This is a genomic window from Plantactinospora endophytica (assembly GCF_016862915.1).
Classification (GTDB): Bacteria; Actinomycetota; Actinomycetes; order Mycobacteriales; family Micromonosporaceae; genus Plantactinospora; species Plantactinospora endophytica.
This window is the reverse complement of sequence record NZ_BONW01000001.1, coordinates 401,245-628,659: the sequence shown is the minus strand read 5'-3', so window position 1 is coordinate 628,659 and position 227,415 is coordinate 401,245. Positions and strand designations below refer to the sequence as shown.

218 protein-coding genes, 2 tRNA genes and 5 pseudogenes (2 of these 225 cut by a window edge) are annotated in these 227,415 nt (G+C 72.0%); 98 read left to right on the top strand and 127 right to left on the bottom strand.

Annotated elements, in window-relative coordinates:
* From Pen02_RS02855 to Pen02_RS02840, 4 genes are all read right to left on the bottom strand, one after another.
* Positions 1–843 carry the 5' portion of a ribose-phosphate diphosphokinase gene (locus tag Pen02_RS02855; protein ID WP_203864262.1) on the bottom strand. Its footprint begins 138 nt before the window's first position, so only the first 843 of its 981 coding nucleotides appear in the window; it begins with the start codon at positions 841–843; the stop codon falls past the left edge of the window.
* 51 nt (positions 844–894) lie between these two features.
* On the bottom strand, positions 895–2,451 hold the full coding sequence (gene glmU / locus Pen02_RS02850) for a bifunctional UDP-N-acetylglucosamine diphosphorylase/glucosamine-1-phosphate N-acetyltransferase GlmU (protein WP_203864261.1): 1,557 nt from the start codon (positions 2,449–2,451) through the stop codon (positions 895–897).
* 72 nt (positions 2,452–2,523) lie between these two features.
* Positions 2,524–2,595: transfer RNA gene (locus tag Pen02_RS02845), tRNA-Gln, on the bottom strand.
* A 12-nt stretch (positions 2,596–2,607) separates the two neighbouring features.
* Positions 2,608–3,477, bottom strand: a complete 870-nt coding sequence (locus Pen02_RS02840; RefSeq protein ID WP_203864260.1) for a helix-turn-helix domain-containing protein — start codon at positions 3,475–3,477, stop codon at positions 2,608–2,610.
* A gap of 148 nt (positions 3,478–3,625) precedes the next feature.
* On the opposite strand from Pen02_RS02840, the gene Pen02_RS02835 reads away from it, so the two are divergent.
* Together Pen02_RS02835 and Pen02_RS02830 are read left to right on the top strand one after the other, a co-directional pair.
* Entirely contained in the window at positions 3,626–4,600 is a 975-nt protein-coding gene (locus Pen02_RS02835; protein ID WP_203864259.1) for an acyl-CoA desaturase, read from the top strand.
* Positions 4,601–4,831: 231 nt separating this feature from the next.
* Positions 4,832–5,434 carry a TetR/AcrR family transcriptional regulator gene (locus Pen02_RS02830; protein ID WP_239139959.1) on the top strand — a complete coding sequence of 201 codons (603 nt, stop codon included), beginning with the start codon at positions 4,832–4,834 and terminating at the stop codon, positions 5,432–5,434.
* Between the two features lie 34 nt (positions 5,435–5,468).
* On the opposite strand, the gene Pen02_RS02825 is transcribed toward Pen02_RS02830, so the two are convergent.
* The 5 genes from Pen02_RS02825 to rsmA form a co-directional block, all read right to left on the bottom strand.
* Positions 5,469–5,942 (bottom strand): DUF4383 domain-containing protein, encoded by a 474-nt coding sequence (locus Pen02_RS02825; protein ID WP_203864258.1) that lies wholly within the window; start codon positions 5,940–5,942, stop codon positions 5,469–5,471.
* Positions 5,943–6,069: 127 nt separating this feature from the next.
* Complete coding sequence (locus Pen02_RS02820) at positions 6,070–6,525, bottom strand: DUF4383 domain-containing protein (RefSeq protein WP_203864257.1); 456 nt, start codon at positions 6,523–6,525, stop codon at positions 6,070–6,072.
* 231 nt (positions 6,526–6,756) lie between these two features.
* Complete coding sequence (locus tag Pen02_RS02815) at positions 6,757–8,571, bottom strand: ABC-F family ATP-binding cassette domain-containing protein (protein ID WP_203864256.1); 1,815 nt, start codon at positions 8,569–8,571, stop codon at positions 6,757–6,759.
* A 23-nt stretch (positions 8,572–8,594) separates the two neighbouring features.
* Positions 8,595–9,551 (bottom strand): 4-(cytidine 5'-diphospho)-2-C-methyl-D-erythritol kinase, encoded by a 957-nt coding sequence (locus tag Pen02_RS02810; protein ID WP_203864255.1) that lies wholly within the window; start codon positions 9,549–9,551, stop codon positions 8,595–8,597.
* A gap of 139 nt (positions 9,552–9,690) precedes the next feature.
* Positions 9,691–10,566 carry a 16S rRNA (adenine(1518)-N(6)/adenine(1519)-N(6))-dimethyltransferase RsmA gene (rsmA, locus tag Pen02_RS02805; RefSeq protein ID WP_203864254.1) on the bottom strand — a complete coding sequence of 292 codons (876 nt, stop codon included), beginning with the start codon at positions 10,564–10,566 and terminating at the stop codon, positions 9,691–9,693.
* 111 nt (positions 10,567–10,677) lie between these two features.
* Here rsmA and Pen02_RS02800 point away from each other — a divergent pair, with 111 nt between their 5' ends.
* Positions 10,678–11,130 carry a hypothetical protein gene (locus tag Pen02_RS02800; protein ID WP_239139929.1) on the top strand — a complete coding sequence of 151 codons (453 nt, stop codon included), beginning with the start codon at positions 10,678–10,680 and terminating at the stop codon, positions 11,128–11,130.
* 46 nt (positions 11,131–11,176) lie between these two features.
* Here Pen02_RS02800 and Pen02_RS02795 read toward each other — a convergent pair whose 3' ends face one another.
* On the bottom strand, positions 11,177–12,337 hold the full coding sequence (locus tag Pen02_RS02795) for an ABC transporter ATP-binding protein (RefSeq protein ID WP_239139921.1): 1,161 nt from the start codon (positions 12,335–12,337) through the stop codon (positions 11,177–11,179).
* On the bottom strand, positions 12,324–13,442 hold the full coding sequence (locus Pen02_RS02790) for an ABC transporter ATP-binding protein (protein WP_203864253.1): 1,119 nt from the start codon (positions 13,440–13,442) through the stop codon (positions 12,324–12,326). The genes Pen02_RS02795 and Pen02_RS02790 overlap by 14 nt, the downstream gene beginning before the upstream one ends.
* A gap of 130 nt (positions 13,443–13,572) precedes the next feature.
* On the opposite strand from Pen02_RS02790, the gene Pen02_RS02785 reads away from it, so the two are divergent.
* From Pen02_RS02785 to Pen02_RS02755, 7 genes are all read left to right on the top strand, one after another.
* Positions 13,573–14,781: a dipeptidase gene (locus tag Pen02_RS02785; RefSeq protein ID WP_203864252.1), complete on the top strand. Its 1,209-nt coding sequence runs from the start codon at positions 13,573–13,575 to the stop codon at positions 14,779–14,781.
* Positions 14,781–16,394, top strand: coding sequence for an ABC transporter substrate-binding protein (locus Pen02_RS02780; RefSeq protein WP_203864251.1), 1,614 nt, complete (start codon positions 14,781–14,783; stop codon positions 16,392–16,394). Before Pen02_RS02785 ends, Pen02_RS02780 begins: the two co-directional genes overlap by 1 nt.
* Positions 16,395–16,477: 83 nt before the next feature.
* A complete protein-coding gene (locus tag Pen02_RS02775; protein WP_203864250.1) occupies positions 16,478–17,443 on the top strand; it encodes an ABC transporter permease in 966 nt (321 codons plus the stop codon).
* Positions 17,440–18,363: an ABC transporter permease gene (locus Pen02_RS02770; RefSeq protein WP_239139918.1), complete on the top strand. Its 924-nt coding sequence runs from the start codon at positions 17,440–17,442 to the stop codon at positions 18,361–18,363. Before Pen02_RS02775 ends, Pen02_RS02770 begins: the two co-directional genes overlap by 4 nt.
* 7 nt (positions 18,364–18,370) lie before the next feature.
* Positions 18,371–19,537 carry a M24 family metallopeptidase gene (locus tag Pen02_RS02765; RefSeq protein ID WP_203864249.1) on the top strand — a complete coding sequence of 389 codons (1,167 nt, stop codon included), beginning with the start codon at positions 18,371–18,373 and terminating at the stop codon, positions 19,535–19,537.
* Positions 19,534–20,430 carry an alpha/beta fold hydrolase gene (locus tag Pen02_RS02760; protein ID WP_239139916.1) on the top strand — a complete coding sequence of 299 codons (897 nt, stop codon included), beginning with the start codon at positions 19,534–19,536 and terminating at the stop codon, positions 20,428–20,430. The genes Pen02_RS02765 and Pen02_RS02760 overlap by 4 nt, the downstream gene beginning before the upstream one ends.
* Positions 20,427–21,527 carry an Lrp/AsnC family transcriptional regulator gene (locus tag Pen02_RS02755; protein ID WP_203864248.1) on the top strand — a complete coding sequence of 367 codons (1,101 nt, stop codon included), beginning with the start codon at positions 20,427–20,429 and terminating at the stop codon, positions 21,525–21,527. Before Pen02_RS02760 ends, Pen02_RS02755 begins: the two co-directional genes overlap by 4 nt.
* 194 nt (positions 21,528–21,721) lie before the next feature.
* Here Pen02_RS02755 and Pen02_RS02750 read toward each other — a convergent pair whose 3' ends face one another.
* The gene (locus tag Pen02_RS02750; protein WP_203864247.1) at positions 21,722–22,660 is read right to left on the bottom strand and encodes a TatD family hydrolase; all 939 of its coding nucleotides are present in this window, start codon (positions 22,658–22,660) and stop codon (positions 21,722–21,724) included.
* Between the two features lie 363 nt (positions 22,661–23,023).
* Between Pen02_RS02750 and Pen02_RS02745 the strand changes: the two genes are divergently transcribed.
* The 4 genes from Pen02_RS02745 to Pen02_RS02730 all read left to right on the top strand — a co-directional run bounded on the left by Pen02_RS02745 (position 23,024) and on the right by Pen02_RS02730 (position 26,968).
* Positions 23,024–24,310: a hypothetical protein gene (locus Pen02_RS02745; protein ID WP_203864246.1), complete on the top strand. Its 1,287-nt coding sequence runs from the start codon at positions 23,024–23,026 to the stop codon at positions 24,308–24,310.
* A 62-nt stretch (positions 24,311–24,372) separates the two neighbouring features.
* Positions 24,373–25,683, top strand: coding sequence for a DUF6236 family protein (locus Pen02_RS02740; protein ID WP_203864245.1), 1,311 nt, complete (start codon positions 24,373–24,375; stop codon positions 25,681–25,683).
* 218 nt (positions 25,684–25,901) lie between these two features.
* On the top strand, positions 25,902–26,774 hold the full coding sequence (locus Pen02_RS02735) for a helix-turn-helix domain-containing protein (RefSeq protein ID WP_203864244.1): 873 nt from the start codon (positions 25,902–25,904) through the stop codon (positions 26,772–26,774).
* Positions 26,771–26,968: a DUF397 domain-containing protein gene (locus Pen02_RS02730; protein ID WP_203864243.1), complete on the top strand. Its 198-nt coding sequence runs from the start codon at positions 26,771–26,773 to the stop codon at positions 26,966–26,968. The genes Pen02_RS02735 and Pen02_RS02730 overlap by 4 nt, the downstream gene beginning before the upstream one ends.
* A 68-nt stretch (positions 26,969–27,036) precedes the next feature.
* Here Pen02_RS02730 and Pen02_RS02725 read toward each other — a convergent pair whose 3' ends face one another.
* Together Pen02_RS02725 and Pen02_RS02720 are read right to left on the bottom strand one after the other, a co-directional pair.
* Positions 27,037–27,594, bottom strand: coding sequence for a hypothetical protein (locus Pen02_RS02725; protein WP_203864242.1), 558 nt, complete (start codon positions 27,592–27,594; stop codon positions 27,037–27,039).
* Positions 27,594–28,166: an RNA polymerase sigma factor gene (locus Pen02_RS02720; RefSeq protein WP_203864241.1), complete on the bottom strand. Its 573-nt coding sequence runs from the start codon at positions 28,164–28,166 to the stop codon at positions 27,594–27,596. The genes Pen02_RS02725 and Pen02_RS02720 overlap by 1 nt, the downstream gene beginning before the upstream one ends.
* A 311-nt stretch (positions 28,167–28,477) precedes the next feature.
* Here Pen02_RS02720 and Pen02_RS02715 point away from each other — a divergent pair, with 311 nt between their 5' ends.
* The gene (locus tag Pen02_RS02715) at positions 28,478–28,807 is read left to right on the top strand and encodes a hypothetical protein (protein WP_203864240.1); all 330 of its coding nucleotides are present in this window, start codon (positions 28,478–28,480) and stop codon (positions 28,805–28,807) included.
* A 30-nt stretch (positions 28,808–28,837) separates the two neighbouring features.
* Here Pen02_RS02715 and Pen02_RS02710 read toward each other — a convergent pair whose 3' ends face one another.
* Together Pen02_RS02710 and metG are read right to left on the bottom strand one after the other, a co-directional pair.
* Positions 28,838–29,698, bottom strand: a complete 861-nt coding sequence (locus Pen02_RS02710) for an SAM-dependent methyltransferase (protein ID WP_239139914.1) — start codon at positions 29,696–29,698, stop codon at positions 28,838–28,840.
* 75 nt (positions 29,699–29,773) lie between these two features.
* A complete protein-coding gene (gene metG / locus Pen02_RS02705; protein ID WP_203864239.1) occupies positions 29,774–31,576 on the bottom strand; it encodes a methionine--tRNA ligase in 1,803 nt (600 codons plus the stop codon).
* 223 nt (positions 31,577–31,799) lie between these two features.
* Between metG and Pen02_RS02700 the strand changes: the two genes are divergently transcribed.
* Positions 31,800–32,894 carry a hypothetical protein gene (locus Pen02_RS02700; RefSeq protein WP_239139912.1) on the top strand — a complete coding sequence of 365 codons (1,095 nt, stop codon included), beginning with the start codon at positions 31,800–31,802 and terminating at the stop codon, positions 32,892–32,894.
* A 23-nt stretch (positions 32,895–32,917) separates the two neighbouring features.
* On the opposite strand, the gene rsmI is transcribed toward Pen02_RS02700, so the two are convergent.
* Positions 32,918–33,778: a 16S rRNA (cytidine(1402)-2'-O)-methyltransferase gene (gene rsmI, locus Pen02_RS02695; RefSeq protein ID WP_203864347.1), complete on the bottom strand. Its 861-nt coding sequence runs from the start codon at positions 33,776–33,778 to the stop codon at positions 32,918–32,920.
* A 147-nt stretch (positions 33,779–33,925) separates the two neighbouring features.
* Between rsmI and Pen02_RS02690 the strand changes: the two genes are divergently transcribed.
* The 7 genes from Pen02_RS02690 to Pen02_RS02660 all read left to right on the top strand — a co-directional run bounded on the left by Pen02_RS02690 (position 33,926) and on the right by Pen02_RS02660 (position 45,172).
* Positions 33,926–35,572 (top strand): dolichyl-phosphate-mannose--protein mannosyltransferase, encoded by a 1,647-nt coding sequence (locus Pen02_RS02690; RefSeq protein WP_372445554.1) that lies wholly within the window; start codon positions 33,926–33,928, stop codon positions 35,570–35,572.
* A 908-nt stretch (positions 35,573–36,480) separates the two neighbouring features.
* Positions 36,481–37,296, top strand: a complete 816-nt coding sequence (locus tag Pen02_RS02685; RefSeq protein ID WP_203864238.1) for a hypothetical protein — start codon at positions 36,481–36,483, stop codon at positions 37,294–37,296.
* A gap of 8 nt (positions 37,297–37,304) precedes the next feature.
* Positions 37,305–39,521: a bifunctional polysaccharide deacetylase/glycosyltransferase family 2 protein gene (locus tag Pen02_RS02680; RefSeq protein WP_239139910.1), complete on the top strand. Its 2,217-nt coding sequence runs from the start codon at positions 37,305–37,307 to the stop codon at positions 39,519–39,521.
* A 134-nt stretch (positions 39,522–39,655) separates the two neighbouring features.
* Complete coding sequence (locus Pen02_RS02675; protein WP_203864236.1) at positions 39,656–41,188, top strand: outer membrane protein assembly factor BamB family protein; 1,533 nt, start codon at positions 39,656–39,658, stop codon at positions 41,186–41,188.
* A 186-nt stretch (positions 41,189–41,374) separates the two neighbouring features.
* Positions 41,375–42,199, top strand: coding sequence for an SGNH/GDSL hydrolase family protein (locus Pen02_RS02670; RefSeq protein ID WP_239139908.1), 825 nt, complete (start codon positions 41,375–41,377; stop codon positions 42,197–42,199).
* A 421-nt stretch (positions 42,200–42,620) separates the two neighbouring features.
* The gene (locus Pen02_RS02665; RefSeq protein WP_203864235.1) at positions 42,621–43,664 is read left to right on the top strand and encodes a hypothetical protein; all 1,044 of its coding nucleotides are present in this window, start codon (positions 42,621–42,623) and stop codon (positions 43,662–43,664) included.
* Entirely contained in the window at positions 43,661–45,172 is a 1,512-nt protein-coding gene (locus Pen02_RS02660) for a hypothetical protein (RefSeq protein WP_203864234.1), read from the top strand. Before Pen02_RS02665 ends, Pen02_RS02660 begins: the two co-directional genes overlap by 4 nt.
* Positions 45,173–45,233: 61 nt before the next feature.
* Here Pen02_RS02660 and Pen02_RS02655 read toward each other — a convergent pair whose 3' ends face one another.
* The 3 genes from Pen02_RS02655 to Pen02_RS02645 all read right to left on the bottom strand — a co-directional run bounded on the left by Pen02_RS02655 (position 45,234) and on the right by Pen02_RS02645 (position 47,560).
* A complete protein-coding gene (locus Pen02_RS02655) occupies positions 45,234–46,643 on the bottom strand; it encodes a hypothetical protein (protein ID WP_203864233.1) in 1,410 nt (469 codons plus the stop codon).
* A gap of 1 nt (position 46,644) precedes the next feature.
* Positions 46,645–47,214 (bottom strand): SigE family RNA polymerase sigma factor, encoded by a 570-nt coding sequence (locus Pen02_RS02650; RefSeq protein ID WP_203864232.1) that lies wholly within the window; start codon positions 47,212–47,214, stop codon positions 46,645–46,647.
* Positions 47,215–47,329: 115 nt separating this feature from the next.
* Positions 47,330–47,560 (bottom strand): DUF8847 domain-containing protein, encoded by a 231-nt coding sequence (locus Pen02_RS02645; RefSeq protein ID WP_203864231.1) that lies wholly within the window; start codon positions 47,558–47,560, stop codon positions 47,330–47,332.
* 150 nt (positions 47,561–47,710) lie between these two features.
* Between Pen02_RS02645 and Pen02_RS02640 the strand changes: the two genes are divergently transcribed.
* Positions 47,711–48,175, top strand: a complete 465-nt coding sequence (locus Pen02_RS02640) for a hypothetical protein (RefSeq protein WP_203864230.1) — start codon at positions 47,711–47,713, stop codon at positions 48,173–48,175.
* 215 nt (positions 48,176–48,390) lie between these two features.
* Here the strand turns inward: Pen02_RS02640 and Pen02_RS02635 are convergent, their stop codons facing one another.
* Both Pen02_RS02635 and Pen02_RS41515 read right to left on the bottom strand, forming a co-directional pair.
* Positions 48,391–49,566, bottom strand: coding sequence for a zinc-dependent alcohol dehydrogenase (locus Pen02_RS02635; protein WP_203864229.1), 1,176 nt, complete (start codon positions 49,564–49,566; stop codon positions 48,391–48,393).
* Complete coding sequence (locus Pen02_RS41515) at positions 49,563–50,552, bottom strand: SRPBCC family protein (RefSeq protein ID WP_239139906.1); 990 nt, start codon at positions 50,550–50,552, stop codon at positions 49,563–49,565. Before Pen02_RS41515 ends, Pen02_RS02635 begins: the two co-directional genes overlap by 4 nt.
* A gap of 325 nt (positions 50,553–50,877) precedes the next feature.
* Here Pen02_RS41515 and Pen02_RS02625 point away from each other — a divergent pair, with 325 nt between their 5' ends.
* Positions 50,878–51,720 carry an aldo/keto reductase gene (locus tag Pen02_RS02625; RefSeq protein WP_203864228.1) on the top strand — a complete coding sequence of 281 codons (843 nt, stop codon included), beginning with the start codon at positions 50,878–50,880 and terminating at the stop codon, positions 51,718–51,720.
* A gap of 247 nt (positions 51,721–51,967) precedes the next feature.
* Here the strand turns inward: Pen02_RS02625 and Pen02_RS02620 are convergent, their stop codons facing one another.
* The 7 genes from Pen02_RS02620 to Pen02_RS41510 all read right to left on the bottom strand — a co-directional run bounded on the left by Pen02_RS02620 (position 51,968) and on the right by Pen02_RS41510 (position 60,999).
* Complete coding sequence (locus Pen02_RS02620; protein ID WP_203864227.1) at positions 51,968–53,095, bottom strand: hypothetical protein; 1,128 nt, start codon at positions 53,093–53,095, stop codon at positions 51,968–51,970.
* 489 nt (positions 53,096–53,584) lie between these two features.
* A tRNA-Ala gene (locus tag Pen02_RS02615) sits at positions 53,585–53,658 on the bottom strand.
* Between the two features lie 113 nt (positions 53,659–53,771).
* Complete coding sequence (gene sepX, locus Pen02_RS02610) at positions 53,772–54,602, bottom strand: divisome protein SepX/GlpR (RefSeq protein WP_203864226.1); 831 nt, start codon at positions 54,600–54,602, stop codon at positions 53,772–53,774.
* Between the two features lie 230 nt (positions 54,603–54,832).
* A complete protein-coding gene (locus Pen02_RS02605; RefSeq protein WP_203864225.1) occupies positions 54,833–55,474 on the bottom strand; it encodes a GNAT family N-acetyltransferase in 642 nt (213 codons plus the stop codon).
* A gap of 88 nt (positions 55,475–55,562) precedes the next feature.
* The gene (locus Pen02_RS02600; protein ID WP_203864224.1) at positions 55,563–56,882 is read right to left on the bottom strand and encodes a molybdopterin molybdotransferase MoeA; all 1,320 of its coding nucleotides are present in this window, start codon (positions 56,880–56,882) and stop codon (positions 55,563–55,565) included.
* A gap of 22 nt (positions 56,883–56,904) precedes the next feature.
* The gene (locus tag Pen02_RS02595) at positions 56,905–57,861 is read right to left on the bottom strand and encodes a UTP--glucose-1-phosphate uridylyltransferase (protein ID WP_203864223.1); all 957 of its coding nucleotides are present in this window, start codon (positions 57,859–57,861) and stop codon (positions 56,905–56,907) included.
* A 9-nt stretch (positions 57,862–57,870) separates the two neighbouring features.
* Positions 57,871–60,999, bottom strand: coding sequence for a diguanylate cyclase (locus tag Pen02_RS41510; RefSeq protein WP_239139904.1), 3,129 nt, complete (start codon positions 60,997–60,999; stop codon positions 57,871–57,873).
* Between the two features lie 83 nt (positions 61,000–61,082).
* Here Pen02_RS41510 and Pen02_RS02580 point away from each other — a divergent pair, with 83 nt between their 5' ends.
* Together Pen02_RS02580 and Pen02_RS42755 are read left to right on the top strand one after the other, a co-directional pair.
* Positions 61,083–61,697 (top strand): 5-formyltetrahydrofolate cyclo-ligase, encoded by a 615-nt coding sequence (locus tag Pen02_RS02580; RefSeq protein WP_203864222.1) that lies wholly within the window; start codon positions 61,083–61,085, stop codon positions 61,695–61,697.
* Positions 61,698–61,792: 95 nt separating this feature from the next.
* Positions 61,793–61,918: pseudogene (locus tag Pen02_RS42755) on the top strand (FmdB family zinc ribbon protein); the annotation flags it as partial.
* A gap of 62 nt (positions 61,919–61,980) precedes the next feature.
* Here Pen02_RS42755 and Pen02_RS41500 read toward each other — a convergent pair.
* Positions 61,981–62,238 (bottom strand): hypothetical protein, encoded by a 258-nt coding sequence (locus tag Pen02_RS41500; protein ID WP_239139972.1) that lies wholly within the window; start codon positions 62,236–62,238, stop codon positions 61,981–61,983.
* Positions 62,239–62,387: 149 nt separating this feature from the next.
* Here Pen02_RS41500 and Pen02_RS02570 point away from each other — a divergent pair, with 149 nt between their 5' ends.
* Positions 62,388–63,011 (top strand): flagellar biosynthesis protein FlgA, encoded by a 624-nt coding sequence (locus tag Pen02_RS02570; protein ID WP_239139903.1) that lies wholly within the window; start codon positions 62,388–62,390, stop codon positions 63,009–63,011.
* 212 nt (positions 63,012–63,223) lie between these two features.
* Here Pen02_RS02570 and Pen02_RS02565 read toward each other — a convergent pair whose 3' ends face one another.
* Positions 63,224–63,409 (bottom strand): hypothetical protein, encoded by a 186-nt coding sequence (locus tag Pen02_RS02565; protein ID WP_203864220.1) that lies wholly within the window; start codon positions 63,407–63,409, stop codon positions 63,224–63,226.
* 129 nt (positions 63,410–63,538) lie between these two features.
* On the opposite strand from Pen02_RS02565, the gene Pen02_RS02560 reads away from it, so the two are divergent.
* Positions 63,539–63,877, top strand: coding sequence for a hypothetical protein (locus Pen02_RS02560; protein WP_203864219.1), 339 nt, complete (start codon positions 63,539–63,541; stop codon positions 63,875–63,877).
* Between the two features lie 59 nt (positions 63,878–63,936).
* Here the strand turns inward: Pen02_RS02560 and Pen02_RS02555 are convergent, their stop codons facing one another.
* Entirely contained in the window at positions 63,937–64,413 is a 477-nt protein-coding gene (locus Pen02_RS02555) for a DUF2231 domain-containing protein (protein ID WP_203864218.1), read from the bottom strand.
* 211 nt (positions 64,414–64,624) lie between these two features.
* Here Pen02_RS02555 and Pen02_RS02550 point away from each other — a divergent pair, with 211 nt between their 5' ends.
* Positions 64,625–65,050, top strand: coding sequence for a Fur family transcriptional regulator (locus tag Pen02_RS02550; RefSeq protein ID WP_203864217.1), 426 nt, complete (start codon positions 64,625–64,627; stop codon positions 65,048–65,050).
* Between the two features lie 145 nt (positions 65,051–65,195).
* On the opposite strand, the gene Pen02_RS02545 is transcribed toward Pen02_RS02550, so the two are convergent.
* The 9 genes from Pen02_RS02545 to Pen02_RS02505 form a co-directional block, all read right to left on the bottom strand.
* A complete protein-coding gene (locus Pen02_RS02545) occupies positions 65,196–66,050 on the bottom strand; it encodes a RecB family exonuclease (RefSeq protein WP_203864342.1) in 855 nt (284 codons plus the stop codon).
* Positions 66,051–66,263: 213 nt separating this feature from the next.
* On the bottom strand, positions 66,264–67,163 hold the full coding sequence (locus Pen02_RS02540) for a PHP domain-containing protein (RefSeq protein WP_203864216.1): 900 nt from the start codon (positions 67,161–67,163) through the stop codon (positions 66,264–66,266).
* Positions 67,164–67,189: 26 nt separating this feature from the next.
* Positions 67,190–68,353 carry a hypothetical protein gene (locus Pen02_RS02535; RefSeq protein WP_203864215.1) on the bottom strand — a complete coding sequence of 388 codons (1,164 nt, stop codon included), beginning with the start codon at positions 68,351–68,353 and terminating at the stop codon, positions 67,190–67,192.
* Positions 68,354–68,358: 5 nt separating this feature from the next.
* Positions 68,359–69,072, bottom strand: coding sequence for a SigE family RNA polymerase sigma factor (locus Pen02_RS02530; protein ID WP_239139902.1), 714 nt, complete (start codon positions 69,070–69,072; stop codon positions 68,359–68,361).
* A gap of 302 nt (positions 69,073–69,374) precedes the next feature.
* Positions 69,375–70,256 (bottom strand): PH domain-containing protein, encoded by an 882-nt coding sequence (locus Pen02_RS02525; protein ID WP_203864214.1) that lies wholly within the window; start codon positions 70,254–70,256, stop codon positions 69,375–69,377.
* A gap of 6 nt (positions 70,257–70,262) precedes the next feature.
* Positions 70,263–70,421 (bottom strand): hypothetical protein, encoded by a 159-nt coding sequence (locus Pen02_RS02520; RefSeq protein ID WP_203864213.1) that lies wholly within the window; start codon positions 70,419–70,421, stop codon positions 70,263–70,265.
* A gap of 119 nt (positions 70,422–70,540) precedes the next feature.
* Positions 70,541–71,257, bottom strand: coding sequence for a DUF6758 family protein (locus Pen02_RS02515; RefSeq protein ID WP_307837692.1), 717 nt, complete (start codon positions 71,255–71,257; stop codon positions 70,541–70,543).
* A 160-nt stretch (positions 71,258–71,417) separates the two neighbouring features.
* A complete protein-coding gene (locus Pen02_RS02510; RefSeq protein ID WP_203864212.1) occupies positions 71,418–72,056 on the bottom strand; it encodes a TrmH family RNA methyltransferase in 639 nt (212 codons plus the stop codon).
* A 24-nt stretch (positions 72,057–72,080) separates the two neighbouring features.
* Complete coding sequence (locus Pen02_RS02505; RefSeq protein WP_203864211.1) at positions 72,081–72,620, bottom strand: hypothetical protein; 540 nt, start codon at positions 72,618–72,620, stop codon at positions 72,081–72,083.
* A 672-nt stretch (positions 72,621–73,292) separates the two neighbouring features.
* Between Pen02_RS02505 and trxA the strand changes: the two genes are divergently transcribed.
* The 3 genes from trxA to Pen02_RS02490 all read left to right on the top strand — a co-directional run bounded on the left by trxA (position 73,293) and on the right by Pen02_RS02490 (position 75,309).
* On the top strand, positions 73,293–73,655 hold the full coding sequence (gene trxA / locus Pen02_RS02500; RefSeq protein ID WP_203864210.1) for a thioredoxin: 363 nt from the start codon (positions 73,293–73,295) through the stop codon (positions 73,653–73,655).
* A 218-nt stretch (positions 73,656–73,873) separates the two neighbouring features.
* Positions 73,874–74,275, top strand: coding sequence for a hypothetical protein (locus Pen02_RS02495; RefSeq protein WP_307837691.1), 402 nt, complete (start codon positions 73,874–73,876; stop codon positions 74,273–74,275).
* Positions 74,260–75,309: an MFS transporter permease gene (locus Pen02_RS02490; RefSeq protein ID WP_239139901.1), complete on the top strand. Its 1,050-nt coding sequence runs from the start codon at positions 74,260–74,262 to the stop codon at positions 75,307–75,309. The genes Pen02_RS02495 and Pen02_RS02490 overlap by 16 nt, the downstream gene beginning before the upstream one ends.
* On the opposite strand, the gene Pen02_RS02485 is transcribed toward Pen02_RS02490, so the two are convergent.
* The 3 genes from Pen02_RS02485 to Pen02_RS02475 are packed head-to-tail and all read right to left on the bottom strand — an operon-like array spanning position 75,285 to position 77,717.
* Complete coding sequence (locus Pen02_RS02485) at positions 75,285–75,692, bottom strand: thiol-disulfide oxidoreductase DCC family protein (protein WP_203864208.1); 408 nt, start codon at positions 75,690–75,692, stop codon at positions 75,285–75,287. The genes Pen02_RS02490 and Pen02_RS02485 overlap by 25 nt on opposite strands.
* A gap of 34 nt (positions 75,693–75,726) precedes the next feature.
* Positions 75,727–76,542: a sugar phosphate isomerase/epimerase family protein gene (locus tag Pen02_RS02480; RefSeq protein ID WP_203864207.1), complete on the bottom strand. Its 816-nt coding sequence runs from the start codon at positions 76,540–76,542 to the stop codon at positions 75,727–75,729.
* A complete protein-coding gene (locus Pen02_RS02475; RefSeq protein WP_203864206.1) occupies positions 76,539–77,717 on the bottom strand; it encodes a Gfo/Idh/MocA family protein in 1,179 nt (392 codons plus the stop codon). Before Pen02_RS02475 ends, Pen02_RS02480 begins: the two co-directional genes overlap by 4 nt.
* A gap of 299 nt (positions 77,718–78,016) precedes the next feature.
* Between Pen02_RS02475 and Pen02_RS02470 the strand changes: the two genes are divergently transcribed.
* The 4 genes from Pen02_RS02470 to Pen02_RS02455 all read left to right on the top strand — a co-directional run bounded on the left by Pen02_RS02470 (position 78,017) and on the right by Pen02_RS02455 (position 81,852).
* Positions 78,017–79,045, top strand: a complete 1,029-nt coding sequence (locus Pen02_RS02470) for a LacI family DNA-binding transcriptional regulator (protein WP_203864205.1) — start codon at positions 78,017–78,019, stop codon at positions 79,043–79,045.
* A gap of 101 nt (positions 79,046–79,146) precedes the next feature.
* Positions 79,147–80,691 (top strand): Rv2578c family radical SAM protein, encoded by a 1,545-nt coding sequence (locus Pen02_RS02465; RefSeq protein ID WP_307837690.1) that lies wholly within the window; start codon positions 79,147–79,149, stop codon positions 80,689–80,691.
* Positions 80,692–80,777: 86 nt separating this feature from the next.
* Positions 80,778–81,185 carry a CoA-binding protein gene (locus Pen02_RS02460; protein WP_203864203.1) on the top strand — a complete coding sequence of 136 codons (408 nt, stop codon included), beginning with the start codon at positions 80,778–80,780 and terminating at the stop codon, positions 81,183–81,185.
* 94 nt (positions 81,186–81,279) lie between these two features.
* Positions 81,280–81,852, top strand: a complete 573-nt coding sequence (locus tag Pen02_RS02455; RefSeq protein WP_203864202.1) for a DUF4190 domain-containing protein — start codon at positions 81,280–81,282, stop codon at positions 81,850–81,852.
* Positions 81,853–81,957: 105 nt separating this feature from the next.
* Here the strand turns inward: Pen02_RS02455 and Pen02_RS02450 are convergent, their stop codons facing one another.
* A complete protein-coding gene (locus Pen02_RS02450; protein WP_372445553.1) occupies positions 81,958–82,812 on the bottom strand; it encodes an SDR family NAD(P)-dependent oxidoreductase in 855 nt (284 codons plus the stop codon).
* Positions 82,813–83,080: 268 nt separating this feature from the next.
* Here Pen02_RS02450 and Pen02_RS02445 point away from each other — a divergent pair, with 268 nt between their 5' ends.
* Positions 83,081–83,662 carry a DUF4190 domain-containing protein gene (locus Pen02_RS02445; protein ID WP_203864200.1) on the top strand — a complete coding sequence of 194 codons (582 nt, stop codon included), beginning with the start codon at positions 83,081–83,083 and terminating at the stop codon, positions 83,660–83,662.
* Positions 83,663–83,685: 23 nt separating this feature from the next.
* A complete protein-coding gene (locus Pen02_RS02440) occupies positions 83,686–84,141 on the top strand; it encodes a DUF4190 domain-containing protein (protein WP_203864199.1) in 456 nt (151 codons plus the stop codon).
* A gap of 62 nt (positions 84,142–84,203) precedes the next feature.
* Here the strand turns inward: Pen02_RS02440 and Pen02_RS02435 are convergent, their stop codons facing one another.
* From Pen02_RS02435 to Pen02_RS02425, 3 genes are read right to left on the bottom strand one after another with little or no spacing between them, the layout of a single operon-like run.
* A complete protein-coding gene (locus Pen02_RS02435; protein ID WP_203864198.1) occupies positions 84,204–85,625 on the bottom strand; it encodes a TolB family protein in 1,422 nt (473 codons plus the stop codon).
* Positions 85,615–86,118: an RNA polymerase sigma factor gene (locus Pen02_RS02430; protein ID WP_239139900.1), complete on the bottom strand. Its 504-nt coding sequence runs from the start codon at positions 86,116–86,118 to the stop codon at positions 85,615–85,617. Before Pen02_RS02430 ends, Pen02_RS02435 begins: the two co-directional genes overlap by 11 nt.
* A gap of 3 nt (positions 86,119–86,121) precedes the next feature.
* Entirely contained in the window at positions 86,122–87,201 is a 1,080-nt protein-coding gene (locus Pen02_RS02425) for a DMT family transporter (RefSeq protein ID WP_203864197.1), read from the bottom strand.
* A gap of 114 nt (positions 87,202–87,315) precedes the next feature.
* On the opposite strand from Pen02_RS02425, the gene Pen02_RS02420 reads away from it, so the two are divergent.
* The 3 genes from Pen02_RS02420 to Pen02_RS02410 all read left to right on the top strand — a co-directional run bounded on the left by Pen02_RS02420 (position 87,316) and on the right by Pen02_RS02410 (position 90,322).
* Positions 87,316–88,224, top strand: a complete 909-nt coding sequence (locus Pen02_RS02420) for an HAD family hydrolase (protein WP_203864196.1) — start codon at positions 87,316–87,318, stop codon at positions 88,222–88,224.
* Positions 88,221–88,733 carry a hypothetical protein gene (locus tag Pen02_RS02415; protein WP_239139899.1) on the top strand — a complete coding sequence of 171 codons (513 nt, stop codon included), beginning with the start codon at positions 88,221–88,223 and terminating at the stop codon, positions 88,731–88,733. Before Pen02_RS02420 ends, Pen02_RS02415 begins: the two co-directional genes overlap by 4 nt.
* Positions 88,734–89,119: 386 nt before the next feature.
* Complete coding sequence (locus Pen02_RS02410; RefSeq protein WP_203864194.1) at positions 89,120–90,322, top strand: Mrp/NBP35 family ATP-binding protein; 1,203 nt, start codon at positions 89,120–89,122, stop codon at positions 90,320–90,322.
* A gap of 62 nt (positions 90,323–90,384) precedes the next feature.
* Here Pen02_RS02410 and Pen02_RS02405 read toward each other — a convergent pair whose 3' ends face one another.
* Positions 90,385–90,828 carry a twin-arginine translocase TatA/TatE family subunit gene (locus Pen02_RS02405; protein ID WP_203864193.1) on the bottom strand — a complete coding sequence of 148 codons (444 nt, stop codon included), beginning with the start codon at positions 90,826–90,828 and terminating at the stop codon, positions 90,385–90,387.
* A gap of 95 nt (positions 90,829–90,923) precedes the next feature.
* Positions 90,924–92,252 carry a S1C family serine protease gene (locus Pen02_RS02400; RefSeq protein WP_203864192.1) on the bottom strand — a complete coding sequence of 443 codons (1,329 nt, stop codon included), beginning with the start codon at positions 92,250–92,252 and terminating at the stop codon, positions 90,924–90,926.
* A 490-nt stretch (positions 92,253–92,742) separates the two neighbouring features.
* On the opposite strand from Pen02_RS02400, the gene Pen02_RS02395 reads away from it, so the two are divergent.
* Positions 92,743–93,318, top strand: coding sequence for an O-methyltransferase (locus Pen02_RS02395; RefSeq protein WP_239139952.1), 576 nt, complete (start codon positions 92,743–92,745; stop codon positions 93,316–93,318).
* Between the two features lie 171 nt (positions 93,319–93,489).
* Here Pen02_RS02395 and Pen02_RS02390 read toward each other — a convergent pair whose 3' ends face one another.
* Positions 93,490–95,034 (bottom strand): leucyl aminopeptidase family protein, encoded by a 1,545-nt coding sequence (locus Pen02_RS02390; RefSeq protein ID WP_203864191.1) that lies wholly within the window; start codon positions 95,032–95,034, stop codon positions 93,490–93,492.
* A 150-nt stretch (positions 95,035–95,184) separates the two neighbouring features.
* The gene (locus Pen02_RS02385) at positions 95,185–95,352 is read right to left on the bottom strand and encodes a DUF3117 domain-containing protein (RefSeq protein WP_007455245.1); all 168 of its coding nucleotides are present in this window, start codon (positions 95,350–95,352) and stop codon (positions 95,185–95,187) included.
* 187 nt (positions 95,353–95,539) lie between these two features.
* On the opposite strand from Pen02_RS02385, the gene Pen02_RS02380 reads away from it, so the two are divergent.
* From Pen02_RS02380 to Pen02_RS02365, 4 genes are all read left to right on the top strand, one after another.
* Positions 95,540–96,364, top strand: a complete 825-nt coding sequence (locus Pen02_RS02380; RefSeq protein WP_203864190.1) for a PaaX family transcriptional regulator — start codon at positions 95,540–95,542, stop codon at positions 96,362–96,364.
* The gene (locus Pen02_RS02375; RefSeq protein WP_203864189.1) at positions 96,361–97,149 is read left to right on the top strand and encodes an enoyl-CoA hydratase-related protein; all 789 of its coding nucleotides are present in this window, start codon (positions 96,361–96,363) and stop codon (positions 97,147–97,149) included. The genes Pen02_RS02380 and Pen02_RS02375 overlap by 4 nt, the downstream gene beginning before the upstream one ends.
* A 200-nt stretch (positions 97,150–97,349) precedes the next feature.
* Positions 97,350–98,654: a DUF1800 domain-containing protein gene (locus Pen02_RS02370; RefSeq protein WP_203864188.1), complete on the top strand. Its 1,305-nt coding sequence runs from the start codon at positions 97,350–97,352 to the stop codon at positions 98,652–98,654.
* A gap of 172 nt (positions 98,655–98,826) precedes the next feature.
* Positions 98,827–100,077, top strand: a complete 1,251-nt coding sequence (locus Pen02_RS02365) for a DUF1501 domain-containing protein (protein WP_203864187.1) — start codon at positions 98,827–98,829, stop codon at positions 100,075–100,077.
* A 117-nt stretch (positions 100,078–100,194) separates the two neighbouring features.
* On the opposite strand, the gene Pen02_RS02360 is transcribed toward Pen02_RS02365, so the two are convergent.
* From Pen02_RS02360 to Pen02_RS42925, 4 genes and pseudogenes are all read right to left on the bottom strand, one after another.
* A complete protein-coding gene (locus Pen02_RS02360; protein ID WP_203864186.1) occupies positions 100,195–100,803 on the bottom strand; it encodes a hypothetical protein in 609 nt (202 codons plus the stop codon).
* A 4-nt stretch (positions 100,804–100,807) separates the two neighbouring features.
* The gene (locus Pen02_RS02355; RefSeq protein WP_239139898.1) at positions 100,808–101,398 is read right to left on the bottom strand and encodes a DNA-3-methyladenine glycosylase I; all 591 of its coding nucleotides are present in this window, start codon (positions 101,396–101,398) and stop codon (positions 100,808–100,810) included.
* Positions 101,399–101,460: 62 nt separating this feature from the next.
* Entirely contained in the window at positions 101,461–102,054 is a 594-nt protein-coding gene (locus Pen02_RS02350; RefSeq protein WP_203864185.1) for an SRPBCC family protein, read from the bottom strand.
* A gap of 554 nt (positions 102,055–102,608) precedes the next feature.
* Positions 102,609–103,199 (bottom strand): annotated as a pseudogene (locus tag Pen02_RS42925) (DivIVA domain-containing protein); the annotation flags it as partial.
* A 349-nt stretch (positions 103,200–103,548) separates the two neighbouring features.
* Here Pen02_RS42925 and folP point away from each other — a divergent pair.
* The gene (gene folP, locus Pen02_RS02340; RefSeq protein ID WP_203864184.1) at positions 103,549–104,418 is read left to right on the top strand and encodes a dihydropteroate synthase; all 870 of its coding nucleotides are present in this window, start codon (positions 103,549–103,551) and stop codon (positions 104,416–104,418) included.
* A gap of 104 nt (positions 104,419–104,522) precedes the next feature.
* On the opposite strand, the gene ndhC is transcribed toward folP, so the two are convergent.
* Positions 104,523–104,903, bottom strand: coding sequence for an NADH-quinone oxidoreductase subunit A (gene ndhC, locus Pen02_RS02335; protein ID WP_203864183.1), 381 nt, complete (start codon positions 104,901–104,903; stop codon positions 104,523–104,525).
* Positions 104,904–105,221: 318 nt separating this feature from the next.
* Here ndhC and Pen02_RS02330 point away from each other — a divergent pair, with 318 nt between their 5' ends.
* Together Pen02_RS02330 and Pen02_RS02325 are read left to right on the top strand one after the other, a co-directional pair.
* On the top strand, positions 105,222–107,069 hold the full coding sequence (locus tag Pen02_RS02330) for a 2-oxoacid:acceptor oxidoreductase subunit alpha (RefSeq protein ID WP_203864182.1): 1,848 nt from the start codon (positions 105,222–105,224) through the stop codon (positions 107,067–107,069).
* Complete coding sequence (locus tag Pen02_RS02325) at positions 107,062–108,096, top strand: 2-oxoacid:ferredoxin oxidoreductase subunit beta (RefSeq protein WP_203864181.1); 1,035 nt, start codon at positions 107,062–107,064, stop codon at positions 108,094–108,096. The genes Pen02_RS02330 and Pen02_RS02325 overlap by 8 nt, the downstream gene beginning before the upstream one ends.
* Positions 108,097–108,245: 149 nt before the next feature.
* On the opposite strand, the gene Pen02_RS02320 is transcribed toward Pen02_RS02325, so the two are convergent.
* The gene (locus Pen02_RS02320) at positions 108,246–109,274 is read right to left on the bottom strand and encodes a potassium channel family protein (RefSeq protein WP_203864180.1); all 1,029 of its coding nucleotides are present in this window, start codon (positions 109,272–109,274) and stop codon (positions 108,246–108,248) included.
* Between the two features lie 257 nt (positions 109,275–109,531).
* Here Pen02_RS02320 and Pen02_RS02315 point away from each other — a divergent pair, with 257 nt between their 5' ends.
* The 5 genes from Pen02_RS02315 (at position 109,532) to Pen02_RS02295 (ending at position 114,202) form a co-directional block, all read left to right on the top strand.
* A complete protein-coding gene (locus Pen02_RS02315) occupies positions 109,532–109,774 on the top strand; it encodes a hypothetical protein (protein WP_203864179.1) in 243 nt (80 codons plus the stop codon).
* Positions 109,775–109,959: 185 nt separating this feature from the next.
* On the top strand, positions 109,960–111,642 hold the full coding sequence (locus Pen02_RS02310; protein WP_203864178.1) for a glycoside hydrolase family 10-like protein: 1,683 nt from the start codon (positions 109,960–109,962) through the stop codon (positions 111,640–111,642).
* A gap of 215 nt (positions 111,643–111,857) precedes the next feature.
* A complete protein-coding gene (locus Pen02_RS02305) occupies positions 111,858–112,409 on the top strand; it encodes a phospholipase (RefSeq protein ID WP_203864177.1) in 552 nt (183 codons plus the stop codon).
* Positions 112,410–113,225: 816 nt separating this feature from the next.
* A complete protein-coding gene (locus Pen02_RS02300; protein WP_203864176.1) occupies positions 113,226–114,023 on the top strand; it encodes a helix-turn-helix domain-containing protein in 798 nt (265 codons plus the stop codon).
* Positions 114,014–114,202 carry a DUF397 domain-containing protein gene (locus Pen02_RS02295; protein WP_203864175.1) on the top strand — a complete coding sequence of 63 codons (189 nt, stop codon included), beginning with the start codon at positions 114,014–114,016 and terminating at the stop codon, positions 114,200–114,202. The genes Pen02_RS02300 and Pen02_RS02295 overlap by 10 nt, the downstream gene beginning before the upstream one ends.
* A gap of 94 nt (positions 114,203–114,296) precedes the next feature.
* On the opposite strand, the gene Pen02_RS02290 is transcribed toward Pen02_RS02295, so the two are convergent.
* Together Pen02_RS02290 and Pen02_RS02285 are read right to left on the bottom strand one after the other, a co-directional pair.
* On the bottom strand, positions 114,297–117,131 hold the full coding sequence (locus tag Pen02_RS02290; protein ID WP_203864174.1) for a winged helix-turn-helix domain-containing protein: 2,835 nt from the start codon (positions 117,129–117,131) through the stop codon (positions 114,297–114,299).
* A gap of 198 nt (positions 117,132–117,329) precedes the next feature.
* On the bottom strand, positions 117,330–117,551 hold the full coding sequence (locus Pen02_RS02285) for an FmdB family zinc ribbon protein (protein WP_203864173.1): 222 nt from the start codon (positions 117,549–117,551) through the stop codon (positions 117,330–117,332).
* A gap of 56 nt (positions 117,552–117,607) precedes the next feature.
* Here Pen02_RS02285 and Pen02_RS02280 point away from each other — a divergent pair, with 56 nt between their 5' ends.
* Together Pen02_RS02280 and Pen02_RS02275 are read left to right on the top strand one after the other, a co-directional pair.
* Positions 117,608–119,185 (top strand): lytic transglycosylase domain-containing protein, encoded by a 1,578-nt coding sequence (locus Pen02_RS02280; RefSeq protein ID WP_239139897.1) that lies wholly within the window; start codon positions 117,608–117,610, stop codon positions 119,183–119,185.
* A 72-nt stretch (positions 119,186–119,257) separates the two neighbouring features.
* A complete protein-coding gene (locus Pen02_RS02275; protein WP_203864336.1) occupies positions 119,258–120,280 on the top strand; it encodes a GNAT family N-acetyltransferase in 1,023 nt (340 codons plus the stop codon).
* A gap of 33 nt (positions 120,281–120,313) precedes the next feature.
* Here Pen02_RS02275 and hemB read toward each other — a convergent pair whose 3' ends face one another.
* From hemB to Pen02_RS02250, 5 genes and pseudogenes are all read right to left on the bottom strand, one after another.
* On the bottom strand, positions 120,314–121,297 hold the full coding sequence (hemB, locus tag Pen02_RS02270; protein WP_203864171.1) for a porphobilinogen synthase: 984 nt from the start codon (positions 121,295–121,297) through the stop codon (positions 120,314–120,316).
* A 170-nt stretch (positions 121,298–121,467) separates the two neighbouring features.
* Positions 121,468–123,048 carry a bifunctional uroporphyrinogen-III C-methyltransferase/uroporphyrinogen-III synthase gene (locus Pen02_RS02265; protein WP_203864170.1) on the bottom strand — a complete coding sequence of 527 codons (1,581 nt, stop codon included), beginning with the start codon at positions 123,046–123,048 and terminating at the stop codon, positions 121,468–121,470.
* Positions 123,045–124,010 (bottom strand): hydroxymethylbilane synthase, encoded by a 966-nt coding sequence (hemC, locus tag Pen02_RS02260; RefSeq protein ID WP_203864335.1) that lies wholly within the window; start codon positions 124,008–124,010, stop codon positions 123,045–123,047. Before hemC ends, Pen02_RS02265 begins: the two co-directional genes overlap by 4 nt.
* Before the next feature lie 298 nt (positions 124,011–124,308).
* Positions 124,309–125,628 (bottom strand): annotated as a pseudogene (locus Pen02_RS02255) (glutamyl-tRNA reductase); the annotation flags it as partial.
* A complete protein-coding gene (locus tag Pen02_RS02250; RefSeq protein WP_203864168.1) occupies positions 125,625–126,488 on the bottom strand; it encodes a redox-sensing transcriptional repressor Rex in 864 nt (287 codons plus the stop codon). The gene Pen02_RS02250 and the pseudogene Pen02_RS02255, both read right to left, overlap by 4 nt.
* Positions 126,489–127,044: 556 nt before the next feature.
* Between Pen02_RS02250 and Pen02_RS02245 the strand changes: the two genes are divergently transcribed.
* Both Pen02_RS02245 and Pen02_RS02240 read left to right on the top strand, forming a co-directional pair.
* Entirely contained in the window at positions 127,045–128,355 is a 1,311-nt protein-coding gene (locus tag Pen02_RS02245; RefSeq protein ID WP_239139896.1) for a sensor histidine kinase, read from the top strand.
* A gap of 164 nt (positions 128,356–128,519) precedes the next feature.
* Positions 128,520–129,185 (top strand): response regulator transcription factor, encoded by a 666-nt coding sequence (locus tag Pen02_RS02240; RefSeq protein ID WP_203864334.1) that lies wholly within the window; start codon positions 128,520–128,522, stop codon positions 129,183–129,185.
* 76 nt (positions 129,186–129,261) lie between these two features.
* On the opposite strand, the gene Pen02_RS02235 is transcribed toward Pen02_RS02240, so the two are convergent.
* The 3 genes from Pen02_RS02235 to Pen02_RS02225 form a co-directional block, all read right to left on the bottom strand.
* The gene (locus Pen02_RS02235) at positions 129,262–129,903 is read right to left on the bottom strand and encodes an HAD family hydrolase (RefSeq protein WP_203864166.1); all 642 of its coding nucleotides are present in this window, start codon (positions 129,901–129,903) and stop codon (positions 129,262–129,264) included.
* A 161-nt stretch (positions 129,904–130,064) separates the two neighbouring features.
* A complete protein-coding gene (locus Pen02_RS02230; protein ID WP_203864165.1) occupies positions 130,065–130,322 on the bottom strand; it encodes a glutaredoxin family protein in 258 nt (85 codons plus the stop codon).
* Entirely contained in the window at positions 130,309–132,015 is a 1,707-nt protein-coding gene (locus Pen02_RS02225) for an AMP-binding protein (protein ID WP_239139895.1), read from the bottom strand. The genes Pen02_RS02230 and Pen02_RS02225 overlap by 14 nt, the downstream gene beginning before the upstream one ends.
* Before the next feature lie 759 nt (positions 132,016–132,774).
* On the opposite strand from Pen02_RS02225, the gene Pen02_RS02220 reads away from it, so the two are divergent.
* The 3 genes and pseudogenes from Pen02_RS02220 to Pen02_RS02210 all read left to right on the top strand — a co-directional run bounded on the left by Pen02_RS02220 (position 132,775) and on the right by Pen02_RS02210 (position 136,077).
* Complete coding sequence (locus Pen02_RS02220) at positions 132,775–133,653, top strand: ECF subfamily RNA polymerase sigma factor, BldN family (RefSeq protein ID WP_203864333.1); 879 nt, start codon at positions 132,775–132,777, stop codon at positions 133,651–133,653.
* A gap of 257 nt (positions 133,654–133,910) precedes the next feature.
* Positions 133,911–134,801 (top strand): annotated as a pseudogene (locus Pen02_RS02215) (DUF5667 domain-containing protein); the annotation flags it as partial.
* 394 nt (positions 134,802–135,195) lie between these two features.
* Complete coding sequence (locus Pen02_RS02210; RefSeq protein ID WP_203864162.1) at positions 135,196–136,077, top strand: HAD family hydrolase; 882 nt, start codon at positions 135,196–135,198, stop codon at positions 136,075–136,077.
* Between the two features lie 109 nt (positions 136,078–136,186).
* Here Pen02_RS02210 and Pen02_RS02205 read toward each other — a convergent pair whose 3' ends face one another.
* From Pen02_RS02205 to Pen02_RS41490, 9 genes and pseudogenes are all read right to left on the bottom strand, one after another.
* Positions 136,187–137,056, bottom strand: a complete 870-nt coding sequence (locus tag Pen02_RS02205) for a lysophospholipid acyltransferase family protein (protein ID WP_203864332.1) — start codon at positions 137,054–137,056, stop codon at positions 136,187–136,189.
* Between the two features lie 299 nt (positions 137,057–137,355).
* Positions 137,356–138,480, bottom strand: a complete 1,125-nt coding sequence (locus tag Pen02_RS02200) for an NAD-dependent epimerase/dehydratase family protein (protein ID WP_203864161.1) — start codon at positions 138,478–138,480, stop codon at positions 137,356–137,358.
* 119 nt (positions 138,481–138,599) lie between these two features.
* Positions 138,600–138,701: a 30S ribosomal protein bS22 gene (locus Pen02_RS02195; protein WP_007465623.1), complete on the bottom strand. Its 102-nt coding sequence runs from the start codon at positions 138,699–138,701 to the stop codon at positions 138,600–138,602.
* Between the two features lie 265 nt (positions 138,702–138,966).
* Positions 138,967–139,179, bottom strand: coding sequence for a helix-turn-helix domain-containing protein (locus Pen02_RS02190; RefSeq protein WP_203864160.1), 213 nt, complete (start codon positions 139,177–139,179; stop codon positions 138,967–138,969).
* Positions 139,180–139,439: 260 nt separating this feature from the next.
* A complete protein-coding gene (locus Pen02_RS02185) occupies positions 139,440–140,624 on the bottom strand; it encodes an ABC transporter permease (RefSeq protein ID WP_203864159.1) in 1,185 nt (394 codons plus the stop codon).
* A 230-nt stretch (positions 140,625–140,854) separates the two neighbouring features.
* Positions 140,855–141,622: pseudogene (locus tag Pen02_RS02180) on the bottom strand (ABC transporter ATP-binding protein); the annotation flags it as partial.
* A gap of 107 nt (positions 141,623–141,729) precedes the next feature.
* Complete coding sequence (locus Pen02_RS02175) at positions 141,730–143,145, bottom strand: efflux RND transporter periplasmic adaptor subunit (protein WP_203864158.1); 1,416 nt, start codon at positions 143,143–143,145, stop codon at positions 141,730–141,732.
* Positions 143,146–143,320: 175 nt separating this feature from the next.
* A complete protein-coding gene (locus Pen02_RS41495; protein ID WP_239139894.1) occupies positions 143,321–145,027 on the bottom strand; it encodes a hypothetical protein in 1,707 nt (568 codons plus the stop codon).
* A 43-nt stretch (positions 145,028–145,070) separates the two neighbouring features.
* Positions 145,071–145,811 (bottom strand): permease prefix domain 1-containing protein, encoded by a 741-nt coding sequence (locus Pen02_RS41490; protein WP_275413546.1) that lies wholly within the window; start codon positions 145,809–145,811, stop codon positions 145,071–145,073.
* A 400-nt stretch (positions 145,812–146,211) separates the two neighbouring features.
* Between Pen02_RS41490 and Pen02_RS02165 the strand changes: the two genes are divergently transcribed.
* A complete protein-coding gene (locus tag Pen02_RS02165; protein ID WP_203864157.1) occupies positions 146,212–148,485 on the top strand; it encodes a right-handed parallel beta-helix repeat-containing protein in 2,274 nt (757 codons plus the stop codon).
* Positions 148,486–148,742: 257 nt separating this feature from the next.
* Here Pen02_RS02165 and Pen02_RS02160 read toward each other — a convergent pair whose 3' ends face one another.
* Positions 148,743–149,513: a DUF1963 domain-containing protein gene (locus Pen02_RS02160; protein WP_203864156.1), complete on the bottom strand. Its 771-nt coding sequence runs from the start codon at positions 149,511–149,513 to the stop codon at positions 148,743–148,745.
* 160 nt (positions 149,514–149,673) lie between these two features.
* The gene (locus Pen02_RS02155; RefSeq protein WP_203864155.1) at positions 149,674–150,594 is read right to left on the bottom strand and encodes a proline dehydrogenase family protein; all 921 of its coding nucleotides are present in this window, start codon (positions 150,592–150,594) and stop codon (positions 149,674–149,676) included.
* Positions 150,595–150,725: 131 nt separating this feature from the next.
* Between Pen02_RS02155 and Pen02_RS02150 the strand changes: the two genes are divergently transcribed.
* From Pen02_RS02150 to Pen02_RS02140, 3 genes are read left to right on the top strand one after another with little or no spacing between them, the layout of a single operon-like run.
* The gene (locus tag Pen02_RS02150) at positions 150,726–151,061 is read left to right on the top strand and encodes a hypothetical protein (protein ID WP_239139892.1); all 336 of its coding nucleotides are present in this window, start codon (positions 150,726–150,728) and stop codon (positions 151,059–151,061) included.
* Positions 151,062–151,063: 2 nt separating this feature from the next.
* Positions 151,064–152,245, top strand: coding sequence for a glutathionylspermidine synthase family protein (locus Pen02_RS02145; protein WP_203864328.1), 1,182 nt, complete (start codon positions 151,064–151,066; stop codon positions 152,243–152,245).
* An 18-nt stretch (positions 152,246–152,263) separates the two neighbouring features.
* On the top strand, positions 152,264–152,845 hold the full coding sequence (locus Pen02_RS02140) for a CGNR zinc finger domain-containing protein (protein WP_203864154.1): 582 nt from the start codon (positions 152,264–152,266) through the stop codon (positions 152,843–152,845).
* A 99-nt stretch (positions 152,846–152,944) separates the two neighbouring features.
* Here the strand turns inward: Pen02_RS02140 and Pen02_RS02135 are convergent, their stop codons facing one another.
* The 4 genes from Pen02_RS02135 to Pen02_RS02120 all read right to left on the bottom strand — a co-directional run bounded on the left by Pen02_RS02135 (position 152,945) and on the right by Pen02_RS02120 (position 154,842).
* Positions 152,945–153,415: an Rv0361 family membrane protein gene (locus Pen02_RS02135; protein ID WP_203864153.1), complete on the bottom strand. Its 471-nt coding sequence runs from the start codon at positions 153,413–153,415 to the stop codon at positions 152,945–152,947.
* Between the two features lie 226 nt (positions 153,416–153,641).
* Entirely contained in the window at positions 153,642–153,809 is a 168-nt protein-coding gene (rpmG, locus tag Pen02_RS02130; RefSeq protein ID WP_203864152.1) for a 50S ribosomal protein L33, read from the bottom strand.
* Positions 153,809–154,045, bottom strand: coding sequence for a 50S ribosomal protein L28 (gene rpmB / locus Pen02_RS02125; protein ID WP_203864151.1), 237 nt, complete (start codon positions 154,043–154,045; stop codon positions 153,809–153,811). The genes rpmG and rpmB overlap by 1 nt, the downstream gene beginning before the upstream one ends.
* Before the next feature lie 269 nt (positions 154,046–154,314).
* Positions 154,315–154,842 carry a GNAT family N-acetyltransferase gene (locus Pen02_RS02120; protein WP_203864150.1) on the bottom strand — a complete coding sequence of 176 codons (528 nt, stop codon included), beginning with the start codon at positions 154,840–154,842 and terminating at the stop codon, positions 154,315–154,317.
* A 123-nt stretch (positions 154,843–154,965) separates the two neighbouring features.
* Here Pen02_RS02120 and Pen02_RS02115 point away from each other — a divergent pair, with 123 nt between their 5' ends.
* Positions 154,966–155,628, top strand: a complete 663-nt coding sequence (locus Pen02_RS02115; RefSeq protein WP_203864149.1) for an ankyrin repeat domain-containing protein — start codon at positions 154,966–154,968, stop codon at positions 155,626–155,628.
* A gap of 55 nt (positions 155,629–155,683) precedes the next feature.
* Here the strand turns inward: Pen02_RS02115 and Pen02_RS02110 are convergent, their stop codons facing one another.
* Complete coding sequence (locus Pen02_RS02110; protein ID WP_203864148.1) at positions 155,684–156,736, bottom strand: LysR family transcriptional regulator; 1,053 nt, start codon at positions 156,734–156,736, stop codon at positions 155,684–155,686.
* 87 nt (positions 156,737–156,823) lie between these two features.
* Between Pen02_RS02110 and Pen02_RS02105 the strand changes: the two genes are divergently transcribed.
* Positions 156,824–157,723, top strand: a complete 900-nt coding sequence (locus tag Pen02_RS02105; protein ID WP_203864147.1) for a serine hydrolase — start codon at positions 156,824–156,826, stop codon at positions 157,721–157,723.
* A gap of 186 nt (positions 157,724–157,909) precedes the next feature.
* On the opposite strand, the gene Pen02_RS02100 is transcribed toward Pen02_RS02105, so the two are convergent.
* Entirely contained in the window at positions 157,910–159,775 is a 1,866-nt protein-coding gene (locus tag Pen02_RS02100; RefSeq protein ID WP_203864146.1) for a LamG-like jellyroll fold domain-containing protein, read from the bottom strand.
* A 239-nt stretch (positions 159,776–160,014) separates the two neighbouring features.
* Here Pen02_RS02100 and Pen02_RS02095 point away from each other — a divergent pair, with 239 nt between their 5' ends.
* The 3 genes from Pen02_RS02095 (at position 160,015) to Pen02_RS02085 (ending at position 161,309) form a co-directional block, all read left to right on the top strand.
* Complete coding sequence (locus tag Pen02_RS02095; protein WP_239139891.1) at positions 160,015–160,233, top strand: hypothetical protein; 219 nt, start codon at positions 160,015–160,017, stop codon at positions 160,231–160,233.
* A gap of 61 nt (positions 160,234–160,294) precedes the next feature.
* Positions 160,295–160,912: a GyrI-like domain-containing protein gene (locus tag Pen02_RS02090; RefSeq protein WP_203864144.1), complete on the top strand. Its 618-nt coding sequence runs from the start codon at positions 160,295–160,297 to the stop codon at positions 160,910–160,912.
* A 112-nt stretch (positions 160,913–161,024) separates the two neighbouring features.
* The gene (locus tag Pen02_RS02085; protein ID WP_203864143.1) at positions 161,025–161,309 is read left to right on the top strand and encodes a hypothetical protein; all 285 of its coding nucleotides are present in this window, start codon (positions 161,025–161,027) and stop codon (positions 161,307–161,309) included.
* 25 nt (positions 161,310–161,334) lie between these two features.
* Here Pen02_RS02085 and Pen02_RS02080 read toward each other — a convergent pair whose 3' ends face one another.
* From Pen02_RS02080 to Pen02_RS02055, 6 genes are all read right to left on the bottom strand, one after another.
* A complete protein-coding gene (locus Pen02_RS02080) occupies positions 161,335–161,901 on the bottom strand; it encodes a hypothetical protein (RefSeq protein ID WP_203864142.1) in 567 nt (188 codons plus the stop codon).
* A 237-nt stretch (positions 161,902–162,138) separates the two neighbouring features.
* The gene (locus tag Pen02_RS02075) at positions 162,139–162,870 is read right to left on the bottom strand and encodes a hypothetical protein (protein ID WP_203864141.1); all 732 of its coding nucleotides are present in this window, start codon (positions 162,868–162,870) and stop codon (positions 162,139–162,141) included.
* A 159-nt stretch (positions 162,871–163,029) separates the two neighbouring features.
* Positions 163,030–163,914, bottom strand: a complete 885-nt coding sequence (locus tag Pen02_RS02070) for an HNH endonuclease (RefSeq protein WP_203864140.1) — start codon at positions 163,912–163,914, stop codon at positions 163,030–163,032.
* A 156-nt stretch (positions 163,915–164,070) separates the two neighbouring features.
* Complete coding sequence (locus tag Pen02_RS02065; protein ID WP_203864139.1) at positions 164,071–164,331, bottom strand: hypothetical protein; 261 nt, start codon at positions 164,329–164,331, stop codon at positions 164,071–164,073.
* On the bottom strand, positions 164,328–164,681 hold the full coding sequence (locus tag Pen02_RS02060) for a DivIVA domain-containing protein (RefSeq protein ID WP_203864138.1): 354 nt from the start codon (positions 164,679–164,681) through the stop codon (positions 164,328–164,330). Before Pen02_RS02060 ends, Pen02_RS02065 begins: the two co-directional genes overlap by 4 nt.
* Positions 164,678–164,938 carry a hypothetical protein gene (locus Pen02_RS02055; protein ID WP_203864137.1) on the bottom strand — a complete coding sequence of 87 codons (261 nt, stop codon included), beginning with the start codon at positions 164,936–164,938 and terminating at the stop codon, positions 164,678–164,680. The genes Pen02_RS02060 and Pen02_RS02055 overlap by 4 nt, the downstream gene beginning before the upstream one ends.
* Before the next feature lie 236 nt (positions 164,939–165,174).
* Here Pen02_RS02055 and Pen02_RS02050 point away from each other — a divergent pair, with 236 nt between their 5' ends.
* The 4 genes from Pen02_RS02050 to Pen02_RS02035 all read left to right on the top strand — a co-directional run bounded on the left by Pen02_RS02050 (position 165,175) and on the right by Pen02_RS02035 (position 170,615).
* On the top strand, positions 165,175–165,984 hold the full coding sequence (locus Pen02_RS02050) for a DUF5919 domain-containing protein (protein ID WP_203864136.1): 810 nt from the start codon (positions 165,175–165,177) through the stop codon (positions 165,982–165,984).
* Positions 165,981–166,796, top strand: coding sequence for an inositol monophosphatase family protein (locus tag Pen02_RS02045; RefSeq protein ID WP_203864135.1), 816 nt, complete (start codon positions 165,981–165,983; stop codon positions 166,794–166,796). The genes Pen02_RS02050 and Pen02_RS02045 overlap by 4 nt, the downstream gene beginning before the upstream one ends.
* 52 nt (positions 166,797–166,848) lie before the next feature.
* Positions 166,849–167,424 (top strand): flavoprotein, encoded by a 576-nt coding sequence (locus Pen02_RS02040; protein ID WP_203864134.1) that lies wholly within the window; start codon positions 166,849–166,851, stop codon positions 167,422–167,424.
* A gap of 65 nt (positions 167,425–167,489) precedes the next feature.
* Positions 167,490–170,615, top strand: coding sequence for a DEAD/DEAH box helicase (locus Pen02_RS02035; RefSeq protein ID WP_203864133.1), 3,126 nt, complete (start codon positions 167,490–167,492; stop codon positions 170,613–170,615).
* A 6-nt stretch (positions 170,616–170,621) separates the two neighbouring features.
* Here Pen02_RS02035 and Pen02_RS02030 read toward each other — a convergent pair whose 3' ends face one another.
* The 5 genes from Pen02_RS02030 to Pen02_RS02010 form a co-directional block, all read right to left on the bottom strand.
* Positions 170,622–171,947, bottom strand: a complete 1,326-nt coding sequence (locus tag Pen02_RS02030; protein ID WP_239139949.1) for an AAA domain-containing protein — start codon at positions 171,945–171,947, stop codon at positions 170,622–170,624.
* A gap of 50 nt (positions 171,948–171,997) precedes the next feature.
* Positions 171,998–173,521, bottom strand: coding sequence for a hypothetical protein (locus Pen02_RS02025; RefSeq protein WP_203864132.1), 1,524 nt, complete (start codon positions 173,519–173,521; stop codon positions 171,998–172,000).
* Positions 173,522–173,621: 100 nt separating this feature from the next.
* The gene (locus tag Pen02_RS02020; RefSeq protein ID WP_239139889.1) at positions 173,622–174,836 is read right to left on the bottom strand and encodes a hypothetical protein; all 1,215 of its coding nucleotides are present in this window, start codon (positions 174,834–174,836) and stop codon (positions 173,622–173,624) included.
* Complete coding sequence (locus tag Pen02_RS02015; RefSeq protein WP_203864131.1) at positions 174,833–175,738, bottom strand: hypothetical protein; 906 nt, start codon at positions 175,736–175,738, stop codon at positions 174,833–174,835. The genes Pen02_RS02020 and Pen02_RS02015 overlap by 4 nt, the downstream gene beginning before the upstream one ends.
* 70 nt (positions 175,739–175,808) lie before the next feature.
* Positions 175,809–176,150, bottom strand: a complete 342-nt coding sequence (locus Pen02_RS02010) for an MmcQ/YjbR family DNA-binding protein (protein WP_203864130.1) — start codon at positions 176,148–176,150, stop codon at positions 175,809–175,811.
* Positions 176,151–176,237: 87 nt separating this feature from the next.
* Here Pen02_RS02010 and Pen02_RS02005 point away from each other — a divergent pair, with 87 nt between their 5' ends.
* Positions 176,238–177,047 carry a permease-like cell division protein FtsX gene (locus tag Pen02_RS02005; protein WP_203864129.1) on the top strand — a complete coding sequence of 270 codons (810 nt, stop codon included), beginning with the start codon at positions 176,238–176,240 and terminating at the stop codon, positions 177,045–177,047.
* A gap of 71 nt (positions 177,048–177,118) precedes the next feature.
* Here the strand turns inward: Pen02_RS02005 and Pen02_RS02000 are convergent, their stop codons facing one another.
* Together Pen02_RS02000 and Pen02_RS01995 are read right to left on the bottom strand one after the other, a co-directional pair.
* Positions 177,119–177,364: a hypothetical protein gene (locus Pen02_RS02000; protein ID WP_203864128.1), complete on the bottom strand. Its 246-nt coding sequence runs from the start codon at positions 177,362–177,364 to the stop codon at positions 177,119–177,121.
* Positions 177,361–178,359, bottom strand: coding sequence for a helix-turn-helix domain-containing protein (locus Pen02_RS01995; protein ID WP_203864127.1), 999 nt, complete (start codon positions 178,357–178,359; stop codon positions 177,361–177,363). Before Pen02_RS01995 ends, Pen02_RS02000 begins: the two co-directional genes overlap by 4 nt.
* Before the next feature lie 210 nt (positions 178,360–178,569).
* On the opposite strand from Pen02_RS01995, the gene Pen02_RS01990 reads away from it, so the two are divergent.
* The 4 genes from Pen02_RS01990 (at position 178,570) to Pen02_RS01975 (ending at position 182,227) form a co-directional block, all read left to right on the top strand.
* Entirely contained in the window at positions 178,570–179,100 is a 531-nt protein-coding gene (locus Pen02_RS01990) for a SigE family RNA polymerase sigma factor (protein ID WP_203864126.1), read from the top strand.
* Between the two features lie 5 nt (positions 179,101–179,105).
* The gene (locus Pen02_RS01985) at positions 179,106–180,323 is read left to right on the top strand and encodes a hypothetical protein (RefSeq protein WP_203864125.1); all 1,218 of its coding nucleotides are present in this window, start codon (positions 179,106–179,108) and stop codon (positions 180,321–180,323) included.
* A gap of 132 nt (positions 180,324–180,455) precedes the next feature.
* Positions 180,456–181,019, top strand: coding sequence for a SigE family RNA polymerase sigma factor (locus Pen02_RS01980; protein WP_203864124.1), 564 nt, complete (start codon positions 180,456–180,458; stop codon positions 181,017–181,019).
* Positions 181,016–182,227 (top strand): hypothetical protein, encoded by a 1,212-nt coding sequence (locus Pen02_RS01975; RefSeq protein ID WP_203864123.1) that lies wholly within the window; start codon positions 181,016–181,018, stop codon positions 182,225–182,227. Before Pen02_RS01980 ends, Pen02_RS01975 begins: the two co-directional genes overlap by 4 nt.
* Before the next feature lie 6 nt (positions 182,228–182,233).
* On the opposite strand, the gene Pen02_RS01970 is transcribed toward Pen02_RS01975, so the two are convergent.
* Both Pen02_RS01970 and Pen02_RS01965 read right to left on the bottom strand, forming a co-directional pair.
* Positions 182,234–182,971, bottom strand: a complete 738-nt coding sequence (locus Pen02_RS01970; protein ID WP_203864325.1) for a sugar phosphate isomerase/epimerase family protein — start codon at positions 182,969–182,971, stop codon at positions 182,234–182,236.
* Between the two features lie 147 nt (positions 182,972–183,118).
* Positions 183,119–184,084, bottom strand: a complete 966-nt coding sequence (locus Pen02_RS01965) for a Ppx/GppA phosphatase family protein (protein WP_203864122.1) — start codon at positions 184,082–184,084, stop codon at positions 183,119–183,121.
* 80 nt (positions 184,085–184,164) lie between these two features.
* Between Pen02_RS01965 and Pen02_RS01960 the strand changes: the two genes are divergently transcribed.
* The gene (locus tag Pen02_RS01960; protein ID WP_203864324.1) at positions 184,165–185,064 is read left to right on the top strand and encodes a DUF3109 family protein; all 900 of its coding nucleotides are present in this window, start codon (positions 184,165–184,167) and stop codon (positions 185,062–185,064) included.
* A gap of 31 nt (positions 185,065–185,095) precedes the next feature.
* On the opposite strand, the gene Pen02_RS01955 is transcribed toward Pen02_RS01960, so the two are convergent.
* Both Pen02_RS01955 and Pen02_RS01950 read right to left on the bottom strand, forming a co-directional pair.
* Positions 185,096–185,779: a response regulator gene (locus tag Pen02_RS01955; RefSeq protein ID WP_203864121.1), complete on the bottom strand. Its 684-nt coding sequence runs from the start codon at positions 185,777–185,779 to the stop codon at positions 185,096–185,098.
* 33 nt (positions 185,780–185,812) lie between these two features.
* Positions 185,813–187,096, bottom strand: coding sequence for a sensor histidine kinase (locus Pen02_RS01950; RefSeq protein WP_203864120.1), 1,284 nt, complete (start codon positions 187,094–187,096; stop codon positions 185,813–185,815).
* 219 nt (positions 187,097–187,315) lie between these two features.
* Here Pen02_RS01950 and phoU point away from each other — a divergent pair, with 219 nt between their 5' ends.
* Complete coding sequence (gene phoU, locus Pen02_RS01945) at positions 187,316–187,963, top strand: phosphate signaling complex protein PhoU (protein ID WP_203864119.1); 648 nt, start codon at positions 187,316–187,318, stop codon at positions 187,961–187,963.
* 61 nt (positions 187,964–188,024) lie between these two features.
* Here the strand turns inward: phoU and Pen02_RS01940 are convergent, their stop codons facing one another.
* Positions 188,025–188,792, bottom strand: a complete 768-nt coding sequence (locus tag Pen02_RS01940; RefSeq protein WP_203864323.1) for a phosphoglyceromutase — start codon at positions 188,790–188,792, stop codon at positions 188,025–188,027.
* Positions 188,793–188,980: 188 nt separating this feature from the next.
* Here Pen02_RS01940 and Pen02_RS01935 point away from each other — a divergent pair, with 188 nt between their 5' ends.
* From Pen02_RS01935 to Pen02_RS01925, 3 genes are all read left to right on the top strand, one after another.
* Positions 188,981–190,297, top strand: a complete 1,317-nt coding sequence (locus tag Pen02_RS01935) for an MDR family MFS transporter (RefSeq protein WP_203864118.1) — start codon at positions 188,981–188,983, stop codon at positions 190,295–190,297.
* A 78-nt stretch (positions 190,298–190,375) separates the two neighbouring features.
* A complete protein-coding gene (locus Pen02_RS01930) occupies positions 190,376–190,900 on the top strand; it encodes an ArsR/SmtB family transcription factor (protein ID WP_203864117.1) in 525 nt (174 codons plus the stop codon).
* A gap of 51 nt (positions 190,901–190,951) precedes the next feature.
* Positions 190,952–191,764, top strand: coding sequence for a M23 family metallopeptidase (locus tag Pen02_RS01925; RefSeq protein ID WP_239139887.1), 813 nt, complete (start codon positions 190,952–190,954; stop codon positions 191,762–191,764).
* Between the two features lie 366 nt (positions 191,765–192,130).
* On the opposite strand, the gene Pen02_RS01920 is transcribed toward Pen02_RS01925, so the two are convergent.
* From Pen02_RS01920 to mshA, 3 genes are all read right to left on the bottom strand, one after another.
* On the bottom strand, positions 192,131–193,375 hold the full coding sequence (locus tag Pen02_RS01920) for a hypothetical protein (protein ID WP_203864116.1): 1,245 nt from the start codon (positions 193,373–193,375) through the stop codon (positions 192,131–192,133).
* A gap of 87 nt (positions 193,376–193,462) precedes the next feature.
* On the bottom strand, positions 193,463–193,987 hold the full coding sequence (locus tag Pen02_RS01915) for a type III secretion system chaperone family protein (protein WP_203864115.1): 525 nt from the start codon (positions 193,985–193,987) through the stop codon (positions 193,463–193,465).
* 91 nt (positions 193,988–194,078) lie between these two features.
* Complete coding sequence (gene mshA, locus Pen02_RS01910; protein WP_203864114.1) at positions 194,079–195,452, bottom strand: D-inositol-3-phosphate glycosyltransferase; 1,374 nt, start codon at positions 195,450–195,452, stop codon at positions 194,079–194,081.
* A 184-nt stretch (positions 195,453–195,636) separates the two neighbouring features.
* Between mshA and Pen02_RS01905 the strand changes: the two genes are divergently transcribed.
* The 3 genes from Pen02_RS01905 to Pen02_RS01895 all read left to right on the top strand — a co-directional run bounded on the left by Pen02_RS01905 (position 195,637) and on the right by Pen02_RS01895 (position 198,541).
* Positions 195,637–196,416: an SDR family oxidoreductase gene (locus tag Pen02_RS01905; protein WP_203864113.1), complete on the top strand. Its 780-nt coding sequence runs from the start codon at positions 195,637–195,639 to the stop codon at positions 196,414–196,416.
* A gap of 71 nt (positions 196,417–196,487) precedes the next feature.
* Positions 196,488–197,273, top strand: a complete 786-nt coding sequence (locus tag Pen02_RS01900; RefSeq protein ID WP_239139885.1) for a class I SAM-dependent methyltransferase — start codon at positions 196,488–196,490, stop codon at positions 197,271–197,273.
* Positions 197,274–197,305: 32 nt separating this feature from the next.
* Positions 197,306–198,541, top strand: coding sequence for an acyltransferase family protein (locus Pen02_RS01895; protein WP_203864111.1), 1,236 nt, complete (start codon positions 197,306–197,308; stop codon positions 198,539–198,541).
* Here Pen02_RS01895 and Pen02_RS01890 read toward each other — a convergent pair.
* From Pen02_RS01890 to Pen02_RS01880, 3 genes are all read right to left on the bottom strand, one after another.
* Complete coding sequence (locus Pen02_RS01890) at positions 198,425–199,036, bottom strand: HAAS signaling domain-containing protein (RefSeq protein WP_203864110.1); 612 nt, start codon at positions 199,034–199,036, stop codon at positions 198,425–198,427. The genes Pen02_RS01895 and Pen02_RS01890 overlap by 117 nt on opposite strands.
* Positions 199,036–199,386: a PadR family transcriptional regulator gene (locus tag Pen02_RS01885; RefSeq protein ID WP_203864109.1), complete on the bottom strand. Its 351-nt coding sequence runs from the start codon at positions 199,384–199,386 to the stop codon at positions 199,036–199,038. The genes Pen02_RS01890 and Pen02_RS01885 overlap by 1 nt, the downstream gene beginning before the upstream one ends.
* 137 nt (positions 199,387–199,523) lie before the next feature.
* A complete protein-coding gene (locus tag Pen02_RS01880; RefSeq protein ID WP_275413545.1) occupies positions 199,524–200,612 on the bottom strand; it encodes a UDP-N-acetylmuramate dehydrogenase in 1,089 nt (362 codons plus the stop codon).
* 64 nt (positions 200,613–200,676) lie between these two features.
* Between Pen02_RS01880 and Pen02_RS01875 the strand changes: the two genes are divergently transcribed.
* Together Pen02_RS01875 and Pen02_RS01870 are read left to right on the top strand one after the other, a co-directional pair.
* On the top strand, positions 200,677–201,438 hold the full coding sequence (locus Pen02_RS01875; protein WP_203864107.1) for a maleylpyruvate isomerase family mycothiol-dependent enzyme: 762 nt from the start codon (positions 200,677–200,679) through the stop codon (positions 201,436–201,438).
* A gap of 94 nt (positions 201,439–201,532) precedes the next feature.
* Positions 201,533–202,549, top strand: a complete 1,017-nt coding sequence (locus Pen02_RS01870) for a LacI family DNA-binding transcriptional regulator (RefSeq protein WP_203864106.1) — start codon at positions 201,533–201,535, stop codon at positions 202,547–202,549.
* 9 nt (positions 202,550–202,558) lie between these two features.
* Here the strand turns inward: Pen02_RS01870 and Pen02_RS01865 are convergent, their stop codons facing one another.
* Together Pen02_RS01865 and Pen02_RS01860 are read right to left on the bottom strand one after the other, a co-directional pair.
* The gene (locus Pen02_RS01865) at positions 202,559–203,077 is read right to left on the bottom strand and encodes an O-acetyl-ADP-ribose deacetylase (protein ID WP_203864321.1); all 519 of its coding nucleotides are present in this window, start codon (positions 203,075–203,077) and stop codon (positions 202,559–202,561) included.
* Positions 203,078–203,094: 17 nt separating this feature from the next.
* On the bottom strand, positions 203,095–203,910 hold the full coding sequence (locus Pen02_RS01860; protein WP_372445541.1) for an EI24 domain-containing protein: 816 nt from the start codon (positions 203,908–203,910) through the stop codon (positions 203,095–203,097).
* Positions 203,911–204,008: 98 nt separating this feature from the next.
* On the opposite strand from Pen02_RS01860, the gene Pen02_RS01855 reads away from it, so the two are divergent.
* Positions 204,009–204,983 carry a helix-turn-helix transcriptional regulator gene (locus Pen02_RS01855; RefSeq protein ID WP_203864105.1) on the top strand — a complete coding sequence of 325 codons (975 nt, stop codon included), beginning with the start codon at positions 204,009–204,011 and terminating at the stop codon, positions 204,981–204,983.
* Positions 204,984–205,045: 62 nt separating this feature from the next.
* On the opposite strand, the gene Pen02_RS01850 is transcribed toward Pen02_RS01855, so the two are convergent.
* The 10 genes from Pen02_RS01850 to Pen02_RS01805 form a co-directional block, all read right to left on the bottom strand.
* On the bottom strand, positions 205,046–205,960 hold the full coding sequence (locus tag Pen02_RS01850) for an SDR family oxidoreductase (RefSeq protein ID WP_203864104.1): 915 nt from the start codon (positions 205,958–205,960) through the stop codon (positions 205,046–205,048).
* A gap of 84 nt (positions 205,961–206,044) precedes the next feature.
* Positions 206,045–206,782, bottom strand: coding sequence for an alanyl-tRNA editing protein (locus tag Pen02_RS01845; RefSeq protein ID WP_203864103.1), 738 nt, complete (start codon positions 206,780–206,782; stop codon positions 206,045–206,047).
* A gap of 145 nt (positions 206,783–206,927) precedes the next feature.
* Entirely contained in the window at positions 206,928–207,812 is an 885-nt protein-coding gene (locus Pen02_RS01840) for an alpha/beta fold hydrolase (protein ID WP_203864102.1), read from the bottom strand.
* On the bottom strand, positions 207,809–208,123 hold the full coding sequence (locus Pen02_RS01835) for a DUF2516 family protein (protein WP_203864101.1): 315 nt from the start codon (positions 208,121–208,123) through the stop codon (positions 207,809–207,811). Before Pen02_RS01835 ends, Pen02_RS01840 begins: the two co-directional genes overlap by 4 nt.
* Before the next feature lie 208 nt (positions 208,124–208,331).
* On the bottom strand, positions 208,332–208,973 hold the full coding sequence (locus Pen02_RS01830) for a hypothetical protein (RefSeq protein ID WP_203864100.1): 642 nt from the start codon (positions 208,971–208,973) through the stop codon (positions 208,332–208,334).
* A complete protein-coding gene (locus Pen02_RS01825) occupies positions 208,970–209,629 on the bottom strand; it encodes a helix-turn-helix domain-containing protein (protein WP_203864099.1) in 660 nt (219 codons plus the stop codon). The genes Pen02_RS01830 and Pen02_RS01825 overlap by 4 nt, the downstream gene beginning before the upstream one ends.
* 220 nt (positions 209,630–209,849) lie before the next feature.
* Entirely contained in the window at positions 209,850–210,812 is a 963-nt protein-coding gene (locus tag Pen02_RS01820; RefSeq protein ID WP_203864098.1) for an asparaginase, read from the bottom strand.
* 46 nt (positions 210,813–210,858) lie between these two features.
* A complete protein-coding gene (locus Pen02_RS01815; protein ID WP_203864097.1) occupies positions 210,859–211,695 on the bottom strand; it encodes a beta-keto acid cleavage family enzyme in 837 nt (278 codons plus the stop codon).
* A gap of 145 nt (positions 211,696–211,840) precedes the next feature.
* Positions 211,841–212,953, bottom strand: a complete 1,113-nt coding sequence (ygfZ, locus tag Pen02_RS01810; protein WP_203864096.1) for a CAF17-like 4Fe-4S cluster assembly/insertion protein YgfZ — start codon at positions 212,951–212,953, stop codon at positions 211,841–211,843.
* On the bottom strand, positions 212,950–213,381 hold the full coding sequence (locus Pen02_RS01805; protein ID WP_203864095.1) for a Fur family transcriptional regulator: 432 nt from the start codon (positions 213,379–213,381) through the stop codon (positions 212,950–212,952). Before Pen02_RS01805 ends, ygfZ begins: the two co-directional genes overlap by 4 nt.
* Before the next feature lie 58 nt (positions 213,382–213,439).
* Here Pen02_RS01805 and Pen02_RS01800 point away from each other — a divergent pair, with 58 nt between their 5' ends.
* Complete coding sequence (locus tag Pen02_RS01800; RefSeq protein ID WP_239139883.1) at positions 213,440–214,384, top strand: aminotransferase class IV; 945 nt, start codon at positions 213,440–213,442, stop codon at positions 214,382–214,384.
* 130 nt (positions 214,385–214,514) lie between these two features.
* On the opposite strand, the gene Pen02_RS01795 is transcribed toward Pen02_RS01800, so the two are convergent.
* A complete protein-coding gene (locus Pen02_RS01795) occupies positions 214,515–215,108 on the bottom strand; it encodes a heme-binding beta-barrel domain-containing protein (protein WP_203864094.1) in 594 nt (197 codons plus the stop codon).
* 55 nt (positions 215,109–215,163) lie between these two features.
* Positions 215,164–215,268 (bottom strand): small membrane protein MtfM, encoded by a 105-nt coding sequence (gene mtfM / locus Pen02_RS42430; protein WP_275413544.1) that lies wholly within the window; start codon positions 215,266–215,268, stop codon positions 215,164–215,166.
* Positions 215,269–215,293: 25 nt separating this feature from the next.
* Between mtfM and Pen02_RS01790 the strand changes: the two genes are divergently transcribed.
* Positions 215,294–215,656 (top strand): DsrE family protein, encoded by a 363-nt coding sequence (locus tag Pen02_RS01790; protein ID WP_203864093.1) that lies wholly within the window; start codon positions 215,294–215,296, stop codon positions 215,654–215,656.
* A 99-nt stretch (positions 215,657–215,755) separates the two neighbouring features.
* On the opposite strand, the gene Pen02_RS01785 is transcribed toward Pen02_RS01790, so the two are convergent.
* Positions 215,756–216,622, bottom strand: a complete 867-nt coding sequence (locus Pen02_RS01785) for a hypothetical protein (RefSeq protein ID WP_203864092.1) — start codon at positions 216,620–216,622, stop codon at positions 215,756–215,758.
* A 91-nt stretch (positions 216,623–216,713) separates the two neighbouring features.
* On the bottom strand, positions 216,714–217,187 hold the full coding sequence (locus Pen02_RS01780; protein ID WP_239139881.1) for a winged helix-turn-helix domain-containing protein: 474 nt from the start codon (positions 217,185–217,187) through the stop codon (positions 216,714–216,716).
* 311 nt (positions 217,188–217,498) lie between these two features.
* On the opposite strand from Pen02_RS01780, the gene Pen02_RS01775 reads away from it, so the two are divergent.
* Positions 217,499–221,896, top strand: coding sequence for a S8 family serine peptidase (locus Pen02_RS01775; RefSeq protein ID WP_203864090.1), 4,398 nt, complete (start codon positions 217,499–217,501; stop codon positions 221,894–221,896).
* 219 nt (positions 221,897–222,115) lie between these two features.
* Positions 222,116–222,898, top strand: a complete 783-nt coding sequence (locus Pen02_RS01770) for a hypothetical protein (RefSeq protein WP_203864089.1) — start codon at positions 222,116–222,118, stop codon at positions 222,896–222,898.
* Between the two features lie 17 nt (positions 222,899–222,915).
* On the opposite strand, the gene Pen02_RS01765 is transcribed toward Pen02_RS01770, so the two are convergent.
* Both Pen02_RS01765 and Pen02_RS01760 read right to left on the bottom strand, forming a co-directional pair.
* Positions 222,916–223,392, bottom strand: a complete 477-nt coding sequence (locus tag Pen02_RS01765; protein WP_203864088.1) for a hypothetical protein — start codon at positions 223,390–223,392, stop codon at positions 222,916–222,918.
* Between the two features lie 298 nt (positions 223,393–223,690).
* On the bottom strand, positions 223,691–224,548 hold the full coding sequence (locus Pen02_RS01760) for a hypothetical protein (protein WP_203864087.1): 858 nt from the start codon (positions 224,546–224,548) through the stop codon (positions 223,691–223,693).
* Between the two features lie 254 nt (positions 224,549–224,802).
* On the opposite strand from Pen02_RS01760, the gene Pen02_RS01755 reads away from it, so the two are divergent.
* From Pen02_RS01755 to Pen02_RS01745, 3 genes are all read left to right on the top strand, one after another.
* Complete coding sequence (locus tag Pen02_RS01755) at positions 224,803–225,564, top strand: hypothetical protein (RefSeq protein ID WP_203864086.1); 762 nt, start codon at positions 224,803–224,805, stop codon at positions 225,562–225,564.
* 28 nt (positions 225,565–225,592) lie between these two features.
* Complete coding sequence (locus Pen02_RS01750; protein ID WP_203864085.1) at positions 225,593–226,378, top strand: hypothetical protein; 786 nt, start codon at positions 225,593–225,595, stop codon at positions 226,376–226,378.
* Between the two features lie 180 nt (positions 226,379–226,558).
* Positions 226,559–227,415: the 5' portion of a hypothetical protein gene (locus tag Pen02_RS01745; RefSeq protein ID WP_203864084.1), read on the top strand. It continues 64 nt past the right edge of the window; 857 of the gene's 921 nt are visible here — the first part of the coding sequence; the start codon lies at positions 226,559–226,561; its stop codon lies beyond the right edge, outside the window.

The window sequence follows — 227,415 nt, the reverse complement described above, 5'->3', positions numbered from 1 at the left end:
CACCACCACCTCGCTGATCCGGCTGTTCTTGAGCCGTTCGGTCGCCGGGTCGGAGAGCAGCGCGTGGGTCGACGCCACGACCACGTCGGCGGCCTTGGACTCGTGCAGGATCTCGGCCGCCTTGCAGATGGTGCCACCGGTGTCGATCATGTCGTCGACGATCAGGCAGACCCGACCCTCGACGTCCCCGACCACCCGGTTCGCCACCACCTGGTTGGGCTTGAGCGGATCGCGAGTCTTGTGGATGAAGGCCAGTGGGCAGCCGCCGAGCCGGTCGGTCCAGCGCTCGGCGACGCGTACCCGGCCCGAGTCGGGGGCGACCACGGTCATCGGGCGGCCGGCGTACTTGCGCTGGACGTACTCGGCCAGGATGTCCATCGCGAACAGGTGGTCGACCGGCCCGTCGAAGAAGCCCTGGATCTGTGCGGTGTGCAGGTCGACGGTGAGGATCCGGTTGGCGCCGGCCGTCTTGAGCAGGTCCGCCACCAGCCGGGCCGAGATCGGCTCCCGGCCACGGTGCTTCTTGTCCTGCCGCGAGTACGGATAGAACGGCAGGACGACGGTGATCCGCTTGGCCGATCCGCGCTTCAGCGCGTCGACCATGATCAGGGTCTCCATGACCCACTTGTTCACGCCGTGCGTGACGGACTGCACCACGAAGGCGTCCGAACCACGCACCGACTCCTTGAACCGTACGAAGATCTCACCGTTGGCGAACTCGTAGGCGTCGGACGGTGTCGGCGCCACCCCGAGCACCTCACCGATCTCCGTTGCCAGCTCCGGAAATCCCCTTCCGGAGAAGAGCATCAGACTCTTGCGATTTTCGGCGACGATGCTGCCCATCGGCTCGTCTGCTCCCGTTTGTCGGTGGGTCACCCGGCGTTGGGCCAGAGACTATTCGGTTGCAGTATCTCCCGAGGCCGGACGACCTTCACCCGCTACGGGAGCCCCGTGGATTGGCTCACCTTCGCTTGCGCCGGGCGCCTCCTGTCCGGCACGCTCCGCCGCCGCCGCCGACTTGGTGCCGGGCCGGCGGCGTAGTACCCAGCCGTCGATGTTGCGTTGCTGGGCGCGGGTCACCGCGAGCGCCCCGGGTGGTACGTCCTTGGTGACCGCGCTGCCCGCCGCCACGTACGCCCCGGCGCCCACCTCGACCGGCGCCACCAGACTGGTGTCACAGCCGACGAAGGCCGCCTCACCGACCACGGTGTGGTTCTTGTTCACCCCGTCGTAGTTCACGAAGAGCGTTCCGGCACCGATGTTGGCCCGGGCCCCGATCGTGGCGTCGCCGACGTAGCTGAGGTGGGGCACCTTGGCCCCCTCGCCGATCTCCGACTTCTTCACCTCGACAAAGGTGCCCACCTTCGCCTTCTCCCGCAGCGTCGCCTCCGGCCGCAGGTACGCGTACGGCCCGACGCTCGCACCCGGGCCGACCGCCGCACCCATGGCGTGCGCGCGGATGACGGTGGCCCCGGCGCCGACGGTGGTGTCGATCAGGGTGGTGTCCGGGCCGACGGCGGCCGCCGGGCCGACCGTGGTGGCCCCGCAGAGCTGGGTGTTCTGGTCGACCACCGCGTCCCGGCCGAGGGTGACCGTCACGTCGATCCAGGTGGTCGCCGGGTCGAGCAGGGTCACCCCGGTACGCATCCAGCCCTCGTTGACCCGGTCCCGCAGCAGCCGGCGCAGCGCCGCCAGCTCGACCCGGTCGTTGCAGCCCAGCGTCTCGGTGGCGTCCGCCGCCACGTGTACGGCCACCGTCTCGCCGGTCGCGGCGAACTGGCCGAAGACGTCGGTGAGGTACTCCTCGCCCTGGTCGTTGTCGGTGGAGAGCTTGCCCAGCGCGTCGCGCAGCAGTGCCGCGTCGAAGGCGTAGATGCCAGCGTTGATCTCCCGGATCGCCCGCTGCGCCGGGGTGGCGTCGCGCTCCTCGACGATCTGCTCCAGCCCGCCGTCGCCGCCCCGGACGATCCGGCCCAGGCCGGTCGGATCGGCGACCTCGGCCGCCAGCACCGTCGCCGCCGCTCCGGCCGCCTCGTGCGCGGCGACCAGTTCGGTGACGGTCTCCGGGCGTAGCAGCGGCACGTCGCCGTTGAGCACCACCACCGTGCCACCGGCGTCCGGCGCGCTCTCCAGGGCGATCCGGACGGCGTGCCCGGTGCCGTGCTGCTCGGCCTGGAGCACCGGCTCGGCGTACGGGGCCACCTCGCGCAGGTGCGCGCTGACCTGGTCTGCGCCGTGCCCGACCACCACCAGCGTGCGGTCCGCCGACACCGGGGCCGCTGCGGTCAGCACGTGGCCCAGCAGGGTACGGCCGAGGATCGGATGGAGCACCTTGGGTAGCGCCGACTTCATCCGCTTGCCCTCACCGGCGGCGAGGACGACGACGGTGCGGAGGCGGGGCTGGGACACGAGAATGCTCCCGTCGGTACGACTGGCAGTTTGCGGCCTCATGCTAGCCGTACTCCGGAGGAGGGTTCGCGGGTTCTCGGCCGGACAAACGGCCCAGGAGGGCTGAAGTGGGAGCTCGGCCGCCAGGACTCGAACCTGAAACACAAGAACCAAAATCTTGGGTGTTGCCAATTACACCACGGCCGAAGGTGTGCGGCCTTAGCCTAGCGCCTCGCCCTCGGCCGACCCCACCCCCTCGGTGCCGGCAGTGTCCAGGGCGGCGATCACGCCCTCGATCCGCCAGTAGAGCTGCCGGCTGCGCGGGACGTCGACGATCAGGCACCCGTGGTAGTCGTCGCCGGTGTTGTAGCGGACCGTCTTCGGTTGGTGGCGCTTGAGCGTGGGACGCCGGAACCGGTCGGCCGGCAGCCCCAGCGTCGCCTGCCACCACCGGGTCGCCGCGTCGACGTCCGCCGACTCGTGGATGCTCAGTCGATAGCTCGGAACGCTGCGGTCGATCCCGCAGCTCTCCAGGAAACGCAGGAAGATTCCGAGCAGCCGTACGTCGCTGTTGATGACGACGACCCGGTCGTCGCGGCGCCACGGTTTCGACTTCGTCCCCTCGCACCAGTAGATCGCGGCACCGGCGATCAGCAGGTCCCGGGCGCTCGGTGGGCCGACCTCCCGCGCCGCACGACCGTGCTCGTGCGCCTCGGCGGTTTCCCGGGCCGCCCGGTGCCGCGCCCAGCGCTGCTCCGACATCCGGTGCGCGTGCGCCCGCCGCCGCGCCTCGGCTTCCGGGTCGGGGTCGAGGGGCAGGTGCCGGACCCACCGGTACGCGGTCGACTTCGCCACCCCCAGCTCGGCGGCGATGCGCGGCACCGACCAGCCCGCCCCGCGCAACTCGACGGCCCGGACCCGCAACTCGTCCTTGGCGTTCGGCCGTTTCGTCCACTCGGGCGCGGGAACATCCCGCAACAACGCCGACAACCGCTCCTTGCCGATGCCGAGCCGGCGCCCGATCTCGCGCCCGGAGAGCAGTTCGACGGTACGCAGGCGGCGCGCCTCGGCGGCGAGTGGATCGACCACGACCAGGAGATTAGGACCTGTGTACGACAAAATCCGTCGATGGCTGCCAGCGGATTCCCAGTTCCCGTCCATGGCAGACTACGACAGCGTAGGTTACGGTGACGTAGGCGTAAGTTACCGATCTTCCCCCTACGCTCAGCGAGGTGCCATGTCCTCCGTCCTGCTCGAACCCCCGGCCTCCGGCGCCACCAAGAAGGGTCCAAAGCCGCTCACCGACGGCGTCCAGTCGAAGGGCATTCTCTTCGCTCTCTGGTCCTTCGTCACCATCCCCTTCCTCGCCCTGGTCGCGGCCGTGCCGGTTGCCTGGGGCGGCTGGCTGAGCTGGACCGACATCGCGATCGCCGGGGTGTGGTACGTGGTGGCCGGGCTCGGCATCACGGTCGGCTACCACCGGTACTTCACGCACGGGTCGTTCAAGGCGAAGCGCTGGTTGCGGGTCAGCCTGGCGGTCGCGGGCTCGTTCGCCGTGCAGGGCAACATCACGCAGTGGGTGGCGGACCACCGCCGGCACCACGCCTTCTCCGACCTGGAGGGCGACCCGCACTCGCCGTGGCGGTTCGGCAGCAGCGTGTGGGGCCTGACCAAGGGTCTGTTCCACGCGCACGTCGGCTGGCTGTTCAAGCGGGAGCTTTCCAACCGCGAGCGGTTCGCCCCCGACCTGATCGCCGACAAGGACATCAGCCGGGTCGACCGGCTCTTCCCGCTGCTGGTGGCCCTCTCGCTGCTCACCCCGGCGCTGCTCGGCGGTCTGGTCACCTGGTCCTGGCAGGGCGCGCTGACCGCGTTCTTCTGGGCCGGCCTGGTCCGGGTCTCCCTGCTGCACCACATCACCTGGTCGATCAACTCCGTCTGCCACGTCTACGGCGAGCGCCCGTTCGAGGTGCGTCAGGGCGACAAGGCGACGAACTTCTGGCCGCTGGCCATCCTGTCCTTCGGGGAGAGCTGGCACAACCTGCACCACGCCGACCCGACCTGCGCCCGGCACGGCGTACTGCGCGGGCAGGTCGACATCACGGCCCGGACGATCTGGCTCTTCGAGAAGGTCGGCGCGGCGTACGACGTGCGGTGGCCGAAGCCGGAGCGGGTTGCCGCGAAACTACTCAAATCAGCACCTTCGCGGTGACCTGCGGTGCGCCCGGGCACCCGGCCACGAGCGTCTGCCTGGCAGGATGGCCAGGTGACCGAGCGCAGCGAGGGCGCCACCAGGGACGATACGAGTCGGCGCGGCATCGCGGGACGGCAGCGGGATAACGAGGTGACCGACGGCCCACGCACCACCCGCGGCGTCGGGCGCAGGCAGAGTCCGGCCCCGACGCCACCACCGCCGCCCGCCAAACCCGGATCCCGGGTACGGATGTCAGCGGCGCAGCGCCGGGAGCAGCTCATCGCCATCGGCCGGCAGGCGTTCGCCGAGCGCGGGTTCGACGCCACCTCGATCGAGGAGGTCGCCGCCCGCGCCAAGGTCTCCAAGCCGGTGGTCTACGAGCACTTCGGCGGCAAGGAGGGCCTCTACGCGGTCGTCGTCGACCGGGAGGTACGCGCGCTGCTCGACCGGGTCACCACGGCGCTGACCGCCGGGCATCCCCGGGAGTTGCTGGAGCAGGCGGCGCTGGCCCTGCTCGACTACATCGAGGAGGAGACCGACGGCTTCCGGGTGCTGGTCCGGGAGTCGCCGCTGCTCTCCGCGACCGGCAACTTCAGCAGCGTGATGAACGACGTGGCGCACCAGGTGGAGCACATCCTGGGCGCCGAGTTCAAGAGCCGGGGGTACGACCCGAAGCTGGCCGAGCTTTACTCGCAGTCCCTGGTCGGGATGGTGGCTTTGAGCGGTCGCTGGTGGCTGGAGGTACGCAAGCCGCGCAAGGAGACGGTGGCGGCGCACCTGGTGAACCTGGCCTGGAACGGGCTGTCCCACCTGGAGGCCAAGCCGACCCTGCTCACCCGCCGTACCCGCTGAGCCGCCCTCGCCGGGGCGGCCGGGGACGGTGCGCTCAGCGGCCGGGGCGGGCGCTGGAACTGCTGCGCATCTCGCGTTCCGTCTCGGCGTGCTCCGGCGGGCCGACCTTGTCGTACAGGCCGGTGGCCAGCAGGACCAGGCCGAACAGCATCGAGACGATGACGGTGGAGACCGAGAAGTTGAGGATGTTGGCCTCGGTCTGCAACACGGTCAGCATCGCCAGTCCGACGACCAGGAAGACCACTCCGGCGGTCAGGTTCATCAGGTGCCCGAGGTTGCCCCGGTGCACCGCGCCGAAGAGCACCACCAGGCCGAAGATCACCGAGACCAGCGCGAACGCCATGTTGGTACGCAGCCCGAGCACCCAGTGGCTGCCCCGACTGAAGAAGTCGTCGCCGGCGGTCTCCACCAGCCCGAAGACGCCGAAGACCACGATGTAGAGGCCGATCAGCCCGGCGAGTACCCGGTACACCGGTCGGGCCGGATGGTTGATCGGAATGTGCGCCATGACCCCCTCCTCCGCCACCGGTGAGCGACTTTCCTACCGGATTGTCGCCCGGGACGGAGGAGGTTGCCCGGCGAACGCCGCAGATCAGCGCCGCCGGGATCGGCTCGGAGCAGCCGCCGGGATCGGCTCAGAGCACCAGGCGGGCGTCCTGGAAGGCCTTGGCCTCTTCCTCGCTGCCGACCTTGCCGTACATGCCGCAGAGCAGCAGGACCTGGCCGAGCACCATGGTCACGATGGCGGTGGCGAGGGTGAAGTTGAGGTAGTTGGCGTCGGTACGCAGCACCGCCAGGCCGGCGAGGCCGAGCGCCATCAGGCCGTAGCCGAGCCACGTGTCGACCAGTACGTCGACATTCCGGCCGGCCAGGGTGGCGAGCAGGATGACGATGCCCAGCCCGGCGGAGATCACCGAGTAGCCGAGGTTCGTCCCCTGGCCGAGCACCGAGCTGTCGTCCTGGGCGAAGAACTCGCCGCCGCCGGCCTGGACGAAGCCGAGCACGCCGAAGGCCACCAGGTAGAGGCCGATCAGCCCGCCGATCGCCCGGTAGATCGGCCGCGCGGGATGGTTGACGGGGTTGTGGGCCATGATCAGCAGTCTCCAACGCCGTAGCCGGTGGGGGTCGAGGCCAATTCTTCCGCATGGCGTCCGGGTGACGCCGCACACCCCCGCCGGGCACCCCGGACGGTCCTGGTACGCCGCCCGCCGAACACGTCAGCCGGCCTGCACACCACCACCGCCGAACACCCGGCACGCAGCCGCCGAACACCCGCCGCGCAGCCGCCAAAGACCTGCCATGCAGCCGCCGGACCAGCCAGCTCAGCCTTCGGGTACCTGCTCGGCGAGGGCGAGCCAGGCTTCCTCGGTCTGCTCCCGCTCGGCCCGTACCGCCCGGAGTTGGTCGTCCAGTTCGCTGATCCGGGAGTAGTCGGTGGCGTGCTCGGCCATCTGGTCGTGCAGGGCCGACTCGCGCTGTTCGAGCTTGCCGATCTGCCGCTCCAGCCGGCTCAGCTCCTTACGGGCCGCCCGCAGCTCCCCGCCGGAGAGCCTGCCCTCGACCCGTTCGGCCGGCACAACCGGCGCCGTCTGGCCGGCCCGCCCGTTCGACACGGGCGCGCCGGGCGTGCCGGCTCGGGCCAGGTACTCGTCGATGCCGCCGGGCAGGTGCACCAGCCGGCCGTCGCCGAACATCCCGTACACCACGTCGGTGACCCGTTCGACCAGGTAGCGGTCGTGACTGGCCACGATCAGCGTGCCGGGCCAGGAGTCGAGCAGGTCCTCCAGCGCGGCCAGGGTGTCGGTGTCCAGGTCGTTGGTCGGCTCGTCGAAGAGCAGCACGTTCGGTTCGGCGGCGAGCAGCCGCAGCAGTTGCAGCCGGCGCCGCTCGCCACCGGAGAGGTCGGAGACCGGAGTCCAGAGCCGCCTGTCGTCGAAGCCGAAGATCTCGGCGAGTTGGGACGCGTTGACCTCCCGGTCGCCGAGTACGACCCGTCGGGCCACCTCCTCGACCGCCTCCAGTACCCGCAGGTTGCCCGGCAGCTCGGCCAGCTCCTGCGACAGGAATGCCGGCTTGACGGTGGAGCCGGTGCGAAGCTGCCCGGCGTCCGGGCCGCGTACCCCGGCGAGCAGCCGGAGCAGGGTGGTCTTGCCGGCACCGTTGGCGCCGACGATGGCGATCCGGTCGCCGGGGCCGACCTGCCAGGTCAGGTTGTCGAGGATCAGCTTCGGGCCGGCGTTCAGGGTGACGTCGGTGAGGTCGTACACCTGCTTGCCGAGCCGGGCGGTGGCCATGCGTTGCAGCGACACGCTGTCCCGGGGTGGTGGCACGTCGGCGATCAGCGCGTTCGCCGCGTCGATCCGGAAGCGCGGCTTGGAGGTCCGGGCCGGCGGGCCGCGCCGCAGCCAGGCGATCTCCTTGCGCAGCAGGTTCTGCCGGCGGGCCTCGGTGGCGGCGGCCACCCGTTCGCGTTCGGCGCGGGCCAGCGTCCAGGCGGCGTAGCCGCCCTCGTAGGCGCGTACCGTCCGGTCGGCGACCTCCCAGGTGTCGGTGCAGACCGCGTCCAGGAACCACCGGTCGTGGGTGACCACCACCAGTGCCCCGCGCTTGCCGACCAGGTGCCGGGCCAGCCAGTCGACCCCGGCCACGTCCAGGTGGTTGGTCGGCTCGTCGAGGATCAGCAGGTCGGCGGTGCGGACCAGCAGGGCGGCCAGGGCGACCCGACGCCGCTCGCCGCCGGACATCGGCCCGACCGGCTGGTCGAGCCCCAGGTACGGCATGCCGAGCCCGTCCAGGATGGCCCGTACGCCCGCGTCGCCGGCCCACTCGTGCTCGGCGCCGAACCCCTCGTCGAGCCAGGCGGTGCCGAGCACCACGTCGCGGACCCGGGCCTCGGGGTCGAGTACCAGATTCTGCGGCAGCCAGGCGACCCGCAGGTCGCGGCGGTGCGTCACCCGACCGCTGTCCGGCTCCTCGGTCTTGGTGAGCAGGCGCAGCAGGGTGGACTTGCCGGCACCGTTCAGCCCGACGACGCCGATCCGGTCCGAGTCGTCCAGGCCGAGCGAGACGTCGGTGAGGAGTTGCCCCGCCGCGCCGTAGCCCTTGGAGACCCGGTCCAGATTGACGATGTTGGCCATGTGCTCAGACGGTAGTCAGGTGGTCAGCCGACCCGGGCGCCGGGGACCGGGCCGTACGCCGTCCGGACGGTCCGGCACAGCCCGGAGGCGGTCAGCTCGGCGGCGACCCGCTCGGCGTGCCCGGCGTCGCTGGCCAGGAAGACGCAGGTCGGCCCGGAGCCGGAGACGATGCCGGCGAGCGCACCGGCCGCCTCGCCGGCCTTCAGCGTCTCGGCCAGCGCCGGCCGCAGCGAGAGGGCGGCGGCTTGGAGGTCGTTGCCGAGCGCCCGGCCGAGCCGGGCGGCGTCCCGGCCGCGCAGCGCGGCGAGCAGCGCGTCCGCGTTGCGCAGTGGCGGCGGGGCGGCGTACTCGGCGCGCAGCCGGTCGAGTTCGCGGTAGGCGGCCGGGGTGGAGAGGCCGCCGTCGGCGATCGCCACCACCCAGTGCCAGGTGACCGGGCGGGCCAGGATCGGGCTGATCGTCTCGCCGTGGCCGGTGCCGAGCGCGGTGCCGCCGTACACCAGGAACGGGACGTCGGAGCCGAGCCCGGCGGCGATCCCGGCGAGGTCGTCGCGGCTCAGGTCGGTGCCCCAGAGCGCGTCGCAGGCGACCAGGGTGGCGGCGGCGTCGGCGCTGCCACCGGCCAGGCCGCCGGCCAGCGGGATCTGCTTGCGCAGGTGCAGCCGGGCGTGCGCGGGCACCCCGGCGTGCGCGGCCAGCGCCCGGGCCGCTTTGATCACCAGGTTGGTCTCGTCCAGGGCCAGCTCACCGGCGCCCTCGCCCTCCATGGTCAGGGTGAGGGTGTCGCCGCGCCGGGCGGTCAGCTCGTCGTGGATCGAGATCGCCTGGTAGACGGTGTTCAGCTCGTGGTAGCCGTCCGGACGCAGCGGGCCGACCCCGAGGTGCAGGTTGACCTTTGCCGGCACCCGGACCCGGACCGGGCCGACCATCCCCCGGCGCGGACGCTCGTCCTCGTCGTCCGGCCGCCATGCCTCGGTCATGCAGCGGTGTCCTGGCGCAGCGGTCGGGCCTCGGACGGCGCGAACCCACCCGGTTCACCCGGCCTCGGCTGCCGGGACGCGGGATCGACGGGCCGGGTCGTCACGACCATCTCCTGCTCCTGCCACACACCGCGTCAGCCTACTCGGCGGCCCGCGCGGCCACGGGGGCCGACGCGGCGATCGCGGCGAACTGCCCGACGGTCAGCGACTCGCCCCGGGCGCCGGGGTCGACCCCGGCGGCGACCAGCGCCGTCGCCGCCCGGTCCGGGCCGCCGGCCCAGCCGGCCAGCGCCGCCCGCAGCGTCTTGCGGCGCTGCGCGAACGCCGCGTCGACCACCGCGAAGACCTGTTTCCGGGGTACGTCGGCCCGGGGCGGTTCGCGTCGGGTGAAGGCGACCAGCCCGGAGTCGACGTTCGGCACCGGCCAGAACACGTTCGGTGGCACCCGTCCGGCGTTGCGGGCGTCGGCGTACCAGGCGAGTTTGACCGACGGAACGCCGTACGTCCGGGAGCCGGGGCCGGCGACCAGCCGGTCGGCCACCTCCTTCTGCACCATCACCAGCCCGTGCCGCAGGCCGGGCAGTTCGGCGAGCAGGTGCAGCACCACCGGCACGGCGACGTTGTACGGCAGGTTCGCCACCAGCGCGGTCGGCGCCGGGTCACCGAGCTCGGCGGCGGTGATCCGCAGCGCGTCGCCGGGGTGCACGGTCAGCCGGGCCGCACCGGCCGGGCCGGCGTGCCGGTGCACCGTTTCCGGCAGCGCCCCGGCCAGCACCGGGTCGAGTTCGACCGCGTGCACGTGCCCGGCAACCGGCAGCAGGCCCAGGGTGAGCGAGCCGAGCCCCGGCCCGACCTCCAGCGCCGCGTCCTCGGCGGTCAGCCCGGCGGCGGCGACGATCCGGCGTACGGTGTTCGGGTCGTGCACGAAGTTCTGGCCGAGTTTCTTGGTCGGGTGCACGCCGAGCCGGGCGGCGAGTTCCCGGATCTCCGCCGGTCCGAGCAGGTCTGCGGCCATGCTGCAACAGGGTACGGCCCGTCGGGGCGGCCGGTGCCGCACACCCGGCCGGGGTCGGGTTCTCCTACCTCTGACAGCAGATGTCAGGGGTACCCCCGCAGGATCGTCGGTGTGCAGAACGACTTCGACTTCCTTCTCGGTTCCTGGAACGTGTCCAACCGGCGGCTCCGGACGCTCTTCGCCGGCAGCGACGACTGGGACGTCTTCCCCGGTACCAGCGTCAGCCAGAGCATCTTCGACGGCCGCGGCAACACCGACGAGATCATCTTCCCGACCAAGGGCACCCGGGGGTTCACCCTGCGGCTCTTCGACACCGCGCGCGAGGAGTGGTCGCTCTACTGGGCGGACAGCCGTACCGGCCTGCTCTATCCGCCGGTGGTCGGCACGTTCCGGAACGGCCGGGGCGACTTCTACGGCGACGACACCCACGAGGGCAAACCGATCCGGGCACACTTCGTCTGGTCCGAGATCACCGCCGACTCGGCCCGCTGGGAGCAGGAGTTCTCCGCCGACGGCGGCCGGACCTGGGAACGCAACTGGATCATGGAGTTCACCCGGGCGTAGCCCGGCCGACGGCCCGGCCGCGCTACCCGTCGGCCGGGCCGGCTAGCTACTCCCGGCCGGGGGTGACCGGGGTACCGGCGAAGTGGCAGGCGGCGACGCGTTCCCCGGCGACGGAGGGTGCGTCGCCCTCGGGGACGAGCAGTGCCGGGGTCTCCCGCGCGCAGATGTCCTGGGCGATCGGGCAGCGGGTGTGGAACCGGCAGCCGGACGGCGGGTCGACCGGGCTCGGCGGGTCGCCGGCCAGCACGATCCGCTCCCGGCCCCGCTCGCGCGGATGGCGTACCGGCACGGAGCCGAGCAGCGCCCGGGTGTACGGGTGGGCCGGGTCCTGGTAGACGGTGCCGGCCGGGCCGAGTTCGGCGAGCCGGCCGAGGTACATCACCGCGACCCGGTGCGAGACGTGCCGGACCACCCCGAGGTCGTGCGCGATGAAGACCAGGGCGATGCCGAGCCGCTGCTGCAACTCCGCGAGCAGGTTGACCACCTGGGCCTGTACCGAGACGTCGAGCGCGGAGACCGGCTCGTCGCAGACCACCACCCGGGGTTCGGTGGCGAGTGCCCGGGCGATGCCGATCCGCTGCCGCTGCCCGCCGGAGAACTCGTGCGGGAACCGACGCATCATGTCCGGGGCCAGCCCGACCATCTCCAGCAACTCGGCGACCCGGTCCCGGCGGGCGACCGCGCCCCGGGCGAGTTTGTGCACGTCGAGCGGCTCGGCGACGACGTCCAGGATCGGCATCCGGGGGTTGAGCGAGGTGACCGGGTCCTGGAAGACCATCTGCACCGCGCGGCGCAGTTCGCGGCGGCGGGTGCCCCGGGCGGTACCGACGTCGAGCCCGGCGAAGCGGACCTGGCCGGAGTCCGGGCGTTCCAGCCCGACCAGCAGCCGGGCCAGGGTGGACTTGCCGCAGCCGGATTCGCCGACCACGCCGAGGGTCTCGCCGGCCGCCACGGTCAGGTCGACCCCGTCCACCGCGTGTACCCGCGAGCTGCTGCCGAGGCCGCGCCCGGCCCGGTAGGTCTTGCGGAGCCCGGTGGCGACCAGCAGCGGCTCGCCGGTGGTCGGGGCGTCGGCGGTCAGCGGGCCGGAGGTGTTCGGGCCGGCGGAGGCGGAGAGCACGGTCGGGGTACCGACGGTGGTGGGGGTGGACCCGGCCGGGCCGGCGGAGGCTGGGCCGGGCCCGGCCGGGTGGTCAGACGGGGGCATCGACGGCCTCCTCGGCGTGGTGGCAGGCGGCGCTCCGACCGGGTACGGCGAGCGCCCGCCGCTGCGGGCGGGTCACCGTGCACTCCTCGGTGGCCCGGTCGCAGCGCGGATGGAAGGCGCAGCCGCTGGGCAGTGCCAGCAGGTTCGGCGGGCTGCCCGGGATCGGCCGCAACCGGTCGCCCGGCTGGGCCAGGTCGGGTACGGAGCGCAGCAGCGCCGCCGTGTACGGATGGGCCGGCCCGTCGAGTACCTCGGCGACGGTGCCGGTCTCGACGATCCGGCCGGCGTACATCACGGCGACCCGGTCGGCGATCTCGGCGGCCACCCCGAGGTCGTGGGTGATCAGCAGGACGCCCATCCCGAGTTCGGTGCGGAGCCGGTCGACGAGTTGCAGGATCTGCGCCTGCACGGTCACGTCGAGCGCGGTGGTGGGCTCGTCGGCGATCAGCAGCCGGGGGCCGAGCGCGACCGCCATGGCGATCAGGATCCGTTGCCGCATGCCGCCGGAGAACTGGTGCGGGTAGTCGCGTACCCGTCGGTCCGGGGCCGGGATGCCGACCAGCCGGAGCAGTTCGGCGGCCTCGGCGCGGGCGGCCCGGCGGGAGAGCCCACGGTGGATCCGGAACACCTCGCCGAGCTGGTCGCCGATCGAGAGCACCGGGTTGAGTGCGGAGAGCGCGTCCTGGAAGACCAGCGCCATGGTCTTGCCGCGCAGCTTGCGGACCTGTTCCGGGTCGGCGGCGGTCAGGTCGTGCCCGGCGACCACGGTCTGCGCGGACCGGACCTGCACGCCGCCGGGATCGAGCAGGCCCATCACGGCGCGGGCGGTGACGGACTTGCCTGAGCCGGACTCGCCGAGCAGCACGAGTACCTCGCCGGCCGCGATGTCGAGGTCGACTCCGCGTACCGCCGGGACGGTGCCGCGCCGGCCGGTGAACGTGACGTCGAGATCCCGGACCCGCAGTGCGGCCGGCAGGTCGGCATCGGGTGACCGCCGTGAGCTTGTTACCCCGCTAGTCACTACACCTCCCGAATTTCCGTGTTGTTTCCCGCCGTAACGATTTCTGTCGCCCAGCCTCTGATCTGCGCCGGAGTTGGCCAACATGTTGACACGCTGCGCCTGATCCTGGCAATCTCTGCTCCCACATCGCCGACAATCCACACCCAGATCAGGTCGCGGCGCCGAAATCAACCGCGCGCCCGGCACCTGGCACCGACCCGAAGGAGGGAGCGGCGTGCTCGACCCGGCCACGCGTTACGACGGATACACGTCCTACAGCTACCTGGAGGCAGGAACCGACTACCGGGAGTTCAAGCTGGCTCCGGAACTCGGCCGGGTGCCGGCGTACCAGGGCATCTCGCTGACGGACGGGCAGCGGGACCGGGTCCGCCGGCTGCTCACCGACAACGTCGTCATCTCCCTGCACGACCATCCGTCGGTCTTCCCGGAGGAGATCGACCAGACCGTCGACTACAACCGGACCGCCCGGCACCACACCGGGTACGCCGGCCTGGCCCGCTCCGGCATGACCGCCGTCTTCGACAACATGATGGACGGCACCTGCTGCGTGACCAGCCAGATGGGCTGGAAGTGGACCGACGTCATCGCCGACCTCGGGATGCGGCTGTCCGACCTGGCCCACCAGGACTACCTGATCCGGGTCGAGAAGCTCGCCGACATCCGGTACGCCCACGAGACCGGCCGGATGGGCCTGGTGCTCGCCACCGAGGCGGCCACGATGATCGAGAACGAGCTGGACCGGATCGACATGCTCTACGGCTTCGGCGTCCGGCAGATGGGTATCGCCTACAGCGAGGCGAACACCCTGGGCAGCGGGCTCAAGGAGCGGGGCGACGGCGGCCTCACCTACTTCGGCGAGAAGGCCGTACGCCGGATGAACAAGCTGGGCATCGCGATCGACGTGTCGCACTCCGGGGACCGTACCTCGGCCGACGTCATCGCCGCCTCCACCAAGCCGATCTTCATCACGCACGCCGGATCGCGTACCGTCTGGCCGACCAACCGGATGAAGCCGGACGAGGTGATCCGGGCCTGCGCCGAGCGCGGCGGGGTGCTCGGCCTGGAGGCCGCACCACACACCACGCTCTCGCCGGCCCACCCCGAGCACAGCATCGAGTCGGTGATGGACCACTTTGTGCACTGCGTCGAACTGGTCGGCATCGACCACGTGGCGTTCGGCCCGGACACCCTCTTCGGCGACCATGTCGGCCTGCACGACACCTTCGCCGCACACCTGTCCATCGCCGAGGCGCACGGACACGTCGAGCACCCCCGGGTGTCCTACGTGGACGGGCTGGAGAACCCGGCCGAGTGCTACTGGAACATCGTCTCCTGGCTGGTCAGCCACGACTACTCGGACGACGAGATCGGCAAGGTCCTGGGGGGCAACATCATGCGCGTCCTTGAGGAGGTCTGGCACTGATGCGTACATTCCGGCGCGCTATCGCCGTGGCGGCGGGCGCGCTCTCGATAGGGCTGGCGGCAACCGCCTGCTCACCCAGTAACCCGGACAGCCAGGCGGGCGGCGGAAGCGGCGGCGCGGCGGACCGGATCACGATCGGCACCACCGCCGACGTGCTCAACTACAACCCGCTGGTCGGCAACAGCCGTACCGACACCTGGGTCACCAACCTGATGTATCCCCGGATGATGAGCATGGGGATGGACGGGGTGCGGTCGCCGTACCTGGCCAGCAAGTGGGAGTACCTCGACGGCGGGCGGAAGGCGAAGTTCACGCTGCGGGACGACTTCACCTGGAGCGACGGGGAGAAGGTGACCGCCGACGACGTGGCGTTCACCATCGACGCCGTCGCCAAGGAGAAGATCGGCGTCGTGGCGGGGCTGATCTCGTCGTACCAAAAGTCCACGGTCATCTCCCCCACGGAGATCGAGTTCCAGCTCTCCCAGCCGGACGGGACGTTCCTGGAGAACGTCGGCTTCTGGATGCCGGTCGTCCCGGAGCACGTGTTCAGCAAGGTCGGCAGCGTGCAGAAGTTCGCCAACGACAAGGACTGGGTCTCGGCCGGGCCGTACAAGCTGACCACCGTGGAGCGGGGCCAGCGGTACGTGCTGGAGCGGATGGAGAACTTCCCGCTGGTCGAGGGCGGTCCGAAGACCAAGGAGGTGGTCTTCCGGGTCTTCCCGGACGTCAACACCGAGGCGCTGGCGCTGCGCAACGGCGACGTCGACCTGATCGCCAACGCGCTGCCGCCGCCGCTGGCCAAGACCCTCGAAGGCGACAGCAAGCTGAAGCTGGTCAAGGTGCCGTCGCTGGGCTGGGCGCACATGCAGTACAACACCGCGCGGAAGCCGCTGGACAAGCTGGAGGTACGCCAGGCGCTGGCCGCCGCCGTCGACTACGAGGCGATCCGCCGGGTGGCGTTGCAGGGCAAGGCGGTGTCGTCGAACTCCTCGGTGCTGACCCCGACCCTGAAGCAGTGGCAGGACCCGTCCGCCAAGGAGTACGCGCACGACCCGGCGAAGGCGAAGTCGCTGCTCACCGGGGCGGGCTTCAAGGACGGCAACGGTGACGGGCTGTTCGACGGGCTCAGCCTGCGGATGATCTACGACCAGGCGGACCCGAACATCTCCAAGTGGGCGCAGCTCGTCCGGGACTCCGGCAAGGAGGCCGGGATCGAGATCAAGCTGGAGGGTCTGGAGCGGAACACGTACGTGGAGAAGTACACCGCTCGGGACTACGACATCTACGCCGGCTCGTGGGCGATCATGGAGAACCCGCCGGCCAACCTGGCACTGGCGTTCAAGTGCAAGGGCTTCATCAACTACGCCAACGCCTGCGACCCGGAGCTGGACGCCCTGATCGACCAGGCCCGGGGGCAGTTGGACCAGGCCGGTCAGAAGGGCCCGATCCAGCAGGCCGCGAAGATCATCACCGACAAGGTGTACGACAACGTGCTCTACGTCGAGGAGTTCACGATCGCGCACTCGGCGGAGTGGTCCAACTTCCTGGTCCAGCCGAGTGAGCTGCTCTCCATCGTCAACCCCGTCTCGGTGGCCCAGGCCACCAAGGGCTGAGCAGTCCGCCGAGGCGGTCGGGGCGGCCCCGGTCACCGACCAGGGTCCGCCCCGACCGCCGAGCCAAGGGAGGAGAAGAGGCCATGCCCGCTGGCGCCCGGTTCGTCACCCGCCGCCTGCTGCGCGGCGTACTGACCATGTGGTTCGCGGTGACCGTGACGTTCTTCCTGCTCCGCCTGCTGCCCGGTGACCCGGCGCTGGCGGTGGCGGACCCCGGGATGACCGAGGAACTGCGGGCCGACCTGCTCCGCGACTACGGCCTGGACCGGCCGCTGGCGGTGCAGTACTGGGAGTACCTGACCCAGTTGCTGCACGGCAACCTCGGGGTGTCGTTCCGGCAGAACCAGCCGGTGCTGGACATCCTGCTGGAACGGCTGCCCTGGACCCTGCTGCTGGCCGGCTCCGCGCTGGTGGTGACGGTGGCGCTGGGCATCCCGCTCGGTGTGGTCGCGGCGACCCGGGCCAAGGGCACCCTGGACCGGCTGATCCAGGTCGGCGGCATCACCGGCCAGTCGCTCTTCATCCCGAGCATCGGCGTGTTCCTGCTCTACGTCTTCGGGGTGGTGTTCGGCATCCTGCCGATCGGCGGCGCGATGGACGACGACGTCTACGGGCTGGCCGCGTACGGCAGCATCGCGCTGCACCTGATCCTGCCCTGCCTGTCGCTGGTACTGGTGCAGCTCGGCTCGTACGTGCTGACGCTGCGCAGCACGCTGATCGACGCGCTCGGCGAGGACTACTGCACGCTGGCCCGCGCCAAGGGGCTGCCGAACCGGAAGGTGGTGTGGCGGCACGCGCTGCGCAACGCGCTGCTGCCGACGACCACGCTGGTCGGGCTGCAACTGGGCTTCCTGGTCGGCGGGGCGGTGCTGACCGAGTCGATCTACGCGTACCCGGGGGTCGGCCGGGCCATCTTCGAGGCGGTGAGCCAGCTCGACTTCCCGGTGTTGCAGGGCGCGTTCCTGATGCTCGCCTTCGCGGTGATCGCCGCCAACCTGCTCACCGACCTCGCCTACGGCCTGCTCGACCCGAGGGTGAGGACGGCATGACCACTACTGATGCGCTGATGCCGCCGCCCGGCGACGCGCCGCCGCCGGCCGCCGCCGCGACACCGACGGCCGGTGGGCTGCCGCCGTCGGAGTCGGTGGCCCGGCAGACCTGGCAGGCGTTCCGGCGCAACCCGCTCGGCCTGGTCAGCGCCGGGGTGCTGATCCTGCTCGGCCTGGTCGCGCTGGCCGCGCCGCTGATCGCCGACTACCCCAGCGGGTACGGCGAGGACGTGCTCGCCGGCCCCGGTGCCGGGCACTGGTTCGGCACCGACGACCTGGGGCGGGACGTCTTCGCCCAGGTGGTCTGGGGGACCCGGGTCAGCATCGTGGTCGGCCTGGCGGCCAGCCTGCTGGCGATCGTGATCGGTGTGCTGGTCGGCGTCGCGGCGGCGTACTTCCGCCCGGCCGACCTGGTACTCGGGGTGATCGTCGACGTGTCGCTGTCGCTGCCGGTACTGCCGCTGATGATCCTGGTCGCCGCGCTGGCCGGGCCGAGCGTACCGACCCTGGTGGTGGTGATCGCGGTCTTCAGTTGGCCCGAGGTGGCCCGGGTCGTCCGCTCCCAGGGACTGGCCGTGGTGCCGATGCCGTACGTCTCGGCGGCGCACGTGATCGGCGGTTCGCACCTGTGGATCATCCGTAAGCACGTACTGCCCGGCGTCGCGCCGGTCGTCGCGGTCTCGGTGGTACTCACCACCTCCCGGGCGGTGCTCTCCGAGGCGGGACTGTCGTTCCTCGGGCTCGGCGACCCCAACAGTTGGTCCTGGGGGACGATCCTGCACCAGGCGCAGCGCTCCGGCTCGCTGGCCACCGCCTGGTGGACCACCCTCTTCCCGTCGCTGGCCATCCTGCTGCTGGTGGTGGCCACCACCCTGCTCGCCGTGGCGTACAACGACGCCCGCAATCCGAGGACGAGGTGACGAGCCGGTGCGACTGGCCGCTTCCTTCTACGCCACCCTGCACGAGACCGTCCGGGCCGAACTGGACCGGGCCGGGCTGGACGCGCTGCTGCTGGACGATCCGCTCGACGTGGCGTACCTGACGGGTTTCTCGCACTTTCCCAACGAGCGCCCGGTCGCCGCCTACCTGGCCCGGGACGGCGCCGTGTTGTTGCTGGTCCCGGACCTGGAGCGGGAGTACGCCGCCGACCAGCGGGCCGCCGCCGAACTGGTGGTCTATCCGGAGTTCCCGGGCGAGCGGAGCCCGTTCGCCGTGCTCCGGGACGCGGTGCCGGTGCCGCCGGTCCGGGCCGGGTACGCGCCGTCCACCTCGGTCGCCCGGGTCGCCGGGCTCGGCCGGGCCTTCCCCAACACCGCCTGGGAGCCGACCGACCTGGTCGGGGCGCTGCGGCTGCGCAAGACTCCGGAGGAGATCGCGCTGCACGCCGAGGCGGCCCGGATCGCGGACGCGATGCTGGCCGAGGGCGTCCGGCTGGTCGCCGACGCGGTGGCCGGCGGCGGTGAACTGCCGACCGAGACGGAGCTGGCCGGCCACGTCACCCGGTACGGCGCCGCCAAGATGTACGCCGAACACGACGACGTCGTGGTGGTGCCGATGCTGACCGGCGGCCTGGTCTACGGCGGCCCGAACTCGGCCCAGCCGCACCGGCTGCCCGGCGGGGACCGGCTGCGGCCCGGCGAGCCGTTCATGCTCTCCCTCGGCTGCGCGGTCGGCGGCCGGTTCGTGGAGAGCGAGCGGACCTTCCTGCTCGGCGAGCCGACCGCCGAGCAGCGCCGCTACTACCAGGTGGTCCGGGAGGCGCAGCAGGTCGGCACCGAGGCGCTGCGCCCGGGGACCAGGTGTGTGGACGCCAACCGGGCCTGCCTGGACGTGATCCGCCGGGCCGGGCTGGGTGAATACCTTCGGCACCGGCAGGGCCACGGGATCGGGCTCGGCTTCCACGAGCCGCCCTGGGTGGCCGACGGCGACGACACGGAGCTGGCGCCCGGCATGGTGCTCTCCAGCGAACCCGGGGTGTACGTCCCCGGACACGCCGGCTACCGGATCTCGGACACCGTACTGGTGACCGACGACGGGCCGCGCCGGCTCACCGGTTATCCCCGGGACCTCGACGAGATCGTGATCGGAGCATGAGCATGACCGTGAGCAGCGAACCGACGATGGTGGAGATCAACGGCAACCGGCTGAACGTGCTGGTACTCGGCAACGACGCGCCCGGGCAGGGCGACGCGCCGGAGAAGCCGGTGATGATCGTGCACCACGGCGCGCCGGGGCTGGGCTCGATGGCCGAGCCGAGGGCGTCCTTCGCGGCCTTCGCCGACGAGTACCGGGTGGTGGTCTTCGACGCCCGGGGCTCGGGGGCGAGCGAGGGGAACGGGCCGTTCACCCACGAGCAGTGGGCCGCCGACGTGGACGGGCTGCGGGAGTGGATCGGTGCCGAGCGGATCGTGATGGCCGGCGGCTCGTACGGCGGCTTCGTCTCGATGGAGTACGCGATCCGCTACCCGGAGCGGGTGACCGCGCTGGTGCTCCGGGACACCGCCGCCGACAACGCCAACCAGGAGCTGGCGCTGCGCAACGCGCTCGACTCGGCCCGGGTGGAGATCGACCGGGTGAAGTTGGACCGGATCATGTCCGGCACGGTGAAGGACGACGACGACCTGCGGGACTGCTGGGCGGAGATCCTGCCGCTCTACGACCACGACCTGGATTGGGACAAGGTACGGCAACGGGTAGAAAGCACCCCGTACCGGTACGCCACGCACAACTTCGCATTCGCCGTAAACCAGCCCAACTACGACATCAAGTCGTTGCTCCCGGCGATCTCCTGCCCGACCCTGGTCACCGTGGGTCGACACGACTGGATCACGCCGGTGGAGTGCAGCGAAACCATCGCCGGGCTGATCCCGGACGCGAAACTGGTGATCTTCGAGCACTCCGGGCACTCCCCGCAGTTGGAGGAGGCGGAGCGGTTCCAGCAGGTCGTCCGGGAGTTCCTGGCCGGCGTACCGGCGCTCCGGGCATGATCCTGGGCGAGACCTACGACCTCGATCCGACCGACCGACGGATCGTCGCCGCGCTCCAGGTCAACGGCCGGGCGAGCTGGACGGAGATCGCCCAGCTCACCGGTACCTCGGTCACCACCGTGGCCCGCCGGGCACAGCAACTCTTCGCCGACGGGCTGGTCAAGGTCGCCGCCGCGCCGCAGCCCGGCGGCGGCCCGGCCGACCTGCTGATCGTCCGGATCCGCTGCGCGGCGGGCAGCCAGCTCGCCGCCGCACAGGCGCTGGCCGCGATGCCGGAGATTCGGTTCGTCGCCCTGGTCACCGGGGTCTACGACCTGGTCGCCGAGGTACTGGTGCCGAAGGGGACCAGCCTGCACAGCGTGCTGCTGAACGGGTTGCAGAAGATCCCCGGGGTGCAGGGCAGCGTCGCCGACCTGGAACTGCACACCTACAAGTCGACCCACGAGTGGTCCCGGCACCTGCTCGGCACCGAGAGCCAACTCGTCGCCCCGCCGCCGGTGCACGACTGTCCCCCCGCACACCTCGACGAGTTGGACGAGCGGATCATCTCGGCGCTGCGCGAGGACGGCCGGAACAGCTTCCAGGCGGTGGCCGGCGGGCTCGGGGTCAGCGAGAGCACGGTACGGCGACGGTTCGAGTCGCTGTACAACGCGGGCTGCGTACAGGTGATCACGCTGGTACCGGCGGCGGCGCTCGGCTTCGAGGCGGAGATCCTGTTCTGGCTCTCGGTGGCACCGTCCCGGCTCGACGGGGTGGCCCGGGAGCTTGCCGCGCTGCGCGGCGTCCGCTACGTCGCCGCCACGCTCGGCCAGGAGTCGCTGATGTGCGAGGTGATCCTGCCGACCCACGCCGACGTCTTCGAGTTCACCACCAAGACACTCGGCGGGATCGAGGGCATCCAGGCGTGGACGGCCGGGGTGCAACTGCTCACCGTCAAACGCGGCTTCGTGATCACGCCCTGGGCGGCCCGACGACTCGCCGCCGAGGGCATGGCCGCCGAGGGCCTGACCGGCGACCTGGTCCCGACCCAGCCAAGTGGCGGCACCCCGGCCACCCCCAACCCCCGCACCACCCGCAACCGCCGCGCCGCGACCTGACCGGCGCGGTTGCCCGGGGCGCTACTTCCCGGGAACGGGGCGCTACCTCCCGGAACCGTGCGCTACCTCCCGGAACCGCAGGCGCTACTTCCAGGAAATAGGGGCCTCGGGCGCTGACGGAGGCGACTCTTTCCCGGAACCAGCGCGATCTTGTGCCCGTCACGAGCGGCACGGGCGGCACGGGCGGCCGGCGGTCACCAGGGGCCGAAGACCCGGTTGCCGGTGGCGGAGATGGCGGCGCAGAGTTCGCCGAGGTCGGCGCCGGTCGTCTCGGCCAGCGACCGGACGGTCAGCGGAATCAGGTACGACGCGTTCGGCCGTCCCCGGTGCGGCATCGGGGTCAGGTAGGGCGCGTCGGTCTCCACCAGGATCTGGTCCAGCGGGGTGATCCGGGCCGCCTCGCGCAGCCCGGCGGCGTTGCCGAAGGTGACCGTCCCGGCGAAACTCAGCACGTACCCGCGCCGGACGCACTCGGCGGCGAACTCGGCGTCGCCGGAGAAGCAGTGCAGCACCACCGTCTCCGGGGCGCCCTCGGAGTCGAGGATCCGCAGCACGTCGGCGTGTGCGTCCCGGTCGTGGATCACCAGCGGTTTGGCGTACCGCTTGGCGATGGCGATGTGTGCCCGGAAACTCGCCTCCTGGGCCGCCCGACCCTCGTCCCCGGTACGGAAGAAGTCCATCCCGGTCTCGCCGATCCCGCGTACCCGGTCCTCGGCGGCCAGGGACTCGATCTCCCGCAGCGCCTCGTCGAGGTCGGCGAGCCGGGGCGCCTCGTTCGGGTGCAGCGCCACAGTGGCGAGTACCGCCGGCTGCCGCGCGGCCAGCTCGGCGCCCCACCGGGACGAGGCCACGTCGACGCCGACCTGCACCAGCCGGTCCACTCCGACCCCGGCGGCCACCTCGACCGCCGCCGCGACCGGATCGGCCGGCCGGCCGTTGGACGGCGCGCCGGACCCGCCGGACCCGCCGTTCCCGGGCGGGGGGCCGGCCTCCGCCAGGGTGATGTCCAGGTGGGTGTGACTGTCGATCACCGGTAGCGGCAGTGGCTCCGGTACCGGTGGAAACTCTCCGGCCCGGCGGGCGGCCCGCGCCCGGCGGCTCTCGGTCGGCTGCTGACTCATCGCCGCCAGCATCACATACCGACCCGGTGCTCCGGGCTCGGGCTCACGACGTCGGGCCCATCGCCGCCGGCAGCACACCGGCCCGGGGCGCCGGGCTCGGGCTCACCAGGCCGGGCTCATCGCCGTCAGCAGCACACCGGCCTGGTGCGCCCGGCTCGGGCTCACCAGGTCGGGTGGTTGCTGGCGGGTGTCCGCCGGATCAGCGGGTGCTGGCACCGAATTGGCGGGCGTCCGCCGAACCGGCGGGGGCGGGCGGCCGAACCGGCGGCGGGCGGCCAGCCGAACCGTCAGTTCGCGCTCGGAGCGGCTCCGACGACCCCGGTCTGTAACCCCGTGTTCACCGGGTCGGTGCCGACCGGTCTTAGCGTCGGCGCGGTGAGCGTGTCCCCGCCGGCCAGTGCGGTGCCCGAGACGCCGGCCGGACTACGCGTCCGCTACGGCGGCGCCGTGCACCCGGCCGAGGAACTCGCCCGGGGTGCCGCGTACGAGCTGTTCAGCACCGAGTCGACGGGCGGGTTCGAGCGGGACCGCCGCCCCGACGCCCGCTACCCGTTCCACCGGTACGCCCACGCCAGCGAGGTCGGGGTCCTGCCCGGTGCCCGGTCGGGCGGCGGCGGTACCGGTGGCGGTGAGCGGGCCAACGGGCTCGGCGTGGCGGACACCCCGCTGACGGCACCACTGCACCGGATCTGGGGCTGGTCGGACATCCACGGCCTCAGCCAGAGCCCGGCTGCCGCCGAGGACCCGGTACTGGTCTCGGTACGCGAATCCGCCACCGTGCGGCGGGGCAGCCAGATGGTCAAGGCGCTCTCCGCCCAGCAGTTCGCCGGTTTCCTGCTGCGCGGCTGGCTGCCGTACGGCTTCTGCTACCGCGAGTACGACGTGGCACACCTGCGGACGCCGGCCGACCAGATGCTGCTGCGTACCGACTCCGAGGCGGGTCGGGCGGTGCCCGAGGTGGCGTACCTGCTGCGCTGGCGGGCCACCGACCCGCTCGACTTCGTCGCGCCGCTGGCTGCCGGGCACCGGGGACTGATGACGATGTCGCCGCACGACCGGGTCGGGCCGCCGGTGCTCGGCACCGGGTTCACCCCGAGCGGTCGGCACCTGATCCCGGAGTTCGTCACCCGGGATTTCGCCGACCTGCCGCTGCCGGCGAACGCGGCCCTGCTGGCGCACACCTCGGACGGGGACGAGGTGGTGCTCTACACGTACCAGCCGGAACAGCGCGGCTGGCTGCGGATGGCCGGGCCGCGCTGGCGGCACCTGCTGGCCGCGGTGCCCGGCGTCTCCCCCGACCAGGAGTACGTCTCGACCAGCGACGCGATCCGGTCCACCCTGCTGATCGGCGGCTACCGGGGGCAGGAGCACGAGGCGGTCGCCGACCCGCCCGGCGAGTTCCGGGTACTCGCGATGACCCGGGCGGCCCGCTATCCGGTGGAGACCCTCGTCCGCCGGGCCCGGTACGTCCACTGGCGCGACACCCGCTGCCTGGTGCTCCGCGAGGAGGGCGGCTGGCTGCGGGTACGGCTCTGCCAGCCGGACCCGGACAACGTGGCGGCGCTCGGTGCGCAGTGCTACGAACGCGGGGTCTACGAGTCCTGGGCACCCGGGGTCGAGGTGACCGACGACCAGCTCCTCGACGTGCCGTACGAGATCTGAGGGCTGGGCGGGGTCGCGCCGGCCCCTTCCGGGCGCGGCGCCGACCGGGCATTGTGGTCCCGGTGAGCGACGTCGCCCTCTACTTCCCGTACGTCAACCTGCCCGGGGACGCATGGGTCAAGGCCGCCGCCCTGCACTGGCCCCAACTCGGCCGGATCCGCCCGCGCGGTTACTACAACCTGCGCGACTCCGACACCGTCAAGCGGCTCAGGGACGAACTCGACTTCATCATCGACGTGCGCCCCGGCTGGGGGCGGCTGCCCCGGAGACGGCAGTCCTGGGTGGACGACGAGGTCCTCACGAGGGTGGACCGGTTCTTCGGCGACCGACGCCGGTCGGTGGACACCGGGGACCAGGTCGACGCGTTGTTCTACGACTTCCTCGACCGGTACAAGGACGAGATGATCCCCCGGTACGGCACCGAGGCGCTCGGGGTCGAGTCCCTGCGCACCTGGGACGTGTACGACGAACTCCTGCCGCTCGACCCCCGCCTACAGGAGGTCCATCCGGGCAAGATGTCGTACGGACTGGCGCAGCAACTGGCCGCGGACGGCCTGCTGGTGTCCCGGCGATACCAGTGGCGCCGCGCGTCCGACGGGAAGGTGCTCGTCGTCGGCGACCTGGCGATGCACCAGCGGCTGGCCAGGCTCTACCTGACGATCCTCGCGGACGTCGTCGCCCAGGAGAACGCGATGACGCCGATCACGGACCAGCCGTTGTTCTCCTCCGCCACCTCCGGCTGGACGATCGAGGCGATGGCGCGCATCCTGCTCTCCGACGACGCCGATCCCGAGCCGGAGGCCGGGACGGACTACGGCCAGGTGTTCGCGGTACTGGCCCTGCAAACGGTGCTGCCCCGCGACCTGGCCGACGTACCGGTCGAGCGGATCATCGAGGCGAGACGACGGCTGTTGCCGCAACTCCTGAGTTATCGCGAGTTCCTCGACTCGCTCACGCCCGACTTCGTGGCGATCAGCGAGGTGCGGGATCCGGACGTACGGGCGGCGAAACTGCGCAACCACGTGCAGAGCAGGATCGCCCATCCGCTGGAGGAGATGGAGCGGACCCTCGGCACGCTCGGCCTGCAACCGGTCCGGGCCGTACTGACGCTCCAGACCCTCGCACCACCGGCCGCGCTCGGGGTACTGGCCAACGCCCTGCACCTGCCGCCGGTCGTCACCAGCACGGGTGTCGTCGCGGGCTGCCTGGTCGGGGCGGTGAGCAGTGCGCTCGACCAGCGGCGGCAGGTCGTCGCCGGCCACCCGGCCGGTTACCTGTTGGACCTTCGGCACGAGCTGGCCCCCTCCGACGCCGTGGCGCAGATCCGGTCCGCCATCCGACGCGCGGTTCCCGAGCGACGAAGCCGTCGATAACCACGGAAGTCGGTGATTCGCGGCTGTCTGTCGCGAATGGTCGCCGCTAATATCTCTGTCGATGACCGGAGCCGAATCACACCTCGGCTGTCGGCGCTGGCGGCATGCCGATGCCATTGATCTTCCGCACCCGGCCGCCAAGTCTCTCCACCGCCACTACGGCGGCATTCCATTCTGCAATCCCACTGCATTTCACGAGAAGAGAAAGGTACGTCGCCATGGACCAGGACCGGACGACCGTGCCTCGCCGGCAACTCGGCCGATATCTGCGTCGGCTGCGGGACGAGGGCGGCATGACGATCAGGACGGCCGGCGAGGCGATCGAGTGCTCGACCGTGAAGATCTGGCGGATCGAGAGCGGACTCCAGCAGGTCCGCACTCCGGACGTGCAGGCGCTCTGCGACGTCTACCAGGCGCCACCCGAGGTGACGGAGACGTTGGTCAAACTCGCCCGACAGACCGCCGACGGCTGGTGGCAGGCGTACGGCGACGCCGTACCCGACTGGTTCGAGCTGTACGTCAGCATGGAGGAGGCCACCGACCGGATTCGGCACTACAACGGCGAACTGGTGCCGGGGCTGTTGCAGACGCGACGGTACATGGAAGAGATGATGCGAATCGGTCGGCCGGACTGGACCGACGACGATCGTGAACGCCGGGTCGAGTTGCGGCTGAAGCGGCAGCGATTACTCGGTCGGAAGCGGCCTGCCGCGCCGCAGCTCGATGTCGTGCTCAGCGAAGCGGTGCTGCGGCGGCCACTGGCCGATCATGCCGCGATGGTCGAGCAACTCCGTCATCTGACCACGCTGAACGAGCGGGCCAACGTCCGGATCCGGATACTGCCACTGGCCGTGGGGCCGCATCGCGCGTCGATCGGGGGCGCCTTCACTCTGCTCACCTTTCCGCAGCCGAAGCGGGATCGAGGTGACCCACCGATGATCTACCAGGAGGGACCAACCGGAGCGCTCTATCTCGATCGACCGGAGGACATCGGCGTATACGACGCCATCTGGAGGGACCTCGCGCGGCTCGCCCTGTCCGAGGCAGAATCGATCGACGTGATCGACTCGTTTGCAGGGGAGAGGCGATGACCGATCTGACCGGTGCGGTTTGGCACAAGAGCAGCTACAGCGGAGCGGAAGGCGATTGCGTCGAGGTCGCGGACAACCTGCCCGACCTGGTGGCCGTACGGGACAGCAAGGACCCGTACGGGCCGGTCCTGGCCTTTGCTCCTGGCCCCTGGCGGCAGTTCGTCCGAGGTGTCCGGCGAGGCTCTGAACTGTAGGAGACGCTTACGCGTGGCGGGCGGTGCGAGAGTTGCCGCACCGCCCGCCACGTGCCTACGACCGGGGATCAGCCTCGGGCCGGCGTGGGTAGGTGTTCGCCGAGCAGGCCCTCGCCGAGGATTCCCTCGTCTACCGCACGCTGACCGGCGTAGCAGGTCCAGCGCAGGCCGGCCGCGTCCTCGCCGACACAGCCACCGGCGACGTTGCCCCGCTCGTCGGTGAACGCCTCCTTCCGGTCCGTGAAGTCGCGGACGATCGGCACACGCGGGCGCTTCGCCTCCGGAATCTTGGAGAGGTCGGGTAGCGGATCGTGCGGGGCGCGGTCGAGGGTGCAGGTGAAGACGACGTTGTCCTCGGTCGTACACGTCGGATCGGTGCCCTGGAAGATCGCCGCCGCGCCGGGCATGCCTCGGCTTACGGTGTCGGGGCTGAGCAGCGCCACCGCCGCGAAGGCCGCGCCACCGCCGACCGCCAGCACCCCGGCGGTGATCGTGCCGAGGAACGCGGCCCGGGAGCCGAACAGTCGGCGGCTTCCGGACCGGCGGCCGGCGGCGATCTCCCGGCCGACCGCGTGTTCGAGTTCGTTGCCGAGCCGGACCAGGTCCGGGTGCAGGTCGTTCGTCATCAGGATGCCCTCCTGGTCCGGGTCGCCCGGGTCGGTCTGGTCGGTCGGAGCCTGCTGCGCAGGGCGGTGAGGCCACGGGAGACCCGGATCCGGGCCGCGCCGGGTGAGCAGTCGAGTGCGTCACCGATCTGCTGGTAGCTCTGGTCGTGCAGCACGCGCAGCTCGACCGCGCTGCGTTGGGCCGCCGGCAGCGCGGCGAGCGCCGCCTCCAGGTCCGCGTCCAGGCCGTCGAGCCACTCCTCGTCCGGGGTCACGACGGCCCGATCCTGGCGTACGTGCAGCCGAGCGCTCGCCTCGGCGAGGATCCGCCGATCCCGTACCGCCCGGAGCAGCAGGTTGCGGGCGATGCCGAACAGCCACGGTCCGACCGATCCGGCGCGCTGGTCGACGAACCGGTGCCGCGACTGCCACGCCTGGGCGAAGGTTTCCGCCGTCAGGTCCAGTGCCGCCTCGTGGTCGCCGGTACGCCTCCGGCAGAAACCGTGGATCGCCTGCGCGTAACGGTCGTACAGCTCTCTGAAGGCGTGTGCGTCGTGGTCCGAGGCCACGAGCAGTTCGATGTCGGTCCTCACCCGTGCCCCGTTCCGGCCGGCCCTCGGACGTGTTCGTCCAGCAATGTGTCCCTCCCAGGTCGTGGTGCCCTGCCACCCTTGCTATGCCGCAGACCTGGTCGGTTGTTTCAGTTCCGCCGACCGCGATTGACGAGTGGATTCAAGGTTCACGTCCAGACGCCTACAAGGGACGGACCGCACGATTGACGGTGTTCGGGTGACGGCCGCAGGCATCGCGATCGTCGCCGGCTGACCGCCGGGTCGACCCTGTGCCGCTGTCCCCCAGTTCCCGGGTCGGCCCGGCTCCTGCCGCTCGGTGCGACCATGGGGGCATGGCAGAGCGGGAGGCGTTCTTCGTCGGGCGGCCCGACCCCCTGGTGGAGCGGGCCCAGCGCTTCGTGAGCACGTTCTGGTCCGACGGGGGCGACGACGACGAGGTACGCGCGGATCTGGCGAGTTCCGCCGCACACGTGGTGACGGCGGGCCTGGCCGCGTTGCGAGCCGTGCTGGACGATCCGTCGAAGGGCTGGACCCTGACCTATCTGGTCGAGATCGACGCGAACCACAGTCTGGACGAGTGCACCGAGGCCGCCGCCCGGACCTTCCTCGAAGGATGCGTCGCACTGGCCGAAGGCGTACTCGAATCGGCCCGGCGGCCGTAGTCGGACCGGCGGTAGTCGGACCGGGCGGGCTCAGGGCTTGCGGAACACCACGCCGCACTCCATGGAGCGCTGGTTCTCCGGCACCGACTCAAGGTACGGCCGCAGCGGCTCGTCGACGTGTGCCAGCAGCGGCTGGTCGGGGTCGGGACGCCAGTCGACGACCTTCACCAGCCCCGGCTCCAGCAGCTCCGCCCCGGTCAGCGCGCCCAGCAGCTCGGCGACCTGCTCCGTCGTACGGTTGCGCCAGGCCAGGCCAAGTCGCCTGGTCATCTCGTTGCCCTCGTCCACCGTCGCCTGGTCCACCCCGACCACCTGGGAGAACGCGAGGTAGCTGCCGGAGGCGAGGCTCTCCCAGACGGTGACGAGCATGTCGCGCAGCAACGTGTCGTCGACGATGGAGTGCCCGATCGACAGGAACAGCGCCGCCGCCGGCTGGGCGAAGTCGATCAGCTTCCGCGTCTCCGGGTCGCCGAGGATCCGCTTCGGCTCGGTCATGTCCGCCGCGATCACGGTGGTGGTGCGGTCGTCGGCGAGCAGTGCCCGGCCGTGCGCCAGCACGATCGGGTCGTTGTCGACGTAGACGACGTGCGCGTCCGGCTGGAAGCGCTGGGCCACCTGGTGCACGTTGGCCTGGGTCGGCAGTCCGCTGCCCATGTCGAGGAACTGCCGGATCCCGGCGTCGCGGGCCAGGAACCGCACCAGTCGGTAGAGGAACAGGCGATTGTTCCGGGCCTCGTGCACACCCTCCGGGAACTGCTTGTGTACCGCCAGCACCGCCGCCCGGTCGACCGGGAAGTTGTCCTTGCCACCGAGGCAGTAGTCGTACATCCGGGCCGGGGTGGGAACGTCCTGGCGGATCTGGGGCTTGCTTCCGTCGTTGGGCGCGGTCACGACACCGACTCCACAGTTGACACCGTCTCCGACTCGGGGGAAGTGGGAAACACGAATCCTACCGAGTGAAGTGGATCAATCGCCGAGTCGGGCGAGTTCCTCGTCGACGATCGACGGGTCGAGCTTGCGGAACACCGGCTTCGGCGCGGCCAGCGCCCGCCCCGCCTCGACCGGTACCGACTCCCACTTCGCCCCGACCGTGTAGTCCCCGGTCAGCACCGGGTACGACGGCCCGCCGTCGAGGTCTTCGACCTCCACGATCGACGGCATCGGCGCGTGTACGCCGGTACCGCCGAGCAGCTCGTGCACCCGCTGCGCCGAGTGCGGCAGGAACGGCGTGAGCAGCGTGTTGGCGTCGCTGACGACCTGGAGCGCGACGTGCAGGATGGTGCCCATCCGGGGCTTGTCGGCCTCGCCCTTCAGCTTCCACGGGGCCTGCTCGGAAAGGTATTTGTTGGCCTCGGCGACCACCCGCATCGCCTCGCCGATCGCCTGCTTTTGCCGGTGCTTGGAGATCAGCTCCCCGACCGTGGCGAAGCCGGCCCGCGCGGTGGCCAGCAGCGCCTCGTCGGCCTCGGTCAGCCCGGCGGGATCGATCGGCGGGATCGCGCCGAAGTTCTTCGCCGCCATCGAGATCGACCGGTTGACCAGGTTGCCCCAGCCGGCCACCAGTTCGTCGTTGTTGCGGCGCAGGAACTCCGCCCAGGTGAAGTCGGTGTCCTGGCTCTCCGGCCCGGCGACCGCGATGAAGTAGCGCAACGCGTCGGCGTCGTACCGGGCCAGGAAGTCCCGTACGTAGATCACGACCTGCCGGGACGAGGAGAACTTCTTCCCCTCCATGGTCAGGAACTCGCTGGAGACCACCTCGGTCGGCAGGTTGAGCCGGCCCAGGTCGCCGGGCTCGCCGCCCCGGTCGCCCTCGCCGTCGTAGCCGAGCAGCAGCGCCGGCCAGATCACCGAGTGGAAGACGATGTTGTCCTTGCCCATGAAGTAGTAGCCCCGGGCGTCCTTCCCCTGGGCGTCCGCCGCCCACCAGCGCCGCCACGCCTCCGGGTCGCCGGAGCGCCGCGCCCACTCGATCGACGCCGACAGGTAGCCGATCACCGCGTCGAACCAGACGTAGATCCGCTTGTCGGTGCGGTCGCGCCAGCCCTCCAGCGGGATGGGTACGCCCCATTCCAGGTCCCGGGTGATCGCCCGGGGCTGGAGGTCGTCCAGCAGGTTCTTGGAGAACCGCAGCACGTTGGGCCGCCAGCCCTCCCGGCCGTCCAGCCACTTGCCGAGCGCCTGGGCGAAGGCCGGCAGGTCGAGGAAGAAGTGCTCGGTCTCGACGAACTGCGGCGTCTCACCGTTGATCTTCGAGCGCGGGTTGACCAGGTCGATCGGATCGAGCTGGTTGCCGCAGTTGTCGCACTGGTCGCCCCGGGCGTGCTGGTAGCCGCAGATCGGGCAGGTGCCCTCGATGTAGCGGTCCGGCAGGGTACGGCCGGTGGACGGCGAGATCGCCCCCATGGTGACCTTGGGCACGATGTAGCCGTTGCGGTGCAGCACCTCGAACAACTCCTGCACCACCGCGTAGTGGTTGCGGGTGGTGGTGCGGGTGAACAGGTCGTAGGAGAGGCCGAGCCCGTGCAGGTCCTCGACGATCACCCGGTTGTAGCGGTCGGCCAGCTCGCGGGGGGTGACCCCCTCCTTGTCCGCCTGCACCTGGATCGGCGTGCCGTGCTCGTCGGTGCCGCTGACCATGAGTACGTCGTGGCCGGCCATCCGCATGTACCGGCTGAACACGTCGGAGGGGACCCCGAAGCCGGAGACGTGGCCGATGTGGCGCGGGCCGTTGGCGTACGGCCAGGCAACCGCCGCGAGAACGTGACTCATGGGAAGCAAGCCTAGTGACCGCGCTCGGCGTACCGCGAACCAACGCCTGACCCGGGCTCCGAGGTGCGGCGCGGGGCCGGCCGGGGGCTCGGGGCATCGACGGGTACTTGAGGGGAAAGATCGCCCAACCTGCCAATATTCAGACTGATATCCGACTTTTTTCTCCTTCGACACGCGCCCCGGGCTGTCCGGCCGGGCCCGGCCAGCGTTGTCCAATGGACGGGTGACGGGCCAGGAGGGTGGGCAGCAAGCAGCGGAAACGTGCCCTTCCGAGGCCGATCCCGACCCGCCGGCCCCCGCCGCCACGCAGCCCGTACCGCCCGACGAGCAGCCCTCGGCGGGCGAGCAGCCTGCGGCGGGCGAGCGACTTCCGGCCGAGGCCCCGCCCGCGCCGGGGCAGCCCGTGCAGAGCCCCGAGGTCGCACCGGCGCCGCAGCAGCGGCCGGCCCCGGCCTACGAACCCGCGCCGGCCGGACCGTTCCGGGGCGCCACCCCGGCACTCGGCTCCGCCTGGCTCGGCGCCCCCGGCACGGTGCCCGGGCCGGCCGGCATCGAGGCGACCACCGGCGCCCCGATCACGATGCTGCCCCAGCGGGCGCCCCGGGCGTTACCGACCTGGCACGGGCCGACCGGATCGCTGCCGACCATCCATCCGGGCGCGGACCCGGAGACGGTCGAGGAGGAGGAGGAGTTCTGGCTGCCGATCGAGGAGGTCCACTGGGACGGCACACCCGTGCAGCCCACCCCCCGGACCTGGTACGGCCGCCCGAAGGACCCGGCCGCGACGGCAGCCCGGCAACGGGCGCCCCGACCACCGAAGCCGCAGCGGAATCCCGCGCTCGGGCTCGCGGGCGTGATCCTCTGCTCCCTCGTCGCCAGCTTCTTCGCCTGGGTCAGCGCCGAGCCGTTCTGGCTCGCCGTCGGACACGGCGAGCGGGGTACGGCGACGGTGGAAACCTGTACCGGCCGAGGACTGGCACAGCACTGCCGGGGTGACTTCCGCACCGACAGCGGCCTGTTCCGGGTGCACGACGTCCGGCTGGTCGGGGTCGACGGGCAGTACCGGGACTTCGGCAACCGCCTGGCGGCCCGGATGACCGGGGCGGAGAGCGGGAAGGCGTACGTCGGGGTGGGCACCGGCCTGCTGCACCTGCGCTGGGTACTCGGCTTCGCGATGCTGCTGCTGTGCTGCCTCGGAGCCGGTTGGGCCACCGGGGCGCTCCGGCTGCCCGACCGCCGAAACAGGCACGCCGCAGCCCTGGTCAGCGTGGCCGGCCCGGTACTGCTCACCGCCGGTTTCCTGGCCGCCGCCTACTGATCCCGCTCGGGCGGAGAGAGCCGTCAGCCGGCCGTCGGCGGGTGCACGGCGGCGTAGACGTCCCGGCGGCGCAGGCCGTACTCGACGGCGACGGCGGCGATGGCGTCGCGTCGGGACGTACCCCCGGCTTCCAGGTCGGCCACCGCGGCCCGCAGGTCGGCAACGGCCGGTGCCGGCGCGGCGACCGCCGGGGCGCCCGCCACCACCAGGGTGATCTCGCCGCGCGGCTCGCCCTCGGCGGCCCAGGTCGCCAGCTCGCCGAGCGGGCGGCGCAGCACCTCCTCGTAGGTCTTGGTCAGTTCGCGGCAGAGTGCCGCCGGGCGCTCGGCGCCGAACGCGGCGGCCAGGTCGGTGAGCGCGGCGGCGACCCGGTGCGGCGCCTCGAAGAAGACCAGGGTGCGCTCCTCGGCGGCGAGCGCCCGCAGCCGGGCCCGGCGCGGGCCGCCGGTGCGCGGCAGGAAGCCCTCGAAGCAGAACCGGTCGGTCGGCAGGCCGGAGAGGGCCAGCGCGGTGGTGACCGCGCTCGGGCCGGGGGCCACGGTGACCGGCGCTCCGGCCTCCAGCGCGGCCCGGACCAGCCGGTAGCCGGGATCGGAGACGCTCGGCATCCCGGCGTCGGTGACGAGTGCGACCAGCGCGCCGTCGAGGACGGCGTCGACGAGGTCGGGGGTACGGCGGTCCTCGTTGCCCTCGAAGTACGAGACGATCTTGCCGGTGATGGTGACGTCCAGGTCCCGGGCCAGCCGGGTGAGCCGGCGGGTGTCCTCGGCGGCCACCACGTCGGCCCGGCCGAGGGCGTCCCGCAGCCGCGCCGAGGCATCACCGGGGTTTCCGAGCGGCGCCCCGAGCAGGATCAGCCGGCCGTTACCGGGCGAATTTTCCACCAACTGACTCCTTCATCGATACCCGTCATCGCACATAGCGAGCGTCGTGCCCCGTTTCGCCCACTGGCAGCCTACGATCACGAGGTGACTCTGGCGTCGACAGCGCAGACCGAGAGCCCGGGCACCGCCGGGCCGCCGGCAGGCCCGGTGGTCGAGGTGGTTTCGGCCACCCCGGGCGGGACAGCCACCACCGAGCGCCGCGAGCGCCCCGGCGGGGGCGTACCGGCGATCATCAGACGTCGGCTGGCGCCGTTCGACGCCCGGCTCGAACCGTGGTCGTGGCTGGCCACCGCCGTCGTGGTGCTGATCGCCGGCATCCTCCGGCTGGTCGGGCTGAGCAGTCCCAAGGGCAAGATCTTCGACGAGATCTACTACGCCACCGATGCGCACAACCTGCTGCTGCGCGGCATCGAGTGGGACGACAAGAACAACAGCGCCGCGTACGTGGTGCATCCGCCGCTCGGCAAATGGATGATCGCGATCGGCGAGCAGATCTGGGGCTACAACGAACTGGGCTGGCGGTTCTCCGCCGCGATCATCGGCACGCTCTCCGTACTGCTGCTGATCCGGATCGCCCGCCGGCTGTTCGAGTCGACCGTGCTCGGCTGCACCGCCGGGCTGCTGATGGCGCTGGACGGTTTCCACCTGGTGCTGTCCCGCACCGCACTGCTCGACATCTTCCTGATGTTCTTCGTGCTGGCCGCGTTCGGCGCCCTGGTGATCGACCGGGACGTCCGGCGGAAGCGCTGGCTGCGGGCGGTCGAGTCCGGCCTCGACCCGAGTCAGCCGGGCCGGCGGAACCGGCCGCCGTTCCGGTGGTCCGACGGGGTGCCGTGGTGGCGACTGCTCGCCGCCGTACTGCTCGGCTGCGCGTTCGGGGTGAAGTGGAGCGCGCTGTACTTCGTACCGGTTTTCGCCCTGCTGGTGGTGCTCTGGGAGGTCGGCACCCGCCGCTCCGTCGGGGTACGCCGGCCGTGGCGGGACACCTTCCTCGACGAGGGGCTCTGGCTGCTCGGCGCCGGGTTGCTGATCGCGGTCGTCTACCTCGCCACCTGGTCGGGCTGGTTCGCCAGCGACAACGGCTACTTCCGGAACTGGCGGGCCGACACCGGCCAGTCCAGCCCGCCGGTCATCGGCAGCCTGCTCAACCTCTGGCACTACCACGAAGAGGCGCTCAAGTTCCATTCCGGCCTCGACGACAAGCACGTGTACCAGTCCTGGCCGTGGCAGTGGCTGCTGCTCGGCCGGCCGGTCGCGTTCCACTGGTCCGACCAGGGCGCCTGCGGAGCGGCGAGCTGCGCCTCGGAGATCCTGCTGCTCGGCACCCCGCTGCTGTGGTGGTCGTTCCTGCCGGCGCTGGCCGCGCTCGCCTGGCTCGGCGTGGCCCGGCGGGACTGGCGGGCCCTGGCGATCCTGCTGCCGGTGGGCGCCGGCCTGCTGCCGTGGTTCTACTTCGCGCTGGACGGCCGGACGATGTTCTTCTTCTACGTCGCGCCGGTGGTGCCGTTCCTGATCCTGGCCGTGACGTACGTGCTCGGCGTGATCATCGGTCCGGCGCGGGCACCGGCCCCGGTCGGCGCCTCGGCCGGGACGGATCCACTGGACGGATCGACCATCGACGGTGACCGGGCCGGGCGGAACAGCGACCGCCGCCTGATCGGCGCCGTCATCGCCGGCACGTACGTGCTGCTGGTCGCGATCTGTTTCGCGTACTTCTATCCGATCTTCGTCGGGCAGGTCCTGCCGTACGCGGAGTGGTCGACCCGGATGTGGCTCGGCAACCGCTGGATCTGACCCCTTCGTGCTCCTCCGTGACAGCCGGCCGAGCACGACGGTCCGGCGGACGTACCGGCCGGGGCGGACGCACGGGTCCGTAGCCGCTCGGTCCGGTGGGGCTCCGTACCTTCACAGCTCGGCAAATTTCCGGTGGGCCGCCGGTGACCAGGTAGCCCGGCTGCCGGGGTCGGGTGGGTTGCCCGCGCCCGAACTCGCCGAACTGGTCACCGGATTCCGCTCCCGATACGGATCAGCTCCATCGTGGACGGTCGGCGCCGGCGTTGGCCGAGGCATGGCTCGGCCGCGACGTGGCTCGGCTATGTGTGACTCGGCCGCAATGTGACTCGGCCAGGCGTGGCTCGGCCGCGACGTGGGTTGGCCGCGACGTAGGTTGGCCGCAACGGCCGATGCGAGGCGGAACGGGGCGATGCGGAACCGGGGCGGCAGCGGCGGGGCGCGCTGGTGAGAGGCGACGGCCCCGGGCAGGGTGCCGGACGAAGACGCCGCACAAAAGGTGCGCGCCCCGATCGCCTGCCACGGGGGAAGCGGGCGATTGGGGCGCGCACCAAGGAGCTTAACCACCCGGGATCAGCGGCACAACGGGTGGTGTTAAGTCAGATTTCCGACCGACGCACCGCCGAGCACAACGGGCGTATGGGGCGGAGTACTCGGACGGGCATCAGCCGGCCGGTCAGACAGGTTCGACCCCGCCGACGACAGGTGCCTTGCACCGTCCCCGCTCGGTGCCCGTTCGCCGTCGTCCGCCCCGGAAACGTCGGCATGGTAGGCGTCACCGCTACCGCCGGCTCGGCCGGGCGAGCGTCCGACCGGCCGTGGCCAACCGGCCACCGGTCCGAGCCGATCGCCCGGTCACGGCCGGGCGATCACCCGTACGCAGGGCATTCTTTGATCAATACGATCATCCGGTGATCATCGAGCACGACCCGCCCAGCCACCCGCCTCGCCGCCCCGGCTCCGACACCTCCCCGCCCGAGCCGACCACCAGCCCAGTGGGGCACGACGAGCCGACTCCGACCGGCGACGTGGCAGACGAGCCCACTCGGACCGGCAACGTGGCAGACGAGCCGACTCCGACCGGGGGCGTGGCAGCCGAGCCAGCTCCGACCCGGGACGTGGCAAACGACGACGGGGCGTCCGACGACACGCCATTCAGGTATCGCGACAACGGCGGCAACGACGACACCGTCCTGCTCCGACCGGTCGAGGCCGACGCCGGACTTGCTCCGGTGTTCGTGGACGCCACCGGCCGCCGCCGGCGACGGTTGCGCAACCTGACGTACGCGATCGGCGCGCTCGGGTTCGGGTATGCGCTGCTGGTCGGCGTGAGTGTTGCCGGCGGGTCGACGTTTCCGCAGGTCCTGATCCCCCTGCCGGAACAGGCGGACGGCCGGCCCCCGGCCCCGGCCAGCACGCCGACGCCACCGACCGCGACCGGCACCCCGACGGCCGGTACCATCTCGCCGTCCAGCACCGGCCGGCCGGTTTCCCCGGACCGGAACAGCGGCCCAAGCCCGGACGACAGGCCGACCGCGACGGCCAAACCTTCCGCCACCCGACCCGGAAAACCGGTCGGGCCGCCGCCGACCACCACGGCTCCGCCGGTCCTGGTCACCCCGCCCCCGGTCGAGCCCAGCACCGAACCGACCGTCGATCCCACCCCGCCGGCACCGGACCCGCCGGACGGGGATTCGGCCGTCGCCGGCCTCGCCGACCTCCGATGACCCCTGCGGTGACCGGCGGGACAGGGCCCGAGTCGAACCGGCCGCGCAACCACCGCCCCGCCCGCAACCGGCGGGTCGTCCCCCGACCGCGCTGGACGGCGGGCCTGCTGCTGGCCGCCGCCTTTGCCGGCATCCTGCTCTTCGAGGCGTTCGTGAACGCCGAGTTCGTGCCGGACCACGAGGCGACGGACGCGCCGCAGGCGATCGTGCCGGCGGAGATCGTCAGCGGCGGGCCGATCATCTACGCCAGCCCGGAACGCACCGGGTCGTACCGGCTTCCGCCGAAGACGATCGCGTTGACCTTCGACGACGGACCGGATCCACGCTGGACTCCCGAGGTCGTCGCCGCGTTGCGCGAGTACGACGTACCGGCGACGTTCTTCGTGGTCGGTTCGGCGGTCGCCCGCCACCAGTCGCTCACCCGGCAGCTCGTCGCCGAGGGGCACGAGTTGGGCGTGCACACCTTCACCCATCCCGACCTGGGAACCATCTCGGGGCAGAGCCGGCGCCTCCAGTACGCGCAGACCCAACTGGCGATCGCCTACGCGACCGGGGTGCACACGTCGCTGCTCCGGTTCCCGTACTCGTCGAAGCCGGAGGCGATCGACGACCACGACTGGCCGCTGATCCAGGAGGCCGGTCGGCTGGGCTACCTGACCGTGGTCAACGACACCGACAGCCAGGACTGGGCCCGGCCGGGGGTCGACAAGATCGTGGCGAACATGACACCGACCGGGGACGACGGGGCGGTCGTACTACTGCACGACGCGGGCGGTGAGCGCTCGCAGACCGTCGCCGCACTCCGCCGGTTCATCCCCGCGATGCAGGCCCGGGGCTACCGGTTCACCACCGTCAGCGAGGGCTTGGCGCTCACCCTGGGCGGCGCCGGCACCCCGGGCGGGGCGGATCCCCGGGCGGGCGCGGGTACGGCGTTGACGACGAGTCAGCCGCTCTCCGCCGGTGACCGCTGGCGGGGTGGTTTCCTGGTCTGGACGGTACGGATCGCGGACGGAACCCTGAGCCTGCTCTGGGTGGCCTTCGTCGTGGTCGGAGTGCTGGCGGTGGTGCGTACCGTGCTGCTGTTCGTCCTCGCCGGCCGGCACGCCCGGCGGCGGCGCTCGCCCGACTGGGCGTGGGGGCCACCGGTGACCGAGCCGGTGTCGGTGATCGTGCCGGCGTACAACGAGCGGGCCGGCATCGTCCCGGCGGTCCGTTCACTGGCCACCGGAGACCATCCGACGATCGAGGTGATCGTGGTCGACGACGGCTCCACCGACGGCACGGCGGACCTGGTCGAAGAACTCCGGCTGCCCAACGTACGGGTGGTCCGGAAGCCGAACGGCGGCAAGTCGAGCGCCCTGAACGCCGGGATCGCGTTCGCCAGTCACCAACTGATCGTGATGGTGGACGGGGACACCGTCTTCGAACCGGACTCGATCCGGCTGCTGGTGCAACCGTTCGGCGACCCCGGGGTCGGCGCGGTGGCCGGCAACGTCAAGGTGGGCAACCGGGGCAGCCTGGTCGCGCGGTGGCAGCACATCGAGTACGTCATCGGCTTCAACCTGGACCGCCGGCTCTACGAAACGCTGCGGTGCATGCCGACCGTGCCGGGGGCGATCGGCGCGTTCCGCCGGCAGGCGGTGGTCGGCGCGGGCGGGATGACCGACGACACGCTCGCCGAGGACACCGACATCACCATGGCGATCGTCCGGGCCGGCTGGAAGGTGGTCTACGAGGAGCGGGCGCGGGCCTGGACCGAGGCGCCCGCGACGCTGGGACAGTTGTGGAAACAGCGCTACCGGTGGAGCTACGGCACCATGCAGGCGATGTGGAAGCACCGGCGGGCGCTGGCCGACCACGGGGCGTCCGGCCGGTTCGGTCGACGCGGACTGCCGTTCCTGGCCCTGTTCGGGATCGCCCTGCCGCTGCTCGCCCCGGTCATCGACATCATGGCGGTGTACGGCCTGCTCTTCGCCGACCAGGCGGGTACGGTGCTGGCCTGGCTGGGCATGCTCGGGTTGCAGGCGGTGACCGGTGTCGTCGCGTTCCGGCTGGACCGGGAGCGGTTACGGCCGCTCTGGGCGTTGCCGCTGCAACAGTTCGGCTATCGACAGTTGATGTACCTGGTGCTGATCCAGTCCGTGGTGACCGCGTTGAGCGGCGGGCGGCTGCGCTGGCAGAAGTTGCACCGTACCGGGCAGGACCTGGTGCCCGGGCAGCGGTGAGGGGTCGGCCGGGCTCCGCCGTTCACGGGATGCCGGCTCCACCGATCATCAGACTGGGATGCCGGAACGATCCGACATTGAAATGACCGAATGGCGGTGCTGACGGGGTTGCCCGTGGTGGGCACACTGTTGCGGTGACCGGACGACTGCGTTCAGGAAGTGCCTCGGCACCGACCCGGCTTGCCGTGGTCGGCCTGGTGGCCGTGCTCGGCCTCACCGCCTGCGAGTCCGGTGGCGGCGACCCGCCCGGCGAGGTCACGCCGAGCTGGTCGGGCAGCGCCAGCCCGACCCCGGCCGCCTCGGGTGACGCCAAGCCCGCCGCGTTCACCGGCTGGTCCGATCCGGCCCTGGTCGGCAAGCCGTACGGGAGCAAGGTCCAGGGGCTGCTGACCTTCCGGGGCAATCCGACCCGGACGTACTACGGCACCGGGCCGATGCCCCGGAAGACTCCGGCCCGGAAGTGGCAGTTTCCGCGCAGCGGTGGCCTGTGCGGCAAGTCGACCGACGAGAAGGGCACCCGGGTCTGGTGCGGTACCGGTTGGACCGGCCAGCCGGCCGTGTTCGAGCGGGACGGGCGGACCTGGGTGGTCTTCGGGGCGTACGACCACAAGATCCACTTCCTGGACGCGGAGAGCGGCGAGCGGATCCTGCCGGACTTCCCGACCGGCGACATCATCAAGGGCTCGGTGACCATCGACCCGGACGGGTTCCCGCTGGTCTACTCCGGATCGCGGGACAACTTCTACCGGGTGATCGCGATCGACCGGGGCAGGCCGACCGAGCTGTGGAAGCTGTCCGCCCGGGCGGTGTCGCCGACGCTGTGGAACGACGACTTCGACGGCGCCGGCCTGATCCTCGACGACTACCTTTTCCTCGGCGGCGAGAACAGCCAGTTCCACATCGTCAAGCTCAACCGGAAGTACGCCGCCGACGGCAAGGTGACGGTCAAGCCGAAACTGGTGTTCAACGCCCCCGGCTGGGACGCGCAACTGCTCCGCGACGTCGACGACCGGATGGTCTCCATCGAGAACTCGGTGGCGGTCGTCGGCAACGTCGTCTACTTCGCCAACTCCGGCGGGCTGGTGCAGGGCTGGGACATCAGCGGCCTGAAGCAGGGACGCAAGCCCAAGCGGGTGTTCCGGTTCTGGACCGGTGACGACACCGACGCCTCGATCGCGGTCGACGAGACCGGCGCACTCTACGTCGGGTCGGAGTACGAGCGCGGGACGGCCCGATCGAAGCAGGTCGGGCAGATGATGAAGCTCGACCCGAAGCGCAGGGACAACCCGAGCGTGTGGCACGTGGACGACCACGCCCGCAAGCCGGCCGGCATCTGGGGCAGCCCGGCGTTGCACAAGGACATCGCCATCTTCGACACCCAGGGCGGCGAGGTGCTCGGGGTCGACCGGGCGGACGGGACCGTACGGTGGCGGTTCGAGCTGCCCGGCCCGACCTGGCAGTCGCCGGTGGTGGTCGACGACGTACTGGTGATCGGGGACTGCAACGGCGTGCTGCACGCGTACGACGTCGCCGACACCACCGCCGCGCCGAAGCCACTGTGGAAGATCAAGCTCGGCGGCTGCATCGAGTCGACTCCGGCGGTCTGGAAGGGCCGGATCTACGTCGGTACCAGGGCGGGCGGCTTCCACGCCGTCGCCGCCCGCTGACCCGGCCGACACCGCACAGCGGTCCGGCACCGTCGCACCGGTCGGGCCGGACGGGCCGACCGAGCGAAACCCGGCGGTACGCGAACCAGGGGTGAACGCAGAGAAAGAAACCTACACAGCTACTTCCGCGCGACGCAGGAATCTGCCAACCTGGCATCTACCTTTGCCTATGTCAGGAGGCCAACCTTGTCGCTGACCCGCCGCTTGGTTCCTGTGCTCGCCGCCCTCACCGTCCCGCTCGTCACCGCCCTCACCGTCGGGCTGGCCGCCGCGCCCGCACACGCCGACGCGGGCACCTACACCGCGCTCGGCGACTCGTACGCCTCCGGCACCGGCACCCGCGAGTACTACTCGGACAGCGGCTCCTGCCAGCGCTCCCGGCACTCGTACCCGGTGCTCGACGCGGCCCGGCTCGGTGCCACGCTCAACTTCCCGGCCTGCGCCGGAGCCACCATCTCGAACGTGCTGAGCAACCAACTCGGCAGCCTCAACTCCGCCACCACCTACGTCACGGTCCAGGCCGGCGGCAACGACATCGGCTGGTCGTCGGTGATCGTGCAGTGCGCGCTGCCCTGGCCCACCACCTGCTGGTCCCAGATCGACACCGCCGAGAACACCATCCGGAACACCCTGCCGGGTCGGCTGGACCAGCTCTACTCCCGGATCCGCAGCCTCGCCCCGAACGCCCGGGTCGCGGTGGTCGGCTATCCGCGCCTGTTCAACGGCGAGGAGTGCAACATCATCGCCCGGATCTCCCCCGGTGAGCAGGCCGAACTCAACGCCGCGGCGGACCTGCTGGCCACCACCATCGCGGCCCGGGCCGCCGCGCACGGGTTCGCCTTCGTCGACGCGCGCGGGCCGTTCACCGGGCACGCCGTCTGCGACGACGTCGAGTGGCTCAACGGCACGTCGAACCCGATCGGCGAGTCGTACCACCCGAACCGGGCCGGACACGTCGGGTACGCCGGCATCGTCGAAACCGCACTGCGCGCCGCCGCCCGCAAGTCCTGACCGGTACCCGCATTCCTGACCGTACCCGCATTCCTGACCAATCCCCGCAGAACCCGAGCGGTACCCGCACGGCCCCGCCCGATACCCGCCGGGCGGGGCCGGCGCCTAATCCCGTACCGGTGGCGGAAAATGCGACCGGCGACGTTTTCCACTCTTCCCGACCTGATCGACGGAATTGGGTCGGACAATTCGTCCGGCGCCCCGGCCGACCGGAGTCACTAGGCCGACAGATCGGCATCCATCCCCTGGCCACATGGGACGATGACACCGGCTGACCCCCGGCCGGGCGCCCGAGACGTGCAATCTCCGGACCACTCTTGTCATGGCCGCCGCCCTGTTCGCAGCAGGGCGGCGGGACCAATTGGCGCAACCGGTCAACCACTCGCCACGCGTACTGGTCTATCAGGGGGGAAATGACCACATGACCGACCATCTGAAGAACCTGCCGGTTTCCCGGCGGGACATCATCCGCATTTCCGGCGGTACCACCGCCGCAGTGGCGCTCGGCTCGCTCGGCGTACCCGGGCAGGCCGGCGCGGCTCCGGCCCAGGCCGCACCGGCGTCCGACGTCGGCCAGGTCAGCGGCGGAGTCGGCTCGGCGTCGGCCAGCTCCGGCGCCGGAACCCGGCTCCGCTCCACCGGGGCGGACCTGCTGATCCGGGACGGCTCACCGCACTGGTGGCTGAGCCCCGACATCTGGGCGGTGCCCGGCACCGACCCGAACGGCGCACCCGGTACCCCGGCCGCCGGTGACGTCGCCTACGTCTGGGCCCGGGTGCAGAACACCGGCCGGGAGGACGCGGTAGGCGTCCAGGTGAAGTTCTACTGGGGCAACCCGTCGGTGCAGATGCTCTACAGCACCCTCAACCTCATCGGCACGGCGTTCGCGGACGTCGACGCGGGCGACACCCAGGACGTGCTCTGCCTGGTGCCGTGGAACGTGGTCACGGTGAACGACGGGCACGAGTGCCTCGTCGCCGTCGCCAGCCTGCCCGGCGACCCCGCCCTGCCCGACGCCGTCGACCCGGTCGGCTACCCGAACGTGGCCCAGCGCAACCTGACGCTGGCCAGCGCCCGGAAGTCCGACTTCAAGCTGACGCTGACGGTCAACGCGGCGAAGCGGGCGCCGAAGCAGATCCGGATCAGCGCCGAGATCGGCGGCGAGCTGTCCAAGGAGGCCCTGCACACGCTCGGCCTCGCCGAGCGGCGACCGGTCGGCAAGCCGGTGGTCGAGGTCGGCTTCTCACTCAAGCCGATCACCGACCCGGGCGACGGGATCGGCGACCCCGAGCTGGTCGTCGAGGTACCGGCCGGGCGCAGCGTGCCGGTGCACCTGACGGTACGCGGCGGCGCCGGGCTGGGCACCGGGGAGTACCAGCTCGTGGAGGTACTGGAACGCGACGGCGATCGGCTGCTCGGCGGCATCTCCCTCGCCGTGGTCGCCGGGAAGGAGGAGGAGAAGTGAGCGCGACGCCGATGCTGGTGCAGACCCGACCGTTCGCCATCGAGCCGCTGACCAGCACCATGCTGCCGGACGGCATCTTCGACAACGCGCTCTACAAGCTCCGGATCGCCTGCCACTACACCAACACCTCCGGCGGCGACCTGACCAACGTCACCCTCTATCTGGAGAGCGTCGGCGACCCGGGGATCGTGGTGACCGGGCAGACGTACACCTTCGGCAGGATTCCGGCCGGGGCGTCGGTACTGGTCTCCTGGGCGGCCGACTTCCAGCTCGCCTCGCCCGGCAAGCCGCTGGTCAGCTTCGTGGCCCGAGCCGACGGGTACAGCTCGGCCCGGTCGATCCGGCAGATCTTCGTCTCGCAGACCCGCTACGACCAGAACACCGACACCTACTCGGTGACCATCCCGGAGGGCCGGCTCGAACTCTCCAAGCCGACCGTGATCCCGCCGGCGAAGGGCGGCTGGTGGCCGGGTGACAAGCCCGGCGACGACAAGGAACGGCCACCGTGGACCGGGCCGTACGTGCCGACCGGCGCCACGATGGTCTGGGTGCCGAACCCGGCGTACCCGGGTACGCACGGCGAGCTGCCGTTCGACGACCCCTGGTGGAAGATCCTCGGTTGGATCGTCTTCGCCATCGCCAGCCTGGTCGGGATCATCGCGGCGGCGATCGGCGGCGGCACCTTCAACGTCGGCGTCAAGGGCAAGTTCGAGGAGACCGATCCGGGGCTCGGCGTCGAGTGCTGCAAGCCGGCCCCGGGCGACGGGCTCAAGGGCGGAGTCACGGTCGCCGGGGTGGCCGGAGTGATCGCCTCCGGTGCCCTGGTGGTCGGGCTCGCCGACGACGCCGACCCGCACTGGCGCGGGCAGGAGGCGACCCCGCCGGCACCCGGCGAGCTGACCACCGCCGAGCGGGTCGACGCGCGGTGGAAGCTGCTCGACGAGCCGCACGCGGGGCGGGCGTACCGGACCGACGTGGAATGGTCGTACCAGCGGATCACCACCGGGGCGACGTACCAGCACGGGGTGTCGGAGCGGCAGACCAACGTGCACGTCACCGAAGAGGTCAAGGTCGTCACCCCGGACACCGTCACCTCGCCGGATCTGCTCTGGGTCCGGTCCACCTTCACCCGGCCCGGCGGCATCCTCTACAAGGGACCGGAGCTGTACGCGTTCGCCCTGTTCCGGGCGCCGCAGGGGCTCTACTTCCTGGTGCCGCTGACCGACGACGGGGTCGGCTTCGACGCGCGCCCGGGCGACGGCGAGTACACCGCCGGGCTGCCGCTGCGGAACGCGCTGCCGGAGCTGGAGAAGGCCAAGCAGACGCCGTACGGGATCTGGCGGGTCTTCGTCTTCGCCCAGGACGTCAACCTGGTACCGCCGGGCACCCCGGCCGAGATCGCCGCGCAGACCGTCGGCGGGTTCATGGTGGCCAGCGCCATCCAGATCACCTTCGACCCGAACCAGCCCTGCCCGCTGGAGGCGCAGAGCAGCATCAAGGTCGTCTGACCTGGTCCGATCGGTGGTACGGCGGGGGCCCGGAGCGGGGCTCCCGCCGTACCCGTCGGGTCTATTCGCAGGTCCAGCGGACGGCGGCGGTGGCGGCGTCGTCCGGGGCGACCGAGACGACGCCGCCGACCACCCGGCCGTCGTCGCTGACGCTCACCGCCGCCGGTCCCTCCTTTCCGGGTACCGCCCCGGCCGGCATCGGGAGCACGATCGTCCGCTCCCCGGCCAGCACCGCCGGAGTCTCGACCCCGGACGCGTCCCGGACGAACCCGGCCACCCAGCCGTACCGGTTGATCGCCGACACCCAGGCCAGCCCGGTCAGCGGCGCCACCTCGCCGGTACGCAGGTTCCACCGCGTCGGTACGACCTTCTCCTCGCCGCCGGCCGGCGGATACGACCAGCCGAGCACCCAGCCATGCCGGATCGACAGGTGGCCGGGGTTGACACCGTGCCCACGCGGAGGTGCGAGGGTCCGCCGCTTCCCGTCCGGCGGCCACACCGTCATCCGGGCCGCCCGGTCGGCCCCGAACTGCACGGTGCCCCCGACCATCGTCCCGTCGTCGTCGAGCCCGGTGACGTACGGCTCTCCGCTGCCGTCCCCGGCCAGCCTGGTCGGGCTCCGCTCCGCGTCCGCCGCCCAGACCACCGGCTGGCGCCCCGGGACGAGGGTGTGGTCGTCGGAGCGTCCACCGCCCGGCGCCGGGGTCGACGCTCCGGCCCCGTCCCCCGGCGTTCCGCCCTGGCCACCCGGCGGCTCCGGAGGGCCGCCCTTCGTACCGGCCGGCTTTCCCTGTAGGGCGAGGGTGCGGACACCGCCGAGTACGTCACCGTGTTCGTTGAGGTCCAGCACGTCGCCGAGATAGCTCCCGGCCGAGTCGGTCAGGTCGACGTAGCGGCCGTACCGGTAGACCCAGGAGACGCGTACCGCCGTGCCGTCGCGCACCGCGATGCCGTCGCCGGCGACGACTCCCTGCGAGTTGACCAGCAGTTGCGCCGGGTCGGTGGTCGGCGGTTCGAGCACCGACAGAACGCCACGGTCCCAGCGCAGCGTCCAGGTACGCGCCGTCCGACCGTCGCGGGCGATGCCTACCAGGTAGCGGCCGGACGGGTCGCCGTCGAGCACCTGGCTCTCGGTGGCGCCGGGCGGCAGCGGCAGGCGGTACGGCGTGCACCGGGTCGGGACCGGCGGCGGGGTCAGGCCGGTGGCGTACCGGTCGTCCGGTGTCGGGTAGCCAGGCTGGGCGACCTGGCCGGGGCCGGCGTCGCGTACCGCCGCGAGCGCGACCGGGACCGCCACCAGGACGACGGCGGTGGCTGCGGTCAGACCGCCCCCGGCGAGCATCCGGCGACGGCGGACCCGACGGCGGCCGGCCCGGAGCAGGGTCTCGACCCGCACCGCCGACGGCTGGTCCGGATCGCCGTCGAGCGGGCGCAGCAGCTTCCGGGCGCCGTCCTCGTCGATCTCCTGCATCTCAGCTCCTACCTTTCGCATCCGGAAGGCCAGCCGCGATGGACGGGGCGGCAGCGGTGGACGGGGTGGCGAGCGCGGCCACCGACGGCTCGTCGAGCAGCCGGCGGAGCGTGGCCAACCCGTGGAAACTCTGGCTCTTCACCGTCCCGGGAGCGCAGGACAGCGCCTCGGCCACCTCGGTGACGGACATGTCGCAGAGGAAACGCAGCACCAGCACGGCGCGCTGCCGGCGGGGCAGCCGGTCGAGCGCGGCCCGCAGCACCGTCCGCTCCTCGACGTCCGGCCCACCGCGTGGCAGCGGCTCGGGCGGCGAGTCGGTGAGCCGTACCCGCCTCGACCAGAGCCGCCGCTTCTCGCCCTGGAAGAACCGGATCAGGACGGTCCGCACGTACCCGTCGAGGTGGTGGACCGTACGCACCCGGGGCCAGCGTACGTAGAGCGTGGTGAAGGTCTGCTGGACGAGATCGTCGCCCCGGTGCGCGTCGCCACAGAGCAGGTACGCCAGCCGCCGCATCTTCGGCATCGCGGCGGTGACGAACTCGACGTACTCCTGCTCCCAGTCCGGCTGCATCCGGTCGACCCTCCCGAAGACGATTCCGGCACTGGGATGCTCGCGGACCCGTCGACGGTTGTATCCGCCGGCCGGGAAGTTTCGGGGCTGGAGACTATTCGGTCGTGCCGACGGACTATTCGGTCATGCCGACCGGGTCGGAGCGGACGAAGGCCATCGTCCAGCAGCCGTCGGCGCCCTGTTCCGGCCGCAGTTCGTAGAGGTGGTCCGCGCCGGGCAGGTCGGGCGGCTCGTGCTGGCTGCTCAGCACCCACCGCTGCGGTGGACGGCCACCAGGTGCGGCCGGCAGTTCGCGGGCGGTGCCGTCGGCGGGGCCGCCCGCGAAGCGTACGGTGACCCACTCCACGGCATCATGTTATGGCCGGTCGGACCCGAGATGCCCCTGGAACGGGCAGCCGGGCGTGCTCCGATCTTGCGGCTCCCACCTACCCTGTCCGCATGTCCCGGACCGGCAGCGTGCGCCATCAATAACACCCTGCCGTCGTTCCGGAGCGGTGTGATCGCGTTCTGTCTCAGCGCGGCGCCGCTGCTGCTGATCGCCGGCCTGACGATCGGTCCGCCGCCGACCCCGGTCGGGGTGCCGCTGGACGGCACGGTGGTCAGTCACACGCCGACCCGGACCGGGAACGGCACCGAGGCGGTGATCGCGGTACGGGGGGCACCGGACGGTCAGCTCCTCTGCGGCATCGAGCGGATCCTCTTTCCCGACCGCCGGCTACCGTTGGTCGGCGCGCCGATCACCGTCTACTACGCCGACGGCATGTGCAGCCCGGAGCCGGCCGACAACACCGGCCTACGGGTGGGACTCGTCCTGTTCGGCGGGACCGGGGTCGTCGGGGTCACCGTCTACTTCTGGCAGAGGTCGGGGCCGGGTCGACGGTTCCGCGCGGCGCGGGCGGCGGCCCGCTGGCGCCGCAACCGCAGGCCGCGTACGCCACGCCCGCCCCGGCCGGTCAAGTGATCTGCTGACGCTGAGCTTCAGCCGGGTCGAGGGCGGCCCTGACCCGCTCGTCTCCGCTGTGGCCGCGCAGCCGCGATAACCGCGCCGATCCGGCCAGAACTGGTCCCGCAGATCTTGCGAAGCAGCATTTCCGCTGGTCAGATGTGTTTCTGGTGGAGCTGAGGGGATTTGAACCCCTGACCCCCTTCTACCAACCGTCACCCTGCGGGTGGTGGTCAGGGTTTGAGGACGACCTTCTCGCAGTGGTCCTGCTTGTTCTTGAAGATCTCGAAGCCACGTTCTGCCTGGTCAAGCGGCAGGGTGTGGGTGATGACCCGGGTCGGGTCGATCTCCCCACGCTCGATGCGCTGCAGCAGCGGCTTCATGTAGCGCTGCACGTGGCATTGACCGGTACGCAGGGTCAGCGCCCGGTTCATCCACGCCCCGACCGGGAACTTGTCGAGGAAGCCGCCGTACACGCCGATCACCGACACGATGCCGCCGCTGCGGCACGACAGGATTGCCTGCCGCAGCGCGTGCGGGCGCTCGGTCTCCGAGCGGACTGCCTGCTTGACCCGGTCGTAGGCGTGCACGTGCGCGCTGCCGTGGCTGGCCTCCATGCCGACCGCGTCGATGCACTTGTCCGGTCCTCGCCCACCGGTCAGTTCCAGCAGCCGGGACCGCACGTCCACCTCCTCGAAGTTCACCGGCGTGTAGCCCGCCCGCTCGGCCATCTGTAGCCGGTAGGGCTCCTTGTCGATGGCGATGACCTTCGCGGCGCCGAGCACCCGGGCGCTGTCCATCGCGAACTGGCCGACCGGGCCGGCGCCCCACACCGCCACCACGTCGGTGGACTGGATGTCACACAAGTCCGCACCCATGTAGCCGGTGGGCAGGATGTCGGAGAGGAACAGCACCTGCTCGTCGGTCAGATCGGACTCGATCTTCAACGGACCGACATCGGCGAACGGCACCCGCGCATACTGTGCCTGACCGCCCGCGAAGCCGCCGGTCAGACGGGAATAGCCGAACATCCCGGCGACCGGGTGACCGAACATCTTCTCCCCGAGACCGGCGTTGGGGTTGGAATTCTCGCAACAGGAGAACAGCTCGGCGGCGCAGGCGCCGCACGCCCCGCACGCGATGGGGAACGGCACGACGACCCGGTCCCCCACGCGCAGCCGACCCGGATCGACACCCCGGCCGACCTCGATCACCTCGCCCATGAACTCGTGACCCATGACGTCGCCGTCCTGCATCGTGGGCACGTACCCATCGAGCAGGTGCAGGTCCGAGCCGCAGATCGCCGTGGAAGTGATCCGTACGATGGCGTCGCGCTCGTTCAGGATCTTCGGGTCCGGCACGTCGCGGACCTTGACCTTGTTGCGGCCGGCCCAGGTGTTCGCCCTCACGCGTCCGCCCCCTTGGCAAGCTCGGCATCCGACAGCGGTTGCGCCGGACGCTGCGGGAACTCCTTGCGGGCCCGCTTGCCCCACGGGGCGCCGTCGGACCGGACCACCTGGCCGGTCTCCATCACCTGCTTGAGCCGGCGCAGGTCGTCGTCGAGCTGCTGGTGCGGTTCCTCGCCGAAGTACCTGGCCACCGCCTTGCCGAGCGCGCCGCCCGGGATGTCGTACGACAGAACGACGTGCACCTCGGTGCTCACACCGTCCGGGGCGGGCCCGAACCGGACGGTACCGGTGTTCGGCACATCCGCGTTCCCGGTCGACCGCCACGCGATCTTCTCGCCGGGTGCCTCGTCGACGATCTCCGCGTCCCACTCGACATTCTTTCCGAACACAGGGCTGGCGGACCAGTGGCTCGTGCGATCACCGGTGGTGCGGACCTCCTCAAGGTGAGTCATGAACGTCGGGAGGTTGCCCAGGTCGCGCCAGAACTCGTAGACCTTGGGTGGGGGTTTGCGGATGGTTGTCGTGGCCGTCAGTTCCATGGATCCTCCTTCGCGTAAGCCTCGTACCGTCCCGATCCTTTTCGCCCGGGTGGCCTGCACGGCGGTCAGCAGGTCTACCACCGTGATCCCGACGACGGCGCCAGTGACACCGACGAGACGACGCCGGCGGCGCCCGGCACGGTGGGCGATGGCCACCCCGAGAGAGGCCAGGTCCATCGCGTCGCCCAGGACCCGGGTCCACGCCCAGATGCTCTTCCGCCGGCTCGTCAACAGCCCGGCCGCGTGTGCCAGCTCCCGCGCGCCGACCAGCGGCACCACCATCCGTGACGTCGGGGAGTCGTCCACTCCGCTGATCCGGCGCACCGCGTCCGGTGCCGCCAGCTGTGCCATGCCCAGACCGAGGCTCATCCAGCCGAGCCCGCGCCCCCGCCGCTGAATCTCGTCCTGCCTGGCCTTTACCGCCTCCCGGATTGCTAGTTGAGTCACGGGTAGCCTCCGTATCCGGTCACACCGGCCGCGCATTCCGGTTCACGACGGTCCGGACGACCCATAAACATCCGTATACCCCTCGGAAACCACCTCAACCCGCCCATCGGCCGCAGTATGGAGGCGACCACTGTCCCGCTGCTCAGCACGACGTCGCGGCCGATCACCAGCACCGGTACGGCCAGCGAAGCCCGCCCGAGGGTGGACAGTTCGGCCACCTGCCCGCCGCACCGCCGGTGCCTGTGGGAACAGGCGCGTCATGCGCGTGTGCTGCCTGTCGCAGCGGGTAAGGCAGGCAACCCCACTCGTACTCGGAAAGGCCGACATGACCCTCTCCAGCGATGCGATCGAGTTGCCGTCCGGCCAGACGATGCCCGTGCTCGGTCAGGGGACCTGGTACCTCGGCGAGCGCCCCGCGAGGCGGCGGGACGAGATAGCCGCCCTACGCACCGGGCTCGACCTGGGAATGACCATGATCGACACTGCGGAGACGTACGGTGACGGCGCTTCCGAGGAACTCGTCGGCGAGGCGATCACCGGACGACGCGACGACGTCTTTCTGGTCGACAAGGTGCTGCCGTCCAACGCCAGCCGAGAGGGAACCATGCAGGCGTGTCGCCGCAGCCTGCAACGACTCGGCATCGACCACATCGACCTCTACCTGCTGCACTGGCGCGGCACGCATCCACTCACGGAGACGATCGAGGCGTTCGCCGAACTCGTCGACGCCGGCGACATCGGGCAGTGGGGCGTGAGCAACTTCGATCTTTCGGACATGACGGAGCTGCTCGACGCGGGCGGAGATTCCTGCGCGACCAATCAGATCCTGTACAACCTCACCCGCCGCGGTCCCGAGTACGACCTCCTACCGTGGCTACGCGAGCACCGTATCCCGGTGATGGCGTACTCGCCGATCGAACAGGGTCGGCTACTCGGCCACCCCCAGATCGAAGAGGTCGCCGCCCGGCACGAGGCCACGCCCGCCCAGGTCGCGCTGGCCTGGCTGCTGCGGCAGGAGACGGTCGCGGCCATTCCCCGATCGTCCAAGCCAGAACACACCCGGGAGAACGCCGAAGCGCCCGACGTGCAGCTGACCGAGGAGGACGCGGCGGCACTCGACACGGCGTTCCCGCCGCCGGCCGACCCACAACCGCTGGAGATGTTGTAGGGCCAGCGGCCGGTCCGGCGAGATCGCCGTCGAACTGGTGGCGCGATGTCGTCGGGGACGCCGGTAGTCCCAGGTAGGCAGGCCGACGACCGGCATCACGGGCATGGCCTGGCCCCACACCACCCCGAGCAGCGAGTACGGGCTGCCTGCCGGAACGCACGCACTTGGGGGCTTCGCCGGCAGCCACGCCGAGTTCATCCGCGTCCCCTGCGCCGACCAGGGTTGCCTTCAGTGAGCGACGCCCACTTCACCTTCCGCTGTCGGGATGCCCGTCTTTCACGTCCCCCCAGCCATCGGGTTGGGGATGGTAGCCGTAAGCGGCAGCCCGGACCGTTTCCTCGTTCTCCAGCCCGGAGCCGATCGCCCCGCCGACGGTGGCCAGCGAGCTGGTGATCCAGGCGAGCGTCAGATAGTCGGTGAAATCGACCGGCTGCTGCAAGGTCTGTTCCAGCACGGATCTGTCGATCAGCAGCAGCCCGACGAGCGCCGTTCCCACGAACAACACCACGTAGGACACTGCCGTGGCCAGAGTGAGAGTGAGGATCGTCCCCAGGTTGAACAGCCGTGCCAGCTCAGTTGGTGTCTGGCGGTCTGGCTTCTCCCACAGGTCGTGCGCCACGATCAGCCAGGCCACCAACGCGGTCAGTCCGAGAAGCATGATCACGGAGAGCCGGAGTACGCCGAGTACATCGCCCATCTGCCAGACGGTGTCCGTGGTGAGCGCGAACGCGGCCGTGCCGAACGCGCCGACCAGCAGCTTGGACAGGCCCAGCAGGGCACGCCCCGGGCGGTTGGCGCGGACCATGCCGGCCAACAGCCGCGCCCGGCCGATCAGCCCGGAGGCGACGTAGCGCCGCTCGCCGGCGTCGGCCTCGCCGACCACTCGGTGGACGGCGGGGATCCGGCGTGCCATCTCGGTCGGTGCCCGCGCGGCCGGCGGCACCCGCTGATCGGACGCGTCGGTCAGGAGTCGGCTCACCAGATCCGGAACGGCGGCGCGGACTGCTCGTAGCTGGTGCAGTCCCAGCGCGGGCAGGGACACCACCGCGACTTGGCGCCGGGCGGAGGTCTGCGCGACCAGCGGCACCCGCTCGGCATCCAGGGGCAGGTCGGTCAGGCAGATGGCGACGTCCCATTGGTCGTCGACGCGCCGTCGTGCAAGATCTTCGAGCAGGGCCTCAACGCCGCCGTCGCGGCGCGGCGCCACCTCGCCCCAGCCTTCCCGGACGGTCCACCGCACATCCGCGTTCACCCGCGCGGCGAGCCCCCGGGCCAGCTCGGCGGTGAGCCGCGCGACCACCCGGGCCGGGTGGTCCGGTGGGGTTGCCACCAGCCCGACGACGATCTCGGGGCCTTGCTGTTCGCCGTGGGTCATGGGTACTCCTTACCGGTAGCCGGGCTCGACCGCCGGCGGCGAAAACCGGGAGCGTTACGCGCCGTCGTGGCAGCTCCCGTGCCGACTGACGTAGTGATAGAGCCACGCCGCCGAGAGAAGCACCCCCCGACCAGTCCGTACAGCGCCACCGCGAGGCCCTCGTCGAAGCGGCGCCCCGCCCACGCAGCCTAAAAGACCACCCTGACAGCTGCAGCGGATTCTGCGCTGAGGGCGAACCTCTCGTCGGCATGGAACGGCGTCGTCAGTTCGCTGCGCAAGGGTTGAGCGCACCGTGCGTCACCGACGTACTACATCGTCGAAAACACGGCCGCGTCCAGGCCACGTCTCGCTCGCCTTCCTCGCCTACGCCGCCGTCAAGCCCGCGATCGGCGACGGCGTTTGTGGGGGTTTTCGGGGGGGTGGTTCGAAATCACATAGATAAACTTAAGGCCCTGACCGACATACTTCCTGGTCAGAGCCTTAGTGTTGTGGAGCTGAGGGGATTTGAACCCCTGACCCCCTCGATGCGAACGAGGTGCGCTACCGGTCTGCGCCACAGCCCCTGGAGCAACCCGCCAGAACGGCGAGCCGGCGCCAAGGCTAACAGGTCGGTCGCCCCGAGCGCGAACCAACCCCCGCCGGGGTGGGGCACCCCGGCGGGTCGAGGTCCGGTCGGTCACCGACCGCCGGCCTCGTAGGGTCGCCCGCGCAGACCGCCCGTGCGGCGGTAGGAGACCGAGCCCGCCGCCCGGCCACCACCGCTGGCCGCCGGTGGCAGGTCGGCCATCCGGTTCATCCCCAGCGCCGCCCGGCGTACCACTTCACGCTGGGCCGCCAGCCGGCGTTGCGCCTCCCGACGGGCCTGCGCCCGGCGGGCCTGGGCGCGCCGGACCTCGGCCTGCCGGGTGGCCAGCCACGCCGCCTCCCGGGCCTGCACGCGGCGGCGCCGGCGGTCGGCGATGGCCCGGCTCCGCAGGTGTACGAGGTACGCGGCCAACAGCGTGCCGGTGACCGAGAAGCTGATCCAGAAGCCGGGGCTGACCAGCACCACCCCGACCAGCTCGACGAGGTTGAGCAGCAGCAGGGCGGCGAAGACCCGACGTCGCCGGTAGACGGCCGGGGTGTGCCGGGCGGGTGGCGGCCGGCGGCGGGCAGGTCCCGGGTTCCGGGGCACCGAGCGCAGCCGACGGCTCCGCCGGCCGGTCGCGGGCGGCCCGGAGACCGGCGAACCCGGGCCGGCGGCCGGCGAGACGGGCTGGTCGGCAGCCGGCCCGGCAGGCGGTACGCCAGCACGCAGGGTGACGATCCGAGTGCGGGGCGGGTTGAGTGGTTGCCGGCCCGGGACACTCCGCTGCCGCCGACGGCGCTGGAGCACCCGCGCCGTCGACTGCGCCCGCTCCGCGGCCAGCCGCTCCGTGGCGTCGTACCGGCGGACCAGTGCCGGCGCCAGGGCGAGCAGACCGGCTGCGGCGAGGACGGCGAGGAGCACCGAGGCCGGCACCCTCATCCCTCCCGTCAACCCACTCGGGCAACCGACCGGACGAGCACCTCGCACCCATCCCGTCGGAACCGCGATCGCGGGTCGCGAAGTGCGGCTCAGCTGCCGGGCTGAGGCGGGTTCGTCCGGCGTTGCCGCACGTCCCGATTACTTCAGGTTATGGTGAACACACCGGGAAAATCGTGCGGCGCGCCGGCCGACCAGCGACAGAGAAGATCAACAGCGCGGAATCGGCGGGATCAGGAGGCGGCGGCGCGCAGCCGGTGCCAGCGGGCCAGCAGGCCGCCCTCCCGGACGATCTCCTCGCTGGTCATGGCGTAGCCGATGTGGTCCCGCCAGGCGCCGTCGATGTGCATGTAGCGAGGGTGGTACGCCTCCTCGCGGAAACCCAGCTTCTCCACCACCCGGCGGGACGGCCCGTTCTCCGGCCGGATGTTGACCTCGATCCGGTGCAGCCCGCCCGGCCCGAAGGCGTGGTCGACGGCGAGCGCCATCGCGGTGGGCATCACGCCCCGCCCGGCCACCCGGCCGTCCACCCAGTAGCCGGCGTACCCGGAGCAGAACGCCCGGCGCACGATGTTGCCCAGGTTGAGGTGCCCGACCAGCCGCTCCCGGCCGCCCTCGACCAGACAGACCGCGAACGGCATGCTCTCGCCGCGCCGCGCCTGCTTGCGCTGGTCCCGGTGCACCCAGCGGAACGCGGCCGGCGAGTTCAACTCGTCCCAGCGGCCCGGCGGCGACGACTCCCACGGCGCCAGCCAGCCCTGGTTGGCGCAGCGCACCTCGGACCAGGCCGACGCGTCCGACCGCCGGTACGGCCGCAGCAGCACCGCCCCGTCCCGGAGTACGACCGGCCAGCCCGGGGTCACGGCGAAGTTCACGCCCGCTGTCCCGTCGGCAACCCACGCCCCCTCGTCGACCTCGTCGCCGCCCCGACGCCGTCTCCGGGTCGGACCCGGCAGTCCGCCGTCACCGGCGCCGATCCAGCAGCAGCACGTCCACGGTGGAGCCGGCCGCCGCGCTGGTCACCCGCTCGCCGAGCACCATCAGCCCGTTCGCCTCGGCCAGCCCGGAGAGCGTGTACGGCCCACCGCGCAGCGGCTGCACCGTGTAGCCACCGCCGCGCCGCTCGGCCACGTGCGCCGGCCGGAACTCCCGCAGTCCGGACGGCGAGGAGACCGTCTCCAGCAGGTGCGCGCGCACGCTGGGCCGGAACACCGGCTCGGCGCCGGCCAGCAACTGGATCGCCGGCCTGGCCAGCACCTCGAAGCCGATCAGTGCCGCGCCGGGCTCACCGGGTAGACAGACCACCGGCACCTCCTCGGCTCCGACCGTACCGAACCCGAGGGCGCTGCCGGGGTACAGGGCGACCTCCATGAAGGTCACCGGGCTGGCCCGGCCGCCGTCCCGGCGGGACAGTACCCGGCGGATCATGTCACCCGGCCCGGCACCCGTACCACCCGTCGTGATGATCAGGTCGGCCCGGAGCGTCTGGTCCTCCAGCAGCCCACGCAGTCCCTCCGGGTCGTCGTCGCAGATGCCCACCCGGTACGCCAGCGCGCCCACCTCGGCCGCCGCCGCCGTCAGCGCGTGCGAGTTGACGTCCACCACCTGCCCCGGCTGGCTGCCCCGGCCGACGTCGACCAACTCGTCGCCGGTCGCCACGATCACCACCCGGGGGCTGGGCCGGACCACCACGTGCCCGATGCCGGTCGCCGCGAAGACCGCGACCAGGGCCGGCGAGATGTAGGAACCGGACCGGGCCAGCAGGGTACCGGCGGGCAGCTCCTCCCCGGCCCGGCGCAGCCCGTAGCCGCGCTTCGGGGTACGGAAGATCTCCACCGCCGCCATGCCCTGGTCGGTCCACTCCACCGGCACCACCACGTCGGCGGCGATCGGCAGCGGCGATCCGGCCGCCACCGAGAAACAGGCTCCCGGGGTCAGCCGCACCGGCCGCCAGCTCGCCGCGCCGAGGTCGCCGACGACGTTGAGGCGTACCGGGCGGGGGTCGCCGAGCCGGCTCGGGCCGTAGCCGCCGGCCAGGCCACCGGTACGACCCGCGCCGGAGATGTCCTCCCAGCGGGCCGCGTACCCGTCGATCGCCGCCTGGTCGAACGCCGGATAGGCGTGCGGCGCGACGACGTCCTCGGCGAGCACGTTGCCGTACGCCTGGGTGAGGTCGAGGTCGAGCGGGGGAAGCGCCCGCAACCTGCGCAGCACGCTGCCCAGGTAGTCGGCGAGCGGCGTCAGCTCGTTGGCGGCCGCCTCGGCATCGGCCGTCGCTGTCACACCGTCACCTCACCAGGGGCCGTCATGTGCGGCGGCCGGCGTCGGAGGCGACGAACTCGCCCAGCCACTGCCGGAACTCCGCACCGAGATCCTCGCGCTCGCAGGCCAGTTGCACCACGGTTTGCAGGTAGCCCAGCGGCATGCCGGTGTCGTAGCGGGTGCCACGGTAGACGATCGCGTGCACCGGCGTGCCCTCCTTCAGCAGCAGACCCATCGCGTCGGTGAGCTGGATCTCCCCGCCACTGCCCTTCCCCGTACGCCCGATCGCCTCGAAGATCGTGCTGGGCAGCACGTACCGGCCGAGCACCGCGAGGTTGCTCGGCGCGTCCTCCGGCTTCGGCTTCTCCACCAGCCCGGTCACCTCGACCACCTCGCCGAGGTCGGCGAACTCCGAACCGGCCGGCGCCACCGAGGCGATGCCGTACCGCTTGGTCTCCTCCGGCGGCACCTCGAAGAAGGCGAGCACGATGCCGCCGGTCCGGGCCTGGAGGTCGAGCATGGCCGGCAGCAGCGGCTCGGACAGGTTCACGAACTCGTCGCCGAGCATGACCGCGAACGGCTGGTCGCCGACGTGCGTCTCGGCGTACCCGACGGCGTGGCCCAGGCCGAGCTGTTCCGGCTGCCGGCAGGTGTAGATCTGCGCCAGCTCGCCCGGGCGGCGCACTGCGGCCAGCAGCGCCGGGTCGCCCTTCTCCTCCAGCCGCGCCTCCAGGTCGGGCCGCCGGTCGAAGTGGTCGACCATCGCGGTCTTGCCCCGACCGGTGATCAGCAGTACGTCGTCGATACCGGCCTGGGCCGCCTCCTCGACGATGTACTGCAACACCGGACGGTCGACGACCGGCAGTAGTTCCTTCGGTACCACCTTGGTGGCGGGGAGGAACCGGGTCGCCAGGCCGGCGGCCGGGATGACCGCCTTCACCGCCCGTCGTCCGGCCGTCGGCGTGGAGGAGTTGGCTGGGGTCGCTGCGTGCTCCGGCATGTCGCGAGACTATCGGCCACGACCCTGGCGCGGCGGTTGTGGCCCGGATAACGCGCCGTCCGGGCCACCGTCCGCGGCGACCGGTCCGTCCACACCCGCCCGGCCCGTCCGGGTCGGTCCCTCTCCCCCGGGTCGACCCGGCCGGGTCGCTCCCTCCGCACCGGGTCGGCCCGTCCGGGTCGACCGGCCGCCGGCTCCGCCCAGCGTCGGCCGGCCGCCGGCCCAGGGCAACCCGTCGTCCGGCGTCGCGGCCCCGGCCCGTACCGGAATCTCCTCGACGGTCAGCCGCCCGGCCACGGTGGCCAGCTGATAGGTGTCCCGACCCGCCGCCTTCGCCGCGTACAGCGCCTCGTCTGCGGCGACCAGCAACTGCGGGCCGGTGGCGGCGTGGTCGGGATAGACGGCGACGCCGATCGACACGGTCACCGAGACCAGGCCCCGGACCGGGGCGATCGCGCCGGATCGGGGCCGGATGGCGATCGGGGTCTCCCGGACGGCCGCGCCCAGCCGCTCCGCGACCGTCGCCGCGCCCCGGGCGTCCGTCTCCGGCAGCAGCACCACGAACTCCTCGCCGCCCTGCCGGAACGCGAGGTCGACCTCCCGCATCGCGCCCCTGATCCGCCGGGCGAACTCGGCCAGCACCGCGTCCCCGGCCGCGTGCCCGTACGTGTCGTTGACCTGCTTGAACCGGTCAAGGTCGAGGGCAAGCACGCTGAGCATCCGGCCGAACCGGCTGGCCCGTTCGATCTCCCGCCGGATCGACTCGGTGAGGTAGCGGTAGTTCCACAGCCCGGTCAGCGGATCGGTCAGCGACAACCGCTGCGCCTCCTCGTGCATCCGGACGTTCGCCACCGCCACCGCCGCGTGGTCGGCGAAGGTACCCAGGGTCACCAGGTCGGCGTCGTCGAACTCGTCCGACCCGAGCCGGTCGTACAGGGCCAGTACGCCGACCGTCGCCCGGCCACCGATCGGTGTCCTGCCCGCCCCGAGGGTCCGGCCCGGACGCGCCGTACCCGTACCGGGCGTCCCGGCCGGCCAGCCACTGGCGGTCGCCGGGCGCAACGACGGCGTACCAGTCGACGCCGTACCGGTCGACGCCGTACCGGTCGACGGCGTACCGGTCGACGCCGGCTCCGGCAGCGGAAACGGCACCTGTGCACCGGTGTCGGCGGCCGGGAGCGGCACGGCGACGTACGTCCGGCAGCGCGGCTCGCGGCCGTACAGGCGCGGGCCGTCCCGGTCCAGCCGGCCCCGGCGCGGTTCACCGGCCGCCGCGACCACGCCGAGCAGCCCCTTGCCGAGCGGTATCCGGAGTGCCGGCGGTTCGCCCTGGCGCGGCCGGCCGGCCGTCGCGCGGCCCGGCAGCCCGTCCACCAGTTCCGTCCGGGGCCGCCCGTCGGTGGGGCCGTCCCGTCGACCGTCGAGTTCTCCGGTCCCCCCGCCGTCCGGTTCCCGAGTCCGGTCGCCGTCGTCGTTGCCGGGTGGCCGTGGCGCGACTCCCACGCCGCGCCGGTCGAGCCCTTCGGCACACTCGCCGACCAGGACGCCGGTCCTCGGGTCGAGCAGCAGCACCACCCCGGCCCGGGCACCGGTCGCCGCCATCGCGGCCCGGAGCAGCACCTGGAAGATCCGGTGCAGGTCGTGCGTACTGGCCAGGGTGTCGCCCAGCACGGCGAGTTGCTCACGCAACTGGTGCCGGCTGATCACCAGGGCCCGCAGGTAGGACTCGGCCTCCCGGGTCATCCGGTTGAAACTGTCGGCGAGCCGGCCCACCTCGTCCGGAAAGCGCACCGGTACCCGGGTCGCCAGATCGCCCTCGGCGACCCGGTCGGCGGCCCGGGCCAGTTCGGCCAGCGGCCGGGTGGTCGACCGGGCCAGCCGCCCGGCGGCGAGTACCGCGAACACACCGGCGAGCACCACGACGACCGCGAGGGGGCCGTACCGGACCACCGGCGGGTCGCGGGGCACCGACAGCACCAGCGGCAGCGGCTGGCCGGGGGTGGGACCGACCCGGCGGACGTACCGGCCGCCGTTCGCCTGGACGATCTTGTCCCCGGTGATCCGCTGGGCGGCGGCGAGCACGGCGGCGCGGGCGGCCGACGACTCGGTGCTCGGCGACTCGGCACCCTGCGGCCCGGAATCCGGCGCCCCGGCACCGGGCGCATCGCTGCCAGCGGCAGGTGTTCCGGGATCGGAGCCCGACGACGAAGTCCCGGCGCCCGACGAGGCCAGGTCCGACGGCCCGGTGCCGGTACCCGACGAGGCCGGGTCCGACGGCCCGGTGCCAGCGCCGGACGGAGCCGGGCCGGGCGACGACATGCCAGCGCCGGGCGGAGCGAGGCCCGCTGACCACGTGCCAACGCTCGACGGGTCCGGGCCGGATGACGAGGTGCCGGCGCCCGGTGAGTCCGGCGCCGATGACGAGGTGCCGACACCCGATGAGTCCGGTGCCGGCGGGGTGGGGCCGGCGCCAGACGGCACGGCGTCAACGCCTGACGGCGCCGCTCCCGGGCCGGACGGCGCGGTCCCGACGCCTGAGGGCGCAGCACCCGGGCCGGACGGCGCGGTACCGGCGCTCGACGGGGCAGGGTCGGGAAGTGCGGTGGGCGGCCCGGGGTCGTCCCGGAGCAGGGTCACGGCGGTGCCGCCGGCGGCGGCAAGTCGCTGGACGAACGCCGCGTCGAGCACCTGTGCGGCCCAGACCACCCCGGTCAGCGTGCCGGCGCGGTTCCGGAGTTCGACCCCGGCCGCTAGGGCGCGCGGGGCGGGGCCGGAGCCGGCCGGGCCGGAGCAGGACGCCCAGGGCCGGGCCGGCGCCGCCGGGGTGACGAAGGCGACGCCGCCGGCCCGGTCCGTGACCAACACAGCGGTGGCCAGCCCGCGCGTCACCACCTCGCCGGCCGCACCGGTCCGGCTGGCCGGATCGGCGAGTACGGCCAGCGCACCGGCCGTGGCGTGCAACTGTTGGCAGAGCGCGCCGATCGACGTACGGACGGCGTCGGCGGCGAGGTTGAGCCGGTGTTCGGCCTGGTGGCGACTTGCCGTGGCGACCGTACCGGCGACGGAGAGCGCGCCGAGCAGCACCGGCCCGAGCACGACGGCGAGGAAAGCTGTGGTCAACCGTCCACGCAGCGTCACTCATCCCCCCGGAAGCTCCGCACCCGATGCTGCGATGCTGACCCAACCGCAATGGTTAACCGGTGTTCTCCCGGGAGTGTTACGTGCCGGATTTTTCGGATGAAGCTGGCGGCCCGAGCAAGACCGGCCTCCGGGGCACCATGCTGGCCCGGCGTCGGGCACTGTCGGCCCCGGCCCGGCTGGCCGCCGCCGAGCGCGTCCAGGCCGAACTCCGCTCCCTGGTGCGGCGGGTACGACCGCACCGGATCACCGCCTACGTCCCGGTCGGCACCGAGCCGGGTGGACCCGACCTGCCGGACGTACTGGCCACCGAGCTGGGACCGGGCGGTCAGCTCCTGCTGCCGGTACTCCGGCCGGACCTCGACCTGGACTGGGCACCGTACGCCGGACCGGGCTCGCTGGTCGCCGCCGGCCGGGGACTGCGCGAGCCGTACACCGAGCGGCTCGGCCGGGCTGCCGTCGGCACCGCCGAGTTGGTCGTCGTACCGGCGGTGGCGGTGGACCGGCGTGGGGTGCGGCTCGGTCGCGGCGGCGGCTCGTACGACCGCGCCCTGTCCCGGGCGGCGGCCGGCGCCCTCACCGTGGCACTGCTGCACGACGGCGAGTTGATCGACTCGGCCCCGGCGGAGGACCATGATCGCCCGGTACGTGCCGTGATCACCCCGTCGGGCGGGTTCTGCCACCTGGAGTCCGATTGACGGCTCCCGGCCGGGGTCCGTCCGACGTCGGCCCGGACACTTCGGCTGGACGAAAACGGGTACGATGCCGCACCATTGGCACTCGGATACGTCGAGTGCCAACAGACTTGCAAGATCCGGAGGGGAACGTGCCCACCTACCAGTACGCCTGCACCGAGTGCGGCCACCAGCTCGAGGCGGTGCAGTCCTTCACCGACGAGCCGTTGACCGAGTGCCCGGCGTGCGAGGGTCGCCTGCGCAAGGTCTTCAACTCGGTCGGCATCGTGTTCAAGGGTTCCGGCTTCTACCGGACCGACTCCCGGAGCAACGGTTCGGAGAGCGGCGCCGCCGCCACGGCGGCCAAGTCGGACTCGGCCAAGAGCGACTCGGCCAAGAGCGGTTCGGGCGGCGACTCGGGTTCGAGCAGCAGCGGCACGTCGAGCACGACGAGCAACGGCGGAGGGTCCGGCTCGGCCAACGGCGCGACGAGCGGAACCGGCAGCAAGCCGAAGGCGTCGTCGTCCTCGTCGTCGTCCTCATCCTCGTCGTCGAGCAGCAGCACCTGACGGGCTGCCGGGCGGTTGTCCACAGGGCACTGAGTTATCCACAGGACGGCAATCTTCCGCCGCCTGGCCAGGCCGTACTCGCCTAGCCTGCTGCGCACCGGACGGCACCGACCTCGCTGGGGCCGCCGGTCGAGGGAGGTTCGCCGTGGCGCTCGACCGTAGGATCACCCGTCGCGACGCCACACTGCGACCGACCCGCTGGCCACCGCGCCCCGGTACTGGCTCGGTGGTGCGCTGGGCGCTGGTCGCCGCCCTGCTGGCCCTCGCGTTCGGCGCGCTCTACCTGCGCGAACCGGCCTCGTGTCCGGCCCCGTCGGCCGGTTCGACCACTGGTCGGGCCGACCAGCCCCCGTCCTCCGCCGGTCCGAGCGGCGGGACGACGCCCGGCACCCCGGACGGCGCCGGCCCGACGCGGGGCAGCGCACCGACGACCCGGCCCAGCGGATCGGCGGGTGTGCCGGGCGCTTCCGGGATGCCGGTGCCGTCGGGCACGGTGGGCGTGCCGATCCGGCTCGCCGAGCCGGCCGCGCTGACCGTGGCCCGGCCGGGAGCCCGGGTGGATCTTCTCGCGGCGCCCGGCGGCGAGCAGGCGGGCCGGGCACCGAAGCCGACGGTCCTGGCCACCCGGGTACTGGTGCTCGACGTACTGGATCCGGGCCAGACCGACGGCGCGGCCAGCGCGATCTACCTCGCCCTCCGGCCTGACCAGGCGCACCGGGCGGTCGGGATGCCGGAGTCCACCCGTTTCGCGATCATCGTACGGTCGTAGCGTCCGGATCAGTCCGAGCTGAAGTCGGCCGGATCAGCCCCGAGCTGCGTCCGGTCAGGTCGGCCCGAGCCGGATTCGACCGGATCAGCCCCGAACCGTGTTCGGCCAGGTCGACCCGAGCCGGATTCGACCGGATCAGCCCCGAACCGTGTTCGGCCAGGTCGACCCGAGCCGGATTCGGCCCGATCCGCCCCGAGCCGTGTTCGGCCGGGTCAGCCCCAGTGTGGCGGGCGCTCGGCCAGCAGCCGGTCGTCGTTGGACTCGGGCCGCTCGCCCCAGCCCCGGTCGGTGTCGTCCACCGACTGCTCGGGCAGCACCCGGTGCTCGCCGGCCCGCTCGACCGATCGGTCGTCGTTCCGCGTGACACTCGTGGGGTGCTGCTTCTCCGTCCCGGGCACGGGGCAAGCTTACCGGGGCCTCGGTGCCGTTCCACGACCCGAGGAGGCCGAGGATCACCGGGCCGGCAGACCCGCCGGGAACACCCGGCGAGGGGCCGGGGACGGCTTGGGTTGGTAGCGTCGGACAGCGTGACGACGCAGAGCGGGAACTCCGCCGAGGACGCCTTCTGGCGTCGGCCGACCGGACCACCCGCCGACACCCCGGAGTCCGCCGCGACTCCGGCGCCGCCGCCCGTACGACCCGAGATCCAGTATCCCGGCCCACCGCCGAGCATCACCCCGCCGCCGGGCTGGCGCCCACCGCTGCACGTCCAGCCGGCACCGCCACGGCCACTGCCGGCCCAGGACCACGCCGCCCTGGACGCCGACGAGGGCAGCGCACGGACGCTGACCTACGGCGTCGGCCTGGTGGGCGGCGCGGTGGTACTGGTGCTGATGTGCCTGCTCTGCTCCCGAGCCCTCTTCTGAACGCCGCCGCACCCGAAGCGCCGACCAGGAGTGCCGACTAGCCGACCAGTGGTGCCGGCCTAGAGAACGCCCTGCCAGACCGCCTCGGCGCCGGTGTCGCCGGTGAGATAGACGTACCAGACGTTGAGCGCGGCGAGCACCACCACGATCGCGCCGAGCAGCAGGGCCAGCCACTTCGGCAGGGACCGGGCCCGGGGCCTGGTCAGTACGAGCAGCACGATGGTCACCACACCGAGGGCGAGGCTCCACCAGAACGTCAGGTCGCCGTAGCCCTGGTGCTCGTCCACCTTCTGGAGGATCTCCGGGCCGTAGTTCTTGGCGATCAACACGTCGCGCAGTTCCTCGCCGGACTGCATGGCGAAGAAGGCGGAGACGGGGGCGACCACCGCCAGCACCGCCGCCGCCCAGTCGAGCCGGCTGCGGAACCGGGGCAGCACCGCGTACCCGGTCGCGACCAGGCCGAGCAGCGGCACGAAGACTACGGCCGCGTGCACCAACAGCGCGTGCGCGGGGAGACCCATGACTTCCCTGAACACCGACGCCTCCTTGCTCCGCTCCCACCGGGAGACCCTGACGGTACGAAAATCCGGTCACGTCATTCGTGACCTATACCGGTACACGGGCATCGAGTCGGCCCGGTTCAGTCAGGTTCCACCCCTCGGTGCGGGGCTTCGGGTGGTGTGGCGACCGCCACGATCGGCCGCCATCCGCCTTGTTGGTGCCCCATCGACGTGCTGTGATAGGGAGATGACTGGCGAGGAACTGCTCCGGTCGAGGGGCCTTCGGGTCACCCGGCCGCGTCTCGCCGTCCTCGAGGTGCTGGCCGGTGGCGGCCATCTGGAGGTCGAGGAGATCACCAACCGGGTACGACGGCGCCTCGACTCGGTCTCCACCCAGGCGATCTACGACGTGCTCGGCGCGCTGTCCCGGGCCGGGCTCTCCCGCCGGATCGAGCCCGCCGGATCTCCCGCCCGTTACGAGGCGCGGGTCGGCGACAACCACCACCACGTCGTCTGCCGGGGCTGCGGGGAGATCGCCGACGTGGACTGTGCGGTCGGTTCGGCACCCTGTCTGGACCCGGTGACCTCGTACGGCTTCGAGGTCGACGAGGCCGAGGTCACCTACTGGGGCCTCTGCCCCGCCTGCCAGGTGCGGCGAGCCACCGACGACTGAGCCGGGCCGGCCGTCTCACTCCGCCCGCGCCCCGCCGCAACCGGGACTTCCTGCCGTGGGAGGACGAACGTCGGCTGGCAAGTCGACGCTGGTCAACGCGCTGATCGGCCGACGGGTGGCGCCGTCGCCCGGCCCGGTTCCTGGGTCACTCCGCTGCCCCGTCGCCCGGCTCGACGGGGGCCAGTGCCCGCTCCACCGCCGACCAGGGCTCCCGCTCGGGGGCGTCCGCGCCGGCCGGGCAGCTCCGGCGGAAGTCACACCAGCCACAACGGATGCCCGGCGAGACCGGGAACGCGTCGTCCGGATCCGTACCGTCGGCGACCGCCCGCTCGGCGGCGATGATGTCCCGCGCGGTGTCCTCGGCCCGGGAGAGCTGTCGGGCGAGCGACTCCACGGTGTGGTCGTGCCCGGCCACCGTCTGGGTCGGCAGGTGGTGCAGTTCTACCCGGCGGCACGGCTTCCGGAAGACCCGCTCGGCGGCGTAGGCGTAGAGCGCGAGTGCCTGTGAGCCGCGGGCGTCGTCGGCGTCCAGCCCGGTACGCCCGGTCTTGTAGTCGACGATCACCAGCTCGGGGCCGTCCGGGCCGGGGCGCGAGTCGATCCGGTCGGCCCGGCCGTTGAACGCCAACACGCTGGTCTTGACCGCCACGACCCGCTCCACGCCCAGCGGCTCGTCACCGGGGTCGAGCGTCTCCACGTAGGACTCCAACCACTCCAGGGCCCGGCGGAACACCGCCCGCTCCTGCTCGTCGTCGCGGTAGCCCTCGCGCACCCAGGTGCCCTTGAGGAGTGTCGGCAACGCCTCGGGGCGACGGCGGTCGATCGGCAGGGCGTACCAGTTGCGCAGTGCGGTGTGCACGCTCGCGCCGAGCGAGTTGTGTGCCCAGGGCGGACCCTTGGCCGGGGCGGGCCGGTCGACATAGGAGTAGCGGTATCGGCGCGGACAGTCCGTGTACGCGCCGAGTTTGCTCGGTGTGCAGACGAAGAGTCGCTCGGGCATCCCGTCGAAACCCAACTGCTCGGGCTGGCTGCCACGGGGTCGAGGAGTCCGGTTGCCGGCGGACGATGGCCTTCGCACGCCCCGATCCTGCCATGCCGGTCCGACACCCCCGTCGATCCGACACCCCTTCCCGATCACGACGGCACCGACCCGGCACCTCGGTCGGCAACGTCGACGGCAGCGGGCTGCTGCTGCGGCGGCCGTCGGCCGAGGTCAGCCCGGGTCGGTGAGTACGCCGATCCCGCTCGCCGCCGCCACGATCCGCTCGTACGCCTCGACCTCGGTCGTGTACGCGCCGAGCCGGACGGTCTTGTGCGCGCCGTGGAAGTCCGACGAGCCGGTGACCAGCAGTCCCAGCTCGGCGGCGAGGGCCCGGACGTGGTCCCGCTCGGCCGGCGAATGGTCCTCGTGCTCCGCCTCCAGGCCGGCCAGCCCGGCGGCGGCCAGCTCGACGATCAGCGAGTCGGGCACGATCCGGCCCCGCCTGGTCGCCCGGGGATGGGCCATCACCGGTACTCCGCCGGCCTGCCGGACCAGCCGGACCGCGCGGAACACGTCGATGTCGTCCTTGGGCAGCCGGTAACGCTCGCCGAGCCAGTTCGGGGTGAACGCCTCGGCGGTCGTCGCCACCAGACCGGCCCGGATCAGCGCCTGCGCGATGTGCGGCCGGCCCACCGTGCCGCCACCGGCACCGGCTTGGATCTCCGCCCAGTCGACGTCGACGCCGTCGGCGCGGAGCAGTTCGACGATGCGCTCGGCGCGTACCTCGCGGGCCGCGCGTACCCGGGAGAGCTCGGCGACCAGCTCCGGCGACTCCGGGTCGAAGAGGTACGCCAGCAGGTGCAGCGGGATCGACGGCTCGGTGCCGTACCAGCGGCAGGAGAGTTCGGCGCCCCGGACCAGGGTGAGTCCCGGCGGCCGGGCCGATGCCGCCCGCTCCCACCCGCCGGTGGTGTCGTGGTCCGTGATGGCCAGTACGTCGAGTCCGGTCTGCCGGGCGGCGCGGACGAGTTCCTCGGGGGTGAGGGTGCCGTCGCTGGCCGTCGAGTGGGCGTGCAGGTCGATCCGGACCCGGTGACCGGGGTCGGGTGCCTCGGGCCGGCGGGACGTCACCGGACCGAGGTTACCGGCCGGCAAGCTCACTGCCCGTCGGCGGGTGCGGTCAGCCTCGGTACAAGCTGCCAGTCCTCCGGTACGCCCTCGGGCAGCGGCACGGCCTCCTCGGTGCCGTCGGTGCGGCAGCGCACCACGTGCGCGTCGTTTCCGGTCACCACCGTCCGGTCGTCGGCCCAGACCGGCGGAACGTCGCTGGCGGCCGGGCAGGTGACGAGTGCCGTTTCGCCGTCCAGGACGCGGTCGACGTCGATCAGGGCGACCTCGGCGCCGCGCCGCTCGGCCAGCCAGCGGCCGTCCGGGGCCAGCCCGCCTTCGGTCGCCTCGGCGCGCAGTCCCAGCCCGCAGCCGCCGCTCTGCGCGGGTTGCAGCTTGCCGCCGGTCGGCACGATCCTGGCCAGGCAGCGCCGACTTCCGCCCTCCTCCCGGACCAGCCCCACCAGCCCGTCGCCGCGTACCCCGTAGATCGTCGTCACGGCGGCGTTGCGGGCCGGCTGCTGGGCCTGACGGGCGAGGTCGACGAAGCCGTAGCCCCGGGAGCCGCCGGAGACCACCACCCGGTCGGCGGCGATCGCCACCGGCCAGGTGTTGGCGGGTACCTCGACGGAGTCCATCAGGGCCAGCCCGGCCGGGCCGATCCGGGCGACGTGCAGGGTCGTGTCGAGTTGGAACGCCAGTTGGTCACCGTCGCTGCTCACCGCCCACCTGTCGTCCTCGCCGCTGAGCGTGACGGAGCTGCCGTCGGGACGGAGGAACCTGACCTCCCTGGCTCCGGCGTACACCCAGCCGCCGGGTACCCGGTAGATCCGGGTCACCTCGCCGACACCGGTCAGGGTCAGCCGCCGGCCGTCGGTCGTCCAGAGCTGGTCACCGCTGCGGATGTCCAGCCCGATCCCGGTGTCCCGGCCGGGGGTCGGCGGCTCCACCGGCCCGACCGTCACGTCGGCCAGCGAGTCGACACCGAACCCGGCCGCCGGTCCCGACCGGCGATCCGGCGGCCACCCGCCGCCCAACGAGGCGGCCCCGGCGGTGACCAGGACCAGCGCCGCCCCCACCGCCACCAGCGAGCCCATGGCGCGGCGTCGGCGGGCGACCCGGCCCCGGCGGATCACGGTGCCGGCCGGGTCGTCCGCCACCGGTGGGGTGTCGACCTGGGCGGCGAACATCTCGCGCAGCGAATCTTCCAGCATGGGCGTCACGCTTCCGCTCCGACCGCCGGAACGGGCTGGGCCGGTACCGGAAAGGCGGTCGCGGGTCGCCGGGAGGCGGCCTGGCGCGGTCGGGGCAGTTCCGGTGCCGGGACGGGGAGCTGGCCGTTCGCCGCCCGCGCGGGCGCGAACGCTCCGGCGCCGCCGCCGGCATCTCCGACGGGTACGGCGGCCAGCCCGGCCTCGGCCGCCGGCATCGCGCTGTCGGCCTCCGCCCCGAGCCGGCGCCGCAGGGTGGAGAGCGCTCTGGACGTCTGGCTCTTCACGGTGCCCGGTGAGATGTCGAGCAGCGCCGCCGTCTGCGCTTCGGAGAGGTCTTCGTAGAACCGCAGCACCAGGACGGCCCGCTGCCGGACGGGCAGGGTCCGGACGTGTCGCCACAGCCGGTCGCGTTCGAGCTGCTCCTCGATCTGGTCCGGGGCGGGTCGCTCCGGCAGCACCTCGGTGGGGCGCTCGCCGTGCCAGCGCCGCCGCCACCAACTGGTCGCCGTGTTGATCAGCACCCGCCGGGCGTACGGCTCGACCGCCTCGATCTCGCCGAGCCGCTTCCAGGCCAGGTAGGTCTTGGTCAGCGCGGTCTGGAGCAGGTCCTCGGCGGTCGCCCAGTCCCCGGCCAGCAGGTACGCCGTACGCAGCAGGGCTGCCGAGCGGGCCGCGACGAACTCGCGGAACTCCTCGTCCACCGAGTGCTTCGGCGTCACTTCCGCCTCCCCCCGCCGGTGCCAATTCGAAAGGCTGCCACAGCGGGGACCCGCAGGTCTACGGCGGAAAGGTGCGATTCAGTTCGATGTTCGGGGGAGAAATTGCCGTTTTCGGCAACGGTGCCGCCCTCGACGTCGTCGGCATCACACCTCGGTCGCCGCCGGACGGCATGCCGACCGGGTCCGGCCGGCAGAGTGCGCGTGCCGCGCCTCGGTAACGGTGCGACGGGTCCGGAGCACCCGGTCGGCGCCCGCCGAGCGCCGGCGCCAGCGGGCTCGGAGGTGAGGGGTCCCGCCGTCCGTCAGGCGCCGTCGTCGGCCTTGGCCTCCTCGGCCTCCTTGCCCAGCCGCGCCTCGACCGCCTGCGGCTCGTACATCTCCTCGACCACCCGCAGGTAGAGCTCGTTCGGGTTGGGCAGGTACTTGACCTCGCGGAGCGCCTGCTCCTGGCCGGCCGACTCCAGCACGAAGGTGCCGTAGTTGAGGGCCCGGCCCAGCGGCGACTGCTCGTATTTCATGTCGGTGACCCGGAGCAGCGGCATCATCGCGACCTGCCGGGTGATGATGCCGTTGACCACCATCACCCGCTTGTTGGTCAGGATGAACCGGTCGAAATACCAGTCCGCCACCTTCCAGGCCACCCAGCCCATGATGCCGAGCCAGATCAGCACCGCGACGGTGGTCAGCGCGCCGACCTCCTGCCCGGCGAGGAAGCCGGAGAGGTAGCCGAGCACGAAGGTGGCGAGCAGGCCGATCAGCAGCGGGGTGGCGAGAGAGATCTTGTGCCGTTTCCACTCGCCCCGGTAGCGCTCGGTCGGGAAGAGGTAGCGGGCCACCAGGGAGGTCGGCTCGTCTTCGAGCGGGAGCACCCGGCGGGGGCCGAGCGGCATCCCCGAGGCGTCGACCCGGAGGCCGGCCAGCTCTTCCTCGGAGATCTCCGGGCCCTGGTCCGGGTCGCGTACCCAGCCACGGGTGCCGGCCCGGCGCTCGCTGCCGGCGTAGCCGATGTCGTCGGAGTAGGCGGGTCCGTCCGAATAGGAGGGACCGTCCGAGAAGTCCGGCCCGGTCCCGAACTGCGGACCGTCGTCGGGTCGGACCCGTGGGATCGGCTCGGTGTCCCGCTCGCGCCGTCGACGTTCGTCGTCGTCCTCGGGCTCAGGGGGTTCACCCGACGGATTGCCCATCGACGGCTAAGCGACGAGGTCGGTGAAGAAGTCGCCGAAGCCCTGGGCAACGTCCAGCAGACTGCCGCCCAGCGACTTGAAGACGTCGGCGGCGGAGGACGGCTGGTAGGCGATGAAGAAGACCAGGAAGGCGAGACCGCCCCAGGTGAGGACCTTTTTAACCATGGCGGGCCATCCCTCCGTGCGGTGCCGGGGCGCTAACCGCGGCAAAACCCAGAGTATCAGTCTGCTGTCCTGCGGTGAATAAGCCGCGTACCCGCTTCGTCCCAGCCTGGCTGGCCATATCAGACCCTCCCGTGCAGGTAGGGGGACGGAGCACCGTACACAAGCTCGGGCGGTGTCCACTCGGTGAGGTCGTGGAGTTCGACATCTTCCGCGAGGAGGTAACCCGCGCTCGCCGGCCAGGCTATCGCATAGAGCCAGATCCCCCGAGCTTCACCGGCGTAGGCGCTCCGGTCTGTCGGAGATCTGACCGACCACAGTGGAGTCGGATGGCCACCGGCACGCACCTTGGCGTGCGCGATCCGCTCGGCGTGTCCCGGGCCGGGATCGGTCAGCGCCTCGGCGAGTTGCGGACCCGGGTCCGGCCCGGCGGTGCCGGCGAGCCGGGTGCCCAGGCCGACGCCGGGCTCCTCGGCGACGAGTACCAGGTCGGCGGGGCCACCACCGAGCGGGTCCGGCCCGGTGCAGGCCACCGCGGTCGCCCGGACGCCGCCGCGGTCGTCACCGGCCCAACCGACGCCGGTCATCGTCCAGCCCTGCGGGAGCGGCCACGGACACCAGAGCGGCATCGGGGAGCCGGCTCTCGACCCGGGGACGCCGGACTCCTGGTCGGCGGGGTTCCGGTCGACCGTGATCCGGTCGACGGTGCTGGCCACGATCTCCGGCCCGATGTGCTCCGCCACGTGCAGCGGGGAGATCGGGCCGCAGTCGGGACATCGCCAGGCAGTGTGCATCAGGTCCGGCGCGCGCACCGGACCGCCGCAACGTGGACAGCTCACCGCAACACCCACGACAACTACAGTCCCCGTACCAGTGCCTCCGAGTCAAGGCGAACCGGCCTTTTCGGTCTGTTTCCGTACGGTAGGGGCACCCTTTGCCCGGTCCGACGCTAACCAACCGGCAGTCGGGACGCAGAGGGACGGCGGGGAGTCGGAGGGCTCAGGCCGGTGTGGCGGGTGGGGTCATGCCGTACGTCCGGATCCAGGCGTGCATGGCGATGCCGCTGGCCACCCCGGCGTTGATCGAGCGGGTCGAGCCGTACTGGGCGATGGAGAAGACCGCCGAGCAGGCCAACCGGGCCGGCTCGGACAGCCCCGGCCCCTCCTGCCCGAACAGCAGTACGCAGCGGCGCGGCAACACGGCGCTCTCCAGCGGTCGCGACCCGGGCAGGTTGTCGATGCCGATCATCGGCAGGTCGGCGGCCCCGGACCAGTCCAGGAACGCCTCGATCGTCTCGTGGTGCCGGACGTGCTGGTAGCGGTCGGTCACCATGGCGCCGCGCCGGTTCCACCGCCGCCGCCCCACCACGTGCACCTCGGCGGCGAGGAAGGCGTTGGCGTTCCGGACCACGGTGCCGATGTTGAGGTCGTGCTGCCAGTTCTCGATCGCCACATGGAAGTCGTGCCGGCGCAGGTCCAGGTCGGCGACGATCGCCTCCCGCCGCCAGTAGCGGTACCGGTCGACCACGTTGCGGCGGTCGCCGTCGCGGAGCAGTTCCGGGTCGTACCGGGGATCGGTGGGCGGCTCGCCCGGCCACGGCCCGACGCCGACCTCCAGCTCGACCTCGGCACTCTCCACGGTTGCCGAGGGTACGGCCCCCGGTCAGCCGGCCGGGCGCAGGCCCAGCGCCTCGCCGAGCTGGTCCAGCACCCGGCGCTGGTCCGGGTCGACCGGATCGCCGAACGGCCGGGGCCGGCCGTCGGAACCGGCCGCCCGGCAGACCCGGGCCGCGACCGACTGCACCCACTGCCGGTACGCGGCCGAGTCGGCCGGATCGGCGTGTCTGGTCAGCGTCCCGACGGCGGTCCGGCAGGCCCGGAGGAGTTCGGTGAGTCCAGCGTCGACATCTCCGGTGCGGACCGGTGCCGACTGCCCGTCGTCGGACTCGGCGTAGATGGCGGCGACCACCGCCCGGACCAGCTCGCTGTCGAACGACCGCCCGGCGGCGATGCCGTCCAGGCCGGCCAGTCCCTCGGTGACCGCCCGGACCGGGTTGTCGGGCCCGGCCGACGAGGCCGCGACGATCACCCGGCCGGGCAGCCGGACGAGTAGTTGCCAGTCGTCGGGCGGGTAGCCGGTCGTGGTGGCCCGGCGGGCGCGGTGCGTGGCACCGGGCGAGTCCGGAGATCCGGTGTGACTCATGGCGCCTCCCGGCTCAGCATATGCCGCTAGTAGGCGGAAGGCCCGGTTCCGCCCGAAAAGCGGTAGTGCTGGGTGTCGCCGTCGGCGGCATGTGTCGCCGGACCCTGAAGTTGAATCCCGAGGTGAGGCGCCGGAGGGTGCAGCCACCCGGCGCGCACGGCCGGAGACGCGGTGGCGTTAGCGGTGAATTGAAGATGGCGTGCCGGACGGGGCGGGAAACCGACCCCGGACGCAATGAGCGGCGGGGCCCTCCCCGGCACCCGCCGCCCACGCTCTGATGGGAAAGATTCTGCCCGACCCGACCCAGTCGACAAAAGAGTCCGCCACGAGATCGGGGTCACAGTTACCTTTTTGTAATGTTACTCAACGTGAACAGACGTACGCAGCAGGACATCCGTTATGTCACCTGTTTCCGCTTGCCAACCGGCAACTTCGCGGATCACACCCGAACTGGCCAGCAGAAGCCTTGGAAACGCTCCCATAACTACCCGTCACCGGAGTGTGTCATCAATGTTTCACTTCCGGATCCGGCCGATCAGGGACCCGCGTCGATACCGCTCCGTAACGTGACGCGCCCCACGATGACCGTTTCAACCTGCCGTGCCGGGGAATTCGGAGGAGGCCAGCTGGGTTTCCCAGTCGTAAGGCCAATTGCGGTGATCGGAGTGATCAATGGCGACCGTTGAGCTGACCACAGCCAACTTCGACGAGGTGACCGAGCAGCCGGGCATCGTGCTGGTGGACTTCTGGGCGGACTGGTGCGGTCCGTGTAAGCGCTTCGCGCCGGTCTACGAGCGGTCCTCGGAGAAGCACCAGGAGATCGTCTTCGGCAAGGTCGACACCGAGGCGCAGCAGGAGATCGCCGCGAAGTTCGACATCCGGTCCATCCCCACGATCATGGCGGTCCGGGACGGCGTGATCGTCTTCGCCCAGCCGGGCGCCCTGCCGGAGTCGGCGCTCGAATCGCTGATCGAGCAGGTGCAGGCGCTGGACATGGACGACGTACGCAAGCAGCTCGCCGAGCACAGCCACTGACGACGACAGCCGGGGTAGCCACCGCCGGCAGGTAATCAGGTAACCGACCGCGTTCCGGCCGGACACCGCGACGGTGTCCGGCCGGAGTCGTCCGGTGTCCGGCCGGAGTCGTCCGCGCGGTCGGCGGAGGCGCACACCGACGGTGCCCGGATCTTGCGGGTACCGCGTAAGGTCTCGAACCGATGGACGCGTTGCCGAGGCGGAGCCGGACTCTCCGGGTGGGCCTCACCCTGCTGGCCGGCGCGGTGCTGCTCGCCGGCACCCTCTGGGGCCAGGACGACCACTTCCCGTTCGGTCCCTTCCGGATGTACGCCGGCTCCAACCCGCCGGACGACCCCGCCCCGGACACCCGGGTCGAGGGGGTCGACGCCACCGGCGCGGTGATCGGGCTCGGCGAGGACGCCACCGGCATCCGCCGAGCGGAGATCGAGGGCCAACAGGGCCGGTACGAGGCCGACCCGACACTGCTGCGTCAGGTCGCCGACGCGTACGCCGAACGGCACCCCGACGCACCGCCGATCGTCGAGGTACGCATCGTGATCCGCTGGTACGGCATCACGGACGGCCGGCCGACCGGCAACGCCGTCGACGAGACGGTGGTCCGGTGGCAGTCCTCGTGAGCACGTCGAGACGGATCGGCGCCGCCGTGTCGGGCTGGCTGACCGAGCCGGTGCCGCTGGGGCGGGTCGCTGCGTTCCGTACCCTGGTCTACCTCTTCGTCGCCGCGGACCTGCTGTTCTTCACGCCCTGGATCCGCGACAAGGCCAGCATCCCCGGCGAGCTGTACCAACCACTCTTCGTCGGCCGGCTGCTGCCGCTGCCCACCCCGACGCCGCTGCTGGTCAACGTGCTCTTCTGGGCGCTGCTGCTGGCCGCCCTCGCCGCCGCGACCGGACGGGCGCCCCGGGCGCTCGGCTGGACCGTATTCCTGCTCTATTTCGAGTGGATGGTCATCGCGATGAGCTACGGGAAGGTGGACCACGACCGGTTCGGCTTCCTGGTCGCGCTGGCCGTACTGCCGACCGTCGGGCGGGCCCGGCACGGCGACCGGACCGAGAGCGAGGCGGCCGGCTGGGCGCTGCGGGTCACCCAGATCGCCGTGGTCTGCACCTACTTCCTGGCCGCCTGGGCCAAGCTGCGGTTCGGCGGGCTGGAGTGGATGACCGGGTCGGTGCTGGCCCGGGCGATCATCCGGCGCGGCACCGAACTCGCCGACCTGATCGCCCAGGTGCCGTACCTGCTGATCGCGGCGCAGTTCGGCATCATCGCGTTCGAGCTGCTCAGCCCGGTGGTGTTCGTGGTGTCACCGCGCTGGCGGCAGGCCGTGGTGGCGTTCTTCTACTCGTTCCACCTGGTCACCGTCGCCACCATCACCATCTCGTTCGCCCCGCACCTGGTGGCGATGACCAGCTTCCTGGCGCTGGAGCGGCTCCGCCCGGTCGAGCGGCTACGCCGGCTGACCGGCCGACGCGGCGGGCCGGAGAGTGCACCCGGCGAAGCGGAGGGCGCACCCGGCGGCCAGCCCGGGAAGGGCGGCGGGCCGGAACTTCCGGGCCACGGGCCGGGCGACGGATCCGGCGGGCCGGACAGTCGGACGGACGCCGGAGTGATGCCGGCCGGGCCGCCCGGTCAGCGGTCGCCGGTCGTGCCGTAGAGCCGGTCCCGGGTCGCCTGCGGCAGCGAGCAGGCGGCCGTACCACCGGGCAGGCGGTGCCGGTTGCGGGCCACCCAGCGGTACGTTGGCCAGGCGAGCAGGCGTACCGGGGGCAGCCGCAGGCCGGCGCCGAGCAGCCGCCAACCGGGGCGGCTCGCGCCGAGCAGCCGGGCGATCGCGTCCGGGCCGGCGACGCGTACGCCGTCGGTGCCGACCCACCAGACCGCCTCCTCGCACTGCGCGGCGGTCAGCCCGAGCGCGTCGAGGTCGGCGAACTGCCAGGGCACCACCCTGGCCCCGGTCGGGATCCGCCGGCCGATGAACTCGGCACAGGTGGTGCAGAAGGCACAGTCGCCGTCGTACACGAAGGTGGGCTGGTCCATGTTCACCAGTCTCCCCCGTGTGCGACGGTGCCGGCTAATCCACGTGGGCGAGGTAACCCGACAGGGTGCGGTCCAGGATCTCCGGCCCGGGCCGGGCCCACACCTCGGCGTTGAAGACCTCGACCTCGATCGGCCCCCGGTAGCCGGCGGCGTCCACCGCCTCCCGGAACCGGCGCAGTTCCACGCAGCCGTCCCCGGGCAGCGCCCGACCGAGCAGTACCCCCTCGGGCAGCGGGGTGGCCCAGTCGGCGACCTGGAAGCAGGCGATCCGCTCCTCCCGGCCGGCCCTGGCGATCTGCGCCCAGACCTGGTCGTCCCACCAGATGTGGTAGGTGTCCACCACCACCCCGACCGTCTCGACGGGATGCGGTGCGGCCAGGTCCAGCGCCTGGCCGAGGCTGGAGACCACGCAGCGGTCGGAGCAGTACATCGGGTGCAGCGGCTCGATCGCCAGCCGTACCCCGGCGGCGCGGGCGTGCGGCACCAGCTCGCCGATGGCGTCGCCGACGTGCGCCCGGGCCGCGTCCACGTCCCGGCTGCCGTCCGGCAACCCGCCGGAGACCAGCACCAGCACCGGCGCGCCGAGGGTGGCGGCCTCGTCGATCGCCCGGCGGTTCTCGTCGTACCAGTCGGGGGTCTGGAAGAAACCGCCCCGGCACAGTGAGGTGACCGCGAGCCCGGACTCCCGCATCAGCGTGGCGGTCTTGTCCAGACCGTGCTCAAGGGTCTCCTCCCGCCACAGCCCGAGCTGGGACACCCCGGCCGCCAGGCAGCCGGCGACCAGCTCGGGAATCGGCCAGTACTTGGCGGTGGCCTGGTTGAACGAGAACCGTGCCCGAACCTCGCTCACCTGGTCTGCTCGCCGTCGAGGTCCGGGATCTCGATGCGCCGGCCCTCGCGGGCGGAGGCCAGCCCCAACTCGGCGAGCTGTACGCCGCGCGCACCCGCCCACAGATCCCAGCCGTACGGCTCGTCCACCACCACGTGCCGGAGGAACAGCTCCCACTGGGCCTTGAACCCGTTGTCGAACTCCTCGTTGTCCGGCACCACCTGCCACTGTGACCGGAAGTCCTCGGTCGCCGGCAGGTCCGGATTCCACACCGGCTTCGGGGTGGTCGCCCGGTGCTGGACCCGGCAGTTGCGCAGCCCGGCGACCGCGCTGCCCTCGGTGCCGTCGACCTGGAACTCGACCAGCTCGTCCCGGTAGACCCGGACCGACCAGGAGGAGTTGACCTGGGCCACGATCCGGCCCGGCTGCCCCGGCCGCTCGATCTCGAAGATGCCGTACGCGGCGTCGTCGGCGGTGGCGTCGTAGCGCTCGCCCGCCTCGTCCCAGCGCTCGGGGATGTGCGTGGTGACGTGCGCCGTCACCGCCGCGACCCGGCCGAAGATCTGCTCCAGCACGTAGTGCCAGTGCGGGAACATGTCGACGGTGATGCCACCGCCGTCGGCGGCCCGGTAGTTCCAGGACGGCCGCTGCGCCGCCTGCCAGTCGCCCTCGAAGACCCAGTAGCCGAACTCGCCGCGTACCGAGAGGATCCGGCCGAAGAAGCCGCCCTTGACGAGGCGGTCGAGCTTGCGCAGGCCGGGCAGGAAGAGTTTGTCCTGCACCACGCCGTGCTTGATGCCGGCCGCGTCGGCGAGCCGGGCCAGCTCGATCGCCCCGGAGAGGTCCTCGGCGGTCGGCTTCTCGGTGTAGATGTGCTTGCCTGCCTCGATGGCCAGCTTCAGCGCCTTCTCCCGCTGCGCGGTGACCTGCGAGTCGAAGTAGATCTGCACGTCCGGGCGGGCCAGCGCGGCGGGCAGGTCGGTGGTCCACTCGGTCAGCCCGTGCCGCTGCGCGATCTCCTGGAGCTTCGCCTCGCTGCGGCCGACCAGGATCGGTTCGGGCCAGAGCCGGCGGCCGTCGGGCAGCGGCAGCCCGCCCTGTTCCCGGATGGCCAGCAGTGACCGGACCAGGTGCTGCCGGTAGCCCATCCGGCCGGTCACACCGTTGAGCACGATGCCGATCGTGGTGCGTCCCATGTACGTCGCCTCCTCAGGCTGGCTGATCCGCGGGTGCCACTCGTCGAGCGCGCGGGGTACGTGGTGCGGTGGGGGTCGTCCTGGCGCGCGATGGTCGCGGTGGAGCACGCCGTACGTCGGTAAGCGCTTTCCCGAGTACGCTACCGACTCCGTTCCGATTCGGGCAAGAGCCTCCCACCGCCAGAGGTGATCTCCCGCCGCCCGGGCACCCGGCCCGCGACGGCCGTGAATGGCCCGAAGTCCCGCCGCGATATCCTCACCTGCAACCGGCCACCCGGCGGCCGTGAAAGGACGGGTCGATGGCCACTCTGGCGGATGTCGCGCGGCGGGCCGGCGTGTCACCCGCCACCGCGTCCAGGATCATCAACGGCAGCCCCAAGCCGGTGACGGACGCGCTCCGCGAGCGGGTGCTGGCGGCGGTCGAGGAGTTGCAGTACGTCCCGAACGCGCACGCCCAGCAGCTCGCCCGCAACCACCGCAGCGCGGTCGGGGTGATCGTGCACGACGTCTCCGACCCGTACTTCGCGGAGATCACCCGGGGCCTGCAACGCGTCGCCACCGAGCACGGCCGGCTGGTCATCATCTGCAACACCTACCGCGACCCGGACAAGGAACTGGAGTACGTCGAACTGCTCCGGGCCAACCAGGCCGCCGCGATCATCCTGGCCGGCTCCGGCTACCACGACGAGCAGTTCACCCACACCCTCGACGCCAAGCTGCGGGTCTACCAGTCCACCGGCGGTCACGTGGCGGTGATCGGCCGGCACGAGCACACCGGGCACGCGGTGATCCCGGCCAACGAGGCCGGCGGACACCTGGTCGGCGCCGAACTGTACGGCCTGGGGCACACCCGGATCGGCGTGGTGGCCGGGCCACGACACCTCACCACCACCACCGACCGGATCGCCGGGCTGCGCCGGGCCGCCCGGGAGCACGGCCAGAAACTCACTCCCCGGCAGATCGTCTACGCCGACTTCGACCGCTCCGGCGGCGCCAGCGCCACCGCCACGCTGCTGGACACCCAGCCCGGACTCACCGCCATCGCCGCGATGAACGACTCGATGGCGATCGGCGCACTCTCGCTGCTGCGCTCCCGGGGCATCGACGTGCCCGGCCAGATCAGCGTGATCGGCTTCGACGACATGCCGATCGCCCGCGACGTGACCCCCGCGCTCACCACGATCCGGCTGCCGCTGGCCGACATGGGCGCCCGGGCGATGACCCTGGCGCTGCAACCTCCCGAGCCGCTGAACACGCCGCAGATCGAGCACGTCGCCGCCGAACTGGTCCGCCGGGAGAGCAGCGCCGCGCCGGCCGGCGATCGGTAGCGACAAACCTTTCCGGTACTCCGCTACTCCCGTACTCCGGTGTCGCCGAACCGTCGGCGTCGGGCGTGGCGGGTTGCGCGCGGTCTCGTACGTATGTTCGAATGAGGGCCATGCGCTGGGAAAACCTGTTGTCGGCTCCCCCCGACACCGGCACCCCTCCGGGGGCAGCGCCAGCGGCTCCACCCCTGCCGCTGGCGCTGCCCGGCGCGACCGTCCGCACCTTCGACACCCCCGGCTTCGCCGGCATGACGTTCTACGAGGTACGCGCGAAGTCGATCATCAACCGGGTGCCGGGCGCCTCCCGGGTGCCGTTCCAGTGGACGATCAACCCCTACCGCGGATGCAGCCACGCCTGCGCCTACTGCCTGGCCGGCGACACCGCGATCCTGCTCGCCGACGGGCACACCCGGCCGCTGGCCGAGCTGCGGGTCGGCGACCAGATCTACGGCACGGTCGCGCAGGGCAACCACCGGCGTTACGTCCGGACCGAGGTGCTGGCGCACTGGTCGACGGTGAAGCCCGCGTACCGGATCACCCTGGCCGACGGCACCGAGCTGACCGCCAGCGGCGACCACCGCTTCCTCACCCCACGCGGCTGGAAACACGTCGTCGGCGCGCTGCCGGGCGAGCCACCCCGGCCCTATCTGGCGATCACCGACAGTCTGGTCGGCACCGGCCGGGCCACGCCCGGTCCGGCCGAACTGCCCGCCGGTGGTCTCGACGGGACGGTCCTCGGCGGCCGGGCGGTGCTGCGGATCCGCCGGATCGAGCCACTCGACCGGGAACTCCAGCTCTACGACATCACCACCGGCACGGGCGACTTCGTCGCCAACGGAGTGGTCAGCCACAACTGCTTCGCCCGGGGCACGCACACCTATCTCGACCTCGACGCCGGCCGTGACTTCGACAGCAAGGTGGTCGTCAAGGTCAACGCGGGCGAGCTGGTCCGCCGCGAGCTGGCGGCACCGAAGTGGTCGGGCGAGCACATCGCGATGGGCACCAACGTCGACTGCTACCAGCGGGCCGAGGGGCGCTACCAACTGATGCCGTCGATCCTGGCGGCGCTGCGTGACTTCGCCAACCCGTTCTCCATCCTGACCAAGGGCACCCTGATCCTGCGCGACCTGCCGCTGCTCCAGGAGGCGGCCACGGTGACCCGGGTCGGCATCTCGATGTCGATCGGCTTCGTCGACGAGCGGATGTGGCGGTCGGTCGAGTCCGGTACGCCCAGCCCGCGACGCCGGCTCGACGCCGTACGCCGGCTGACCGACGCCGGCTTTCCGGTCGGGGTACTGATGGCGCCGATCCTGCCCGGCCTCACCGACACCGACGAGTCGATCGAGGCCACGGTGGCCGCGATCGCCGAGGCCGGGGCGGTGAGTGTCACGCCACTGCCGCTGCACCTGCGTCCCGGCGCCCGCGAGTGGTACGCGGGCTGGCTGGCCAGGGAGTTTCCGCAGCTCGTACCGCACTACCGCACCCTCTTCGGCCGGGGCTCCTACCTACCCCAGGCATACCAGCGCGAGCTGACGGCCCGGGTCAGAATGGCGGCCCGGCGACACGGCCTGCACCGCTCCGAGCCCGGCGAAACCCGCCAGGTGGTGCCGGCCCCGGCGCCCGCCGTCGAGCAGCTCACCCTGCTCTGACCGGCTCCCCACCACCCTGTGCCGCCGTTGCGGCCTCCCGAGTTCCGGCAGATTCGAGCACACGGAACGCGAGCTACAGTCGCGGGGTGCGTAGCGCTCAGCAGATCCTGGCCGAGGCCGGAGTGATCGCGGTGGTCGGGGCGTCCCGCGACCCCGGCAAGCCGGCACACAGCGTCCCGTTGCTGATGCAGCGGTACGGCTGGCGGATCATCCCGGTCAACCCGAAGGCGGGAGAACTCTTCGGGGAGCCCGTCTACCGCTCGCTGGCCGAGATCCCGCATCCGGTCGACCTGGTCGACGTGTTCCGGCCGGCCGAGGACGCCGTGCAGGTGGTCCGCGAGGCGGTCGCGATCGGCGCCCCGGCGGTCTGGTTGCAGCTCGGCATCGTCTCGGCCGAGGCCCGGCGGATCGCCGAGGAGGCCGGCATCGACTACGTCGAGGACCGCTGCCTCGTGATCGAACGCGCCGCCGCCGGCCTGTCCCGCCAAGCCTGAGCGGTCGGCCCTCCACCGCAGGGTGCGTGATCGGGACATTTGCCGTGCGGAACGGCGTCGGCCGGTAGCGTTCCCGGATGAGGAGGGCGACGCTATGAGCTACCCAGCGCCGGGTGAGCCGCAGGATCCGGAAGGATCTCGGGCGCAGCCCCCGCCCGGCTCCGGCGGGCCGCCCGACCAGCCCGGCTACCACGGCGACCAGCCCGGCTACCACGGCGGTCAGCCCGGCCAACCAAGCCAGCCTGAACAGCCCGACTACTACGGCCAGCCCGGCCAGAGTGGCTATGGCCAGAGTGGCTACGGCCAGAGTGGCTACGGGCAGCCCGGCCAGTACGGCTACCAGGACCAGCCCGGCTACTACGGACAGCCGGGCCAGCCCGGTTCCCAGGGCGAACCCGGTTACTACGGTCAGCCCGGACAGCAGTCCGGATTCAACGTGCTGGCGATCCTGTCGCTGGTCTTCGCCTTCGTCTTCGCGCCGGCCGGCATCGTGCTCGGGCACCTGGCCCGGCGACAGATCCGGCGTACCGGTGAGCAGGGCGGGCAGTTGGCGACCTGGGGACTGGTGCTCAGCTACATCTTCACCGCGCTCTACCTGATCGGCTGCTGCGGCTGGCTGGCCCTGGTGAGCTGGGCCGGCGCCGAGGGCGACGGCGGCACGTACTGAGCGCGGGTCGGGCGGGGCGGGTGCCGACCGGGGCGGGCGAGGGGTCGCGGCGGTGTCGGAGCACCACCGCGACCGTCCACCCGTCGGTGGTACGCGCGTCCGGGGCTACCGGTACTCCGCCTCCCGCACGCTGTTGCCGCCATCGACCACCAGCATCTGACCGGTGATGTACGAGGCGGCCGGCGAGCACAGGAAGGCGATCGCGGCGGCGACCTCGTCCGGGGTGCCGGGCCGGCCGACCGGGGTGCCGAGCCCCTGCTTCAGCTCGGCCATGGTGGACGCGGCCGTGTAGATGGTGCCCGGCGCCACCGCGTTGACGGTCACCCCGTCGGCGATCATCTCCATCGCCAGCGCCCGGGTCAGCCCGACCACACCCGCCTTCGCCGCCGCGTACGCCGCCTCGGTGGGCAGGGCGTTGACCGGGCCGGCGGTGGCGGCGAGGTTGACGATCCGGCCCCAACCCCGTTCGGCCATGCCGCCGCTGAACGCCCGGCTGCACAGGAACGCGGTGCTCAGGTTGCGTTCGATCTCCCGGTGCCACTCGTCGTAGCTCAACTGGCCGACCGGCCGGAGCACCTCAGGACTCGCCCGGCTCGCCAGCCCGGCGTTGTTGACCAGCACCTCCACCTCGCCGAGCTGCTCGACGATGGCGTCCGCCAGCGCGCCAACCTCGGCCTCGTCGGTGAGGTCGGCGACGAATCCGGTCGCGCCCAACTCGGTCGCCCGGTCGTGGATGCGTCGGGTGGTCGAGACGATCGCCACCCGGGCACCGAGGGCGCAGAGCCGCCGCGCGGTGGCGTACCCGATCCCGTCCGGACTGCCGGCACCGGTGACCAGCGCGACCCGGCCGTCCAGGCGCATTGTCACCGGCTCGACGTCACCGCCCGGCGCTCCGCTGCGGTCCGGGTCGATGCTCTGCGAGACGGTGCCCTGCGAGCCGTTACGGGGCCGGCGGGCCAGCGCGGGGCGCGTGGCGTCCCGACGAGGCCGATTACCGGATCTGTCCCCGGCGCGCGCGTCGAATACCATGCCCGCGATCCTGCCCGGTCCAGGCGATACGGGCAACGCCGCAGCGCCGTGGCCCGGCCGACCGGCCGCGCTGCCTGAGGTACTCAGGCGCGGTATGAGGGTCGCGGCCGAGGCGGCGGGCCGGATATGGGGACACCGATCTGGCGGACGGCGACTACCCTGGCGACGCATCCCGAACGGACGAAGTGAGAGACCTCGAATGACCGACCCCCAGCAGAGCGGCTACTCCAGCGATCCGTCCTGGCAGGCGCAACCACCGGCGCAGCCCGGGGGATACCAGGATCCGGGCTACCAGCCGATGTACCAGGACCCGACGGTGCAGCAGACCGCCGCTCCCGCCCAGCCCTACCAGCCGGGATACCCGGCCGACCAGGGCTACCCCACCCAGTCCTACCCGGCCGGCACCGACCCGATCAGCGGCCAGCCGGTGGTGGCGCCGGGCTACCCGGCCGGTTACCCGGCAACCGGCTACCCGGTCGCCGCCCCGGGCCCGTCGACCAACGGGTTGTCGATCGCCGCGATGGTCGTCGCCATCGTGGGTGCGCTCGGCCTCTGCGGGTACGGCCTCGGCGGCTACCTCGGCGCGGTCGGGGCGATCATGGGGCACGTCGCCAGCAAGCAGATCCGCGAAAGCGGCGAGAACGGCGCGGGATTCGCCAAGGCCGGCATCATCGTCGGCTGGATCTCCACCGGCATCGCGGTGCTCGCCACCATCGGCATCGTGATCTTCTTCGTCTGGTTGGCCAACCAACCGACGTCGTCGTACGACACCGGCTACTGAGCACCCGACCAGTAGGAGACGCCGTGAACCCAGGCACCGCCGGCAACCCGTCCGAACCCACCAGCGACGCCGGTGTCGTCGCCCAGCCGGTCGTCGACCCGGGGCAGCAGTACCCGGGGCAGCAGTACCCGGGGCCGGCCGGCGAGGCGCCGCAGCCGGGCTGGACGCCGGGCCACCCCGGCTACTCCGGCTACCCCTACGTGGTGCGCCGGCCGACGAACGGTATGGCGATCGCGTCCATGGTCACCGGGATCGTCGCCCTGTTCAGCTGCCAACTGCTCGGCGGCGTCGCGGTCTACCTGGCGAAGAAGGCGCGTACCGAGATCCAGGCAAGTGGTGAGGAGGGCAGCGGCTTCGCCACCGCCGGTCTCGTACTCGGCTGGGTCTCGCTCGGGATGGCCGCCCTCGGCCTGCTGCTCTTCCTCGCCTACCTGGGCTTCATGGGCGTGCTCTTCGCCACCACGGCGAACACCGGCTGATCCCGGGCCGCACGCCGGGGCTGGCCGACGCCACGGCTGGCCGACGTCAGGGCTGGCCGACGTCAGGGCTGGCCGACGTCAGGATTTGGCGCCCCGGACGGGCCAGGCCGCGACCCGGATGGGCGGCGGCGTCGCGCGGACCGTCGCCGTACCGTCCGGAAGACCAGCCAGCCGAGCAGCGCGACGGCCACGGTGACCAGGACCCGCCACCACCAGGGCTGCGGCCCACGCTCCGGACCTCCGGGGTCGTCGACCACCCGCAGGTCCGCCAGCAGGCCGTCGGCGAGTCGAAGCTGGTTGACCCGGGCCGGTCCACCCGGCCCGTCCGAGATCGTGGCGACGGTCCGGGCGGCACTGCCGTCCACCGGGGTCCGGCGGATCTCGTAGTCCCCGTCCAGCATGCCGACCAGCAGGGTGTCCGGCGAGGACCAACCGAGCAGCTCGGCCGGGTGCGGCAGCCCGGGCAGCGGCGCGGGCACCGGGGCCGACCCGCCGGTCGGGTCGACGAAGGCGAAGCCGCCGCTCACGGCGCCGAGGTGCTGCACCACCAGCAGCCGGCCGTCCGGCGACCAGGCGTTGACGCCGGTCAGGTGGTAGCCCTCCGGCAGGGCCAGGGTCCGGCGCACCGCGCCGGTGAAGTCCAGCAGGTCGATGCGGCCGGACGTGGGTGACCCGGACGTGGACGACACGGCCAGCAGGGTGCCGTCCGGCGACACCGCCGCCCCGAGCATCGAATCCGGCGACGTGTACTCGCCCAGCGCACCGAGCCGGCCAGCCGGCACGTCGAGTACGGCCAGCCGGTAGCCCTGCCAGCGGCTGTCGAAGGGGCCCCGCTCCAGCCGGAAGACCACCCGGGACCCGTCCGGCGCCCAGGCCAGCGGCGACAGTATGGCGGGCGGGTCGAACGCTATCTCCCGTACCCGGCCGGTCCGCAGGTCGACGATCTCGACCCGGCCGCTCACCCGATGGTCGTCGGCGACCACCACCTGGCTGCCGTCCGGGCTGAGCAGGGCAGACGCGGCACTCCACTCCCCGTCCGCCTCCTCCGCGCCGCGCCGCTCGGCCAGGTCCAGCCGGCGGTACGTCCGCCCGTCGACACCGAGTACCAGCACCTGGCTGGTGCCGACCCGGGTGCCGAGCGTGCCCTGCCGGTAGAGGGCCACCGCCGGACCGGGCGGATCCTTCGACACCGGCGCGGTCAGCAGCGACATCCCGGCGAACCGCGCCGGCAGTGTCGGCGCGTCGGGCAGCCCGGCCGGCGCCGAGCCGCCACCCGGCCGGAGAGCCGGGGCCAGCGCGACCCCGGCGAGCAGCACGAGTACGGCCACGGCGGCGAGCACCGGGCGTCGCCAGGCGGCCGGAACGCGGGTACCCGAGCGGGCCGCGCGGGCGCGTAACCGCTCGGCCGGCGGCGGCACCACCAGCGGTTCGTCGGCCACGCCCCGCAATCCGGCGATGATCCGGCGGTCCAGGTCAGTCGTCATCGAGGTGCTCCTGGAGGACGGCGAGCGAGCGGTGCAGCAGCGACTTCACGGTCCCCGGCCGGCAGCCCAGCGCCGAGGCGATCTCGTCGACCGGAAGGTCGAGGTAGTAGCGGAGGAAGACCACCGAGCGCTGCCGTGGCTTGAGCCGGGCCAGCGCCGCCCGTACGGCGGTGGTGGTGCCGTCCGGTGGTGCCGACTGCTCCGGCGGCGGTGCCTCGGTGTCGCCGTACCGGCGTTCGAGGATCCGTCGGCGCAGCCACGAGGTGCTCCGGGAGACGACCGCCCGGCGCAGGTACGGCACCGGCTCCCGGACGTCGTCGCGGCGGCGCAGCCACTCGACGAAGACCTCCTGCACCAGGTCCTCGGCGGCCGGCCGGCTGCCGGTGGTCACGTACGCCAGCCGGACCAGCGGGTCGTACTGTGCGGCGTACACCGCGTCGAAGGTCGGTTCCGCAGGAGCCGACGTCTGCACCACCACACTGCTATGGCGCACGACTCAACCGTTTCGTTGCGGACCTCCGAGGCCCGGCCCGGCGTCCCGCACCGGGTCGGAGTACCCGGGTGCACCGGTCTCCGGATCGGCGTACCGGGGTGCACCGGTTCCCGGCAGTGGACCCGCCTCCGGTGGGGCGGGTAGCGGCTCCGGATCGGCTGCCGCGCCGACCCGGCGGGCGGCCCGCGCCTCGCCGTGCAGTACCACGGCGACTCCGGCGAGCAGCAGGGCCAGGCCGGGCAGGGCGGCCGTCCGGGGCACCTGGCCCAGCCAGGCCCAGGCGAGCAGCGCGGCACCGGGCGCTTCGAGCAGGAAGAGCACACTGATCGTGGTGGCCGAGATCCGGCGCAGCGCGTAGTTGAACATCGAGTGGCCGAGCAGTTGTGCCCCCACCACCAGCCCGAGGACGGCGAGCCAGGTCGCGGCGTCGTACCCGCCGAGCCGTACGCCTCCGACGAGGCAGACCAGCAGCAGCGCCGCCGCGCAGACCGCGTAGCAGATGGTGGTGTAGCCGACGGTGCTGATCGTGCTGCGGGCCCGCTCGCCGAGCGCGGTGTAGACGGCCGCCGCCATGCCACCGGCGACCGCGAGCAGGTCACCGGCGACGGCACGGCCGGAGACCCCGAAGTCGGCACCGACCGCCCAGATCGCGCCGACCACCGCCAGTCCGATGCCGACCCAGGCGAGCGGGGACAGCCGGCGCCCCTGGGCGAGCGCGATCAGCCCCTGCCAGACCGGCTGGGTGACCACCAGCGCGGTGGCGGCGGCCACCGAGGTCAACTGTGCGCTCGGCATCCAGGTGGCGAAGTGCACGGCGAGGGCGAGACCGGCCAGTACGCAGTAGCCGGCGTCCCGGCGGCCGGCGCCCCGGGTCAGTGCCCGGAACTCGGCCCGGCGCCGGAGCAGCGCGACCGGTCCGAGGACGCCGAGCGCGAGGAAGTTGCGCCAGAAGGCGATGGCCAGCGCGGGTGCGGCGGCGAACGCGATCAGCGGGGCCGACGACGACACCGCGGTGATGGCGATCACGACCGCGCCGACGGTCAACGGGTCGATCGGGGTACGGGGCGGCGGTACGGCTGGCACGGAAAAATCCTCACATGTCACTGCGGGCCACCATCTGGTCGACAAGTCGTTACGATCGTCCGATCGCACCAGGCTTCATCCGGTGCTTCATCCGGTTCTGGAGGCTGCTCCCCCATGCCCACATACCGGTTCCCCTCCCCGACCGACCTACGTACCGCCCCCGACCCCCGACCGCCGCACCCCGCCGAGGTCGACACGCACCCGGACGTCCGCCCGGCCCCCGACCTCGACAGCGGATCCGACCGGCCGGGCCGGGACCGGGGACGACCACCCGCGTACCAGGCGGTGCTCTTCGACTTCTTCGGCACGCTCACCCGGGCCACCCGGCGGGGCAGGCGGCACGCGACGGTCGCCGCACTGCTCGGCTGCCCGGTGGAGGCCCTGGTGGAGGTGCTCGACAGGTCGTTCTACCTGCGCGCCACCGGAGCACTCGGCGACGCCACCGCCACCATGCGCTGGATCTGCGAGCAGACCGGCGTCCGACCCTCCCCCGCCGACCTGCGGGCCGCCGTCGCCGCCCGGATCGAGGCGGTACGCGCCGACACCCGACTCCGCCCCGAGGCGGTAACGGTGCTGCACGCCGTACGGCGCCGCGGCGCCCGGACCGCGCTGGTCAGCGACTGCACCCACGAACTGCCCGAGTTCCTGCCGCAACTACCGGTCGCGCCGCTGCTCGACGTACGGGTCCTCTCGGTGCAGGAGGGCCGCTGCAAACCCGATCCGGCGATGTACCTGGCCGCCTGTCACCGGCTCGGCGTCGCCCCCGCGGACTGCCTCTACGTGGGCGACGGCGGCAGCCAGGAGCTCACCGGCGCCGCCCGGACCGGGATGACGGCGGTCCGGCTGGCCGGCGCCGACCTCGACGGCCACCTCGTGTTCAACCGTGACGACGGCTGGACCGGTCCGGCCCTCACCTCGCTGGCCGAGGTACCCGGGCTGCTCGACGTACCCGGGACGGGCCGGCCCGGGTCGGCGCCGGCGGGTTTCGTGCCGGTCCCGGGTGGGGCAGGATGCGGGGTGTGACGGACGAGCAGGAGGTCCCGGTCCCGCCGCTGGTGGCGGAGGCGGTGAAGAAGGCCGCCGTGGCGTGGGTCGCGGTCGGCGACCGTCCCCCGGTCGCGCTCTGGTGCGTGCCGCTGGACGGCGGCCTCTACGTCGTGAGCGGTCCCGGCGAGCAGTCCGCGCCGGGGCTGGCGGAGGCCGGCACGGCGACGGTGACCCTGCGCGGCGACCACGGCGGACGGATCGTCACCTGGCCGGCCGAGGTGACCCGGATCGCGCCGGACAGCGAGCAGTGGGCGACGGTCGCCCCGCAGGTGGCCGCCAAGCGGCTGAACGCCTCCGGCAGTCCGGCGGAGCTGGCCGAACGCTGGACGGCCGGCTGCGCGCTCAGCCGACTGGCACCCGCCGGCGCGCCGCTGGCCGCCGGAGAGTCCCTGCCGGACGACTCGCTCGCCGCTCCGCCGCGCGAGACCACGGCGGTCCGCAAGACCCGCCGGCCGTTCCGGCTGCACCGGGTCCGGCGGCGCTGACCGGAGTACGTCGGCGGCGCCGGTCCGGGACGCGCCGGTGACATCGGTCGGGGGCGCGTCGGCGGCGTCGAGGTGACCTGTCCGGACAGCGGCGCCAAGCGGAGTGGCGATCCGACGGGTGGAAGGCGATCCGACAGGCGGAAGGGTTGCCGGCAGCGGCCCGAAAAAGCGCCGCGCGCCTCAAGGGGCTAGGCGCGCGGCGAGCTTCAACGATCGTCGCACCCCGGCGGGTACGGCGTCTACCGCCAAATCGCCAATTTCCCCACCCATGGCTGAACGCCCGACTTGCCGCCCACGCCGTGCTGAATCGTGCCGGTTACTCTTCGTACCCGTCTGTCCAGGTGCGGCCGGTCGGTCGGGCCGCCCGGCGACGTAGCATGGCGAACATGTCTGCTCCCGCCGTTCCCGGCCAGGAGGCCGCCGCCTCCGGCACCGACTCCGCCGTCGGGCCCACGAACGCCGTCGAGGAGGCGGTGCACGCCGCGCTCGCCACCGTCGACGACCCGGAGATCCGCCGGCCGATCACCGAACTCGGCATGGTGCGCTCCGCCGTACTCGCCGAGGACGGCACGGTACGGGTGGAGCTGCTGCTCACGGTTGCCGGCTGCCCGTTGCGGGACAAGCTGCGGACCGACATCACGGCTGCGGTCTCGGCGGTGCCCGGGGTGACCGGTGTCACGATCGACTTCGGGGTGATGAGTCCGGAGCAGCGGCAGGCGCTCCAGGCCCGGCTGCGTGGCGGCGGGGCGAGCCAGGAGCCGGTGATCCCGTTCGCCCAGCCCGGCTCCCGGACCCGGGTCTACGCCGTGGCCAGCGGCAAGGGCGGCGTCGGCAAGTCGAGCGTCACGGTCAACCTGGCCGCCGCACTCGCCGCCAAGGGCCTCTCGGTGGGCGTCGTCGACGCGGACATCTACGGCCATTCCGTACCCCGGATGCTCGGCGTCGACGGCCGGCCGACCCGGGTGGAAGACATGATCATGCCGCCCCAGGCGCACGGGGTGAAGGTGATCTCGATCGGCATGTTCACCGACGGCAACGCGGCGGTGGTGTGGCGGGGGCCGATGCTGCACCGCGCGTTGCAGCAGTTCCTCGCCGACGTGTACTGGGGCGACCTGGACGTCCTGCTGCTGGACCTGCCGCCGGGCACCGGCGACGTGGCCATCTCGCTGGCCCAACTGCTGCCGAACGCGGAGATCCTGGTGGTGACCACGCCGCAGACCGCCGCCGCCGAGGTGGCCGAGCGGGCCGGCGGGATCGCCCTGCAGACGCACCAGCGGCTGGTCGGGGTCGTCGAGAACATGTCGTGGCTGGACCTGCCGGACGGCTCCCGGATGGAGGTCTTCGGCTCGGGCGGCGGCGCGATGGTCGCCGAGTCGCTGACCAGGGTGATCGGCGCGCAGGTGCCGCTGCTGGGTCAGGTACCGCTGGATACCCGGGTACGCGAGGCCGGCGACGCCGGTGATCCGGTCGTACTCGCCGCGCCGGAGGCGCCCGCCGCCAAGGCGCTGAACGCGGTCGCCGACCGGCTCGCGGTCCGCCGGGAGTCCCTGCTCGGCAAGCCGCTGGGGCTGCGCCCTTCCGGCCGCTGACGGACTACGCCGCTCCGGCCGCCGGGTCGGAAGTGCGGCGGCGTGCGGGCGGTCCGTGAGGGTCAGGTCGCGTCGACGTCGAAGACCCGGCGCTGGGCCGGCGTCACCTCGCTGCCGCTGGCCGGGGCCGAACCGGTGTTGCCGGCCGTGGAGGTACCCGACGAACGGAGATCCGCCGCCGCCGCGACGTCGTCCACCTCACGGCGTACGTCGGTCAGGTCGGAGCGGATCTTCTCGAACGTCCCCTCCAGCGGCTTGCGGATCGCCTGCTCGTCTTCCTCGCTGAGCAGGTGCTTGCGGATGAACGCCTTCGGGTGCAGGTCCTCGAGCTGGATGTCGGTGCCCAACTCCCGGCTCAGGTCGCCGGTCGCGTTGCGGGCCATGTTCCGCAGGTTGCGCAGCATCCGGAGGCCGTCGCTGATCACGTTCGGCAGCCGGTCACCGAAGATCAGCAGGGCCACCAGCAGCAGCGCACCGATCTCCCACCAGTTCAGGTTCTCGAACACGGCGGCCTCCTCATCCCCGTCCCCGGCAAGAGTACGCACGCCGTGGTGGCCGGTGGGAGGGGGAGCCGCCAGCTACTTCCCGCCCACGACCGACGTCACTTCGCGTCGGCGGCCAGGGTCACCGAGGCGGCCTGCCGTTCCGACCCGCGCCGGTACTCGACGTTCACCACCGAGCCGGGCGCGTACTTGCGGACCAGCGCGATCAGGTCGCTCGGGTCCTCCAGCGCCCGGCCGTCCAGCCGAAGCACCACGTCACCGGCCTGCAAGCCGGCCGCGGCGGCCGGACCCGACGGCTCGACGGCCGAGATCCGCACCCCGCCCGACCCGCCGGAACGGGTCCCGCCGACCGTCGCGCCGATCACCGTCCGCCGTGCCTTGCCGGTGTCGATGATCTCCTGGGCCAGGCGCTTCGCCTGGTTGATCGGAATCGCGAAGGCCAGCCCGACGTTGCCGGCGGTCTCCTCGTCGGCGGCCGGCGTTTGGATCACCGAGTTCACCCCGATCACCCGCCCACCGCCGTCGACCAGCGGTCCACCGGAGTTCCCCCGGTTCACGGCGGCGTCGGTCTGGATCGCGGCGTAGTAGCGCACCTGCCCGCCCGCCTCGCCCTGCCGGAACGTCCGGTCCAGCGCGCTGACGATGCCGGCGGTGACGGTGTTGGCCAGCGACAGCGGGGTACCGAAGGCGAGCACCGGGTCGCCGACCGCCACCGTGTCGGAGTCGCCGAACTCCACCGGCTTGAGGCCGGTCCGGGACACCTTAATCACGGCGATGTCCGCCTCGGGGTCCTTTCCGACCACCTCGGCCGGCGCGGTGGACCCGTCGTTGAAGACCACCGTCGCGGTGTCGGCGCCGACTCCGACCACGTGGTCGTTGGTGATCACGTAGCCGTCCTGGGTCACCACGAACCCGGAGCCGAGACCGATCCCGCCGTTGCCGCTGACCCGTACCGTGACGACGCTCGGCAGCAGCCGCTCGGCGACCCCGGCCAGCGAGTCGGGTGGACGCCGGGCGGTGGCCGGCGGTTCCCCGGCGGTCGAGCCGAGCGCGGTCGTACCGCCGGCACCGCCGCGCACCGCGAAGGCGTAGCCGAGCGAGCCTCCCAGCGCGCCGGCCAGCAGCGCGGTGATCAGCGAGACCAGGAAGACCGGGGTCAGTCCGCGGCGCCCGGGCGCGTCCGGGTCGGAGACCGGCTCCGGCGCGGCGCCCACGCCCGCGACCGGCGACGCCTGCACTACCACGGCCACCGGAGTCGCCGGGTTCCGCCAGGGGTCGTGCAGCGCGTCGGACCACCACGGGGACGATCCCGGGTCGGCGGCCGACCCGGACGCCGCCGGAGCGCCGACTGTCGGGGGCGTCGACGGCGGGGGATTCCCCGGCGTCGCGGTCCCATCGGGCTGGCGCCAGTTCCAGCCGTCCGTCACGTTCGCTGCCTCCCAGTCCGTCCCTGAAGCCGGGCGCCGCGCGGGCACGGGCGACCGGTTCCGGTCGCGGCGTCCGGGTTCCGTGTCCAGGATCGCACGGATGGCCGAATACCCGTCAGCGGTTGGTCCGAGGCATGGTCGCCGTCCGAGGTACGCGCCTGTCGATCACGTACCACCACCCTTAGGCTCATACCCGCAACCCCGCCCGGTCCGCCGTCACACCGCCGCCGGCTCCACTGTCGCCCGCAGCACCGCCGCTCGAATCACCGCCGCCCGATCCACCGTCGCAACGCGTACCCGCCGTCCGCAAGCTCAGTTAGCCGGAAATCCCACACCCGCCCGCACCAGCGCCCCGCACCGCCGACCGAGTTCCATCCACAGCCGAGTTCCCTCGCCGCCCGGAGGTGCCGCCATCGCCACGGTCGCCCGGTCAGTCAGTACGACGACCGCCCAAGCCCTCCAGTTCGCCGAAGCGTACGTCGCCGAGGACCTGGTCCTGCGTACCGCCCGTAGCCTGGCCAGGGAGGTCGGCCTCGACGCCGTGACGCCGGGTACCGGTGCCACGCTCCGGCTGTTGGCCGCCGCCGGCAGTGCCCGGGCCGTCGTGGAGATCGGCACCGGCACCGGAGTCAGCGGGCTCTGGCTGCTCCGGGGGATGCGCGCCGACGGCATCCTGACCACGATCGACGTGGAGACCGAGCACCAGCGGATCGCCCGGCGGATCTTCCAGGAGGCGGGCTTCGCCTCCGGGCGTACCCGGATCATCACCGGCCGGGCCCTGGACGTGCTGCCCCGGCTCGCCGACGGCGTCTACGACCTGATCTTCGTCGACTCGGACGTCGCGGAGTACAGCGCCTGTGTCGAGGCGGCGCTGCGGCTGCTCCGCCCCGGCGGGGTACTCGCGCTGCACGGCACGCTGGCCGCCGGCCGGATCGGCGACCCGGCGGCCCGGGACGTGGAGACGGTGACGGTCCGGGAGGTGGTCAAGGCGGTACGGGAGTCGGAGGAGTGGACCCCGGCACTGCTGCCGACCGGCGAGGGCCTGCTCGTCGCGGTCAAGCGCTGACCCGTCCACCGGCCTGCCCTCGGTTCCGCACCGGGTGGCGAGGGGCTGTCGTCGGTCCCGTCGCCACCCGGGCGGAGCCTGTCCCGTCGCCAGCGGGGCGGAGTCGGTTCCGTCGCCACCGGGGCGGAGAGCTGCCGGCAGGAGGCGACGGGGCACCTGGCCGGACGCCGGCTACGGCTGGGTGGCCAGCCAGCGCAGCAGGGTGCGTACGCCCCAGCCGGTGGCGCCCTTGACGAGTTCGCCGTCGTTGCCGTCGGCCCAGGACGGCGCCGACATGTCGACGTGCACCCAGCGGTCCCGCAGGTCACCGGTGAACTCGCGCAGGTAGAGCGCGGCGAGCACCGATCCGGCGCCCTGGGTCGGGGCGCTGTAGAGGTCGGCGATGTCGCTGCCGAGGTATTCGGCGTAGTCGGTCGGCAGCGGCATCCGCCAGGCCCGCTCGCCGGCCGCACCGGCCGCCGCCAGTACCGCCTCGGCCAGCTCGTCGGTGTCGCTGTAGAGGGCCGCCGTCCGCTTGCCGAGCGCGACCGCGTTCGCCCCGGTCAGCGTGGCCAGGTCGACCAGCAGGTCCGGCGCGAGGTGCCGCACCGCGTACCCGAGGGCGTCGGCGAGTACCAGCCGTCCCTCGGCGTCGGTGTTGGTGCTCTCGCTGGTCAGCCCGTTGTAGTGCCGCACCACGTCGCCCGGCCGGTACGCCGAGCCGCTGGGCATGTTCTCGGCGAGCGGGGCCAGCGCGGTGACCCGGACCGGGAGGTCGAGCGCGGCGGCACCGAGTACGGCGGCGACCACGGCCGCGGCACCGCCCATGTCCTTGCGCATCAGCTTCATGCCGTCCCGGGGCTTGATCGAGATGCCACCGGTGTCGAAGGTGATCCCCTTGCCGACCAGTACGACGTGCCGGTCCGCGCCCTCCGGCCGCCAGCTCAGCTCGACCAGCCGGGGTCCCTGGGCCGATCCCCCGCCGACGGCGAGGATGCCGCCGAATCCCTCGGCGGCGAGCCGGTCCGGCTCCCGGACCTCGACGGTCAGCCCGGGCCGTCCGGCGGCGGCCTCGACCACCCGGTCGGCGAACCAGGCCGGGGTCTTCAGCGAGGAGGGGGTGTTGGTCAGGTCCCGGGCGAACCGGGTCGCCTCGGCGACCGCCCGGGCGGTGTCCAGGGCCGCCCGGTAGGGCTCCGGATCCGCGACCGCGAGCAGCACCTCGGCGAGCGCGGGCGGCTCGGCGCCGTTCGCACCGGGCATCCGGTACCGGTACGACGCCAGCCACACCCCCTCGGCGACGCCGCGCACGACGCCCGGATCGGCATCGAGCGGGATCGCTATAGTGATCGAACTCTCACGGGTGCCCGCCCGGACCACCGCCGCCCCGGCGGACCGCCAGCCGGCCTCGTCGCCGGCACCCACGCCGGCCAGCAGCAGCCGGGTGGGGGTGCTCTGCGGCCGGATCGACCGGTGCACCGCGCCCGCGCTCCCGGGCTGGTCGAGGTAGGGCAGCAGCGCGGTCGCCTCGTTGGCCAGCCCGGCCGGCAGTCCCGGGTAGGTCGGCAGGAGTCGACCGGTCGGCTCGGCCGTGTCACCGGAGGCGGGGCTGGCGCCCGGAGCCGGCTCGGCCCGCCCCGGTCCGTCGGTGGGCCGGTCGGGCGCCTCGACGGGGGCGACCGGCAGGGCCAGGGTGTCGAAACCGGTGGGGTCGACTACCAGACGGATCGACAGCACGCCGACCTACCTCCAGAGGATCTTGTGGGGAACGGGGTGGACGCTACCCCGCCGGACAGAACGACCCTGGGCCACCGGCAGCACCGCCGGTGGCCCAGGGTGAGAAACCCCGCCGGACGAGACGTGCCGCCCGGAGGAGTCGGCGTTCACTTAGCCGGCGGCGGCCTTCAGCGCGTCACCGAGCGCGTTGGCCTCGTCGGGAGTCATCTCGACGACGAGCCGGCCACCACCCTCCAGCGGAACCCGCATGACGATGCCCCGGCCCTCCTTGGTGACTTCCAGCGGACCGTCGCCCGTCCGCGGCTTCATCGCCGCCATGTTGTCTCCCCTCAGACCTTCATCAGGGTCGGTGGGTTACCCCACATCCATTTGGTCAGCATCACCGCCCAAGGCCGCGGTGCCGACCAACGATTTTCCCTGATGAACACCGCCGGACCCAAACCGAACCAGCGTTGATGTAACAGCACCTAGCATATCTTGAGAAGGGGTGTCACAATGTGCGGTCATGCAGGCACGGTCGGCACTCTTCGACCTGTATGGCGACTACCTCCGCTCCCGGGGTGGACGCGCACCAGTGTCCGCGCTGGTCAAACTACTATCCCCGCTGGGCATCGCGGCACCCGCGGTCCGTACCGCGGTCTCCCGGATGGTCCGGCAGGGTTGGCTGCACCCGCTCCGGCTGGCCGCCGGACCGGGTTATCTGCTCACCCCGAGAGCGGCCCGACGACTCGACGAGGCGGCTGCCCGGATCTACCGCACCGGCAAGATCGGGTGGGACGGTCGATTCGACATGATCGTGCTCGAAGCGGGCACGAACCGGCGAGATCGCCAGCGCCTCGCCGCCAACCTGAGCTATCTCGGCTACGGCATGCTCGACGAGCAGAACTGGGTCGCCACCCGGCCCGGGGAGGACGTGGACGGCCTGCTCACCGAGGCCGGCGTGCGCTACGAACGGTTCACCGCCGCACACACCTCCGGCACCCCCGGCGCGATGGGGGTGGTCCGGCGGGCCTGGGACCTCGACGAGATCGCCAACGCGTACCAGGAGTTCGTCTCGGCGCAGCGGCCCCTGCTCGCCTCGGTGACCGTACGAAGCTGCGACGAGGACGCGTACGCCGCCCGGTTCCGGCTCGTGCACGCATGGCGTACCTTCCTCTTCCGGGACCCGCAACTGCCTCCCGCGCTGCTGCCCGAACGGTGGCCCGGGACCAGCGCCGCGGCGTTCTTCGACCGGCACGCCGCCCGGCTCCGCCCGGCCGCCGACCGCTTCGTCGAGCAGTGCCTCGACGGTTCCCACCGGATCGCCCGACAGAAGGGTCCACACTCGTGACCGCGCCGCTGCTCATCGACCGCTCCGACTCCGTGGTCACGCTGACCCTGAACCGGCCGGCGGCGATGAACGCGCTCGACGTACCCCTGAAGGAGGCGCTGCGGGACACGCTGGCCGACCTGGAGCACGACCGCTCCTGCCGGGCGGTGGTGCTGGCCGGCGCCGGCTCGGCCTTCTGCGCCGGCCAGGACCTGCGGGAGCACGCCGAAACGCTGGCCGGTGGCAGCACCGACCCGCTCGGCACGGTACGGACCCACTACAACCCGATCGCCTCCCGGCTGGCCAGCCTGCCCAAGCCGGTGATCGCGGCGGTACGCGGCATGGCGGCCGGCGCCGGAGCCTCGCTGGCCTTCCTCGCCGATTTCCGGATCGGCGGACCCGGCACCAGCTTCCTGCTGGCCTTCGCCAAGGTCGGCCTGGCCGGCGACACCGGCGCCTCCTGGTCGCTGCCCCGGCTCGTCGGCCACGCGAAGGCGGTCGAGCTGCTGATGCTGGCCGAGCCGGTACCGGCGGACGAGGCGTACCGGCTCGGGCTGCTGAACCGGCTGGTCGACGACGAACTGGTACTGGAGACCGCGCAGGAACTGGCCGCCAGGCTGGCCGCCGGACCGACGGTGGCGTACGGGGCGATCAAGCGGCAGCTCTCGGTCGGCGACGCGGGCACCCTGTCGGAGGCGCTGGCCGCCGAGGCGCAGGCGCAGGCCATCTGCGGCGCCACCGCCGACCACCGGGCCGCCACCGCCGCCTTCGTGGAGAAGCGCCGCCCGACGTTCGACGGCCGCTGACCACCGGGCCCACTCAGGGCGTCGGTGGCGAGCTGGTGACCAGTCCACTCAGAGCGTCGGTGGCGAGCCGGTGACCAGTCCACCCAGGGTGTCGGCGGCGAGTTGGGGCCGCACGTCGTCGGCTCGGGCGCCGGTGGCGCAGACCGTTCTCGATTCCCGGCCTTACCGGGCTCGTACATTGCCCGCCTAGGGTCGGCCGCATGGTCGATCGGGACGCAGTCGTGCACCTGTTGCGCCGCGCCACCTTCGGGCCGACCGCCGCCGAGGTGGACGCGGCCGAACGTGCCGGGCTGGCCGGCACACTGGACCGGTTACTCGCCCCGGTCGGCGCCGACCCGGGCGCGGCGGCCACCCCGGCACCGGACCTCGGCGCCGACCCGTACGCCGGGATCGGCAAGGACTCCAGCCGGGAGCAACGACAGCAGGCCCAGAAGCAGCGGGCGGAACAGGCGCGTGGGCTGGTCGACTGGTGGCTCGACCGGATGGTCGCCGCCGAGCACCAGCTCACCGAGAAGTTGGTGTTCTTCTGGCACGGGCACTGGGCGACCAGCGTACGCAAGGTCAGGTCGGCCCAGCTCATGCTCGGACAGCTCGACACCTTCCGCAGGTACGGCCGGGGGCCGTTCGAGGAGCTGGTCCGGGCGATGGTCCGTGATCCGGCCCTGATCCTGTGGCTCGACGGGCAGAAGAACAGCCGTACCGCCCCGAACGAGAACCTGGCCCGGGAGCTGATGGAGCTGTTCACGCTCGGCATCGGCCACTACACCGAGGCGCACGTGAAGGCCGGGGCGCGGGCGTTGACCGGCTGGCAGGTCGACCGGCGTACCGGAAAGGCCCGGTTCGTCCGGCGCCGGCACGACCCGGCCGAGAAGACGATCCTGGGCCGGACCGAGGCGTTCGACGCCGACTCGTACGCCCGACTGCTGGCCGCCCGGCCAGAATCCGCCGCCTTCGTCGCGGCCCGGCTCTGGGCCCGGTTCGCCGGCACCGACGTACCGCCGCCGGAGCCGCTGTCCGGCGCGAACGGCGGCACCATAGAGGTACTCCGGGCGGTCCTCACCGCACCGTCGTTCGCGCAGACCCGGGGCGGGCTGGTGAAGCAGCCGGTGGAGTGGGCGGTCGGTGCGATGCGGCAGCTCGGCATCCGGCCCGGGAAGCTCCCCGACCAGCAGCGCAGGGAGCTGGTCAACCGGCTGGCCGGGATGGACCAGGTGCCGTTGCGACCACCGAGCGTGGGCGGCTGGCCGGCCGGCCCGGCCTGGTTGACCACGTCGTCGTTGCAGTCCCGGATGCGGCTGGCCGCGCTGCTGGCCAACGCGGCACCGGCGGAGCTGACCCGGCGGCTCGCCGCCGCGCCCCGGGACGACCGGCCGGCGGCGCTGGCCCGGCTGCTGGTGGTCGACCGGTGGACGCCACGCACCCGGGCCGCGCTGACCCCGCTGGCCGACGACCCGCGCCGGCTGCTGGTCGCCGGGCTGGTCAGCCCGGAATACACCGTCTGCTGAACGAGTACCGCACCGTCTCCCGACGGACGAGCTGCTGGCCGACGGACGAGCTGCTGGCTGATGGACGAGCTGCTAGCCGAGCTGATGGATAGACGAGTACACCGTGCGACGAGTGCGCGCCGGCTGCTGACGGACGAGCACACCGTCTGCGCAACGAGAAGGAGACGAGCGGATGGACATCCTCACCCGACGCAGGTTCCTGCTGGCCAGCGGGGTGGCCGGGGCGGGTGCGCTCGCGGCCGGCGCCACCGCGTACGGCCTGTCCGACCTGTTCGACACGGCCGGTGACCGGGACCCGCAGGCCCGTACCCTGGTCCTGGTCACCCTGTACGGCGGCAACGACGGCCTGAACACCGTCGTCCCGTACGCCGATCCGGCCTACCAGGACGCCCGCCCCGAGCTGGCGTACTCGGCCGACGAGGTGAAGCGGCTGGACGACCGGGTCGGGCTGAACCCGGCACTGGGCGGGCTGCACCGACTCTTCGGCGACGGCAGGCTGGCCATCGTACGCGGTGTCGGATATCCGACACCCGACCGCAGTCACTTCCGCTCGATGGACATCTGGCAGACCGCCCGCCCCGACCGCCCCGAGCAGACCGGCTGGCTGGGCCGCTGGCTGGACGGGGTCGGCGGCGATCCCCGGCTCGCGGTCTCCTTCGAGCCGACCCTGCCACCGCTACTGGCCGGAGCGCGCAGCGCGGGTGCCGCCGTACCGGTCACCGAGCGGAAGGCCCGCCGTCCGGTCGGCGACCAGACGCTGGCGAAACTCGCGGTGGCGGAACCCGGCGAGCCGGCCGGACAGGCCCGCGCCGCTGCCTGCTTCGCCGACCTGCGTGCCGTCGACGCCATGATCACCGAGGTACGCGACGCGGCAGCGGCCGACGAGGCCGACGACGGCGGTACCGACGAACGTCCGGCGGCGACCGCCACCGGCGGAGCCCGCAGTGCGCTCGCCGCCCAACTGGACCTGGTCGCCGAGTGCGTCGAGGCCGGGGTGTCCAGCCGGGTCTTCTCCGTCTCGCTGGGCGGCTTCGACACGCACGCCGACGAGAAGCAGCTCCAGGCGATCCTGCTCGGCCAGTTGGACAAGGCGCTGACCGCCTTCGTCGACCGGATGGCCGGCACCGAGGCCGGCCGCAAGGTGGTGGTGGCGGTCTACTCCGAGTTCGGCCGGCGGGTCCGGGCCAACGCCTCGGACGGCACCGACCACGGCACCGCCTCGGACGTCTTCCTGCTCGGTGCCGGCGTACGCGGCGGCCTGCACGGCGAGCCGCCCGACCTGACCCGGCTCGACGACGGCGACCTGCGGTTCACCACCGACTTCCGGGACGTCTACGCCAGCCTGCTGGAACGGGTACTCGACACCGATCCGGAGCAGGTGCTGGCCGGCTGGCGCGGCCGACTCGACGCCGTGCTGACCTGACGGAACCCGGGCAGGCTGTGCGTGCCGCCGGGCCACGCACGCCGACGGACGGGTCCGCACTCCGTCGCGATCGTGCGCGCCGCCGGAAGGCCGGTCGTGCGGCCGGGGTGGGCAGGCTCAGTCGTCGTCCTCCTCCGGATCCTGGTTGGCCTCGACCCCGAGCACGAACGCCTGCATCGCCAGCTCGTCGTCGGACGGCGCCACGAACGCGGGCAGCTCGCGCGGACCCAGCTCCTGGACGTACGCCCAGAACAGCCGGACCGCCTCGGCCGGTGACCCTGCCTCGATCGGCAGGTCCAGGCTGACCAGGTAGTTTCGGCGCTCCGGCGTCGGACCGACCCGGCCGGCCAGCTCCTGGTAGACCGCCGGATCGACCCGGGTGACCGGTCCGTCGAGGGCGAGCCGGTCGGCCGGCACCGGCGCGTCGAAGACCTGCCGGGTGTACGTCACCGCGAGCGCACCGGCCTCGTCCTGCTCGGCCTGCGGATCGTCCGGATCCCGCTCCTCGACGCCGTCGGCACCGAGCACCCGACCAAGCGCCACCACCAGCGGCGGCTGCTCGTCGCGCACCACCAGGACGGGGTCGCCGGGGCCGGGCCGGAGCCCGCCGCCGAGGCCGGTCAGTTCCAGGGTGTCGTGGTGGAAGAGCCGCTCGGCCTCGTACCGCTCGCCAGGGATGACGACTGCCCACGTCCTGGCCGGACCGACTGCACCCACTGCGCTCATGCCGTTATCCCATCACGGCGGCAGCCGGCGGCTTCACGTGGCAACCGTCGAGATGATCGTCGACCATGCCGGTGGCCTGCATCAGCGCGTACGCCGTGGTGGGGCCGACGAACTTGAAGCCGCGCTTGCGAAGCGCCTTGGCCATCGCCGTCGACTCGGTCGTGATCGCGGGTACCTCGGCGAAGGAGCCTGGTCGGGTCACCCGGGCCGCCGGGGCGAACGACCAGAGCAGTGTTGCGAGCCCGTCCGGCAGGTCGAGCGCGGCCCGCGCGTTGGCGATCGCAGCGTCGATCTTGGCACGGTTCCTTACGATCCCGGCGTCGGCCATCAGCCGGGCCACCTCGGCATCGCCGTACCCGGCGACGGTCTCCAGGTGGAACCCGTCGAAGGCGAGCCGGAACGCCGGTCGCTTGCGCAGGATCGTCAGCCAGGAGAGCCCGGACTGGAACGCCTCCAGGGTGAGCCGCTCGTAGAGCGCGTCGTCGCCGTGCAGCGGCCGACCCCACTCCTCGTCGTGGTAGACGGCATAGTCCGGGGTGCTCGCCCCCCAGCCGCAGCGGGCCAGGCCGTCGACGCCGGTCACCAGATCAGTCACGGCACCAACGGTAGGCCAACCGCCCGACATCCTGCCGGTGACCAGGGCCACCACCGGATGTGTCAGGGGAGTTGGCCGCGTTCCACCAGCCGGGCGAAGCGCTTCAGTGCCTGGCTGAGGCCGAACTTGGACCCGGGCCAGAGCACCGGCCAGGCGACCCGGCCGGCCGAGCCCCCGGGCAGGTGGAACCACTCGTGCCAGACCACCTGGGTCCGGTCCCGGTCCATCTGGGTGCAGCGCAGCACTCCTGGGCCGCGCAGCAGCCGCCCGCAGTGCACCACCCGCACCTCGTACGGCGGGTCCAGCCGGACCACCCGCATCTCGTCGCGGAGCACCGCCGGCCCGACCGTGGTGACCGCCTCGACCAGGCTGCCCTCGCCGCCGTCGCCCTCGACCAGCCGGACCCGGGTGAACGGAATCCAGTCGCCCTGCCGCTCCCAGGCGGTCAGTGCGCTGAACACCCGGGCGGCCGGAGCGGCGACGATGACGGTCGCGGTGACCTCCCCGGCGCCGGGCTCGGCCGCCGCGCGGAGTCCCTCGGTACCGTCCGGATCCGCACCGTCCGGATCCGCACCGCCCGGATCCGCACCGCCCGGATCCGCACCGCCCGGATCCGCACCGCCCGGATCCGCACCGCCCGGTTCCGCCGCGCTCACGCCCGCTCCGGCTGCTCCGCCGGTCCGCTCGGCCCGCCCGCCTGCGTCGGCCGCCGGGCCGGCCCGTTCGAGGTCCCGTCGGCCGGCTCGCCGGACTCGGCGGAGGCATCCGCCTGCGCCGGCCGTCCGACTCGCGCGGTCGGGGTCTCGTCAGTCGGTTCGTCGGACCCGACAGCCGCAGCCGCATCCACGTCCGCCGGCCGCCGTACCCGCGCGGTCGGGGTCTCCGCCACCGGCTCGCCCGGCTCTGCCAGTGCGCCCGCCGGCACGGGTCGGGTCCGCCGGGTCGGCTCCTCGTCGTCGCCCTCGTCCGCGTTCCCCGGCGCGGCGTCGGCGGTCGCGGCCGGCCGGAGCGGCGCGGTGGGCTCGGCCAGGTCACCGTCCTCGGTCTCGATCACGGACCCACCAACCCGGAGCGGACGGGTCGGCGCCCCCGGGTCGATATCGTCCGCCCGCTCGCCCGCCCGCCCGGCATCGCCGGCCCGGTCGGCGTCGTCCGCCCGGTCGGCACCGTCCGCCCGGGCGCCCGTCGACGCCGTGCCGTGCTCGGCCGGGGCGGGCTCGGGCCGATCGGAGCTGTCGGGCCCGAACTCGGCGCGCTGGAATTCGAGCGGCGCGGGTGCGGTCGGACCGGACCGCTCGCCGGACCCGCTCGCGGCACCGGAGACCGACGGCACCGGAGACGAGTGGACGCCGAGCCCGCCGGTCGTCGCCCCGGCGGCCACCGTGGGCGCGAGGGAGCGCTCAGCCGTGGTGTCCGAGGCGGTACCGGCCGACCCGGCCGGTACGAGGGACGCCTCGCGGGCCCGCCGGAGCACGTCGGCGTCGCCGACCCGGCCCTCCCGCAACGCGGTGACCTCCGCCTGGAGCACCCCGATCAGTTCGTCCTTGTAACCGATGTCGTACGCGGTCCGGCGCAGCGCCTGGTCGACCTGGGCCATCCGGTAGCCCCGCAGGGCCATGTCGAACCGGACCTGACCGACGTCGGTCTCCAGCAGCGGCCGGTTGCCGGGCAGCGGCACCGCCCGACCGTCCGGCTCGGCGGCGCCCAGCCCCGGATCGGAGCCGGTCACCAGCACCGTCACCCCGAAGACCACCGCCGCGACGGTCAGCGCCACGACCAAGAGGAGCAGAACCTGACCCATCCGCCGATGGTGGCATGACGAGCCGGGCCGGGCGACCCCGCCACCCCGGTCATTCTTCGACAGACGTGAAAGCCTGCCCGCCGGAACGCCGCACCGACCCACTTCCGGCCCGGCCACCGGCGTACCGGCAGCGGCCGGTGGGGTGCCCGCGCCGGGTCCTGCGGACGGATGCGTGGTGACGCCGGCCCGGGGCGTACGTAGATGATCATCACGAGCGGGCGGCGGCGGGTCGGGTCGGGTCGGCACGCCGGGTCGGGGCGGTCGCCCGCACTGGGTACGCGGGACCGCCGCCGACTAGCGTGATCAGCGCGGGGACCGTGCCGGGGCGGAGCCCGTGGAGGAGGAGTGGATGGCGGACGCGCTTCGACTGGGGCGGCGCAGCTTCGCGCCCGGCCACCTGGCCGTAATGGCGATCGTGAACCGTACTCCGGACTCGTTCTTCGACCGGGGGCTGACCTTCGCGGCCGACAGTGCGCTGCGGGCCGTGGAGCGGGCGGTGACCGAGGGCGCGGAGATCATCGACATCGGCGGGGTGAAGGCCGGTCCCGGCGACGAGGTGGACGTGACCGAGGAGATCCGCCGTACCGTCGGCACCATCGCGGCGGTCCGGGCCGAGTTCCCGGACGTGGTGATCTCGATCGACACCTGGCGGGCCGAGGTGGCCGTCGAGGCGGTCGCGGCCGGGGCGGACCTGCTCAACGACACCTGGTCGGGTGCTGATCCGGCGCTCGCCGAGGTGGCCGCCGCCACCGGGGCCGGACTGGTCTGCTCGCACGCGGGCGGGCTGACGCCGCGTACCCGGCCACACCGGGCCGCCTTCCCGGACCTGCTGGCCGACGTGGTGGAGACGGTCACCGGGCTCGCCGACCGGGCGGTCCGGCTCGGGGTACGCCGGGACGGCATCCTGATCGACCCGGCGCACGACTTCGGCAAGAACACCCGGCACTCGCTGGAGATCACCCGCCGGCTCGGCGAGCTGACCGCCACCGGCTGGCCGGTTTTGGTGGCCCTGTCCAACAAGGACTTCGTCGGGGAGACCCTCGACCTGCCGGTGGACCAGCGGCTGGAAGGCACCCTCGCGGCCACCGCGGTCTCGGCCTGGCTGGGCGCCCGGGTGTTCCGGGCCCACCAGGTACGCCCGACCCGGCGGCTGCTGGACATGGTCGCCTCGATCCGGGGCGACCGCCCGCCAGCGGTGTCCCGGCGCGGACTCGCCTGAGCCGTCCGCTCCCAAACCCCGCGCGGCAACCCGCCCGTCCCCACCTCATCGCCGGTCGCTACCCGCCGGCCCCCGCCGGATCGCCGGCCGCTGCCCGTCCAGCCTCACTGGGTCCAGCGGAGGATGTTCTTCCGCCAGGCGTAGAGGATGCCCAGGGCGAGTACGGCGACGAAGATCGCCATCTCGACCACCGTGACGAGACCGAACCCGGGCTTGTCGAAGACCACCGCCCAGGGGAAGAGGAAGACCGCCTCGACCGCGAAAAGGACGTAGAGGTAGGCGTAGACGTAGTAGCGGATCTGCATCTGCGCCCAGTCGCTGCCGACCGGGTCGAGCCCGCACTCGTAACTGGCCCGTTTGCCGGGCGGCTCCGCGGGACTCGCCGGCCGGAGCACCCGGTTGGCGGCGAACGCCCCGACGAAGACCAGTACGCTGGCGAGCAGCAGCAACCCCAGCGTCGCGTACGACCCCAGGTATCCGGTCATGTGCGGCAGCCTACCGTCCGGTGTCGGGTTTCCGCCCCGCAGAATTCGCCGCCCGAAGTTCGGTGATCTGGATAACGACTCTGCTTTCGGGGTGGGACGAAAGCAGGCTAATACTGCCATTACAGCGTCCCATGTGACGGACCTTGGGCAAGGATCACCTAACCATCGACGTAGGCTCTGCAATGAAGGACTGGAGCGGGCCGGGCCTCACCACCGCCAACCCGCCACCGGCGCTCAAGGAGGACATGTGGCCGAGCAAGGCGAGGTCACCCCTGAGCTCAGCCCGTCCGACCGGGCCGAGCGAAGCGAGGTGCAGCAGTGAGCAAGCAGGTCCAACAACTGGATCGGGTGGTCATCCGGTTCGCCGGGGACTCCGGCGACGGCATGCAGCTCACCGGCGACCGATTCACCTCGGAAACCGCTCAACTGGGCAACGACATCTCGACGTTGCCCAACTTCCCCGCGGAGATCCGCGCCCCCGCCGGCACCCTGCCCGGAGTGTCGAGCTTCCAGGTGCACTTCGCGGACTACGACATCCTGACCCCGGGCGACGCCCCCAACGTCCTGGTCGCGATGAACCCGGCCGCGCTGAAGGCCAACCTGGCCGACCTGCCGCGCGGCGCGGACATCATCGTCAACACCGACGAGTTCACCAGGCGCAACCTGGCCAAGGTGGGCTACCAGGCCAGTCCGCTCGACGACGGCTCGCTGGACGGCTACGTGCTGCACCCGGTGGCGCTGACCTCGATGACCGTCGGCGCGCTGGCCGAGCACGACGTCTCGAAGAAGGACGCCGAGCGGGCCAAGAACATGTTCGCGCTTGGCCTGCTCTCCTGGATGTACTCCCGGCCCTACGAGTCGACGATCCGGTTCCTGGAGCGCAAGTTCGCGGCCCGGCCGGAGCTGGTCGCGGCGAACACCGCCGCCTTCAAGGCCGGCTGGAACTTCGGCGAGACGACCGAGGACTTCGCGGTCCGCTACGAGGTCAAGCCGGCCAAGATGAACCCGGGAACATACCGGAACATCACCGGCAACGCGGCGCTCTCGCTCGGCCTGGTCGCCGCCGGTGTGCGGTCCGGGCTGCCGGTCTTCCTGGGGGCGTACCCGATCACCCCGGCCTCGGACATCCTGCACGAGCTGAGCAAGCACAAGCGGTTCGGTGTCACCACGATGCAGGCCGAGGACGAGATCGCGGCGATCGGGGCGGCGCTCGGCGCGTCGTACGGCGGCGCGCTCGGTGTCACCACCACCTCCGGCCCCGGTGTGGCGCTGAAGGGCGAGACGATCTCGCTGGCGGTGGCCCTGGAGCTGCCGCTGGTCATCGTCGACGTGCAGCGGGCCGGTCCGTCCACCGGCATGCCGACCAAGACCGAGCAGGCCGACCTGAACATGGCGCTCTTCGGCCGGCACGGCGAGGCACCGGTCGCGGTGATCGCCCCGCGTTCGCCGTCGGACTGCTTCTTCGCGGCGCTGGAGGCGGCCCGGATCGCGCTGACCCACCGCACCCCGGTGATCCTGCTGTCGGACAACTACGTGGCGAACGGCTCCGAGCCGTGGCTGCTGCCGGACGTCGACTCGCTGCCGGACCTGCGGGTGGAGTTCGCCACCACGCCGAACGGCGAGGACGGCAAGACCTTCCTTCCCTACCTGCGCGACCCGGCGACGCTGGCCCGGCCGTGGGCCATCCCGGGCACGCCGGGGCTGGAGCACCGGATCGGCGGTCTGGAGAAGGCCGACAAGACCGGCGACATCTCGTACGACCCGGCGAACCACGACTTCATGGTGCGTACCCGGGCGGCCCGAATCGAGGCGATCGAGGTGCCGGACGTCGAGGTGGAGGATCCCGACTCGGACGCCCGGGTGCTGGTGCTCGGCTGGGGCTCGACGTACGGGCCGATCGGCGCGGCCTGCCGTGGGCTGCGCCAGCGCGGCCTGCCGGTGGCCCAGGCGCACCTGCGGCACCTGGCTCCGCTGCCGGGCAACCTCGGCGAGGTACTGGGCCGCTACGAGCGGGTGGTGATCCCGGAGATGAACCTCGGCCAGCTCGCCCACGTGATCCGGGCCCGCTACCTGGTCGACGCGATCCCCTACAACCAGGTCCGGGGGCTGCCGTTCACCGCCACCGAGCTGGAGACCATGCTGGAAGAGGTCGTGAAGAATGCCTGAGCCCGTCGCCCTCAAGCTCACCACCAAGGACTTCAAGTCCGACCAGGAGGTGCGCTGGTGTCCCGGCTGCGGTGACTACGCGATCCTCGCCGCCGTCCAGTCGTTCATGCCCGAGTTGCAGATCCCTCGGGAGCGGATCGTCTTCGTCTCCGGGATCGGCTGCTCGTCGCGCTTCCCGTACTACATGAACACGTACGGCATGCACTCGATCCACGGCCGCGCCCCGGCGATCGCCACCGGGCTGTCGGTGTCCCGGCCGGACCTGTCGGTCTGGGTGGTCACCGGTGACGGCGACGCGCTGTCGATCGGCGGCAACCATCTGATCCACGCGCTGCGCCGGAACGTCAACCTCAAGATCCTGCTCTTCAACAACCGGATCTACGGGCTGACCAAGGGCCAGTACTCGCCCACCTCAGAGGTCGGCAAGGTCACCAAGTCGACCCCGGTCGGCTCGGCGGACGCGCCGTTCAACCCGCTCTCGCTGGCGCTGGGCGCCGAGGCGACCTTCGTGGGCCGGACCATCGACTCGGACCGCAAGCACCTCCAGTCGGTGCTGCGGGCCGCCGCCGAGCACGAGGGTTCGGCGTTCGTGGAGATCTACCAGAACTGCAACATCTTCAACGACGGCGCCTTCGACGAGTTGAAGGAGCCGGCCACCCGGGACGACTACCTGATCCGGTTGGAGCACGGCCGGCCGATCACGTTCGGCGCCGACGGGCAGTTCTGCGTCGTACATCCGCCGGGCGGGTTCGGGCTGGAGGTCCGGGAGACCGCGTCGGTACCGGCGGACGAGATCGTGGTGCACGACGCCACGGTGACCGAGCCGGCGTACGCGTTCGCGCTGTCCCGGCTGCCCGGCTTCGACCTGCGCAACACGCCGATCGGGATCTTCCGGGACGTGCGGCGCCCCTCCTACGACAGCGTCGTGCAGGAACAGGGTGCGACGGCTCGGGCGAAGAGCACCGGTACCCCGGAGGAGCAGCTCGCCGGCCTGCTGAGCAGCGGCGACACCTGGACGATCCTCTAGCTCGTCCGACACGCACAGGCCCGTTGACCGGTAGGCACCGGTCGGCGGGCCTGCGTCGTCCCAACCGACGCCGATAGCGGAACGGCTCGACCTCAGCCGAGCCAGGCGGCGTCAACCGGACCAGGCGGCAGCAGCGGGGCCGGGCGGCGTCAGCGGGACTGGTCGGCGGTGGTGTTGCCGCTGCCGGACCGGTCGTCGCGGACGTAGACCAGCATGTCGCCGGTCTCGATGGCGGTGGCGGCCTGGTCGGAGAGCGAGACCACCTTGCCCCGGCGGACCAGGGCGATGACCAGCGCCTCCAGTTGGCGTGGCGACACGCCGACCTCGTCCCGGGTAGCCGAGCGCATCGCCAGCGCCATGCCCTGGCCGGGGGTGAGCAGGTCCTCGACGACGTCGATCAGCGGCGGGGCCGAGGTGGAGACGCCGAGCAGCCGGCCGGCGGTCGCCGACGAGACGATGACGTGGTGCGCCCCGCTCTGCCGCAGCAGCGGGGCGTTCTCGGCCTCCCGGGCGGCGGCGATGATCCGGACCTGGCCGGCGGTGAGCTGCCGTACGGTCAGCGTGACCAGTACGGAGACCTCGTCGCTGTCGGTCGCGATGATCACGGACTTCGCGTGCCGTACGTGTGCCTCGTTCAGCGTGGACGACCGGGTGGCGTTGCCCTCGATCACCACGAGCCCGGCCGAGGTTGCCTGCCGGACGGCCGCCGGATTTCGCTCGACGACGAGGATCCGCTGCTTGTCGAAGCCTGTTTCGAGCAGTGCGGAGATCGCGCTGCGGCCCTTGGTGCCGTAGCCGCAGATGATGACGTGGTCCTTCACTTTCCTCCTCCACCGCGTCAAGCGGAGGTTGGTGCGGTACTGCTCGGTCAGGACTTCCAGGGTGGTGCCGACCAGGATGATCAGGAACAGCACCCGGGCCGGCGTGATCACCAGTACGTTGATCAGGCGGGCCGAGTGGGAGATCGGCGTGATGTCGCCGTAACCGGTGGTGGAGAGGGTGACCACCGCGTAGTAGAAGGAGTCGAGGAGGGTGATCCCGTCCTCGTTGACGTCACGGTAGCCGTCGCGGTCGAGGTAGACCACGGCGACGATGAGCAGCACGAGGCCGACCGCGGCGAACAGTCGCTGGCCCAACGCCCGCAGTGGCCCCCTGCGGATGGCGGGAAAGTGGATCACTGCCCACCCCGCCTCATCGCCGCCCCCGCCCGCACGCCCACAACATAGCCCGGATCATCGCACCGGACCGGCCGGCCGCCCGGATCGGGGCCGACAACCCGGGTTGTGCTCCGGCGTCCGGCCGTGCGTCGAGCTGAAATTTTGGTGAGAGACATTGCGCTGGGTACCACCGAATTAGCACGCTGTGACGTCAGATGCGGTCATTCGCCCACCGAACCCCCCGCGCCCGTACATCTCCCACGCCGCCTGGAGGTGCCGTGACCACGCTGCCCGCAGTTCCCGACCTGACTGTCGGGACGGTACTCCAGCTACGCAAAGAGGACTGGCGGTACGGCGGCCACCCGCTCCGGCTCCGGGTCGAGCAGGTCCGGCACGACATCTCACACTATTACCAGGACGAGTGGGTCTGGATCGTCGGCGAGCGGCTCGACCGGCACGGCTCGGCACAGGGCCGGATCGAGGCGCTGGTCAGGGTCGCCGCGCTGGGAGAGTGCGACTGAGGACGGTACGGTCCGACCGGCCGCGACCGTACGGGGGATGGTCCATGGTCGATCGAAGGCTTGCGTCCTCTGCCCCGGTGTGAAAATTTCCTTCCAGCGGCATTGGTGTGTCGGTATAAAACGCCGACAGCCCGGCCGCCGTGCCCCTCCCCGCCCCCGGGGAGCCCAAGGAAGGGACGCACCGCATGAAGCCATATCGGCTCGCAGCCGCCGGGCTGGCCGTAGCGCTGCTCGGTTCGCTCGTCGCCGCCACACCCGCGAACGCCACACCCGGCACACCCGCGGACGCCACACCCGCCACCGCCGCTGTGAACCTCGGCAGCGGCGGTGCCGACTGCCCGACCGATCCCGCCACCCCGAAGCGCCAGTTCCGGGCGATGTGGATCGCGAGCGTGGTCAACATCGACTGGCCGACCAAGGCGTCGTACACCGCGCCGGACCGGATCGCCGCGCAGAAGGCGGAGTACACCGGCTGGCTCGACCTGGCCCAGCGGCTTCACCACAACGCGGTCGTCGTGCAGGTCCGGCCGACCGCCGACGCGTTCTGGCCGTCGCCGCACGAGCCCTGGTCGGAGTACCTGACCGGGGTGCGCGGCCAGGATCCCGGCTGGGACCCGCTGGCGTACCTGGTCGCCGAGTCGCACAAGCGGAACCTGGAGTTCCACGCCTGGTTCAACCCGTACCGGATCTCCATGCCGGACGGTGCCGGCGCCGACGTCGGCAAGCTGGCCCCGGGCCACCCGGTCCGGGAGAACCCGGACTGGGCCGTCGCCTACCCGCTCAACGCGGCCGGCTCCCGGCTCTACTACAACCCGGGCATTCCCGAGGTACGCCAGTTCGTCCAGACCGCCATGCTGGACGCGGTCAAGCGGTACGACATCGACGGCGTGCACTTCGACGACTACTTCTACCCCTACCCGGCCGCCGGGCAGGACTTCGCCGACCAGGCGACCTTCGAGGAGTACGGCGCCGGCTTCGCCAGCAAGGCGGACTGGCGGCGGCACAACATCGACCTGCTGGTGCAGGAGATGGGTCAACGGATCAAGGCGACCAAGCCGTGGGTGAAGTTCGGCGTCAGCCCGTTCGGCATCTGGCGTAACAAGGCGGCCGACCCGCTCGGCTCGGAGACCAACGGCACCCAGTCGTACGACGCCAACTTCGCCGACACCCGCAAGTGGGTGAAGGAGGAGTGGATCGACTACATCGTGCCGCAGGTGTACTGGAACATCGGCTTCGCCGTGGCCGACTACGCCAAGCTGGTGCCCTGGTGGTCCGAGGTGGTCGCCGGCACCCGGGTACAGCTCTACATCGGACAGGCGGACTACAAGATCGCCGATCCGGCGCAGCCGGCGCCCTGGCAGGACCCGGCCGAGATGTCGAAGCACCTCACCTTCAACCGGGACCATCCGCAGGTGGCCGGCAACATCCACTTCAGCGCGGTGCAGGTCCGGGCCAACCGGCTCGGCGCCACCGACGTCTACGCGGCCGAGCACTACTCGCGTCCGGCCCTGATCCCGACGATGTCCCAGCTGAGCGCCAAGCCGCTGATGTTCCCGGTGCTGACCGGCGCGTCCCGGCAGTCCGACGGCGTACGGCTGCGCTGGCGGCAGCCGGTCGACGGGCTCGGGCCGTTCGGCCGGGCGGCCTCGTACGCGATCTACCGGTTCGACGGGATCGACCTGCCGGGCTCCTGCGGGTTCGCCGACGCCGGCAACCTGGTCGGCACCGTCCGGGCCACGGACGGTCCGGTGCAGTCCTGGCTGGACGGCACCGCCGAGCCCGGCCGGCGGTACAGCTACTACGTGACCGCGCTGGACCGGCTGGCCAACGAGAGCCAGCCCAGCCCGCCGTGGTTCGTCCTGCGCTGATCGGGACCGACCGGCACCGACACCACGGGTGCTCCGGGGTACGGCACCCCGGAGCACCCGGTTGTTCCGGCATCGGTCAACGAGAATAAAGGTCCGATAGAGATCGGCACGAGACTATCCCCCGTGGCTGTCGCCATCCGGTCATCGACCGGTGACAGCTCCGTCCCACCCCGGGTCTTCCCCACGAGGGAAGCCCTCGATTCCGGAGGTAGTCCTTGTCCCGTCGTCTGCTCACCATGCTGACCGCCAGCACGTTCGCCGTAGCGGCGCTGCTCGGCTTCGCCGCGCCCGCCTCGGCCGCGGTAACCCCCGCCCAGAAGCTCGCCGCCCTGTCGAACTTCACCCAGACCAGCGTCAGCAGCTACAACTCGTGGAACTCGGCGCGCCAGAACCAGGGCGCCTGGGCCGAATACGCCTTCAACTGGGGCACCGACTACTGCTCGTCCAGCCCGGACAACCCGCTCGGGTTCAGCTTCGAGCTGTCCTGCTACCGGCACGACTTCGGTTACCGCAACTACAAGGAGGTCGGCCAGTTCGACCCGAACAAGGCACGTCTGGACGACGCGTTCTACGCGGACCTGCAGCGGGTCTGCGCCACGTACAACGCGTTCGTCCGCCCGGCCTGCTACAGCCTGGCCTGGACCTACTACCAGGCCGTACGCGTGTTCGGCGCGCCGGTCATCACCCAGGCCGAGCTGGACAAGGCGGCCAAGCTGAAGGCCGACGGCGAGCGTCGGGCGGCTGCCGCCGCGGCGGCAGCCCGCTGACGCCACGCCCCGGTATCGCACTCTGATCCGGTCGGGACCGGCGCCGATTGCCGTCGGCGCCGGTCCCGACGCCGGTCCCGGCCCGGGTTGCCGGCCGGGCCGGGACCGGCAGGCTCAGATCGAGCGGCGGGCCGACGGTCCTCGGCGCGGCCGGTTCGACGGGGTCGCCCGAGGCACGCCGTCGCGTTGCCCCGCCCCGGCGGCCGGGCCGAGGGTGCCGTCCACGCCGGCGGCGGCGGCCGGCCGGGCCGGGTGGCCCGGGGCCTCGTTCACCGGCCGGCGCGGCCGACCGGCGTCCTGGTCCCCACCGGCCGGCTCGGCCGTCGGCCGGCCCGCGCGACCACCAGGTGGCCGGTCCCAGCTCGATCGCTGGTTCGTCGGACGGACCCGGGCCGGCGGCGCCGGCTCGTCGGCCGGCCCCGACGACCGTGCCGACAGGACCGGTGGATCGGCCGGCGGTACCGCCACCGTCCGGTCGGGACATCGCCACCGGTTGCCGCAGCGGCAGTACCGCCAGAGTCGGCGCCAGTCCCGCCGATGTCCTCCGGGTGTACGTCGTAACCAGCTCATGGCGCGACCCCCTCCGCCTCAGGTCTGGAGGCGGGGACCGCTCGTGCGGTGCCGGCTCCGAGCGGTCCCCGCACGGGTGCCGCTCTCCCCCAAAACGATCCCGGAGCGGCCCCGTCGGTGACAGTCTGGTGTAGAGATAACTACTGTAGACGTCGATACGGCCTGTTTGCGCAGTTCAGCGGCGGGGTACGCGTAGTCGTGAGTGGGCCGCGTAGATTCCGGCACATTTCGAGTGGAGGATGCGTGATGGGTGCTGCCGTGGACCTCCTGGTCGAGGAACTGATCGAGGCACGAACCTCCCGGGCCATGACCCAGGAGGAGTGGGCCCGGGCGGTCAAGTTCTCCCCGACGCACGTCAGTTCGGTGGAGACCCGACACCGGCCGCCGACCGCCGACTACGTGGCCGCCGTCGACCGGGCGTTCCAGACCGGCGGCGCGTACACCCGGCTGCTGGCGAAGCTGGCCGGTTTCGACAGTGCGCCGATCTGGCTGCGGGACTGGATCGAGATCGAACGGGAGGCGGTACTGCTCCGCTGGTTCGAGCCGGCCTACGTACCCGGGCTGTTGCAGACCGAGGCGTACGCGCGGGCTACCCTGGCCGGCGGCCGGTTCACCGCCGAGGAGATCGACCGGCACGTCGCCTCGCGGCTGGCCCGGCAGGCGATCCTCAGCCGGGAGGCCCCGCCGCAGCTCATCGCGGTGGTCGACGAGGCGGTGCTACGCCGGCCGGTGCCCGACCACCCGGGTCTGATGCGCGAACAACTGGAGCAGATCATCACCCTCGCCGAGCTGGACCACGTCCAGGTGCAGGTCGTCCCGGCCGCCACCGGGATCTACCTCGGGCTCGCCGGCCAGTTCATCGTCGCCGAGATGCCCGACGACAGCCGAGTGGGATATGCGGACAATCAGCTCAAAGCGCAGATAGTGGACCAGGCGGGCGAAATTGCTAAACTCGTTCGGATGTGGGAAGTCGTGCGAAACGACGCTCTTCCCGTCAAACAGTCGCTCGAACTGATCAAGGAAGTGTCTAAGATATGGATGTAACTGGGGCGAAGTGGCGTAAGTCAACCCGGTCCGGTGGTAACGGTGGTGCCTGCGTCGAGGTGGCGGACAACCTGCCGGGGGTGGTCGGCGTACGGGACAGCAAGGACCCGACCGGCCCGATCCTGGTGTTCCGCCCCGAGTCGTGGCGCAGCTTCGTCAACCTCGCCAAGGGCCGCTGACCGCCGCACCACCCCGATGCTCCCGCACCCCGCCCGGGGTACGGGAGCATCGCCGTTCACGACACCGCCGCCACCCCGACCTGCTCGCTCGCCGTCAGCGGTCCGCCTCGCGGGGGGTGTCGACGCTCTCCCGAGGGCGCGGACGCTGGGCCGGGGGCTCCACGGCGGAGAACCTGATCGAACCGGCGGCCAGGTCAGGATGGTCCACCTCCAGGGCCACCGCCGCCGCCTCCTCCAGGGTCAGGTCGGCACCGGCCGCGTACGCGGTGTCGAAGGCGTCGTCGCCCATCAGGTTCCGCAGCGCCGTCTGCTCCTGAAGCCAGTACGCCCCGAAGGTGCCCGGCGTGCAGCGCATCGCCGAGCGGGTGAGCTGGGCCGCGCCGAAGAGCCGAGCCGCCGAGCGCGGGTCACCGCCACCGGCACAGCGCACCGCGATCGCGTTCACCGTGTCGCAGGCCCTGGCCAGATAGCCGTAGCTCATCCGGGACCGCAGCGCCACCACCAGGTGGTCGTGCGCGGCGACCAGGTCACCCCGGGCCAGCGCCACCATCCCGAGCAGCATGTCGACGGAACGCTTGCCGCGCTCGGTCGGTCGGCCCGCCTCCACCGGTCGGGCTCCGCCGAGCAGTTCCGCCGCCTCGTCCAGGGCTCCCCGCCGCCACAGCAGCTCGGCCAGGCTGTAGACGGCGAGCAGCGCGTCACCGGTCACGCCCTCCGCCTCGGCCTCGGCGATCACCTCCCGGCAGACCCGTTCCGCCTCGCCGAACTGTCCCATGTCGATCAGCGGCGCCGCCCGGCCGCCGAGTACCCGGATCAGCAGGCCCGCGTCGCCGGCCTGCCGGGCGGCCGACTCGGCCCGCTGCGAGAAGCGCAGCTCCTCGGCGAACTCGCCGTCCGCGCCGGCATGTTGCGAATGCATGTGGTACGCCGCCGCCAGCTCCGCCTCCGGGATCTGCTCCCCGGTCTCGGCGATCCGGCCGTAGAGCCGGAACAGCCACAGCCGCCCCTCCCGGGCCAGCCCCCGCTCCCGCCACCACTCGTCAAGCCCGCTGGCCAGTTGCAGCCCCTGCCGCGCGCTGCCGCCGGTGACCGTCCAGCGCAGCCCGGCCCGCAACTCGTCGGCGAGCGGGTCGAGGGCGTAGAGCGAGAGGGTGACCGGCCGGTCGTCCGGGCCGAGGTACGCCCGCTGCAACGCGTGCAGCGACCAGGCCACGTGCCGGTCCCGGGCGGTCTGCTCCTCCCCCGCGTCGACCAGCCGACGTGCCGCGTACGCCCGGATCGGGTCGAGCATCCGGTAGGTGCTGCCGGAGACGTTCGGCTCGGCCTGGATCATCGACTTGTCGACAAGTACCGACAGCGGATCGAGTGGGTCGTCGTTGAGCAGCCACTCGACGGTGGCCAGGTCGACGGGGCCGGAGAAGACCGCCAGCCAGCGCAGCAGCCGGGCCGCCCGGGGGCCGAGGGTGCGGTAGGACCAGGTGACCGTGGCCTGCATGGTGACGTGCCGCTGGGTCGCCGAGCGCTGCACCGCGCGTACCCCGGCCGGCGGTGCCACCCCCCGGGCCGCCGCCGCCAGGTCCACGGTGTCCTGCTGGTTGGCGACCCAGCTCCGGCTCACCGCCGGGGCCGGCTCGACGTCGTCCCGGCCCGCGTCCAGCGCACCGAGCACGTCGTCCAGCCGTTCGGCGAGCTGGCTGGCGGAGAGCACCCGCAGCCGGGCCGCGGCGAGTTCGATCGCCAGCGGCAGTCCGTCCAGCCGGGTGACCACCCGTTGCAGGTCGGCCGACTCGGCCGGCCCGGACCGGCGCCCGCCCCGGGCCGCCGCCGTACGGTCGAGCAGCAGCGTCACCGCCTCGCTGGGGCCGCCGCCCGGGGCCGGGTCGACGGAGAGCGGCGGAATCCGCCAGATCACCTCGCCGGGCAGCCCGAGCGACTCCCGGCTGGTGGCCAGCACCCGTACGCCGCTGCCGCCGGCGAGCAGCCGCGAGATCACCTCGGCGCAGGCGGCCGGCTGGGCGTCGCAGGTGTCCAGCACGACCAGCATCCGCCGGGGCGCGGCGAACTCGACAAGCGTCTCCAGCATCGGCCGGCCCGGCTCCGGCCGCAGCCCGAGGACCGCGGCGACCGCGAAGGCGACCAGCCCGGGATCGGTCACGGTGGCGATGTCGACGAACCAGACCCCGTCCGGGTACGACTCGACCAGCCCACCGGCCAGTTCGACCGCCAACCGGGTCTTGCCGGCCCCACCGGCACCCACCACGGTCACCAGCCGGTGGGCGTCGATGAGCTGGTCCAACTCGTCGCGCTCGGCCTGTCGGCCGACGAACGAGGTGACCTGGGTCGGCAGGTTGTGCGGGATCGCGTCGGCGGTACGGGGCCGGGGGAACTGGCGTTCCAGCCCGGGTGCGACGAGTTGGAAGAGCCGCTCCCGGTCGTCGAAGCCGCGCAGCCGGTGCAGGCCGAGGTCGAGCAGGGAGGCGCCCGCCGGCAGGGGTGCGGCGTGCCTGGCCGTCGCGCCGGAGCAGAGCACCTGACCGCCGTGCGCGGCGGCGGCGATCCGGGCGGCCCGGTGCACCTCGGCGCTGGCGTACTCGCCGTCGCGCGGTTCGGCGTGTCCGGTGTGCAGTCCCATCCGGACCTTCGGGGTGGCCTCCGGCGTCGGCCACTCGTGGTTGTTCAGTGCCCGCTGGGCGGCCAGCGAGGCGTCCAGCGCGGCCGAGGCGTCGGCGAACGCGACGAAGAACGAGTCACCCTCGGTGAAGAGTTCGGTCCCGTCACTGGCTGCCAGCGTCGCCCGCAGCAGGCGCCGGTGCTCGCTGAGTACCGGGCGGTAACCCGAACCGAGCATCTGGGCGAGTCGCGTGGAGCCCTCGATGTCGGTGAACATGAATGTCACCAACCCGCTCGGCAGGTGGATCCGTGCCGACATGCCTGGAACCTCCCGCCCCCTGGAAGTCGCGTTCATGCTGCCGCATATTTACGGGTTGGCCCATCGTAGAAACGGACGGCGCGACCCCGTACCAAGGTGCTAACCGGGGACTGTGCCACGAAACCGACATCACGGTCGCGAACTGTCCTCACTGTCCGGAGCGGGAGGGGGCCGGCTCCGGACCGCCGGATCACGGCCTCAGCAGCCGCAGCCTCCGCCGCAGCAGCCGCCACCGCTCGGGGCGGCCGGTGCCGGGGCGGAACCACCCGCGCCGCGACCGGTGAAGGCGACCGTCGACAGTAGCTTGACCGTGTCGGCGTGCCCCTGGGGGCAGGACGCCGGCGCCGTGGCCTCGGCCATCGGCCGGTTCATCTCGAAGGTGTCGCCGCAGGCGCGGCAACGAAACTCGTACCGGGGCATAGGCACAGCGTACGGCCAGACCTGACGTTCGACGGTCGATGGGTAATACTCGACGGGTGGCGGAGCGCGAGGAGACTTCTACGACTCGACCACTGCGACCCGCGGCACCCGTCTTCGACGGACCGCTGGCCAGTTCGGGTGCCGCCCCCGATCCGGACCTCGATCCACCACCGGTCACCGTGCCACGCCCGCGTACCGGCACCGAGTCGGTTCGGCGCGACGTACCGGAGCCGGTCACCGAGGCCGCCCCGCCCGCACCCGGCGCCGAGCCGGACCCGCTGACCACCCCCGACCCCGCGTCGACCACCGGGCCCGGCCCGGACCCGACCGACGCGTCCCAGGCCGACCAGGACACCAAGGCCGAGGCGGCCCCGGACACCGAGCCCGAGGCGGACCCGGCCGACGTGCCGAAGGCGGACCCGGCGGCCAAGCCCGGGACGGACCTGGCCGCCAAGGCTGGGTCGGACCCGGACACCGCGCCCGAGACGGAGCCGACGCCCAAGGTCGCGGCGCAGTCGGCCACCGAACCCGACGCGGGCGCGAGCAACGGCGCAACCGGAGCAGGCTCGACGGTCGGAGCAGGCGCGACAGTCGGGGCAGGTTCGGCGGTCGGGGCGGGGAGCACGGCGACGCTCGCCGCGGCGACCGGCAAGCCGGCGGCCAAGCCCGGCGAGACCGTCATCGACCTCGACGTGGCGCCGACCGAGCCGGCCGGGCGGAACCGGCGGATCCGGGTCCGGTTCGCGCACGCGGTGGCCCGCTGGCCCTCACCCGGTGCGGTCCGGGCCTGGTCCCGGCGGCCGAGCGGCCGGCTCACCCTGCCGGCGCTGCTGCTGTTCGCCCTGGTCGCGGCGACCGGCGCCGCAGGCGCGTTCCTGATCCCGGCCACCGCGCGCCAGGCCCAGCCGGTGGGAGCGGACGCCACCACCGGCGTCCCGACGCCCGAGCCGACCGCTCCCGGTTTCACCGTCGGTCCCGGCGGACTGCCCTCCGGGCTGCCGAGCCCGCCGTCGTTCGGTACGCCGAGTGTGCCGGCGCCGCCCTGGAACGCGACCGGCGGACGCCCCTCCGACGTACTCGCCGGCTGGGCGGGGCAGATCGGTCCGAAGGTCGGGATCTCCACCACGGCGATGCAGGCGTACGGCTACGCCGAACTGCGGGTCACCCAGACGACGCCCGGCTGCCAGCTCCGCTGGACCACGCTGGCCGCGATCGGTCAGGTCGAGTCCGGACACGGGCGGGCGAACGGTGCGGTGCTGGGCGTGAACGGGGTCGCCGCTCCGGAGATCATCGGCCTGCCGCTGGACGGCAACGGCGGCCGGATGCGGATCATGGACACCGAGGACGGCCGGCTCGACCGGGACGCCACCTACGACCGCGCGGTCGGCCCGATGCAGTTCATCCCGACCACCTGGGAGGAGATCGGCGCGGACGCCGACGGCGACGGGGTCGAGAACCCGCACAGCATCGACGACGCGGCCCTGGCGGCCGGTAACTATCTGTGCAAGGGAGGCCGCAACCTGTCGGTCGCCTCGGACTGGTGGAGCGCCATCCTTTCCTACAATGACGTGCGGCCATATGCCCAAGCGGTGTTCGACGCGGCGAACAAGTACGGCACGGACAGCAGGACTTAGCGTAATGTCCTCGACACATTGAAGAACTGGGCACTTTCGCCAGGCTGCGGTTGACGGCAAGCTAGACGGGTGATGGTGCGCGAGTGGGATCCCCGGACCGCCCCGGCCGCCGAGATCGAGTCGTTCCTCGACGCGATCAACGCGGTTTTCGCGGCCGATCTTCCGGAGGACCCTCTGTGGGAGAACGGCCTGCTCCGGGAGTACCTCTGCGAGGTGATGCCCGGCGAACGCCGGATCTCCTGGGTCATCCAGGACGAGCCCTCGGCCGACGGGCAGCCGGGACGCATCCTCGGGCACACCCATGTGCTCCTGCTCGGTGACATCGGCGTGCTCGAGGTGCTGGTGCACCCGACCGCCCGGCGTCGCGGGCTCGGCCGCAAGCTGATCGCCACGGCGGCCCGGCGGACGTACCAGGAGGGCTTCCGCTCGATGGGCGTCGAGGTCATCGGCGAGACGCCTGCGGTCGGTTTCTACGAGGCCCTCGGCTTCGCCCGGGAGTACGAGGAGAACCGCAGCGTACTGCGGCTCGGCACGGTCGACTGGGGCGTACTCGGCGACATGGCCCAGGGAATCGGCACCGGCTACCGCCTGGAGTTCTGCCCCGGCGGGCCGCCGGACGACCTGATCGAGGCGTACGCGATGGCCAAGGCGGAGATGCGCGACATTGACGACGGTGACCTGGATCTGCGCCCGAGTTCGTACGATCCGCAGCGCCTCCGGGACAGCCTGAACTGCCTGCACCGGCGGGGCATGAAGCCCTACATCGTGCTCGCGATCGAGGAGAAGACCGGGGTGGTGGCCGGCCTCACCGAGGTCGTCGTGCCGGCCCAGCACCCGACCCGGGCCGACCAGTACGACACCATCGTCGGCCAGGAGCACCAGGGCTTCGGCATCGACCGGGCGATGAAGGCGCGGATGCTCTTCGAGTTGCGTTCGGCGGAGCCGAAGCTCTCCGAGGTGCAGACCTGGAACGCCCGGACCAACGAGGCGATGCGGGCGGTCAACGCCGACCTGGGGTTCCAGGCCGACCGGGAGTGGTACGAGTACGGCGTCGACGTGGCCGAGCTGGTGCACCGGCTGGACGCCGGCAACTGAGCCAGAACTCGGAGAGCGGACGGCGCGGGCGGCTCAGTAGCGGTCGCGGAGCATCCGGGCCGCCTCGACGGCCCAGTAGGTGAGGATGATCTGGGCGCCGGCCCGGCGGATCGAGGTCAGCGTCTCCAGAACGGCCCGGTCCCGGTCGATCCAGCCGTTCGCCGCCGCCGCCTCGACCATCGCGTACTCGCCGGAGATCTGGTAGGCGGCGACCGGTACGTCCACCTCGGCCCGGACGGCCGAGAGCACGTCGAGGTACGGCAGGGCGGGCTTGACCATCACCATGTCGGCGCCCTCGGCGACGTCGAGGCGTACCTCCCGGAGCGACTCGCGCAGGTTGGCCGGGTCCTGCTGGTAGCTGCGCCGGTCGCCCTCCAACGAGGACTCGACGGCGTCCCGGAACGGGCCGTAGAACGAGGAGGCGTACTTCACCGCGTACGCCAGGATGCTCGTGTCGGCGTGCCCGGCGGCGTCCAGGGCCTTGCGGATCACCCCGACCTGGCCGTCCATCATCCCGGACGGCCCGACCACGTGTGCCCCGGCCTCGGCCTGCGCCACCCCCATCTCGGCGTACGCGGCCAGCGTGGCGTCGTTGTCGACGGTGCCGTCCGGGGCGAGCAGCCCGCAGTGCCCGTGCGAGGTGAACTCGTCCAGGCAGAGGTCGCTCATCACCACCGTGGCGTCGCCGACCTCGGAGATCACGTCCCGGATCGCGACGTTCAGGATGCCGTCCGGGTCGGTGCCGCCGGAGCCGGTTTCGTCCTTGCGGACCGGTACCCCGAACAGCATGATCCCGCCGATGCCGGCGTGCACCGCCTCGGCCGCCGCCTTGCGCAGCGACTCCCGGGAGTGCTGCACCACGCCCGGCATCGAGGCGATCGGCCTCGGCTCGGCCAACCCCTCCTTGACAAACATCGGCAGCACCAGCTCCGCCGGGGCGACCCGGGTCTCCTCGACCAGTCGGCGGATCGCCGGGGACCGCCGCAGCCGGCGCGGACGGATCTCTGGGTACGACATGACGACTCCTCACGGCCGACCGGCCGGCACGCGGCCCGACGTCTGCCGGGCCGCCGGAACCGCCGACGACCCCGTGCCGTCGACGGCTCTAGGACCGATGGTGCCTCAGGTTCGAGCGGGCTTCACCACTTTTTGGTGCTACGTGAATCCGACAGCGATTCACCGGAACGTCACCGGAACCGCAGCGCCGTCGGGCCCTGTACCTTCGAGCCCCGGCGCTGCTTCGCCGGCATCGCGGCCAGCTTCTCCCGCAACTCCACCGCGTACGACGCGAGCGCCTCCACCAGGTCCGGCACCGAGGCGTGCGCCGGCTGGGCGTCCACCCGCAGGCCGAACTCGGTGGCCGTCTCCGCCGTCTTCGGGCCGATCACCGCGACCACCGTCCGGGCGTGCGGCTTGCCGGCGATGCCGACCAGGTTGCGCACGGTCGAGGAGGAGGTGAAGAGGACCGCGTCGAAGCCGCCCGACTTGATCGCGTCGCGGATCTCGGCCGGCGGCGGCGCCGCCCGCACCGTCCGGTACGCGGTGACGTCGTCGACCTCCCAGCCGCGCTCGGTCAGTCCGGCCGCCAGCGTCTCGGTGGCGATGTCGGCGCGGGGCAGCAGTACCCGGCCGACCGGGTCGAGGATCTCGTCGTGCGGCGAGAACTCGGCGAGCAGGCCCTCCGAGGACTGCTCCCCGGACGGGATCAGCTCCGGTTGGATGCCGAATGCGCGTACGGCGTCGGCGGTGGCCTCGCCGATGCAGGCGATCTTGACGCCGCCGAAGTGCCGGGCGTCCAGCCCGTGCTCGCCGAACTTCTCCCAGACCGCCCGGACCGCGTTCACCGAAGTGAAGATCACCCAGGCGTACCTGCCGTCGACCAGGCCCTTGACCGCCCGCTCCATCTGGGCCGGGGTACGCGGCGGCTCGACCGCGATGGTCGGCACCTCGCACGGGATGGCACCGTATTCCCGCAGCCGGGCACTCATCACCCCAGCCTGCTCCTTGGTGCGCGGGACGAGCACCTTCCAGCCGTACAGCGGGCGGTTCTCCCACCAGCTCAGCTTGTCCCGGTGCGGCACACCGGCACCGAGGGTGAGCACCACCCGGCCGGTGAAGCCGAGTGCGGCGGCGACGAAGCTGTCCACCGTCGAGGTGGTGGTGTACTGCGTCTCGCCGGTGCCGTCCCCGGTCACCGCGACCGCGGTCGAGCCGTCCACCCCGACCGCGAGCAGCCCGTCCCGGATCGCGGCCAGGTCACCGGCGTCCACGGCCAGCGCCAGCGAGCCACGGCTGACCGCCGCCGCCAGTGCCTCGAAGTCCATCGCGGTGACGTCGTCGACGTCGGCGGCGGTGCGTACCCCGGACAGCGGTACCCCGGCGTAGGTGGCCACCCCCTCGGCCTGGCCGACCCCCGGCACCACCTCGAAGTGCACGGCGGTACGCGCCACCGCCTGCACCTCCTTGACCACCGAGTCGTGCCCGAACGGGTCACCGGCGACCAGGTGTACGGCGGACAGCCCGGACCGGGCCGCCGAGAGCAGCACCTTGGCCACGTCGCCCGGCGCCCCCTCGGCCGGGGTGAACTGCGCGTCCTCCTTGGCCTCGGCCTTGACGACCGTGAGCAGGGCCTCGGGAACGCTGCGGTCGTATACCACCTGGTCGGCGTCGACCAGCGCGTCGTGCGCCCGGCGGGTCAGCAGACCCGGGTCGCCGGGTCCGGCCCCGACGAACGCGATGCGGCCTGCGGGCTTACGGGTGCCGATCATTCTGTAGCTCCAAGATGCTGGGTCCTCGCGCCGGATTCCGTAGGCGTGCCGAGGATCGAGTCGGCGCCGAGGTCGAGGAGTTCGGCGGCGAGCGCCTTACCGATCTCCGTCGCCTCGGCGGGCGTACCGGTGCGGGACAGCCGGATGTCACGGGTGCCGTCCGGGCTGATCACCGCCCCGCGCAGATAGATCTCATCGCCGTCGTCGCCCTCGGCGAGTTCGGCGTATCCGGCGACCGGGGCACTGCACCCGGCCTCCAGGGTGGCCAGGAACGCCCGTTCCGCGGTGACCGCGGCCCGGGTCGGTGCATGATCGAGTACGCCGAGCAGCTCGACCAGTTCCGCGTCGTCGATCCGGCACTCCACCGCCAGCGCACCCTGGGCGGGTGCCGGCAGCATCAGCATCGGGTCGATGGTTTCGGTGATCTCCTCGGCCCGACCCAGTCGGACCAGCCCGGCCCGGGCCAGCACCACCGCGTCGAGATCCGCCTCCGGGCCGTGCACCCGCCTGACGCGGGTGTCCACGTTGCCGCGGATCGGTACCACCGTGAGCTGGAGTCCGAGCGCGTGCAACTGGGCGATCCGGCGCAGCGCACCGGTGCCGACCGTGGCGCCGGGCGGCAGTTCGGCCAGCGTACGGCCGTCCTTGGCGACCAGCGCGTCGCGCGGGTCCTCCCGGGGCGGTACGGCCGCGATGTGCAGCCCCGCCTGCCCGGCCGTGGGCAGGTCCTTGTACGAGTGGACCGCGAAGTCGATCTCGTTGGCGGCCAGCGCGTCGCGCAGCGCCGAGACGAAGACCCCGACCCCCAACCGGTGCACCGGCGCGCTCGACCGGTCGCCGGCGGTGACGATCTCGACCAGTTCGACCTCGCGGCCGGTGGCCGCCGTCAGGGCGTCGGCGAAGCCCCGGGACTGGGCGAGGGCGAGCGCACTGCCCCGGGTGCCGAGCCGCAGCGCGGTCATGCCGTCACCCCGCTCCACGCCGTCACCCCGCTCCACGCCGTCATCTCGCTCCACGCCGTCGTCCCGCTCCATGCCGTCATCCCGGTGCACCCGGCGAGGTCGCTCCGCGCCGCGCCGGCGGCCCGGCCGGCATCGGCCCGAACCTGGGTCATCGTTCTCCTCCGGACTGCTGTCGGGGCACCGGGGCGCGCAGGGCGGGGCCGGTGCCGAGGTCGGCCTGACCGCCGATGGCCGGCAGGTCACCGAGGCCGGGCAGGCCGGCGAGACCGGTCAACCGGTTGCCGGCGGGCACCCCGGCCAGCTCGGCGGCGGCCAGTTCCGGAACGGTGTCCGCCTGGGAGGTGACCGGTACCTCCAGGTCGAAGAGCTCCCGGAGCAGGGCGGCGTACTGGTCTCCGCCGGGTTCGGCGGCGAGTTGCCGGACCCGCACCGTCGGCGAGTGCAGCAGCCGCTGCACCACCCGGTGCACCGTGTGGCTCACCTCGGCACGCTGGTCGTCGGTCAGGTCCGGCCGGCGCTGCCCGAGCCGGCGCAGCTCGGCGCTGACCACCTCGTCGGCACGGGCCCGCAGTGCCGCCACGGTCGGCGCGACGTCCGCGCCGCGCAGCCAGGTGAGGAACGCCTCGACCTCGGAGGCGACGATCTGGGTGACGGCGGCGGTGTCGGCGGCGGCCGGTCCGATCGGCTGGGCGGCGGCCAGTCCGTCGATGTCGACCACCACCGTGCCGGGCAGCTCGGCGATCGCCGGCTCGATGTCCCGGGGTACCGCGAGGTCGAGCAGCACCAGTGGATCGGGCCGGTCCGTCGCGCGGTTCCCCAGCGCCCGGGCCACCGTCTCCCGGGTGAGTACCGGCTCGATCGACGCGGTGGCGGCGACTACTATGTCCACTGTGGATAGCGCGGTGGGGAGTTCGGCGATCGGCACCGCCGTCGCGCCGTACGCCTCGGCCAGCCGGAGCGCCCGGTCGTGGCCCCGATTGCTTATCCCCACCGGGCCGGCGCCCAGCCGGGACAGCGTCGCCACGGCCAGCGCGCCCATCGAGCCGGCCCCGACCACCAGCACCGGGCGGCCCTCGACGCTGCCGCCGAAGTGCGTGGCGGCCAGGTCGAGCGCGGCGCTGACCACGCTCTGCCCGGCCCGGTCGATGTCGGTCTCGGCGTGTGCCCGCTTCCCCACCCGCAGCGCCTGCTGCATCAGCTCGTGCAGCAACCGGCCGGGCGCCTCGGCCTCGCCGGCGGCGTGGTAGGCGTCCCGCAGTTGGCCGAGGATCTGCGCCTCGCCGACCACCATCGAGTCGAGCCCGGCGGCGACCCGGAAGGCGTGCTCGACCGCCGCGCCGTCGTAGTGCACGTAGAGGTGGTTGGCCAGCTCGGCCGGGGCGGCCCCGGCGTGCCCGGCCAGCACCGCGCAGATGTCCCCCAGCCCGCCGTGGAAACCGGTGACGGCGGCGTAGACCTCGACCCGGTTGCAGGTGGAGACGACGACCGCCTCGCCGACGTACGGCTGGGCGAGCAGCCGGGCGAGCATCTCCGGCAGCTCGGTGCCGGAGACGGCGAGCCGCTCCAGGATGGCGACCGGCGCGGTGCGGTGGGACGCACCGACGACGAGCAGATTCATGAGCCGACAGCCTCCGCGTTCGTCGACCGGAGCGTTCCGGTGGGCGCCGCCTCGGTGGTGCCGGTGGCGGCGAGCCCGCCCGGCAGGGCGGTCAGCCCCGCCGGGGAGGAGCCGTTCGATGTGGCCCGTCCGGCGCCCGCCGGAGCGAGTCCCGACCCGGCGGTGGCCGGCAGCCCGGTCAGCGCCGCCTTGCGGTGCTCGTGGAAGGAGAGGATCTGTAGCTCGATGGCGAGGTCGACCTTGCGGACGTCGACGCCGTCCGGCACCACGAGCACGCACGGCGCGAAGTTGAGGATGCTGGTCACCCCGGCGGCGACGAGTTGGTCGGCGACGCCCTGCGCGGCGGTGGCCGGGGTGGCGATAACCCCGATCGCGATGCTCTCCTCGGCGGCCACCTGCGGAAACTCGTCGATGTGCCGGACCACCAGCCCGTTGATCACTTCACCGAGCCGGGCCGGGTCGGCGTCGAAGAGCGCCGCGATCCGGAAGCCGCGACCGGCGAAGCCCGCGTACCCGGCGAGGGCGTGACCGAGATTACCCACGCCGACCAGGGCGACCGCCCGACACTGGGTGAGCCCGAGCACGAACTCGATCTGGTCGATCAGCAGGGCGACGTCGTAGCCCACGCCCCGGGTGCCGTACGAGCCGAGCTGTGAGAGGTCCTTGCGCAGCTTGGCCGAGTTGACCCCGGCCGCCGTCGCCAACTCCTCGCTGGAGACCGTGTCGTGGCCGGTTTCGGCGAGATTGTGCAGGGCACGTAGGTATTCGGGGAGCCGGGCGACCGTCGCCTCAGGAAGATCCGGAAGCGCCGGCACGGCGCCGACGCGGCCGGGCGTGCCTACGGGGCGGTGCTGACTCATGCGACTCCGTGCCATGCGATCCTCGACCAGCCGGACCGGCGGGTCGTTCCGGGGCACCCGCTGGCGACCGCTGTGACCGGCTGTGCTAGCAGGGCTCGTCGGAGTAACAGAGTAGGCGCTTGTGAAGACACGCACAAATCGCGATCTTGATAGACCGCGATAACGCCTCACCTGGGCCTCCACAAACAAGATCAGTTACGCGACCCAACCGGAGCCGTCACGGCGATTATTACCTAAGTCCGACTTATCTGACCAACTCGCCGCTTCTACGCCGGCCGATCGGCCAGCCCTTTCGACCGATCCAGCAATCACGATGCGCCACGGATTTCCTGAGCTCCACCATCGCATTCGGCGACAATCCCCTGGGGTCCACCGGATATCCGTCGGTTATCCGGTCGCCGGATCCCCGACCGGAACGGCGCCGCCGGGGCCGGCGGAGGCCACCACCCGGTGCTGTCGACGGCGCGGATTCCGCCCCCGGGTGGGGCCAGCCCTACCGTGAAGAGGCCAGCCGATGGGATGGGGACACACCACGCCGATGCCTAGCGTCGAGAACATGACCACGACCACCGCTACCAGCGTGGCCGCCGGCACCGAACCCGGCGCCGGCCGCACCGTGCTACGCCAGCTCGCCATCGACTCGGGGTACGTGTTCCTCGGTCTCCCCCTCGCCCTGGCGAGCTTCGTGGTGCTCGTCACCGGGGTCGCGCTCAGCGCCGGACTCGCGGTGACGGTGACCGGACTGCCGATCCTGGCCGGCACCCTCTACGCCGCCCGGGGCTTCGCCGACATCGAACGGCTGCGGATGCCGGCGGTGCTCCGGCAGCCCCGGGTACGCCCCCACTACCGCACCGCCGACCCGGGGGCGAGCGCCTGGCGGCGGATCTTCGTACCGATCGCCGACGCGCAGTCCTGGCTCGACCTCGCCCACGGCTGGGTACGGCTGGTGGTGGCGCTCGGCACCTTCATCATCACCGCGGTCTGGTGGCTCGGCGCGCTCGGCGGCTCCCTCTACTGGGCGTACGACTGGGCGATCCCGCAGAGCCCGGACGACGAGGGTCTGCACCAACTGCTCGGACTCAGCGACACGGCCGCCGCCCGGATCGGTGTGAACACCGCCCTCGGGGTGTTCTTCCTGATCACCCTTCCGGTGGTGGTCCGGGGCTGCGCCCTTATGCAGGCCGGGCTCGGCCGGGCGCTGCTGACCGGGGTGGCCGAGATGCGCAACCGGATCACCGTGCTGGAGGAGCAGAAGCGGGCCGCGGTCTCGGCGGAGGCCACCGCACTGCGCAAGCTGGAACGGGACATCCACGACGGGCCGCAGCAGCGGCTGGTCCGGCTGGCGATGGACCTCAGCCGGGCTCAGCAGCAGCTCGACTCGGACCCGGAGGCGGCCCGGCGCACCCTGGACGAGGCGCTGGCCCAGACCCGGGACACCCTCGCCGAGCTGCGTGCGCTGTCCCGGGGCATCGCCCCGCCGATCCTGGTCGACCGGGGCCTGCCCAGCGCGCTGGCCGCACTCGCCGGTCGCGGGCTGATCCCGGTCGAACTCGCCGTCGACCCCCGGCTCGGCACCCGGGAGGGCCGGCCCGACCCGGCGATCGAGTCGACGGCGTACTTCGTGGTGGCCGAGGCGCTGACCAACGTCGCCAAGCACAGCCGGGCCACCGAGTGCTGGTTGACGGTGACCCGGGAGGACCGGTCGCTGCGGATCGTCGTGCTCGACGACGGCGAGGGCGGCGCCCACCTCTCCAAGGGGCACGGCCTGGCCGGGCTCGCCGACCGGGTACGCGCCAACGACGGCACCCTCACCGTGCTCAGCCCGCCCGGCGGACCGACCGAGATCAGGGCCGAGCTGCCGTGCTGAACGTCCCCGGCATCCCGTACGACATCGACCCCAAGCCGGTCGCCCTCGACGAGCAGTCGGACGAGCAGCCGCTTGCCGTCCTGGACGCGGACGCGGCGGCCCCGGCTCCGGTGCCGGCGGGACGCCAGCACCCGCAGTACGGGCCGGAGGTGGTAGACAACGTCATGCGCGTAGTGATCGCCGATGACGCGGTGCTCCTCCGGGAGGGTCTGGTCCGCCTGCTGACCGAGCACGGCCACGAGGTGGTGGCGGCGGTCGGTGACGGCACGTCGCTGGTCGAGGCCATCGTCACGCACCGCCCCGACGTCTCGATCGTGGACGTCCGGATGCCGCCCTCGCACACCGACGAGGGGCTGCGGGCGGCGGTGGAGGCCCGGCAGCGGGTACCCCGGACCCCGATCCTGGTGCTCTCCCAGTACGTCGAGGTGTCGTACGCCGACGATCTGCTCGCCACCGTCAAGCCGAGCGGTGGCGTCGGCGGTGGCGGCATCGGCTACCTGCTCAAGGACCGGGTGGCGGCGATCGACGAGTTCCTCGACGCCCTGAACCGGGTCGCCGGGGGCGGCACCGTGCTCGACCCGGAGGTGGTCGGCCAGCTACTGGTCCGGCGCCGCCGCGACGACCCGCTGCGGGAGCTGACCCCGCGCGAGCGGGAGGTGCTCGGGCTGATGGCCGAGGGTCGCTCGAACACCGCCATCGCCCGGGCCCTGGTGGTCAGCGACGGTGCGGTCGAGAAGCACGTCCGGAACATCTTCACCAAGCTGCAACTGCCGCCGGACGAGGAACAGCACCGCCGAGTACTGGCCGTGCTCGCCTACCTGCGCGGCTGAACCGACCCCGCCACGCCCGCTCGGCCGGCCGGCAGCGACGGCCGGCCCGGTCGCCGGCCCTGCGACCCCGGCATCGTCAGTCCAGTTTGGCGGCGAGTTCGACAGCCTCGGTGAGCGAGTCGGCGACCGGCCATCCGGCGGCGCGGAGCCGGGCCGAATCGGTGAACCCGCCGGTGTAGAGGACGCACCGGGCACCCACCGAGTCGGCCGCCTCGGCATCGTCGATCGAGTCGCCGATCAGCACCGCAGACGTACCGTCGATGCCGGACTCCGCCAGGTGCCGGGCCAGGTGGCCGGCCTTCCGCTCGCCGCCGACGGTGCCGCGCAGCCCGTCGACCCGGCGGAACAGGGCGGTCAGCCCGTACCGGTCGACGGCCGGCACCAGCTCGTCGTGGAACCACATCGACAGCAGCGACTGGGTACCGGTCCAGGACCGGATCGCGATGGTGGCGTCGGCGGCCAGCTCGCAACTGGCCAGCCCGACCCGGTACGCCTCGTGGAACAACTGGTCCAGCCGGCCGAACTCCTCGGCGTCCACTGCCCGGCCCAGCACTTCGGCGTAGTAGTCGGCGATCGGCCGGCGGAACTGCGTACGGTGCTCCTCGGCGGTCACCGCCGGGCCGCCGGCACCGGCCAACGCGACGTTCGTGGCGGCGACGACCAGGGTCAGGTCGTCCAGCAGGGTGCCGTTCCAGTCCCAGACGAGGTGCTCACGCATCCGAGCACGATACGCGGCGGCACCGACCCGGCTCACGCCGCCGGCCGCCCGCTGCGGCGCGAAGTCACCGACGTCACACGGCCGACGGGATCGGCCTCGGCCCACGGGTGGTCGCCTCGGCCCTGAAGCAGTCGGAAAGGGCGGTCGGTCGCGGACCTCGGTCAGTCGCGGGGGGCGGTCAGGTCGCGGAGCAGGCGCTCCTCCTCGACCCGCCAGTAGCCGTGCTCGCGGCCGTCGAGCAGCACCACCGGCAGCCGGTCGCCGTACTCCCGCTCCAGTTCGAGGTCGCCGGTGACGTCCCGCTCGGTCCACCGGTCGCCGGTCACCGCCACCACCCGGTCGACGGCCTCCTTGGCGACGTCGCAGAGGTGGCAGCCGGGCCGGGTGATCAGCGTCAACCGGGGCTCACTCGTCGTCACTCGCGCCCCTCTGCCTGATCACCGACCTGCGTACCCGGCCAATCGCGGAGAGCGGCAGGGACCGGACGAACTCTATCCTGCTCGGGCACTTGAACCTGGCCAGGCTGCGGGCGCAGTGTGCGGCCAGCTCCTCGACCGAGACGCTGCCCTCCGGGGCCCGCACGACGTACGCGGTGACGGCCTCGCCGGCCACCGGATGCGGTACCCCGAACACCACCGACTCGACCACCTCCGGGTGGCTGCCGAGGACCCGCTCGACCTCCTGCGGATAGACGTTGAAGCCGTTTACCAGGATCAGTTCGCCGAGCCGGTCCACCAGGAAGAGGTCGGCCTCGGCGTCGGCGTACGCGACGTCGCCGGTCCGCCACCAGCCGTCCGGGTCCGGTCCGCCGTGCCCGTCCGGCCAGTACCCGGAGAAGAGGTTGGCGCCCCGGACCACGATCTCGCCGGGGTCGGTGCCGGGCGAGTAGAACTCCAGGCCGGGCTCGTCCGCGTCGTCCCCGTCGTCGTCCGGCTCGACGGCGGAGCCGTCCCGCCACAACTCCTCGCCGTCGGCGGCGACGAGCCGCAGTTCGACGCCGGGGATCGGCCGGCCGATCGAGTTCGGTTTCGCCGCCGGCCCGGACAGCGTCGTGGTCAGCACCGGGGCGGTCTCGGTGAGGCCGTATCCGACCTGGATCTGCCGGCCGGTCGCCTCGGCGAACCGGGTGGCGCCGCCGACGGCGAGCGGGGCGGCGCCGCAGATGGCGACCCGCACCGAGGCCATCGCGGCGCGGAGCGCGGAGCCGGCCGGCACCCCGGCCGCCGCCGGTGCGTCCGGCAGCATCGTCCAACCGAGGAACATCGACGGTACGCCGACCAGCACGCTCACCTGGTGCCGGGCGATCACCTGCAGTACGGCCGCCGCGTCGAACCGCTCGACGAGCACCCCGCACGCCCCGTGGTACGCCACCGCGCCCAGCCCCGCGTTCAGCCCGTACGCGTGGAACAGCGGCAGGGCCAGCAGCACCCGGTCGTCCGGCCCGACCACCGGTGGTTCGATCCGGCCGATCTGCTCGTGGTTGGCGAGCAGCGCCCGGTGCGACAGCATCGCGCCCTTCGGCTCGCCGGTGGTGCCGGAGGTGTAGAGCAGCACCGCCACCGCCTCCGGGTCCGTCCGGATCGGCGGGTCGACCGGCTCGCCGCCGGCCCCGGCCACCACACCTGCCGGACCCGCGCCCGCTGCCGCTGTCGTCGCTGGTCCGATGAGGCTCGACAGGCTGGTGTGCAGTTCGGTCAGTGCCGGCAGCTCCGCCCGGACGGTGTCGACGGCCGCCCGGACCTGGTCGGTGCAGACCAGTAGGGTGGCCGCCGAGTCGGCCAGGATGTGCCGCAGTTCCGGGCCGGTCAGCGCCGGGTTCACCGGCACCGCGACCAGTCCGGCCCGCTGGGTGCCGAAGAGCGCGACCGCGAAGTCGGGCGAGTTGGCCAGGGCGATCGCGACCCGCGCCGGACGGCCGTCTGCCGGCTCGGGCACCCGGGCGCGGAGCGCGGCGGCGACCCGGTCCGCCGCACCGTCCAGTTCGGCCCAGCTCAGTACGCCGTCCGGCCAGAGCAGCGCGGGATCGTCGGGCCGGGTGGTGGCGGCCAGGCGTACCCGGTCGGCCAGGGTGACCACGGCCGGTTCGGTGGAGGTGTCCGGTCCATCCTGCACGGTCGCTGAGTCTGGCACAGTGCCGGGCCGGACGCGCACCTGTGCCGCCGGCCCTTCCAGCGGTCGCACAACCGGCCATCCCGGACCGACCGGTACGTCCGCTCCGGACCGACCCCCGGCGCCGGCATCTCTCGACATGGAACCTCTCTCGACTTCGCCTGCCACCCGGTGTACGGTCCACGAGACCGTAGGGGGTTTCGGATATAGACCACCCCGGACGGTGCCCCGCTTCTAACACGTCCCACGCGGCACGCCCAAGGCCTGCCGCGCATTGGCGTGTCTCCACGTTCTCCCTGCTCAGAGCGCTCGCCTACCCATTGTCAGGCATCTGACAACGCACAAACTGTGCGCCCCGTTCGGGTGGCTTTCGGAAATACTTTGGCTCTGTGTAACGGACTTGCCGCATATGGGTGACGTTGGCCCTATCATCACTCGGGTCGGCTCACCCCTTTTGCCGTGAGTCGACACCCCTCAGCCCGAGGAGGCCGCCGTGCCTGTGAGAGCACTGCACCAGCAGCTGTGGGGCGTGTGCCGTCGTACGGCGCACCCCGGAACCGCCGTGCCGGATCGCGCCGACCCCGGCGCGGGTACGGCCACCATCGCGGCCCGGTCCCGGCGACCGGTCCCGCGACCTCGGCTGGCCGGGGAGGTCCAGTGAGCGCATACGGATACGTCGACGGAGCGACCGGCGGCAAGCTGCGGAACACCCGCCTCGCCCTCACCGAGGGCCTCGACCGGCTTCGCGTGTCCATGGACGACATGTTGAGCCTGGCGGTACGCGGCGACGGGGGCTCGAAGCGGATCCGAAACCGTCCACATCCGAACGAGACGCCGACCCGGCACAACACCCCGGGTGGCAACGCCCGACCGGTCGGCGGTCGGGTGGCCAGTCCCACCCGACCGACCATGCCCGCGCAGCCGGGGGCCGGGTCGTCGCCGGCCGAGGCAGGCCCCCGGACCGACGCGCCGGAGACCGAGACGGCGGTGCTGCCGGTCGTACCGGCCACCGAGAAGTCGACGGGCTCGGGCGGCGGCTCCCCGACCGGCTACCCGGACCGGCCGGACCCGTCCGATCCGGCCCGGGAGGTCTGGGCACTCGTCGAACGGGCCCAGGCCGGCGAGCCCGAGGCGTTCGGCCTGATCTACGACCGGTACGTCGACACCGTCTTCCGGTTCGTCTACTTCCGGGTCGGCAACCGGCAGCTCGCCGAGGACCTGACCTCGGACACCTTCCTGCGCGCACTGAAACGTATCGGCAGTTTCACCTGGCAGGGCCGTGACCTGGGGGCCTGGCTGGTGACCATCGCCCGGAACCTGGTCGCGGACCATTTCAAGTCCGGCCGGTACCGACTGGAAGTTACTACGGGTGACGTTCTGGATGCGGACCGCGAGGATCGGGGTCCGGAGGGCAGCCCGGAAGCGGCCGTGGTCGAGCACATCACCAACGTGGCGCTGCTGACCGCCGTCAAGCAACTCAACCCCGAGCAGCAGGAATGCATCGTTCTGCGATTCCTACAGGGCTTCTCGGTGGCGGAGACGGCCCAGGCGATGGGCAAGAACGAGGGTGCGATCAAGGCGTTGCAGTACCGCGCGGTCCGGGCACTGGCCAGGCTGCTGCCGGACGGATTCCAGCCGTGAAGCGCTCCCACACGCCCGGTCGACGCTCCGTGACCCCGCTCACTCTTCGTAGTATTTCCCGGCGCGGGCCCGTAACCGCCCACCCCCGCCGACCGTTTGTCCCGGTGCGACCGGTGGTTGGTTCGACATCCTTCCGGCCGGTCGGTCGGACAGCGGATCCGGCCCCGGGCACCGTGGCCAGGTCCTGAAGTCAGCCACCGTCGCATCCGCAGGCGGCGAGACGACGCCGACCGCAGTGTCGCGACCAGCGAAGGGAGGTGTCGGCGGTGAGTTGGAAGACCTTCTACCGCCAGCGCGCCGAGCGCTTCGCGCAACTGCTCGACGAGGCCAACGGGGGCCGTCGCCACCACATCCGGTCCCGCGTCGACGACGACCTCGCGCAACCGCTGGCGATCGGGCAACGGCTCCGGGACGCCCGCTCCACCGTCGAGGTCGACCCCGACTTCCGGGCCGGCCTGCGGGCCATGCTCGTCGCCACCGCCGAACGGGAGGGCATCGGCGCGACCGCCACCGACGACGCCATCGTCGACGGCGGCGGGCAGCCGGCGACCCGCCGTACCGGTCAGCCCGCCTTCCGGGGTCCGCGCACCCGGGCCCGCGCCCGTGGCGCGGTCGTGATCGGCGTCGCGGTCGGCGCCATCGCGGTCTCCGGGATGTCCGCCGCCAGCGAGAACGCCGTACCCGGCGACGCGCTGTACGGCATGAAGCGGCACACCGAACGCGCTCAGCTCGCCCTGGCCAGTTCCGACCTCAGCCGTGGCCAGCTCTTCCTCGACTTCGCCCGTACCCGGCTCGCCGAGGCGGTCGCGGTCGGCGGTCAGAACTTCGGCTTCTCCGCCGTCCTCGACGACATGGACGCCGACACCCGGCAGGGCATCAAACTGCTGACCAGCGCCTCGGCGCAACGACGGGACCCGGCCGCGCTCGACGCCGTGGACAGCTTCCTGCGCCAGCAGCGACCACAGGTCGTCCGCCTCTTCGAGGACACCACCCGGGCCACCCGGAGCCGGGCCAACGACTCGCTCGTACTGCTCGACGCCGTACAGAACCGGGCGGACAGCCTTCGGGCCGCACTGGCCTGCGGTGCCGGCGCGACCGGCCGAGCCGACTCGATCGGACCGCTGCCCCGGGCCTGCCCGGTGACCCGGGGCTCGACCAGTACTCCGCCGGACACGTCGACACCGACGGTCGAGGGGGACAGCGGCAGCCGTACCGAGGCGGAGCCGCCGCGTACCCCGACGGAGCGGACACCGGCACCCCGGGACCCGGCCCCCACGCCGAGCCAGGAGCAGCCGCCCCCGGTACGCGACCGGACCACCAGCGAACCCGTACACCGGGTCGGCGGCTGAGCCTGCGCATCCCGTCGGCGCACCGGCCTCGGCCTCGTCCTCGTTCGACGTCCACCTCGGCCCGGAACGGGCGGCGACCGTCGGACTCCGGGTACGTCAGGGCCGATCCGGCTACCCTCGCTCGTCGGACTCCGGGTACGTCAGGGCCGATCCGGCTACCCTCGCTGTGTACGCGTAGCGAGGAGGTTCCCGCGTGGCCCGGGCCCGCAAGGTGACGATCAGCACCGACGAGCACGGTCACACCGCAGGCTGGGCCGCCTCGGGACCGGACGCCCCACCCACGGCCCCGGCCCGGACCGACCCCTGCGCCGCCGCCTTCTTCGACGTGGACAACACGGTGATGCAGGGCGCCTCCATCTACTGGTTCGCCCGTGGCCTGGCGGCCCGCAACTACCTCACCACCGGCGACCTGGCCCGGTTCGCCTGGCAGCAGCTCCGGTTCCGGGTACTCGCCGTCGAGCACGCCGGCAGCATGTCCCGGGTCAAGGAGGCCGCGCTGGCCTTCGTCGCGGGCTGGCGGGTCGAGGACGTCGAACGGCTCACCGAGGAGATTTTCGACGAGCTGATGGCGCCCCGGATCTGGGCCGGCAGCCGGGCCCTGGCCCAGCAGCACCTGGACGCCGGTCAGCGGGTCTGGCTGGTCACCGCCGCCCCGGTGGAGATCGGCCGGATCATCGCGGCCCGGCTCGGCCTGACCGGCGCGATCGGCACCGTCGCCGAGATCCGGGACGGCGCGTACACCGGCCGGCTGGTCGGCGACCTGATGCACGGGCCGGCCAAGGCGGACGCGGTGGCCCAGCTCGCCGCGGTGGAGGGGCTGGATCTCGACCGCTGTGCCGCGTACAGCGACTCCGCCAACGACCTGCCGATGCTCTCCGCCGTCGGTCGGGCGGTGGCGATCAACCCGGACGGCACGCTGCTCCGGCACGCCCGGGAACGGGGCTGGTCGGTCCACGACTTCCGGACCGGCCGGAAGGCGGCCCGGATCGCCGTACCCTCGACCGTCGCGGCCGGGCTGGTGGCCGGCGCGGTGACCGCCGGCCTGGCGATGCGTCGCCGCCGACTGACCCGCTGACCCGCTGACCGACTGACCCGCTGACCCGCTGCCCGGACGGGTGGACGGTGAGCGGGTGGACGGGTGAATGGCTGGACGGGTCTCGACGCGGGCCGACGGAACGGCGGGGTCAGGGGCCGAACGGGTCGGGGCGCTTCTCCAGCAACTGGTGCAGGGTCTGCTGGATGGTCTCGCGTACCTGGTCGGCGAGGTTGAAGACGACAAGCGGATCGTCGGCCGAGTCGACCAGGTGGTCGGTGGGGATCGGCGGGCAGAACTCGATCAGCCACTTGCTGGGCAGCGGCACCGCGCCGAGCGGACCGAGCCACGGGAAGGTCGGCGTCACCGGGAAGTACGGCAGCTTGAGCAGTCGGGCCAGCGGCTTGATGTCGGCGAGCATCGGGTACGTCTCCTCGGCGCCGACGATCGCCACCGGGATGATCGGGGTACCGGTACGGAGCGCGGCGGAGACGAAACCGCCCCGGCCGAACCGTTGCAGCTTGTAGCGGTCCGCGTAGAGCTTGCCGACGCCCTTGAACCCCTCGGGGAAGACGCCGACCAGTTCGCCCCGGGCGAGCAGCCGCTCGGCGTCCGGGTTGCAGGCGACCGTGCCGCCGGTCTTGCGGACCAGCTCGGAGACGACCGGCATCCGGAAGACCAGGTCGGCGCCGAGCAGCCGCAGGTAGCGGTGCGCGGGGTGCCGGTCGTGCAGCACCGCCGACAGCACCAGCGCGTCCATCGCGACGGTGCCGGAGTGGTTGCCCACCACCAGGCCGGCCCCGTCGACCGGCAGGTTCTCGATGCCGAAGACCTCGGTGCGGAACCAGTCGCGGTAGAGCCGGCGCAGCACCGGATGGAAGACCTGGTCGGTCAGCTCGGGGTCGAAGCCGAACTCGTCGACCTCGTACTGGCCGGAGAGCCGTCGGCGCAGGAAGGCCAGCCCGGCGGCGACCCGCCGGTCCCACACGTCCCCGGGCCGGTCGGCCACCGCCGACCCGATCGGCCGGGGCCGGTGCCCGTTGCGCCGCGCCGGCCGGTCCAGCTCCGCGACGTCGTCCGCCGGGGGTACGCCGTACCGCGGCTCGGCCGCACTCTCCGGGTCGTGCCGCACCGCCGCGTTCTCCCCGTCTCCACCGGTCCCGATACCCCGACCGTCCCCGCCACCGGCACTCCGACCGTCCCCGCCGGTGCCCGCACTCCGACCGTTGCCGTCGGCGGCACTCCGGCCGTCCCCGCCGGTCCCGGCACTCCGGCCGTTGCCATCGGCGGTACGCCGGCCGTTGCCGTTGTCGTTGGCGTTCATCGGTCGCCCCGCTGCACCGGCCCGGCGCCGTCGGCCTGGCCGAGTTGACCGATCCGCTCCCGGACGGTGGCCCGGGTGTGCCGGACGCCGTCCATGATCGCCTGTTCGGCCCGCCGGAGCTGCTCCGGCCCGAGCACCGTCCCGTCGGTGTGGCTGGCGATGAACTCGTCGAAGGCGGCGGCGGTGGAGCGCGGGGTGAAGCCGTATTCACTGGTCAGCCTGGTGGTGTCGACCACCCGGCCGTGCACGAACAGGTCGACCTGGTCGAGGCCGTACCGCCCGAAGCCGAACACCCGGGCGAGCCCGGCCGCGCCGGAGAGCCCCGGCTCGACCACCGGCAGGGCGACCCGGCCGGCCCGGCGGATCGCCTGGGACAGCGCCAGCACCCCCGGCCCGGCGACGTTGAACGTCCCGGCGTGCTCCTCCACCACCGACCGGTGCAGCACCTCCAGCACGTCGTCGAAGTGCACGAACTGGAGCCGGGGGTCCCGGCCGAGCACGGTCGGCACCACGGGCTGGGCGAAATACCTGGTCAGAGTGGTGTTCGCCATCGAGCCGATGAACGGCGCGAAGCGCAGCACGGTGGCGGTGACGTCGGGACGGCGTCGACGGAAGCCGCGGACGTACCCCTCGATGTCGAGGATGTCCCGGGCGAACCCGCCGCGCGGCACCGCCCGGGGCTCGGTGTCCTCGGTGAAGACCGCCGGGTCCCGGAACGACGCCCCGTACGCGGCGGTGGACGAGCGCACGACCAGCTTGCGCAGCCGGGGTGCCCGCTGGGCGGCGGCGAGCAGTTGCATCGTGCCGATGACGTTCTGCTCCTTCATCGCCGCCCGGCCGCCGTGTTGCGGATCGGCGGCGGTGAGCAGCGCAAGGTGCACGACGGCGTCGGCACCCAGCTCGTCGACGATGGTGCCGACCGCACCGGCGTCGGCCCGGACCCGCTCGACGCCGTCGAGCAGCCCGGCGATCTCGGGCGCCGGTTCGTGCACGTCGAGACCGACGACCCGGGCGATCCGGTCGTCGGCGACGAGTCGCGCCGCCACGTGCGCGCCGAGGAACCGGCTGACTCCGGTCACCACGACGACCCCCGGCGCACCGGGGGTGCTACCGGGGGTCACCTCGCGCTCCGCGCGGGACGACCCGGGCCGGGCCCGGACCGCCGCGACGTCGTCACGTGGGCCTCCGAAGGTCGACAGCTGACCGGCTCACCGCCGGCCGGGCGAACGCCCGGCCAGGGTCACTTGCCGAGACGGCGACGCTGGACGCGGGTCTTGCGCAGCAGCTTGCGGTGCTTCTTCTTGGCCATGCGCTTGCGGCGCTTCTTGACCACCGAGCCCATACGACAGCCCTTCTGATGCGACGTGCTGATCGGACCGGAGTCACCCGAGGGTGCCGCCGGCTACCGAGCTGGACAACGGACCGGACCGGCACGACGGGTTCACACCCAGATCGGCACGTGGCCACGGTCGCGGTCCAGACTAGCGCTGCGTCGTCGGCCGGGCGAAAGCGCCCCCACGCCGAGCCGCCCGGCGCGCTCCGGAACCCCCGACCGTCCCGCGCCGGTACCGGCCCGCCGAGCGCCCGCCGTCGTCGCCGATCAGCCGTCAGGCGGTCTCCTGAAAGGCGCCGCGCAGATATTCGTGCACGGCGTGCTCCGGTACCCGGAACGACCGACCCACCCGGACCGCGGTCAACTCGCCGGAGTGCACCAGCCGGTAGACCGTCATCTTCGACACCCGCATCAACGTCGCCACCTCGGCGACGGTCAGGAACCTGACCTCCGGCATTCGGCTGTCCGGTTGTGGTGATCCTGCCATGGCTCACCAACCCATCCCAATCCCCGGCGCGTGCCCGGCGGGATGCTTCCGCGCCGCAGCTACGCGCGTGTTACCAGTACGGTAACGGGACGGCTGTGACCGACGCGATCCCTTCGGGCAATTGATCATCACTGACTCGCCCGTCGACACCTGGGAACGCCCGCCGGACCCCGTCGACCCGGACGACGGGGCCGGTTCGCCCCATCCGTCACCCCTGACGACCAGAGAGCGGGAGGGAGGGTCGAAAGGCTCGCCGACGGTCATTCGGCCCGGAGTGCCACCACCGGGTCCAACCGCCCGGCCCGCTGCGCCGGTACCACCCCGAAGACGATCCCGACCGTTGCCGAGACCCCGAAGGAGAGCGCCAGCGACCACCAGGTGACCACCGCCGGTACCGGGGAGAGGGCGGCCACCAGCAGCGCGGCGCCCACCCCCAGACCCATCCCGAGCACCCCGCCGAGCGCGGTCAGCAGTACCGCCTCCAGCAGGAACTGGATCCCGATGTCCCGGGGCCGGGCGCCGACCGCCTTGCGCAGGCCGATCTCCCGGGTCCGCTCGCGTACCGAGACCAGCATGATGTTGGAGACCCCGACACCGCCCACCAGCAGCGATATGCCGGCGATCGCGGCCAGCACCCCGGTCAGCACGCCGAGGATGTCGCCGAGTACGCCGAGGATCTGCTCCTGGGTCACCGCGCTGAACTCGGTGTCGGGATGCCGCCGGGACAGCTCGGCGACGACCCGGGCGCCGAGGGCGTCGATCTCCGCCCGGTCCGGTGCCTTGATCGCGATGCCGTCGATCCGCTGGGTGCCGTAGAGCCGGTGCGCGGCGGTCACCGGGATGTGCACCTCGTCGTCCCGGTCCACCCCGAGACTCTGGCCGAGCGGGGCGAAGACCCCGACCACCCGGAACCGTACGCCGGCGATCGCCACCTGCTGGCCGACCGGTTCCCGGTCGCCGAAGAGGGTACCGGCCACCGTGGCACCGAGCACCGCCACCCGGCGACTGGTGTCCACATCGGACGCCGTCAGGTAACTGCCCTGGTCGAGTTTTCGGACGAACACCTCGGGCGTGGTCTCCAGTACGCCCTGCACGGTGGTGAACGCCGAGCGGGTACCGGCGCGTACCGTCTCGCCGGAGGTGACCGTGACCGCCACCCGGCGCGGATCGCCGACCACCCGGTTGACCGCCTCGACGTCGGCCAGCGACAGTCGGGAGACGGCCGGCGCCGCGCCGAAGTCGAGCCGGCCGGGCACCACCACGACCAGGTTCGAGCCCAACCCCTCGACCTGCTGCTCCACCTCCCGCCTGGCGCCGGTGCCGATGGCGACCAGCACCACCACGGCGGCCACCCCGATCACCACCCCGAGCATGGTGAGCATGCTTCGCAGCCGGTTCGCCGCCAGCGCGTCCAGCGCGACCCGCCACGCCTCGGCGATCCTCACGAGGCGCTCCCCGGGCTCTCCGCGCTCCCCGGGCTCTCCGCGCTCCCCGGGCTCTCCGCGCTCCCTGCGCTCTCCGCGCCTCCCAGGCTCCCCGCGCTCCCGAGGCTCCCCGCGCTCGCCGCGCTCTCCGGCGACTCGTCGCCGACCCCGCGGCGTCCGGTGGCTCCGGTGGCGCCACCGGAGCCACCGGACGGGTGCCCCGAGTCGCTTCCGGACGCTCGTCGGGGCTCCGCGCTGGGAGCGGGGTCTACTATCTCAGGCCGCCGCCGGGCCGCCGGCACGACCGTCGCCGAACCCGGCCCGGTCTCCGCTCCCGGCTCCGCCGCTGCCGGTACGACGACGGCTCCGTCCCGCATCACGACCTGCCGGTGCGCCCGCCCGGCGACCTCGCGGTCGTGGGTCACCAGCACCAGCGCCACCCCGGAGTCGGCGTTCAACTCCTCCAGCAGGGTCAACACCGACTCGCCGGTCGCGCTGTCGAGATTGCCGGTCGGCTCGTCGGCGAGCAGCAGCACCGGATCGGTGACCAGGGCCCGGGCGATCGCCACCCGCTGCTGCTCCCCGCCGGAGAGCTGGTTGGGCCGGTGGTCCAGCCGGTGCCCGAGGCCCACCCGGCCGAGCATCGCCGCCGCCAGCTCCCGCCGTCGCCGCCCGCCGATCCCCCGGTAGACCAGCGGCAGCGCTACGTTGTCGACCGCCGAGGTCCGGGGCAGCAGGTGGAAGGACTGGAAGACGAAGCCGATGGTCTCGTTGCGCAGCCTGGCGAGTTCCCCGGCGTCCAGGGTGGCGACGTCCCGGCCGCCGATGACCAGCCGGCCGGAGGTGGGCCGGTCCAGGCCGCCGAGCAGGTGCATCAGAGTCGACTTGCCCGATCCGGACGGCCCGACGACCGCCACGTAGTCCCCGGCGGCGATGGTCAGCGAGACACCGCGCAACGCGCTCACCGACACGCCGCCCAGGTCGTACGTCCGGACCAGGTCGACCGCCTCGACCGCCACGCCGGAGCGACGGCCCGGTCCACCGGCCACCGGGCGACCGGGTCGGCGAAGTTCGACCCCGCCCGCGCCCGATGATCCGTCCTCGGAGCTGCCCACCGGCGGTCCGGTCACCGGACCCGCTCTCCGGACCGCACCTGGTCCGCCCCGCTGACCACCACCTGCTGGCCGGGCTGCACCCCGCTGACGATCTGCACCAGTTCCTGCCCCTGCACCCCGACCGTCACCGGCACCCGTTCGGCTATCCCCTCCCGGACCACCCAGACCGCGTCCCTGGCTCCGTCCGACTGCACCGCCGCCGCCGGCACGGTCACCGCGCCGGTCGCCTCGCGTACCCGGAGCCGGACGACCGCGCTCATCCCGGGGCGGGGAGCCGGGGCGGGCCGCCCGTCGGTGAACCGTCCCGGACCGAGCGCCAACCGCACCCGGTACGAGACACCGCCCCGCGCCGACGCGGTCGGCAGTACGTCGACCGAGCGGACCCGGGCCGAATACTCCGCCCCGGTGGCGGCGTCGAGTTCCACGCTCGCCGGCACCCCCTCGGCGACCAGCAACACGTCCGTCTCGTCCACCTCGGCGACCAGTCCGAGGTCGGTCAGGTCCACCACGGTCAACACCGGGGTACCCGCACTCACCCGGCCGCCGACCGGCACGGCGCCGTCGACCCCGGCCACCGGTGCGGTCGGGCCGCGCCCGCCGGGCCCACCGGCCGGATCGACCCCGGCCGGCAGACCGAGCCCGCCGGTACCGGCGAGCAGTCCGGCCAGCGCGTCGGCGGGAACGCCACCGGCCGGCGACGCGGGACCGCCGAGCTGCACCACCCCGCCGATCGGGGCCCGCAGCACGAGGGCGTCGACGGTCGCCTTCGCCAGGTCGTACGCCTGCTCGGCCTGGAGACGCTGGGCGGCGGAGAGCGCCCGTACCGCCGAGCCGAGTCCGGCGACGCCCCGCTGCACGGCTCGTACCGCCTCGCCCACGCTGTCGGCCGCCGCCGTGTACTGCCGCTCCGCGATCCTGACCTGGGCGAGCAGCGCGGCCCGGGCCTGTGGGTCGGTGATCCTGCCGGCGGCGGCCCGAGCGGCCCGGAACGCCTCGTCCGCCGCCCGGTCCGTGCCGCGCCGCAACCGGGCCAGGTCGGCGCCGCCGCCGATCCCGCGCCCGGCGCTCCGGGCCGCGTCGAGGGCCCGGCGCGCCCTGGCCAGCCGCTCCCGGGCCGACGGCGAGTCGATGACGGCGAGCACCCGGCCCGCCCGGACCCGGTCACCGGGGCCGACCCGCAGCTCGGCCAGGGTGCCGTCGGCGGGCGCGCTCAAGGTCGCCGCAGCGCGGGCCGTCACGCTGGCCGGCGCGTCGACCAGTTCGGCGACGTCGGCTCGGGCCGCACTGGCCAGCCCGACCTGCTCGTCGGACTCGCAGGAGGCGGCGGAGAGGCCGAACAGGACGGCGGAGGCGAGGAGGCCGGCGGCCAGCCCGGAACGACGGGGCCGCGGAGCTGCGGGCAGGCGCGGCGGAGAGGCGCGACGCACGCCGCCATGGTACGAGCTACCACCCGCCGCGCCGGTCAGGACGCGCGGGCGGCTGCGCCACACGCCGTTGCCACCGCACCACACACCGTTGTAGCCGCGCCACACGCCGTTGCCGTCGAGTCACGCGTCGTTGCCGTCGAGCCACGCGGCGGCGAGCCCGTCGAGCCGCCTCCGGTCAGGAAGCGGTCTTCTTCACGTACGCCACGCACTCGTCGTGCAGCTTCGCCCAGTCCCGGCCGAACGCCTCCCGCGAGGCGTCCACCTCGGAGCGGCTGTCGTGCACCACGAGTTTGAAGAAGTTGAGCACCTTCTGCTCGCCGAACCGGTCGACGAGGTGCCGGACGGCGAGGTAACCGACGCCGTAGCTGCCGGCGACGTGCCAGTCCTCGGAGCCGCCACTCGGCGCCACGTCCGCCAACTCGCCGTTCCAGCCGGAGTCGACCAGCCGCTCGACCTCGGCCAGGCTGTCGTACCGGCTCGCCGCCCGGCCGCCGGCCGCCGCCTGCTCGGCGACCCCCTCCACCAGCCACCAGGCGTCGTCGGGAATCCGGCCGGCGCCGGCCAGCGAGGAGGCGTGGGTCAGCTCGTGCCGCATCAGGTCGGCGTACTGGCCCGGCACGACGGCTTTCGAGTTGAGCACCAGGTCGTACTGGTCGCCGCCGACCGAGACGGCGTACCCGGCGGTCCAGTCCGGGCGGTCGCCGCCGTACCAGCGTTCCCATTCGTTCGGGCCGGCGTAGAAGATCAGGTAGCGCTCCGGCGGGGACCCGTCCACGGCGTACCGGTCGGCGACCTTGGCCGCCCGCTCCCCCTCGCGCAGCAGGTCCGGCAGCCGGTCCCGGAACGCCCGGGGTGCGGCGACCAGGGTCCGCTCGCCGATCGAGGCGACCAGTTCGTCGCTCTCCCAGGGGCGTGGCCGGCTCGGCCCGCCGGCCTCCTCGGTGTCGATCGCGAAGAGTCTCGGCTTGCCGGCGGTGTCCTTCCACCGGGTGACCATGGTGATCTCGTTCGGCTCGCAGGTCGGGCTCACGAAGCAGTGCGCGACGGTGAGGTTGGCCCGCCACTCGCCGGGCGTACCGAGTTGGCTCACCTTGCCCCGGACCACCGGCTGCCACTTGCTGACCCGCATCGCGCGCAGGGTCCGGAAGTCCCGCCGCAGTTGCCGGGCGACCGGCGTGTTCGGCTCGGCGACCGCGAGGTACCCGTTCTCGTCGCCGCCGAGCAGCGCCTTCGCCTGCCCGTCGAGCAGGCCGGCGATCTGCTCGGTGAGCCAGTTACCGGTGACCGGGACCGGGTCGCCGGCCTTCGGGCTGGGCGCCGCCTCGACCGCGCCGGACGCGTCGGCGGGACGGTCGGCGGCCCGGCCGAGCAGGACCGCCCCGATCGCGACCGGGGCCGCGCAGAGCAGGAGTGCCATGACGGTGCCGAGGGCCACCCACAGCGGCCACCGGCGGCGACGCGGTGCCGCGACGAGCCCCGCCGGTGGCGGATAACCGCCGGGCGGCGGATAACCGCCCGACCCCGGGTACCCGCCCGGCACCGGATAGGCCGGCGGCACCTGGTACCCGACCGGCGCCGACTGGTACCGGCCAGGCTCGTAGCCCGTGGGCTCGTGGCCTGCGGTCTGGTAGCCGCCAGGCTCGTAGCCGCCGGTCTGGTAACCGCCGGTCTGGTAGCCGCTGGTCTGGTAGCCCGAGGGCTGGAAGCTGCCAGGCTGGTAGCCGCTCGGCTGGTAGCCGGCGGGCTCGTAGCTGGTGGGCTCGTAGCTGGTGGGTGTCTGCCGGTGGTGGGGTTCCGGTTCGGCGCCGGGGTGCGCCGATGGATAGCCGGGCGGCGGCTGGTCGTCGGCCGGTGGGCGGTGGCGGATGTCCCCGTCGGTCACGGCCGGAGAGTACGACCAATCGTCCAGCCGTGCGAACCGGCCCTCAGCGGCTCGCCCCCGACCTGGCCACTCGTGTCGCCACACGAAGGTCCGGCCGCTCGGCGGCGGCCAGCCAGCAGTGTCGGGCCGAGGCGAGCAGCAACGCCGACGAGACGGCCCAGCCCACCCCGCCGACCAGTACCCGCACGCCCCCGTCCCCGGGCGCCAGTACGGTCAGCAGTGCACCGCAGACCATGCCGACCCCGACCACCACCGAGGCGAGTACGGCGGTCAGTCGGATCGCCGCCAGCCGGATGTCGAAGTGCCGCAGTCCCCAGCGCAGCAGGACGGCCGCGACGACGGCGGCGACCAGGGCGAGCCCGGAGAACACGTCGGTCGCCCGGGCCAGCCACAGGTACCCCGGCCCCGGCGGGACACCCTCCCACAACTGCTGCCAGCCGCCGGTCCGGCCGAACAGCTCGGACCCTGCGTACTGGGCGCCGAGCACCACGAACAGCAGCAGCGCCGTACGTCGGCCCTGTGCCACCGCCAGCACGTGTTGCAGGTCGGCGGCGATCTGCCGGGCCGGCCCGAACTCCCGGACGGCCTTCCGCTGCGCCTCCGGGCCGGTCAGACCGGCCCGCTGGTACGCCTCGGCGGCGTCGACCAGCCCGTCCCTGATTTCGGCCAGAATGTCCGCTCGCAACCGGACGGAACCGCGCAACCGGTCACCAATCGCCGAAACGTGGTCGTCGATCAGGCCACTCACCTGCTCAGTCTCCCGACGGTGCGTCCGTGATGCCATCCGGAGGAACCCTGACCCTGATACGGACGCTTTCACGCGGGTACCACCGCAACGCGCCGGATGGGCGCCCTGTGCTCGATGTACGAATTGTGCCCCGGCCGGCCGCCTCAGAACGTTAGGGCGATACGTCCGACGAAGTCACGACCTGCTTTTCCTGCCCGAAATTGGATTGCCACGATCTGGCCCGCATCGATCCGGTTAGCGCTTTTCGAGCGTGGAGCGGCCTGAATTCCACTGGTTCGTGGGTTTTCTTCATATAGGCCCGCGATGCACTGATGGTGGCCGTACGGTGACGTTAAGTGGCTACAACCTATTTGTGGCCCTCCGCGCCCCAGTTGGTGCGGCCGTGTCTTGTATTCGAAAGGCAGGGAGCTTGATGTCCGAATTCCAAGGGAGCCACGTGGATCCCGGTCAGCCCACGACGCGGCCGAAAAGGCGGCGGTCCCGCTGGTTCTTAGCCGGGGGAATCGTCGCCGGCAGCCTGGTAGTCGGCGCGGCCGGCCTGGCCGGCGTGGCCACGATGGCCGGAGACAAGGGTCTGGCAGACGTGGACCTGGGGCAGTTGTCCGTCGTCGCCGCCGACAACGACAAGGACGGCGGCAAGGACCCGGGCAAGCACGATCCCAAGGACCCGAAGGCCGGACCGGCCGACCCGAAGGACCCGAACGGCAAGCACGAGGGCGGGGACCCCCGGGGCGGCAACTGGCAGGACTACTGCAAGCCCGGTGGCGGCTGGCAGGGCCACGACGACAAGAAGGCCGAGGACCCCAAGGACCCGAAGGCCGGACCGGCGTCCAAGGACCCGAAGGCTGGACCGACGGCGTCCAAGGACCCGAAGGCCGGACCGACGGCGTCCAAGGACCCGAAGGCCGGGCCGACCGCGACCAAGGACCCGAAGGCCGGGCCGACGGCGTCCAAGGACCCCAAGGCCGGACCGACGGCGACGAAGGACCCCAAGGCCGGACCGACCAAGGACCCGAAAGCGGAGTCCGAGAACAAGGACTCCAAGGAGTCGCACGGCGGCTCCGGCTGGCAGGGCGGCTCCCAGGGCGGCTCGCAGAGTGGCTCGGAGGGCGGCTCTGGCTGGCAGGGCGGCTCCGAAGGCGGGTCCGCCTGGCAGGGCGGCTCGCAGGGTGGCGGCGAGAACAGCGGGTCCGGGGAGGCTCCCGGCTCCGACAGCACTCGCTGGCACGGCGGGTCCCAGGGCGGCGGCGAGAACGGCTCGGGCTGGCAGGGTTCCGGCTCGACCGGCTCGGGCTCGGAGGGCTCGGGCTGGAACGGCGGGTCCGAGGGTGGCCGTGAGGGCTGTGGCTCGGACAAGCGCGAGGACGAGAAGGTGACGTCCGTACCGTGCGACCCCGACAAGCTCATCGCCGCACTGGTCCACGCCAACGCCGAGGGTGGCGGCACCCTCAAGCTCGCACCGAAGTGCACCTACACGCTCACCGCCTCGGACCACAGCGGCGAGAAGCACAACGGCAAGGGCGGCAAGGGCGAGAAGAACTTCACGCCGTCGTCCGAGTCGGCCGAGGGCACCAGCACCATGGATGCCACGGGCACCACCGGGGCGAAGGGCGCCACGGGTACCACCGGCGCCACCGGGACGACCGCTGTTCCCGGTAGCACCGAGGCCCCGGAGACCCTGGGCGGCGTCGAGGGCACGAAGTACCCCAAGAAGAGCAACGACCGGTCCGGACTGCCGGTGATCAAGGCGCCGATCAAGATCAAGGGTGAGGGCGCGACCATCACCCGCGACACGTACGCCAAGGACTTCCGCTTCTTCACCGTCCGGGACGGTGGCGAGCTGGAGTTGAGCGAGGTCTTCCTGGAGAACGGGCGGGCGGACGAAGGCGGCGCGATCTCGATCGACCACGGCGCCACGGCCACGATCAAGCGGGTCACGATCTCGGACAGCACCGCACTCGCCAAGGACGGCGGCGGCGGGGCTATCTTCAACGACGGTCACCTGGCCGTACACGAGAGCAAGTTCGAGGACAACAGCTCCGCCGGCAACGGTGGTGGCCTCCTCAACGGCGGTGTGCTCACCGTGGAGAAGTCCGAGTTCTTCAACAACAGCGCCGACAAGGCCGGCGGCGGGCTCGCCAACTACAAGGGAGCCGCCGACATCACCAAGAGCGCCTTCGAGCACAACAACGCGGCCGAGGGCGGCGGCATCGCCAGCGTCTCGGCCCGGACGAAGGTCTGGGACGGCGAGGTCAACGGCAACACCGCCAAGGTCGGCGGCGGCCTCTTCAACAAGGACGCCACCCTCACGATCCGGGGGCTGCACGTCAGCAAGAACCTCGGCACCAAGGACGGCGGCGGTATCGCCACCATCAAGGGTCTGCTCACGGTGGACGACAGCAAGATCGTCAAGAACACCACCCGAGGCGACGGCGGCGGCATCTTCGCCGAGAAGTCCGAGGTGATCGTGCGGGAGACCGAGGTCAGCAAGAACAGCGCGGTCGGCGGTCGTTCGGTCGGCGGCGGCATCGCGGTCGAGGGCGGTTCACTCGAACTGAAGCGGAGCAAGATCGTCGAGAACGACGCCACCAAGAAGGGCGGCGGGCTCTTCGCCGAGCACGCCAAGGTCAAGGTGGACGACGACACCGTGATCAGCAAGAACCGGCCGGACAACTGCGCCGGCGAGAAGATCGAAAACTGCTTCGCCTGATCCTCGACGACCGAGGCGCGGGTGACCGGTGGCGGGTAGCCGGTAACGGGGACCACCGCCGGTGACGAAGCGGACGCATCCGGTCCGCCGGGGCAACGATCAGCCGATCGGACCCTCGGCGGGCCGGATGCGCCTCAGGGACATCCCGGGAGGCGGGGCGGCACGGGTCACGGCCCGGCCGCCCCGCCCCCGTTCGCCTCAGGCCACGTCGACCCGGGCACCCCGCCTCAGGCACCCCCGACTCAGGCACCCCCGACTCAGGCCACCTCGAGCACCCGGCGTACCCGGGAGAACCGGCCCGCCGTGAGATCCGGACCGCCGATCCAGAACGAGACGCCGACCAGCTCGCCCCAGGCGGTTCCCTCCTCGGCCTCCAGCGCCAACAGTGGCCGGTGGCCGGCCGGCCCGGCGAGCTGACTGTCGAGCCAGCCCAGCACACGGTGCCGTACCGTCGGCAGCCGGTCGCGGATCTCGGTGGCCAGGCCCATCACCCGGATCGGGTCCGCCGAGAAGAGCGCCGCGAGTTCCGGCTCGGTGTAGTCGGGAGCGGCCAGCACCGGGGCGGCGACCAGCGGCAACGCCGGAACCACCCCGGTCCCGGCCGGGGCGTCCCGGCGCGGCGCACCGGCGGGTACGTGCAGCACGGCGCAACCGTCGTCACCCGGCCCCGTCCCGAAGTCGGCGTGGAACCACTCCTCGGAGAAGAAGAGCAGCACCCCGTCCCGGGGCAGCGTCCACTCCGGACCGAGCAGCGGCGCCAGCGCGGCGCAGTCGAGCTGGGCCAGCAACGTCATCGGCCGGCCCCGGTGCTCCGGCCACGGCACCCCGTCCGGCAGCCCCGGCAGTCCGCCGTACCAGCCGGCGACGGAGTCCGTGGCGGCACCGTTGCGGGACCGGGCCGGTACGGCCAGTCCGATCGAGGGGCGAACCAGGTCGAGGACCTGTTCGACCAGGTCGGGAGCGGCCTGTGCCCGGGATGAGTCGGCGAGTGCGGTCCGTAGTGCCGCCATCGCCCGGTGGAAGTCCATGGCGTCCGAGGATGCCAGGCCGAGCGGCGCGATCCCAGTCCGGTCGCCGACGGTGGCTGCCGTCGCTCCGACGGTCGGTCGGCCGGGCGGCCGGCAGCGTTTGCCGCGGCCCGCCGAAGATCCGCGAGGCGCAGCCCGCCAGAGATCCGCGAGGCGGCCCCTAGCGTCGGCTGGCCACGGCGCGGGCGAAGAACGCCAGGTTGGCCGGGCGCTCGGCGAGCCGGCGCATCAGGTAGCCGTACCAGTCGGTGCCGTAGGGCAGGTAGACGCGCACGGTGTGGCCGGCCTCGGCGAGCCGGGCCTGCTCGTCCGGGCGTACGCCGTAGAGGAGCTGGAACTCGAACTGGTCCGGCGTACGGTCGAACCACCGGGACCGGTCCTCGGCGATGGCGATCAGCCGGGGGTCGTGGGTGGCGATCATCGGGTACCCCTGCCCGGAGAGCAGGACGTTCAGGCACCGGACATACGACTTGTCCACTTCCCGCGCCGACTGGTACGCCACCGACTCGGGCTCCTTGTAGGCCCCCTTGCACAGCCGCACCCGCGACCCGGCGGTCGCCAGCTCCCGACAGTCGGCCTCGGTACGCCGCAGGTACGCCTGGAGCACCGCCCCGGTACCCGGAAAGTCCTTGCGCAGCTCGGCCAGGATGTCCAGGGTCGAGTCGGTGGTGGTGTGGTCCTCCATGTCCAGGGTGACCGTGGTGCCGGCGGCCGAGGCGGCGGCACAGATCGCGTGCGCGTTGTCCCGGGCCAGCCGCTCGTCGAACTTCTGGCCCAGTGCCGACAGCTTGACGCTGACCTCGGTCGCCGGGGTGAGCCCGGCCTCGGCGAGCCCGCCGAGCAGGGCCAGGTATTCGTCCCGGACGGTGACGGCCTGGTCTCCGCTGACGGTGTCCTCGCCCAGGTGGTCGATGGAGACCGCGAGACGGTCGCCGACGAGCTGGCGGGTGGCGCGCAGCGCGTCGTCGGTGGTGGTGCCGGCGACGAACCGGCGTACGACGTCCCGGGTGAACGGGGCCGTCTCGACGAGCCGCTCGATCCGGGTTGACCGGGAGGCGGCGAGGATGACCGATCGGAGCATGAGCCGAGCGTAACGCCAGCCGGTCGACCGTACGCGGGGACGGCGGCCCTCCGGCCCCCCACCTCGGCGGACGGGTCGGCGCGCTGGCGGGCGGGGTGTCGGCGGTGGCGCGGATCGGTTACAACGATCTCGTGGAAAAAGTTTCGCGACGCCGTCTCCGGTCCGCGAGCGTGCAACTGGGCGCGCTCACCGCCCTCGCCGTCACCCTCTCCGGGTGCAACCAGGTGGGCGACGACGACTGCGACTCCCGGTCGAGCACCCCCCGGCCCCGCTCGCTCGCCCTGGCCGCGTACGCCCCGGCGGTTGCCGGGACCGGGTCGGCCGGCGCCACCACCGCCGGTGCCACCACCGCCGGAGTTACGACCACGGGTGCCTCGACGACGACCGGCGGCGGGCCGACAGGTGCCGCCGACGTGCTGCCCGAGCAGGGCGGCTTCGGCACCCACCTCGCCTCCTGTGGCGGTTGACGGTGCGCCGGGAGACCTGCACGCCGAGGCCGGACTGGTCCGCGACCGTACGCGCCCAGGGCCTGGTCTACGCCGACACCGAGCTGCCGGACGGCGGCTTCATGTCGTACTGGGACGAGAGCGCCTGCTACGCCTTCGATCTCGACGAGGTGCTGCGACTGGAGGAGGCGACCGAGGAGCTGCACCGGATGTCGGTGGCCGCCGCCGAGCACGTGGTGGCGCGGAACCGGTTCGCCGAGTTCGGCATCCCGTCGTGGGCCGCCGAGGCGGTCAGCCGGTCGCTGCGCGAGCAGCCGCCCACCCTCTACGGCCGGTTCGACCTCTGGTACGACGGCTCGTGGCCGCCGAAGCTGCTGGAGTACAACGCGGACACCCCGACCGCGCTGGTCGAGGCTTCGGTGATCCAGTGGTACTGGCTGGAGGAGACCCGGCCGGAGCTGGACCAGTGGAACAGCGTGCACGAGCGGCTGGTGGCGGCCTGGCAGCGGATCGGTGCCGGCCTGCACGACCCGCTGGTGCACGTCGCCTGGTCGGACGAGGAGGAGACCGGCGAGGACCAGATGACCGCCGGCTACCTCGCCGAGACCGCCCGGCAGGCCGGGCTGAAGACCGAACTGCTGCCGATGCTCCGGATCGGCTGGGACGGCCGGCGGTTCACCGCCCCGGCCGGCCCGGACGGGTCCACCACGCCGATCCTCACCTGCTTCAAGCTCTATCCCTGGGAGTGGATGCTCGCCGAGCCGTACGGCCGACCGGCGCTGGCTCCGGGCACCCCGACCACCTGGATCGAGCCGGCCTGGAAGCTGCTGCTCTCCAACAAGGCGCTGCTGGCCGTGCTCTGGGAGCTGTATCCCGACCATCCCTACCTGTTGCCGGCCTATCTCGACTCGCCCCGGGGGATGACCGAATACGTGGTCAAGCCGCTGTTGGGCCGGGAGGGCGGTTCGGTGCGGATCGTCACCGGCGCCGGAGAGATCGACAATCCAGGGATCTACGGGGACGAAGGATGGTGTTACCAGCAATTCCGCGCACTACCGTCGTTTTCGGATAACCACCTGGTGCTGGGCAGTTGGGTGGTCGACGGCGAGGCGGCCGGTGCCGGGCTGCGGGAGAGCACGAGTCTGATCACCGATGGCTACGCGCGGTTCCTTCCTCACTACGTGGACGCGCCACGGGAGCCGTGAGTCGTCTACGGTTGTCGGGTGAACTTCGACGCGTACGCCCGGACCGGGGTCGATCTCGTCAACGCGCCACTCGACGACCTCGATGACCTGCGGGCCGTTTTCACCGACGAGCACGGCTGGATGCGCGACGAGGTGACCGAACGGGACGTCGCCGCCTTCCGACGGGCACAGAAACGCCTGCGGGACGTCTTCGAATTCGGTTCCTCGGGACGGGACGCCGACGCGGTGGTCGAGCTGAATTCGCTTTTGGAGAGCTATCCCGTCCAGCCGCGCATCTCCGGACACGACGCCAAGGACTGGCACATGCACGTGACCAGCCGGGGCGCCTCGGTGAGCGCCGAGTTCCTGGCCGGTGCGGTCTGGGGCCTCTCGGTGTGGCTTTGTGAGTACGGCAGTGCCCGGTTCGGCGTCTGCGCCGACGACCGGTGCGGCAACGTCTATCTGGACACCTCGTCCAACTGCTGCCGCCGGTTCTGTTCGGAACGCTGCGCCACCCGTTCGCACGTGGCGGCGCACCGGGCCCGTAAGCGGGCGGCCGTGGAGGCACAGACACCGGTCGGGGCGGCCGTGCCGGCGAAGGCACCGGCCCCGGTCGGCTGACCAGGGCCGGAGCTCGCCGCATCCGACCGCGAAGCTGCCCCGGCCGACAGGGGCAGGTTCGTGGCCCGGCGCAGGGTCGACGGTGACGGCGCCCCCGCCTCACGGGCAGGGGCGCCACTGCCCGCCCTCGTGCACCATCGGGATCTGCACCGTCCGGACGTCACCGCCCGGATAGCTGACCTCGATGGTGATCGTCGCCGTCTGCCGCCCGTTGTAGTTGCCGACATTGGTGCCGGTCAGTTCGTATCCGGTCGCCTTCGGGCCGGCCTCCTGACCGGCCACGAACTCCTGTTCGGTCATCAGTCGACGGGTGGCGGCACACGTCTGCGCGTTCGCGGCGGACCAGTTTCCGGCGTCGAGGTCGGCGACGTACCGGGTGCCGGCGTCCCGGGCCGGTCCCACCGCCTCGGAGACGCTGCGGAACAACAGGAATCCGAGACCGGCACCGCCCACACAGCACACCGCCACCACGATCGCGACGACGATCAGCACGATCCTGGTGGTGTTGCGGGACTTCGGTTGTGGTGGTGGCGGTGGCGGGAAGAACTGCGGTTCGGCCGGTTCGGCCATGTTTCCGAGGCTAGGAACGACCTGCCACGGCCGTACCGGCGCGGACTGGGCGATACCAGTGGCTAATCGGCGTCGGTACGTGAATTTCTGCGGAAGTCCGCAGCGTTACGGAACCGTCGAGTCCGATTCGGACGGACAGTCGAGATCACCAGTGGCGTCACCGGCTCCTCTTCCGTACCCCCGGGCAGCAGCTCGGTCTGCCGGTGCACCAGCCCACGGCAGGCCGTCAGCGCTCGTCGCGGAAGTCGACGTGCCGGCGGAGCACCGGGTCGTACTTGCGCACCACCAGCCGGTCCGGGTTGTTGCGGCGGTTCTTGCGGGTGACGTACGTGTAACCGCTGCCGCCGGTGCTGCGCAGCTTGACGATCGGGCGGACGTCGTTGCGTCGGGCCATCAGATCATCACCTCCGCCGCGCGCAGCCGGGCCACGACCCGCTCGACGCCGTTAGGGTCGACGGCCCGGACCGCCCTGGCGGTGAGGGTCAGCCGGACCCGCTCGCGCTCCGAGGGCAGCCAGTAGCGGTGATTCCGCAGGTCGGGGCTCCAGCGGCGACAGGTGCGCTGGCGGGAGCGGGACACGGCGTTGCCGAAGCCCGGCCCGGTGCCGGTGACGACACATCGTCTGGACATGCGGTTCCCCCTCGGATGCAGACTATAACGGCAACCATTTTCATTTACGCCGTCGCCCCTCCCGGCACCACCACCCACCACCGGTCGCCGACGAACCCCGGCCCGGAACTCGCCCCGCCCGGCAGTGCCCGGCGGTCACGCGGCAGCCGGAGCGCCACAGGTCGGAGTCGTCGACCCACCCGCCCCCTTCGGTCCCGCCCGCCGAGTTCCACGCACCGGCCGGCTCTAACCCGGGCGATCGCGGTCAACACATACCGACAACCTGCCCGTCACGAAATGTCCGGCCCGGTCAGGTCGAGCCGCCAGTCGTTGGAACGCATCAGCCGCCCCTTCGGGAACTCGAACTCGGTCTCGCCGAGCAGCGCGAAGCCGGCCTTCCGGCAGACCGCGTTGGAGGCGCCGTTGTCGACCGAGGGGTAGGCGTGGGCGTACCGGTGGGTCCGCCGGGCGCGAGCCACGTCGACGACCGCCAGCAACGCGGCGGTGGCCAGCCCTCTGCCCTGGTACGCCGACAGGATGCTCCAGCCCAGCTCGTAGACCCGCTCGCCCCGCCAGTCCCGCTCCCAGTAGCCGACGCTGCCCACCGGCACCTCCTCGGCCACCGCGACCACCCGGAACATGCAGCCCTGGCCGGAGGCGCCGAACCGGACGTAACGCTCGTGCCTGGCGACGACCTGCTCCTCGGTCTCCGGGCCGCCGAGGTGCCGTTTCATCTCCGGGCTGTTGATCTGGCGGAGCAGGTCGAGGTCACCCCTGCTCCACGGCTCGATCCGGACCTGTCTCGACTCCCCGGTCACCTCGCGCGCACCTCTCCGTCGGTCTCCCACCTGCCATTCAAGCCGGCCGGACCGACAGTCCGGCCGGACCCCGGCGGATCGGGGTACACCCACCGGATCGGGGTCCACCGGCAGAATGCTCGGATGGCGAACCAGGAGTGGGACGGAGTCACCCGGGGCGCGACGCTGAAGGGCGAGGTGACCGCGATCCGGCACGAGCTGGCCGACCGGGCGCGGGCGTACGACTGGCCGGGGGTGTTCGACCTGCTCCGGCAGGACCCGGGCATGGTCAACGCGATCCGGCCGGACGGCCGTTCCTGGTACGCACCACTGCACCAGGCCGCCCACGGCGGTGCCCCGGTGGAGGTGGTCGATCGGCTCGTCGGGCTGGGCGCCTGGCGGCTGCTGCGTACCGCCGACCGGGACCGCCCGCTCGACATCGCCCGGCGGCGGGGCCACCGGCACCTGTTCGAGATCCTGGAGCCGCGACCCGTCCACGACGTACCGGCCGGGGAGCTGGCCCGGATCGAGGAGTTGTTCCACGAGGTGATCCGGGGCCGGGCCGGACAGTTCGTCGACGAGCACCAGCTCCGGCTGCCCGAGTTGGCGGTACTCACCGAACCGGCGGACTCCGCCACCTGGTGCCCGGTGCCCGGGATGTACGGCGGGTTCAGCTTCCGGTTCGCCGACACCGGGCCGGGCAGTCGACTGGTGTCGGAGAGCTGGTGCCGGGTGGTCGGCGGCTCCGGACAGCGGCACGAGATCACTGCCGAGGGCGCCCGACTGGTGGCCGAGGGATTCGTCTGAGCCGCCCGCCGGACCGCCGGGTCGGCCGACACCGACCAGCCAGACGGACCTTCGGTCAGCCGCCATCCGTAGGCCCGGCGGAGCCGCGATCGGCAACGGCATGTCGCCGACCGGGGCGTACCGGCCCAGTGGGCGGAGCCGTGACCGGAAAGTCGTCCGGTGGGTAGACGACCGACCACGGGCGCGGCTGCCCGGCCGGCAGCACGGTCGGGACGGCCGGGTCCGGGCCGGCCAGGATCTCGGCGGCGACCTGCGCGAACGTGGGCGCGGCCGGATGCGCGGACCGGTCCGGCCAGACCGCCGAGGTACGCCTGTCGAGCACCGGCTCGGTGAGCGGTCGCCAGGCGACCCGGGGCTCGCGGCGGGCCGTCGACTCCGGTTCGAACGCCACGCACTCCCGGGCCAGCACCAGGCCGAGCAGGAACTCGGGGTTGCCGGCGTGCCGGACCCGCCGGGGCGTGAAGCCGTGCCGGCGGCACACGTCGAGCACCTGGTCGTGCCACTCCGGTGCGGTGGCGCGCGGGAAGATCACCAGATCGTGCCCGGCGAGGTCGGCGAGCGCGACCTCCCGCAACCGGGCCAGCGGCGAGGCGCGCGGCAGCAGTACGCCGAGGCGGATCTCGACGACCGGCCCGATCCGCAACGCCCCGGCGGGTACCGGATGGTGCACCAGCCCGACGTCGAGCCGGGCCTCGGCGAGCATCCGGAACTGCTCCGCGCTGGTCAGCTCCTGGAGGTCCACGTCGAGGCCGGGTGCCCGGGCGGCCAGCCCGCGCAGCAGCGCCTGGAGCGTGACGGCCGGGGTCTCCGGCGGTACGCCGGCCCGCAGCGTCCCGATCTCGCCGTCCCGGGCCTTGCGCATCACGATCCGGATGCGTTCCTCGGCGGCCAGCAGGGTCGGCGCCTCGGCCAGCAGGAGTTGGCCGGCGGTGGTCAGACTGATCTGGCGTCGGGAGCGGTCGAAGAGTTGGACGCCGAGTTCGCGTTCCAGCCGCTGGATCGACTGGCTCAGCGGCGGCTGGGCGATGCCGAGCAGCTCGGCGGCCCGGCCGAAGTGCAGCTCCTCGGCCACCACGACGAACTGTCGCAGGTGCCGGGCCAGGTCCACCGGCCGATGATATGAGATCGGATATCGGACGGCCGAGGCCGGGCGCGACGGCGGTCGTGCCTGGCGTGCGGAGGTTATCGTCGCGCCGTGCCGACCTTGGGACGTATCACGCGGATTTTCGACGATGTGGGGGTCGACGCCCGGCTGCACGTCGTCGACATCGACGGCGGGGCCGAGCTGGGGATCGAGGCGGACGAGCAGGTGGTGATCGCCTCGATCTTCAAGATCCTGCTGGTGCTGGAGTTCGCCCGGCAGGCCGCCGCCGGCCAGCTCGACCCGACCGAGCGGATGCTGGTCCGGGCCGAGGACCGGTTGGGCGGTTGGGGCACCGCCGGCTGCGCCGACGACGTCGAGGTGTCGTTGCGGGACCTGGCGTACTTCGCGATGACCGTCACCGACAACTCGGCGGCGGACCTGCTGCTGCGCCGGGTCGGGCCGGACGTGTTGCCGCTGCTCGCGGCGGAGCTGGGGTTGGGGCGTACCCGGATCGTCGGCGGTCCCCGGCAACTGCTGGAGTCGATGTACGCCGACGTCGGCGCCCGGGACGACGCCGAGTTCGCGCAGATCTTCCCGCTCCTGCCGGAGCAGCGGATCCGGGCGATGCGGGTCTTCGACCCGGAGCGGACCACCTCCAGCACGGCTCGGGAGATCACCCGACTGCTCGGGTTGATCTGGCGGGACGAGGCCGGCCCTCCGGCAGCGAACGCACTGGTCCGCGAGTTGATGAGCCGGCAGCTCTTCTGGACCCGGATCGCCTCCGGCTTCCCGCCCGGCGTACGGGTGGCCGCGAAGACCGGTACGCTGCCCGGACTGCACATGGAGGCGGGCGTCGCCGAGTACCCGGACGGCGGCCGGTACGCGATCGCGGTCTTCGCCCGGACCCGACGGCTCGCCACCCGCCGGATCGACGTCGACCTGGCGATCGGCGAGGCGGCCCGGACCGCCGTCGAAGCCCTCCGCGACGGTCGACCCGCACCCTCGCCCTGAGCTGGCCCGATATCCAAGCGCATATCAGCCTTCCGCTCATACCGGCACCGGATTCAGCGCCGGGTCGGTCCCGGGGCGGTGCCGGATCGGTCCCGGGGCGGTGCCGGATCGGTCCCGGGGCGGTGCCGGATCGGTCCCGGGGCGGTGCAGGGTCGGTCCCGGGGCGGTGCCGAGGCCCCGCCGAGGTCAGGCGAGCAGGAAGCGCTCGACCGGCAGTGGCCGGTCGGCGATCCGGATGTCCCCGATCCAGCCGTAGAAGCCCTGCTGGACGATCCGGTCCCGGTGCTGGGCGCCGACCAGCCACGGTTCGTCGGAACCGGCCAGCCCGGTGGCGACCGCGGACGGATTGCGGAGCAGCCGCGCACCGTCGACGTAGAGGGTGGTGTGCCGGCCGTCGTTCACCACCGCGACGTGGAACCACTCGTCGGGCCGCACCTCGTGGCCCCAGTTGCTGACGAGGCCGTTCAAGTTGACCGGGAAGACCACCCACTTCAACCCCATCCCGGCGGTGAACCCGAGGGTGGCGGTCGGTTCCGCCGGGTCGGGGCCGGTCTTGCCGGCGTCCCGGCCGGTACCGAAGCGGCTCAGCACACTCATCCCGCCGTGCCCGGCGGTCCGGACGTCGGCCGGCAGTTTCACGAACGCCTCGACGGTGTAGCCGTCCTCGAAGGTCGCCGCGTGCAGCGGAGCGCCGTCGACGGTACGCAGGTAGCCGCCCCGGGCCGGCTGCTGCCCGCCATCGAAGTAGAGGCTGCCGTGCCCGGGCTGGTCGTCGTGGTGCCCGGTCGACCAGCGCAGCGCCGCCGGCCCGCTGCCCGGCAGGGTCACCCGGGTCAGGTGGTTGCCCCGGCCGGAGAGGTCGTCGATCCGGAACCCCTCCGGTACGGCGCTGCCGTCGGCCCACCCCTGGTCGAACCGCCAGTACGCGACCGTGCCGTCGACAAGTACGGCGGCCGGGACACGTGCCGGGCGCCGGGCCACCGGGGCGAATCCGGCGAACCGTTCGGCGAAGTCGACGGCCAGGCTGAACCGGTTGCCCGGATCGGTCAACTCCACCTCCCGCCGGGCCGGTCCGGTACGCCACTCCGGCCGCTGCCCCAGGATCCACGGCGAGAACGTCTCGACGTCGATGGTGCCCCGGGCCAGGTCGAACGAGTACAGCCGGAGCATCCCGCCGCCGCCGTAGTAGCGATCCTGGTAGTTGGTGATGTGCACGTGCACGTCCCGCCCGGCGGCGTTGGGCCGGACCAACCGGCCGGGTGGCCAGAAGTGCCCGTTGAGGGTGAGGAAAATCTGGTCGCTGTCGTGGATCAGCCGGTCCCAGAGCCGCTGGCCGTGCTCGGAGAGCCAGGTCGCGCCGGAGTGGTCGGCGTCGGCGAGGTCGTGCGTGGTCAGGATCGCCGGGCTGGTCGGATGCGCCGCGAGCACCGACCGGGCCCAGTCGAGGCCGGCGTCCGACGGCCGCCAGTCCAGCGCCAGCAGCAGCCAGTCGCGTCCGGCGGCGCGGAAGACGTGGTACGTGTTGTAGCCGTCCGGAGTCCCGCCCCCGTACGTCGGCAGCCGGCGGAGCCGGTGTGGCCCGAAGACCTCCAGATAGGCGCTCGGCCCGCGCTGGTCGGTCCGGGACGCGTCGATGTCGTGATTGCCGGCCAGCACGCTGTACGGGGTCCCGTGCCGGTCGAGGATCTCGAAGATCCGGCCCGCCTCGGCCAGTTCGGCGGCGGCCCCGTTCTCGACGATGTCGCCGAGGTGGGCGGTGAGCACGATGTTCCGCTCCGCCTGGTGCGCCACGATCCAGCGCAGCGTTGCCGCCAGTGGTTCCGGGTCACCCCGGTCGCCGTCGAAGAGGTACTGGGTGTCCGGGATGACCGCGAGGGTGAACCGGGGTGACGCGGGATCGGGACGATAGTCGTCGCCGCCGTCGCCGAGCCGTCGCCAGGCGAGCGTGGCGGGTGGTAGCAGCACGCCGGCGGTGGCTCCGGCGCCGACCAGTCCCGCCCCGACCAGTCCGGCGCCCTGGAGGAATCCGCGTCGTGTCGGGCTGCGTCGCATGGTCGTCCTCCTCGGGATCGGGACGGTCCGCTGACAGTACGTGCCATCCGGACCAACACCGTTCGGGCCGACAGGCAACGCGGCTCGAACTCGGCGTGAACCTCTCGCCTGGTTTCCGGGTCGTGACGGTGCCGAACACCCGTCGGCCCAGCCGCCGGTGACGTTGAACGCCCCGGGCACGGTCGACGTCGGACGCCGGGCGACCGGGATGCCCGAGGCGGTGTGATCCAATGGCATCCATGATTCGACAGCGGGTTCTCGCCGTCCTCCTGTTGGTGATCGGCTTTCTGGCGTTGGCGCTCTCCCAGGCCTTCCCGGTCCTCGACGATCTTCCCACCCTGGCCAAGTCGGCGATCGCGGTCGCGGGGGCGGCTTCTACGCTCACCGGGGTGTGGTTGTGGTTCCGTAAGACGCCGGAGGGATCCTCGCCGCAGACGACCGGCGACGACGGCCGTTGACGGGGCCGGGCCGGGCCGACCCGGACTGGATCGCCACCACGACAGGGACCTGGGGCGGGCTGTGACCAAGTCGGACATCAAGCGGGACCGCAAGGACCTCTACGCCCCCCGGGCCGGCAGGTTCGAGCTGGTGGAGGTGCCGGAGCTGCCGTACCTGATGGTCGACGGCGAGGGCGACCCGAACACGTCGACGGCGTACCAGGACGCGGTGACCGCGCTCTACTCCGTCTCGTACGCGGTGAAGTTCGCCAGCAAGCGGCAGCTCGGCCGGGACTACGTGGTCGCCCCGCTGGAAGGGCTGTGGTCGGCCGACGATCCGAGTGTCTTCGTCACCCGGGACAAGCACGAGTGGCGGTGGACGATGATGGTCACCCAGCCCGAGTGGATTACCCCGGCCATGGTGGAAGAGGCGATCGAGCTGACCGCCGCGAAGAAGCAGCTACCGGCACTCGACCGGCTACGTTTCGAGCGGTACGCGGAAGGGCTGTCCGTGCAGGTCCTGCACGTCGGCTCGTACGACGACGAGGGGCCGGTGCTGGCCCGCCTGCACGACGAGTTCATGCCGGCCAACGGGCTCGCCTTCAACGGGCCACACCACGAGATCTATCTCAGCGATCCACGGAAGACGGAGCCGGCGAAGCTGCGTACCCTCCTCCGTCAGCCCGTCTCCCGGCGCTGACCGGCCGGTAAGGACGAGGCGGTAGCACAGGGTTTCCGGCGGGTCTGCCTCCGAGGCGCGGCGTTCGAAATCGGTAGCGGGACGGGTCGCGCAGGGCATCTATGGTGGGCGGATGATGATGCCGGCGCCACCCCCGCCACCCCGTGGGTTCAGGGCCACGGACATCCTCTCCGGCCAGGTACGACTGCACGGCTATCCGCTGACGTTCGTCTGCGTCGAGAGCCTCGGCGGGTTGGGCACGAGTGTGCTCCAGACCAGCTTCGCGGCGGCGGAGCTGCTGGAATCCCAGGGCTGGCGGGTGGTCAACTTCTCGGACGACGCCCGTCGGGTGTACCTCCGTCGTGAGCACCGCCCGGTGCCACCCGGCCCGTTGCCGGTCCAGCCTCCCGGTCGGTAGTCGGCGTCGCCCCGAGCAGGGTCGGTCAGTCGGCGTCGGGGATGGTGAGCTGCTCGTCGGGCGGGTGGCGATGGACCGAGGAGATCGCGCGGCCGTTGCGGGCCGACGGCTTCCGGCCGAGGTCTGGATCGATCATGGCAAGATGCCCGTCGTGCCGCGCCCCGTGCGGCCAGAGACCCGGCGCCCGGACTCCGTACTCGTGCACCGCGGCGTAGGCGAGAAGCAGGACGGACAGCATGATCAGGGCTATCTCCGCGACGGTGAGCAGCAGTGCCCACACCGGGGTGTCGGCCTCGATCACGGCATCGATGCCGACGGCGTAGAGCAGCACGACGGCACCCAGCAGGAGCACCCCGATGCCGTACGCAATCATCCGGTGGCGGCGGGTCAGGGCGACGGAGAGGACGGTGAACGACACGACGTGACCGCAGTGTCCGCAGGAGATGCCGTGTTCAGCCCTGCCGTGTGCCGGGCGGGTGACGGTCCGGGCGGTCTCGCAGTACTGGACGAAGTGGACGCCGGGCGCGGACGACCGGCCGAGGACGTGCCCCGCTTCGAGCCGGATCTGCCTCCGGACGCGCCAGAACGCCACCGAAATCCTCCCGCAGCTCGGACATCCATGTACGACTATCCTGGCACATTTCGCCATCGATACACTGTGATGGCTGACTCGGCCCTGGATGCATGGACGTGCGCCACCACGGTCAGAGACCTGCGCCACCACGGTCAGGCACGTGCGCCAGCGCGGTTGTCGGGGCGGCCGGCAGCATCGACCCGGCCGAGCGGGGGCTCTGGGCGGGCAGTCTTCCCGGGGTCCCGGGGCGCGACGCTAGCGGTAGCCGCCCGGCGGGGACGGCGGCTCCTGCCCTGGAAGCGGGCCGGAGTACGGGTCCACCGGTGGCGGCAGGTCCGGGTCGAGCGGCAGGCTGGCGTACGGGTCGACGGGTGGCGGCAGGTGCGGCTCGGTCAGCGCGTGCGGGTACGAGCCGGTGGGTGAGCCGGAGGTCGGCTGGTACGGCATCGGTGCCGGACCGAGCACGGCAGGACTGCCCGGACCGTAGGCCGGTGAGGCCGGCGCGACCGGCGGGTACCCCGGCGACACGGGTGGTACGCCGTGGAAGTGGCCGGTCGGCGGGGCCATCATCGGCGGCGGCCAGCCCGGTGCGTGCGGCGGTGCGGCGTACCAGGGGCGGTGGGCGGCCCGCCACCGTAGCCAGGAGCCGTTGAGGATGCCGGCGTGGGTGATGCTGACCATCCAGCTCAGCAGGAAGATGCCGGACGCCAAGTCGGAGAGCGCGCCGCCCGCGAACGTGCTGCCGACCAGCATGAAGCAGGTCCAGGAGACCAGCAGGTAGCCGACGCCCGGCAGCCACCAGGCCGGTCGCCGGGCGCGGAGTCCGATGTAGAGGAAGCCGAAGCCGGCCAGGCAACTGAAGCCGACGACCGGCAGCAGCAGCCACCAACTGTGGCCGATCCGCCACCACACGCTCGGCCCGGGAGGCGCGGAGGGGTGTGCCGGCTGAACGGGCTGCACCGGTGGGTGCCAGGTACCACTAGGCACGTACGACATCGTGCTCCTCTTGCCCCGTCCGCTCGGTGACGTCGGCCTCGTGGTGCCGGCCGGTGGTGCACGCCTCGATCGATCCTCCGAGGGGCACCCTAGTGGAGGCAGCGGACACGGCGGGGGCACAGTCGCCTGGCGGTGAGATGCCGGCCAGGGTCAGAGAGCGGGTGCGACGTCCACCATGGTGTCCCGGTGCAGCCGAAGGGCCGCCCGGTCCGGCCGATGTTCGGAGCGGGTCGGCAGGCGGAGAGGCTGACCGTCGTAGTCGGCGTAGTGGTCGCGGACGCTGGCGGCGAGGCGTACCCGGTAATCGTCGTCGATCCAGAGCAGGCCACGGTCGAAGATGTTGTGCAGGTCGGCCCGGAGCAGCAGACCGTTGCTGACGGTGTTGGTCGCCGGACCGTCGTACGGGCTGATGTGTGCCGCCTGGAGCGCGGCGTCGACGTTGCAGCCGGAGATCGCACACCTGCCGTCGTACGCCTGGAAAAGCTGGCGGCGGAAGTCCGGCTGGCCCTGCCGGACGGTGACCTCGGCTTTGCGGCGCCGCCGGCCTTCGGCCTGTTCGGCGGGCGCGGGCATGGGGTTGGGTTCGTCGGGCGGGCCCGACGGCCCGTCCGAGGTGGCGGGTCCGGCGGTGGCGTCCGGACGGGCCGGCAGGTTGGTGCGGAGTTGGTGATTGAAGCGCGGATTCAGCCGCGACACCAGCGCCGCCTTGAGCTTGAGCCGATCCTCGGTGACCCGCCAGCGGAGCGTCCGCCCGCCCAGCCAGCCGGCGATGTCGTCGGCGGAGGCGGTGGTCGTCCCGCCGCTGTCCAGTTCCTCGCCGACCTGCTTGTGCAGCACCGACGAGCCCCGGTTGCCGCGCAGGTGGGTGCGGAGGCGCTCCCGCAGATGGCCGGTCTCGCCGACGTAGACGACCTCGCCGTCGTCGATCACCACGTGCACGCCGCCGACGGTCGGCGCGGTGGAGACGAGGTCGACGGTGTAGGGCCGGGGCGGGGTGAAGTCGGCGAGCAGCTCTTCGGCGGACGGGTCCGGCATGCGGGAACGGTATCCGAGGACGCTTCGGAGAAGCATCGATTTGTGGGCCGGGTCTGGCGGTCGTTGTCGTACCGTCGTGGTCCGTTCGGCGGCCGGTGCCCGCCGGGCGGGCGGCGATCCGACCGCTCGGGCCAACGCCGGCCGGGTCGGGCGTAGTCAGCCGGCGCACGGCCCGGGGTGGTCGACGAGCTGGTGACACCGCCGGCTGCCGGGGCCGCCGCGAGGTTCGCCGACCGGGGCGTCACACCAGATTCGGGTACGCGTCGACTGCTGGTCCTCGGGCGAGATGGTTGCTTCGCCGAAGTCGAGTACGGGCACGTGGGCGAGGGAGGCTCGCAGGGCCGTGAGCAGGTCGACGGCCGCTTGGTGGTCGGTGAGGGTGGTGGGTAGGTGAATGACCCAGCGGGGTGCGCTCACCAGTGGCCGCCGTTGCGAGGTTGCTGGTCCTGGTCGGTGGGGTTGGCGAGGCGGCGGCCGGTGGTCGGTCCCTGGTGTGATGGAGATTGCGGGTCGGGCTCGGCGGATGGGTCGGCGAACTTGCAGCCGATGTGGCGGACCTGCCACTGGCGTAGGCCCTCGCGGGCGCGTTCGGCCTTGGCCTGCGCGGCGGTGACCTCGCGTTGCAGGCGTTCCATCTCGCCGGCGACCAGGCGGAGGAACTCGTACACCTCCATGGGGTCTAGGCCGCGCCAGCGGCGGCGCATCACGGCGAGCGCTGCCCGGATGACGGAAGGGCGCAGGGGGTCGCCGGTTCGTTCGTAGGTCATCGCCGTACCGCCGTTGCCCGGTAGTGGGCGACCAGGGCGGTTATCTCGGTGGCGGTGAGGCCGCGTTGGGCGAGGACGCGTTGGCCCCAGCGGTGCAGGCGGCACGGGTGCGGGGCGTGGTCGTTGCGGCAGAGCGGGCCGGTGGGCCACTGCTCGGGAGCATGGACCGCGATCGCCCGTACCGCGAAGTCGACATCCTCGGCCGTCACGTACGGCGGCAACGGCAACTCGTCCAACGGCTCACCGACCTGACTCATGACCCTCCATCGGTTGACGGGTTGATGGGTTGGCGCCGAGGCGGGCGGGGACGACCGGTACGACCGCGCGTGCCGTACCGACCGGAGCCCAGCACCCGCCCCGGGCCACACATCCACCCTGGTCAGCTCGCGCCTCTCAGGGCAGGACTACGCCACGTACTTGTGCGGTATCTATCCGGCACGCACTGTCGGTAGGCTGCACAAAGACCGGTCTCGGCTTGATCGGAGACGACTGAATGGCAACCGTCCAGAGGTGGACCGGCCGCGAGACGCGGGCACTGCGCCAGGCATTACGGATGAGCATCCGGAACTTCGCGGAGCATCTTGGGGTGAGTGACCGCACGGTGTCGAAGTGGGAGGCCGGTCAATCGAACGTTCGCCCACGCCCTGAAATGCAGGCCGCGCTCGATACCGCCCTGGCCAGGGCGGAGACCGACATCCAGCGCCGCTTCGACTCGATCACAGGCACCAGCGCCCAAGTCCAGCAGCCGGACGAGCAGGTACCGGCCAATTGCCTCGCGGGCGTAACGGCCGTCTACCGAACCCGCGCCGAACTTATGACGAACCTGCCCCACGAGCATCTGCTGAACGGTGCCCGCTTGGTGCGGGCGGCGGGCCTCTCGTTGAACGTCCTGTGCCAGCACTATGCCGATCACCGCTGGCGAGAGCTCATCCAGTCCGGGACGCACGCCCAATGCCTGTTCCTCGACCCGGCCGGGTCAGCCATCCAGGCCAGGGAGGCCGAGGAGGGCTTTCCGGCAGGCCATCTGGCAGCACTGACGAGACTCAACATCGAGACCATGTTGCGGATCCGTGATCGACTACCCGAGGACCTACAACAGGGTGTCGCTGTTGGGGTCTACGACGAGACGGTCAGGTTCAACATCGTCATCGTGGATGACCTCTGCATCACCCAGCCCTATCTTCCTCAGAGCAGAGGAGTCGATGCGCCGGCCTTCGTGATCCGGCGCGGGCAGCCCTCGGGGCTGTACCCCGTCTTTGAACAGGTCTTCACCGCGCAGTGGGAGGGGAGCCGGCAGTTGTGACGGCGTACCACGAGCTACTGCCCATCGCGGTGAAGGCGATCGAGCGGGCGAGCACTGTCCTGCGGGAGCAGCCGCCGGGGGCGCTGACACCGAAAGGTGAACGCGACGTCGTGTCTGAGCTGGACTACCAGATCGAACGCGATCTACGAGCCTTCCTTCACGACCTGACCCCGGATATCGGATTCCTTGGCGAGGAGGAAGGAATCAGCGGATCCGGCGACTTGCAGTGGGCACTTGACCCAATAGACGGGACCGCGAACTTCGTCCGTGGGCTGCCCCTCTGCGGGATCTCCCTCGGGTTGATCGATGGCGGCCAGCCAGTTCTCGGCGTCATCGACCTACCCTTCCTCAACCGTCAGTACGTAGCGGCGAGAGGCGAGGGCGCGTACGCGAACGGCCAGCGAATCGAGGTCAGCAGCACGACGACCCTCAACGAGGCCATCGTCGGGATCGGCGACTACGCAGTTGGTCCGGGCGCGACGGGGAAGAACGAGCTGCGCTTGGCGCTGACGGCTCAACTCGCCCAGAAGGTGTTGCGCATTCGGATGACCGGATCAGCGGCTCTCGACCTCGCCTGGCTCGCCGAAGGGAGGCTTGATGCCGCTCTCACGCTCTCCAACCATCCGTGGGACATGACGGCGGGCGTCGCCATCGCCACCGAGGCCGGTGCGGTCATCGTTGACGGGGATGGAACGCCGTACACAAGAGACTCCTCTGTCACCCTGGGCACGACGCCTGCCCTGACAGACCTGGTGCTGTCGCATCTCGCCGCTGCTCGGGCAAGCACGACGGGCTGCGGGAGAGGCGGCTAGCATGCGAATCGGCGCCGGCCAGCTCATAACCGCTCTCGACGTGTGCTAACAGATGATCAGCCACCGCACAGCTGACCAGGGTGACCTATCGCGGCAGCGCCTCGTCCTACACCTCATTGTCTGCGCGGCTCCTCCTGCACTCCAGATTCGGGAACTTGTTGAGGTGTTGATGAGGGATGGCTGGGCAGTTTGGGTGATTGCCACCCCGACAGCCGCGAGTTGGATCGAGCGTGACGGCTTGGCGGAGCAGACTGGCAACCCGGTCCGCTCCGAACGGCGAACGCCGGATCAACCGGACCTACTGCCGAAGGCGGACGTGGTGCTGGTCGCTCCCGCCACGTTCAACACGATCAACAAGTGGGCGCTCGGCATCAACGACACGCTTGCCCTCGGCATCCTCAACGAGGTACTCGGCCTCGGCCTGCCCATCCTCGTCTCCCCATACGCCAAGAACGCGCTGGTCACCCACCCTGCCTACCGAACCCATGTGCAGACGCTCAGCGACTCCGGGGTCACCTTTACCGCAGCCAATTTCATCCGGCCGACAGAGCCAAACGCACCATTCCAGTGGCCCCGGTTGGCCGGTGAGCTGGCACGGCTACGCCCTTCGACGCCGCAACTGGACTGAACGAGCCACGTGCCCCAGGCACAGACTTGATCCGAAGCAGCGCACGAGCCGCTAGCCTCTCCGAGGTGACGGAGCTGGCGCGTGGCATCTACGAACATCTCATCACCAACGAGCTCGCCGACAAGCTTCAGCATCTCGATCCTGAACTGGTCGAGCGAGCCGAACTTGATCCAGCGGATGCCCACGTAGTGCTGGCGAGGCATCTCACCGGGCTGGCGCAACGAGCGCTGCGCTCCGTCAGCGGCACCGACAGCGACCGACTTGCCAGACAGATTGAGATGGCTAACCGCATCGCGGAGAGCATCGCCGAGATCGAGCCACGGGCGGCCGGCAGCGATGACCAACTAGCCGAGGCGCACAGGCAGCTCCTCACCGCCATCGCCCACCCCCCGATTCCACCGGCCGCACCACACTTTCCTGTCCGACCCACCACTCCGCTGTCGACCGGCGCCCTTCTGGTGAACGGCCGGCATCAGCCACGCATCGGCCACGAGGTCAACAGTGAGATGGCGTCGGCAGACAACGTCGACCTGCTCTGCGCCTTCATCACCTGGTACGGCGTGCGGATGCTGGAAGGGTCGGTGCAGGAGTTGATCGCTCGCGGCGGTCGCCTCCGGATCATCACCACGACCTACCTCGGCGCTACTGACCAACGCGCCGTGGACCGGCTGGCCGAACTCGGTGCCGAAATCAAGGTCTCGTACGAGACGAAGACCACCCGGCTACACGCCAAGGCATGGCTCTTCCGCCGGAACAGTGGCGTCGTCACCGCCTACGTCGGCTCCTCGAACCTGTCCAGGGCGGCCCTGGTCGACGGCCTGGAGTGGAACGTCCGTGTCTCCAATGTTGAGCAGCCCCACGTCATCGACACCTTCGAGGCGACGTTCACCGACTACTGGAACGATCCGGCCTTCGAGACGTACGACCCGGCTGTGCACGGCGACCGGCTGCGTCAAGCTCTGCAACACGAGCGTCGTCAGCGGCTCCCACGTGGTCAACGCCTGGTCGACACCGCCGAGGCCGATGTCGAGATCACGAACATCGACGTCCATCCGTACGGCTATCAGCAGGAGATTCTCTCTGACCTCGAAGCCGAACGCCTGGTCCACGGTCACCACCGCAACCTGGTGGTGATGGCCACCGGCACCGGAAAGACCGTGGTCGCCGCCTTGGACTACCGCCGTCTCTGGAACAACCGCAAGGTTGACAGCCTGCTCTTCATCGCACATCAGGAGCAGATCCTTCGGCAGAGCCGATCGGTCTTCCGGAAAGTCCTGCATCAGGGCAGCTTCGGCGACGTACTGGTCGGGGGCGAAAAGCCGCGTGACTGGCGATACGTCTTCGCCTCGATCCAATCACTGCATCGACTCGGTGATGAGGACCTGCCGGCCGACCGGTTCGACATGGTGATCGTCGACGAGTTCCACCACGCCGAGGCACCCACGTATGCCCGCGTCCTGAAGCGGCTCCAACCCCGCGAACTCCTCGGCTTGACCGCGACGCCGGACCGGGCGGACGGCGGCAATGTCCGGCACTGGTTCGACGGACGAACCGCCGTCGAACTGCACCTGTGGGAAGCTCTCGAACGGCAACTCCTCGCACCGTTCCAGTATTTCGGTCTGCATGACGACGTAGATCTGTCGACCCTGCGCTGGCGGCGCGGCCAGGGCTACGACCTGGGAGAGCTAAGCCGGCTCTACACCGGCGACGACGCACGGGTTTCCAAGATCCTGCATGCAGTACGCAACAAGATCGACGTAGCCCAGATGCGAGCGTTGGGCTTCTGCGTAAGCGTCGACCACGCGAAGTTCATGGCCAAGTCGTTCAACCAGTCCGGCGTGCCCGCCGCCGCCGTGACCTCGCGCCTCGATGGAGACCAGCGCAGGCGGCTGATCGACCAGTTTCGGCGTGGCGAGTTGCGGATCCTCTTCACTGTGGACCTGTTCAACGAAGGTATCGACCTGCCAATGGTCGACACGATCCTGATGCTGCGCCCTACCGAGAGCGCAACCGTCTTCCTTCAGCAGCTTGGCCGAGGACTGCGTCTTGACGAGGGCAAAGCCTGCCTCACCGTGCTCGACTTTATTGGTGGGCAGCACACCAACTTCCGCTTCGACCTCAGATGGCGAGCACTGACCGGAGTCAGCCGCCGATCGCTAACTCACGCGGTCGAGCATGACTTCCCCCACCTGCCGAGCGGATGTCACATCGAACTTGACCGGGTGGCGAAGGAAATCGTCCTGGCCAACCTCAAGGCAGCCTTACCCAACTCGACTAGAAGCCTCACCAACGAATTGCGAGACCTCGGCGACGTCAAGCTCGCTGACTTCCTGCGGGAGACTGGCTTGGAGCTGGAGGACATCTACCGTCGCAAGAGTCTCGGTGGCTGGACCGGGCTTCGCCGTCGCGCGGGCTTGAGCCAGGGCCGCATCGACCCGGATGACGTCACACTTGGCGCTGCGATCGGCCGGATGCTGCACCTGGACGACCCGGACCGGCTTGCCGTGCTTCGCGAAGCGGCGAATAAGCGACGCCCTGACGCTGGCCGGCTCGGAGACCTCCTGCACATCATCCTCTGGGGCAACAAGATCCCTCTTGAGCGCAAAGAGGAGGGACTCCAGCGGCTCTGGGCGCAGCCGCATCGCTGCGACGAACTTGATCAGCTTGCTGAGCTGCTACAACAGCGCATCCATCGCGTCACGACCGGTCCAGCCTCCACGACGGTCCCGCTACGGGTTCACGCCCGGTACAGCCGCGATGAGGTGTGCGCCGGCTTTGGTGTATCGAACCCCACTCAACTCCGCGAAGGTGTGAAGTGGGTTCCGGAGGAGAACGCGGACCTCTTCTTCGTCACCCTGCAAAAGTCTGAACATCACTACTCCCCCACCACCATGTACGCCGACCGCGCCATCACCGACGAGCTATTCCAATGGGAGTCGCAGAGCACCACGACGGCGGCGTCTCCGACAGGACAGCGCTACATCCACCATGTCGAGCGTGGTTCGACTGTGCATCTCTTCGTCCGCGAGACCAAGATCCGCGACGGAGACCTCGGCGCTCCGCCGTACTTGTATGCGGGGCCGATAACCTACGACTCGCACAACGGCAGCCGGCCAATGCGCATACTGTGGCAGCTCGATAAGCCACTCCCACCCGACGTCTATTCGGCTGCCCGGAACATCGCAGCCTGAGGCCGCTTAAGTCAGGTGTGGTGAAGTCATGCCTCGGTGGGCTGCGATATGTCCTAGGAGGGATTGGTTGGCTTCCCAGCCGTCCGGGAACTTGACCGGTACGTTCAGGTGCACCGCCTCGGTCGACGGATGGGCGTCCAGCAGCTCGCTGATCCCCGCCCGAGCCACCACCACACACGCGTGCCGGTGCCGCGACACCAGCACACACAACCGCCCCGCCTCCAGATGGAAGGAGGTCGCGTCCCGCCGCCCCGACAACGGATGCAGCACGATCACCACGTCGTACTCGCGCCCCTGCAACCGGTTCGCCGTGTCGACCGTGATCCCCGCCCCGGCCGCCCCGAGCTGCGCCCGGATCGCCGCCACCTGGTCGCGGTGCGCCGCCCCGACCGCGATCCGGTCAGCGGTAACGGGAGCACCCCCAGGAGAACGCTCCGACACCGCCACCGCACCCCGCTCCAACACCCGCAACGCCAACCGCGCACAGGCCGCCGCAGCCTCAGAATCAGTCCGCAAGGTGTGCCGCGCCGGCAGCTCGTACAACGCCCATCCGGTAGTGGCAGCCATCTCCAACGCCTCGTCCACCGCCCCACCCCCGAACCCCGCCGCAGCAAAAGACAAGGACCGCTGCCCAGCAGTAGTCCCCGCCGAGAACCCGGTAAAGGGATAGAACGCCTCCGCCACCACCGGGGCCGCCGACGCCGGCAGCCGCCACGACACCGGCAACCGGTGTACCGGCAGCTCCGGGTTGTGCCGCAGCAGCGCCGCCACCGCCGACTGCATCGGATCCCAGGTCAGCCCGGTCCAGCGCTCAGTTTCCACCGTCGAGAACGGATCCAACTGCCCCGGATCACCGACGAACAGCGCCCGGTCGAACCGCCCCGCCACCCGCAGCAGCGCATCCGACCGCATCTGGTACGCCTCGTCCACGATCGCCCAGGGCCAGCGCCCCTCCGGCACCAGTGCCCACTTGGCGGCCGTACCGATGATGACGGACGACCCGCCGAGGTCCGCGACCTTCGCCGCGACCCGGACCGTCGAATAGTTCTTGATCCGGTCCGTCGCTGTGTAGTCGTTCGCCGAGAGCCGCCCGATCGGCAGCTCCGGCTTCGCCTGCGCCAACCGGTCGATCAGGTCGTCGACCTGCTCGTTCGTCTGCGCGATAACGATCAGCGGCTCACCCGCCTCGGCCAGCTCACCCGCCGCCCGCACCACAAGCGTCGACTTCCCCGCCCCCGGCGGCGAGTCCACCACCACCCCACGATGCTGACCGCTGTGCAGGTCGGCCAACACCTCTCCGATCACCTGCCGCGCCGCCTCACCCGGCGGCAACACCAACCGCCCCGACCCGCCACCACGGGGCACCAGCAGCCCAGAAGAACTCACGCCCACTCCTCCCGAGCATCCTCGACACTCGGCGCGACCGGCTCCTCGTACGCCTGCGGCGGCCCGCCGTGCGTCCACGGCGTCTCCTCCCGGCTCGGGAATTCTCCCGGCGGCATGAACGAGTCCGACAGCGTCGTGTAGCAGAGCCGGTCGCCCACCTCCGGCACGCTCCCCGGCGCCGGGCTCAGCGACCGCCCCAGCCCACCCGACAACTCCAGCACCACATCGGTCTGCCCAGTCGACAAGTCCGGCGTCACAAAAACCACTCGCGCCTTCTGCCCCGGCCGGCTCGGCGAGTGCAGCACCGCCCCCACCGTCACCAGCACCACATCCCCGGTCGTTACCTGGATCCGAGGCCGCAGCACCCGCCGCTTCCCGCTGTCGTCGATCCGGTGCGGGTCCGCCAACGTCACCTCACCGACAAATGCCTCCCCGGTCAGCCGATGATCGGCCATCACCAGCGGGTCGTCGTAGGCGCGCTGGACGGCGTACGACTGGAGGGCGCGTTCGAGTCGGTGCAGGCGTTGCGCCGCGTTGACCGCCCCGTCCCGGCGCGGCTGCGGATAGCCACCCCCGTCGACATACAGCGTGAAATTGCTGAACACGTCCCGGTCCTCGGCCCAGCGCCCGTCCACCCGCGCCCCGGCCGGCAGTCTCCGGAGCAGCGACACGCCCCGCCACATCAGCTCCCAGGTCGGCGTGAGCTGCGACCGCACGGCTTCTTCGAGTACGCCCCGAGCCCGCGACCGCCGTACCTCCTCGCCACTCGCCGCCGCCTCCTCGTACGCCGTCATGGCCGGCGCCAGAATCTCGTTGTCGAAGGTCGGATCCGTGGCCGGCCCGGCCGGCGGCCAGCGCAACGGGTCCTCGGCCACCACCGCCGCATCCGCCCCGGTCAGCCCGTCGCCCGGGTCGATCCAGGCGAGCAGCGCCGCCAGGTGCGCGTCTTCCAGCGCGGACTGCCCGGTCGCCCAGTGCAGCCCGAGTGCCTCCGTCATCGCCAGCAGCATCCCCGAGCCCGGATGTTCGGCCCGGTCCGCCAGGAACGTCAACCACTGCCCGAGCAGCGGCACCGACGGATGCACCGGATAGTCCCCGTCGGTACGCCGGAACCGGGTCGACCGCCCGAACAGCCGGACGAACCCGATCCCCGCCGAGTTGGGCACCAGTACCTGCGGCGCGTCGACGTACCGGTAGCGGACCTCCCGGCCCCGGTTGGCGGCGACCGCCTCCGTGACACCCCGGAAGCTGTCCAGATAGGGCAGCAGCACCTCGGCCAGCTCGGCGGCGAAGCCGAACCGCTGGTCCCGGTTACGCGGCTGCGGCACCACCAGCAGTTTCGGCTCGACCGGGTCGGTGCCGACCAGCGCCCCCAGCGGTGCGTTCGCCTCGCCGGCCATGCTCAGCGGCAGGAACACCAGCGGCCGGTCCGACACGTGCAGGTGGCGTACGGTCGTGATCCGCTGGGCGTGCCCGGCCGCCACCGCCTCGGCCCGGGCCAGCGCGGTCAGCGTGCTCACGCCACCGCCCCGGCAACCGTCCCCGCCCGGCCGCCCCGTCTGTGCACCCAGCTCGACAGTCTCCGCCCGAGGTGGTGCGACCCGGCTCGCGCGGAAAGGATCATCCCGCCGCCCCGGCCACACTCGTCCCGGCCGGCGCCAGCGTCGGCGGCAGCGTCACGCCGGCCGGTGCCAGCAGCTCGGCGCGGAGCCGGGCGGCGTTCCGGAGCAGTGCCGCCGCCTCCGTCTGCTCCTCGGCCGGGGACAGTTCGCCCTTCGCCAGCGCCAGCGCGGTCTCGACCTGCTCGATCCCGCCCAGTTCCTCCCGGGCCGAGGTGCCGAGCGCGGCGGTGCAGCCGCGTGCCTCGGCCCGGCAGAAGTAGGCCAGCTCGCAGACCGACAGGCAGTCCGGGGCGTATCGGGCGTCGACCGTCTGCAACGCGTCGACCAGCGCCTCCGGGGCCCGGGTCGGCACCCCGTCGGCGTCCGGCGCCAGGTCGAAGGTGAGGTTCGGCGGCAGGGCGGCCAGCATCGTGTCGACCTTCGTCATCCGGCCGAGCTGCCGCCGCAACACGGCCAACTGCTTGCGTACGTCGACCAGCACCGCCGTCGGCGAGTTGGAGAAGTCGCGCGGGCAGATCAGCACCACGTCGTGCGCCACGATCTCCGGGTCGTACCCGGCCTCGGCCAGCATCTGCCGCATCGCCAGCACGTAGACGGCGGACTGAATCGCCGCCGCCGACACCTTGCCCGGGTCGGCCTGCCCGTCCACCACCGCGAAAGACTTGATCTCGACGACGTGGAAGCGCCCCTCGTGCTGGAAGGCGATCAGGTCCGGTTCGAGGTAGACCCGCTGACCTGCCACGTCCAGCCCGAGCAGCGGGTGGTCGAAGAGCGTACCGGCGCCGTCCTCTCCGGCGGCGGCCCGGAGCAGCAGGGCGCGGGAGCGGGCGTACCGGACCTCGGGGGTCTCCTTCTCCCGCCCGGTCACCGTCTCCAGGTCGTCGTACGCCACCTCGGGGATCGGCAACCCGAGCCGTTCCCGGAGCAGTTTCACCAGCTCGGCGGCGCCGCTCGCCTTCACCTGGGACTCGAACGCGTTGCCCCGGGCGATGGCGAACCCGGACTGCCCGAACCGGGCCGGAAAGTCGATATAAGCCGCCAGCCGCTGCTTGTCCACCCCGGCCGTGTCGAGTACGGCCCGCCGGGCACAGCCGGGGTTACGGGTCAGCGCCGCGATCGTACGCGCGTTGTGCCGCTTCGGCTTCGCCCCGCCCCGGATCGTGGCCAGCCGCTCGGCGGTGTTCCTGCTGGTACCCATGCTGATGCTCGTCATGCCGTCTTCTCCTGGGCCGTCGGGTTGCCCCGCAGTACTGCTCCGCCCCGCCGGGACACGTTTCCCACGTTCCCGGCCAGCGTCCGCAGCGTGTTACCGAAGAGCTGGTCGACCTGGTCGAGCTGTCGGCGGGCCCGCTCGGCCGCCGCCGTCCGGTGCGCCCGGTCGGCGTCGGCGTGCACCACCCGTTCCGCCTCGGCCGCCCTGATCACCGTCACCGGGTCCACTGTGTCTGGTCGGCCGGCGATGTCAAGCGCACCGGGGATGTTGCTGGCGAACCGCCACACCAGCCGGGCCAGCATGGGGTTGCCGGCCGGCACCGTATTGGCGCGTTCGGCGACCCGGACGGCCGCGGTGAGGAAGTCGACCCGGGGGCTGAGCGGGCCGACGACCCGCCGCTCCAGCGGCCAGGTGGAGACCGCGACCAGGCCGCGCGCCGGGGCCAGGTGCTCGGCGGTCAGCGCCGCGCAGAGATAGTACGGCCGGGCGTACGGCGCTGTGGAGAACGAGCGCTTCTCGTCCCGGCGCAGGTGGGTGAGCTTGCCGGCGGCGAGCGCCCCGGCCGCCGCCGCACCGAAGAACGCGGCGTGCACCTCGGCGACCAGCTTCGGCGCCGCCGGCACCGAGAGCAGGGTGAGGGCGTGGTGCACCTGCTCGCGTACCGGAAGAAGCGAGCCGGCGGACGATCGGCCGGCGGTGGCCGGCGGCGCGGCACCGGCCGACGGGGCGTCGCCGGCCTCCTCCGCCAGGTCGGTGATGGCCTCTTCCCACTCCTGCTCGGCGGTGCGCAGTTCGGCGCGGAGCCCCCTGGTGCGGGCCGTGTCCCGGGCCACCACCGAGCGCCGGATCTCGGCCCGGAGGGCGTCGATCCTGCGTTCGAGCGCTTCCATGGACTCGGCCACGAGCCGGAGCGTACAAGTTCCAGTGTTCTCCAGCAATTACCCGTATATCGTGTCGCCGCCGAAATGCCGGTCAGTTACCGAGTCGTTGCCGGGCCAGGAACTTCGGCACCACCATCCGCCACGCCTCGGTGACCAACTCGGCCATCTGCTCGTGGTCGAGCCGGTCCAAATGGCAGCAGACCCAGTGGAAGCGCAGATTGGCCGCGTCGGGCAGGAAGAACAGCTCCGGATCGCTGGCGACCAGGGCGTCCCGCTCCTCCTTCGGATAGCCGAAACCCATCGTCGTCTCGTCCCGGGAGAACGCGACGTAGACGATCGCGCCCACCCGGAACTTCACCCGGTCGCGGATCAGGTGCTCGCTGCTGCGCGGCAGTGTCCGGGCCAGCGCCCGTACGTCGGCTACGGTGACCATCCGCCGATGGTATGGACCCGCCCCGACATCCCGCTCCGACGGAAAGCGGTACGACGAGGTTGCGGACACACACTAGGCTGCCCGCTCGTGTGGAAATCGATCTCGCTCGTGGTGCTGGGAGTACTGCTGGTCGTCGGCCTGGCCGGCTCGACGCCGCCCCCGGCCGACGCCCGGGTGAGTCCGCCCATCTCCGTCTTCCTGGCCGACGACGTCACCGAGCCGCAGAAGCGGGCGGTGGAGGCGCGGCTGCGGGCCGTACCGGACCTGTCCGAGTTGGTGTTCGAAAGCCGGGAGCAGGCATACGCGCGCTTCGCGGAACTCTTCGAGGACGAGCCCGCGATGGTCGAGCAGGTCCAGCCGGAAGATCTGCCGGAGTCCTTCCGGTTCACCCTGCGCGACCGGGCCGCCTTCGACCGGACCGTCGCCGGTCCGCTGCCGGCGGAGCTGCGCGAGCTCGCCAGCGTCGACGACGTGGTCTACCCCGGCGGGCCGAAGCAGGAGCAGGAGTCGGTGAGCCGGTGTGTGCACGACTTCCCGGCCCTACCCGCCGTACCGGGAATGTCGACGTCCGTTCCCCTCGACGTCCGGGTGATGCTGGACGACCGGATCAGCGAGGCCGACCGGCGGGCCGTGGAGGCGAGACTGCGTGCCGTACCGGGCGCGACCGGCGTACGGCTGGAAACCGCCGAGCAGGCCGCCGCACGGTTCCGCGAACTGTTCGCGGACGTACCCGAGACGGCCGGACTGGGCAGGCCCGAGTTGCTCGGCGACTCGCTGCTGCTGCGGCTGGCCGACGAGACGGCGGTGGCCCGGGCCAACGACACCGAACTCGACGTCGAGCTGTGCCGGATGCCGGGCGTCGAACTGGTCTCGATCCCGCCCAAGATCCTCAGGTGAGCCGCAGCGGTGGTTACGGGGATTCGATCTCTGGCACGAGTTGACGGACGAGTGCGCGCATCCGGGTGCGGTCAGCGGACGAGGTGGACACCTGCTTCAGGCCGGCGGCGCTCGGTGTCGCGAAGAAGCGGCACGGCGACGAGCAGCGTCACCATGTGGCCGCCGACGATCCGGTAGTCGACAGCCAGCGTGGCCGCGATCGCCGAGAGATCCGCAAGAGTCAGGTAGCCCGCGTCCGCCGCCCGACTGGTGGAGACGACCGAGACCGGGAGTGATGGTGATGGCGCCTCGGATCCGGCTGACGACTGACCCGTCATGCCACGCCCCCTCCGTACCCGCGCCGGCTGCGGTTGCGCAGTTCTCGCCACAGCCGCACCGCCGCCTCTTCGGCGTCTGCGCCGGGTGCCCGGTGGACGTCCCAGACGATCTGCAACGGATCCGCCAGCGGCAACGGCGCGTCCCGCTGCGACGTGACCGGGACGCCCAGTGGCCACACACCCGGATCGCGGGGCACGACGAACTCCAGTGTCGCGTCTTCCTCTGACGCCGGTACGAATCCGGCCTCGGCAGGGTCGACGCCGATGCGGGCGTAGACGACCGCGCGATTCGGAGCGCGCCACGGCGCGATGAAGTCGGCGGCGACGTCACCGGACAGTACGGCCGTGGGCTGGTCGAGCGCATCGGTCATCCGAGTGACCGTATCGACTTGCTCAAGCATCGCGCGCGCCTGGACGAGAGCGGGGTCGAGGCTGTACCAGTACGTGCTCAGCCCGCCAGGGCCGGGATACTCCGCCAGCCACCAGCCCAGCAGGCGGTCCAGGTCCCGTATCCGCCAACCGGCTCCGGTGTGCTCGGCCAGCCCCTGCTCGACAAACCCCCGAAGCGCCTGCGATGCCCGGGGCTGCGAAATTCCCGTCAGGTTCGCCAACTGCTGCTGGGTCGCGTACGGCTGTTGCAGGAGTCGGCGGGCCAGGGTGAACGTCCCCCAGGGCACCGGTCCGCGTCGGCGTCGATCCGGAAAGCGCCGCTGGACGTCGTTGCCGGAGACCCCGATGTCCAGCCGATGCCCCGCAATTCGCAGCACGCCTGTGACCCGCCGACCGTCATCGACCAGCCAGGACCAACCAGCGGCATCCAGCATCGCTCGCACCGCAGAGGACGCCGCCGGCACGATCAGCAACCCCGGCTCTGTCTGCCGGGCGAGGAGATGGGCGAAGTCGAAGGGGTGCAGTGGCCTCGTCCGGGCGAGGACTCTGGTCGAGGAACGGCGGGCGGCAAGACGTAGCTCGACGCGTTCGGCATCGAGCGGCACGACAACAACACCGGCGTCGACCAGGGCCTGCCACGGTCGGGGCGATATAAGCATTGTTAGCTCTCCTCCAATAACACTTATATCATCCACCGGAGCAGCCCGTGTCGGTGTCCGGGCGGTCGGCCCGCCCCGAAAATCTCCCCAGGGGCGTGCAACCCATCTCCGGTCCCGCGCCGATAGCGGGTGTACACCGTGCAGAGGGGAGACCGGGTGTCGACGGCGGAGGAACAGGACTACGTCGAGTACGTCTCGACGTCGATCGAACGATTACGGCGCACCGCGTACCTGTTGACGAACGATCTGAGCCGGGCCGACGACATCGTCGCGTCCACCCTGCTCTCGGTCTATCTGCACTGGTCGCGGATCCGCACCGTGGAGAACCTCGACGGCTACGTGCACCGCATCCTGGTGCGCCGGTACGTCGACGAGAGCCGCAGGTGGTGGTCCCGGATACTGCTCGCCCGGCCGGTACCGGAACAGGTGGCGAAGCCGGCCGCCAGCACCGAGGACGCCCAGGCGATCCGGGACGCGCTCGCCACCCTTGGTCGCGGCCAGCGGGCCGTACTGGTGCTGCGGTTCTTCTGCGACATGTCGGTGGCCGAGACGGCCGCCGTACTCCACTGCTCGACCGGCAACGTCAAGAGTCAGACCGCCCGGGGCCTCGCCACCATGCGCAGGCTGCTGCGCGAGCAGTGGTCGGTGGACGAGGGGGCACAGTTTGCGGAGGTGGGGGAAGGATGAGCGGGATGGACCGGAACGACTTCGGCGTACACCTGCGGGACCGGATCGGCGCCGAGACGCTGCCGCCGAGTCAGATCAGCGCGACCGGCCTGGTCACCGAGGGCCGGCGGGTCCGGCGCCGCCGCCGGTACCTGTCAGTCGGGGCCGGCGCCTCGACCCTGGCGGTGCTGGCCGGTGTCGTACTTTCGCTGCCCGGCCCCGACCGGCAGTCGGGCCCCGACCCCGCCGCCGGTACCGCCACGGCGCGGGTGCCGGTGCCCCAGAGCGAGGCGGCGGCCTCGGCGCTGTGCGCGGGGCAGCGCCTGTCGCTGCCGTCCGGGGCGATCCGGGGCGAGGTACGCGCCGGCTCGCCGGACGGTCGCTACCTGGCCGGCAGCTACAGCACGGCGGAGCGGCCGGTGGTCGCGGTCCGCTGGGACGGTGACCGGGTCGAGCGGATCCCGGTCGACGGTTGGGCCTCGGCCGAGGGCGTCAACGACCGTGGTGTCGTGGTCGGCTCGACCACCGTCGGCAAGCGGCAGATCGCCTGGGCGTACGTCGACGGCAAGGTGGTCGAGCTGCCGGTGCCGGCCGGCTACAGCGGCGCCGCCGCGTTGGGAGTCAACGCTCGGGGCGAGGTCGCCGGGGTCCTGGACCGCGGCACGAAGAGCATCCCGGCGGTCTGGCGCGGCACCAGCGCCGACGCCCGGGTGGACGTGCTGCCGACGCCGACGGTCGACAAGGCGTGGGCGCTCGGCATCTCCGAGTCGGGCGCCGTGGCCGGGCTCGTCGGCCCGGCGGACGACGCCTACCGCTGGGACCGTTCCGGTCGCGGTGGCGCGCTGGCTCGCCCGGACGGGCTGGGCCGGGCGATCGTGCAGGGCGTGCGGGGCGAGTTGGCGTACGGCCTGGCGCACTCGACCGAGGCGACGAGTCCGCCACCCTCGCCGAGCCGGCTGCCCGACCACCCCGAGTCCGATGTCGGAGTGCTGTGGGACCTGGGTACCGGCGCGGTGACCGTGGTCGGCAGGGGCAGGGTCGGCGCGGCCAACAGCCGGGGGTACGTGGTGCTGAACCGGCGCAACGGTGGCGAGGTGGTGCTGCGCGCCCCGGACGGCAGGTTGCGACAGCTCTCCACCGGCATCAACCCGAGCGCGTCCGCCGCGACGCTGAGCGAGGACGGTACCCGGATCGGCGGCCGGAGCCGGGAGCACTGGCCAATCCGCTGGACCTGCCCGAGCTAGCCGTCCGTCCCGAAAGCTAGCCGTCCGTCCGGAAGGGTCGTCGGCCGGTACCCGGAAGAATTTTCCGGGTACCGGCAACCGATCCACCCGTCCACTCCGATACCGAAGTGGACGCCGTGGAGAGGAGCGCCGATGACGGCGGAAGAGGACGAGGACTACGCCGAGTACGTCTCGGCGTCGCTGGAACGATTACGACGGGCCGCATATCTGCTCTGCGGGGACGCCAGCCGGGCCGACGACATCGTCCAGTCCACACTGGTCTCGGTCTACCTGCGCTGGTCGAGGATCCGCACCGTCGACAACCTCGACGGCTACGTGCACCGCATCCTGGTACGCCGCTACGTCGACGAGAGCCGCCGGTCCTGGGCCCGGGTGCTGCTCGCCTGGCGGCTGCCGGAGCTGGCGGCGAAGCCTCCGGCCAGCAGCGAGGACGCCGACGCCGTACGCGCCGCGCTCGGCACGCTGACCCGCAGCCAGCGCAGTGTGCTCGTGCTGCGGTTCATCTGCGACATGTCGGTGGCGGAGACGGCGGCGGTGCTGAACTGCTCGGCCGGCACCGTCAAGAGCCAGACCGCCAAGGGGCTCACCGCGATGCGGGCCCTGCTGCGCGACCAGTGGCCGACGTCGACGGGCTCGGCGATCGCGTCCCGGGTCGCAGACACCCCGAGCGAGTTAGAGGAAGCGGGACGACAGTGACCGAGTTGGACGACGAAGACGCCCGGTACCTCCGAGCCCGGCTGGGCGCGGTCGCCGTACCGGCGGGGCGGCTCAGCGCGGACGGGCTGCTCGCGCTCGGCCGGCGTACCGGTCGACGGCGGCGTACGGCGGCGACCACCGCCGGGGCGCTGCTGCCGGTCGCCGCGATCGTGCTGGTCACCGGCGGGTTCCTGCCCTGGGACGGCAACGCCGGTCCCGGCCCGGCCGGAACGTCCACCGCCTCTCCCGCCACCCCGTCCCCGGCAACGCCCACGTCGGCTCCGGTCACCGCCGACTGCACCCTCGAACGGCTGCCGATGCCGTCCGGTGCGAAGACAGGTTCGGTGCTGGCCGGCTCACCGAACGGGCGTCACCTGGTCGGCAGCTACAACCCACCCGAGGCCGCGAACCTGCCCGCCTGGTGGGTGGACGGGCGGCTCCAGGAGATCCCGGTCGAGGCCGACGCCATCGCCAGGGACGTCAACGACAGCGGCATGGTGGTCGGCGACGGCAGCGGCCCGGACGGGAAGAGCGCCCCGTGGGCGTACCTGGACGGCAAGCTGATCTGGCTGCCGATCCCGCCCGGCTTCACCGATGGCTCGGTCAACGCGGTCAACGCCCGGGGTGATGTCGTCGGCACCCTGGGCGGCGATCCGGATCGAGCCGTCGTCTGGCGCGACATCACCACGTCGCCACGGGCGGACCTGCTGTCGGCATCGAAGGACCGCACCCACGCCGACGGCATCTCCGACTCGGGGGTGGTGGTCGGCGGCCTGTCCGACCGTAACCTGCCCTACCGGTGGGACGCCGACGGGCGGGGCGCCCCGCTGCCGCTGCCGGACGGCGTGGACCTCGGCTCGGTGCGCGGTGTACGGGGCAACTGGGCGTACGGCACGGCGGCCAAGAGCAACGGCGTACCCGCGTTGGGCAGCGGGCCGCCGATGCCGGTGTTGTGGGACCTGGAGAAGGGCACCGCCACCATCGTGGGCGACGCGATGTCGATGCCTGGTGCCGGTAACGCCCGGGGGCAACTGGTGCTGCAACCGCGCGACGACGACGGCGTCCTGCTCCGCGATCCGGACGGTACCCTGCGGAAACTGCCCGGCGAGGAAGGCTGGCGCTACGGCGCGCGGGCGCTGGACGACAGCGGTACCCGAATTGGTGGTGGCGGCGGTGCCCGCCCCGTCCGGTGGATCTGCCGGGAGTAGTCCTCGTCAGCGGGCGTCGACCGGGGTCGGTGCGGCCAGGTGCTGGCGGGCGAACTCCAGCGCCGCCCGCAGGTCGTCCTCCCGGTCGGCGCGGCTGCGGGCCCGCCGGGTGGAGACCTCCACCGCGACCGAGCCGGTGAAGCCGCGGCCGGCCAGCGAGGCCAGCAGCTCGGCGCAGGGCTGGGTACCCCGGCCGGGCACCAGGTGCTCGTCCCGGCCCTCGCCGGTGCCGTCCCCGAGGTGTACGTGGGCCAGCCCGGACCCCATCGTGTCGGCCATCTCCAGCGCGTCGCTGTGCGAGGCGGCGCAGTGCGACAGGTCCAGGGTGTAGGCGGGGTAACCGGTGTCGGTCGGGTTCCAGCCCGGCATGTAGGGCACGAACTCCCGGCCGGCCATCCGGACCGGGTACATGTTCTCCACCGCGAACCGGATCCCCGGGTGCTCGCCGCCGAGCCGGGCCAGCCCGTCGACGAACGAGCGGGCGTAGTCCCGCTGCCAGGTGAACGGCGGGTGCACCACCACCGTCGACGCCTCCAGCGTCTCGGCGAGTACCGCCGAGCGGCGCAGCCGCTCCCACGGGTCGGAACTCCACACCCGCTGGGTGACCAGCAGGCAGGGCGAGTGCACCGAGAGCACCGGTACGCCGTAGTGCCGGGCCAGGCCGCGCAGCGCTCCGGCGTCCTGGCTGACCGCGTCGGTCCAGACCATCACCTCGACGCCGTCGTAGCCGAGCGCCGCCGCCATCTCGAAAGCGGCGGCGGTCGGCTCGGGAAAGACCGAGGAACTCGACAGCAGTACGCGGGTGGTCACGGTCTCAGGGTAGCCCGACCCGCCAGCTCGCACCCGGTGGCGGACCGCACGCGACGGGACTCCGGGGGACGAAAGCGCAGCTCAGACGGGCTCTCGTGGGCCCAGTGCCGGCTCCAGCAGATCGAGCCGGCGCAGGATGACCCCCTCCCGCAGCGCCCACGGGCAGATGTCCAGGTTCTCCACCCCGAGCCGGCGCATCGCCGCCTCCGCCACGATCGCGCCGGCCAGCAACTGGTGCGCCCGGCGGGCGCTGACCCCTTCGAGTTCGGCGAGCTTGCTGGGCGGTATGTGCCGGATGAACCCGATCACCTGCCGCAGCCCGGTCTGGGAGAGGCTGCGTGGTGCCCAGAGCCCGTCCGCCGACGGCGCCGCCCCGGCCAGCCGGGCCAGGGTCCGGAACGTCTTGCTGGTGGCGGCGACCCGGTCCCAGCCCACCTCGACGGTGTCGTCGACGACGGTGTCCAGCATCTCCTCGACGTACGCCGCCAGCTTGGCCACCGCCGCCGCCGACGGGGTGTGGTGGCTGTCCGGCCCCACCTCCAGCCACTCCCGGGTGAGCCGGCCGGCGCCGAGCGGCAGCGACTGGGCGAACTCGGGCTCCTCGTCGATCCCGGCCGCCATCTCCAGCGAACCGCCGCCGATGTCGAGTACCAGCAGTCGCCCCGCCGACCAGCCGAACCAGCGGCGTACGGCAAGGAACGTCATCCGGGCCTCGTCGGCGCCGGAGAGCACCTGGAGGCGTACCCCGGTCTCGGTCCGGACCCGGGTCAGCACCTCCGGCGCGTTGGTGGCGTCCCGGACCGCGGAGGTCGCGAAGGCCAGCAGGTCGTCGGCGGTCAGCCGGGCCGCCGACATCTTCGCCTCGTTCACCGCCTCGACCAGCGCGTCCGCGCCCGCCACGGTCAACTCGCCGTCCCGGCCGATCTGCTCGGCGAGCCGGATCACCGCCTTCTCCGAGTGCGCCGGCCAGGGGTGTGCGCCGTGGTGCGCGTCCACGACCAGAAGGTGCACGGTGTTGGAACCGACATCAAGCACGCCGAGTCGCATGGGAAAGACACTAGACGCAGGTCGCGGGCGGATAGCGGGCGTAGGCTGACCGGGTGGCAGCAGCACGCAACCAGCTCCGGATCCTGGTGGACGACCCCGCCGACCCCCGCAGCCGGGAGGTCCCGCTCGACTTTCCCCGGGAGTGGCTCGAGTTCGCCGACCCGGCCGACCCCGAGCACCTGATCCGGGCCGACCTGACCTGGCTACTCTCCCGCTGGACCTGTGTCTTCGGGCAGACCTGCCACGGCATCATCGCCGGCCGGGCCGCCGACGGCTGCTGCTCGCACGGTGCGTTCTTCACCGACGCCGACGACGAGAAGCGGGTCCGGGCGGCGGTCAGGCGTCTCACCCCGCAGACCTGGCAGCACTACCGGCGGGGTTTCAAGAACTACACCGAAATGGACTCGGTGGACGGCGAGACGCCGGCCCGGCGTACGGCGACCCGCAGCGAGGACGCGCCGTGCGTCTTCCTCAACGAGGCCGGCTTCGCCGGTGGCGGCGGCTGCGCGCTGCACGCCCAGGCGCTGCGCGACGGCGTACATCCGCTGGAATACAAGCCGGACGTCTGCTGGCAACTGCCGGTGCGCCGGGACCAGGACTGGGTGAAGCGTCCCGACGGGACGAAGGTGCTGGTCTCGACGCTTGGCGAGTTCGACCGGCGCGGCTGGGGCGCGGGCGGGCACGACCTCGACTGGTGGTGCACCTCGTCGCCGGAGGCGCACGTCGGGACCGAGGCGATGTGGCGGTCGTACGAGCCGGAGTTGACGGCGTTGATCGGCAAGCCGGCGTACGCGAAGTTGGCCGAACTGTGTGCGGAGCGGGAGCGGCGCGGCCTGGTGGCGACGCACCCGGCGACCGCCGGGGCCGACCCGGTGCTGGGCGGGCGGGCCGAGGGCGGCCGGGAACCGGCCAGCCCGAAGGCCGCCGCCGCTGGCCGCCGGCCGGCAGCGCAGCGCCGGCCGCGCGGCACGAAGGGCTGACCAGCGCCGTCCTGTGGTGCGCGTCGCCGGCCTACGGCTCGAACTTGTAGCCCAAGCCCCGGACGGTGACGATGAACCGTGGCGCGGACGGCTCCGGCTCGACCTTCGAGCGCAGCCGCTTGACGTGTACGTCGAGGGTCTTGGTGTCGCCGACGTAGTCCGCGCCCCAGACCCGGTCGATCAACTGCCCCCGGGTGAGCACCCGCCCGGCGTTGCGGAGCAGCAGCTCCAGCAGCTCGAACTCCTTGAGCGGCAACTGCACCGGGGCACCGTCGACGGTGACCACGTGCCGCTCGATGTCCATCCGGACCGGGCCGGCGGTCAGCGTCGGGGTGCCCGGCTCGATCGTCTCGTTGCCGCGCCGCCGGAGTACCGCCCGGACCCGGGCGACCAGTTCGCGCGGCGAGTACGGCTTCGTCACGTAGTCGTCGGCGCCGATCTCCAGCCCGACCACCTTGTCGATCTCGCTGTCCCGGGCGGTGACCATGATGATCGGCACCTGGGAGCGCTGGCGGAGCTGCCGGCACACCTCGGTACCGGACATCTCGGGCAACATCAGGTCGAGCAGCACGATGTCCGCGCCGGTACGGTCGAACTCGGTAAGCGCCGCCGTGCCGGTCGCCGCGGCCGAGACCTCGAATCCTTCCTTGCGCAGCAGGTAGGAGAGGGCGTCGGAAAACGACTCCTCATCCTCGACCACGAGTACGCGGGCCACGGACTTTCCTTTCTGGTGACGGTCCGCTCGGAACTAGCCGAACGAACCGGTCTCGATCTCAACTGACGGGGCTGGCGGGAGGAAGGCGTCCGGCGGACGCGCGGGAAGCCGGAGGGTGAACGTCGAGCCTCCACCCAGGGTGCTGGATACCTCGACCCGGCCGCCATGGTTGGTGGCGATGTGTTTGACGATCGCCAGTCCCAGGCCGGTGCCGCCGGTCTGCCGCGATCGGGCCTGGTCGGCCCGGTAGAAGCGCTCGAAGATCCGGTCCACGTCGTCCGGGGCGATCCCGATGCCCTGGTCGGTGACGGCGATCTCGATGTGCTCCTCGGTGCTCCGGATTCGCACCGTGACCTCGGTCCGCTCCCCGGAGTACGCGATCGCGTTCTCCACCAGGTTGCTGACGGCGGTGGCGATCTGGCTGTCGCTGCCGTACACCGTCAGGTCCCGGTCGCCGGAGATCACCACGGTGATCTCCCGGGCGGTGGCGGCGGTACGGGTCCGGTCGACGACCTCGGCGGTGACCCAGTCCAGCGCGACCGGTTCCGGCGCGGGCAGCGGCTCCGCACCCTGCAACCGGGTGAGTTCGAGCAGCTCGTTGACGAGCTTGCCGAGCCGGGTGGACTCGTGTTGGATCCGCTCGGCGAACCGGCGGGCCGCGATCATGTCCTCGGACGGGTCGAGCGCGCCGTTTCCGGCGGTCTGGTCGGTGGCGTCCAGCAGCGCCTCGGCGAGCAGTTGCAGCGCGCCGATCGGGGTCTTCAGCTCGTGGCTGACGTTGGCCACGAAGTCGCGGCGGACCCGGGCGACCCGGTGCGACTCGGTCACGTCGGCCGCCTCGACGGCGACGTAGCCGGAGCCGAGGCCCATCGCCCGCAGGTGCACGCCGAGCGGGTCGGACATTCCGCCCTCGCGGCCCCGGGGCAGGTCCAGCTCGACCTCGCGGCGCACTCCGGTGCGCCGCACCTGGCCGGCCAGGGTACGGATGATCGGGTGCGCGGCGACCGTGCCGGGTGCGTTGCCGACCCGGAGCAGTCCCATCGCCCGGGCGGCCGGGTTCACCAGGACCGGGACGTCGTGCGCGTCGAGTACGACCACTCCGACCCGGAGCGAGTCAAGACTTTTACGGCCGAGTCCGGGCAGCCCGCCGGCCTGCTCGTCAGTGGCTATCGCCGGCCTCCTGTTACTACGTACCCCGCCCCGTCCGGGCGCGGTACCGCCGGCCGAGAACCATCCGGCGATCCGGTGGCGGAGCGGACCGGCGGATAGGCCGAGGCCAAGCCCGACGAGTACGCCCGCGACCACCCCCCATTCCACGCGGCGATCGTAGGGTCATCGTTAACCTGTCGACCAGGCAAAATTGGGCGAATCACGCTCGCATCCGAGAATGTTCACCAGCCGGCCCAGCGCCGTTCACCGATGTTCACCACGCCGCCGCCGGATCCCCCTACCGTGGTCCGGACCGACAGCGGTAATACCGTCCGTGCGCGAACCCGTCACGGGCGCCGAAACCACCACTCCCAGCAGGACGTGATCATGCGCGAGGAATTCCGGGTCGACCTGAACATCGTGAGCCAGTTGCTGGTGGACATGGCCGAGGCGATCCGGGCCGCGATGCGGCACGCCACCCGGGCACTGCTCACCGCCGACCGGGCCGCCGCCGAATCCGTGATCGAGCGGGACGCGGAGATCGACTCCCTCTACCGGCAGGTCGAGGAGCGGGTCTGCGACCTGCTGGCCCGGCAGGCACCGGTCGCCTCCGACCTGCGCGCCCTGGTCACCGCCCTGCACGTCGCCGCCGACCTGGAGCGGATGGGCGACCTCGCCGACCACGTGGCCAAGACGGCGGTCCGCCGGCACCCGTCGCCCGCCGTACCGGCCGAGCTGCGCCGGGTCTTCACCGAGATGGCGGGGGTGGCGGACCGGATCGCCGACAAGATCGCAAACGTACTCTCCAAGCCCGACGCCGACCTCGCCGCCGAGCTGGACCGCGACGACGACGCCATGGACGACCTGCACCGGGAACTCTTCGCGGTGCTGCTCGCCGACGACTGGCCGTACGGGGTGGAGACCGCCATCGACGCCACCCTGCTCGGCCGCTTCTACGAGCGGTACGCCGACCACGCGGTGAACGCCGGCCGCCGGGTGGTCTACCTGGTCACCGGCGAGACCGTCACCGACTGACTCCGCACACGTCGAACGCCCCTTCCCTGGGCCGGGAAGGGGCGTTCGACGTCGGAGAAGGTCAGCGGCCCTGGTTGGCGACCGCTGCGGCGGCGTCCTTGGCCGCCTCGGGGTCGAGGTACGCCCCGCCGGCCACCAGCGGGCGCATCGACCGGTCGAGGTCGTAGCGCAGCGGGATCCCGGTCGGGATGTTGAGCTTGGCGATCGCCTCGTCGGAGATCCCGTCCAGGTGCTTGACCAGCGCCCGCAGCGAGTTGCCGTGCGCGGCGACCAGCACCGTCCGGCCGGCCAGGATGTCCGGCACGATCGAGTCGAACCAGTACGGCAGCATCCGGTCGACGACGTCCTTGAGGCACTCCGTCTTCGGCATCAGCTCCGGTGGCAGCAGGGCGTAACGGGGGTCGCCGACCTGGGACCACTCGTCGCCGTCGGCGATCGGCGGCGGCGGGGTGTCGTACGAGCGGCGCCAGAGCATGAACTGCTCCTCGCCGTACTCGGCCAGGGTCTGCTTCTTGTCCTTGCCCTGGAGGGCACCGTAGTGCCGCTCGTTGAGCCGCCACGAGCGACGCACGGCGATCCAGTGCCGGTCGGCGGCGTTCAGGGCCAGTTCGGCGGTGCGGATCGCCCGGCGGAGCACGCTGGTGTGCAGTACGTCGGGCAGCAGGTTGTGCTCGCGCAGCAGCTCGCCGCCGCGCCGGGCCTCGCTCTCCCCCTTGGCCGTGAGGTCCACGTCGACCCAGCCGGTGAAGAGGTTCTTGGCGTTCCAGTCGCTCTCGCCATGCCGGAGCAGCACCAACGTGCCCACCGTGGCTCCCTCGCCTGCCACCACGGCTCCCTCCGGCCCAGTACTCGTGCTCGCAGTCATGGAACTCATCCTGCCGGACCCACCGGGCAGGCGTGCGGCGACCCAGGGTGACGACCGACACGTGGAAAACGGGATGACCCGGCCGGACGGGGCGCACTAGTTTCGTAAGGGTTTCAAGACCAACTGGTCATTACAGGTACGGGGGGCACTGGATGCGGACGGTCCGGAACTGGTTCCAGGACACCACCGGCGGCCTACCCCGGACCTTCTGGTACCTCTGGGCCGGCACCCTGGTCAACCGGCTCGGCTCCTTCGTCATCGTCTTCCTGGCCATCTACCTGACCGCCGAGCGGGGCTTCTCCGAGTTCCAGGCCGGTGTGGTGCTCGGGCTCTGGGGCGCCGGCGGTGCGGTCGGCACGCTGACCGGCGGGACCCTCGCCGACCGGTGGGGCCGGCGACCCACGCTGCTCACCGCACACCTCGGCGCGGCGACGATGATGTTGGCGCTCGGCTTCGCCCGGGAACTGTGGCTGGTCGGGCTCGGCGCGCTGCTGCTCGGGATGTTCGCCGAGGCGGCCCGGCCGGCGTTCGGCGCGATGATGGTCGACGTCGTACCCGAGCGGGACCGGCTGCGCGCCTTCACCCTGAACTACTGGGCGATCAACCTGGGCTTCGCCTGCGCCGCGATCCTCGCCGGGCTGGCCGCCGAGGCGAACTACCTGCTGCTCTTCGTGGTGGACGCGACGACAACGGTCACCACCGCACTGATCATCTTCTTCAAGGTGCGCGAAACCCGCCGGGTGCGGGCGGAGCCGGCGACCGGGCCGGCCGCCCCGCACCGGGGCGGGCTGGGCAGCGCACTGCGCGACCGGGTCTTCGTCGGCTTCGTCGGGCTGAACATCCTGATGGCGTTGGTCTTCATGCAGCACATCTCGATGCTGCCGATCGCGATGGGCCAGGACGGGCTGTCGCCGGCCACCTACGGTTCGGTGATCGCGGTCAACGGGGTACTGATCGTGGCCGGGCAACTCTTCGTGCCGCGACTGATCCGGGGGCGGAGCCGGTCGGGGGTACTCGCGCTCGCGGCGCTGATCGTCGGGGTCGGCTTCGGGCTGACCGCGTTCGCGGACGCGGCCTGGTTCTACGTGCTCACCGTGCTGATCTGGACCCTCGGCGAGATGCTGAACTCGCCGTCCAACTCCACTTTGATCGCCGAGCTGTCCCCGGCCGCGCTGCGCGGTCGCTACCAGGGACTCTTCTCACTCTCCTGGTCGGTGGCGACCTTCGCCGCCCCGATCGCCGGCGGCTTCGTCCGGGAGCAGTTCGGCAACGCGGCGCTCTGGCTCGGCTGCGCGGCGCTCGGCGGGGTGGTGGCGGTCGCCCACCTGCTCTCCGGACCGGTACGGGAACGGCGGGTCCGGGAACTGCGCACGGTCGACGCCGTCCCGGCCGGCCGGGGTGGCGTAGCGGCGCCGGCACCAGCCGTCGAAGCGGCGCCGACCAGACCATCGGCCACCGCCAACGTCTGAACCCTCGCACGGCCGGGACGAGGTGGCGCTCTCCGACGTCAGGTAGCAAGAAATTACGTAGTTACGTAGACTCGACTCATGACCATCGAGGAACGGGTCGCGGAACTCGAACGTCGACTGACCGCCCTGGAGGAGCGGACGGCGGCGCCGCCCGCCCCGGCGCCGCCGGCGCCGACCGAGGGCGACTTTTGGGCCCTGGACGGCCTCAAGACACGGCTCGCCGCGCTCGGTGCCGAGCAGGGCGGGGTGCTCTTCACCGGAACGGTCCGGCTGGCCACGAACGAGCGCTACGACTGGCAGTACGGGCTGCCGACCGAGGCACTGCTCGACGGCGAGGAGGAGGACTGGACCCGGGCGGCCGACGCCTTCGCCGCACTCGGCCATCCGGTCCGGCTCCGGCTGCTCCGCGAGATCCTCGGCGGTCGGCGTACCGTCGCCGAACTCACCGCGCTCGAAGACCTGGGCACGACCGGACAGGCATACCACCACCTGCGACAACTCGCCGCGGCCGGCTGGCTGCACAGCCCGGGTCGCGGTCGCTACGAGGTGCCGGCGGGACGGGTGGTGCCGTTGCTGGTGGCGATCGCCATCGCCCGCGCCTGACCGGGGCGCCCGCACCGCCGACCCGTACGCACGCCCGAAAGGAGACTGGCGATGCTCAAGGCACTGATGATCCTGCACCGCTGCTGCTGGCTGGCCTTCCTGGTGATCCTGGTGGCCGGCTTCTTCCTCGACTTCACGTCCCTGTGGGGCTGGCTGGCCATCGCGCTCGCCATCGCCGTGCGGGTGGTGCTGGGCCGGATGCTCGCCCCGCGTGGCGGCCAGGACCCGGCCGGGGAGCGACCGGTCGAGGTCGAGCCGCCGGTCACCGGACGATGGTCGGCACTGAACAGCCCGACCAGCAAGGTACCCAGCCACGGCGTACGCGCCTACGGCCAGGCGTACGCGATCGACCTGGTCGCCGAGCCGGTGGAGTCACCGCGTCCACGCTTCGGCTGGTGGCCGCTGGTCCGGCGCAACCGCGACTTCCCCGGATTCGGGGCACCGCTGCTGGCCGTCGCCGACGGCACCGTGGTCCGGGCCGTCGACCGCAACCGGGACCACCTCAGCCGGAACTCGTACCCGGCACTGGTCTACCTGATCTTCGAAGGGCTGTTCCGGGAGATCGGCGGCCCCGGTCAGATCCTCGGCAACCACCTGATCCTGGATCTCGGCGACGGCCGGTACGCCGCCTACGCGCACCTACGGCGCGGATCGCTGCTCGTCCGGCCCGGTGACCGGGTCCGAACCGGTCAGCCGGTCGCGGAGTGTGGGAATTCCGGCAACTCGTCCGAACCGCATGTCCACTTCCAGTTGATGGACAATCCGGATCCCGATGTCGCTCGCGGAATTCCGTTCGACTGGCGGGAAATCGGCGTACCGGCCAACGGAGAGATCTTCTCGGTCGCGTCCACAGCCGTACGCTAACGCCGAATCGGGGTCGGCGCGGAAGCCGCGCCGGACAGACTGGACCGGCGGCGGCGGGCGACGTTCACCCCCGTAAACGTCGCCCGCACACACCGCCGGTTACAGGTGGCGGCGCCGTCCCCCAACGGCCTCAACTGCCACCCGTCCCCCAGGCGCCAGTGCTCGGTGCACAGATCTGCGCGATCCGGCGTTCCCCCGAACGCGTCCGAGCGTGGCGCGTGCAATAACGTTAGTTGTCGCCGGATGACCGACACAAGCCGGTAACTCTGTCTCGCCCATCACACCCAAGGGCGATCGATTTCCGGCACCTTGGTAGTGCAACCACCCGAGGCCGCCGGATCATTCCCGGCCCGCCCCTGGCGATGCTCACCCGTCCTCGCGCATCGGCGATTCGGTACGGAAGAAGTTGCTCTGCCGACCGTCGGAAAGCTGCTCCTGGTAAATGAAATTCAGTTGGCGTAGGTCGAAGGTGTGGAACCACTCGTCCCAGCTCACCGGCTTCAGTCGTCCGCCTTCCCGCCAACCGGGGAAGTCAAACGTCAGTACGCCGAGCCGACCCTCGCGTTCGGTGCCCTCGATCGTCGCCGGTTGGGCGTTCCGGGCCTCCGCCCAGCGCTGGATCACGTCGTGTTCCCGGGTTACCAGGCTCCGCCCCGGACGCTCGGGAGCGTCCTGCGCCGAGGAGATCGGCTGGGCGTACTTCAGCGACTTGGACTGCCCACCGCCGCCCGACGTGGACTGCCGGGCCTGCGCGGTGGACGGGCCACCGGTGCTCTTCCGGGCGGCCGTGCTGCTCTTCGCGGCCGTACCCTTCCGGGCGGTCGTGGTGCTCTTGGCCGCCGTACCCTTCCGGGCCCCGGTCGCCCGGCCGGCCGGTGCGGAGGTCGACTTCCGCGCCCCGGTCGTCTTGCGGGCGGCCGTGGTGCTCTTGGCCGCCGTGCTCTTGCGGGCTCCGGTGGCCTTGCCCGGTCCGGTGGCGCGGGCGCCGGTCGCCTTGGCCGGTCCGGTCGCCTTCCGGGCCGACGTGGCGCCGGTCCGGCGGGTACCGGTCGTGGTCCGGGCGGAGGTGACGGACTTGCGGGCCGGCGCCTTCCGCGCGGCGGCCACGGTCTTGCGGGCCGGTGCCTTCTTCGCCGCGGCCTTCCGGGCCGGCGCCTTCTTCGCGCCGGCAGCCCGGGCGGTGGTGCTCTTCCGGGCCGGCGCCTTCTTCGCGGTCGCCTTGCGGGCCGGCGCCTTCTTGGCGCCGGTCGCCCGGGCGGTGGTGGTCTTCCGGGCCGGGGCCTTCTTCGCCGCGACCGTACGGGCCGGCGCCTTCTTCGCGGTGCTCCGCTTGGCGGGCGCCTTCTTCGCGGTGGCGCGCTTGCTCGGCGCCGCCGTGGCCTTCCGGCCGCCTGGTCCGCCCTCCGCCCGCAGCGTCCGGACCAGGCTCTTCACCAGGTCCATCTTGCGCAGTGCAGATATGCCCGAAATACCACGTTTCCGGAGCTGTCCCCGGATGTCCTCGGCCTTCATCGAGTTGATCTTGCTCTCGTTGATGTCAGCCGTTTTGCTGGATCGGCGCTTCGTCGCGGTCGCGGTTGCGCCGCGACCGGAACTGTTCCGCTGAGCCATGAGATCCTCACGCTCCTTCTGACAGTCTGACCTCGGCAGGCGGCGCGGCCATCGCCACATCCTGGTGCCGCCGCCGGGGCATACCCGTCAGGGGCGGTCCAAACCCGAGTTATCCGCCGCCGAACGCTCGAACAGGTGCGCGAAGGCCCGCAGGTTCGCCAGCGACTCGCCCCGTTTGACCCGCCACTCCCACTCCCGGCGGATCGCCGTACCGAAGCCGATCTCCAGCATGGTGTCGAACGACTCGTCCGCGTACGTCAGCACCGAGCCGAAGAGCCGGTCGAGTTCCTCCTCGGTCACCCCGGCCAGGCCGACCCGGCCGGTCAGGTAGACGTCGCCGACCGCGTCGACGGAGAACGCCACCCCGTACATCCGGGCGTTGCGTTGGAGCAACCAGGTGAAGAGTTCCTCACGCCGCTCGTCCGGCTGGCGCATCACGAACGCCTCGATCCGCAGCGCGTGCTCGCCGACGATCAGGTTGCAGACCGTCCTGAGCTTGTGCGTACCCGGCAGGGTGACCGCGTACGAGAACTCGCCCGTCGACTCGCAGGGCAGCTCGCGATCGGCACAGGTTGCCTCGATCAGCCGACCGATCTCCGCCCGAGAGGCCATCCCGGCACCCACCTTCCCGTCCTCGGCGACGTCGAGCCCGAGGTCGATCAGCTCCCCCGTCGGTTCCGCCAGACGCCGCCAGGCGCTCGGCTCAGCAGGCCGCCAGTGGCAGCGTCGCCGTACCGTCCGCGAGTTCGGAGGCGAGCCGGTCCCGGTGCTCCGCCACCGCCTCACGGTAGACCCCGAGCAGCTCGGTGGCGGTACGGGCCCAGGAGAAGGCACGGGCGTGCTCCACCGCACCCCGGGACAGCTCGGCCCGCCGCCCGGGTGCGGCCAGCAGGCCGCCGAGCACCCGGGCCCAGTCGCCGGGGTGGTGCCCGTCGACGAGTACCCCGCTGGCGCCGTCCCGGACGGCGGTGATCAGCCCACCCACGGCAGCGGCGACCACCGGAGTACCGCAGGCCTGCGCCTCCAGGGCCACCAGGCCGAACGACTCGTTGTGCGACGGGACCGCCACCAGGTCGGCGGCCCGGTACAGCGCCGGCAGGTCGTCACCGGTCTGCGGCGGCAGAAAGCGCACCGCGTCGCCGACGCCGAGCTTGGCGGCCAGTTCGATGAGCGAGGTGGGCTGGTCCAGGCCGCTGCCGCTCGGCCCGCCCGCGATCACCACGGTGACCGACTCGGCGGTCCGGGGCTGCCAGTTCCAGAGTTCGGCGAGCGCGTGCAGCAGCACGTCCGGCGCCTTCAGCGGCTGGATCCGGCCGACGAACGCCACGACGGTACCCCGCTCGGGCAGCCCCAGCCGGCGCCGCGCGGCCAGTCGGCCCGCCTCCTCCTGACCGGCCGGGGAGGGGGTGAAACGGTCCAGGTCCACGCCGGGGCGTACCACCTCGACCCGGTCCGGGTCGGCGTCGTACCGGGAGATCAGGTCCCGGGCCTCGACCGTGGTGTTCGCGACCAGCCGGTCGGCCTCGGCCACCACCTGCTCCTCGCCGATCACCCGCGCCTTCGGCTCGGGCCGGTCCCCCACGGCGAGCCGGGCGTTCTTGACCTTGGCCAGGGTGTGCGCGGTGTGCACCAGCGGCACCCCCCAGCGCTCCTTGGCCAGCCAGCCGACCTGCCCGGAGAGCCAGTAGTGCGAGTGGATCAGGTCGTAGAAGCCCGGCGGGCGGGCGGCCTCGGCCCGCAGTACCCCGGCCGTGAAGGCGCAGAGCTGGCCCGGCAGTTCCTCCTTGGCCAGCCCCTCGAACGGGCCGGAGGTGACGTGCCGGACCTTGACCCCCGGGGCCATCTCGACCACCGGCGGCAGGTCGCTGGCGGTGGCCCGGGTGAAGATCTCGACCTCGACGCCGGCCTCGGCCAGCCGTCGGGAGACCTCGACGATGTAGACGTTCATCCCTCCGGCGTCACCGGTGCCGGGTTGGTGCAGCGGCGACGTGTGTACGGAGAGGGTGGCGATCCGGCGCGGCGTCGGCCACGGCTGGATACCTCGTTGCCGGGCCACCCCGGTGTGCAGTTCCGCCACGTCCGCTCCTTCTGTCAACGTGTTACGCCGTCCCGCACGACCGGGTCACCTCACAGCGCAACCACCGCTGTGGGTGTCATCTTCCCGATCGGGCGACGGTCAATCGTCCGGGTGCCCGACGAGGTGACCGACCTCATTCGGGCCCAGACCGCGACCCCGGGCCGGGTTGGGCCAGAATGTCCCGATGACTCGTGTCGCGATCGTCACCGGTGCGTCCAGCGGGATCGGCGCCGCCACGGCCCGCCGGCTGGCCGCCGAGGGGTTCTCCGTACTCGCCGCCGCCCGCCGGGCCGACCGGCTCGACGCCCTGGTCGAGGAGATCCGCCGCTCCGGCGGTACGGCCACCGCGCAGCCCTGCGACGTCACCTCCGACGAGTCGGTGGCGGAACTGGCCGCCGCCGCCGGAAGGCTCGGCGGCCCGGTCACCCTGCTGGTCAACAACGCCGGCGGCGCGCACGGGCTGGACCCGGTCGAGTCGGGCTCGGTCGCCGACTGGCAGTGGATGTACGACGTGAACGTGCTCGGCACGCTCCGGGTCACCCAGGCGCTGCTGCCCGCCCTGGAGTCCTCCGGCGCCGGCACCGTGGTGGTGGTCAGTTCCACCGCCGGTCTGATCGTCTACGAGGGCGGTGGGGGCTACGCGGCGGCCAAGCACGCCCAGACCGCGCTCACCGGAACGCTGCGGCTGGAACTCTGTGGACGGCCGGTCCGGGTGATCGAGATCGACCCGGGGATGGTGCGAACCGAGGAGTTCGGGCTGGTCCGGTTCGGCGGCGACGCGCAGCTCGCGACGGCGGCGTACGCCGGGGTCGCCGAGCCGCTGGTCGCGGACGACGTGGCGGACTGCATCGCCTGGTGCGCCACCCGCCCGCAGCACGTCAACGTGGACCGGCTGGTGGTCCGGCCGCTGGCCCAGGCGGCCCAGCACAAGGTGCACCGGGTCGGGACCGACGCCGGGGCGTGAGCCGGGTGGCGCGGCCGGCAGGGCCGCCGACCGGACCGGGGCGGGGCGGGCCGGCCCGCCCGGTCGGAGCGGTGACCCGGGGGACCACCAATCCCAACCGGCTGCGCCGGGTGGACAACTGGATCGCGGCGACCTGCGGCGACCTGCTCCGGGACGCCCGGGACCCGCTGGTGGTGGACCTCGGCTATGGCGCCAGCCCGGTCACCGTGGTCGAACTGCGTGCCCGGTTGGCCGCCGTCCGGCCGGACGTCCGGGTGGTCGGGCTGGAGATCGATCCGGTACGGGTGGCCGCCGCAATGCCCGCCGCCGACCCGCCGGGGCTCACCTTCGGCCGGGGCGGCTTCGAGCTGGCCGGGCTGCGCCCGGTGCTGGTCCGGGCGTTCAACGTGCTCCGGCAGTACGCCGAGCCGGAGGTGGTGCCGGCCTGGCGGACCATGACCGGGGCGCTGGCGCCGGGCGGGGTGCTGGTCGAGGGGACCTGTGACGAGCTGGGGCGGCTGGCGAGCTGGCTGCTCGTCGACCCGTCCGGACCCCGGTCGCTGACCCTGGCCGCCCGGCTCTCCACACTCGACAGTCCGGCCACGCTCGCCGAGCGGCTGCCGAAGGCGCTGATCCACCACAACGTGCCGGGGACGGGCGTAAACGGGCTGGTCCGGGCGTTGGAGGAGGGCTGGCGGGACGCGGCCCCGTACGCCACGTTCGGTCCCCGGCAGCGCTGGCGGCGTACGGTCGAGGCGGTCCGGGCGGCCGGCTGGCCGGTACTGGACCGGCCAGCCCGTTGGCGGCTCGGCGAGATCACGGTGGCGTGGCCGGCGGTGGCACCACCCGATTCAGAGCTATTGAGGGAAATTTCCTAATTTGTGCGAGCTGCGGGGATACCGTGGCTGGTGTGATCAGTGGGGCGACCGGGGCCGCCGAGACAGTCGTGCCGAACGCGCCTGCCGGAACTCCGACTCCGGCGCCGCCCACCGGCCGCGCCGAGGATCCGGCACCGGACCGGGACCGCTATCTCGACCTGCTCCGGGCCGGCGCACTGGTCCGGGTGCTGGTCTACCACGTGTCCGGCTGGCTCTGGCTGAGCCTGCTGCTGCCGGCGATGGGCCTGATGTTCGGCATCGGCGGCTCGCTGATGGTGGCGTCCCTGGACCGGAGCGGCAACCGGGCCATCGGCCGGCGACTGCGACGCCTCCTGCTGCCGTACTGGGCGTACGGTGCCGCAGCGCTCCTGTTGGTCACCGCCGCAGGTTGGCGTACCGCGCCGGCCGGTCCGCTCGGCTGGGGCGAACTGCTCTGGTGGCTGGTACCCCTGCGGGTGCCACCGGCCGGCGACCAACCCTGGTCCTGGGCGCTGCACCTCGGCCTCTGGTACGTCGTCACGTACCTCTGGCTGGTGCTGCTCTCCCCGGCCCTGCTCGGCGCGTTCCGCCGCTGGCCCTGGCCGACCCTCGCCCTCGGCACCGCGCTGCCGGTCGGGCTGCACCTGGCCGGCGTCGGCGTCGGCTACTTCGTCGCCAGCTACCTCGCCTGCTGGCTGCTGGGCTTCGCCCACCACGACGGGCTGCTGCACCGCATCCCCGCCCGCTGGTACGGCTGCCTGGTGGCGGGCCTGGCGGTGACCGGCGGAAGCTGGCTCGCGGTCGCCGTGGCGACGAACGGCGACCTCGACCTCAACCACATCCCGGGTGGCTCCACCCTGTGGTCGATGGCCTGGGTCGCGGCGCTGCTCCGACTCCGGCCCGAACTGCACCGGTTCGCCGGCCCACGCCCGCTGGGCCGGGCCCTGCGGCTGGTGAACGCCCGCGCGGTCACCATCTACCTCTGGCACATCCCCGCCGGGTTGGCGGTCACCATGCTGCTCGACCCGCTGCTCCCCTTCGACTCGGCCGCCCATCTCGGCCTGCGGCTGGCCGGCGTGTGCCTGCTGACCGCCGTGGCGGTGCTGCTGCTCGGCTGGATCGAGGACATCGCCGCCCGGCGCCGGCCGGCGCTGCTACCACCGGCAACCGGGTCAGCCGATACCGGCCCGGGCCGGTACGACGGTGCTGAGACGCGACATCCGGAGGGCCAGGTAGCAGGTGGCGGCGCCGAACGGCACGAAGAGCGCCAACAGCAGCAGGGCCAGTGAGCCCAGGCCGGTGTCCTCGAAGCCCAGCAGGTCGAGCAGGACGAAGACGGCCACGCAGCCGAGCAGCATCGCGGTGGCGGCGAGCTTGTCCCGGATCAGCCAGAACCGGGAGAGCCAGACCAGCGCCGCGACGGCGACCGGGACGACGTGCCAGGGCCGGACCGCCCCGAACGGCACGGCGACGGCCGGCACCAGCACCAGGAACGGGCCGAGCCCGCAGCAGACCAGCACCAGTGTCTCCAACGGGCCCCGGCGCCGGGGCGGGACACCGAACCGCTCCCGGGCGTCCGCGCCGAGCACGGCCGGGTCGCCGAGCCGGTCCAGCATCGCGCGTACCTCGGCCAGGGTCCGCACGTCCGGCTCCGCCCGGCGTACGGCGATGTGCTCGCCGATCTGGTCGAGCACCTCCTGCCGGCGGTCGGCCGGCAGTGGCGCGAGTTCGGCGCGCAACCGGCGCAGGTATCGCCGGACGAGTGTGTCAGGGGTGGTCGGCATCATGCGGTCTCCTTGGGGATGACGAGGGAGTCCACGGCGTCGCGGAACCGGATCCACTCGCCGACGAACTGGTCGAGCCGATTCCGCCCGGCGGTGGTCAGCCGGTAGTACCGGCGGGGTGGTCCGCTCGGGGACTCGTGCCAGGCGGTCTCCACCAGACCGTCCCGGCGCAGCCGCGACAACAGGGGGTAGATGGTGCCCTCACTGGTCACCATGCCGTCGACCGCGCCGAGTTCCCGGACGAGGTCGAGGGCGTAGTGCTCGCCGGACCGGAGCAGCGCGAGGACGCAGTATTCCAAGGTGCCCCGGCGGAGTTGGCCGGGCAGCGCCTCGGGTTTCGGCGCCGACATCTAGCGGTACCAGGCATCGACAGTAACCATGCTGGACATGGTACCTTGCGCCGCAAGGGACTTCGCCGGGCGCCTCCCACCGACGGAGGTTGATCTCCGGAACCCGAGGTCAGAGGGCGCAGTTCAAGAGGCGCAGCTCAGAGGGCGCAGTTCACCAGTACCGGCTCCGGGTACAGGGTGGCGCCGAAGCGGTCGTGCACGCCGTCCCGGATCTCCCGGGCGAGCGCCAGCAGGGCCCCGGTCGAGCCGCCGTTCCGGTTGGTCAGCGCCAGGGTGTGCTTGGAGGAGATGGCGACCCCGCCGGAGCCCTGGTAGCCCTTCGGGTAACCGGCCTTGTCGATCAGCCAGGCGGCGCTGACCTTCATCGTGCCGCCCGCACCCGGCCAAGACGGCGGTTCGCCCAACTCGGCCGCCCGCTCCCGCAGCGCCTCGTACGCCCCGGCGTCCAGCACCGGGTTGGTGAAGAACGACCCGACCGAACGGGTGTCCGGGTCGGCCGGATCCAGCACCATGCCCTTGCCGGCGCGCAGCGTGCGTACGGCCGACCGGGCGTCACCCAGCGGCACCCGGTCGCCGACCTCGACGCCGAGCGCCCGAGCCAACTCGGCGTAGCGCACCGGGGCGGAGAGCGTCGAGCGGAACAGCCGGAAGTCGACGGTGAGCACCGTCCACCGGTCGTTGTACTTGAAGACGCTGGACCGGTAGCCGAAGCCGCACTCGGCCGCGCCCATCCGGGTCACCTCGCCGGTAAGCCGGTCGTACACCTCGACCCCGACGACCGTCTCGGCGACCTCCTGCCCGTACGCCCCGACGTTCTGGATCGGGGTGGCCCCGGCCGAACCCGGGATGCCGGAGAGGCACTCCACCCCCGACCAGCCGGCCTCGACGGTGGCCGCCACCAGGTCGTCCCACGGCTCGCCGGCCGCCACCCGGACGGTCACCGTCGCCTCGTCCTCGGCGACGACCTCGAATCCCCGGGACCGGACCAGCAGCACCGTACCCGGGAAACCCTCGTCGGCGACCACCACGTTGCTCCCGCCGGCCAGCACCAGCACCGGCTCGGCCCGCAACTCCGCCTCGCGCAGTTTCTGGCTGATTTCATCCGTTCGGGTGGCGGTGACCAGTTGCCGGGGCGCCCCGCCGAGCCGCAGAGTCGTATAACCGGCCAATCGCATCGGATCGGCGGAGTCGGCGGCACTTATCGGACGGGCATTAACGTCTGGCACACCAATCACCCTAGGCTGAGAGGTAGCCCGGCCGGTGGCGGCCCGGTCGCACGGGAGGATCGTCATGACCAGACTGCACGGCACCAAGGACTTCTGGATCGGGGCACTCCGTGCCGAGGGGCCGACCTTCGGCGCCGCGGTCGCCGAGGCGCCGCTCGACATCCGGGTGCCGTCCTGTCCCGAGTGGACCATGACCGATCTGGTGCACCATCTCGGCTCCGTCTACGCCCGGGCCCGCCGCATCGTCAGCCGGGGCGACACCGAACGGGCGGCGCCGCTCGCCGTCCCCGAGGGGCTGCCGACCGGCCCGGCCGCAGTCGAGTGGTGGCGGCAGGAGTTCGACCAGCTCATGACCGTGCTGGACCGGCTCGACCCGGAGGCCCCGGCGTGGAACTACGCGCCCCAGCCGAAGAAGGTCGGGTTCTGGCACCGCCGGATGGCCCAGGAGACCGCGGTGCACCGCTGGGACGCCCAGATGGCGGTCGCCGCCGGCGAGCCGATCGAGGCCAAGCTCGCGGCGGACGGGGTGAGCGAGGTGCTGGACACCCATCTGCCGGCCGGCCGACGCGCCGCCGAGCAGCCGTTCCACGGCGTGGTCCAACTGGTCGCGACCGACGCCGGCCAGGAGTGGTACCTGCGGCTGCGCGGTGAGGGCGTCGCCCTGCTGGACACCGACACGATCCTGGACAGCGACGACCATCACGCTCGGGCCCACATCTCGGGTACGGCCAGTGATCTGCTGCTGGCCCTCTGGGGCCGGCTCGGCTTCGACGCCCTGGACGTGGCCGGTGACGCCCGGCTGTTGCAGGGGCTCCGCGTCGGCTGACCGGTCAACCGGCCCCGTCACCCCGCCCGACGGGGTTGTTGACCTTCAGTCGCGCGTGGAACCATTTCCCCGGCGGCTGAGCTGAGGAGCGGAGATGGCGGTGACCCGCGCGCGGCCCACGCTGGAGGCGGTGGCTCAACGGGCCGGAGTGTCCCGAGCCACCGTGTCCCGGGTGGTGAACGGCTCGACCACGGTCGCCGAGCCGATCCAACAGGCGGTCCGGCGGGCCGTGCGCGAGCTGGGCTACGTGCCCAACCTCGCCGCGCGAAGCCTGGTCACCCAGCAGACCGACTCGGTCGCCTTGATCCTGCCGGAGGCGTCCACCCGGGTCTTCTCCGACGACCAGGTCTTTCCCGGGATCATCCTCGGGGTCAGCCGGGAGTTGGAGGCCGCCGGCAAGCAGCTCGTGCTGACCCTGGCCGAGTCGGCGGCCAGCCACGAGCGGGTCGAACGGTACGCGATGGGCGGGCACGTGGACGGCGTACTCTTCGCCTCGCTGCACGGCGCCGACCCGTTGCCCGGCGCGCTCGCCCAGGCGGGCCTGCCGGTGGTGTGCAGCGGTCGCCCGCTCGGCCACGCCCCCGTCCCGGTGCCGTACGTCGACGTCGACCACGTCGTGGGCGTACGCGGCGCGGTCCGGCACCTGCTGAAGTCCGGCCGGCAGCGGATCGCCACCATCGCCGGGCCGCAGGACATGGTGGCCGGGATCGACCGGTTGGCCGGCTACCGGGCCGAGATCCGGGACGCCGGACGTCGACCGGTCGAGGTGTTCGGGGACTTCACCCGGGAGTCGGGTGCGGTCGCGATGCGGCAGCTGCTGGCCCTGGATCCGGAGCCGGACGCCGTCTTCGTCGCCTCCGACCTGATGGCCCACGGCGCCCTGCGTACGCTGCGCGAGGCCGGTCGGCGGGTGCCCGAGGACGTGGCGGTGATCGGCTTCGACGACATCGAACTGGCCGGCTACACCGATCCGCCGCTGAGCACCGTACGGCAGCCGATCCAGGACCTGGGTCGGGTGATGACCCGCCAGTTGCTCCGGCTGGTCGCCGGTGAGCGGATCGAGCCGACCGTCCTGCTCCACACCGAACTCGTACTCCGCGCCTCCGCCTGAGCTTCCGCGCTAGCCGAACTGCTGGCGTACCCGCAGCGCGGTCGCGGTGGTGGCGGCGTCGAAGAGCACCAGGCGGGCGGTGGCGACGGTGGCCGGCCGCGCGGTGGTCAGCACGGTCAACGCCTGCCGGACCGCGTCCTCGACCGGCCATCGGAAGATCCCCGACGAGATCAGCGGGAACGCCACCGAGGCGGCGCCCAGTTCGTCCGCCACGGCCAGGCTGTTGGTGTAGCAGTTCCGCAGCAGCGCCGAACGGTCCTCCTCGGCGGACCAGACCGGCCCGACGGTGTGCACCACCCAGCGGGCCGGCAGGTTGCCGGCGGTGGTCGACACCGCCTGACCGGTGGGCAGACCGCGCCCGTACCGGGACGCCCGCAGCGCGCGGCACTCGGCGAGGATCGCCGGCCCGCCCCTGCGGTGGATGGCGCCGTCCACACCGCCGCCGCCGAGCAGCGACGAGTTGGCGGCGTTGACCACCGCGTCCACCCGTTGGGCGGTGATGTCGCCCTGGACCAGCTCGATCTCCAGCACGCCGGCTCCCCGGGTCAGGCCGGCACGGTCGGCCGGTCGATCGACTGGCCGAGGGTGCGGCGGGCCAGCAGGGTGGCTCCGGCGACCGCGGCCGGGGTGAGCAGCACCGCGCCCAGCGGGATCAGGAAGCAGAGGAAGACCGCCGCCCCGAAGCCCAGGGTCAGCGGCCGGTGCTCCCGCAGCGCCCGCTGCCGGTCCGGCAGCCGGAGACCACGCCGCTGGAACGGCACCCCGACCATGCCCATCGCCAGGAACCAGCCGCCGACCAGCGCGGCGATCACGGGTACGACGAACTGCCCGACGAGCGGGATGAAGCCGGCGAAGAACAGCGGTACGCCGAACAGCAGCGACCGGACCAGCAGCCGCGCCGCGTCGGCGATGCTGCGCCGCAGCGAACGCCCGAAGGAGAGTTCGACCTCGTCCGGTACCCCGCCGAGCCGCTCCTCCACCTCTTCGGAGATCTTCTCGTAGAACGGGTCGCCGATCACCAGCGTGATCGCGGTGAAGGTGAGTACCCCGAGCAGTCCGCCCAGGCCGAGCAGGGCGAGTCCGGCGGTCAGCCGGAGGATGTCGCGCGCCCACTCCGACCAGTCGTCGGCGAACGGGGTGATCAGCGCGGCGAGGTCGTCGGAGAAGTAGATAAGCGTGCCGAGACCGGCCAGGTAGAGCGTCCCGGAGATCACCGCGGGCACGATGCCCAGCAGTACCAGCTTGGGACTGCGGCCGTAGACCGCGAGTCCCCGGAACAGCAGGCCGACGCCGGAGCCGAACGCGGAGAGGAACGAGCCGATCCGGCGGGGGCGCGGCTCGCTGGGGGTGGGGGTCTGCACGAGCGGCAAGCCTAACGGCCGATCCGACTTCCGGCGGTACGGCGACGCGTGACCCGGCCGTCGGCGGAGGTGTCGGCGGCAGCGGGCAGGATGGAAGCATGCGCGCCGCCCGGTTGATCTCCCTGGTCCTGCTGTTGCAGAACCGCGAGTCGATGACCGGCGCCGAACTGGCCCGCGAGTTGGAGGTCTCGGAACGGACGATCTACCGGGACGTGCTGGCGCTCAGCGCCGCCGGCATCCCGGTCTACGCCGACCGGGGTCGGGCCGGCGGCTACCGGCTGCTCGGTGGCTACCGGACCCGGCTGACCGGCCTGAGCCGGACCGAGGCCGACGCGCTCTTCCTCTCCGGGCTGCCCGGACCGGCCGGCGAGATGGGCCTCACCGAGGTGGTGGCGGCGGCCCGGCTGAAGGTGCTGGCCGCGTTGCCGAGCGGGCTGCGGGACGCGTCGACCCGGGTGGAGCGGCGGTTCCACCTCGACGTGCCGGGATGGTTCCGGGAGGCGAAGCCGCCGGCCGGGCTCGCCGCGCTGGCCGAGGCGGTGTGGCAGGACCGGACGGTCGAGTTCCGCTACCGCCGGGCGGGCCGGGAGGTGACCCGGACCGTCGAGCCGTACGGGCTGGTGTGCAAGGGGGGTGGCTGGTATCTGGTGGCCCGGGTCGGTACGGGGCACCGGACCTACCGGGTGGACCGGATCACCGAGGTGACGGTGGGCTCCGAGACGTTCGTCCGGGACGACGGCTTCGAGCTGGCCGAGTACTGGGCCGACCAGGCGGAACGGTTCGTCCGGCACCTGCTGGCCGACGAGATCACCGTACGGCTCAGCCCCGAGGGCCGGTACGCGCTGCGGTTCGTCGCCGAGCCGCCCGCCGTACGGGAGGCCGAGGCGAACGCCGGAGAGCCCGACGAGCAGGGTTGGGTGGTCACCCGGCTGCCCGTCGAGTCCCCCGACGTCGCGTACGGCCAACTGCTCAGCCTCGGCCCGGAGGTCGAGGTGCTGGAGCCGCCGGGGTTACGTGCCCGGCTCAGCTCGGCCGCCCACCGACTCGGCCGGCTCTACGAGAGTCAGCGGTAGCCGCCGGCACGGAGAGTCGGCGGTAGCCGCTGGAAAGTCGGCGGCTACCGCTGGGACGACGGTCAGCGGTAGCCGGTGGGGTCGGCGGGTTTGCCGGCGGCCTCCACCTCGACGATGTACCGCCAGGCGTCCGGCTGGCTGCCGTCGAGGTCGGTGAAGCCGTACACCTTGGCGAGCTGGCCGCTGGAGAGGGACTGCCCGGACCAGCGGGCCCTGTCCGGGTCGGCGGCGAGCGCGGCGACCGCCCGGCCGACGAACGCCGGGCTCTCCGAGATGACGAAGTGCGGCTGCTTCTCCGCGGCGTCCTGCCAGTTCTCCTCGGTGACGCCGAACTCGTCGAGCATGAACTCCGAACGCAGCCAACCCGGGGTGAGCGCGACCGCCGTGCCGCCGTGTTCCTTCAGCTCGTGCGCCCACAGGAAGGCGAGCCGGTTCACCGAGGTCTTGGCCAGGTCGAAGAAGGCCGACAGCCGGTAGTTCTCGTCGTTGTACTCCTTGGTGCCGTCGCCGACCTCCACCACCAGGCCGCCGGGATTGCGGATCAGCAGCGGGATCGCGAAGTGGCTGGTGATGATGTGCGTCTCGACGGCGAGCCGCAGGGTGCGAAAACCGTCGTCCAGGTTCTGTTCCCAGATCGGCTTGTACCACCCGACCAGCCGGTCGGCTCCCCAGACGTCGTTGACGAGTACGTCCAGCCGGCCCTGCTCCCGGTCGATCCGCTCGACCAGCGCGCGTACCTGCTCGGGAACGAGGTGGTCCACCTGGACCGCGATCCCGACGCCGCCGGCCCCGGTGACCAGTTCGGCGGTCTCCTCGATCGTCTCCGGCCGGTCCACCTCGGAGCGGTTCGCCCGGGTGCTCCGGCCGGTGGCGTAGACGGTGGCGCCGGCGGCACCGAGTTGCACGGCGATCTGCCGCCCCGCGCCCCGGGTGGCCCCGGCGACGAGGGCGACCTTTCCGGTCAGTTCTGCTGTCATGGCCCCGACCCTGACAGCGAAATCTGACAACGCGCGTCCGGATTTCCGCCGCAGGTCGGAACGCCCGGATTCTCCGGAGCGAGGTCAGTTGACGAGCCGGACCCGTACCCGTCGGTTGGCCCGCCCCTTGCTCTCCACCTTGACCACCTGGATCTTGCCGATCTGGGCGGTCGAGGCGACGTGCGTGCCGCCGTCGGCCTGCACGTCCAGCCCGACGATGTCGACGATCCGGATCTCCTGCTCGTCGGCGGGGATCAGGTTGGACTGGGTACGGATGATGTCCGGCAGGGCCAGCGCCTCGTCCCGGGGCAGCACCTTCACCGCGACCGCCCGGTCGGCGGTGACCTCGCTGTTGACCAGCTCCTCCAGCCGGGCCTTGAAGTCGGACGGCACCTCCGGCAGGTTGAAATCCATCCGCGCCTCGCCCGCTTCCATGTTGCCGCCGGTGACCAGGGCACCGAAGTCCCGGAACACCACACCGCAGAGCACGTGCAACCCGGAGTGGGTACGCATCAGCAGGGTGCGCCGCTCGTCGGCGAGCGCGCCGGTCACGGCGGTACCGACCGGGGGCAGCGGGTCACCCTCGGCGGGGATCAGGTAGAGGTCGTCGCCCTTGCGGGTGCCGACGATCCGGGTCTGCACGCCCTGCCAGAGCAGTACGCCGTGGTCCGGCGGTTGACCGCCGCCGCCCGGGTAGAAGGCCGACCGGTCGAGCACGATCCCCTGCTCGGGATCGGCGGAGAGCACCGTGCACTCCCACTCCCGCAGGGTCGGATCGGCGAGGTCGAGCCGGTGCGTCCGGCCGTGCTGGGAAACGCCCATGGTGCGCCACGTTACCCCGGCCGGTCTGGCTGCGGTGCCACCGGAAGCCCGCCGGGACGAGCCAGAACTCGACGCCGGCGGGACCGCGCTCGTGCCGGTCGCTGACGCTGTCGCGGTCACGGTCGCGCCGGAGGTGCCCCGGCGGTCAGTTGAGGAAGCCGGAGATCCGTTCGCGCAGGTCGGTGCGGTGCGTCCAGAGCAGGCCGGGCTTGTCGTAGACGTGCAGGGTCGCCGCCGGCAGCGCCTCGGCGAGCTGCTCGGCGACCGCGACCGGATGCAGGTCGTCGCCGGCACAGCCGATCACCAGGGTACGGGCGGTGACCGCCGCCAGGGCCGAGCGCTGCCGGACGGCGACCTGACCGGGCAGGCTGGCCAGCCCGGTGGCGAGCCCGTCCCGAGTCAACTGGTCCACCCGCTGCCGCAGGTAGGCCCAGCCGGCCGGGGTGTTGCGGACCGCCGCTGGCACCTCGAAGGCGACCGCCTCGGCCACCTCGGCGGCGTCGCCGCTGCGTACGGCGGTGAGCAGTTCGGTCAGCCGGCGCCGGGCCACCTCCGGCCGGGGCTCGTCGAGTACGGCCGGCAGCACGAAGACCGCCCGCTCGAAGCGTCCCGGGCTCTCCCAGAGGAGTCGGCAGAGCGCACCCGCGCCGAGGCTGATCCCGAGCGCCCGACTGGCGTTGCCGAGGTCGGCGACGGCTCGCAGGTCACGGGCCAGGTCGGCGTAGCTCCACTCGCCCTCCGGCGCCTCGGACCGACCGTGGCCACGGAACTGGAAGAAGATCTTGCGACCGTTGACCGCGCTGCCCAGCGGCCGGGTGGTGGAGATGCCGGTGCCGAGCCCGTGTGCGAACACCGTGACCGGGTCACCGTCGCCGGTCACCAGCCGTTCCAGCCGTACGCCGTGCGGGGTGGCGACCAGCTCGGTCTCCGGATCGGGCAGCGCCGGCCGACCGCTGCGCGGGGCGGTCGGCCCGGGGCCGTACGTCCGTGGCCCGCCGTCGGGCGGCGGTGGCCAGCGGAAATCTCTCACCAGAAGCCTTTGCCGTCGGTCAGGTCACGCAGTCCGACCCGGACGTCGAGCAGATAGATCAACGCTGCTGCGATGCCGATCAGCGCGAAGATGTTGATCGGCTGGTAGAGCAGCAGGGTGAGCACCAGGCAGACGGCCAGGATGGCGACCCAGGCTCCCTTGGGGAGCGTGCCGATCGCCGGGAAGGCGTCCGAACGTTGGGTGATGCAGTGCACGAGCGCGACGCCCTGGGTCACGAGGGCGAAGACGATCAGCACCAGGTTGATGATGAAGACGACGTCGGTGTAGAAGATCGGCGCGGCTGTGCCCATGGCGTGAAGCTTATGTCGGTGACCCCGGGTGTGTGCCACTTGCCGCACCCACCCGGGGTCACCGGTCGCCTACTTCCCCGCCACCGGGCCTGTTTCGCCGGTCCCCGATGGCCCGCTCCGGCTCACCCGACCACGTTCTTGTCCCCGCCGTCAGCGTGATTCGCCGGTCGCCCGGCCCCCGGTGGCCTGCTTATCGCTGCTCTCCGGCCTACTCGTCGGTCGCCGGGCGGGTGCGCTTGGTCGCCGGGCGGGTCGACTTCGCCGCCGGGCGGCGCTTCGTGACGGCCTTGGTCGGCGTGGTGTCGGCGGCGGTCGCGGCGGCCTCGGCCGACGCGGCCGGCTCCTTGACCTGGTCGACGACCTCGGCCGGGGTGGTGCTCAGCACCGGCTGGGCAGGGGCGCCGACCGCCGGTGCCTCGGTGGCGGTGATGTCCGCGTTGACGGTGTCGGCGGCCTGCACCACGCCGGAGCCGACGACCCGCTCACCCCGGGCGACGAGGTCGCCGTAGACGGCGACGGCACGCTCCTGGGCGGCCTGGGCGCCGGCCACCACCACCGCCGCGTTGCGGATGGTCGCCTCGCGCAGCCGGTCGAGGTCCAACTCGCCGTTGGCGGCCCGGTGCCGCAGGTTCGCCGCGCCAGAGTTGGCGTTGCGCAGGGTCAGCGCGGCCTTGTCCCGCAGTTCGGCGGTGGTCGCCACGGCCTTCTCCCGCAGCTCGGTCCGGGTGGCCTCGTCGCCGAGCCCGCTCACCACGGCGGGCAGCCGGCGCAACTGCTGGTACGCGAGTTCGCCGGCACCGGCCACCGCGTAGAGCGGAGCGGGGATCCGGGCGGTTCGGGGCTGGGTCATGACTGCTCCTCCTCGTCAGGGGCCGAGGCGACCGTCGGAGCCGACGGCCCGGCCTTCTTGACCGCCTTCCTGGCGGTCCTCTTCGTGGCTGCGGCCGGCGGCGTGTCCTCCGCGCCGGTCCGGGGTCCGGTGGGTGGCGCGGCGGCGCCGGCCTCGGTCACCGCCACCGATTCGAGTACGGCTTCCGCCGGGTCGTCCGCCGGCTTCGGAGCGCTGGCCGGCACCTCGGCGCTGTACCGGTCGCTCTCGGTGCGGGCGGTTTCCCCGGCGGCGGCGCCCGGAGCGCCCGGTTCGGCCGGTACGTCGCCGTGCCGGATGTTCTCCCGACGGAACGTCTCGTAGATCTGGCTGAGCGACTGCTTCTGCGGCATCGTCAGGTCCGGATCGGCCGCGATGGCGGCGAGCACGCCCTGCCCCTCGCGGTCGTCGAGCAGGCCGGCCCGCAGGTACATCACCGGGGTGGAGACCCGCAGGGCGCTGGCCAACTGCTGGAGCACCTCGGCGCTCGGCTTGCGCAGCCCGCGCTCGATCTGGCTCAGGTAGGGGTTGCTCACCCCGGCCTGCTCGGCCAGTTGCCGCAACGAGATCTTCGCGTTGCGACGGAGGTCGCGGATGAACCCACCGACGTCCCGGGGAAGGTCCTTCGGATTGGCCATGACTCGACGGTAGCCACCAACGCTTGCTCCTGCAAGCAGAATGCTTGCGAAAGCTAGCAATAGTTAGGCACGTCTCAACGCCACCGACCGGACCCGGGACACGCCTTCCGGGTCAGCAGCGTCAGCGCCGCCACCGCCGGGTCACCAGCCCGGAACACGCCGATCACCAACCCAGGGCGTTCAGGTCACCAGCGGGTGCGTACCGATCAGGACGTTCAGGTCACCAGCGGGTGCGTACCGAGCCGACCGGCTCGCCGCCGCCGTGCAGCGGAGACTCGGCCAGTTCGTCGAGGATCGGGGCGTCCACCGACAGCCGGCGCAACGCCGAGACCAGCACCGGCATCCGGGCCCGCATCCCGCCGTCGTCGATCTTGGCGGCCACCGCGCCGACCCCGGGTACCGCCACCGCGACCACGCCCTCGGCGCCACTCTTGGCGAGCAGTCCCGGAATCCCGGTCATCAGTCGGGTGTCGTACGCCTCGTCGCCGGTGCCGGCGACCATCTCCGGGTACGCCCGCATCGCGTCCGCGACCGTACGGGCCGGCGAGCCCGGCTCGGCCGAGACCAGCCGCAGGTACGCCGCGGCGAGCCCGGTCAGCGAACCGGCGAGTACCGGCGCACCGCAGCCGTCGATCCCGACCGCCGCCGCCGGCTCGCCGGTGAGCTCCTCCACCGTGGCGGTGATCCGCTGCTGGAGCGGGTGCTCGGGCCGCCAGTACCCGGCCACCGGCCAGCCGGCGGCGAGGCAGGTGAGCAGCATCCCGGTGTGCTTGCCGGAGCAGTTCATCCGCAGCCGGGACGGCCCGCCACCGGCCCGCAGCAGCGCGTCCCGGGCCTGCTCCGACAGCGGCAGGTCCGGTGGGCAGTGCAGCGCCGAGGCGTCCAGCCCGGCCCGCCGCAGCAGCGCCTCGACCCGTTCGACGTGCGGGTCCTCGCCGTGGTGGCTGGCGCAGGCGACGGCCAGGTCGGCACCGGTCAGCGGCAGCCCGGCCCGGAGCATGCCGACCGCCTGGAGCGGCTTGTTGGACGACCGTGGGAAGACCGGGCCCCGGACGTCACCGGCCTCGGCCAGTACCGCGCCGGTCGCGTCCAGCACCACCACGGAACCCCGGTGTACGGACTCCACGAAGCCCGACCGGACCGCCTCCACCAGCGGAACTCCGCCGTCGTAGATCTCGCCCATGGTCGCGGACGGTACCCACCGGGCCGGTGACCCGACCCGGCGCCCCTCACCGCTGTGCCGCGAGTCCCAACAGCTCCCGCGCCTGGGCGGGGCTCAGCGGCGGGCGCTGGGCGAGCTGGGCCAACCCGACCGCGCGGGCCACCAGTTGCATGTTCGACTCGACCGGGCGCCCCTTGGCGTAGGTGACCGTGTCCTCCAGGCCGACCCGCAGGTGCCCACCGGCCGAGACCGAGGCGAGCATCACCGGAATGGTGCTCCGGCCGATGCCGGTCGCCGAGAACGTCGTCCCGTCCGGCAGGTCCCGCAGCGCCTGGAGGCAGGCGACCAGCGCCTCGGTGCTGCCCGGCATACCGCCCGGCACCCCCATCACGAAGTCGACGTGCACGTGCCCGCCGGCCGGCAGGCCGTACCGGTCGAGCAGGCGGCGCAGCGCGGTCAGGTGGCCGAGGTCGAAAATCTCGTACTCCGGCACGACGCCCCGGTCCTGCATCCGGGTGTGCAGCTCGACGATGAACTGCCAGCGGTTGAGGAAGACGTCGTCACCGAAGTTGACCGTACCCATGGTGCAGGAGGCCATCTCCGGTTCGGCGTCGAGCACGGCCAGCCGGTCCGCCTCCGGATCGGTCACCGCGCCCCCGGTGGAGAGCTGCACGACCAGGTTGGTGCCCTCCCGCAGCGCGACCACGGTCTCCCGCAGTCGGCCCAGGTCGAGGGTGGGCCGGGCCTGGTCGTCCCGGATGTGCACATGGATCACCGCGGCACCGAGCGCCTCGCACTCCTTGGCGGTGACCAGCAACTCGTCGAGGGTGACCGGCAGCGCCGGCACGTCCGCCTTCGCCGACTCGGCGCCGGTCGGCGCGACCGTGATCAAGGTGCCCGTCATGCCGGGGATCCTAGTCGAGCCCGGACCGGGCTTGCCCAGGTCGATCACGGCAGGCCGGCCCGGGTCGATCACGGCGGGCTGGTCCGGATCGATCGCGGCAGGCCGCCCCGGGTAGATCGCGGCGGGCTGAGTCGATCGCGGCGGGTCAGTCCGGGTCGATCGCGGCGGCCGAGCCCTCGACCAGCAGCGCGGCGTCGTCCGGTACCGACCGCTTCAGCACCGCCAGCGCCACCGGTCCCAGCTCGAAGTGCCGGACCGCCGTACCGACGAAGCCGATCGTGCGCCCGTCGACGGTGACCGGGGCACCGGCCGCCGGAAGCTGGTCGGTGGTCACCCCGTCCAGGTGCAGCAGCGCCAGCCGGCGCGGCGGCCGGCCCATGTTGTGCACCCGGGCCACCGTCTCCTGGCCCCGGTAACAGCCCTTGTCCAGGTGTACGGCCGGAGCCACCAGCCCCACCTCGGCCGGAATCGTCCGGTGGTCGGTCTCGAAGCCGACCCGTGGCAGCCGCTGCGCCACCCGCACCGCCTCGTACGCCCACAGTCCGGCGACCGGGATGCCGGAGGCGGTCAGCGTGTCGACCACCTCCGCCATGCTCCCTCGGGGCACCAGCAGGTCGACGCCGAGCCGGACCCGACGCGCCCAGCCTCCACCGACCAGCGGCCGTACGTCGTACACGACGGTCGGTCGGGGTGGCACGGAGCCGGCGGCGAACTTCGGACCCGGCACCCCGAGCAGGTCCGGTTCGGCCAGCCCGGTCACGCCGAGCGTGGCGACGGCCTCGACCGCGCGCGGGCCGACCAGGGAGAGCAGCGCCCAGTCGGCGGTGGCGTCCCGGGGGTCGACCGGGGTGAAGAAGCGCATCTTCTCCAGGTAGGTCAGCAGGCCGTCGGTGTCCCCGGGCTCGGTGTCCAGCCAGGTGGTCTCGCCGTCCTCGGCGACCATCGCGTGCTGCTCGACGTGCCCGTGCGGGGAGAGGACCAGCAGTTCGCTGCCCTGGCCGGCGGCGAGCGAGGCGAGGTGCTGACTGGTCAGGGTGTGCAGCCAGTTCGCCCGCTCGACCCCGGGTACGGCGATGATCCCCCGGTGCGACCGGTCGACCAGGCCGACGTCGGTGGCGAGCAGCCGCTGCTCGCGCATCGGGTCGCCGTAGTGCGCGGCCACCGGGCGTACCCCGGCCGCGGCGTGTTCCGGTGCCGGCCGGTCCCGCGTCTCTTCGTCGATCGCCTCGACAGTCACCGCACCCGCGATCTCGATCATTCCCGCCGCTCCTCGCAATCGCTCCGGCCACAGACACCGAAGAGTGCCACGTGCCCGATGTCGACCTGGAAGCCCTGTTCGGCCGCCAGCTTCTCGCAGAGCGGCCCGAACACCTCCGGATCGACCTCGTCCACCGCCCCGCAGATCCGGCAGACCAGATGCACGTGGGTGTCCTCACCCGCGCTGTGGTACGTCGGTGACCCGTGGGACAGGTGCGTATGGGTAACAAGTCCGAGGCGTTCGAGTAGTTCCAGAGTCCGGTAGATCGTGGTGATGTTCACTCCGGCGGCGACCTCGCGGACCGCCGAGTGCACCTGCTCGGGCGTGGCGTGCCCGAGTTCGAGCACGGCTTCGAGGACCAACTGTCGCTGCGCCGTCAGCCGCAGTCCGCGGGCACGCAGCATCTCCGCCAGTGACGATTCCGACACCGTCAAAGCATAGTTCGCATCGGCGGGGACCGACGCTTCGGCGGTTACCCTCGGCGTCATGTCCAGCCAGCAGCCGGTCGCGCCGGGCGAACAGCCGATGTTGCCGGGCGAGCAGCCGGTGGGGCCGGGTGAGCAGCCGGTGGGGCCGGGCGAGCAGCCGGTCGTCGCCGTGCTGGGTCGGGGGGTGGTGCCGGCCGGCGAGCCGTTGATCCGGGCCGACGACCGGGGCGTACTCCGGGGCGACGGGCTCTTCGAGACGATGCACGTCAGGGGCGGCCGTCCCTGGCTGGTCGACGAGCACCTGGCCCGGCTGGGCCGGGCGGCGCAGGCGCTGGACCTGCCGCTGCCCGGGGCCGGCGAACTACGCGAACTACTCGACACCGCCTGCGCCGGCTGGCCGGCCGGGACCGAGGGCGCGCTGCGGCTGGTCTGCACCCGGGGGCCGGAGGGCGGCGGCGGGCCGACCGTCTACGCCACCCTTTCCGGGGTACCGGCCGTGTCCCGTCGGGCCCGTCGGGACGGCATCCGGGTGGCGACGCTGCCGCTCGGCGTCGCGGCCGACGCGCGTACCGGCCGGCCGTGGCTGCTCGGCGGGCTCAAGACCACGTCGTACGGGCTGAGCGAGGCGGCCCGGCGCTGGGCCGCCGGCAACGGCGTCGACGACGTGCTGTGGACCTCGACCGACGGGTACGCCCTGGAGGGGCCGACGGCCAACCTGGTCTGGCTGGCCGCCGGGGTGCTGTGCACCGTACCGGCGGAGGAGACCGGAATCCTGCCCGGTGTGACCGTGGACTGGTTGCTCCGGCACGCCGACGAGCTGGGCTGGACGGCGGCCCACCGGCTGGTCACCCCGGCCGAACTGCACACGGCCGACGGGGTCTGGTTCAGCTCGTCGGTACGCGGACTCGCCGAGATCCGCGAACTCGACGGTGTCCCGCTGCCCGTGTCGCCGCACACCGCCGCCCTCCGCGACCTGCTCGGCTTCCCCGCCCCGCCGGGTTGAACGCCCGCCCGGGGCGAGCATCTCCCGGGCGTGAGCGCCTACCCGGGTGAGCGCCCGAGGTGGGCGCCCGCCCGGGTGAGCACCTACAGAATGAGAGCTGCGCCTGCCGGCGGGGTGAGACTGCCGTGCCTCAGCCGCCGACCCGGACCAGCCGGGCGGAGAGGTGCGGCGAGAGCGGGTGACCCACGGCGGCCATCTCCTGGGCGTACAGCAGTGCCCCCTCGACGATGCCGAACAGCCGGTGCCCGCCGGTGACCTCCTTGGCGGTCGCGGACCGCACCACCGCGTCGGTGGCGATCTCGACCCTGGTGCCGGTGACCTTGCCGAGGTGCAGCTCCATGATCCCGGTCGGGGTGGTCAGCAGCACCTCCAGCTCGTCGGTGCCCCGGCCCTCGGCATCCAGCACCGCCCGCCACCAACCGACCTCGCGTCCGGCGGGCCGGACCGGCCGGCTCTGCTCGTCCAGGATCCAGGCCCGCGACTCGTAGTAGAGGAACGGCCGCCCGTCGTGGGTGATCCGGATCTCCTGGGCGTAGTCGAAGTCCTCGATGCTGGGGAACCCGCCCCGCCCGCGCCCCCGCCACAGCCCGACGTACGGCAGCAGGCCGAGCAGCGCCGGATGCAGGTCCGGCCCCTTACGCAGGTCGTACGTCTCCTCGTACGGGTACGGCTCGACCGGCGGCGCGTTCAGCCAGGGCGGCGGCCCGATGGGATTGTCGCTCACAGTGTCCCTTCCGTTCGTGACTGCGGGGCTCGCAAACCCGGCTCACTCCTCGCACTCACCAACGTCCTCTCGAAATTCTCACGGCCAGATAGATCAGGTAGCCGGCGAGCGCGCCGAATCCCGCCACCAGCAGGCTGACGAACCCAATCTCGGTAACCATGACGGGTAGATCCTATGCTGGCGGCATGGCTCGTACCCTGGTCGTCAAGGCCACCGCCGGTTCGGATTCGCCGGAACGCTGCGCCCAGGCGTTCACCGTGGCCGCCACCGCGGTCGCCTCCGGCGTCGACGTGTCACTCTGGCTGACCGGTGAGTCGAGCTGGTTCGCCCTGCCCGGTCGGGCCGAGGAGTTCGAGCTGCCGCACTCCGCACCGCTGGCCGAGCTGCTGCACGTGATCCTGAGCAGCGGCCGGGTCACCGTCTGCACCCAGTGCGCCGCCCGCCGGGAGATCGGCGAGGCCGACGTGCTCTCCGGCGTACGCATCGCCGGGGCGGCGGTCTTCGTCGAGGAGGCGATGGCGGACGGCGCCCAGGCGCTGGTCTACTGACCGTGCTCGCCTACTGCCCGTGCTCGCCTACTGACCGGGCTGGTCCACTGACGGGACTGGTCTGCTGACCGGGCCGGTGCACCGGCTGGCCGGCGTCGGTCAGAAGGGGCAGCCGCTGGTGGTGGCGACCCGGATCCGGCCGTCGCCGCTCTCCACCACCACGCTGAGCGGGCCGCTGCGGTAGGCGTACAGGTCGGCGGTGTCGGCGACCACGACGGCACCGGCAGGCCGGGGCAGCAGGGCGCTCGGCGGACCGGCCGGCACTCCCCGACCGGCGGAGCGCGCCGTCCAGACCTTGCCACCGCCGGGACAGTCCACCGCGATCAGGCTTGGCGGGGTCGGCTCGGTGGCGCCGAGCGCGCCGAGCAGCAGCAGCGGATCCTGTTCGGCCGGCCGCAGCGGCGGGACGAGGCGGTCGTCCGGGTCACCGGAGACTGGTCGGCAGCCGGTGCTGACGGTGAACTCCAGCACCCCGGGGCCGCGTTGACCGCCCTCGACCGCGACGAAGTCACCGGCGTCGGCCCGCAGCGCGTGCCGGCTCCCGTCGGCGCTGTGCCGCACCACGGCCTGGTACGCCGCCGGCAGCCGCTGCGCGATCCGGTCCAGCACCACGGGTACGTCCGCCTCCGGCGCGCGTACGACGACCGTCGCGTCCAGGGTGGCACCGTCCCGGAGCACGGTCAGCTCGCAGTCGTCGCGTACCTGTCGTTCGGCGAGTTCGACGGCCACGTCCGGGCCGGCCGCCGCGACGAGTTCGCCGAGTGCCCGATCCACCACCGGTACGGCCTCGGCGATGCTCCGCTGCTCTTTCACGGTCGGCTCGTCGCGCTGGACCGAGACGACGGTGAGCACCAGCAGCAGTACGCCCCAGCCGACCAGGCCGGCGAGCAGCCAGCGCCGCCGTCGGGGGTTGACCGGGGGATCCGGCTGACCGGGCCAGGCCGGCGCCGGGGTGTCTGTGCTCACGCCCGCCATGGTGGCACGGCGGCACCGGAGCGTCGGGGGCGGCTGCGGTCGGACAGACCGGCCGGGGCGGGTCGGCGCCCCGGCCGGACGGTCAGTGTGCGGGAGCCAGTCGGTAGCCGACGCCACGCACGGTCTGCACCTGCGGCCCGCCCTCGACCGCCCGCAGCTTGCGGCGCAGCCGTTTGACGGCCGAATGCAGGATGGCGGTGTCGCCGAGATAGGCGCCGCCCCAGACCGAGCCGAACAACCGCTCGTACGTCCACACCCCGAGCGGTGCGCTGGCCAGCCGGGCCAGCAGTTCCCTTTCCAGCCGGGTCAGCGCCAGCGGTTCGCCGCGCCAGGTGACCAGATGGCCGCCGGGATCGACGGACAGGTCACCGAGGCTCACCGGCCCCGGTTCGGAATCGGTCCCGTTGCCGACCATCGGAAACAACATTGCCCGCAACTCGGACAGATCCGAGCAGATCACAACGGTACCGAAGTCGTCCAGTCGTCGAACCACCCGTTCCCGCACCGCGACGTCGGTCGACACGCACACGACGAGCGGGACTTCTCCGCTTGCCACCTCGCTCCACTCCTCCCCCGTCGGCTGCGGCCCTAGCCAAACGGGTTTGACCGGGCGAGTCAACAGCGACGCTAACCGATGTAAGGCAATCGGCTCATTCCTGACCGACATACGCCCGGTTACTGCCTAGATACTGGCCGACATACGGCATTGATCACTACCCCGGCGAGCAAGAGCATTACTCCAAGCCGATGTGGGGGGCGCTGTCCGTAAGCAACCGTCGGACCCACGCGGGCCGGCAGCGCCGGACGTCCCGGAGCTGGGTGATGGCACCCGAGACGGCTCGGGATGCCGAAAGTGGGGGAGGAAGCATGCCGTACCGATCCGGACGAAGCCGGGGTGACCGGCCAAGACGCTGGCGCCTGGTGGCTGCCGCAGCGGCCGTGGTACTCGGCGTCACCGCACAACCCGCCGTCGCCACGGCGGCCGGCCCCGAGGCCGAGGTGAGCCGGGAACTGCTCGCCGAACTCGCCGCCGAGGGCAGCACGACCTTCACCGTCTACCTGCGGGAACGCGCCGAGTTGAGCGGGGCGGCCAAACTCGCCGACTCCGACGACCGGGCCACCGCCGTCTACCGGGCACTCACCGCCACCGCCGAGCGCAGCCAGCGCGACCTCCGCACCGAACTGGACAAGCGCGGCGCGACGTACCGGTCGTACTGGATCGCCAACGCGCTGCGGGTACAGGGCGACCGGGCCCTGCTCGACGTGATCGCGGCCCGGGACGACGTGCAGAGTCTCGAACCGAGTCGTACCTACGAACTGATCAGACCCGAGCCGTTCCGCACCACCACCGACGCCGGTACGCAGGCGATCGAGTGGAACATCAACAACATCGAGGCGCCCCGGGTCTGGTCCGAATTCGACACCAGGGGCGAGGGTCTGGTCGTCGCCAACATCGACAGTGGCGTCCAGTTCGACCACCCGGCGCTGCGCAACGCGTACCGGGGCAACACCGGCGGCACCTTCGACCACAACTACAACTGGTTCGACCCGGCCGACGTCTGCGCCAACCCGGCGCCGTGCGACAACAACGGCCACGGTACGCACACCATGGGCACCATGGTCGGCGACGACGGTGCCGGCAACCAGATCGGCGTCGCCCCCGGCGCCCGGTGGATCGCCGCCAAGGGCTGCGAGACCAACGGCTGCTCCGACGGGTCGCTGCTGGCGGCCGGCCAGTGGGTACTCGCCCCGACCGACCTGAACGGGCAGAACCCCCGACCCGACCTGCGCCCCGACGTCGTCAACAACTCGTGGGGCGGTGGCCGCAACGACGAGTGGTACCGGCAGACCGTGGTCTCCTGGCGGGCCGCCGGCATCTTCCCCAGCTTCTCCGCCGGCAACGACGGACCGGGCTGCAACACCACCGAGAACCCCGGCGACTACCCGCTGAGCTACGCGGCCGGGTCGTACGACAGCAACAACAACATCTCCAGCTTCTCCGGCCGGGGAACGTCCAGCATCGACGGTTCGATCAAGCCGAACGTCTCGGCGCCGGGCAGCAACGTCCGGTCCAGCCTGCCGACCAACGGCTACGGGCTGGGCAGCGGCACCTCGATGGCCGCGCCGCACGTCTCCGCCACCGTCGCACTGGTCTGGTCGGCCGCCCCCGGGCTGAAGGGCAACATCCCGGCCACCGAACAGCTCCTCGACGACACCGCCACCGACGTCAACGCGCTCACCTGCGGCGGAACGGTCGACGACAACAACACCTTCGGCGAGGGCCGGCTCAACGCGTACCAGGCGGTCAACGCGGCGCCGCGCGGCGACACCGGCCGGGTCTCCGGCACCGTCACCAGCGCCGCCACCGGTGACCCGGTCGCGGGTGCCGAGGTGCGTACCGGCTCCTTCACCGCCCTCACCGACCCGGACGGCAAGTACTCCCTGGTGCTTCCGGTCGGCACCCACGAACTGACCGTCGGCGGGTACGGCTTCACCCCCGGCACCGCCACCGTGACCGTCGCCCGGGGTGACCTGCTCACCCAGAACTTCGCCCTGGCCACGGCCCGGATGGTCACCGTCGCCGGCAAGGTCACCGACGGCTCCGGCCACGGCTGGCCGCTGTACGCGAAGATCCAGGTCTCCGGCCGGCCCGGCGGCCCGGTCTGGACCAACCCGGTGACCGGCGCCTACTCGTTCACCGTGCCCGGCAGCGCCACCTACCGGCTCGACACCACGGTCAACTACCCCGGCTACCGGCCGGTCAGCACCGAGGTGGCGGTCGGCACCGGCTCGAAGACCGTGAACATCAGCGCGGCGGTCCTGCCGGCCTGTACCGCCGCCGGCTACACCCCGGGGGTCAGCGCCCCGGTGCTGTCGGAGACCTTCGACGGCACCTCGGCACCGGCCGGCTGGTCGGTGGTGAACCGCACCGACAAGGGCGGCTGGGTCTTCAACGACCCGGCCGGCCGGACCAACCTGACCGGCGGCAGCGGCAACTTCGCGATCATCGACAGTGACGCGCTGGGCAGCGGCAACACCCAGAACACCGACCTGGTCACGCCGCCGCTGGACTTCTCGGCGGTGAGCGCGCCGCTGCTGCGGTTCAACAGCGACTGGCGGGCGGTCGGGGTCAGCGACACCGCCGACATCGACGTCTCCACCGACGGCGGCACCACCTGGACGAACGCCTGGCACCAGACCGCCAGCCGGCGCGGCCCCCGGGTCGAGGAGGTACCGCTGGACGCGGCGGCCGGCGCGTCGGACGTCCGGGTGCGGTTCCGGTTCAACGGCACCTTCGCCTGGTGGTGGGAGGTGGACAACGTCCAGCTCGTCAACCGGCTCTGCACCCCGAAGCCGGGCGGCCTGGTGGCCGGGTTCACCACCGACGCCAACACCGGCGACGCGTTGAACGGCGTCACCGTGGTCAGTGACAACCAGCCGGCGGACAAGGGCGTCTCGTCGGCGACGCCGGACGACCCGAACATCGCGGACGGGTTCTACTGGCTGTTCTCCGGGCTGACCGGGGCGCAGCCGTTCACCGCCAGCCTGTCGCCGTACCGGGCGTTCACCAAGCAGGTGACGGTGGTCGCGGACGCCACCCGGCAGGCAAACTTCGCACTCAAGGCGGCCCGGTTGACGGCCACCCCGACGAACCTGGAACTGCACCAGCCGTACGGCAGTACCCGGAACGTCAGCGTGACGGTCACCAACACCGGCAACGCGCCGGCCACCGTGCAACCGCTGGAGCGGGGTGCCCGGTTCAGCCAGCTCTCGGCCAAGGGTGCCGAGTTGGTGGAGTACAAGATGAAGGGTCTGAGCAAGAGCCGGACCGGGACCGCGTACGGACCCGGCACCGGTACGGCCGCCGCCGCGCCACTGGTCGACGCGGCGTGGACCCGGGTGGCGAACCTGCCGGCCTCGGTCTACGACAACTCGGCGGTGACCCTGGACGGCAAGGTCTACTCGATCGGTGGCGGTGCCGACACCGGCAACGAGCGGAAGACCTGGGTCTTCGATCCGGCGACCAACGTCTGGACGGCGCTGCCGGACATGCCGACCGCGCGGTCGAAGCCGGCGGTCGCCGCGCTGAACGGCCGGATCTACGCGATCGGCGGCTGGGGTGCCGGTGACGCGCCGGTGGAGACGGTCGACATGTTCAACCCGGCGACCGGGACCTGGAGCACCCTGCCCGGGGTGAGCAACCCGGCTCCCCGGGCGGCGGCGGCGTTCGCGACCAGCGGCGGCAAGCTCTACATCATCGGCGGCTGCGGTGACAACGAGTGCTCCGTCGACACCCCGGACGTGACCGTCTTCGACCCGCTGACCAGCAAGTTCGACAGCGCGGCCGACTATCCGCAGGGTTCCTCCTGGATGTCCTGCGGCGGGATCGGCGGCAAGGTCTACTGTGCCGGCGGCGTCGGCACGGTGGAGTTCAAGAACGGGTACGTGCTCGACCCGGCCACCAACGCCTGGAGCCCGCTGCCGGACATGCCGCTCGACCTCTGGGGCTCGCAGTACGCGGCGGCCGGCGGCATGCTGGTGCTGGCCGGTGGCGCCACCGCCGCCTCGACCACGCTGACCAACCGGACGGTCGGGTACGACCCGGTGGCCGGAGCGTGGGTGAACCTGCCGAACGCGCAGTTCGCCCGCTACCGTGGCGCCGGTGTCTGCGGCGCGTACAAGGTGGGTGGCTCGCCGAGTTCGTTCGTGGGGTCGGCGGAGTCCGAGCGGCTGGGCGGGCTGGAAGCCTGTCTGGAGGCGGGCGAGGCGTCCTGGCTGAGTACCGCGCCGGAGAGCTTCACCCTGGCGGCCGGGGCGTCCCGGACCATCACGGTCACCCTGACCGCCACCGCGGCGGCCGGGGTCGCCCAGCCGGGCACGTACACCGCCGAGATCGGGCTGGTGACGGACAGCCCGTACCCGGTGCCGGTGATCGGGGTGGAGATGAACGTCTCGCCGCCGGGCAACTGGGGCAAGATCCAGGGCACGGTGATCGGCGTGACCTGCGGTGGCGACCGGATACCGCTGCCGGCGACGGTACGGGCCAATTTGGTCGGCGATCCAGCCACCGGGCACACCCTGTCGGCCAGCAACCGGGGCGGCTACTCCTGGTGGCTGGCGCGGGGCCGGTACGACGTGATCGTCGCCAAGGACGGTTGGGTGCCGCAGGTGAAGCGGCAGGTGATCCAGCCCAGCCTGGTCAGCACGCTCGACTTCGCGCTGGAACCGGTGAACCCGTGCCCGGCCCGGTTGGGCGGGATCTGACCGGCGGACCGGCCGGGCGCTGACCCGGCGGTGACTGCCGAACGGCGGTGCCCGCCGTCCCCCTCGGGGGGCGGCGGGCACCGCCGTAGTCGGTCGGGCTCCGGTCGCCGCCGCGGCCGTCCGGTGCGTTGTGCACCGCGCGGGGCGCGTCGAGTACCCGTCGACAGACCGCCCGTACCCGTTGACAGTGCGTCAGTACCCGTTGGTAACGTGCCGGGCGTGATCGACGAGGCCGGATCGGTGCCGCCGCCGCACGTGCTCTGCGTGCTCGGCACGGGACTGGACCTCGACCTGGTGGCCCGGCTCGCCGCCGAGATCGCCGGCCCGGACTGCACCCTCGACACCGAATTTTCCCGTCCCGAACCCGACCGCCGGATGGTCGCCTCGTTCCGCTCCTCGCTGACCGGTGCGAGTTTCACCGACGCCGACCGGCGGTCCGTGCGGGAGCACGACACGGTGGCGTACCTGCTGTCGCCGCCGGCCACCCGGCGGACCGCGATCGAGGTGTCCCGGCGGATGCTGGCGCTGACCGCCGCCCTGCTGCGCAACGGCGCGACAGCGGTACGCAACGAGAGCAGCGGCCTGGCGCACGGCCGGGACCGGTGGCTCGACCTGGCCGACCGGGCTTCCGCCGCGACCGACGAGCCGACCCTGGCCGTGGTGCTGCACCGGTCCTGGGTCAAGCGGCCGATCACCGACGGCGTCGCGCTCTACAGTTGCGGGATGCACCTGCTCGGTGCCCCGGACGTCGAGCTGCGGGCCGGGCGCCCGACCGGGCCGGACGAGGTCGACGCGCAGGTACGCCTGCTGGACGCGCTGGCCCGCTATCTGCTCACCGAGCCACGGGCCCGGGAGATCCGCGACGGCGAGACGTTCGCGCTCGCCGCCGACGCGCCGCACTGGGTGCTCGGCCGCCGGGAGTGTGCCCGCTACGACCCCGACGACCTCTACCGCAACCCGTACGGCTACTGGTGCCTCACCCCGGGACAGCCGACCCCCTGAACCCGGTGAGCCGGCGGTCAGTCTCCGGCCCGTACGCCGTCCGGCGGGTCGTCGGCACCGTCGTCGGGGGCGCCCTTCTCGAAGGAGAACGTGGCGTCCTCGAACCGGGAGCCGAGAAAGAAGCAGAGCCCGAGCACGGTTCCCGCCGTCAGCACGGTACCCACGCCGCCGGTCGAGGTGTCCAGCCCGAGCAGGCCGTGCACCCGGGGCAGGACGACGAGCAGGACCACGTTGACCAGTACACCCGTCGACAGCCAGCGCAGTTTGATCCAGCCACCGGTGCGTCCCGACAGCCAGCCGGAGTACCCGGTACGGGTGCCCACGCTGTCGAGGACCGCGTTGCCGAGGTAGACGACGAGCAGGGCCGTCGCCCAGCCCCAGAAGCCGTCCAGGTGCAGGCCGTCCATCGGCAGGGTCAGCAGTGCGAGGGCGGCGGTCGGCAGGACCGCGACCGGGCTGAAGGTCAGGCTCAGCCGCCAGCTTGTCCCTGCCATCCGCGTCCTTCTCACCCGTGTGGAATACGGCGGTGTTGCGGGTCGGGCGCCGGCACGGCGGCGTCTGCACCATTGTCGCAGGGTCGACCCGAAAAGTGGACCTGCCGACCTAGCCTGCGGCAGTGCCGCTGACGTTCCCCTCAGGCGTGCTCGGCGTCGCCGTACACATTGGACATTGTCGGCCGTTGCGGAGCTGGCACGGCCCGGCACCCGCCCGGCCGGCGCGGCCCGGGGTGTTCTGGACCGTCGCGGTCGCGGTCACCGCCGCCGGGGCGATGACCGCGACGCGGTTCCCCGGCTACGCCCGGAGGTGGGTGAGCGCCGACTCGGCCACCACGTACGCCGAGTGCCGCTTCGAGCCGTCCATCACGGCCTGCCAGTTGTAGTTCACCGGGGTGCCCCAGCTCCACAGCCCCATCTCGTAGACGGTGTAGCTGCCGATGTTCTCCGACCAGTACGGCGGCTCGGGCGCGGGTGCGCAGGTATACCAGGCGTCGACCCAGGACGGGTAGGGATTCATCTCCCAGTACACCTCCGTCACGTTCGGGGTCGCGTGGCAGTACGGGACGAAGCGCTGCTGGACCCGCTCGAACGCGCCGATCAACAGGTTCTTCAGCTCGGTGGTGCCCAACCGGGCCTGGGCCCGGGCCACCAGGGCGATCGGGCCGACCGTGCCGAGCGCGATGCCGAGCTGGTTCTTGGCGGTGAGCGTGCTGACCGCACCCCACAGGCTGTTGATCAGCGTGACGCAGGAGGTGACGTCCTGCGCCCAGCGCTGTTTGAGGCTGAGCGGGAACTCCTCGATGTCGGCGAACTCCAGCAGATGGTGCTCGGCGCAGGCCCTCGCCTCGGCGGTGGCCAGCGCGTCGAGGTGGGCCATGATGGTGTCCCGGGTCCTGCCGATCTCGACGAGGATCCGGCTGGTCGCCTCCTCGATCGTCATCCCGCCGTCTTCCGCGCTGTTGAAGTAGCTGTACGCCGCCTGGGCGAACTGGGCCACCGCGATGATCGTGCCCGCGTCCACCGCCTGGGCCGGCCGGGCCGTGCCCGGTACCGCCAACCCCGTCGCCAGCACCGCGGCGGTGACCGTACCGAGCAGCCGTCGTCGCCAACCTCCTCGCCACATGCCGCGTCGCTTGATCGGGCCTCGCTCCATGCCGCCTCCGTGAACTCGGCCGACCCGCAGCCGCCCGGCCCTCCGGCGGCGGTGCGGTCCGGCTCGGCGGGTGGGAAGGCGGACGCTGGCATCGGCGTCGGTCGACGCCACCACGGCGTCACGCGCACGTTAACCACGCCCGCTGGACACCCACTGGACTCGCACTGGACCGCCGGGGCGATCCAGTCAGTCTCCAGTGAGGGTCCAGCGGAGTCCGGCAGCCTGCCAGGACGGAAGGTGAGAGGAGATCCCGGATGAGAGCCAGACTGCTGCGCGGATTCGCCGCGACGGCCCTCGCGCTCGCCGTCGTGCTGCCCGGCACCACGCAGCCGGCGCACGCCAACCCCGACGGCACCAACACCTCGCTGATCGAGATGATCGACCTCGCGCTCAGCCTGGTCGGCCGGGTGAGCAGCGGCGCCGTGACACCGGCACTGCTGTTCCAGATGACCCAGGACGTCATCAACGCGGTCGACCGGAGCGAGGCGGCGGTGATCGCCCACATCGACGCGATCGCCTCGGCCGACATCCGGGGTGCCACCCGGAGCGCCGTCCTGGAGTTCGGCGAACTCAACAACATGGAGGAGGACAGGCTGCTGGACTGGGTCATGGAGGTGACCGGCAACGCCATCCGGACCAGCACCTACCTGGACGCGGTCTCGGATCTCAAGGCCGTGGACGACATCGGGTACGCCCTCATCACCATCTACCCGATCGCCCTGGTGGCCCGGGCGAGGGCCGGCTTCAGCACGACCACCACCCGCACGCTCTTCCGGAACGCGCTGCAACGCCTGGTCGACCGGTTGACGCCGACCTGCGACACCTACCTCGTCGATCCCCGGATCCCGGTCATCCGGATCTACGAATGCAAGGTGTACGGCAGCCACACGGCCCAATACACCGAGTACAACCTCAACGGGACGTGGGACATCAGCGGCCGGGCCGCGGTCCAGGCCGCCGCGTCGGCGAACACCAGTCGGCAGGTAGCGATCGAGGTCCTGAACGACCTGCCATAACCGCCGTACCAGTGGGAAGAGAGGCGACATGAAGGTTCCGCCGCTGCGTGCTCTCGCCGCCGCAGTCCTCGCGGTCACACTCGTACTGTCCGGCCCGGCCGCCCCGGCACACGCCGCCCGGACCCAGGCCAACCCGAACGGCCCCAACACCTCGCTGCTGGAGATGCTCGACTTCGCCCTCGACGTGCTCAGCCAGGCCGGCGACGGCGACGTGTCGCCGGAGGATCTGGCCGTGCTGACCCAGCGCGTCATCGACGCGCTCAACCAGGCCGAGTCGGCGGTGATCGCCCACCTCGACGCCATCGCGGTGGCCGACCTCCGCAGCAACGCGACCCACGCCGTCGTCGAGTTCGAGGACATCAACAACCTCTCCGAAGACGTCCTGTGGGACTGGGCCCAGAAGGTCAGTGGGGACGCCCTCCGGGCCACTGAATACCTGGACGTGGTCTCCGCCGGAAAGGCGGTCGACGACGTCGGGTACGCCGTCGTCACGATGTTTCCGATCGCCCTGGTGGCCCGGGCCCGGGCCGGCCTGGGCACGACGAATCTACGCAACCAGTTCCGGGCCGCCGCGCAGAAGATCGCCGACAAGCTTGCGCCGACCTGCCGCGACCACTACCCGGAGCCGAACTCGATACCCCTGATCCGCGCCTACACCTGCACGGTCTACGGCCCGCACACCGTCACCCAGTTGGAGCAGAACTGGCTCGGCCACTGGCAGTTGGGGCCGATCGACGAGGCGGCCGTGCACGCCGCGTCGTACGCGAACACCAGCCGCGCCGTCGCGGTCGAGTGGCTACGGCAGTTGCCGTAGCGTTTTCCGCCGAGTCCGGGGCGCGGGCCTGCGCCGTCACCAGGCGCAGGCCCGCGCCCCGACGGCAGGCCGAAATGTTCGGTTCCTGGCCATCCAACCGCCGCCCGAACCGGGCGGCGGGCAGCGATCCAGGTCGTTATCCTCCCGGTAGCGTACGTGTCCATTACGGGGGTTACCGACATGCGCTCTGCGTTCCTGCGCGCCACGACCGCGACTCTGCTGCTGGTCAGCGCGGTGCTGCTGCCCGCCTCCCAGGCCGGGGCAACAACCGCCGGCCCGTATGTCGACATCAGCCCGCCGGCCGTCGTCGGGGCCGGGCTCAATCCGACCGACCTTCCGGTGCAGGTCGTCAACACCGGCGGTACCGCCCACTTCTCGATGCGGCTGCGGCTGACCGTCACGCCGGTGGCCGGCAGTGCGCTCCGACCGCTCGCCGCCACGCTGGTGCTGACCTACCAGTTCGGTAGCCAGTACCGTCAGCTCGGCTACGAGTCCCGTGGTGACACGCTCGTCGCCACCACACCGGATCTGTCCGGAGTGGACGCCGACGGCACCGCCACGGTGCGCCTTCAGGTGTCCACCCGGCCGACCAGTTCCGCCCCGCACGTCGACGACGTGACGGTGCAGGTGACGACCGAGGCGCTGGACGACCACGGCACGACCTTCGCGGCCGATCCCGAGCCGGACCGGATGACGATGGTGGAACCCCGGGCCGAGCTGACCGGCTGGCCGGCCCAACTTCCCGTCGGAACCCCGGCCGTCGTCACGATGACGCTCACCAACACCACGCCGCTGCCGTACCTGCTGCTGAGGCCGGCCCTCGCCATGTACCGCTCCGGCAACGATCAGGTCACCGTCGAGCGGCTCGACGGTGGGCAGTGGACCCCGGTGTCCGGGCCGAGCAGCAGCTACTACTGGTGGTACGCCGACGGCTATCCGAGCCTCCAGCCAGGGCAGACGTACACGGCGACCCTGCGGGTCACGTTCACCGACGAATCGGCCGCCGGTGAACAGAGCACGGTCCACCACCTCGGATA

Excerpts from the sequence above, each read along its gene's own strand:
- Pen02_RS02265 (WP_203864170.1), bottom strand. The coding sequence starts at position 123,048 with ATGATCGGCACCCGTAAGCCCGCAGGCCGCATCGCGTTCGTCGGGGCC.
- Pen02_RS02755 (WP_203864248.1), top strand. The coding sequence starts at position 20,427 with ATGATCCTGGGCGAGACCTACGACCTCGATCCGACCGACCGACGGATC.
- Pen02_RS02380 (WP_203864190.1), top strand. The coding sequence starts at position 95,540 with ATGCAGGCACGGTCGGCACTCTTCGACCTGTATGGCGACTACCTCCGC.
- rpmG (WP_203864152.1), bottom strand. The coding sequence starts at position 153,809 with ATGGCCCGACGCAACGACGTCCGCCCGATCGTCAAGCTGCGCAGCACC.
- Pen02_RS02760 (WP_239139916.1), top strand. The coding sequence starts at position 19,534 with ATGAGCATGACCGTGAGCAGCGAACCGACGATGGTGGAGATCAACGGC.
- Pen02_RS02790 (WP_203864253.1), bottom strand. The coding sequence starts at position 13,442 with ATGTTGGCCAACTCCGGCGCAGATCAGAGGCTGGGCGACAGAAATCGT.
- Pen02_RS02550 (WP_203864217.1), top strand. The coding sequence starts at position 64,625 with ATGACTGGCGAGGAACTGCTCCGGTCGAGGGGCCTTCGGGTCACCCGG.
- Pen02_RS01870 (WP_203864106.1), top strand. The coding sequence starts at position 201,533 with ATGGCGGTGACCCGCGCGCGGCCCACGCTGGAGGCGGTGGCTCAACGG.
- Pen02_RS02830 (WP_239139959.1), top strand. The coding sequence starts at position 4,832 with ATGTCAGCGGCGCAGCGCCGGGAGCAGCTCATCGCCATCGGCCGGCAG.
- Pen02_RS02505 (WP_203864211.1), bottom strand. The coding sequence starts at position 72,620 with ATGAGTCACACCGGATCTCCGGACTCGCCCGGTGCCACGCACCGCGCC.
- Pen02_RS01920 (WP_203864116.1), bottom strand. The coding sequence starts at position 193,375 with ATGGCTCAGCGGAACAGTTCCGGTCGCGGCGCAACCGCGACCGCGACG.
- Pen02_RS02190 (WP_203864160.1), bottom strand. The coding sequence starts at position 139,179 with ATGGCAGGATCACCACAACCGGACAGCCGAATGCCGGAGGTCAGGTTC.
- Pen02_RS02325 (WP_203864181.1), top strand. The coding sequence starts at position 107,062 with ATGCCTGAGCCCGTCGCCCTCAAGCTCACCACCAAGGACTTCAAGTCC.
- Pen02_RS02435 (WP_203864198.1), bottom strand. The coding sequence starts at position 85,625 with ATGACGACTGACCTGGACCGCCGGATCATCGCCGGATTGCGGGGCGTG.
- Pen02_RS02370 (WP_203864188.1), top strand. The coding sequence starts at position 97,350 with ATGGTCGATCGGGACGCAGTCGTGCACCTGTTGCGCCGCGCCACCTTC.
- Pen02_RS02475 (WP_203864206.1), bottom strand. The coding sequence starts at position 77,717 with ATGGGACGCACCACGATCGGCATCGTGCTCAACGGTGTGACCGGCCGG.
- Pen02_RS02780 (WP_203864251.1), top strand. The coding sequence starts at position 14,781 with ATGCGTACATTCCGGCGCGCTATCGCCGTGGCGGCGGGCGCGCTCTCG.
- Pen02_RS01775 (WP_203864090.1), top strand. The coding sequence starts at position 217,499 with ATGCCGTACCGATCCGGACGAAGCCGGGGTGACCGGCCAAGACGCTGG.
- Pen02_RS02020 (WP_239139889.1), bottom strand. The coding sequence starts at position 174,836 with ATGACGAGCATCAGCATGGGTACCAGCAGGAACACCGCCGAGCGGCTG.
- Pen02_RS02010 (WP_203864130.1), bottom strand. The coding sequence starts at position 176,150 with ATGGTCACCGTAGCCGACGTACGGGCGCTGGCCCGGACACTGCCGCGC.
- Pen02_RS01830 (WP_203864100.1), bottom strand. The coding sequence starts at position 208,973 with ATGACCCAGCCCCGAACCGCCCGGATCCCCGCTCCGCTCTACGCGGTG.
- Pen02_RS02285 (WP_203864173.1), bottom strand. The coding sequence starts at position 117,551 with ATGCCCCGGTACGAGTTTCGTTGCCGCGCCTGCGGCGACACCTTCGAG.
- Pen02_RS01845 (WP_203864103.1), bottom strand. The coding sequence starts at position 206,782 with ATGGGCGTTTCCCAGCACGGCCGGACGCACCGGCTCGACCTCGCCGAT.
- Pen02_RS02365 (WP_203864187.1), top strand. The coding sequence starts at position 98,827 with ATGGACATCCTCACCCGACGCAGGTTCCTGCTGGCCAGCGGGGTGGCC.
- Pen02_RS02050 (WP_203864136.1), top strand. The coding sequence starts at position 165,175 with ATGGCAACCGTCCAGAGGTGGACCGGCCGCGAGACGCGGGCACTGCGC.
- Pen02_RS01885 (WP_203864109.1), bottom strand. The coding sequence starts at position 199,386 with ATGTCGGCGCCGAAACCCGAGGCGCTGCCCGGCCAACTCCGCCGGGGC.
- Pen02_RS02815 (WP_203864256.1), bottom strand. The coding sequence starts at position 8,571 with ATGGCCAACATCGTCAATCTGGACCGGGTCTCCAAGGGCTACGGCGCG.
- sepX (WP_203864226.1), bottom strand. The coding sequence starts at position 54,602 with ATGAGGGTGCCGGCCTCGGTGCTCCTCGCCGTCCTCGCCGCAGCCGGT.
- Pen02_RS02160 (WP_203864156.1), bottom strand. The coding sequence starts at position 149,513 with ATGGACTTCCACCGGGCGATGGCGGCACTACGGACCGCACTCGCCGAC.
- rpmB (WP_203864151.1), bottom strand. The coding sequence starts at position 154,045 with ATGTCCAGACGATGTGTCGTCACCGGCACCGGGCCGGGCTTCGGCAAC.
- Pen02_RS02535 (WP_203864215.1), bottom strand. The coding sequence starts at position 68,353 with ATGCTGGAAGATTCGCTGCGCGAGATGTTCGCCGCCCAGGTCGACACC.
- Pen02_RS02715 (WP_203864240.1), top strand. The coding sequence starts at position 28,478 with ATGGCAGAGCGGGAGGCGTTCTTCGTCGGGCGGCCCGACCCCCTGGTG.
- Pen02_RS01750 (WP_203864085.1), top strand. The coding sequence starts at position 225,593 with ATGAAGGTTCCGCCGCTGCGTGCTCTCGCCGCCGCAGTCCTCGCGGTC.
- ygfZ (WP_203864096.1), bottom strand. The coding sequence starts at position 212,953 with ATGATCGAGATCGCGGGTGCGGTGACTGTCGAGGCGATCGACGAAGAG.
- Pen02_RS02825 (WP_203864258.1), bottom strand. The coding sequence starts at position 5,942 with ATGGCGCACATTCCGATCAACCATCCGGCCCGACCGGTGTACCGGGTA.
- Pen02_RS02485 (WP_203864208.1), bottom strand. The coding sequence starts at position 75,692 with ATGGACCAGCCCACCTTCGTGTACGACGGCGACTGTGCCTTCTGCACC.
- Pen02_RS01835 (WP_203864101.1), bottom strand. The coding sequence starts at position 208,123 with ATGGGCACAGCCGCGCCGATCTTCTACACCGACGTCGTCTTCATCATC.
- rsmA (WP_203864254.1), bottom strand. The coding sequence starts at position 10,566 with ATGGCCGCAGACCTGCTCGGACCGGCGGAGATCCGGGAACTCGCCGCC.
- Pen02_RS01850 (WP_203864104.1), bottom strand. The coding sequence starts at position 205,960 with ATGACAGCAGAACTGACCGGAAAGGTCGCCCTCGTCGCCGGGGCCACC.
- hemB (WP_203864171.1), bottom strand. The coding sequence starts at position 121,297 with ATGTCGTACCCAGAGATCCGTCCGCGCCGGCTGCGGCGGTCCCCGGCG.
- phoU (WP_203864119.1), top strand. The coding sequence starts at position 187,316 with ATGCGCGAGGAATTCCGGGTCGACCTGAACATCGTGAGCCAGTTGCTG.
- Pen02_RS02235 (WP_203864166.1), bottom strand. The coding sequence starts at position 129,903 with ATGCGTGAGCACCTCGTCTGGGACTGGAACGGCACCCTGCTGGACGAC.
- Pen02_RS02245 (WP_239139896.1), top strand. The coding sequence starts at position 127,045 with ATGACCACGACCACCGCTACCAGCGTGGCCGCCGGCACCGAACCCGGC.
- Pen02_RS02725 (WP_203864242.1), bottom strand. The coding sequence starts at position 27,594 with ATGACGAACGACCTGCACCCGGACCTGGTCCGGCTCGGCAACGAACTC.
- Pen02_RS02240 (WP_203864334.1), top strand. The coding sequence starts at position 128,520 with ATGCGCGTAGTGATCGCCGATGACGCGGTGCTCCTCCGGGAGGGTCTG.
- Pen02_RS01970 (WP_203864325.1), bottom strand. The coding sequence starts at position 182,971 with ATGGCGGCGGCGCTCGGCTACGACGGCGTCGAGGTGATGGTCTGGACC.
- Pen02_RS01905 (WP_203864113.1), top strand. The coding sequence starts at position 195,637 with ATGACTCGTGTCGCGATCGTCACCGGTGCGTCCAGCGGGATCGGCGCC.
- Pen02_RS41490 (WP_275413546.1), bottom strand. The coding sequence starts at position 145,811 with ATGGCATCACGGACGCACCGTCGGGAGACTGAGCAGGTGAGTGGCCTG.
- Pen02_RS02775 (WP_203864250.1), top strand. The coding sequence starts at position 16,478 with ATGCCCGCTGGCGCCCGGTTCGTCACCCGCCGCCTGCTGCGCGGCGTA.
- Pen02_RS02520 (WP_203864213.1), bottom strand. The coding sequence starts at position 70,421 with ATGGTTAAAAAGGTCCTCACCTGGGGCGGTCTCGCCTTCCTGGTCTTC.
- Pen02_RS01965 (WP_203864122.1), bottom strand. The coding sequence starts at position 184,084 with ATGCGACTCGGCGTGCTTGATGTCGGTTCCAACACCGTGCACCTTCTG.
- Pen02_RS02470 (WP_203864205.1), top strand. The coding sequence starts at position 78,017 with ATGGCCACTCTGGCGGATGTCGCGCGGCGGGCCGGCGTGTCACCCGCC.
- Pen02_RS02735 (WP_203864244.1), top strand. The coding sequence starts at position 25,902 with ATGGACCAGGACCGGACGACCGTGCCTCGCCGGCAACTCGGCCGATAT.
- Pen02_RS01765 (WP_203864088.1), bottom strand. The coding sequence starts at position 223,392 with ATGGCAGGGACAAGCTGGCGGCTGAGCCTGACCTTCAGCCCGGTCGCG.
- Pen02_RS01915 (WP_203864115.1), bottom strand. The coding sequence starts at position 193,987 with ATGGCCTCTCGGGCGGAGATCGGTCGGCTGATCGAGGCAACCTGTGCC.
- Pen02_RS01985 (WP_203864125.1), top strand. The coding sequence starts at position 179,106 with ATGGACCGGAACGACTTCGGCGTACACCTGCGGGACCGGATCGGCGCC.
- Pen02_RS02385 (WP_007455245.1), bottom strand. The coding sequence starts at position 95,352 with ATGGCGGCGATGAAGCCGCGGACGGGCGACGGTCCGCTGGAAGTCACC.
- Pen02_RS02620 (WP_203864227.1), bottom strand. The coding sequence starts at position 53,095 with ATGACCCACGGCGAACAGCAAGGCCCCGAGATCGTCGTCGGGCTGGTG.
- hemC (WP_203864335.1), bottom strand. The coding sequence starts at position 124,010 with ATGACCGCGCTGCGGCTCGGCACCCGGGGCAGTGCGCTCGCCCTCGCC.
- Pen02_RS01935 (WP_203864118.1), top strand. The coding sequence starts at position 188,981 with ATGCGGACGGTCCGGAACTGGTTCCAGGACACCACCGGCGGCCTACCC.
- Pen02_RS02410 (WP_203864194.1), top strand. The coding sequence starts at position 89,120 with ATGTCTGCTCCCGCCGTTCCCGGCCAGGAGGCCGCCGCCTCCGGCACC.
- Pen02_RS02795 (WP_239139921.1), bottom strand. The coding sequence starts at position 12,337 with ATGCCCCCGTCTGACCACCCGGCCGGGCCCGGCCCAGCCTCCGCCGGC.
- Pen02_RS02295 (WP_203864175.1), top strand. The coding sequence starts at position 114,014 with ATGGATGTAACTGGGGCGAAGTGGCGTAAGTCAACCCGGTCCGGTGGT.
- folP (WP_203864184.1), top strand. The coding sequence starts at position 103,549 with ATGGCGGACGCGCTTCGACTGGGGCGGCGCAGCTTCGCGCCCGGCCAC.
- Pen02_RS02310 (WP_203864178.1), top strand. The coding sequence starts at position 109,960 with ATGAAGCCATATCGGCTCGCAGCCGCCGGGCTGGCCGTAGCGCTGCTC.
- Pen02_RS01790 (WP_203864093.1), top strand. The coding sequence starts at position 215,294 with ATGGCTCGTACCCTGGTCGTCAAGGCCACCGCCGGTTCGGATTCGCCG.
- Pen02_RS02060 (WP_203864138.1), bottom strand. The coding sequence starts at position 164,681 with ATGACCTACGAACGAACCGGCGACCCCCTGCGCCCTTCCGTCATCCGG.
- glmU (WP_203864261.1), bottom strand. The coding sequence starts at position 2,451 with ATGAGGCCGCAAACTGCCAGTCGTACCGACGGGAGCATTCTCGTGTCC.
- Pen02_RS02545 (WP_203864342.1), bottom strand. The coding sequence starts at position 66,050 with ATGCCCGAGCGACTCTTCGTCTGCACACCGAGCAAACTCGGCGCGTAC.
- Pen02_RS02220 (WP_203864333.1), top strand. The coding sequence starts at position 132,775 with ATGTTGAGCCTGGCGGTACGCGGCGACGGGGGCTCGAAGCGGATCCGA.
- Pen02_RS01890 (WP_203864110.1), bottom strand. The coding sequence starts at position 199,036 with ATGCCGACCACCCCTGACACACTCGTCCGGCGATACCTGCGCCGGTTG.
- Pen02_RS02250 (WP_203864168.1), bottom strand. The coding sequence starts at position 126,488 with ATGAGTCAGCACCGCCCCGTAGGCACGCCCGGCCGCGTCGGCGCCGTG.
- Pen02_RS02000 (WP_203864128.1), bottom strand. The coding sequence starts at position 177,364 with ATGACGGGTCAGTCGTCAGCCGGATCCGAGGCGCCATCACCATCACTC.
- Pen02_RS02650 (WP_203864232.1), bottom strand. The coding sequence starts at position 47,214 with ATGCAGCCGGACTGGGAGCAGGAGTACGTCGAGTTCGTCACCGCCGCG.
- Pen02_RS02135 (WP_203864153.1), bottom strand. The coding sequence starts at position 153,415 with ATGGCCGAACCGGCCGAACCGCAGTTCTTCCCGCCACCGCCACCACCA.
- Pen02_RS02095 (WP_239139891.1), top strand. The coding sequence starts at position 160,015 with ATGATTCGACAGCGGGTTCTCGCCGTCCTCCTGTTGGTGATCGGCTTT.
- Pen02_RS02465 (WP_307837690.1), top strand. The coding sequence starts at position 79,147 with ATGAGGGCCATGCGCTGGGAAAACCTGTTGTCGGCTCCCCCCGACACC.
- Pen02_RS01820 (WP_203864098.1), bottom strand. The coding sequence starts at position 210,812 with ATGGGCGAGATCTACGACGGCGGAGTTCCGCTGGTGGAGGCGGTCCGG.
- Pen02_RS02115 (WP_203864149.1), top strand. The coding sequence starts at position 154,966 with ATGGCGAACCAGGAGTGGGACGGAGTCACCCGGGGCGCGACGCTGAAG.
- Pen02_RS01930 (WP_203864117.1), top strand. The coding sequence starts at position 190,376 with ATGACCATCGAGGAACGGGTCGCGGAACTCGAACGTCGACTGACCGCC.
- Pen02_RS02625 (WP_203864228.1), top strand. The coding sequence starts at position 50,878 with ATGACCCTCTCCAGCGATGCGATCGAGTTGCCGTCCGGCCAGACGATG.
- Pen02_RS01815 (WP_203864097.1), bottom strand. The coding sequence starts at position 211,695 with ATGACGGGCACCTTGATCACGGTCGCGCCGACCGGCGCCGAGTCGGCG.
- Pen02_RS02730 (WP_203864243.1), top strand. The coding sequence starts at position 26,771 with ATGACCGATCTGACCGGTGCGGTTTGGCACAAGAGCAGCTACAGCGGA.
- Pen02_RS01980 (WP_203864124.1), top strand. The coding sequence starts at position 180,456 with ATGACGGCGGAAGAGGACGAGGACTACGCCGAGTACGTCTCGGCGTCG.
- Pen02_RS01825 (WP_203864099.1), bottom strand. The coding sequence starts at position 209,629 with ATGGCCAATCCGAAGGACCTTCCCCGGGACGTCGGTGGGTTCATCCGC.
- Pen02_RS02300 (WP_203864176.1), top strand. The coding sequence starts at position 113,226 with ATGGGTGCTGCCGTGGACCTCCTGGTCGAGGAACTGATCGAGGCACGA.
- Pen02_RS01760 (WP_203864087.1), bottom strand. The coding sequence starts at position 224,548 with ATGGAGCGAGGCCCGATCAAGCGACGCGGCATGTGGCGAGGAGGTTGG.
- mtfM (WP_275413544.1), bottom strand. The coding sequence starts at position 215,268 with ATGGTTACCGAGATTGGGTTCGTCAGCCTGCTGGTGGCGGGATTCGGC.
- Pen02_RS02275 (WP_203864336.1), top strand. The coding sequence starts at position 119,258 with ATGGTGCGCGAGTGGGATCCCCGGACCGCCCCGGCCGCCGAGATCGAG.
- Pen02_RS02820 (WP_203864257.1), bottom strand. The coding sequence starts at position 6,525 with ATGGCCCACAACCCCGTCAACCATCCCGCGCGGCCGATCTACCGGGCG.
- Pen02_RS02655 (WP_203864233.1), bottom strand. The coding sequence starts at position 46,643 with ATGCAGGAGATCGACGAGGACGGCGCCCGGAAGCTGCTGCGCCCGCTC.
- Pen02_RS01925 (WP_239139887.1), top strand. The coding sequence starts at position 190,952 with ATGCTCAAGGCACTGATGATCCTGCACCGCTGCTGCTGGCTGGCCTTC.
- Pen02_RS02085 (WP_203864143.1), top strand. The coding sequence starts at position 161,025 with ATGATGATGCCGGCGCCACCCCCGCCACCCCGTGGGTTCAGGGCCACG.
- Pen02_RS02595 (WP_203864223.1), bottom strand. The coding sequence starts at position 57,861 with ATGCCGGAGCACGCAGCGACCCCAGCCAACTCCTCCACGCCGACGGCC.
- Pen02_RS01800 (WP_239139883.1), top strand. The coding sequence starts at position 213,440 with ATGTCCAGCCAGCAGCCGGTCGCGCCGGGCGAACAGCCGATGTTGCCG.
- Pen02_RS02750 (WP_203864247.1), bottom strand. The coding sequence starts at position 22,660 with ATGCTGGCGGCGATGAGTCAGCAGCCGACCGAGAGCCGCCGGGCGCGG.
- Pen02_RS02770 (WP_239139918.1), top strand. The coding sequence starts at position 17,440 with ATGACCACTACTGATGCGCTGATGCCGCCGCCCGGCGACGCGCCGCCG.
- ndhC (WP_203864183.1), bottom strand. The coding sequence starts at position 104,903 with ATGACCGGATACCTGGGGTCGTACGCGACGCTGGGGTTGCTGCTGCTC.
- trxA (WP_203864210.1), top strand. The coding sequence starts at position 73,293 with ATGGCGACCGTTGAGCTGACCACAGCCAACTTCGACGAGGTGACCGAG.
- Pen02_RS02455 (WP_203864202.1), top strand. The coding sequence starts at position 81,280 with ATGAGCTACCCAGCGCCGGGTGAGCCGCAGGATCCGGAAGGATCTCGG.
- Pen02_RS02665 (WP_203864235.1), top strand. The coding sequence starts at position 42,621 with ATGACCGACCATCTGAAGAACCTGCCGGTTTCCCGGCGGGACATCATC.
- Pen02_RS02155 (WP_203864155.1), bottom strand. The coding sequence starts at position 150,594 with ATGCTCCGATCGGTCATCCTCGCCGCCTCCCGGTCAACCCGGATCGAG.
- Pen02_RS02810 (WP_203864255.1), bottom strand. The coding sequence starts at position 9,551 with ATGACCGAGGCATGGCGGCCGGACGACGAGGACGAGCGTCCGCGCCGG.
- Pen02_RS02070 (WP_203864140.1), bottom strand. The coding sequence starts at position 163,914 with ATGCCGGACCCGTCCGCCGAAGAGCTGCTCGCCGACTTCACCCCGCCC.
- Pen02_RS02290 (WP_203864174.1), bottom strand. The coding sequence starts at position 117,131 with ATGTCGGCACGGATCCACCTGCCGAGCGGGTTGGTGACATTCATGTTC.
- Pen02_RS02525 (WP_203864214.1), bottom strand. The coding sequence starts at position 70,256 with ATGGGCAATCCGTCGGGTGAACCCCCTGAGCCCGAGGACGACGACGAA.
- Pen02_RS02040 (WP_203864134.1), top strand. The coding sequence starts at position 166,849 with ATGATCAGCCACCGCACAGCTGACCAGGGTGACCTATCGCGGCAGCGC.
- Pen02_RS02195 (WP_007465623.1), bottom strand. The coding sequence starts at position 138,701 with ATGGGCTCGGTGGTCAAGAAGCGCCGCAAGCGCATGGCCAAGAAGAAG.
- Pen02_RS02420 (WP_203864196.1), top strand. The coding sequence starts at position 87,316 with ATGCCCACATACCGGTTCCCCTCCCCGACCGACCTACGTACCGCCCCC.
- Pen02_RS02445 (WP_203864200.1), top strand. The coding sequence starts at position 83,081 with ATGACCGACCCCCAGCAGAGCGGCTACTCCAGCGATCCGTCCTGGCAG.
- Pen02_RS01855 (WP_203864105.1), top strand. The coding sequence starts at position 204,009 with ATGCGCGCCGCCCGGTTGATCTCCCTGGTCCTGCTGTTGCAGAACCGC.
- Pen02_RS02360 (WP_203864186.1), bottom strand. The coding sequence starts at position 100,803 with ATGAGCGCAGTGGGTGCAGTCGGTCCGGCCAGGACGTGGGCAGTCGTC.
- Pen02_RS02835 (WP_203864259.1), top strand. The coding sequence starts at position 3,626 with ATGTCCTCCGTCCTGCTCGAACCCCCGGCCTCCGGCGCCACCAAGAAG.
- Pen02_RS01875 (WP_203864107.1), top strand. The coding sequence starts at position 200,677 with ATGACCAGACTGCACGGCACCAAGGACTTCTGGATCGGGGCACTCCGT.
- Pen02_RS02100 (WP_203864146.1), bottom strand. The coding sequence starts at position 159,775 with ATGCGACGCAGCCCGACACGACGCGGATTCCTCCAGGGCGCCGGACTG.
- metG (WP_203864239.1), bottom strand. The coding sequence starts at position 31,576 with ATGAGTCACGTTCTCGCGGCGGTTGCCTGGCCGTACGCCAACGGCCCG.
- Pen02_RS01755 (WP_203864086.1), top strand. The coding sequence starts at position 224,803 with ATGAGAGCCAGACTGCTGCGCGGATTCGCCGCGACGGCCCTCGCGCTC.
- Pen02_RS02055 (WP_203864137.1), bottom strand. The coding sequence starts at position 164,938 with ATGAGTCAGGTCGGTGAGCCGTTGGACGAGTTGCCGTTGCCGCCGTAC.